214 protein-coding genes, 3 tRNA genes and 2 riboswitches (2 of these 219 cut by a window edge) are annotated in these 224966 nt (G+C 62.4%); of the genes, 112 read left to right on the top strand and 105 right to left on the bottom strand.

The genetic code is table 11. The features are described 5' to 3' along the window. The 5 genes from ASE26_RS14070 to ASE26_RS31545 form a co-directional block, all read right to left on the bottom strand. Nucleotides 1-211: the 5' portion of a restriction endonuclease subunit S gene (locus ASE26_RS14070; protein ID WP_057246430.1), read on the bottom strand. Its footprint begins 1019 nt before the window's first position; 211 of the gene's 1230 nt are visible here — the first part of the coding sequence; it begins with the start codon at nt 209-211; its stop codon lies beyond the left edge, outside the window. Continuing rightward, nucleotides 211-1749 carry a class I SAM-dependent DNA methyltransferase gene (locus ASE26_RS14065; RefSeq protein ID WP_057246429.1) on the bottom strand — a complete coding sequence of 513 codons (1539 nt, stop codon included), beginning with the start codon at nt 1747-1749 and terminating at the stop codon, nt 211-213. The genes ASE26_RS14070 and ASE26_RS14065 overlap by 1 nt, the downstream gene beginning before the upstream one ends. A 92-nt stretch (nt 1750-1841) precedes the next feature. Further along, complete coding sequence (locus ASE26_RS14060; RefSeq protein WP_200960814.1) at nt 1842-2600, bottom strand: hypothetical protein; 759 nt, start codon at nt 2598-2600, stop codon at nt 1842-1844. Between the two features lie 98 nt (nt 2601-2698). Beyond that, the gene (locus ASE26_RS30625; RefSeq protein ID WP_156409937.1) at nt 2699-3112 is read right to left on the bottom strand and encodes a hypothetical protein; all 414 of its coding nucleotides are present in this window, start codon (nt 3110-3112) and stop codon (nt 2699-2701) included. Between the two features lie 11 nt (nt 3113-3123). Next, a complete protein-coding gene (locus ASE26_RS31545; RefSeq protein WP_162259173.1) occupies nt 3124-6894 on the bottom strand; it encodes an ATP-dependent RecD-like DNA helicase in 3771 nt (1256 codons plus the stop codon). A 485-nt stretch (nt 6895-7379) separates the two neighbouring features. On the opposite strand from ASE26_RS31545, the gene ASE26_RS14050 reads away from it, so the two are divergent. The 5 genes from ASE26_RS14050 (at nt 7380) to ASE26_RS14030 (ending at nt 12570) form a co-directional block, all read left to right on the top strand. After that, nucleotides 7380-9215 carry a P-loop NTPase fold protein gene (locus tag ASE26_RS14050; RefSeq protein WP_057246426.1) on the top strand — a complete coding sequence of 612 codons (1836 nt, stop codon included), beginning with the start codon at nt 7380-7382 and terminating at the stop codon, nt 9213-9215. After that, a complete protein-coding gene (qatB, locus tag ASE26_RS14045; RefSeq protein ID WP_057246425.1) occupies nt 9215-10099 on the top strand; it encodes a Qat anti-phage system associated protein QatB in 885 nt (294 codons plus the stop codon). The genes ASE26_RS14050 and qatB overlap by 1 nt, the downstream gene beginning before the upstream one ends. Beyond that, nucleotides 10096-11355, top strand: a complete 1260-nt coding sequence (gene qatC / locus ASE26_RS14040) for a Qat anti-phage system QueC-like protein QatC (protein WP_057246424.1) — start codon at nt 10096-10098, stop codon at nt 11353-11355. Before qatB ends, qatC begins: the two co-directional genes overlap by 4 nt. Then, entirely contained in the window at nt 11352-12107 is a 756-nt protein-coding gene (qatD, locus tag ASE26_RS14035) for a Qat anti-phage system TatD family nuclease QatD (RefSeq protein WP_057246423.1), read from the top strand. The genes qatC and qatD overlap by 4 nt, the downstream gene beginning before the upstream one ends. Before the next feature lie 169 nt (nt 12108-12276). Further along, nucleotides 12277-12570, top strand: coding sequence for a helix-turn-helix domain-containing protein (locus ASE26_RS14030; protein ID WP_057246422.1), 294 nt, complete (start codon nt 12277-12279; stop codon nt 12568-12570). A gap of 1061 nt (nt 12571-13631) precedes the next feature. Here the strand turns inward: ASE26_RS14030 and ASE26_RS32050 are convergent. Both ASE26_RS32050 and ASE26_RS14025 read right to left on the bottom strand, forming a co-directional pair. Continuing rightward, nucleotides 13632-13775 carry an MbcA/ParS/Xre antitoxin family protein gene (locus ASE26_RS32050; RefSeq protein WP_373922110.1) on the bottom strand — a complete coding sequence of 48 codons (144 nt, stop codon included), beginning with the start codon at nt 13773-13775 and terminating at the stop codon, nt 13632-13634. Nucleotides 13776-13913: 138 nt separating this feature from the next. Beyond that, complete coding sequence (locus tag ASE26_RS14025) at nt 13914-14579, bottom strand: O-methyltransferase (RefSeq protein ID WP_055939418.1); 666 nt, start codon at nt 14577-14579, stop codon at nt 13914-13916. A 36-nt stretch (nt 14580-14615) separates the two neighbouring features. Here ASE26_RS14025 and ASE26_RS14020 point away from each other — a divergent pair, with 36 nt between their 5' ends. Further along, nucleotides 14616-15338, top strand: coding sequence for a TetR family transcriptional regulator (locus tag ASE26_RS14020; protein ID WP_307145654.1), 723 nt, complete (start codon nt 14616-14618; stop codon nt 15336-15338). Here the strand turns inward: ASE26_RS14020 and ASE26_RS14015 are convergent. From ASE26_RS14015 to ASE26_RS13940, 16 genes are all read right to left on the bottom strand, one after another. Continuing rightward, the gene (locus ASE26_RS14015; protein WP_156409936.1) at nt 15287-17332 is read right to left on the bottom strand and encodes a TonB-dependent receptor; all 2046 of its coding nucleotides are present in this window, start codon (nt 17330-17332) and stop codon (nt 15287-15289) included. The two genes, ASE26_RS14020 and ASE26_RS14015, sit on opposite strands and share 52 nt — an antisense overlap. 73 nt (nt 17333-17405) lie before the next feature. Further along, a riboswitch (cobalamin riboswitch) is annotated at nt 17406-17633 on the bottom strand. A gap of 1 nt (nt 17634) precedes the next feature. After that, nucleotides 17635-18288, bottom strand: a complete 654-nt coding sequence (gene bluB, locus ASE26_RS14010; RefSeq protein ID WP_057246420.1) for a 5,6-dimethylbenzimidazole synthase — start codon at nt 18286-18288, stop codon at nt 17635-17637. Nucleotides 18289-18296: 8 nt separating this feature from the next. After that, nucleotides 18297-18629 (bottom strand): ferredoxin, encoded by a 333-nt coding sequence (locus tag ASE26_RS14005; protein ID WP_055939406.1) that lies wholly within the window; start codon nt 18627-18629, stop codon nt 18297-18299. Further along, nucleotides 18626-19627 (bottom strand): precorrin-3B C(17)-methyltransferase, encoded by a 1002-nt coding sequence (gene cobJ / locus ASE26_RS14000; RefSeq protein ID WP_082507638.1) that lies wholly within the window; start codon nt 19625-19627, stop codon nt 18626-18628. The genes ASE26_RS14005 and cobJ overlap by 4 nt, the downstream gene beginning before the upstream one ends. Beyond that, entirely contained in the window at nt 19624-20022 is a 399-nt protein-coding gene (locus tag ASE26_RS13995; RefSeq protein WP_055939403.1) for a cobalamin biosynthesis protein, read from the bottom strand. Before ASE26_RS13995 ends, cobJ begins: the two co-directional genes overlap by 4 nt. A gap of 2 nt (nt 20023-20024) precedes the next feature. Then, nucleotides 20025-20789, bottom strand: coding sequence for a cobalamin biosynthesis central domain-containing protein (locus tag ASE26_RS13990; protein ID WP_200953877.1), 765 nt, complete (start codon nt 20787-20789; stop codon nt 20025-20027). Continuing rightward, on the bottom strand, nt 20786-21577 hold the full coding sequence (gene cobI, locus ASE26_RS13985) for a precorrin-2 C(20)-methyltransferase (RefSeq protein ID WP_055939400.1): 792 nt from the start codon (nt 21575-21577) through the stop codon (nt 20786-20788). The genes ASE26_RS13990 and cobI overlap by 4 nt, the downstream gene beginning before the upstream one ends. Beyond that, nucleotides 21574-22890, bottom strand: a complete 1317-nt coding sequence (locus tag ASE26_RS13980) for a bifunctional cobalt-precorrin-7 (C(5))-methyltransferase/cobalt-precorrin-6B (C(15))-methyltransferase (RefSeq protein WP_055939397.1) — start codon at nt 22888-22890, stop codon at nt 21574-21576. Before ASE26_RS13980 ends, cobI begins: the two co-directional genes overlap by 4 nt. Before the next feature lie 4 nt (nt 22891-22894). Beyond that, nucleotides 22895-24106 carry a cobalt-precorrin-5B (C(1))-methyltransferase gene (locus ASE26_RS13975; protein WP_055939394.1) on the bottom strand — a complete coding sequence of 404 codons (1212 nt, stop codon included), beginning with the start codon at nt 24104-24106 and terminating at the stop codon, nt 22895-22897. Next, nucleotides 24103-24783, bottom strand: a complete 681-nt coding sequence (locus ASE26_RS13970) for a precorrin-8X methylmutase (protein WP_055939391.1) — start codon at nt 24781-24783, stop codon at nt 24103-24105. Before ASE26_RS13970 ends, ASE26_RS13975 begins: the two co-directional genes overlap by 4 nt. Further along, entirely contained in the window at nt 24780-25682 is a 903-nt protein-coding gene (locus tag ASE26_RS13965; protein ID WP_229207327.1) for a sirohydrochlorin chelatase, read from the bottom strand. The genes ASE26_RS13970 and ASE26_RS13965 overlap by 4 nt, the downstream gene beginning before the upstream one ends. Continuing rightward, nucleotides 25679-26470, bottom strand: a complete 792-nt coding sequence (gene cobM / locus ASE26_RS13960; protein WP_057246419.1) for a precorrin-4 C(11)-methyltransferase — start codon at nt 26468-26470, stop codon at nt 25679-25681. The genes ASE26_RS13965 and cobM overlap by 4 nt, the downstream gene beginning before the upstream one ends. Next, nucleotides 26467-27330, bottom strand: coding sequence for an energy-coupling factor ABC transporter ATP-binding protein (locus ASE26_RS13955; protein ID WP_055939386.1), 864 nt, complete (start codon nt 27328-27330; stop codon nt 26467-26469). The genes cobM and ASE26_RS13955 overlap by 4 nt, the downstream gene beginning before the upstream one ends. Then, nucleotides 27327-28061, bottom strand: coding sequence for a cobalt ECF transporter T component CbiQ (gene cbiQ, locus ASE26_RS13950; protein ID WP_055939382.1), 735 nt, complete (start codon nt 28059-28061; stop codon nt 27327-27329). Before cbiQ ends, ASE26_RS13955 begins: the two co-directional genes overlap by 4 nt. Continuing rightward, nucleotides 28051-28404 carry an energy-coupling factor ABC transporter substrate-binding protein gene (locus ASE26_RS13945; protein WP_055939380.1) on the bottom strand — a complete coding sequence of 118 codons (354 nt, stop codon included), beginning with the start codon at nt 28402-28404 and terminating at the stop codon, nt 28051-28053. The genes cbiQ and ASE26_RS13945 overlap by 11 nt, the downstream gene beginning before the upstream one ends. Further along, a complete protein-coding gene (locus ASE26_RS13940; RefSeq protein WP_055939377.1) occupies nt 28401-29081 on the bottom strand; it encodes an energy-coupling factor ABC transporter permease in 681 nt (226 codons plus the stop codon). The genes ASE26_RS13945 and ASE26_RS13940 overlap by 4 nt, the downstream gene beginning before the upstream one ends. Nucleotides 29082-29205: 124 nt before the next feature. Continuing rightward, nucleotides 29206-29413: riboswitch (cobalamin riboswitch) on the bottom strand. Between the two features lie 170 nt (nt 29414-29583). Between ASE26_RS13940 and ASE26_RS13935 the strand changes: the two genes are divergently transcribed. From ASE26_RS13935 to ASE26_RS13925, 3 genes are all read left to right on the top strand, one after another. Beyond that, entirely contained in the window at nt 29584-31236 is a 1653-nt protein-coding gene (locus tag ASE26_RS13935; RefSeq protein WP_082507637.1) for a DUF1800 family protein, read from the top strand. A gap of 10 nt (nt 31237-31246) precedes the next feature. Continuing rightward, nucleotides 31247-32629, top strand: a complete 1383-nt coding sequence (locus tag ASE26_RS13930; RefSeq protein WP_055939374.1) for a DUF1501 domain-containing protein — start codon at nt 31247-31249, stop codon at nt 32627-32629. A gap of 68 nt (nt 32630-32697) precedes the next feature. Next, nucleotides 32698-33156, top strand: a complete 459-nt coding sequence (locus ASE26_RS13925; RefSeq protein ID WP_055939371.1) for a MarR family winged helix-turn-helix transcriptional regulator — start codon at nt 32698-32700, stop codon at nt 33154-33156. A 6-nt stretch (nt 33157-33162) separates the two neighbouring features. Here the strand turns inward: ASE26_RS13925 and ASE26_RS13920 are convergent, their stop codons facing one another. Continuing rightward, nucleotides 33163-33528, bottom strand: coding sequence for an agmatine deiminase family protein (locus ASE26_RS13920; protein ID WP_055939368.1), 366 nt, complete (start codon nt 33526-33528; stop codon nt 33163-33165). A gap of 128 nt (nt 33529-33656) precedes the next feature. Here ASE26_RS13920 and ASE26_RS13915 point away from each other — a divergent pair, with 128 nt between their 5' ends. Further along, entirely contained in the window at nt 33657-34112 is a 456-nt protein-coding gene (locus ASE26_RS13915; protein WP_055939364.1) for an Ohr family peroxiredoxin, read from the top strand. 82 nt (nt 34113-34194) lie between these two features. Further along, nucleotides 34195-35892, top strand: a complete 1698-nt coding sequence (locus tag ASE26_RS13910; RefSeq protein ID WP_082507647.1) for a von Willebrand factor type A domain-containing protein — start codon at nt 34195-34197, stop codon at nt 35890-35892. Between the two features lie 6 nt (nt 35893-35898). On the opposite strand, the gene ASE26_RS13905 is transcribed toward ASE26_RS13910, so the two are convergent. The 9 genes from ASE26_RS13905 to ASE26_RS13865 all read right to left on the bottom strand — a co-directional run bounded on the left by ASE26_RS13905 (nt 35899) and on the right by ASE26_RS13865 (nt 46057). After that, on the bottom strand, nt 35899-37308 hold the full coding sequence (locus ASE26_RS13905; protein WP_057246418.1) for a glycoside hydrolase family 19 protein: 1410 nt from the start codon (nt 37306-37308) through the stop codon (nt 35899-35901). 15 nt (nt 37309-37323) lie between these two features. Next, complete coding sequence (locus ASE26_RS13900; RefSeq protein ID WP_082591362.1) at nt 37324-39867, bottom strand: chitinase C-terminal domain-containing protein; 2544 nt, start codon at nt 39865-39867, stop codon at nt 37324-37326. A 14-nt stretch (nt 39868-39881) separates the two neighbouring features. Beyond that, complete coding sequence (locus ASE26_RS13895; protein WP_055939356.1) at nt 39882-40898, bottom strand: cupin-like domain-containing protein; 1017 nt, start codon at nt 40896-40898, stop codon at nt 39882-39884. Nucleotides 40899-40959: 61 nt separating this feature from the next. Next, nucleotides 40960-42828, bottom strand: coding sequence for a glycosyl hydrolase family 18 protein (locus tag ASE26_RS13890; protein ID WP_082507634.1), 1869 nt, complete (start codon nt 42826-42828; stop codon nt 40960-40962). Nucleotides 42829-43056: 228 nt separating this feature from the next. Next, nucleotides 43057-43764, bottom strand: a complete 708-nt coding sequence (locus ASE26_RS13885; RefSeq protein ID WP_055939350.1) for an ABC transporter substrate-binding protein — start codon at nt 43762-43764, stop codon at nt 43057-43059. Nucleotides 43765-43804: 40 nt separating this feature from the next. Next, a complete protein-coding gene (locus ASE26_RS13880; RefSeq protein ID WP_055939347.1) occupies nt 43805-44158 on the bottom strand; it encodes a carboxymuconolactone decarboxylase family protein in 354 nt (117 codons plus the stop codon). Nucleotides 44159-44240: 82 nt separating this feature from the next. Further along, complete coding sequence (locus ASE26_RS13875; protein ID WP_156398223.1) at nt 44241-44819, bottom strand: hypothetical protein; 579 nt, start codon at nt 44817-44819, stop codon at nt 44241-44243. Between the two features lie 18 nt (nt 44820-44837). After that, nucleotides 44838-45443: a hypothetical protein gene (locus ASE26_RS13870; RefSeq protein WP_055939341.1), complete on the bottom strand. Its 606-nt coding sequence runs from the start codon at nt 45441-45443 to the stop codon at nt 44838-44840. Nucleotides 45444-45523: 80 nt separating this feature from the next. Further along, entirely contained in the window at nt 45524-46057 is a 534-nt protein-coding gene (locus ASE26_RS13865) for a PadR family transcriptional regulator (protein ID WP_055939337.1), read from the bottom strand. Between the two features lie 138 nt (nt 46058-46195). On the opposite strand from ASE26_RS13865, the gene ASE26_RS13860 reads away from it, so the two are divergent. Next, nucleotides 46196-48217, top strand: coding sequence for an NADPH-dependent 2,4-dienoyl-CoA reductase (locus tag ASE26_RS13860; protein WP_055939333.1), 2022 nt, complete (start codon nt 46196-46198; stop codon nt 48215-48217). Between the two features lie 11 nt (nt 48218-48228). Next, complete coding sequence (locus ASE26_RS13855) at nt 48229-48654, top strand: nuclear transport factor 2 family protein (protein WP_055939330.1); 426 nt, start codon at nt 48229-48231, stop codon at nt 48652-48654. Here ASE26_RS13855 and ASE26_RS13850 read toward each other — a convergent pair. Next, a complete protein-coding gene (locus ASE26_RS13850) occupies nt 48638-49093 on the bottom strand; it encodes a MarR family winged helix-turn-helix transcriptional regulator (protein ID WP_082507646.1) in 456 nt (151 codons plus the stop codon). The two genes, ASE26_RS13855 and ASE26_RS13850, sit on opposite strands and share 17 nt — an antisense overlap. A 147-nt stretch (nt 49094-49240) precedes the next feature. Here ASE26_RS13850 and ASE26_RS13845 point away from each other — a divergent pair, with 147 nt between their 5' ends. Together ASE26_RS13845 and ASE26_RS13840 are read left to right on the top strand one after the other, a co-directional pair. After that, complete coding sequence (locus ASE26_RS13845; protein ID WP_055939324.1) at nt 49241-50104, top strand: EamA family transporter; 864 nt, start codon at nt 49241-49243, stop codon at nt 50102-50104. Beyond that, the gene (locus ASE26_RS13840) at nt 50104-50721 is read left to right on the top strand and encodes a nitroreductase family protein (RefSeq protein ID WP_055939321.1); all 618 of its coding nucleotides are present in this window, start codon (nt 50104-50106) and stop codon (nt 50719-50721) included. The genes ASE26_RS13845 and ASE26_RS13840 overlap by 1 nt, the downstream gene beginning before the upstream one ends. Here ASE26_RS13840 and ASE26_RS13835 read toward each other — a convergent pair whose 3' ends face one another. Further along, nucleotides 50722-51594 (bottom strand): DMT family transporter, encoded by an 873-nt coding sequence (locus tag ASE26_RS13835; protein ID WP_055939317.1) that lies wholly within the window; start codon nt 51592-51594, stop codon nt 50722-50724. Between the two features lie 79 nt (nt 51595-51673). Here ASE26_RS13835 and ASE26_RS13830 point away from each other — a divergent pair, with 79 nt between their 5' ends. Further along, nucleotides 51674-52552: a LysR family transcriptional regulator gene (locus ASE26_RS13830; RefSeq protein WP_055939314.1), complete on the top strand. Its 879-nt coding sequence runs from the start codon at nt 51674-51676 to the stop codon at nt 52550-52552. After that, on the top strand, nt 52549-53154 hold the full coding sequence (locus tag ASE26_RS13825) for a YdeI family protein (RefSeq protein WP_057246417.1): 606 nt from the start codon (nt 52549-52551) through the stop codon (nt 53152-53154). Before ASE26_RS13830 ends, ASE26_RS13825 begins: the two co-directional genes overlap by 4 nt. On the opposite strand, the gene ASE26_RS13820 is transcribed toward ASE26_RS13825, so the two are convergent. Both ASE26_RS13820 and ASE26_RS13815 read right to left on the bottom strand, forming a co-directional pair. Beyond that, nucleotides 53121-53591: a DUF2269 domain-containing protein gene (locus tag ASE26_RS13820; protein WP_057246416.1), complete on the bottom strand. Its 471-nt coding sequence runs from the start codon at nt 53589-53591 to the stop codon at nt 53121-53123. The two genes, ASE26_RS13825 and ASE26_RS13820, sit on opposite strands and share 34 nt — an antisense overlap. Next, nucleotides 53579-54898, bottom strand: coding sequence for an SDR family oxidoreductase (locus tag ASE26_RS13815; protein WP_057246415.1), 1320 nt, complete (start codon nt 54896-54898; stop codon nt 53579-53581). Before ASE26_RS13815 ends, ASE26_RS13820 begins: the two co-directional genes overlap by 13 nt. A gap of 48 nt (nt 54899-54946) precedes the next feature. Here ASE26_RS13815 and ASE26_RS13810 point away from each other — a divergent pair, with 48 nt between their 5' ends. Beyond that, complete coding sequence (locus ASE26_RS13810) at nt 54947-55417, top strand: hypothetical protein (RefSeq protein WP_057246414.1); 471 nt, start codon at nt 54947-54949, stop codon at nt 55415-55417. Here the strand turns inward: ASE26_RS13810 and ASE26_RS13805 are convergent. Next, a complete protein-coding gene (locus ASE26_RS13805) occupies nt 55414-58530 on the bottom strand; it encodes a response regulator (RefSeq protein ID WP_057246413.1) in 3117 nt (1038 codons plus the stop codon). The genes ASE26_RS13810 and ASE26_RS13805 overlap by 4 nt on opposite strands. 125 nt (nt 58531-58655) lie before the next feature. Between ASE26_RS13805 and ASE26_RS13800 the strand changes: the two genes are divergently transcribed. After that, complete coding sequence (locus ASE26_RS13800) at nt 58656-58865, top strand: DUF2892 domain-containing protein (RefSeq protein WP_055939297.1); 210 nt, start codon at nt 58656-58658, stop codon at nt 58863-58865. Continuing rightward, the gene (locus ASE26_RS13795) at nt 58866-59384 is read left to right on the top strand and encodes an RNA polymerase sigma factor (protein WP_055939293.1); all 519 of its coding nucleotides are present in this window, start codon (nt 58866-58868) and stop codon (nt 59382-59384) included. Here ASE26_RS13795 and ASE26_RS13790 read toward each other — a convergent pair. From ASE26_RS13790 to ASE26_RS13730, 13 genes are all read right to left on the bottom strand, one after another. Beyond that, complete coding sequence (locus ASE26_RS13790; RefSeq protein WP_055939290.1) at nt 59381-59908, bottom strand: FixH family protein; 528 nt, start codon at nt 59906-59908, stop codon at nt 59381-59383. The genes ASE26_RS13795 and ASE26_RS13790 overlap by 4 nt on opposite strands. A gap of 10 nt (nt 59909-59918) precedes the next feature. Then, complete coding sequence (ccoG, locus tag ASE26_RS13785; RefSeq protein WP_055939287.1) at nt 59919-61286, bottom strand: cytochrome c oxidase accessory protein CcoG; 1368 nt, start codon at nt 61284-61286, stop codon at nt 59919-59921. A gap of 7 nt (nt 61287-61293) precedes the next feature. Then, complete coding sequence (ccoP, locus tag ASE26_RS13780) at nt 61294-62226, bottom strand: cytochrome-c oxidase, cbb3-type subunit III (RefSeq protein WP_057246412.1); 933 nt, start codon at nt 62224-62226, stop codon at nt 61294-61296. Then, nucleotides 62219-62365: a cytochrome C oxidase Cbb3 gene (locus tag ASE26_RS13775; RefSeq protein WP_055939281.1), complete on the bottom strand. Its 147-nt coding sequence runs from the start codon at nt 62363-62365 to the stop codon at nt 62219-62221. The genes ccoP and ASE26_RS13775 overlap by 8 nt, the downstream gene beginning before the upstream one ends. Before the next feature lies 1 nt (nt 62366). After that, the gene (ccoO, locus tag ASE26_RS13770; protein ID WP_057246411.1) at nt 62367-62981 is read right to left on the bottom strand and encodes a cytochrome-c oxidase, cbb3-type subunit II; all 615 of its coding nucleotides are present in this window, start codon (nt 62979-62981) and stop codon (nt 62367-62369) included. A 21-nt stretch (nt 62982-63002) separates the two neighbouring features. After that, on the bottom strand, nt 63003-64427 hold the full coding sequence (gene ccoN, locus ASE26_RS13765) for a cytochrome-c oxidase, cbb3-type subunit I (RefSeq protein WP_055939278.1): 1425 nt from the start codon (nt 64425-64427) through the stop codon (nt 63003-63005). 78 nt (nt 64428-64505) lie between these two features. Further along, complete coding sequence (gene ccoS / locus ASE26_RS13760) at nt 64506-64652, bottom strand: cbb3-type cytochrome oxidase assembly protein CcoS (RefSeq protein WP_055939276.1); 147 nt, start codon at nt 64650-64652, stop codon at nt 64506-64508. A gap of 4 nt (nt 64653-64656) precedes the next feature. Beyond that, nucleotides 64657-67104: a heavy metal translocating P-type ATPase gene (locus ASE26_RS13755; RefSeq protein ID WP_055939273.1), complete on the bottom strand. Its 2448-nt coding sequence runs from the start codon at nt 67102-67104 to the stop codon at nt 64657-64659. Then, entirely contained in the window at nt 67101-67886 is a 786-nt protein-coding gene (locus ASE26_RS13750; RefSeq protein WP_055939268.1) for a sulfite exporter TauE/SafE family protein, read from the bottom strand. The genes ASE26_RS13755 and ASE26_RS13750 overlap by 4 nt, the downstream gene beginning before the upstream one ends. Nucleotides 67887-67894: 8 nt before the next feature. Next, nucleotides 67895-69325: an oxygen-independent coproporphyrinogen III oxidase gene (gene hemN, locus ASE26_RS13745; RefSeq protein WP_055939264.1), complete on the bottom strand. Its 1431-nt coding sequence runs from the start codon at nt 69323-69325 to the stop codon at nt 67895-67897. Between the two features lie 17 nt (nt 69326-69342). Further along, the gene (locus ASE26_RS13740; protein WP_055939261.1) at nt 69343-70995 is read right to left on the bottom strand and encodes a PAS domain-containing methyl-accepting chemotaxis protein; all 1653 of its coding nucleotides are present in this window, start codon (nt 70993-70995) and stop codon (nt 69343-69345) included. 110 nt (nt 70996-71105) lie between these two features. Beyond that, nucleotides 71106-71513, bottom strand: coding sequence for an inner membrane protein YiaA (gene yiaA / locus ASE26_RS13735; protein WP_055939258.1), 408 nt, complete (start codon nt 71511-71513; stop codon nt 71106-71108). Nucleotides 71514-71558: 45 nt separating this feature from the next. Beyond that, a complete protein-coding gene (locus ASE26_RS13730) occupies nt 71559-72488 on the bottom strand; it encodes a DUF808 domain-containing protein (RefSeq protein WP_055939255.1) in 930 nt (309 codons plus the stop codon). A 108-nt stretch (nt 72489-72596) separates the two neighbouring features. On the opposite strand from ASE26_RS13730, the gene ASE26_RS13725 reads away from it, so the two are divergent. The 3 genes from ASE26_RS13725 to ASE26_RS13715 all read left to right on the top strand — a co-directional run bounded on the left by ASE26_RS13725 (nt 72597) and on the right by ASE26_RS13715 (nt 75434). Beyond that, on the top strand, nt 72597-73238 hold the full coding sequence (locus tag ASE26_RS13725) for a LysE family transporter (RefSeq protein ID WP_055939251.1): 642 nt from the start codon (nt 72597-72599) through the stop codon (nt 73236-73238). Beyond that, complete coding sequence (locus ASE26_RS13720) at nt 73235-73426, top strand: DUF1653 domain-containing protein (protein ID WP_055939249.1); 192 nt, start codon at nt 73235-73237, stop codon at nt 73424-73426. The genes ASE26_RS13725 and ASE26_RS13720 overlap by 4 nt, the downstream gene beginning before the upstream one ends. 91 nt (nt 73427-73517) lie before the next feature. After that, the gene (locus ASE26_RS13715) at nt 73518-75434 is read left to right on the top strand and encodes a DUF6600 domain-containing protein (RefSeq protein ID WP_057246410.1); all 1917 of its coding nucleotides are present in this window, start codon (nt 73518-73520) and stop codon (nt 75432-75434) included. A gap of 44 nt (nt 75435-75478) precedes the next feature. Here ASE26_RS13715 and ASE26_RS13710 read toward each other — a convergent pair whose 3' ends face one another. Next, nucleotides 75479-75967 carry a phage regulatory CII family protein gene (locus ASE26_RS13710; protein ID WP_055939243.1) on the bottom strand — a complete coding sequence of 163 codons (489 nt, stop codon included), beginning with the start codon at nt 75965-75967 and terminating at the stop codon, nt 75479-75481. A 95-nt stretch (nt 75968-76062) separates the two neighbouring features. Here ASE26_RS13710 and ASE26_RS13705 point away from each other — a divergent pair, with 95 nt between their 5' ends. From ASE26_RS13705 to ASE26_RS13690, 4 genes are all read left to right on the top strand, one after another. Then, nucleotides 76063-76965 (top strand): hypothetical protein, encoded by a 903-nt coding sequence (locus ASE26_RS13705; RefSeq protein WP_055939240.1) that lies wholly within the window; start codon nt 76063-76065, stop codon nt 76963-76965. 3 nt (nt 76966-76968) lie between these two features. Then, nucleotides 76969-77760 (top strand): DUF2491 family protein, encoded by a 792-nt coding sequence (locus ASE26_RS13700; protein ID WP_055939237.1) that lies wholly within the window; start codon nt 76969-76971, stop codon nt 77758-77760. A gap of 46 nt (nt 77761-77806) precedes the next feature. Further along, nucleotides 77807-78580, top strand: coding sequence for a hypothetical protein (locus tag ASE26_RS13695; protein ID WP_055939233.1), 774 nt, complete (start codon nt 77807-77809; stop codon nt 78578-78580). Nucleotides 78581-78698: 118 nt separating this feature from the next. Continuing rightward, nucleotides 78699-78974 (top strand): DUF493 family protein, encoded by a 276-nt coding sequence (locus ASE26_RS13690; RefSeq protein WP_028103457.1) that lies wholly within the window; start codon nt 78699-78701, stop codon nt 78972-78974. On the opposite strand, the gene ASE26_RS13685 is transcribed toward ASE26_RS13690, so the two are convergent. Then, a complete protein-coding gene (locus tag ASE26_RS13685; protein ID WP_055939230.1) occupies nt 78958-79851 on the bottom strand; it encodes a transcriptional regulator GcvA in 894 nt (297 codons plus the stop codon). The genes ASE26_RS13690 and ASE26_RS13685 overlap by 17 nt on opposite strands. A 104-nt stretch (nt 79852-79955) precedes the next feature. Between ASE26_RS13685 and yfcF the strand changes: the two genes are divergently transcribed. The 4 genes from yfcF to ASE26_RS13665 all read left to right on the top strand — a co-directional run bounded on the left by yfcF (nt 79956) and on the right by ASE26_RS13665 (nt 82917). Then, complete coding sequence (gene yfcF / locus ASE26_RS13680; RefSeq protein ID WP_057246409.1) at nt 79956-80585, top strand: glutathione transferase; 630 nt, start codon at nt 79956-79958, stop codon at nt 80583-80585. A gap of 86 nt (nt 80586-80671) precedes the next feature. After that, nucleotides 80672-81340: a lipoyl(octanoyl) transferase LipB gene (gene lipB / locus ASE26_RS13675; protein WP_055939224.1), complete on the top strand. Its 669-nt coding sequence runs from the start codon at nt 80672-80674 to the stop codon at nt 81338-81340. Between the two features lie 10 nt (nt 81341-81350). Beyond that, a complete protein-coding gene (lipA, locus tag ASE26_RS13670) occupies nt 81351-82307 on the top strand; it encodes a lipoyl synthase (protein WP_057246408.1) in 957 nt (318 codons plus the stop codon). A 58-nt stretch (nt 82308-82365) separates the two neighbouring features. Further along, nucleotides 82366-82917: a YdeI family protein gene (locus tag ASE26_RS13665; RefSeq protein WP_055939219.1), complete on the top strand. Its 552-nt coding sequence runs from the start codon at nt 82366-82368 to the stop codon at nt 82915-82917. Here the strand turns inward: ASE26_RS13665 and ASE26_RS13660 are convergent. Next, a complete protein-coding gene (locus tag ASE26_RS13660) occupies nt 82914-83726 on the bottom strand; it encodes a CHAD domain-containing protein (protein ID WP_055939216.1) in 813 nt (270 codons plus the stop codon). The genes ASE26_RS13665 and ASE26_RS13660 overlap by 4 nt on opposite strands. 41 nt (nt 83727-83767) lie before the next feature. Between ASE26_RS13660 and ASE26_RS13655 the strand changes: the two genes are divergently transcribed. Further along, nucleotides 83768-84430, top strand: a complete 663-nt coding sequence (locus tag ASE26_RS13655; RefSeq protein ID WP_055939213.1) for a uracil-DNA glycosylase — start codon at nt 83768-83770, stop codon at nt 84428-84430. On the opposite strand, the gene ASE26_RS29965 is transcribed toward ASE26_RS13655, so the two are convergent. Then, nucleotides 84417-84788 (bottom strand): alpha/beta hydrolase, encoded by a 372-nt coding sequence (locus ASE26_RS29965; protein ID WP_162246610.1) that lies wholly within the window; start codon nt 84786-84788, stop codon nt 84417-84419. The genes ASE26_RS13655 and ASE26_RS29965 overlap by 14 nt on opposite strands. Continuing rightward, on the bottom strand, nt 84785-85042 hold the full coding sequence (locus tag ASE26_RS31035) for a hypothetical protein (protein ID WP_055939209.1): 258 nt from the start codon (nt 85040-85042) through the stop codon (nt 84785-84787). The genes ASE26_RS29965 and ASE26_RS31035 overlap by 4 nt, the downstream gene beginning before the upstream one ends. A 152-nt stretch (nt 85043-85194) precedes the next feature. Between ASE26_RS31035 and ASE26_RS13640 the strand changes: the two genes are divergently transcribed. Both ASE26_RS13640 and ASE26_RS13635 read left to right on the top strand, forming a co-directional pair. After that, nucleotides 85195-85611 carry a PaaI family thioesterase gene (locus ASE26_RS13640; protein ID WP_055939206.1) on the top strand — a complete coding sequence of 139 codons (417 nt, stop codon included), beginning with the start codon at nt 85195-85197 and terminating at the stop codon, nt 85609-85611. Nucleotide 85612: 1 nt separating this feature from the next. Beyond that, nucleotides 85613-86875, top strand: coding sequence for a DUF3034 family protein (locus ASE26_RS13635; protein ID WP_307145625.1), 1263 nt, complete (start codon nt 85613-85615; stop codon nt 86873-86875). Nucleotides 86876-86879: 4 nt separating this feature from the next. Here ASE26_RS13635 and ASE26_RS13630 read toward each other — a convergent pair whose 3' ends face one another. Genes ASE26_RS13630 through ASE26_RS13610 form a run of 5 tightly spaced genes read right to left on the bottom strand, consistent with a single transcriptional unit; the run spans nt 86880 to nt 90234 of the window. Further along, entirely contained in the window at nt 86880-87392 is a 513-nt protein-coding gene (locus tag ASE26_RS13630; protein WP_055939202.1) for a TlpA disulfide reductase family protein, read from the bottom strand. A 2-nt stretch (nt 87393-87394) separates the two neighbouring features. Beyond that, entirely contained in the window at nt 87395-88027 is a 633-nt protein-coding gene (locus tag ASE26_RS13625) for a BON domain-containing protein (protein ID WP_055939199.1), read from the bottom strand. Continuing rightward, on the bottom strand, nt 88020-88616 hold the full coding sequence (locus tag ASE26_RS13620; protein ID WP_055939195.1) for a phosphoheptose isomerase: 597 nt from the start codon (nt 88614-88616) through the stop codon (nt 88020-88022). The genes ASE26_RS13625 and ASE26_RS13620 overlap by 8 nt, the downstream gene beginning before the upstream one ends. 58 nt (nt 88617-88674) lie before the next feature. Continuing rightward, nucleotides 88675-89031: a YraN family protein gene (locus ASE26_RS13615; protein WP_057246407.1), complete on the bottom strand. Its 357-nt coding sequence runs from the start codon at nt 89029-89031 to the stop codon at nt 88675-88677. Between the two features lie 9 nt (nt 89032-89040). Then, nucleotides 89041-90234, bottom strand: a complete 1194-nt coding sequence (locus ASE26_RS13610) for a penicillin-binding protein activator (protein ID WP_229207325.1) — start codon at nt 90232-90234, stop codon at nt 89041-89043. Nucleotides 90235-90358: 124 nt separating this feature from the next. Here ASE26_RS13610 and rsmI point away from each other — a divergent pair, with 124 nt between their 5' ends. Beyond that, nucleotides 90359-91261, top strand: coding sequence for a 16S rRNA (cytidine(1402)-2'-O)-methyltransferase (gene rsmI, locus ASE26_RS13605; protein WP_055939187.1), 903 nt, complete (start codon nt 90359-90361; stop codon nt 91259-91261). Between the two features lie 35 nt (nt 91262-91296). Here rsmI and ASE26_RS13600 read toward each other — a convergent pair whose 3' ends face one another. Beyond that, nucleotides 91297-91794 carry a hypothetical protein gene (locus tag ASE26_RS13600; RefSeq protein ID WP_057246406.1) on the bottom strand — a complete coding sequence of 166 codons (498 nt, stop codon included), beginning with the start codon at nt 91792-91794 and terminating at the stop codon, nt 91297-91299. 130 nt (nt 91795-91924) lie between these two features. On the opposite strand from ASE26_RS13600, the gene ASE26_RS13595 reads away from it, so the two are divergent. Together ASE26_RS13595 and ASE26_RS13590 are read left to right on the top strand one after the other, a co-directional pair. After that, nucleotides 91925-92001, top strand: a tRNA-Pro gene (locus ASE26_RS13595). A gap of 62 nt (nt 92002-92063) precedes the next feature. Next, a complete protein-coding gene (locus ASE26_RS13590) occupies nt 92064-92765 on the top strand; it encodes a CPCC family cysteine-rich protein (RefSeq protein ID WP_055939181.1) in 702 nt (233 codons plus the stop codon). On the opposite strand, the gene ASE26_RS13585 is transcribed toward ASE26_RS13590, so the two are convergent. The 10 genes from ASE26_RS13585 to ASE26_RS13540 are packed head-to-tail and all read right to left on the bottom strand — an operon-like array spanning nt 92766 to nt 103893. Further along, entirely contained in the window at nt 92766-93674 is a 909-nt protein-coding gene (locus ASE26_RS13585) for a hydroxymethylglutaryl-CoA lyase (protein ID WP_057246405.1), read from the bottom strand. Between the two features lies 1 nt (nt 93675). Next, a complete protein-coding gene (locus ASE26_RS13580; protein ID WP_055939176.1) occupies nt 93676-94608 on the bottom strand; it encodes a glyoxylate/hydroxypyruvate reductase A in 933 nt (310 codons plus the stop codon). An 11-nt stretch (nt 94609-94619) separates the two neighbouring features. Further along, the gene (locus ASE26_RS13575) at nt 94620-96662 is read right to left on the bottom strand and encodes an acetyl/propionyl/methylcrotonyl-CoA carboxylase subunit alpha (protein ID WP_055939174.1); all 2043 of its coding nucleotides are present in this window, start codon (nt 96660-96662) and stop codon (nt 94620-94622) included. 31 nt (nt 96663-96693) lie between these two features. Next, nucleotides 96694-97734, bottom strand: coding sequence for a biotin synthase BioB (gene bioB, locus ASE26_RS13570; protein ID WP_055939170.1), 1041 nt, complete (start codon nt 97732-97734; stop codon nt 96694-96696). 12 nt (nt 97735-97746) lie between these two features. Continuing rightward, nucleotides 97747-98514 (bottom strand): dethiobiotin synthase, encoded by a 768-nt coding sequence (gene bioD / locus ASE26_RS13565; protein WP_055939165.1) that lies wholly within the window; start codon nt 98512-98514, stop codon nt 97747-97749. Nucleotide 98515: 1 nt separating this feature from the next. After that, complete coding sequence (bioF, locus tag ASE26_RS13560) at nt 98516-99700, bottom strand: 8-amino-7-oxononanoate synthase (protein ID WP_055939162.1); 1185 nt, start codon at nt 99698-99700, stop codon at nt 98516-98518. Nucleotides 99701-99702: 2 nt separating this feature from the next. Next, a complete protein-coding gene (gene bioA, locus ASE26_RS13555; RefSeq protein ID WP_057246404.1) occupies nt 99703-101031 on the bottom strand; it encodes an adenosylmethionine--8-amino-7-oxononanoate transaminase in 1329 nt (442 codons plus the stop codon). A gap of 12 nt (nt 101032-101043) precedes the next feature. Next, nucleotides 101044-101829, bottom strand: a complete 786-nt coding sequence (locus tag ASE26_RS13550; RefSeq protein WP_057246403.1) for an enoyl-CoA hydratase/isomerase family protein — start codon at nt 101827-101829, stop codon at nt 101044-101046. Nucleotides 101830-101839: 10 nt separating this feature from the next. Then, complete coding sequence (locus ASE26_RS13545; protein ID WP_055939154.1) at nt 101840-103447, bottom strand: carboxyl transferase domain-containing protein; 1608 nt, start codon at nt 103445-103447, stop codon at nt 101840-101842. A gap of 17 nt (nt 103448-103464) precedes the next feature. Continuing rightward, the gene (locus ASE26_RS13540; protein ID WP_055939152.1) at nt 103465-103893 is read right to left on the bottom strand and encodes a YchJ family protein; all 429 of its coding nucleotides are present in this window, start codon (nt 103891-103893) and stop codon (nt 103465-103467) included. A gap of 193 nt (nt 103894-104086) precedes the next feature. Here ASE26_RS13540 and ASE26_RS13535 point away from each other — a divergent pair, with 193 nt between their 5' ends. Continuing rightward, a complete protein-coding gene (locus ASE26_RS13535; RefSeq protein ID WP_055939149.1) occupies nt 104087-104500 on the top strand; it encodes a PEP-CTERM sorting domain-containing protein in 414 nt (137 codons plus the stop codon). A gap of 9 nt (nt 104501-104509) precedes the next feature. Then, the gene (locus tag ASE26_RS13530; RefSeq protein ID WP_055939146.1) at nt 104510-105049 is read left to right on the top strand and encodes an RNA 2'-phosphotransferase; all 540 of its coding nucleotides are present in this window, start codon (nt 104510-104512) and stop codon (nt 105047-105049) included. Here the strand turns inward: ASE26_RS13530 and ASE26_RS13525 are convergent. Both ASE26_RS13525 and ASE26_RS13520 read right to left on the bottom strand, forming a co-directional pair. Further along, nucleotides 105037-106290: a D-amino acid dehydrogenase gene (locus ASE26_RS13525; RefSeq protein ID WP_055939143.1), complete on the bottom strand. Its 1254-nt coding sequence runs from the start codon at nt 106288-106290 to the stop codon at nt 105037-105039. The two genes, ASE26_RS13530 and ASE26_RS13525, sit on opposite strands and share 13 nt — an antisense overlap. A gap of 48 nt (nt 106291-106338) precedes the next feature. Beyond that, nucleotides 106339-107634, bottom strand: coding sequence for a serine hydrolase (locus ASE26_RS13520; RefSeq protein ID WP_057246402.1), 1296 nt, complete (start codon nt 107632-107634; stop codon nt 106339-106341). A gap of 161 nt (nt 107635-107795) precedes the next feature. On the opposite strand from ASE26_RS13520, the gene ASE26_RS13515 reads away from it, so the two are divergent. From ASE26_RS13515 to ASE26_RS13475, 9 genes are all read left to right on the top strand, one after another. Then, the gene (locus ASE26_RS13515; RefSeq protein WP_055939138.1) at nt 107796-108536 is read left to right on the top strand and encodes a GntR family transcriptional regulator; all 741 of its coding nucleotides are present in this window, start codon (nt 107796-107798) and stop codon (nt 108534-108536) included. 81 nt (nt 108537-108617) lie between these two features. Then, nucleotides 108618-109499 (top strand): N-acetylmuramic acid 6-phosphate etherase, encoded by an 882-nt coding sequence (gene murQ / locus ASE26_RS13510; RefSeq protein ID WP_057246401.1) that lies wholly within the window; start codon nt 108618-108620, stop codon nt 109497-109499. Between the two features lie 40 nt (nt 109500-109539). Beyond that, nucleotides 109540-110805, top strand: coding sequence for an MFS transporter (locus tag ASE26_RS13505; protein ID WP_057246400.1), 1266 nt, complete (start codon nt 109540-109542; stop codon nt 110803-110805). Nucleotides 110806-110841: 36 nt separating this feature from the next. Further along, nucleotides 110842-112512 (top strand): glycoside hydrolase family 10 protein, encoded by a 1671-nt coding sequence (locus tag ASE26_RS13500; RefSeq protein ID WP_057246399.1) that lies wholly within the window; start codon nt 110842-110844, stop codon nt 112510-112512. Between the two features lie 70 nt (nt 112513-112582). Further along, complete coding sequence (locus tag ASE26_RS13495) at nt 112583-113500, top strand: N-acetylglucosamine kinase (RefSeq protein WP_055939127.1); 918 nt, start codon at nt 112583-112585, stop codon at nt 113498-113500. Between the two features lie 12 nt (nt 113501-113512). Then, on the top strand, nt 113513-114304 hold the full coding sequence (locus tag ASE26_RS13490; RefSeq protein WP_055939125.1) for an N-acetylmuramoyl-L-alanine amidase: 792 nt from the start codon (nt 113513-113515) through the stop codon (nt 114302-114304). A gap of 87 nt (nt 114305-114391) precedes the next feature. Beyond that, nucleotides 114392-115294, top strand: a complete 903-nt coding sequence (locus ASE26_RS13485) for a LysR family transcriptional regulator (RefSeq protein WP_057246398.1) — start codon at nt 114392-114394, stop codon at nt 115292-115294. Continuing rightward, a complete protein-coding gene (locus ASE26_RS13480; RefSeq protein ID WP_055939120.1) occupies nt 115294-115905 on the top strand; it encodes a M15 family metallopeptidase in 612 nt (203 codons plus the stop codon). Before ASE26_RS13485 ends, ASE26_RS13480 begins: the two co-directional genes overlap by 1 nt. Nucleotides 115906-115918: 13 nt before the next feature. Continuing rightward, a complete protein-coding gene (locus ASE26_RS13475) occupies nt 115919-116386 on the top strand; it encodes a hypothetical protein (RefSeq protein ID WP_055939117.1) in 468 nt (155 codons plus the stop codon). On the opposite strand, the gene ASE26_RS13470 is transcribed toward ASE26_RS13475, so the two are convergent. Genes ASE26_RS13470 through ASE26_RS13455 form a run of 4 tightly spaced genes read right to left on the bottom strand, consistent with a single transcriptional unit; the run spans nt 116381 to nt 119929 of the window. After that, complete coding sequence (locus ASE26_RS13470; protein WP_082591360.1) at nt 116381-116887, bottom strand: DUF2939 domain-containing protein; 507 nt, start codon at nt 116885-116887, stop codon at nt 116381-116383. The genes ASE26_RS13475 and ASE26_RS13470 overlap by 6 nt on opposite strands. Further along, on the bottom strand, nt 116868-117128 hold the full coding sequence (locus ASE26_RS13465) for a hypothetical protein (RefSeq protein ID WP_055939112.1): 261 nt from the start codon (nt 117126-117128) through the stop codon (nt 116868-116870). The genes ASE26_RS13470 and ASE26_RS13465 overlap by 20 nt, the downstream gene beginning before the upstream one ends. Nucleotides 117129-117138: 10 nt before the next feature. Then, complete coding sequence (gene dacB / locus ASE26_RS13460) at nt 117139-118680, bottom strand: D-alanyl-D-alanine carboxypeptidase/D-alanyl-D-alanine-endopeptidase (protein ID WP_057246396.1); 1542 nt, start codon at nt 118678-118680, stop codon at nt 117139-117141. A gap of 10 nt (nt 118681-118690) precedes the next feature. Beyond that, nucleotides 118691-119929: a nucleoside recognition domain-containing protein gene (locus ASE26_RS13455; RefSeq protein ID WP_057246395.1), complete on the bottom strand. Its 1239-nt coding sequence runs from the start codon at nt 119927-119929 to the stop codon at nt 118691-118693. Nucleotides 119930-120062: 133 nt separating this feature from the next. Here ASE26_RS13455 and ASE26_RS13450 point away from each other — a divergent pair, with 133 nt between their 5' ends. The 4 genes from ASE26_RS13450 to ASE26_RS13435 all read left to right on the top strand — a co-directional run bounded on the left by ASE26_RS13450 (nt 120063) and on the right by ASE26_RS13435 (nt 126654). Further along, nucleotides 120063-121739, top strand: coding sequence for an ABC transporter substrate-binding protein (locus ASE26_RS13450; protein ID WP_057246469.1), 1677 nt, complete (start codon nt 120063-120065; stop codon nt 121737-121739). Nucleotides 121740-121823: 84 nt separating this feature from the next. Beyond that, nucleotides 121824-124580 carry a TonB-dependent receptor gene (locus ASE26_RS13445; RefSeq protein WP_057246394.1) on the top strand — a complete coding sequence of 919 codons (2757 nt, stop codon included), beginning with the start codon at nt 121824-121826 and terminating at the stop codon, nt 124578-124580. Between the two features lies 1 nt (nt 124581). Next, nucleotides 124582-125655 carry an LD-carboxypeptidase gene (locus ASE26_RS13440; RefSeq protein WP_055939097.1) on the top strand — a complete coding sequence of 358 codons (1074 nt, stop codon included), beginning with the start codon at nt 124582-124584 and terminating at the stop codon, nt 125653-125655. Nucleotides 125656-125742: 87 nt separating this feature from the next. Continuing rightward, nucleotides 125743-126654, top strand: coding sequence for a YihY/virulence factor BrkB family protein (locus ASE26_RS13435; RefSeq protein WP_057246393.1), 912 nt, complete (start codon nt 125743-125745; stop codon nt 126652-126654). On the opposite strand, the gene ASE26_RS13430 is transcribed toward ASE26_RS13435, so the two are convergent. After that, nucleotides 126651-127955: an ATP-binding protein gene (locus tag ASE26_RS13430; RefSeq protein ID WP_055939090.1), complete on the bottom strand. Its 1305-nt coding sequence runs from the start codon at nt 127953-127955 to the stop codon at nt 126651-126653. The two genes, ASE26_RS13435 and ASE26_RS13430, sit on opposite strands and share 4 nt — an antisense overlap. Nucleotides 127956-128088: 133 nt before the next feature. Between ASE26_RS13430 and ASE26_RS13425 the strand changes: the two genes are divergently transcribed. From ASE26_RS13425 to ASE26_RS13415, 3 genes are all read left to right on the top strand, one after another. Continuing rightward, a complete protein-coding gene (locus ASE26_RS13425; protein WP_055939087.1) occupies nt 128089-128574 on the top strand; it encodes a hypothetical protein in 486 nt (161 codons plus the stop codon). A 68-nt stretch (nt 128575-128642) separates the two neighbouring features. Next, a complete protein-coding gene (locus tag ASE26_RS13420) occupies nt 128643-129518 on the top strand; it encodes a MipA/OmpV family protein (protein ID WP_057246392.1) in 876 nt (291 codons plus the stop codon). Continuing rightward, entirely contained in the window at nt 129518-130213 is a 696-nt protein-coding gene (locus ASE26_RS13415) for a hypothetical protein (protein ID WP_082507629.1), read from the top strand. The genes ASE26_RS13420 and ASE26_RS13415 overlap by 1 nt, the downstream gene beginning before the upstream one ends. 6 nt (nt 130214-130219) lie before the next feature. On the opposite strand, the gene ASE26_RS13410 is transcribed toward ASE26_RS13415, so the two are convergent. The 7 genes from ASE26_RS13410 to ASE26_RS13380 all read right to left on the bottom strand — a co-directional run bounded on the left by ASE26_RS13410 (nt 130220) and on the right by ASE26_RS13380 (nt 137540). Further along, complete coding sequence (locus ASE26_RS13410; RefSeq protein ID WP_055939080.1) at nt 130220-130900, bottom strand: response regulator; 681 nt, start codon at nt 130898-130900, stop codon at nt 130220-130222. A 129-nt stretch (nt 130901-131029) separates the two neighbouring features. Further along, nucleotides 131030-132157 carry an acyl-CoA dehydrogenase family protein gene (locus ASE26_RS13405; protein WP_057246391.1) on the bottom strand — a complete coding sequence of 376 codons (1128 nt, stop codon included), beginning with the start codon at nt 132155-132157 and terminating at the stop codon, nt 131030-131032. A gap of 9 nt (nt 132158-132166) precedes the next feature. Beyond that, nucleotides 132167-132835 (bottom strand): SDR family oxidoreductase, encoded by a 669-nt coding sequence (locus ASE26_RS13400; RefSeq protein ID WP_057246390.1) that lies wholly within the window; start codon nt 132833-132835, stop codon nt 132167-132169. A gap of 5 nt (nt 132836-132840) precedes the next feature. Beyond that, nucleotides 132841-134040 (bottom strand): acetyl-CoA C-acyltransferase, encoded by a 1200-nt coding sequence (locus ASE26_RS13395; RefSeq protein ID WP_055939072.1) that lies wholly within the window; start codon nt 134038-134040, stop codon nt 132841-132843. Continuing rightward, nucleotides 134033-135856, bottom strand: a complete 1824-nt coding sequence (aceK, locus tag ASE26_RS13390; protein ID WP_057246389.1) for a bifunctional isocitrate dehydrogenase kinase/phosphatase — start codon at nt 135854-135856, stop codon at nt 134033-134035. Before aceK ends, ASE26_RS13395 begins: the two co-directional genes overlap by 8 nt. 23 nt (nt 135857-135879) lie before the next feature. Next, a complete protein-coding gene (locus tag ASE26_RS13385) occupies nt 135880-137064 on the bottom strand; it encodes an isovaleryl-CoA dehydrogenase (RefSeq protein ID WP_055939067.1) in 1185 nt (394 codons plus the stop codon). A 71-nt stretch (nt 137065-137135) separates the two neighbouring features. After that, the gene (locus tag ASE26_RS13380) at nt 137136-137540 is read right to left on the bottom strand and encodes a MerR family DNA-binding transcriptional regulator (protein ID WP_055939064.1); all 405 of its coding nucleotides are present in this window, start codon (nt 137538-137540) and stop codon (nt 137136-137138) included. Nucleotides 137541-137588: 48 nt separating this feature from the next. On the opposite strand from ASE26_RS13380, the gene ASE26_RS13375 reads away from it, so the two are divergent. Both ASE26_RS13375 and ASE26_RS13370 read left to right on the top strand, forming a co-directional pair. Next, complete coding sequence (locus ASE26_RS13375) at nt 137589-138653, top strand: MBL fold metallo-hydrolase (protein ID WP_057246388.1); 1065 nt, start codon at nt 137589-137591, stop codon at nt 138651-138653. A 269-nt stretch (nt 138654-138922) separates the two neighbouring features. After that, a complete protein-coding gene (locus ASE26_RS13370) occupies nt 138923-139333 on the top strand; it encodes a hypothetical protein (protein WP_055939058.1) in 411 nt (136 codons plus the stop codon). Between the two features lie 209 nt (nt 139334-139542). Here ASE26_RS13370 and ASE26_RS13365 read toward each other — a convergent pair whose 3' ends face one another. The 3 genes from ASE26_RS13365 to ASE26_RS13355 all read right to left on the bottom strand — a co-directional run bounded on the left by ASE26_RS13365 (nt 139543) and on the right by ASE26_RS13355 (nt 143045). Beyond that, a complete protein-coding gene (locus tag ASE26_RS13365; protein WP_055939055.1) occupies nt 139543-140124 on the bottom strand; it encodes a UbiX family flavin prenyltransferase in 582 nt (193 codons plus the stop codon). Further along, complete coding sequence (gene grxD, locus ASE26_RS13360; RefSeq protein WP_028103513.1) at nt 140117-140434, bottom strand: Grx4 family monothiol glutaredoxin; 318 nt, start codon at nt 140432-140434, stop codon at nt 140117-140119. The genes ASE26_RS13365 and grxD overlap by 8 nt, the downstream gene beginning before the upstream one ends. A 262-nt stretch (nt 140435-140696) precedes the next feature. Then, complete coding sequence (locus ASE26_RS13355) at nt 140697-143045, bottom strand: Tex family protein (RefSeq protein ID WP_055939052.1); 2349 nt, start codon at nt 143043-143045, stop codon at nt 140697-140699. A 206-nt stretch (nt 143046-143251) separates the two neighbouring features. Between ASE26_RS13355 and ASE26_RS13350 the strand changes: the two genes are divergently transcribed. The 7 genes from ASE26_RS13350 to ASE26_RS13320 all read left to right on the top strand — a co-directional run bounded on the left by ASE26_RS13350 (nt 143252) and on the right by ASE26_RS13320 (nt 156929). Beyond that, the gene (locus tag ASE26_RS13350) at nt 143252-146374 is read left to right on the top strand and encodes a DEAD/DEAH box helicase (protein ID WP_055939049.1); all 3123 of its coding nucleotides are present in this window, start codon (nt 143252-143254) and stop codon (nt 146372-146374) included. A gap of 4 nt (nt 146375-146378) precedes the next feature. Then, complete coding sequence (locus ASE26_RS13345) at nt 146379-147410, top strand: PAS domain-containing sensor histidine kinase (protein ID WP_055939046.1); 1032 nt, start codon at nt 146379-146381, stop codon at nt 147408-147410. An 87-nt stretch (nt 147411-147497) separates the two neighbouring features. Continuing rightward, nucleotides 147498-148178, top strand: coding sequence for a response regulator transcription factor (locus tag ASE26_RS13340; protein ID WP_055939590.1), 681 nt, complete (start codon nt 147498-147500; stop codon nt 148176-148178). A 63-nt stretch (nt 148179-148241) separates the two neighbouring features. Further along, nucleotides 148242-148946, top strand: a complete 705-nt coding sequence (locus ASE26_RS13335; RefSeq protein ID WP_055939043.1) for a transposase — start codon at nt 148242-148244, stop codon at nt 148944-148946. 117 nt (nt 148947-149063) lie between these two features. Continuing rightward, entirely contained in the window at nt 149064-153785 is a 4722-nt protein-coding gene (locus ASE26_RS13330; RefSeq protein ID WP_055939040.1) for a glutamate synthase-related protein, read from the top strand. 15 nt (nt 153786-153800) lie between these two features. Then, nucleotides 153801-155264 (top strand): glutamate synthase subunit beta, encoded by a 1464-nt coding sequence (locus tag ASE26_RS13325; protein ID WP_055939037.1) that lies wholly within the window; start codon nt 153801-153803, stop codon nt 155262-155264. 237 nt (nt 155265-155501) lie between these two features. Then, nucleotides 155502-156929 carry a polysaccharide lyase family 1 protein gene (locus ASE26_RS13320; RefSeq protein WP_057246387.1) on the top strand — a complete coding sequence of 476 codons (1428 nt, stop codon included), beginning with the start codon at nt 155502-155504 and terminating at the stop codon, nt 156927-156929. Between the two features lie 53 nt (nt 156930-156982). Here the strand turns inward: ASE26_RS13320 and ASE26_RS13315 are convergent, their stop codons facing one another. Further along, the gene (locus tag ASE26_RS13315; RefSeq protein WP_057246386.1) at nt 156983-157648 is read right to left on the bottom strand and encodes an NUDIX domain-containing protein; all 666 of its coding nucleotides are present in this window, start codon (nt 157646-157648) and stop codon (nt 156983-156985) included. Between the two features lie 112 nt (nt 157649-157760). On the opposite strand from ASE26_RS13315, the gene ASE26_RS31535 reads away from it, so the two are divergent. Both ASE26_RS31535 and ASE26_RS31840 read left to right on the top strand, forming a co-directional pair. Further along, nucleotides 157761-158906, top strand: a complete 1146-nt coding sequence (locus ASE26_RS31535) for a hypothetical protein (RefSeq protein WP_055939028.1) — start codon at nt 157761-157763, stop codon at nt 158904-158906. After that, a complete protein-coding gene (locus ASE26_RS31840) occupies nt 158899-160029 on the top strand; it encodes a DNA methyltransferase (protein WP_055939026.1) in 1131 nt (376 codons plus the stop codon). Before ASE26_RS31535 ends, ASE26_RS31840 begins: the two co-directional genes overlap by 8 nt. A 17-nt stretch (nt 160030-160046) precedes the next feature. On the opposite strand, the gene ASE26_RS13300 is transcribed toward ASE26_RS31840, so the two are convergent. Both ASE26_RS13300 and ASE26_RS13295 read right to left on the bottom strand, forming a co-directional pair. Further along, a complete protein-coding gene (locus ASE26_RS13300; RefSeq protein ID WP_055939023.1) occupies nt 160047-161234 on the bottom strand; it encodes an FAD-dependent monooxygenase in 1188 nt (395 codons plus the stop codon). Nucleotides 161235-161440: 206 nt separating this feature from the next. Next, complete coding sequence (locus ASE26_RS13295) at nt 161441-163756, bottom strand: TonB-dependent receptor (RefSeq protein WP_055939020.1); 2316 nt, start codon at nt 163754-163756, stop codon at nt 161441-161443. Between the two features lie 231 nt (nt 163757-163987). On the opposite strand from ASE26_RS13295, the gene ASE26_RS13290 reads away from it, so the two are divergent. The 24 genes from ASE26_RS13290 to tatC all read left to right on the top strand — a co-directional run bounded on the left by ASE26_RS13290 (nt 163988) and on the right by tatC (nt 180672). Continuing rightward, a complete protein-coding gene (locus ASE26_RS13290) occupies nt 163988-164791 on the top strand; it encodes an ABC transporter ATP-binding protein (RefSeq protein WP_055939017.1) in 804 nt (267 codons plus the stop codon). Then, nucleotides 164788-165570 carry a lipid asymmetry maintenance ABC transporter permease subunit MlaE gene (mlaE, locus tag ASE26_RS13285; protein ID WP_055939015.1) on the top strand — a complete coding sequence of 261 codons (783 nt, stop codon included), beginning with the start codon at nt 164788-164790 and terminating at the stop codon, nt 165568-165570. Before ASE26_RS13290 ends, mlaE begins: the two co-directional genes overlap by 4 nt. Before the next feature lie 42 nt (nt 165571-165612). Beyond that, on the top strand, nt 165613-166083 hold the full coding sequence (mlaD, locus tag ASE26_RS13280; protein WP_055939012.1) for an outer membrane lipid asymmetry maintenance protein MlaD: 471 nt from the start codon (nt 165613-165615) through the stop codon (nt 166081-166083). After that, the gene (locus ASE26_RS13275) at nt 166080-166856 is read left to right on the top strand and encodes a VacJ family lipoprotein (protein ID WP_055939010.1); all 777 of its coding nucleotides are present in this window, start codon (nt 166080-166082) and stop codon (nt 166854-166856) included. Before mlaD ends, ASE26_RS13275 begins: the two co-directional genes overlap by 4 nt. A gap of 32 nt (nt 166857-166888) precedes the next feature. Continuing rightward, a complete protein-coding gene (locus ASE26_RS13270; RefSeq protein ID WP_057246385.1) occupies nt 166889-167533 on the top strand; it encodes a phospholipid-binding protein MlaC in 645 nt (214 codons plus the stop codon). After that, on the top strand, nt 167533-167829 hold the full coding sequence (locus tag ASE26_RS13265; RefSeq protein ID WP_055939004.1) for a lipid asymmetry maintenance protein MlaB: 297 nt from the start codon (nt 167533-167535) through the stop codon (nt 167827-167829). Before ASE26_RS13270 ends, ASE26_RS13265 begins: the two co-directional genes overlap by 1 nt. Before the next feature lie 195 nt (nt 167830-168024). Continuing rightward, entirely contained in the window at nt 168025-168930 is a 906-nt protein-coding gene (locus ASE26_RS13260) for an ABC transporter ATP-binding protein (RefSeq protein WP_055939001.1), read from the top strand. Further along, a complete protein-coding gene (locus ASE26_RS13255; RefSeq protein WP_057246384.1) occupies nt 168927-169688 on the top strand; it encodes an ABC transporter permease in 762 nt (253 codons plus the stop codon). The genes ASE26_RS13260 and ASE26_RS13255 overlap by 4 nt, the downstream gene beginning before the upstream one ends. A gap of 18 nt (nt 169689-169706) precedes the next feature. Then, the gene (locus tag ASE26_RS13250; protein WP_055938984.1) at nt 169707-169943 is read left to right on the top strand and encodes a BolA family protein; all 237 of its coding nucleotides are present in this window, start codon (nt 169707-169709) and stop codon (nt 169941-169943) included. Between the two features lie 7 nt (nt 169944-169950). After that, entirely contained in the window at nt 169951-171201 is a 1251-nt protein-coding gene (gene murA / locus ASE26_RS13245) for a UDP-N-acetylglucosamine 1-carboxyvinyltransferase (RefSeq protein WP_055938979.1), read from the top strand. A 2-nt stretch (nt 171202-171203) separates the two neighbouring features. Beyond that, nucleotides 171204-171851 carry an ATP phosphoribosyltransferase gene (gene hisG, locus ASE26_RS13240; RefSeq protein WP_055938976.1) on the top strand — a complete coding sequence of 216 codons (648 nt, stop codon included), beginning with the start codon at nt 171204-171206 and terminating at the stop codon, nt 171849-171851. Beyond that, nucleotides 171848-173155, top strand: coding sequence for a histidinol dehydrogenase (gene hisD / locus ASE26_RS13235; protein WP_200953875.1), 1308 nt, complete (start codon nt 171848-171850; stop codon nt 173153-173155). The genes hisG and hisD overlap by 4 nt, the downstream gene beginning before the upstream one ends. Beyond that, on the top strand, nt 173152-174024 hold the full coding sequence (locus ASE26_RS13230) for a site-specific DNA-methyltransferase (protein WP_082507627.1): 873 nt from the start codon (nt 173152-173154) through the stop codon (nt 174022-174024). Before hisD ends, ASE26_RS13230 begins: the two co-directional genes overlap by 4 nt. Continuing rightward, on the top strand, nt 174025-175131 hold the full coding sequence (hisC, locus tag ASE26_RS13225; RefSeq protein WP_373922108.1) for a histidinol-phosphate transaminase: 1107 nt from the start codon (nt 174025-174027) through the stop codon (nt 175129-175131). A 21-nt stretch (nt 175132-175152) separates the two neighbouring features. After that, complete coding sequence (gene hisB, locus ASE26_RS13220) at nt 175153-175743, top strand: imidazoleglycerol-phosphate dehydratase HisB (RefSeq protein WP_055938973.1); 591 nt, start codon at nt 175153-175155, stop codon at nt 175741-175743. Nucleotides 175744-175763: 20 nt separating this feature from the next. Further along, nucleotides 175764-176405 carry an imidazole glycerol phosphate synthase subunit HisH gene (gene hisH / locus ASE26_RS13215; RefSeq protein ID WP_082507626.1) on the top strand — a complete coding sequence of 214 codons (642 nt, stop codon included), beginning with the start codon at nt 175764-175766 and terminating at the stop codon, nt 176403-176405. Nucleotides 176406-176421: 16 nt separating this feature from the next. Beyond that, on the top strand, nt 176422-177186 hold the full coding sequence (hisA, locus tag ASE26_RS13210) for a 1-(5-phosphoribosyl)-5-[(5-phosphoribosylamino)methylideneamino]imidazole-4-carboxamide isomerase (protein WP_055938970.1): 765 nt from the start codon (nt 176422-176424) through the stop codon (nt 177184-177186). Nucleotides 177187-177191: 5 nt separating this feature from the next. Continuing rightward, a complete protein-coding gene (gene hisF / locus ASE26_RS13205) occupies nt 177192-177953 on the top strand; it encodes an imidazole glycerol phosphate synthase subunit HisF (protein ID WP_055938967.1) in 762 nt (253 codons plus the stop codon). Nucleotides 177954-177970: 17 nt separating this feature from the next. Then, the gene (gene hisI, locus ASE26_RS13200) at nt 177971-178396 is read left to right on the top strand and encodes a phosphoribosyl-AMP cyclohydrolase (protein ID WP_055938965.1); all 426 of its coding nucleotides are present in this window, start codon (nt 177971-177973) and stop codon (nt 178394-178396) included. Beyond that, nucleotides 178393-178722, top strand: coding sequence for a phosphoribosyl-ATP diphosphatase (locus ASE26_RS13195; protein ID WP_055938961.1), 330 nt, complete (start codon nt 178393-178395; stop codon nt 178720-178722). The genes hisI and ASE26_RS13195 overlap by 4 nt, the downstream gene beginning before the upstream one ends. A 2-nt stretch (nt 178723-178724) precedes the next feature. Next, nucleotides 178725-179099 (top strand): histidine triad nucleotide-binding protein, encoded by a 375-nt coding sequence (locus ASE26_RS13190; protein WP_055938957.1) that lies wholly within the window; start codon nt 178725-178727, stop codon nt 179097-179099. A gap of 73 nt (nt 179100-179172) precedes the next feature. Continuing rightward, on the top strand, nt 179173-179409 hold the full coding sequence (gene tatA, locus ASE26_RS13185) for a Sec-independent protein translocase subunit TatA (RefSeq protein WP_055938955.1): 237 nt from the start codon (nt 179173-179175) through the stop codon (nt 179407-179409). Nucleotides 179410-179415: 6 nt separating this feature from the next. Further along, a complete protein-coding gene (tatB, locus tag ASE26_RS13180; protein ID WP_055938952.1) occupies nt 179416-179913 on the top strand; it encodes a Sec-independent protein translocase protein TatB in 498 nt (165 codons plus the stop codon). Beyond that, a complete protein-coding gene (gene tatC, locus ASE26_RS13175; RefSeq protein ID WP_055938950.1) occupies nt 179914-180672 on the top strand; it encodes a twin-arginine translocase subunit TatC in 759 nt (252 codons plus the stop codon). Here the strand turns inward: tatC and ASE26_RS13170 are convergent. From ASE26_RS13170 to ASE26_RS13145, 6 genes are all read right to left on the bottom strand, one after another. After that, nucleotides 180669-180971, bottom strand: coding sequence for a hypothetical protein (locus ASE26_RS13170; RefSeq protein WP_055938947.1), 303 nt, complete (start codon nt 180969-180971; stop codon nt 180669-180671). The two genes, tatC and ASE26_RS13170, sit on opposite strands and share 4 nt — an antisense overlap. 71 nt (nt 180972-181042) lie before the next feature. Then, entirely contained in the window at nt 181043-182959 is a 1917-nt protein-coding gene (locus ASE26_RS13165) for a DUF885 domain-containing protein (RefSeq protein WP_055938944.1), read from the bottom strand. Nucleotides 182960-182994: 35 nt separating this feature from the next. Then, nucleotides 182995-183420, bottom strand: a complete 426-nt coding sequence (locus ASE26_RS13160; RefSeq protein ID WP_057246382.1) for a hypothetical protein — start codon at nt 183418-183420, stop codon at nt 182995-182997. Next, nucleotides 183417-184331: a DUF2785 domain-containing protein gene (locus ASE26_RS13155; RefSeq protein ID WP_057246381.1), complete on the bottom strand. Its 915-nt coding sequence runs from the start codon at nt 184329-184331 to the stop codon at nt 183417-183419. Before ASE26_RS13155 ends, ASE26_RS13160 begins: the two co-directional genes overlap by 4 nt. 11 nt (nt 184332-184342) lie before the next feature. Further along, nucleotides 184343-188506 (bottom strand): SNF2-related protein, encoded by a 4164-nt coding sequence (locus ASE26_RS13150; protein WP_057246380.1) that lies wholly within the window; start codon nt 188504-188506, stop codon nt 184343-184345. Continuing rightward, nucleotides 188503-190419, bottom strand: coding sequence for a S9 family peptidase (locus tag ASE26_RS13145; protein WP_057246379.1), 1917 nt, complete (start codon nt 190417-190419; stop codon nt 188503-188505). Before ASE26_RS13145 ends, ASE26_RS13150 begins: the two co-directional genes overlap by 4 nt. Nucleotides 190420-190494: 75 nt before the next feature. Here ASE26_RS13145 and hemE point away from each other — a divergent pair, with 75 nt between their 5' ends. Continuing rightward, a complete protein-coding gene (gene hemE / locus ASE26_RS13140; protein WP_057246468.1) occupies nt 190495-191571 on the top strand; it encodes a uroporphyrinogen decarboxylase in 1077 nt (358 codons plus the stop codon). A gap of 725 nt (nt 191572-192296) precedes the next feature. Continuing rightward, nucleotides 192297-194306, top strand: a complete 2010-nt coding sequence (locus ASE26_RS13135; protein WP_057246378.1) for a primosomal protein N' — start codon at nt 192297-192299, stop codon at nt 194304-194306. A gap of 139 nt (nt 194307-194445) precedes the next feature. Here the strand turns inward: ASE26_RS13135 and ASE26_RS13130 are convergent, their stop codons facing one another. Continuing rightward, entirely contained in the window at nt 194446-195342 is an 897-nt protein-coding gene (locus ASE26_RS13130) for an ArgP/LysG family DNA-binding transcriptional regulator (RefSeq protein WP_057246377.1), read from the bottom strand. A 66-nt stretch (nt 195343-195408) separates the two neighbouring features. Between ASE26_RS13130 and ASE26_RS13125 the strand changes: the two genes are divergently transcribed. Next, the gene (locus ASE26_RS13125) at nt 195409-196851 is read left to right on the top strand and encodes a dihydrolipoyl dehydrogenase (protein WP_055938924.1); all 1443 of its coding nucleotides are present in this window, start codon (nt 195409-195411) and stop codon (nt 196849-196851) included. A gap of 1 nt (nt 196852) precedes the next feature. Here the strand turns inward: ASE26_RS13125 and ASE26_RS13120 are convergent, their stop codons facing one another. Beyond that, on the bottom strand, nt 196853-197335 hold the full coding sequence (locus ASE26_RS13120; RefSeq protein ID WP_055938921.1) for an SRPBCC family protein: 483 nt from the start codon (nt 197333-197335) through the stop codon (nt 196853-196855). 70 nt (nt 197336-197405) lie between these two features. On the opposite strand from ASE26_RS13120, the gene ASE26_RS13115 reads away from it, so the two are divergent. The 5 genes from ASE26_RS13115 to ASE26_RS13095 all read left to right on the top strand — a co-directional run bounded on the left by ASE26_RS13115 (nt 197406) and on the right by ASE26_RS13095 (nt 202821). Continuing rightward, nucleotides 197406-199478, top strand: a complete 2073-nt coding sequence (locus ASE26_RS13115) for a UvrD-helicase domain-containing protein (protein ID WP_055938918.1) — start codon at nt 197406-197408, stop codon at nt 199476-199478. Nucleotides 199479-199521: 43 nt separating this feature from the next. Further along, nucleotides 199522-199977 carry a cache domain-containing protein gene (locus ASE26_RS13110; protein WP_055938915.1) on the top strand — a complete coding sequence of 152 codons (456 nt, stop codon included), beginning with the start codon at nt 199522-199524 and terminating at the stop codon, nt 199975-199977. A 32-nt stretch (nt 199978-200009) separates the two neighbouring features. Continuing rightward, nucleotides 200010-200213: a SlyX family protein gene (locus ASE26_RS13105; RefSeq protein ID WP_055938912.1), complete on the top strand. Its 204-nt coding sequence runs from the start codon at nt 200010-200012 to the stop codon at nt 200211-200213. A 94-nt stretch (nt 200214-200307) separates the two neighbouring features. Continuing rightward, nucleotides 200308-202416 carry a M3 family metallopeptidase gene (locus tag ASE26_RS13100; RefSeq protein ID WP_057246376.1) on the top strand — a complete coding sequence of 703 codons (2109 nt, stop codon included), beginning with the start codon at nt 200308-200310 and terminating at the stop codon, nt 202414-202416. Nucleotides 202417-202548: 132 nt separating this feature from the next. Beyond that, complete coding sequence (locus ASE26_RS13095) at nt 202549-202821, top strand: DUF4404 family protein (protein ID WP_055938906.1); 273 nt, start codon at nt 202549-202551, stop codon at nt 202819-202821. Nucleotides 202822-202913: 92 nt separating this feature from the next. Here ASE26_RS13095 and ASE26_RS13090 read toward each other — a convergent pair whose 3' ends face one another. Further along, the gene (locus tag ASE26_RS13090; RefSeq protein ID WP_229207322.1) at nt 202914-203426 is read right to left on the bottom strand and encodes a DUF1269 domain-containing protein; all 513 of its coding nucleotides are present in this window, start codon (nt 203424-203426) and stop codon (nt 202914-202916) included. 243 nt (nt 203427-203669) lie between these two features. Here ASE26_RS13090 and ASE26_RS13085 point away from each other — a divergent pair, with 243 nt between their 5' ends. The 11 genes from ASE26_RS13085 (at nt 203670) to ahpF (ending at nt 218818) form a co-directional block, all read left to right on the top strand. Next, nucleotides 203670-205904 (top strand): YgiQ family radical SAM protein, encoded by a 2235-nt coding sequence (locus tag ASE26_RS13085; protein WP_057246375.1) that lies wholly within the window; start codon nt 203670-203672, stop codon nt 205902-205904. Nucleotides 205905-206037: 133 nt separating this feature from the next. Next, complete coding sequence (locus ASE26_RS13080) at nt 206038-208827, top strand: EAL domain-containing protein (RefSeq protein ID WP_055938897.1); 2790 nt, start codon at nt 206038-206040, stop codon at nt 208825-208827. Nucleotides 208828-208929: 102 nt separating this feature from the next. Further along, entirely contained in the window at nt 208930-210330 is a 1401-nt protein-coding gene (locus ASE26_RS13075; protein WP_055938894.1) for an RtcB family protein, read from the top strand. 86 nt (nt 210331-210416) lie between these two features. Beyond that, nucleotides 210417-211985 (top strand): oleate hydratase, encoded by a 1569-nt coding sequence (locus ASE26_RS13070; RefSeq protein ID WP_055938891.1) that lies wholly within the window; start codon nt 210417-210419, stop codon nt 211983-211985. An 80-nt stretch (nt 211986-212065) separates the two neighbouring features. After that, complete coding sequence (ipdC, locus tag ASE26_RS13065) at nt 212066-213700, top strand: indolepyruvate/phenylpyruvate decarboxylase (protein WP_055938889.1); 1635 nt, start codon at nt 212066-212068, stop codon at nt 213698-213700. Beyond that, nucleotides 213697-214695 (top strand): peptidase U32 family protein, encoded by a 999-nt coding sequence (locus ASE26_RS13060; RefSeq protein WP_055938886.1) that lies wholly within the window; start codon nt 213697-213699, stop codon nt 214693-214695. The genes ipdC and ASE26_RS13060 overlap by 4 nt, the downstream gene beginning before the upstream one ends. A 2-nt stretch (nt 214696-214697) precedes the next feature. After that, nucleotides 214698-215585, top strand: a complete 888-nt coding sequence (locus tag ASE26_RS13055; RefSeq protein WP_082591358.1) for a U32 family peptidase — start codon at nt 214698-214700, stop codon at nt 215583-215585. Between the two features lie 8 nt (nt 215586-215593). Then, nucleotides 215594-216055, top strand: a complete 462-nt coding sequence (locus ASE26_RS13050; RefSeq protein WP_057246373.1) for an SCP2 domain-containing protein — start codon at nt 215594-215596, stop codon at nt 216053-216055. Continuing rightward, nucleotides 216048-216416, top strand: a complete 369-nt coding sequence (locus ASE26_RS13045; RefSeq protein WP_055938882.1) for a putative zinc-binding protein — start codon at nt 216048-216050, stop codon at nt 216414-216416. The genes ASE26_RS13050 and ASE26_RS13045 overlap by 8 nt, the downstream gene beginning before the upstream one ends. Before the next feature lie 156 nt (nt 216417-216572). Then, entirely contained in the window at nt 216573-217136 is a 564-nt protein-coding gene (gene ahpC / locus ASE26_RS13040) for an alkyl hydroperoxide reductase subunit C (protein WP_055938879.1), read from the top strand. 101 nt (nt 217137-217237) lie between these two features. After that, complete coding sequence (gene ahpF / locus ASE26_RS13035; RefSeq protein ID WP_055938876.1) at nt 217238-218818, top strand: alkyl hydroperoxide reductase subunit F; 1581 nt, start codon at nt 217238-217240, stop codon at nt 218816-218818. 146 nt (nt 218819-218964) lie between these two features. On the opposite strand, the gene ASE26_RS13030 is transcribed toward ahpF, so the two are convergent. From ASE26_RS13030 to ASE26_RS13020, 3 genes are all read right to left on the bottom strand, one after another. Beyond that, nucleotides 218965-219041, bottom strand: a tRNA-Asp gene (locus tag ASE26_RS13030). A 17-nt stretch (nt 219042-219058) separates the two neighbouring features. Next, nucleotides 219059-219134: transfer RNA gene (locus tag ASE26_RS13025), tRNA-Val, on the bottom strand. 100 nt (nt 219135-219234) lie between these two features. Further along, nucleotides 219235-221346 carry a S9 family peptidase gene (locus ASE26_RS13020; protein ID WP_055938873.1) on the bottom strand — a complete coding sequence of 704 codons (2112 nt, stop codon included), beginning with the start codon at nt 221344-221346 and terminating at the stop codon, nt 219235-219237. A 66-nt stretch (nt 221347-221412) separates the two neighbouring features. Here ASE26_RS13020 and ASE26_RS31525 point away from each other — a divergent pair, with 66 nt between their 5' ends. Both ASE26_RS31525 and ASE26_RS13010 read left to right on the top strand, forming a co-directional pair. Beyond that, a complete protein-coding gene (locus ASE26_RS31525; protein ID WP_057246372.1) occupies nt 221413-222684 on the top strand; it encodes an MFS transporter in 1272 nt (423 codons plus the stop codon). Beyond that, a complete protein-coding gene (locus ASE26_RS13010) occupies nt 222681-223940 on the top strand; it encodes a glycerate kinase (RefSeq protein ID WP_055938867.1) in 1260 nt (419 codons plus the stop codon). Before ASE26_RS31525 ends, ASE26_RS13010 begins: the two co-directional genes overlap by 4 nt. Here the strand turns inward: ASE26_RS13010 and ASE26_RS13005 are convergent. Next, the gene (locus tag ASE26_RS13005; protein WP_055938864.1) at nt 223933-224562 is read right to left on the bottom strand and encodes a hypothetical protein; all 630 of its coding nucleotides are present in this window, start codon (nt 224560-224562) and stop codon (nt 223933-223935) included. The genes ASE26_RS13010 and ASE26_RS13005 overlap by 8 nt on opposite strands. A gap of 101 nt (nt 224563-224663) precedes the next feature. On the opposite strand from ASE26_RS13005, the gene ASE26_RS13000 reads away from it, so the two are divergent. After that, a protein-coding gene (locus tag ASE26_RS13000; protein WP_055938861.1) for a nuclear transport factor 2 family protein crosses the window boundary here: on the top strand, nt 224664-224966 show its 5' portion. It continues 36 nt past the right edge of the window; only the first 303 of its 339 coding nucleotides appear in the window; it begins with the start codon at nt 224664-224666; the stop codon falls past the right edge of the window.

Below are 224966 nucleotides of genomic sequence, written 5' to 3'. Positions count from 1 at the left end.
TAAGCTTCGAGTAGAGAACCGTTCCAGCTTCAAAGGCATAGGTTGATGGCCCCAATTCGTCTACTGTGGTCATTATTCGTTCCAGAACCCGTCCCGAACCTGATTCAATCTGGTCGAGATTGAGGTTCCACACCTGACTATTCGTAGGTGCTATACGCTTCTGCCGCCCTTCGAGTATGAGGTTGGCAAGAGGGATGCGAGGAATTTCCATTACTTCAACATCCCTTCAAGTTCGCGCATCCCGGCTTGAATCTCTACTTCGAGCACTTTTAGCTTTGCAAGAATCTCCAGCGGAGTTTCGTGCTCGACCGCCTCATGCACTACTTCTTTGTAGCGGTTTATGGACAAGTCATAGCCTTGCGCTGCAATGTCGGCCTTGGGCACGCTGAAGCTTTGAGCGGTGCGCGAACGCTCCCGCTCAGTTGCATCACGGCTCAACCACCGCGCCAGCACGTCGGGCAAATTGTTCTTGTGATGTTCTGAATCCGTCAGCTTGGCCTTGGGGTAGACCCCCAGCTTTTCCTCGGCGAGTAACGGTTGACGCTTATCGTCCAACGACCAGCCGTCAGCCTCCATGTCATAGAACCATACATTGTCGGTGCCGCCAGAATTCGTCTTTGTGAACAGCAGGATGGCAGTCGAAACGCCCGCATAAGGTTTGAAGGCACCAGCGGGCAGAGAGATGACGCCATCCAGCTTCTGGTCTTCGACAAGGGTCCTACGCAGTTCTTTGTGGGCCTTGGACGAGCCAAACAGCACCCCATCTGGCACTATGACCGCAGCACGGCCGCCGGGCTTCAGCAAACGAAGGAAAAGTGCCAAGAACAGCAGTTCGGTCTTCTTGGTCTTTACGATGGACAGCAGGTCTTTGGCCGTGTTCTCGTAATCCAGCGAGCCCGCAAACGGCGGGTTCGCCAGAATCAGCGAATATTTCTCTTCGTCGCCAGCGTGGTCTTGGGCCAGCGAATCCTTATAGCTAATGTCTGGGTTGTCCACGCCATGCAGCGCCATGTTCATAGAACCAATGCGGAGCATAGTGTTATCGAAGTCGTGGCCATGGAACATCCCGTGGTGGAAGTGTTCACGGGCCGCAGCATCATTCAAGAAGTCAGGGTGCTTCTCGCGCAGGTATTCACCAGCCGCCACCAAGAAGCCGCAAGTGCCGCTGGCCGGGTCGCAGATGATGTCCTTAGGCGTCGGCGCCGTAAGGGCCACCATCAACTGAATGATGTGCCGAGGCGTGCGGAACTGGCCGTTCTGACCTGCGCTGGCGATTTTACCCAGCATGTACTCGTACAGGTCGCCCTTTGTGTCCCGGTCTTCCATCGGTACGTGGTCGAGCATATCGACCACTTTTGCCAGCAAGCCAGCCGTAGGAATGGTGAACCGTGCATCCTTCATGTGGTGCGAGTAGGTCGAGCCGTCACCGCCCATGCTGCGCAGGAATGGGAAGACATGCTCCGCCACCACTATGTGCATCTCGGCCGGAGCGAAGTTCTTGAACCGTGACCAGCGAAGGTCATCATATTTGCGGCCCTTTGGGTCTGAACCTTCTGGGAAGATGCGATTCGCCATCGGGCGTTTCAGCATCAACGCTTTGCCTTCTTCGAGGGTATGGGAATCGTCAAGCCTGCGGATGAACAGCAGGTAAGTAATTTGCTCCATCACCTCCAGCGGATTTGAGATGCCGCCCGACCAGAACGAATCCCAGATGGCATTAATTTGGCTGCGAAGTTCGCCTGTAAGCATTACATTTCCTAGAGTTGATGAATTTGGCGCTGCATTTTACCAATTTGAAACGCCTGCAGCCTCATATGGACTGCTCGCACTATCCCTCAACTTCAATTCTCTTCCCACCTGCGACGCAGAGTCTTAATTAGCGCATCACCACGAAGCGCGCGGCCATCAGGGCCGCAAAGCGCAACGGACCCTTCTGGAAGTCCAAACAAGTTTTCTATCGTCTGCCGAATCTTTGCAACGCTTGCATCCGACCGTGCGGCATTCATTCGCGCGCGCCTGCGGTTGCCATTCGACGAGGGCGAATTATCAGCATCTCCGTTAGATTCGCTCTCGCCTAAGGTTGCGAGGAAATCATCAAATAGCGGACCATCAATTTCATCCTCGTCCTTGCCAAAATCGTCATCGACTACCGCGTCGGTCCCGGCGACATCCTTCACTGGCTCCTGGTCAACCGAGAACCAGGTAACTGCGTCTTCGACTTGCCACAAACGCCCATCCTCAACGTGATAAGTCGCCTGTCCCTCGTATGGAGAGATGTAGTCGCTGTATCTGGACTTAACATTAATGAGCTGAGAGAAGGCGGCACCAAGCGCCTTAAGTGCTTTGATATCACCGGCCACAATGAGAAATTCCGACCAACCTTGCTCAAAGAAGTTGACGCTCATGGTTCCGTATGAATACACGGTAGCCACGCACTTGGGATGCGTTTTAGCAAATTCAGCAAGGGACTTTGAAACTACAACGCCAAGATTAATCCCTTGAGCATCAAGGCTCTCCGCCTGAACCTCCAACGTGGGCTTCGCTTCTCGCCCCTTGACGAACTTCAGCTCGATAATTGACTTCTTTTGAATTCCCTGCATGTGCATTCCCTTCTAAAGGTGAGGAAAGACTTCAGTTGGCGGCTTCGAGGGGTTGAATCAACTTGCCTTCCCAACGAATCAAATGGTATTTCACGCCTTCAGTCGCTTCCTTGAACACTGTGTCCGATTCGTCGAACGAAGCCGCCACAATGCTTTTGCACCTCGTACTTCAATTCTTTAGCATCCGAAATTGCTTCCGATTTGATGACGTACGAGTCACTGCTCAGCGCTACGCGCAGCGGCGCATTCTCTACGAAGTCTGATGGTTCAATTTGTTCGGTTCCACAATTCCAAATCAATACTTCAAGTGCGTAGACGCCGCGGTGTGTCCGGCCCTCCTCGTCTACGATTTTCAAAGGAAAGTCATCAGGGAGTTCAGTGACTATTCCCTGCATTGTGATTCGCGAGCGGAGGTTCCTCTTCGGTAAGTCAGGCTTCTTGCCGACGAGTGCGCCGGCCAAACGAAGAAGCCCGCCTACGATGGGGAGTGAATGGCTGATTGGTTCTGACATACTCCGTGCAATCAATCAAAAATTTCCTCGATGAGCTCGTCGATTGCTTTACCGTCGATGCCACCGCGTGCGTCATCCATTGTTACCACCAAGGAGGCTCGTTCACCGCCACCTTCCGAGAGTAACTGGACACCGTTTTGTCGATACCATTCCAACTTCTTTTCCCATCGTTCGGCGTAACCCGCATCGGCAAGCATGCCGCAATGTTCCCATAGAATGGTCCTGCCCAGTGATTGGTCCTCGATTGTAAAGTCCGGTAGGCGGTATCCCTTCCCATCAATTCCATAGAAGCGAACCTCGTAGGCGGCATCAATGTCGTGTGAGGCGAGCGCATCGTCGATGATAACCTCAGACTTTGACCGGAGTAATGTCCCTCGCCTCGACCTATGAATCAACTTCTCATCAAGCCACTTCCCACCCACCTGCACTGGCGCGGGAAGAAGTTCAGGGGCTTCTTTTTCGAACAAGTTCGTGAAGCGAGCCGGAATGACGGCGTTGTCGTCGGTAGCCAATTGCTGTAAGTCAGCCAATTCGCCCTGATGCAGAATGATTACCCGACGCTTCTGACGCGTCAAGGCCGTGTAGAGCATCTCGCGACTAATGAGCCGACTCTTCTTCGGAAGCACAAGAATCGTGGTTTCAAACTCGCTCCCCTGCGCTTTGTGAACAGTGACGGCAAAAGCTAACTCGAGCGACGGACCTTTATCCGTGTCGAAATCGGACTTCCAAAAGTTATAAACGAATCCCTGCTGTGAAGAAAACTCGACCTTGGTCCTCCAGGGTTCGTAAGCAGAACCACTTGCAGCCACCTCACCCTCAACAACGCCAATTTCACCGTTAGCGATATACTGAAGTGCGTCTTCAATGGGATTCACAAATTTGCGCTTGTGGTTTCGAACGTTGATAACCTTATCACCGTAGACTATTTCCTCCCCCCCCCTGGGTGGCGTAGTTCTAGCGCCGCCACGGCGGCCGTTGTTAGCCCAGGAAATCGCATCCTTGCGGAAGGTACGATGCAACAAGCGATTGATGTCCTTGGCCCCAAAGACGTCGTTGCGTAGCGGTGTCAGCACCTGCCAGTCGTCGACTCGTGAGGCAGCACCAAGTTCGAAGCGTACGTAGTCGTTCTTCGCGACACCGCCATAGCTGAGGGCAAACCCTTGCTGGTCGTCGAGCCCCTTCAGGTCCAGTTCCTTGCACAAGCAGTCCAATATCGTTGTGCGCAGTTCTTCAACCGAATCCCAGCGATGAGTCATCAGCCGGCCGGTCGTGTCCCCCGTGCCGCCGAGTATAGACCAAACCTCGTCTTCACCTGGAGCTAATGGACGCCCACTGAACCAGTTTGCCAATTGTAGGTCGAGAGGGAAGCTGTCCGTTTCGCCAGAGGCCTTATGGCGGCGTTGGATGGTCAACTCCGCGTATCCTCTCCCAACTCGTGGGAACTGGCCACCGGTCTTGGGAGTGAGATGGGTCACCGCGTCAACGAATGGCTTGCCGGCGCCAATTGGCGGCAACTGTCTTGGGTCACCCACCAGGATAATTCGTTCAACGGTCCCTTTGATAGCATCGAAAAGTGCCGACAACATGTCCTCAGTGAGCATTGAGGCTTCATCAACGATGACGGTCTTGCAACCATCATAGGGAGAACCTGCGACCCTCTTGTAGATTCCTGTTCTACTATCGAAACGCCCACCGCATGCCAACAGGAATTGAGCGAGGGTCAATGCGTCCTGCCCGGATTTTTGACTTAACTGCACGCGGGCTTTCCCCGTTGGCGCAAGAAGGAGCACCCCTCTTTTGGCGATATCTTCATGCTCACATAGCGCTTTGAGTACCGTGGTCTTTCCGGCACCAGCCGGACCAATCAGAATGGAAAAACGAGATGACGCCAGCTCAGCTAGCGCTGCAGCTTTTTCATCTCGCGCACGTATTTCGTCATTGTCAGCTTCATTGAGTTCCGGCAGAAGCTTATCCAGCCGAAGTCTCCAGTCGTTTTGAATTTCAAAGCGCTTGCCTATCAGCGCCCGATTGTGAATCTCTTTCGAGAGCATCTTCTTAGAGGCGACATAACGCTGAAGCTGTAGCGCTGGCTTCCCGCCCTTGAGCGCAACCCGGAAAACTTCGATTGGAAAGAAAGCAGCGACCGCCTCAATCACGTCCTCCGAAACAGGACAAGGTGGCTCTAGTCTCGCACTTCGGATACCGAGGATTACCATCTCCTCGGGCAGCATTGTATGGCCGCCAGCTTCTGCCGCGTGCTCAAGCTGTCCAATCACTTGTGCTCGGATTCGACGTTTGTCCAACGCACCGGACATGCGCGAGGGTTCTGGCAGTGGATGCTTCAGGGCCACTACTTCTGCAGGATACGCCCCGCGGTCTATGGTCTCGAGAGTCACACGGTCGAGTGTATGCTCATCAGATGCAGGGGAAGAGAATCTGTCACCCTCGTAGATGACGTAAGGGTTTTCGAGCAACTGCTCATCGAGGTAGTCCAGGCCAGATGCACTTCGAACAGCGGAAACGAAAAACCGGTCTGCTTGTTCGTTCGTTAGTGCAAATCTCGCCAATAGCTTGAGAAGCTCCAGCCTCTTTGGCTTCAAGTTTTTCCACACCGCTGTGAGGTCACTTGTCACTATCGCTCGAAGCGTTGCAGGCAGAGACGTCGGATTTCTCATGACCTTGTCCACGAGGGGCCAAGGGTCCTCGTTGTCGCCCAACTGCTCAGCCAGGTGCAGTGCTAGGAAATTTCCGTGCTGAGTACCTAAGGCAGTCAACGCGGCGCCAAGCCCTGGGTAAGCGCCTCGCAAACTCCACAATTCTGATATGCGGGAATCAATCCATCGAAGCGCCTTCAGAATTGCATCGTTATTCACGAGAACCGCCCCCGCTGCTTCAAGAGCATGTTTGCACTCTAGAAGTGCGGAGATAGCACCGTCGTGGCTCACGTGCTCCGCCGCGTATGAAAATTCTGCCGTTAGTCCTTCTGGCGAAAACGCCAGGCACTTATCCCAGTCAACGACAGCACCGAGCTCCTGCGCTGCGACCAGGTCCGCGTACGGCAGCAGGAAACCATCACCGTCACTCGGCCGAATCGAATGTTCAATGGTCACGTCCCAAACATAGGAAGTATCAGCATCAGCATCGCGGTCTTCTCGTTCGTATTGAAGTGGTTTACCTACTCGCTTGACGCGGCCGACACCAACGATGACCCGGCGCGCATCATCCGAAAAAGGCGTTTGTTTGGCGTAAAAGAAACACAACGAGTCCTCAGGTTTGATTGCGGAGAAAAAGCCATCAAGCATCGCGCGTTGATTCCGGCCATTCTGAATCCACCCGCTGTTGACCAACCAATCGGGCTCTTTAGGTTCGCGCGCAGGGTCAAAATCGAGATGCCACGACGCAGAGAACGCATCTGCGTGCTCGCGACGCATCCATTTGAACGGGATACATGTAGCTGAGAACGCAGGCTGTTGTAGAGTCATCGCCTTAAGGTCGCGATGGTCTGGTGTAGCGCTTCTCTTGTAAGGGTGGATGAAATCTCTGCGCAGCGCAAATGGGGCCATGAACGAAACGCGCTCACGCACACATGGCGGCAATTCCGACGCAGCAAGTTCATCGAAGCGACATCCGGCCACACACACTTCGGCGTCGTCCATCTTCTTTGCCGCAATTTCAGGAAGAGCGATGCACGCTGCATTTTCGCGCGGCTTTTTACACACTGTCCCACGCCACTGGTCATCGTGCCATGGAACCCGGATGGATAAATGGTTTATGAAAGCCATGCTTTTCCCTTTTCTAGTTTTTCTCTTACTCATGCCCAAGCATTGCAGTCCCCTCTTGGGCGTCGCTACTGTGCACGACAACGTGCGCTTAAGCAATGCGAATAATAGAAATGCGTTTCGCGTTTCGCTTGTCTCATAGTCGACACGGCCATTTTTGCGATGAGGCTGCGCGCCACGGCTGCCTGGAATTTTTGCTTAAGAGTTTATTGGTCACAGCGACCGACTTGAAACGCAGCTCTTGAGCAAGTCCTCCTGCATCCTACGATGGCTGGTTGGAGGCATCGCGGGACGACAACATTGTGCTGTAAGTTTTCTTCATGGCATCTAATGTTGAAAATTAGGGTAGACTATATACCATGGTTTGCGGCCCGGAAATTGACGTAATTATTGTGCCAAATAGCATTCGTGCTGCGGGTAGGACGCTTTTCCAACGCGGTAGTGCGGCAAATCGCCCAAAGCCTTGGCTTAATGGAGGAAATCACAAAGTGTGGCATGACAACGAAACGAGTGTTGACTACGTAAATTTCCGACTTGTCGCAAAAGCCTGCGCCGAGCTTATCCGCAATTCTGGCGAGGAGCCGGTCTCCATTGGTATTTCCGGTGGATGGGGCGTCGGAAAGTCGTCACTGGTTCGAATGATTGAATCAGAGTTCGAATCTGAACAAGAAAAGTACGTTGTTGTGACTTTCAATCCTTGGCTGTACCAAGGATTCGAGGATGCGAGAACCGCGCTTTTACAAATTGTCGGCGATGCGGTGCTCAAGCAGGCGAAGTCATCGGCGACCCTGCTCGACAAGGCTGAAGGGTTTCTCAAGCGTATAAACCTGCTACGTCTTGCTCAACTCGGCGGCGAGGTTGCCGCGACCTTAGTCACGGGTGTACCAGTTGGGGTGATTGGCAAGTCCCTCTCCGCTGTCGCTGACGCCATCGGTAATGAATCGATTTCTGACGGACTCTCTGCGGCGAAAGAGCTTCCTGCCTCCGCAAAAGGGCTCCTAAACGAGGCCAAGCCTGTATCGCTGCCGCAGGAAATTCAAGCTCTTAGGAAATCGCTTGAGGAACTGCTTAAAGAGTTAGATATAACGCTCATCGTCTTCGTCGATGACTTGGACCGCTGTTTACCCAAGACGACCATCGCAACGTTAGAAGCCATTCGGCTGCTGCTTTTCCTTCGTCGCAGTGCCTTTGTGCTCGCCGCAGATGATACGTTCATTCGCGGGGCAGTACGGGTACATTTCGCCGGCACTGGAATCAGCGACGATATAGCAACCAACTACTTCGACAAGCTCATCCAGATTCCCTTGCGCGTGCCCCGGCTAGGCGCAAATGAAACCAAGGCCTACATTGCTCTATTGTTCTTGGAACGGGCACTCCGGGCCGGGAAGCTTCAGACCGACGCTTTTGGCCTGGCCAAGCAGCGCGTAGAAGAGCGGCTCCGAGAAACGTGGAAAGACAAACATGTTGACTTAGCATTCTTGGAGAGTCTTGCTCCAAACGGCAATGCCGAGCTCGCGGCTATGATGGGGCTGTCCGAGCGACTTGCGCCTTTGCTTTTAAGCTCTAGCGCCGTTCAGTCAAATCCCCGGCTTATCAAACGATTCCTCAACACTATCTTCCTGCGGAAAGCGCTCGCTACACCACAAGGAATTGACATTGATGTTTCCGTGTTAGCCAAGTGGCATCTGCTCGAGAGATGCGAAGAGGACCTGGCAAACGCCATTGGTGAAATGGTCTCTTCGGTGAACGATGGCCGAGTGCAAACGCTCAAACAAGCCGAGGACGCCGCCAAGGAAAAGGGTAGCCGGCTTCCTGAGGCTTTCGGAGAAAAGCCATTTGTACGCGAATGGCTACAACTTGCGCCCCCATTAGGCGACTACGATATGCGCGCATTGCTTCATTTGAGCCGCGATAGCACAGTGCGCGATTACGGTACCGACGACCTCAGTGCAGAGGGCAAACTGCTGCGCGATAGCCTGGTTGCTGCACGCTCGCAAAGCGAGGCCCTTGACGACAAAATCCGTACCGCTGGCGAGCGACAAGCGGCTCTCGCGATGGCGCGGGCATGGGAACAAAAGCGGCCTGCTCGCACATGGCAGAAAGCTGAGGAGTTGTATGTCCTCACCGAAGTATGTCGTATCTTCCCTAGCGCCGGTCCTCGTGCCGCCGCACTTTTAGGTGAGGCGCCGGTTGCACAGTTAGCACCTGGATTAGTGTTTCATCTCAAGTCGTCAGTATGGGCGGCAGAGTCCCTAAGTAAGTGGTTGGCTGACCCTAATACACCCACCCAAATTAAAAAGGTCATCCAGCAGGAGCAGAATTAATGGGTACATCAACCTCTAGCGCCGGCGCCGGCGCGGGAAGTCCTTTCGACCCACCTTGGCTTGATAGTGCTGGGGAATCTATCGATGACAGTCACTCAGATACAGTGCTTCCACCACCAGGCGACGACGATGATGGCGGTGATGGGGACGGCCAATCGACAGATAACGTTGATGGAGACACATCCCAATCAAATGGAGGTGAGGAAGCCAGCGCCAACAACGCGCCCAGCGGGCGCTATAAAGAAGCTAGAACCAGTATGGGTCGCTTTATGCGTACAGGTGACCGTTCCGACGCTGCACGAGCGATGGGAAGCTTTGTACGGAAAGGGCTAGGTGGCGCATCCAAAGCAGCAAGTCGGATGAGAACTAGTTCACAAGCCGCAGCCGCGTTGGGTGGATTCCTGACTCGGGTTCGCGATGCGACAGACCCGTCAATTAATGACTGGGTAACATCTGCCCGTGCCCGCGGACTTTCCGCTCAGGACGCAGCACTCGAGGTTATCAATCAGATTGTTCCCACCGGTGGCAGCGTTGATGAAGAGTCCGCAAAGCACGCGATGAATCAAGCGATTATCCACCTGTACGAAGTCGACCCCAATACTGATATTTTCGCACTGACGAACGAGCAAATCTCGGCCCTGATGGGGTACACGCTCGCTTTTGATGTCTACAATCGTGTCCAGCTGGAGTTAGGCCGGGTCTTTGAAAAGTTGAAGTTCTCAGCACAGGTGGTCCAAGACAGGCTTGGACAAGTTCAAGATTACATTCTGGTCGTTGTGAAGGACGCAATGCAGAAGGTTCGAAATACTGGCCAACCACGCTCCGTTCGCGATATCTCGAACTCCACCCTCCGCAAAGCTCTAGAAATCTTCGGTGCCCAATGAAAGTTCTCTGTTCCGCTCTGACCTCGCTGCCAGCATCAATTCCTGATGATGTAAAGGCTTTTACGTTCTTCGAACGTAGCAGTAATCCTGACGTAGGCGGAATTGGTAACGGTTGGGTCCGACAACTCGAACGTGCCGGCTTCGCCCCTGCAGTGGCGACATGGGACTTCGTGCTGTTTGCGTTTGCCGTTTGCGCTGCCGATTTTGTAATCCTCCGCAAGGACACTGCGGACGCATGGACACGCGAGCTCGAATTAGAGATAACGCTTAATGACCCCACAACTTGGAATCAACATGCAGCCAAACTTGAGCAGATGCTGCGGACTCTGACTGGCGACTTCTGGACACTTAGATTTACTAACGGAGGACCGCCGCCGCCGGCTGGCAATCGGGTGCTGTGCGACCGCGACTGTGTTGCCCTTCTATCCGGCGGATTGGACAGCCTGGTAGGCGGAATCGACGCGGTGGCCCAAGGTAAACGGCCAATCTTCGTATCCCAACTGGCACATGAAGACTCTGAGAGACAAGTGGCATACGCGGAGATGCTGGGCGGCGCAGAATGGCATCAGCAGTGGAGCCATCGCATCGATTTTAAGGGACCTCAAGAACCATCCACACGTGGGCGTTCAATGGGCTTCTACGGTTTGGCAGTACTCTCTGCCTCCTTGCTATCAGTTCCGCAGGTGGAAATCATTGTTCCCGAGAATGGTTTCATCAGTGTGAACCCGCCGCTCCTCCCAGGGCGAATGGCCAGCCTCAGCACGCGGACAACACATCCGTTATTCATGCAGCAGTTGCAAGCCGCGCTCCCGCTGCTTGGGGTTGATGTGCGACTAACAATGCCGTATCAGTTCAAAACAAAAGGTGAAATGCTTGCGGAGTGCGCCGACCAAGATACTTTGGCACAGTACGCATCTCACACCACGAGCTGTGGCCGCTACAGGACTTACAACCGCACTCACTGCGGTCGTTGTGTTCCATGTATGGTACGGAAGGCTGCATTCCTTCGGTGGAGACCGTCGTCCGATAAGACTATATATCGCTTTGGGAACGTCGCAAATGCCGGCAAGACAAGTGCAGATGACCCGATGGCGGTAGCGGTGGCAGTCCTTACTGCCCGCAGTGGTGGTATAGATAAACTGCTTGGTGCGACGCTCTCATTCGCATCGTCAAACGAGCGTGCCAGCTACCGACGTATGCTTGAAGGCGGACTAGGCGAGCTCGCTGCGCTTCTTGAACGGGATGGCCTTCTATGATGGACTTTCATTGCCACCTTGACCTGTACCCCGACGGGCGAGAAGTATACGCTAAGGCTCAGAAAACAATGGACTTTGTCTGGCTAGTGACAACGAGTCCACGCGGGTATGCTGCGACCTCAAAAGTTTTGCGGCAAACCGAATCGATTGTCGTATCGCCAGGGCTACACCCCGAGGTGGCGGCCCAAAAGGCGCCAGAGCTCGAGCTGCTGCTTCATCAGATGGCTGACTCTGTAGCAATTGGCGAAGTTGGCCTCGACGGCTCTGCAAGATACCGACAGAGTTTCGACCTACAAATGCAGATTTTCTCCGCCGTTGTGGAGCGGTCTCAGTCTTTGGGCGGAAGAATTCTTAGCATTCACTCGCGCGCTGCGGCACGAGATGTTTTAGACATCCTTGAACGGTTCCCTGGATTTGGCACTGCTGTGCTGCATTGGTTCACGGATTCTGCCCCGTTGCTGAGTAGGGCCGTTAGCATGGGCTGTTGGTTTAGTGTTGGCCCGGCGATGCTCGCTTCCGCTAATGGAAGAAAGCTTGTCGCCATGATGCCAATGGACAGAGTCGTACCGGAAAGCGATGGTCCCTTCGCGAAAATCTCTGGCAATCCAATAATGCCTTGGGAGGCATCAGGTGTGGCACAGCAGTTATCTTCGGTTTGGTGTTTGCCAGCCGCCACCGTCAGCGCAGAGTTGCTTAGGAATGGACAGGTTCTACGCTCAAATCTCGTAAGCCCGGCGGTTCGAATTCGGTAACGCGAACGGAGGGACTTGAAATACGGCTCGCACAGAAAGATAAATTGAAAGCGGAAAGCACGTCGGTGTAGTAATGTTGCTCACTTGACGAATTTCGGTATGGTGCAATGCGGCTATGAAACGCCACATAAATTGGTCAAAACCGAGCAAATGCGCCAATATATGAGTCATGGCAAAGACCCCACTTGCTACATTCCCTACTGCTCTTAAGCAACTTGCAGGCCTGGGTGAAAGGCTTCGTCTTGCGCGGCGCCGGCGCAAATTTACTGCAATGCTATTCGCGGAAAGAATGGGGATATCCCGTGAAACTTTGCGGCGCCTAGAAAAAGGTGACCCATCCATTGCTATCGGTACATACCTTCGTGCCTTGCGCGTGCTGGGCCTCGATAAGGACATTGATGCTGTCGCGAGCGATGATGAGTTGGGGCGCAAACTGCAGGACATTGAATTGCTTCGTAGCTGAAGCTGCTGCAGCTAGTTCATAGTTAGGACGACGACCGAAAAGGATGTTCCGTCGACTGCGCCGCTCAGCACCCGTCTTCGTTCTAAGCGGCATTATCCAAAAATATCTTCAAAAGGAATAACTATCCAAATTCGGATAACGCGGTATAACGCCAAAAAGAGAATGTGTATTGATGCTATTGCACGTGACGATGTGCTTGGTCGCAAGCTGCACGAACTCCTGTAGGGTAAGAATTCGGCTCAACAAGACAATGGAATAGTTGGATGCTGAGTGATAGCGCTGGACCATAGGGCGCGCCCATTTCTTTGAGAGTGATGTCACCTTCGGCGCAACATAGCACTGGGTGCTCGAGGCCGTACATCGGACTAAAGGTCGTGATGCGGACCCTACCTAGACGTTGAATCACATTTCGGGACCGCTTTTATTTCCCGTCGGCTGTTTTCGTCGTTGGTGGGGGTACTTTGGGATTTTAAAAGCGTTCCCGGATTGACAAATGTCTATAATTTTCAATCGGTTAGACATTCTTGGTCAAAGCAAAGGAACGCTACTATTTACCGCCCGCATTGAAACAATAAAGTCGGTCGGTAAACAATAAAGTTGGTCGGGCGGCTGGCGGTGCCATACCGGCAGTGCGCCTTCCAAAATTATGGGAATTCAGGGTGATCTTTTCATTTGCGCGGCAAGGCGAAAACGGAAATGTGGAGATTCACGCTTTTCCCGCAGAACTGGCCGAACGAGTCAGAAGTTCAGTCTCGACGCTCGCATATGGTCAGATGCACACACCATCGGACACCGTGATTTCAGTTCACTTGGACGGGGAGCTCCTGAGCATCCCTTATCGTGTGTATTACGACAAGGGGCAACTGGCTAATGGCATGAATCGCCCAGGCGAAGCGGCCTTAATTGCGCTTTGTCTGGGGACACGTCACTACGATGGTCATGTGCGCGAGCAATGCGTCCGCCGCCTCTTGGAAGTTGAAGAGCGGTGGGCTGCGCCGTATGTAGTACAGTTGAATCGTCTGCATCGCCTCACGCATAGGCCCTCGACTCGGCCATAGCAATCAGCTCGCCAGGAGTTCTTGGTCAGTCATCGTATCGAGATATGAGCCGGGCCGCACACCGCCGAGTGCCGGCAGCGGACTGTTAAGCCAGGCCTCCAGCCACTTTGTTGAATCGAAGCTTGTCGCTCCGCTCCTTGCGACCATTGCTTCCACCCGGCCAATCAAGGACATTAAGCCGATCACACGCTCACTCGGCGCAGTCCAATGCGTCCTAAGCTTACTTGAAACGCGGTTTCACGTGGACAGTGCCGGCTTAGAACCGCGCGTCTTATAACGTGAGTGTCAGCTGCGCTTCATGCTCAGTTCAACATCGCCCGGCAGCGACAGGGACAGATAGTCGCCCTCCGCGTCGCGCACCTTTGACATATACTCAGGGCAGTAATCGGCGTTGTCGGCGATGATCAGCGCACCGGGACGCAGGCGGTGCTCCACCAGGCGCAGGATGTCGAAGTACAGGCCTTTGGCGCCGTCCAGCAACAGCAGGTCGATTTGCTCCGGCAAGCCATTGCGCAGGGTTTCCAGTGCATCGCCTTCACGGATCTCGACGAGGTCGAGCAAACCGCCGGCCTCCAGGTTTTCGCGGGCCCGCTGTACCTTGGACGGTTCGAATTCCGTGGTGACCAGCAGGCCGCCGCCGTTGTCGCGCAGGGCTGCGGCAAGGTGCAGGGTCGAGATGCCGAACGAAGTTCCGAATTCGACGATCACGTTCGCCTTGGCGTTACGCGCCAACATGTACAGCAGCAGGCCGGTCTCGCGCGAAACCGGGATCGCGGCGTCTTTCAAGTCCGCATAGATGTCGCGATAGCCGGTCTTGCTGCTCATGATGCGCACGCGATCCTCTGCTGGGAGCGCGCCGAAGGCGGCGATGGCGGGCACCCTGGTGTTTTCGGATTCGTCGAACAGGCGGTTCAGCAGGGGCGCGACAGGTGCGGATGTCAGGGTAATCATGGGGCTCTTCCTTTCTTGTGTAAGAGCAGGAATAATATGAATAATCCTTCACGTTTCATATTCGCATTCCCGACTCCCCTCATGACTGATAACAAAAGCTCCCGCGTCTCCTCGAGAAGAAGGCCAAAACAGGCCCGCTCAAATGACCTCGTTGGCGCGATACTGCAGGCAGCTATTCAGGTTTTAGCAAAAGAAGGTGCTCGCCGCTTCACTACGACAAGGGTGGCGGAGCGCGCCGGCGTGAGCGTGGGGTCGATCTACCAGTACTTCCCCAACAAGGCGTCCATCCTGTTCCGCCTTCAGAGCGACGAGTGGCAGCAGACCTCGTCCATGCTGACCGAAATCCTGCAAGATCCAGCGAAACCGCCGCTGGACCGCATGCGCGAACTGGTACATGCCTTTGTACGTTCGGAATGCGAAGAGGCGGCGGTGCGGACTGCCCTTAATGATGCGGCGCCGCTGTACCGCGACGCGCCGGAGGCGATCGAGACCAAAGCTGCCGGCGACCAGATGTTCCGGCTCTTCATCGACGAGGCGCTGCCCAAGGCTACCGACGCGGAGCGCACATTGGCGAGCGACCTGGTGATGGATACGCTCAGCGCCGTCGGGCAGCAGTTTTCACAAGAGCCCCGCAGCGACGAAGAAATTACAGCCTATGCAGGCGCCCTGGCCGATATGCTGTGCGCATACCTGGCCGGGCTGGGCGCTCAGAACACCGCGCGCAAGGTCAAACGCACCGTACGTGGTTCGCCGGGGTGAAAGTGAATGTCGGATACGCCCTCTGCCGGCTCGCCGGCAAGTCGTGAGGGGTAGTAGTAATCGACATCGCTCGCCTCGCGGTCGAACAGGTTGAACACGTCGGCCGTCAATTGCCAACGGCGATCGAAGCGATAGGTAGTGCGCAGGTAGGCAAGCGCCGTGCTGGCTGAGCGAATGCTGTTATCTTCCACCAGCGGACGCGGACCGAAATAGCGCAGCTGGAACGCACCGGACCATGGGCCGATGTCGTTCAGTGTCGCACCAAATGACACCACCTTTTCCACAGCGCCCGGAACACGGTCGCCGGCCGCATCGAACTCCGTGTAGCGGGCGCGCGAATAGGCCAGGTCGAAGTCCAGCAGCAAATGGCTGGTGGCTGCATAGTGGTTGTTCCATTCGATGCCGGAACGTTTACTGGCGCGGCTAGGTGCGGTGTCGCCTGCATCGCCGGAGAACACCAGCTCGGAGCCAGAACGCAGGCGCCACAGCGCCATCGAGCTTTGCAAGCCAGGCACGAACTCGCTGCGTGCGCCGATTTCCGAGCCACGTGTCTTCACCAGCGGTGTGACGGGCTCGACGGGCTCGCGCTCGCGTGGCGACAGGCGGGCCGTGGCGCCGCGCGCGTCGTTGCTATGGAAGCCTTCTCCGTAGTTCACGAAAAACTCCGTCTTGCTCCAGGGCCCCAGGATCAATGAGAGCTTGGGCGATGCAATGTGATCGTTCACCTTCCCGGAGTTTTCCAGGATAGAGCTGGCGACATCAAAGCTGTAGCGGTCATAACGCAGGCCGGTGATGGAGCGCAGCCAAGGCGTCCACTGCACGGTGTTCTGGAACCACACCGCCACGCTGCCTTCTGTCACGCGCGACTCGGCGATCGGGTGCAGCACGCGCTGCTGCGTCGTTGCATACAGGCCGACCGGGGCAATGCGGTCGAAGCGGCCCTGCACGCCGATGCTGTTTTCCATCGAGCGGTCACCAAATTGCCCGAACCAGGTCTGGGTCAGGTCGAAGCCAGTCATCTTGCGGCGTTCGGTTTGCAGGACCTGGTCGCCGTTGACCGGATCATCCAGGAAGTAGGTGACGTCGTTGTACAGCGCCAGGTCATTGCGCACCACGTAGGCGTGGGCTTCCGTCAGCGAATCGCCAACACGCTTGCGCCATTCGCCGGAAAGGCTGTAGCGCGCCGTGCGGCCGCCATCGCTTGGATCGGCCGCGCCAAACTCGTCGAGGCGCCCGTCCTGCACTGCGCGCAACGGAATCTGGCTGGTAGCGTGCCAGCCTGCTTTGTAAGCCATGCCGGTAATGCTGAATCGTTCCGCGCTGGTCCCCGAGCTGTAGCGCAGCACGCCAGTCGACTTGTGGAATCTCTCCGGCATCTGCCATGGGCCGTCGTTGTGGCCCAGATCCAGTGCGTACAACAGGTTGCCGTTGCCAACCTCGGTGGAATTCGCCACGACGCCGCGGCGATAGGCATGCACACCGGCGGTAAGCGATGCGAAGCCTTCGTTCAGCTTATCGGCCAGACCCATGTGCGCAGCACCAGCCGAGGCGAAGTCGCCTTCGTCGGCGTAATAAGGGCCTTTGCGGTAGCGGATCTTGCTTACCAGCTCCGGGATCAGAAAGTTGAGGTCCGTGTAGCCCTGGCCGTGTCCGTGTGTACGCATATTGACCGGCATGCCGTCGACGAAGGTGGCGAAGTCGGTGCCGTGGTCCAGATTGAAGCCGCGCAGGTAGTATTGGTTCGCCTTGCCATCGCCGCTATGCTGGGCGACGATCATGCCCGGAACGAATTCCAGGATTTCGCCGGGCCGCAAAGCGGGCCGGTTGGCAATCAATGCTGCGGTGATGGTTCCTTCGCTGGCTGCGTCGGAAGTGCGGATGCCATTGTCGTAGTGGTGGCCAACAACGTACACCCTTGCTGGTGCTTCCTGCTCTTGTGCGTGCGCGACAGCGCACAACGCCCCCGCGATCATGGGGATCAATGATTTTTTCATTATGGATGCTTGAATCGGCAATCCCGCCCACCTCCCCGTGAGCGCGACCGAACAGCGCACGCATCGTTGCCGACGTGTGCACCACCTGTCTGGCCGGTATCCGGGCTGGCAAGGCGGACCGTCTTGCCTTCCCATGCTTGCGCACAGTGGCTTGAGAGACGACCTGTCGTGAAGAACGACGCTTGCTTACCGTTGCGGGGGCAGCACACCTTGGCTTGCTGGCTGAAGCAGCATGGCCATGTGTTTCCCGTTTAACTGCGCGCTTGAACGCGCGCGAGGCACCAAACGGCGGCGATTATACGCTATGCATTGTTGTTATCCTGCCACCTGTCGGTATAAACCAGGTCGGCAAGTTTGCCGCGCTTTGCCCACCCTTCGAGTTCCAGCATCGGCTTGGGATAGAAGCCGGCAACGTGACCCAGGCAGATGATGGCGACCGGTTTGCCGCCCTCCGGTATGCCCAGCAAAGACGCCAGCCTGGCCGGGTCGAATAGCGACACCCAGCCCATACCCAAGCCTTCAGCGCGGGCGGCCAGCCACATGTTCTGGATGGCGCAGGCGACCGAGGCCAGGTCCATCTCGGGCAAAGTGCGGCGGCCGAAGATGTGCCTTTCGCGCTGGTCCATCAGGGCCGCCACCAGCACTTCGCCGCATTCGCGGATACCTTCGACCTTCAGCCGCATGAATTCCTCGTTGCGCTCGCCCAGGGCTGCGGCGGTAGCCTGGCGTTCTTCATCGACCAGCCGGTACATCTGCTCGCGCAAAGCGGGGTCCTGGATGCGGATGAAGCGCCACGGCTGCATCAGCCCAACGCTGGGCGCCTGGTGGGCTGCGGCCAGCAGGCGCATGAGCAGGTCTTCATCCACTGCACCGGGCACGAAGTGACGCACGTCGCGCCGTTCGGCAATCACACGATAAACGGCATCAATTCCTGCCTGGTCAAAACTACTCTGCACTTCTACTCTCACTGTTGATGGAACACGATTTCCTCGACGGCCTGTCCATTGCACAGGTGTTGGTCGATGATGCGGTCCATGTTCTCGGGAGTGACATTGTAGTACCAGGTGCCATCCGGCTGGACGCAGGCGATCGGGCCGCCCTTGCAGGCGGCGAAGCAGCTTACCCGGCTGCGCTTCACACGCAGCTCGCCTTCGTTCAGGCCCGCGGCCTTGAATTTATCTCCAAGACTATCGAACAAGGCCTGCGCTTGGCCGTCGGCGGTGCAGCGCGGGCCGGTACAGATCAGCAGATGGCGGTGGTAGCTGCTGATTTTTGGTTTGACTGGAGCGTCGCTCATGCCTCGCCCCCGTCCACTTCAGTGACTGTTTCGGCTTGCCACGGCTCGTCCAGCGTGGCCTGGATGTAGTCGGCCGGTAGGCGGTACTGCGCTGCCAGTGTTTCGATGCTGGCGCCGGCTTCGTGTTCGGCGCGCAGCGTATCCAGCCATCCCAGCAAGCCGGTCGACAGCGAGCGGCCTGCGCGTTCACCTTCGCGCGTCGTCCCGCCCTCTTGCATATCGTATTTGTTGGCGTAGCCGCGCGGGGTGACCATCAGGCCATTACGGATGAAGGTATTGCTGTTGCCGATCAGGACGGTGCTAAGCATGCCGATGTCGGCGTCGCCCATGCAGTCCAGGGTGGTGAAGACAATGTTTTCGCGGCGGCGGTAGGCACTCTTGACGATGGCCACGGGGGTGTCGGGGCGGCGGTGGCGCAGGAACAGGCGTTGCGCTTCAACGATCTGGCGCGTGCGGCGGCCGCTTTTCGGGTTGTACAGCGCCACCACAAAGTCCGCCATCGCTACCGCATCCAGGCGGCGTGCGATGGTTGGCCAGGGCGTCAGCAGGTCGGACAGCGAGATCGCGCAGAAGTCGTGCGTCAGCGGTGCGCCGACCAGGGCGGCGCAGCTATTCAGTGCGGATGCGCCGGGGATGATCTCCACCTGCACCGGGTCCTCCGGCGTCCAGCCGGACTGGAACAGCACCTCGTAGGTCGGGCCGGCCATGCCGTAGACGCCGGCGTCGCCGGAAGAGATCAGCGCGACCTTCTTGCCGGCGCGTGCCGCCTCCAGGGCGCTGACTGCGCGGTCCAGTTCCTCCGTCATCGATTTGCGGATGATTTCCTTGCCTTCAATGAGGTCGGCCACCAGCTTGATGTAGGTGACATAGCCGATGACTACGTCGGCTTCGGCGATGGCATCACGGGCGCGCTGCGTCATGTGCTCTACGCTGCCGGGGCCGATCCCCACCAGCATGATCTTGCCCGCGGTAGCGGCTTGTTCGAGTTGTGCGTTCATGGGTTCTTCCTTGCGATGGAGACGGTGACATTGCGGTTGTCCACGCCTCGCAGTTTGAATTTTTCAACGACCAGTGCGGTCATTGGTGTGCCTGGGCCGGCTGCCAGCAGCGCGGCCGCCTCGCTGACCGATGGCGTTCCGGTGTAGCGGCGCACCGTTTCGGATGGATTGGGTACCGGCACCGCGGCCAGTTCTTCCGGGGCGTAGAAATGCAGCGGCCAGCCGGCTTCCTGCGCGAAGGCGAGCAGCGCCTCCTCATCGCGCTTCAGGGTGATGCTCGCGGCGGCGGCCACTTGGCCAGGCTGGGCGCCGGCTGCGCGCAGTGCTGCGTGTACAGCATCACGAACCGTTTGCAGCATGGCGCCACGGTCGCAACCCAGGCCGATAGTAAACATGCTCACGCTGTGCTTTCCTGCGGCGGGCGGTAGACCACCAGGCGCTCGTGCAGCGCATTCCAGCGTTCTTCCGGTACCTCGGCATGGGTTACCCACAGCAGCGCGGTGTAACGTTCCAGCAGCACATCGTCGAAGCGGGTGAAGAAGTGGATGTTTTCCGGCAGCGGCGTTGGGCGGGTCCACCAGTTTGGGCTGCCCGCTTCCTGCACGAAGGCGATCGGTTCGCCGTTCACGACGTGCGCCGAGACGCGCGTGATGTTGATCTTTGGCGCCTCGACGCGCCAGCCAAGGTGGCGCCCGAGGATATCCACAGGGATCGTGCGGCCGACGTCCGATGCGGTGGTCAGCACCGGTGCTGCACCCAGCAGGTCGGCTACGCGCTCGCTCCATTCGTTGGCGCCGCCGACGTGGCCGGACAGCACCGGGATGACGTACTGGCCGGCGTCGTCGACCACGATCACGCCCGGGTCTTCATCCTTGCTGCGCAGGTGCGGCGCGATCAGGCGCACTACGGCGCCCAGCGACACGAAGAATATGACCTGGTCGTAGCCTGCAAACAGTGGGCCGATTTCGTCGCGCAGTGCGCCGTCGTAAGCGCGGACCTTGTTCGGCAAGCCGGTAAACTGCGCCGCGAACTTGGCGGACGTGCAGATATCGGCGCCGGGCAGGTCGCCGGCCAGGCGTGCTGCCTGCGCTGCGCCGTGCTTGGTGATGGCGACCAGGCATAAGCGCGGGGTCGATGTGTCCACAATTGATAAGCTGCTCATGCAGTCTCCAGGGAGGTTGGTTGGGGGCTGGTCTTTTTAAGGCAGCCTTTGATTCGTTCGCCGCGAATGCGATGCGGGTGTTTGAGGATCAGCAGCGAGAGGTAGCTGACTTTGGTGCCGCGCAGTGCAAGGATTTCGTCGGCGCTGAAGCGGCGCTCGTCAGGTGCGCCAACGCGTTCGATGAAGTGCGCTCCGGACAGCAAGTCCTTGTGTTCCAGCCAGTCGATCAGTTCATCGAGCAATGGCTTGACCTTCATCAGCACCAGGGTGTCGAAGTCGGGCAGCAGCCGGTCGACAGCGCTCACGCCGTACGCTGCCGGGACGATAGCTACCGTGTCGTCCTGCTCCGCGAATGGCACAGCCACGTCGGCGCAGGCGGCAGTGAAGGAGTTGACGCCAGCGATGACCTGCACCGGCACCTGCTCGTCCAAAGCGCGCACCGTGCGGGCCAAGTGGCCGAAAGTGGCGTAGGTGCTGGCGTCGCCTTCGACCAGGAACAGTACGTCGCGGCCGGCGCGCAGCCAGGGCAGCACAATTTCGGCCGCCCTCAGCCAGGCGCGCGCGAGCTTCTCGCCGTCATGGGTCATGGGGAAAAGCAGCAGCTGATGCTCGGCCGGCGGCTCCAGTCCGGCGCGCAGCACGATATCCAGCGCATAGCTGGGCGTCTTGCCGCTGCGGGCGGGATAAACCCAGATCGCGTCGCGGCGCTGCAATGCGTCCCAGGCGGCGCGTGTGATCAGGCCCGGATCGCCGGGGCCAAGCGAAATTCCCCATAAGGTGCCGCTCATGCCGGTCCTCCCACGCGGCGCGCGCAGACGATCCACACTGGATTTTCGGCCGCCATGCGGTGCATGTGCAGGATCGGCTTGCTGCGTGCAGCCTGTAGCTGCAGGACGTCCCAGGATACGCCCTCACCCTCGAGCGCCTGCAGCGCGGCGGTGGCGGTGGCCAGGTTCTCCAGCGTGACGAAGTTCATCACCAGCGTGCCGTTCGGCCGCAGGCGGCTCAAGATCCCCGTGATCAGGCCTGCCAGCTCGCCGCCCGAACCGCCGATGAAGACCGCATCCGGATCGGGCCAGGCATCCAGGCCTTCGGGTGCTTTGGCATGGTAAAGGCTGTAGTTGGCAACGCCGAAGGCAGCGTGGTTGCGGCCGGCGATGGCGCAGTCTTCTTCGTTCTTCTCGATGGCGAAAACGTGGCCTTGTGGGCACAGGCGTGCTGCTTCCAGTCCCACCGAGCCGGAACCGGCACCGATATCCCACACCACGCTGTCGGCCCGCAGCTGCAGCCGCGCCAGGCTGACAGCGCGCACCTCCTGTTTGGTGATCAACCCTTTTTCCGGCTGCCGTTGTTCGAACTCGGCATCCGCCAGGCCAAAGCGCACAGGCTGCGGTATCGGTGTCACGCGCCACAGCAATACCACATTCAGGGCCGCGAAGCGCATGCCCGCCGCCTCCTGCGGACTGAGTTCGGCCAGCACGCGCTCTTCCGGCTGCAGCAGGTTTTCCGCTACCGCCATATGGAAGTCGTCGCCCAGGCCTTCAGCCAGAAGCAGGCGGGCGACGCGATCCGGACTGTTGTCCGGGCTGGTCAGTACCAGCAGGCGCGAATGCTGGCGCAGCGCCTGGGCCAGCGCGTACAGGCCATGTCCGGGCGGACTGCCGCGCGACCATTCGCCGGCATCGCGCGCGTGGACCGACACGATGCGCGCATCCTGCCAAGCCAGCCCGACGCGCGCGCAAGCCAGCTGCAGTGTCGAGAGATTGGGCAGGATCTCAAGCGCCTGTACGCACAGGTGCTGCGCCAGGTAAGGCGCTATGCCGTGGCACAGCGGATCGCCGGTTGCCAGCACCACGCAGCACAGGTTGTCGGCGCGTGCGGACCGCACCCAATCGGGTACCTCCCTCAGCCGCGCAGTCAGGTCGCGACTGATGGCGCCTGGCTTGAGTTCATTCTTCAGCAGCGCGAGCGTGCGGGTACCGCCAATTACCACGTCGGCATTGCGCAGCCAGGCCAGCGCTGTCGCATTCAGGCTGCCCGCGCCGTCATCCAGTACGCCGATCACGCGGCAGGGATTGGGATCAGTTAGACAAGTATTCATTGAATCACTCAGGAATTGGTTCGGGGTCGACATCGAGGATGTGGTCGATACCGATTCGCCTTGCATCGGCCGGTTGCCCCTGCGGCTGTGCGGCTGCCGACCAGACATCGGCTACCTGGTTGCCGCTGAAGTCGCACACCAGCACGCGCAGCTGGAATGCGCGGCCATAGCGCTCGGGCGCGGTCAGGGTATCGATAGCGGCTTGGGCCAACGCGTGGTGGAAAGCATCGCCCAGGCCGCGTTCGACCATCAGTTCGGCGCCAAAGCGCGCAGTTTCGGCCGCGGCGATGGCAGCGCAGTCTTCGGGGGCGGCGCCAATGCGGCGCGCGATCTCGGCCACCAGGTCGGTATCGACTTCGCTGCGGTTGGCGTGGGTGATTGTTTCGCCCTGCGCGATCTTGGTCAGCTTGCCGACCATGACCGCCAGTACAACGAGACCGATGCGCTGCGAAGCCGCTTCGTCCAGCGCATAGCGCAGGAAGTCGCCCATTTGCACGAAGCAGGCCGATGGCAGTTCGGGACGTTCGGCGCGCAGGGTAGCGATGGCGAAGGTCTCGGTGCGGCCGCCGGTGGTCAGGGCCACCACTTCGTGGCCGGTGGTCGCCGCCACCTGCACGCCCTGCACCACGCTGGCACGCCAGGCCGCGGTCGAATACGGTTTGACGATACCGGTGGTGCCGAGGATGCTGATGCCGCCCAGGATGCCCAGGCGCGCATTGGTGGTCTTCTTGGCCATCACTTGCCCGTCCGGCACGCTGATGGTGACTTCGATACCGTGCTCCTGGAGCAGGCCGGGTGCGGCTTCGCGCAGGTTGTCGGCGATGTTACGGCGCGGAACCGGATTGATGGCCGGCCCGCCGACTTCCAGCCCGAGTCCGGGCATGGTCACCGTGCCGACGCCGTCGCCGGCCACATACAGTACGTCGCCAGCCCGGCCGGGCAACAGGCGCAAGTCGACCGTCAGGTGGGCGCCGTCGGTGCAATCGGGATCGTCGCCGGCGAACTTGACCACCATGGCGTGCGCTGACTGCGCATCGCAGCCGCCGTCATGCACGGCGAAACGCACCCGGCTGCCATTCGGCAGCAGGCTTTCAATCTCGCCGGGCACCTGGCCCGTTGCCAGGCCAAGCACCGCAGCGCGCGCTGCCGCAGCAGCACAGGCGCCGGTCGTGAAACCGGTGCGTGTGCCGCGTTCGGCCGCTGCCTTTTCTTTCATGCCAGTCCTGCTTTCTGCTTTGCCTCGGCCAGTGCCAGCAGTGCATGCAGGGCCGCGACCACCAGCGTCGAGCCGCCTTTGCGGCCGCGAATGACGATCCACGGCACTTCGGCCACTTCCGCCATCAGGTCTTTTGATTCAGCGGCGGAGACGAATCCTACCGGCATGCCGACCACCAGGGCCGGGCGCAATCCTTCTTCGCGGATAAGTCGTACCAGCTCGATCAGCGCCGTTGGTGCATTGCCGATGCCGACGATGGCCCCCTCAAGCAGGCCAAGCCGGTGCGCCTTGCGCATTGCCTGCACGGCACGGGTGGTGTCTTCCGCCTTGGCTGCCTCAATGACGTCGGTGTCGCTGATGAACTGGTGCGTCTTCATGCCGAAATGCGCCAGGCGCGGTTGCGACAGCCCGGAACAGATCATCTCAACGTCGGCCACGATGGGCGTGCCGCCGGCCAGCATGGCGGCGATGCCGGCGCGCACTGCTGACGGATGGAAATCGGTCAGGCCGTTGAAGTCGAAATCCGCATTTGCATGGATCATGCGCCGCACGATCGGCCACTGCGATTCGGTGTACGTGTGCCCGCCGACTTCAGCGTCGATAATGGCGAAACTGTCATGCTCGATTACCTGGCCGGCGCGCGTCAGCTGCTCGGTAACCGTGTTGATGGTACTCATGCCGGCTGCGCCTCGGTGTGTTCGTGCGTGTGCGCATGGGAGTGACCGTGGCCGTGATCATGCGCAATCTCACGGTAGCTGCAACCGTCGCAAGGCAGGCGGCTATCCGGCACACCTGCTCGCAGGTCTTCCACGCGCTGGTCCATCAGTGCGAAGATCTCGGCTTCGAAGCCGAAATGCTCAGTGCAGGCGAAACGCACTTGCGGATATTGCGCGCGCAGGTGTTCGACCTGGCGATGGATGCGCTGTATCAGCGTGCCGGTGTACAGGTAATACGGCAACACCACAAGCTGGCGCATGCCCAGCGTTACCTGGCGCTGTACTACCTTCTCCAGGCGTGGCCAGGTGATACCGGTGAAGGCCAGGTCCACCAATTCGTGGTCGCCCTCTTCCAGCAGCCAGCGCGCCATCTTGGCCATTTCACCGTTGGCGCCACGGTCGGAAGAGCCCCGTCCCAGTATTACCACTCCGGTGGTGGTCGGATCGGGCATGTCGAGCGATCCCATGGCCTTGCGCAGGCGGCGCTTGAGGATGGCCAGCACCGGATCACAGGCGGTCAAATGGGGCGCCAGCAGGAATTCCGTGTGCGGGCAGGTGATGCGTGCGCCTTCGATGGCTTCCGGGATTTCCATCTTGACGTGGCCGGCGGCATTCAGGATCAGCGGCACCACCAGCACGCGGCGCGAATTGGCAGCCACCGCCTGCAGGCTGGCATTCAGCTCGGGAGGCGCGAACTCGATGAAACATAACTCAATGCGCCAGCCTGGCCGGCGCGCGCGCCACATGTCGACGAAGTCGCGGATTTCCTGGTTGCCGGACTCTTCGCGGGAGCCATGGCCGACGATGAGGATGGTATCGCTCGCTGCTGCAATCGCTGGCATCATGATGGGTTGGTTCATGCGCTGGCCTTTCTGAAACGGTGGGTAAAGGTTGGGTCATACAATTTGGACCGCACCAGGCTCTCCCAGTGCAGTGCGCCCAGCGTCGGGCTGGCAACGATCATGGCCTGGCTGGCGACACCGGCTTCGCGGCAGCGCTGCTTGATGTCGGCCAGGGTGCCGCGCAGGATCTTTTCCTCGCCAGGCCAGCTGGCTTTGTGCACAACCAGCATGGGGGCGTCTTCCGGCCAGCCGGCGGCACGCAGCGCTGCTTCGACCTTGTACATCAGGGTGATCGACAGGAAGATGCACAGCGTGGTGCGGTGCGCCGCCAGGCTGGCCAGGTCCTCACCTTCCGGCATTGGCGTGCGGCCTTCAACGCGGGTGAAGATCACGCTTTGCGTCACCTCGGGCAGGGTCATTGATTCGCCTGCTGCGGCCATCGAGGCCATGGCGGACGAAACGCCCGGCACGACGGCCCATTCAATGCCTTCCGCGCTGAGCGGACGCGCCATTTCGATCAGGGCGCCGTACAGGCCGGGGTCGCCGGTCTGCAGCCGCACTACGGTGGCGTGAGCGCCTGTTTGATCGATGAGCCATGCCGTCATTTCTTCCAGCGTCATGTCCTTCGAATCGCGGATCACGCAGCCGGGTGGCGCGTACAGCGTCGCGGCGCGGTCGACCAGTGAGCCGGCGAATAGAACGGCGCCGGCTTGCGCCAGTAGCTTCTGTCCTTTTACTGTGATCAGTTCGGGATCGCCGGGACCGGCGCCGACAAACCAGACCTTGCCTGTTTGGCCGGATGTCATGTCTGTAGTTCTCCTGTTGGTTCGTGGACTGGCTGCGAGTGCAATGCGGCCAGCACGGCATCAATGCTGCGCGCGGCGGGAGCGGCCGGAAGAAGGCCGCGCTTCGCCAGTTCGGTGTGCAATACCAGCGCCTGTGGCAAGCGCTGGCCGGCCGCGCGCAACGCCTCGCACTGGGAAGCCAGCTCCTGGGCGGGAGTGGACGCAATGCAGCGGCCCGCAGCCATCATGTGGATTTCGTCGGCCCAGCGATAGGCGAAGTCGACGTCGTGGGTGGACAGAATGATCGTGACGCCGCGCGCGGCCAGGCGGTCGAGCAGTGCTTCAAGTTCTGCCTGCATAGGGGTATCCAGGCCTGCCATCGGCTCGTCGAGCAGCAGGACCTCGGGTTCCATGGCCAGCACGCCAGCGATGCAGACACGCTTCTTCTGGCCAAAGCTCAGGTGGTGCACGGGACGGCGGCCAAAGCCGCCCAGCCCTACTGCATCGAGTGCTGCGGAAACGCGGCTGCGCACCGAGGCGTCATCGAGGCCCAGGTTCAGCGGCCCGAACGCCACGTCTTCTTCAACCAGCGCCGAGATGAGCTGGCGCTCCGGGTTCTGGAATACCAGGCCGACGCGGCTTCGCAGCGTGGTCAATCCGGCGCGGCTGTAGTCGTACTCGCTGCCGTGCCAGCGCAAACGGCCGGCGCTTGGGCGCAGCAATCCGTTCAGGTGCAGCAGCAGCGTGGTCTTGCCGGCGCCGTTCGCGCCAAGCAGCGCGTGGCGCCGTCCCTGCGCCAGCGACAGTGTGCAGCCGCGCAGCCCGCAACTTCCATCGGCAAATGCGTGCTCCACCGCTTCCAGTTGGATCAATGTCTTCATAGGCGATCCCGCAAGGAAATCGCCAGTAGCGCTGCGCTGGCCAGAAGCGAGAGTGCAAGCTGGCGCCGTGCTTTGAGGAACGACGCAGGCAGGAAGCGTAAGCTGCCCTGGCAGACGCGCGCATCGGCTGCCATCTGCATTGCCGAAGCGCGTTGCCACACCTGCACCGCCATTTGCCCGGCCAGCAGGCCCATTGAGCGCCATTGCTGGCGCAAACCGCGATGCCCGAGACGCGCGGCTTGCGCAGTACTGGCTTCGTCCCATGCCTGGCGCAGGACGAACAGCATGCGGTAGCACACTGCCATCAGGTCCAGCAGCAGCTCCGGTACGCGCAGGCGGCGCAGCAATGACAGCAGGTGTGGCAGCGGCGTCGTCAACACCAGGCCGAGCACCGCTGCCATCGTGGCGAATGAACGCAGCGCGATGTGCGCGACAGTTGGCAGCAGTTCCGGCGCCCATCGCCAGCCACCGCCGCCGGCCGGCGTGACCAGCATCGTCAGGCAGGACAGCAACACGAATCCGAGCGGCGCTGCCGCTACGGCAAAATAGCTGCGCATTGGTACGCGCGCCCCGGCCAGCGTAGCGAGCATCGACAGCAGCGCGACCACGCCCAGCGTGCCCGGGCTGCGAGCAAGCCACGCGGCTGCGATTCCCGCCAGCGCAAATACGCCCTTGGCAGCCGGGGAAACACCCCGCCAGCGGCAGGCATAGGCAGTGGCGTCAATCCGCATGGGTACCCTGTCCCGGTTCTGGCGCCGGCCGCACGCGCTTTTGCTCCCGCTCGCGTGCCATCGACATCCCGAGCCAGAAGCCGATCACGCCGGCGCCGGCCGCAGCCTGTAGCGCGAAGAGCAGCGACGCGATCTCGCCGCTAGGCGGCTCGAACAGCGGCACGAACCACGGCTTGTAGTTCGGTGCTATGGTGACGATTGCCTGCTGCGCGCGCGCATCAGCGCCACCGAATGCTGCTGGTGGCTCAGTGCCCGGCTCCGCAGGCGGCACGACAGCAAACCACAGCGGCAGAACGGTCAGCAGGACGATGGCGACCCAGGTCAAAGCAGTGCGTGCCTTCATGCAGCTTTCCCTTTCACCAGCGCCATCACCGGCAGCATGCGTAATTCATGCGCATTGAAGCGTGCCATCGCATTCACCACCAGCACGCTCAGCAAGCCCTCGCTGATGGCGATTGGCAGCTGCGTCAGCGCGAAAATACCGGCAAATTTAGCGAAGGATGCGCCAATGCCGCCGATCGGGTCAGGGAAGGCCCAGGCCAATTGCGCAGAGGTGGTCAGATAGGTCGCCAGGTCGCCGATGAAGGCCGCCATGAAAACCGCCACGCTGCGCGACAGGCCCAGTGCTGCCACTAAGCGAAACACGCCATAGGAAACGAAGGGACCGACGATTGCCATGGAAAACACATTGGCGCCAAGCGTGGTCACGCCGCCGTGCGCCAGCAGCAAGGCCTGGAACAGCAGCACGACGAAGCCGACCGGCACCATCGCCGCGGGACCAAACAGCAGCGCGCCCAGCCCGACCCCGGTAGGATGCGAACAGCTTCCGGTCACCGAGGGCAGCTTCAATGCCGACAGCAGGAAGGCAAAGGCCGCCGCAACGCCCAGCAGCATGCGCTGCCCGGGATGCGCATGCAAGCCGCGCGCCATGCTGCGCAGGCCCCAGGCCAGGAAAGGAATGGATACGGCTGCCCAGCCCAGCGCGTGCGCAGGCGGCAGGAAACCTTCCATGATGTGCATTCGAGTCCTCCCGTCGAATGGTCAATGGGAGCACCATCAGGGGAGAGTAAGAGGACGGTCGACAGGGGCCGGGCGGACAAGGCGCAGGAAGCCGGTCGACAGCGGCTTCCCTTCACCCCGGAGAATAGTGCTGGTTGTATCGGGCCGGTATTCTGGCTCGCCTTCATCCTTCCCCGGGCCTTCCCGCGCAATGCGCAGTGGCGTATTTCCGAAGTCGTCAGGCTTACAGCAGCGGGGGCTGCACCGGAATGGCCGCACTTGGCAGCGTCACCGGTTTCCCGTTTAACGCGCAACCCGAGCAGGAAGCGCGCACCCAATTGCCGAATAGTACATTAAAGAACTCAGGCGTGGCAAACGCTGCGGGATCAAACTTTCATTAAAAAAGTCACGCATGACTATCGTGCGCAGGGTTGAATTAAACAGACAATCGCCGCGCACAATAGGTTTAGCCCAGCAATTTCTGGCTATACTGCACCCTCAAGGAAATTTCCGAGGGGCAACAATGGACGACACAATCGAATATAAAGAGGGCTTGCCAAAGCTCCCCGCGACGCTGGCTGCGGCAACCCTGCTGACTGCCTGCGGTGGCGGCGGCAGCGCAAGCGACGGCAGTGGCGGCGGCGGCACCACTTCCCCTGTGCCACCTACCGCAGTCGAATCGATTGGCAATCCCCAGGCTGCACGCTTCCTCGCGCAGGCGTCAATGGGTGCAACCCGTGAACAAATGACGCGGCTGCAGGCCGTCGGCTACAGCAAGTGGCTGGACGAGCAAATGGCGATGCCGGCTTCGCAATCGCGCTGGGACTGGCTGATGGCGAAAGGCTTCAACGCCATCGACAACAAGAACAACCAGGCCGGCATCGATGCCGCGCTCTGGGTCAAGCTGCTCACCTCGCCCGATACCCTGCGCCAGCGCGTCACGCTGGCCCTGTCCGAAATTGTCGTCGCTTCGCTGGACGGCTTTACCGGTTCCTGGCGCGCTTTCACCGGCGCCGCCTACATGGATATCCTGGAAGCCAACGCTTTCGGCAACTACCGCACCCTGCTGCAGCAGGTCACCCTGTCGAGCTCGATGGGCGAGTACCTGACCTATCGCGGCAATGCCAAGGCCAATCCGAAAACCGGCTCCATGCCGGATGAGAATTACGCGCGCGAGATCCTGCAGCTGTTCACCATCGGCCTGCTGAAACTCAACCCGGACGGCACGGCGACCGAGCAGGAAACCTATACCCAAGCCGACATTTCCGGCCTGGCCCGTGTGTTCACCGGATGGGACTTGGACCTGGCCGGCGGCACCAGCGATACGCCGGACTTCCGCAAGCGCCCGATGGTCCAGACCGGAACCAAGTACGAACCCGGCGAGAAGACCTTCCTCGGCACCACGATCGCCAGCGGCGTCGACGCCGCAACGGCCCTGAACAAGGCGCTCGACACGATTTTCGCGCACCCGAACGTGGCGCCCTTCGTCTCGAAGCAACTGATCCAGCGCCTGGTCACCAGCAACCCTGCGCCGGCCTATGTGGCGCGCGTGGCAGCCGTCTTCGAAAACAATGGCGCCGGCATCAAAGGCGACCTGAAAGCGGTGGTCAAGGCGATCCTGCTGGACCAGGAAGCACGCTCCGCATCCAACCTGGGCTCCGCCAGCTTTGGCAAGGTGCGCGAACCTGTGCTGCGCTTCACCGCCTGGGCGCGCGCCTACAACGTCACCTCGCCAAGCGATGCCTGGGCTATCGGCAACACCAGCGAGCCCTCGTCCCGCCTGGGCCAAAGCCCGCTACGCTCGCCGAGCGTGTTCAACTTCTTCCGTCCCGGCTACGTGCCGCCGGCGCTGGGCGTGGTCGCACCGGAATTCCAGATCGTGAACGAAACGAGTGTGGTCGGCTACGCCAACTACATGCAAACCGCCATCAGCAAAGGCATTGGCGACGTCAAGGCCGACTATGCGACCCTGCTGCCGCTGGCCGACAACGTACCGGCCCTGGTCGACGAGATCAACCTGTTGCTGGCCGCCGGCCAGTTGAGTACCGATACCGTCACCCTGATCCGCAACGCTGTCGCCAGCATGGCGACCGGCACCGACGCCGCGCGCGCCAACCGCGTGTACGCGGCGCTCACGCTGGTAATGGCATCCCCTGAATTCATCGTGCAGAAATAAAGGCCACACCATGACTAATCAAGCTTCGCGCCGCGCCTTCCTCAAGCGCGCATCGGCACTCGGCGTGGCAGGCGTGGCGGCGCCTTGGGCAATCAACCTGATGTCGATCGCCGAGGCGGCGGCAGCCACTGCCGGCGACTACAAGGCGCTGGTTTGCGTCTTCCTGTACGGCGGCAATGACTACGCAAATACTGTAGTCCCCTACGACAGCACCAGCTACGCCCTGTACCAGCAACTGCGCCCGACCATCGCCTATGCGCGCGACGCACTGACGGCGACCGCATTGGCGCCATCGGTACCGGTGCTGGATTCGACCGGCGCCGCCCGCGAGTTTGCTCTCGCTCCTGCGCTGGCGCCGCTGGTCCCGATCTTCAACGCGGGCGCCCTGGGCGTCATGCTGAACGTCGGCCCGCTGATCCAGCCGACCACGAAAGCGCAATACCAGGCCAGGTCCGTGCCGCTGCCACCCAAGCTGTTCTCGCACAACGACCAGCAATCGATCTGGCAATCGTCCGCTCCGGAAGGATCGCGTTCGGGTTGGGGCGGTCGCCTGGGCGACCTGTTCGAGGCGGGCAATGGCAATGCCACCTTCACCTGCGTCAACGTGTCCGGCAACGCGGTCTATATGGCGGGCAAGACCGCGGTGCAGTACCAGGTATCGGCCAACGGCTCAATGCAGTTCAACGGCTTGAAGTCGCCGCTGTTCGGCTCCTCTACCGCCACCGAAGCCCTGCGCACCTTGATTACCCAGCCGCGCACCCACGCGCTGGAAAACGAATACAACCGCGTTGCACGCCGTTCGGTGGACGCCAACGCTGCGCTCACTTCGGCGCTGGTGACTGCGCCCGCGCTGCAGACGGTATTCCCGGCATCGAACTCACTGGGCGACCAGTTGAAAATGGTCGCGCGCATGATCTCCGCCAATGGCAGCCTGGGAGCCAAGCGCCAGGTGTTCTTCGTTTCGATGGGCGGTTTCGACACCCACGACAACCTGGCCACCGTCCATCCAGGCCTGATGGCCAAGCTGGGCGACGCCATGGCCGCCTTCTACCAGGCGACTGTGGAGCTGGGCGTAGCAGACAAGGTGACCACCTTCACCGCCTCCGACTTCGGCCGCACCCTGGTGGCCAATAACGACGGTTCCGACCACGGCTGGGGCAGCATGCACTTCATGATGGGCGGCGCGGTCAAGGGCAAGCGCTTCTACGGCACCGCACCGGTGGTCGCCAACAATGGCGCCGACGACGTTGGCCAGGGCCGCCTGCTGCCAGGCACTTCGGTCGACCAGTACGCGGCCACCATGGGCAAATGGCTGGGTGCCAGCGACGGCGACCTGCTGTCGCTGCTGCCGAACCTGTCCAACTACACCACCCGCGATCTCGGCTTCCTGTAATGCCGCTGGTCCGATTTAATCGGATCACATGGTAAAGTAGTGGCGTTGAACCAACGCCACTACCTACCATGAGCAACGCAAAGCCCGCGCCGGACCCGAAAGACCTGAAGCTTGCGGATTTCCTGTGCTTCGCCATCTATTCGGCCAACCTCACCTTCGGCAAGGCCTACAAGCCCATCCTGGATGAGCTGGGCCTGACCTATACCCAGTACATCACCGTCATCGCGCTGTACGAGGAAGGCGGCCAGATGGTGAGCGAACTGGGTGAAAAGCTGTTCCTTGAATCGAACACGCTGACGCCCATCCTGAAAAAACTGGAAGCCATGGGTTACGTCACGCGCCAGCGCAGCGCCGCCGATGAACGCCAGGTACTTGTCAGCCTGACCGATGAGGGGCGCGCACTGCGCGAGCGCGCCTTCGGCGCAAACCTGCGCAATGCTTGCGGTTTGACGGGCAACGAATTCGCTGAAACGCGCGCCGCCGTGCTCAAGCTGCGCAACAACCTGGCCAAGTCCCTGGCCAAATAGCCCGCCTTACAGTCGCGGCATCTGCTTTGTCAGGCAGTGGATGCCGCCGCCCCCGGCTGCGATCGGATCAATATCCAGCTGCACAACGTCGCGCCCCGGATAGAGCTTGGTGAGCAGCTCGCGGCAGTAGCCGTCGGCTTCCGCATCGCCGAATTGCGGTGCGATCACCGCGCCATTAATCGGCAGGTAGTTGATGTAGCCCGCAGCAAAATCCGGATTGCCTTCCGTAAAGCGGTTGCTGCGCGGGTTGGCCGGCGGCGGCAGAACATGGATTTCCAGTTTGCGGCCATCGGCGTCGGTGGCGTTCTTCAGGATGTCCAGGTGCTTGCGTGTGACCGCATAGTCTGTCCCGCCGCCATCGATTCCGCTCAAGTGAAATAAATATCGTGTCCGATGTAATCGAATCCGCTTGACATCGAAATACGTGCAGCTATACTCCTGTTAATCGAATGCGACTGCATCGTATGCGATTTAAAAAACCGACCATTATGGAGCAACACATGAGCAAGATCACCAAAGTCCTCGCCACTGGCAAAACCACCACCACCCCAGTCGATTCCGCAATCTTTTCCGGCAATCCTGAAGGTCTCCTGGATATCCACCTGACTACGCCGGGTAATCCTGCCGGACGCGTGATCGATATTCAGGCGACCCAGCCGCATCCGCTCGCCGAACAGCTGTTTGCCGGCGCATGGTCGGCTTGCTACTCGGGTGCAGTCGGCCTGGCCGCCAAGGAAAAGAAAGTCGTCCTGCCGGCTGATACCCATGTCGAAGTCGAGGTGGACCTTGGCCAGGGTACAGGTGGCTACTACCTGCAGGCGCGCCTGACCGTGTTCGCACCGGGCGCCGACCACGCAGCCGTCACCGAGGTAGCGCATTTCGCCGATGTGATCTGCCCATACTCGAAAGCTGTGCGCGGCAATATCGACGTTGTGATCAATGTGGTCACTGCATAAGGGATACAAGATGTAACCTTCGTTGCAACGGACGTGCCTCTGGATCATCTTAGCAAGACAATAATTCCAGAGGATGTCCGCCATGAAAAAGAACATAGGATTTGCCCCGGTCGCGGCGGTCGGCATACTCACGCTTGCCGCTTGCAGCACCCTCGCGCCTGTCCAGATCCAGAATTCAGAGCCGGTTGCAGCACCGGCCGCCCCGGTCCGCGCGGTCGCACCCGTCGCGCCGGCGCAAGCCGCCGAGCGGCGTGCCACGGTAATGCCAGCCCCGGTGTTGGCTTACTCGGCCGGCAAGCCAGCGCCGATGCCGCACTTCGCGCCCCTGCCTGAATCCGCAGACAAATTCCCCGACAAGGACGGCAACAAGTCCGCCCTGGTGAGCGAGCAGCCTGTTTCAACCTTCAGCGTGGACGTGGACACCGCCTCCTACGCCTTCGTGCGCCGTCTGTTGTCCGATGGCCGCATGCCGCCGCAGCAAGCCGTGCGCGTGGAGGAAATGGTCAACTATTTCCCTTACAACTACGCCACCCCGGCCAACGCCAGCCAGCCCTTCGCCGTGACGACCGAGGTGATGCCGAGCCCTTGGCAGCAAGGCAACCAGCTTGTCCACATCGCGCTCAAAGGCTATGACATCAAGACCGCGGCCCGCCCGCGCGCCAACGTCGTGCTGCTGGTGGACATTTCCGGCTCGATGGGTCCGCGCGACCGCCTGCCGCTGCTGCAACAAGGTTTCCGCCTGTTTGCCGAGCAGTTGCGCGATGATGATATGGTCTCCATCGTCACCTACGCCAACGGCACCGCCGTCGCACTCGAGCCTACCAGCGGCAAGGACAAGCAGAAGATCATCGACGTGATCAACAACCTGCACGCTGCGGGCGGCACCGCCGGTGGCGACGGCTTGCAGCGCGCCTATGCCCAGGCCGAGCGCAACTTCGACCCGAAAGCGGCGAACCGCGTGATCCTGGCTACCGACGGCGACTTCAATATCGGAATCACCGATCCCAAGCAGCTCGAGAACTTCATCGTCGACAAACGCAAGTCCGGCGTCTACCTGTCGGTATTTGGTGTCGGCATGGGCAACCTGAACGATGCCCTGATCCAGCGCCTGACCCAGTCCGGCAACGGCAACGCCGCCTACATCGACACCCTGCTGGAAGCCCGCAAGGCGCTGTCGCAGGAATTGGGTTCGACCATGTTCCCGATTGCGAACGACGTGAAGGTGCAGGTTGAATTCAACCCGGCGCAGGTCGCCGCCTACCGCCTGGTCGGCTACGAAACCCGGATGCTGAACCGCCAGGATTTCAAGGACGACAAAGTCGACGCGGGCGATATGGGGGCAGGCCACACTGTGACCGCCATCTACGAAATCACGCCGGCCGCCAACGCGGGCAAGCTGGTCGACCCGCTGCGTTATGAGCAGCCGGGCAAAAAGAAAGCCGACGCACCGGGCAAAAGCGATGAGTTGTGCTATGTGAAAGTACGCTACAAGCTGCCAGGCCAGTCGGCCAGCAAACAGGTCGATCACGCCGTGCGTGCCGACAGCGTTCGCCGCTCGCTCGACGCAGCGCCGGACGACCAGCGCTTTGCCGTTGCGGTTGCAGCTTTCGGGCAGCGCCTGCGCGGTGAGCAGCAGGTGGCAGACTTCAGCTATGGCGATATTGCCAAGCTGGCGGAAGGCGCACGCGGCGCCGATCGTGACGGTTATCGCGCTGAATTCGTGAAAATGGTACGAATGGCGGAGTCCCTTGGCACGGTCGGCGCAACTGCGCAGCGATGATGCAGCTTACTTGAGCGTGACGTTCCAGTTGCGCTCAACGCACTTCACGTAATTGCCGGCGATGAGCGCGTTGTACGGCGTCTGGTAGTTCACAAGCTGGCACTGGTAATCGCCGCCGCTGTTCCAGTTCTTCTCCCAATAGATGTTGTAGGCAGCAGAACTGGAAGGGCCGAAGCGCTGCATCGTGGCGCACGACAACTGTTCGCCCGTCACATTCCAGCCCAGATCCGCCGCGAACTGCTTGTAATAATCGATGCGGTTCTGCGCCGCCGGCTTTTCGCTGCCGGTGCCGCATTCAGCATTGATGATCATGATCGTAGTGGCGAAGTTGTTCCCCGCCCCAGCGGCAGTGTCGCTGGCGTTGGGAACCCAGCTGCCGTCGATCACATGCAGCATCGATGGCTTGGGCGGTTGCGGGTAGACGAAGAAGAACGTCGCCGATGCCAGATTCAGCCAGGTCGATGCCACCTGGTCCGGATTCTTCAGCAGCACCGACTGGTCGCCGTTGAACATCACCTGCGAGAATGGCCCGTAGTTGTAGTTATACGAGAGCTGCTTGGCGCCGCGCCCGAAGTACTTCTTGTAGCTGCCGTCGGCGTTTTTGCCGCAAGTCCAGACCGTGTTGAATACCGGGTCTGCACATTCGGTGTTATAGCCGCAGCCCGGTCCGTCTTCGTTGCAACCCAACTCGCGCAAGTACTTCAAGCCCTGCCGCCATTGCGGCAACGGCAGGCTCGCGTTGTGTTCGCCGGTTTCCTGCGCAAAGTGGGCGAACATGGTGGCCAGCGAGTGGCGGCAGATGTTGTCCGCATTGCGGCCGTCGGTGTAGTCGCCGCAGACGGCAGGGAATTTCGCTACCGCCTGCAGGAAGCGCCGATACTCATAGCTCGCCTCGCGCAGGGAGAAGTAGTAATCCCATTTCGCTGACGACAGCAGGCGTTCGACCCGCTTCACGTTGGCCGGGTTGCTTGCCGCGCCGGGCGCCACGGCTTCCACCGCCGCGTTGTCGAGGGTCCTTATCGACGCCTTGATGCTGCGGAAGAAGTCATTGCTGGTCAGCGCCTGTTCGCGCGCTTCGGCCTGCGCCTTGGTTGGGACTCCGCCGGGTTGCGTCGGCGGATCGCCCGGGTCGGTGGGCGGATCGGCCGCATCACCGATGTACTTCCACGGTCCCCAGGTATCGGCTTGGCTTGGCGCATTTCCCTGCGTCCACCATTTCGCCTCGTATTGCTTGCTTTGGTAGATGGCGCACATGCCGGCGGTGTACACCTGGCTCGCGCTCCACGCCGGGCACGATGCCGTGGCGCCGGCCACGACGCCCTGCGCCAGCGTGCGCGGAGGCGCTGTGCTTTCCGTGCCGCCGCCACCGCAGGCGGACAGCAGCAGTGCAAGTAAGGCATAAGTGAGGGTTTTCATGTCAGTTCTCCTCGCTTATTGGAGCGCCACCGGCAGGTCCGGATACTCTTCGCTCAGCGCATAGCGCACGCCGTTCACCGTGATCGTATAGGCGGAAGGCCCGCTGATCGGCAAGGTGTAGTTCAGCGTCAGCGAAACCGAGGCACCCGGCGCCAGCGACTGCCATGCCGGGATCGTAAATTTGGCGCGGTTGAAGTTGGCCTTGAAGCCGCCGATATTATTCGGCCCGGTGTAGCCGGCCTTGATGACGGTCAGGCCGTAACCCGACTGGTCGCTCATATTGGCCGGCGCCGATACCGGATAGTCGAACTCCACCGCCGAGCCGCCCGGAATCGTGGTGGCGGTATTGTTCGTCACCGTCATCACAGGGTTGATCGGGTAGTTGCTGTCGCCGAGCTTCCAGCCGCCGAGGGAGATACTGACCTTGGCGCTGCTGCCTGGCATGGCTGTTTCGGCGCGTGTTGCGCCATATGGTGCGGCGCTGCGGAAGGCTGCGGCAATGTTATTGGTCAGCGTGTAGCCCATGAAGTACTCGCCTGCCCCGCCGTTACGCGCTGCATTCCATGCGTAGTCGCCGGCCAGCTCCCAGATCATGATGCCGCCAATGCCGTTGTTCACGACGTAGCTGGTCTTGGCTGCGATGGACTGCGCCGTTTCTGTCGAGATGAAGACCTGGCGCGTTGCGTTCCACAGCCACGGCGCCGCCAGCGTTGCGCTGTACTGCGGGCTGTAGGTGCCGGTGATGGTCTTCTCGGTGACGCCGTAAGCATCGAGGTAGGACGGCACGATGGCGTTTTGCAGGTTGAGCGCGTGCCACAGCGGGTTGCCGCCGCCCGGCACCGGTTTGCCGTTGGTATCCAGGTCATACCAGACGTTGTCGATGCCGGTGGCGCCTTTGCCGCAGCTCTTCACACCGGCACAGGCGACAGGGTCGTTGACCACCGGGCTGGTGCCCCACAGTCCATTGTTGCCGCCGCTGACTTCCTTCCAGCCGCGCGTGTAGTACGGCACGCCGATGTTGATGCGGCCTGCCTGCAGCGCGCCGCGGTAGTAGCGGTAGGCCCAGTCGACGTTCAGGTAGCCGATGCCGCCGTACTGGTAGGCGTTGCCGGCCCTGAGTTCTCCGTCGTTGCCGTCGTCGAACAGGGGCGCGTTGGGGCCGACATACTGGTTCCATCCGCCGTGCAGGTCGTAGCTCATCAAGCTGGCGTAATCGAGGTACTTCAGGCCAGAGAGATTCTCTTCGCCGCGTAGCACCCAGCCGGATGCGGAGCCGGCAATTGTCAGCATGTAGTACTTCTTGTCTGCCGCGGCAGCCGCGTCGAGTTTTTCGCGCACGGTTTTCAGCAGCACGTTGTAGCTCTTCATCAGGCCCGCCAGGCGGGGTTTTGAGAGCGGGAAGTCGAGCGGGTTGCCTGCTTCGTTATTGGTGGTTGGATGTTCGTAGTCGATGTCCATTCCGTCGAAGAATGTGTACTGGCGCAGGAAGGTGACCATCGAGTCGGCCAGGGTGTTGATGCCTGCCGTGTTGATGCTGCCGTCCGCGTTGGTCGTGGCGGTATAGAAGCCGCCGCTGCCTGCCCAGCCTCCGACCGACAGCATGATCTTCACGCCGGGGTATTTCTTCTTGTATTGCGCCAGCAGGTTGAAGTGGCCTTTGTAAGGCAGGGATGGATCCATCGCTGCGGCCGGGATGCCTGGCCAGGTGATGCCGGTTTCGGGACTGTTGGCGACTGTGCCGATCAGCACCTTGTTGTCAGTGCCGACGCTGGCGAAGGCGTAGTTGATGTGGGTGACGTTCTGCCATGGGATGTCGTTGACCAGGTAGGACGGTTGGCCGTTGGCTCCTGTGCGCCAGCTGGTGAAGTAGCCGACGATGCGGCGGTTCAGGCCATTTGCCAGCTTTTCGCGGCCGTTGGCGTCGTACACGCCACAATACGGAACATTTGGCACCGGCGAAGCCAGGCCGTCAGGACGGCAGGCCACTGGAGTCGGCGTTGGCGTAGGTGTCGGGGTAGGTGTTGGAGTTGGAGTTGGAGTCGGAGTCGGAGTCGGAGTTGGCGTTGGCGTTGGCGTTGGCGTCGGCGTCGGCGTAGAAGTCTGCAGCTCCCACGGGCCGTTCACTTCAGTGCCTGGTACATTGTTCTGCGTCCACCACTTTGCCTTGTACACGGAACCGTTATACGTAACGCACATGCCGCCGGTATAGACCGCGCTGGCGCTCCATGCCGGACAATCCGGTGTTGGCGTCGGGGTAGGTGTTGGCGTCGGAGTTGGCGTCGGCGTGGTCGCTTGTGCTTCCCATGGCCCATACTGTTCGGCGCCGGGGACGTTATTCTGCGTCCACCACTTGGCCTTGTACACCGTGCCGTTATAGGTCACGCACATGCCTGCGGTGTAAGTCGCGCTGGCGCTCCATGCCGGGCAGGATTCAGAAGCCGCCGCAGTCGCGAGTGTGCGCGTGGCCTGCGGCGCCTGGCCGCTGTCGGTGCCGCCACTGCAACCTGCGATGGCGCTGCCGACCAGCGCCAGCATCAGGTAATTCGGTCGAAAATTCATTGCTGTCTCCGTTATTAGAAATCGTGGTTATTCGGATAACTGCTGAAGAAATCGTTATCCCAGCGGAAGTGCGTCGCCGAGATGGTGAGTGAGATGTCGAGCCCTTGGACGAAATGCCACCAGCCCACCGGCAGGAACAGGATCTCGCCAGGCGCCAGTTCAACGTCCAGCACCGGCACTCCGGCCATTGAAGGGAAGCGCTGCAAGTCGATGTCGCGCCCGTCGACGGGAGTGAAGCAATGGCGCTGGTTTTGCAGCCGAGGCGTTTCGCACGGTGCGATCAGCCGCACGCGTTTGCGCCCCATCACCTGGATCATGAAGTTGTTGGTGAGGTCGTGGTGGAAGGGCGTGATGGTGCCCGCCGGTCCAAGCCAGAAGAAGCCTTTGCGTTCGCCATCCAGGTATTCCGGCAGCAGCGGCATGTCCTGCCACAGCTCGTCCAGTGCCTGCCGGTTGCGGCCGTCGTTATTGGCCGTCATGTAGAAATCGTTGGTGCTGGCGCTGCTGCGCACCCGCTCCACATACTCGCCGAACGGCATATGGCGCTTGTGCGCGATGCTGTTCATCTCGTAATCGGCGTCGGCATTGCGTCCGAACTGAACTTCCACTTCGCGTTCGCCGAATTTCGCGGCGAGCCAGTCCAGTGTCCATTTACCGCGCGCTGGCCAGTCGTCCAGCATGCCGGTGATGATCACCGGGCGGTTGCACAGGTAATGCTCGTGCAGAAAGGCCTCCGTCGACAAACGTTCGCGGCGCAGTACTTCTGGTGGCGCCATGCGGTTCAGGCGCGCCTGGATGCCAAGCAGCCAGTCGCGCTTGGCCAGCCGGTTATGCAGGCGTTGTACACCGTGCAGGTATGGGCTGTTCATCGCAGCCGTGATTTCGGCTTGCGCAAGTTGGGGAGGGATGCCGGACTGGCCGAGGATGCCGGCCAGGGTGGCAGGCGAATGGCCCAGCATGAGGTTTTCGGCAATCCAGCGCCGCCATTCGTCGCTGATGCCAATGGAATGCACCGTCGCACGACGTTTCATATTCGTCTCCAAATGGGAAAAGCCGGCGGCGTGGGGAACGCCGCCGGCAGGGACTGGACGATTAACGCCCTTTCCAGACTTCGCTGGTCAGTGCACCGCTTGCATCGCCGTCCAGTTCCCACGAGAAGGCGCCGCGCAGGCCCTGGTCGCGGACGTACTGCATCTTGGTGCCGATCACGGTCGGATCGTCATAGCTCCACCACTCGCCGGTGCTGGTGTACAGGTACAGCTGCTTGGTCACCGGGTGGTACCAGCGCTGGCCGGTCTTGTTGCGCAGGACCTTGTAATCGTCGATCCCGCCTTCGTAGGTACCGCCGGCGCCGCCGGTGGCAGCCTGGTACAAGCCGTTGCCATTCGGACCGGCCGTAACTCCCTTCCAACCGCGCCCATAGAACGGAATCCCGAGCAGGATCTTGTTCTTCGGCATACCGGCCGCCGTCAGCGCAGCGATCGCGTCGTTGGCGTTGTACTTGACCAGATTGCCAGTCGCAGGATCGGCCGGGTCGCGGTACAGCGGCGAGTGGAAGTTGGTGCTCGATTCCCACGCGCCGTGGAAATCGTAGGTCATCACGTTCACCCAATCCATGTACTGCCCGTACAGGTTCGGCTCCGTGTTGGCGATCTTGTCGACGCCGGCGCCGATTGCTGCAGTCAATGCATAGCGCTTGCCGTCGGCGGCGCCTTGCGCGTCAAGCTGGGCCCGGAACTCCGCCATCAACAGCGTGAAGTTATGCTTGTCGTTGACCGCGTCGTAGGTGTTGTATGGCTGGCCGCCGCCGCCCGGGTATTCCCAGTCGATGTCGATACCGTCGAACACACCCTTGCCGGCACCCGGTCCGCCGCGCCCATCCTGGATTGGCAGGTCGCCGGCGATGAACATCTTCACGCAGGATTTGGCGAGCTGCTTGCGCAATGCGTCGGTCTTGGATGCGGCCGAGAAGAATTTCGACCACGACCAGCCGCCCAGCGAGATGAACACCTTCAGGTTCGGGTGCTGCTGCTTGAGCAGTTTCAGTTGCAGGAAGTTGCCGGACAGCGGAGCGTCCCACGGCACGGACTGGCCGTTGACGGTGCGGCGCGGCTGGCGCTGGTAGTCGGCATAAGAGTCGCCACCGGTGCCGGCATCTGGCGACGTCGGATTGTCGTTGCCGACTTCGGCCTTCGTCACCATGTCGCACTCGTAGCCGCCGTTCTTCTGGTACACGTTGCCGAAGGCGTAGTTGATGAAGGTGAGCTGGTCGGCGACGCTGGTCTGCACGCCATTCACTGGCGTTTTCGTGGTGTGGATATCCGCCACTTCGTAATCGCGGCCGTACACGCCCCACTGCGCGAAGTAGGATCCGATCTCGCGGCCATTTGGAGTCGGCGTCGGTGTCGGTGTCGGCGTTGGAGTAGGCGTCGGTGTAGGAGTTGGTGTGGGGGTCGGTGTAGGTGTTGGTGTGGGAGTCGGGGTTGGCGTGGGTGTCGGCGTAGTCGACTGTAGCTCCCACGGCCCGTTCGCTTCCGTGCCAGGGACATTGTTCTGCGTCCACCACTTCGCCTTGTACACGGAACCGTTATAGGTCACGCACATGCCGCCGGTGTAGACCGCACCGGCGCTCCATGCCGGACAATCAGGCGTTGGAGTTGGCGTTGGAGTCGGAGTCGGCGTAGTCGCCTGCGCCTCCCAAGGCCCATATTGCTCGGTGCCCGGCACATTGTTCTGCGTCCACCATTTGGCCTTATACACCGTGCCGTTATAAGTGACGCACATGCCCGCGGTGTAAACCGCGCTGCTGTTCCAGGCCGGACAAGACTCAGACACTGCAGATGTCGCCAATGTGCGCGGCTGTTGTGTGGGCTGGCCAGTGTCGCTGCTGCCACCGCAAGCAGCCAGCAGGCTGCTGGTCAAACCGGCGACCAGAAAACTTCTCGATACCCTGTGTTCCATGCTCCCCCTCCTTCGGTTGTGGTTGTCGGGCTAGGATGGGATTGGGACAATTGGTAGTCAAGTGGTTTTAATTAGTGTCACCAATATAAGACCAGTTGCAAAAATGCACGCGCGAAAAACGTGCGTCGAAATTGAAGGAACACGAATGGGAAAGGCGCTGTCTCAAATGAGACATTCTGTTAAACAGTAGATACCGGCAAAATGCAAGTTACTCACTGGTATTGCTGCTCAATTGCCGGGCAGGGACTTCTGGAAGCGTTCGATGGTGCGCTCGGCCTGCATTTGTTTCAGCACGCGGGTCAGTTCCGGCACCAGCGCCTCATGCTTCTTGTTCAGGTAGTGATAGACCGGGAAGGAGGACAGCGGCGGCTCCAGCACGGTAACGCCGTCCAGCTTCTGGCTGCGTACCACCGCCATGCCGGAGGCGCGATGTCCCAGCACCAGGTCGGTGCGCCCCATCATCAGTTTTTCAAAAGCCCGGTGCATGGTCGGCACCTGTTCAACCTTCATGCCCTTGGTGTTCTCCTGCGCGATCTTGTTCCCTCGCACAAAGCCCATGGTATAAGGACGCAGGCTTTCCCAGCCGTTGACGATGAAAGAAGTGCCGCGCGAGAAAATCACCAGTTCAAAGGTGAGCAAGGGGACGGGAACAATGACGAGGTTGGGATAATCGCGGTCCAGGCCAAGCTTGCGATACAGCTCGCCATCCATCTTGCCGTCGTTGGCGTACATCAGCGAGCGCTCGCCGGGCAGCTGGTGCACGACCAATGTGCGGCCGATGCGCCGGTAAGCTTCGCGCAGCACCAGTTCCGAAATGGTGGCGGCGGGATCGTCGCCCACCAGGGTGGAGACATTCATCACCGGCGAAGCCTGCGCAGCGACCCAGGCTGGCAGCAGGCCAGTCAGCGCGAACCCCAAAACGGCGCGACGACGCATTTCATCTCCCGGCAATTCCTTACCTGGAGCATAACACTGCCTACACTTTTTGTAGTTCCGAAAACTCCTGGTAAGCCGCGACGGCATTCGCGGCATACATGGCGACGGGTCCGCCGCCCATGTAAATCGCCACGCCCAGGGCATCGTGCACTTCCTGTACGGTGGCGCCGAGCCGGGCCAGCGCCTTGGTGTGGAAGCCGATGCAGCCGTCGCAGCGCGCGGCAACGCCCACCGCCAGCGCAATCAGTTCTTTGGTCTTGGGATCCAGCGCGCCACCCGCCATGGCGGCCTTGCCCATGTCGCTAAAGCCTTTCATCACGTCCGGCTGGGTCTTGCGCAGCTGCGCCAGGTTGGCGGAGATATCCTGGGTCAGGTCGTGGTATTGGGTATCCATGACCGGATGGTAGACCGCCCACCACCTCGGGGAAATGATCCAGGTCAGCTTTCCATTGCCTGGTCATCCCCCTTGGGAAGCCCTATTTCGCCAGCGCTTGACGGAAATCGGGATCGTCGAACAGCGTACCAACCAGCTTCTTGTAGAGGAAAGCGTAGTTTTGTGCTGCAGTTGGGATAGCAATCAGACCCACAAATGAGGATTCCCATTCCAGCTTCGTGCTCAACCGGCGGTCGTAAGCAACGCTGTCAGCCTTCTTGACCACAAATCGCGCGGTCAGGTGGCCGGTGCCTGTTCCAATCGCGGCGTCGACGTCGGAATCGACCAGGAAGCCGCTGATCTGGGTAGCGGAGTTTGCGTCCAGCAGGTTCGCTGCTTGCAACTCCTTGCGCAGCGTTTCCTCAAGATACTTCGAGAGCGAATCGCCCACCGGAGATACCAGGGCGTTGCCGCGCATGCTGACGGATTTGTCCTTTGCCGCAGGCGTGCCTTGTGCCAGCGCGAATTCGCCGATCGCGGCCGGCGCCAGCGCAGCGTTGCGCAATTTGACCGTGTTCTCGATCGACGAAGAAGGTGCTGCCATCGGTGTGGAACAAGCCACAAGCTGGGTCGCAGCAGCGAGTACAGTGGTAATCGAGAGTAAGCGCAGGAATCGTTTCATATGTGCCATTCCCTGCGATCAGTTAAAGCCAGGCGCGTTGGACAGGTCGCGCAGTGCAGTGCTGACCACTTCGCGGGCCATCTTGCGTACGGCGGATTCCATATCCGGCGACTTCTCGGCATTTGGCGGTGCGGAGCCCGCGCCAAGCCCGGTGTGGATCGCATGGCGTGCGCTGGCAGTGACAGCGGTGTTCGAACCAGCCGGCAGGTAGTTGATATTGCAAACATAGCCGTCGGTCACGGTGCTGCCCGCCAGGCCGAACGTCAGGCCGGTGACGAAGCCGGACATGGCCGGGTTCTGGCCGTCGACTGCCACATTGTTCAGGGTAACGTTGAGCAGGTCGGCGTTGGCGTCGACAGTCGCCTCAATGAACAGGCCGCTGCTCAGCAACTGTTCATTGACCTGTTTCTTCAGGAAGTCGGTAGCGCGGCTGTTCGGCACGCCCTTGGTCTGGAATTCGAAATTCACCTTAACAATTTTAGGCTGGTCCGGCTTTTTGAAGTCGGCAACCGGCACTTCGCGGGTGGCGGTGTCGACATAGGCGGTTGCGCAACCGGTGAGCAGGGTGGCGCCGGCCAGCATGGCGACGCAGGAGAGGCGTTGGAACAGGGAAGAAGAGCGCATTTGCTTTCACTTCAAAAGTTGGAAAGCAGCGATTCTAGTCATCAATTAGTGTTAAACATTCACCAATTGTCACGTATGGCTTATTTACAACTATTCAGGATTTCGATCGCTTCGCTTGCCATCTTGATCGCCAGTTCTTCCTGCGCAATACCGCCCTTCAGCAGCACATATTGCAGCTTGCGTTCGCGCGAGTCGGAATCGCTGGCGAAGTCGCGCTGTTCGAAACTCTTGTAGAGCGCCAGTTTCGCTTCATGCAAAGCCAGGTGGCGGCGCATTTCGTCCGCCAGCCCCGCCGGGCCGATCGCCGCCTCCGCGCGGATGCGCACCATCAGCGCATCGCGCTGGGGACGGGGATCTTCGCCCTCGGCGACCCAGCGCCGCAACTCTGCGGTACCGGCCGGCAGCACCCGGTAGGCGCGTTTGCGGCCGCGGCCCGTCTCGGCGGGCAAGGATTCGATCCAGCCGGCTTGCTCCAGGCGCGCCAGTTCACGGTAAATCTGCTGGTGGGTGGCGGCCCAGAAGAATCCGATCGATTTATCGAAGCGCCGGGCCAGCTCCGAGCCGGAACCGGCTCGCTCGGACAGTGACGTCAACAGCGCGTGGGGCAAAGACATGGCAGGAAACAATGAAAAAGATGCCACCATCTTGCCTGAGCAGCGCGAGGCGGACAAGCCACACCGTCTCTGCAACTAGTTGCAGAGACGAGCCAACCGGGCTATATTTGTGCAACTAGTTGCATAATGAGGACGCCAATGAACCGCTACCCACACCTGCTCGCCCCGCTCGACCTGGGCTTCACCACCCTGAAAAACCGCGTGATCATGGGTTCCATGCACGTCGGCCTGGAAGAAGAAGTCGACGGCTTTGAACGCATGGCCGCCTTCTACGCCGAGCGTGCGCGCGGCGAAGTGGGCCTGATCGTCACCGGCGGCATCGCCCCGAACGAGGCGGGTCGTCCCTGGAAGGCCGGCGCCAAGCTGACCACCACCGAAGAAGTGGCGCAGCACCGCAAGGTGACTGCCGCCGTGCATGCGGAAGGCGGCAAGATCGCCATGCAGATCCTGCACTTTGGCCGCTACGCCTATCACCCGAAACTGGTGGGCCCGAGCGCGATCAAGGCGCCGATCAACCAGTTCACCCCGCACGAGTTGAGCACCGAAGAGGTGGCGGCCACCATCGAGGACTACGCCCAGTGCGCCGTGCTGGCGCGCGAAGCGGGCTACGACGGCGTGGAAATCATGGGCTCCGAGGGTTACCTGATCAACGAATTCATCGCCGCCCGCACCAACCAGCGTAGCGACGAATGGGGCGGCAGCTACGAGAACCGCATGCGCTTCCCGGTCGAAATCGTACGCCGCGTGCGCGAGCGCGTAGGCAATGACTTCATCATCATCTACCGTCTGTCCATGCTGGACCTGGTGGAAGGCGGCTCCTCGCTGGAGGAAGTGGTGCAACTGGCACAGGCCGTCGAACAGGCTGGCGCCACCATCCTCAACACCGGCATCGGCTGGCACGAGGCGCGCATCCCGACCATCGCCACCAAGGTGCCGCGTGCCGGTTTCGCCTGGGTTACCAGGAATCTGATGGGCAAGGTCGGCATCCCGCTGGTGGCGACCAACCGTATCAATACGCCTGAAGTGGCCGAGGGCATCCTGGCCGATGGCGCGGCGAATATGGTCTCTATGGCGCGCCCCTTCCTGGCCGACGCCTTCTTCATGCAAAAAGCGCGCGAAGACCGCGGCGACGAAATCAATACCTGCATCGGCTGCAACCAGGCCTGCCTGGACCACACCTTCTCGGGCAAGATTACTTCCTGCCTGGTGAACCCGCGCGCCTGCCATGAGACCGAACTGGTGATCGCCCCTGCGCAGCAAACCAGGCGCATCGCCGTAGTCGGCGCCGGTCCAGCGGGCCTGAGCTTCGCCACCACCGCAGCCTCGCGCGGCCATGAGGTGACCCTGTTCGACGCCGGCAGCGAAATCGGCGGCCAGTTCAATGTGGCGAAAAAGGTGCCGGGTAAGGAAGAATTCAACGAAACCCTGCGCTACTTCGGCCGCCAGATTGAGCTGACCGGCGTCAAGCTGCACCTGAATACCCGCGTCGACGCGGCCGGCCTGGCTGCAGGCGGCTTCGACGACGTGGTGCTGGCCACCGGCGTCATTCCGCGCACCCCGGCCATTGACGGCATCGACCATCCGAAAGCCCTGGGCTACCTGCAGGTGCTGCGCGACGGCGCCCCTGTCGGCAAAAACGTGGCCGTGATCGGCGCCGGCGGCATCGGCTTCGACGTCTCCGAATACCTGACCCACGAAGGCAAGAGCGCCAGCCTGGTGCCGGAAAAGTTCTACGCCGAATGGGGCATCGACAACGGCTACAAGGACCGCGGCGGCTTGCGCGCACCCGAAGTGGAAGCATCGCCGCGCCAGGTCCACCTGCTGCAGCGTAAGACCAGCAAGGTTGGCGATGGCCTGGGCAAGACCACCGGCTGGATCCACCGCACCGGCCTGAAAGCCAAGCGCGTGAACATGCAGTCGGGCGTCAGCTACGACCGCATCGACGACGCCGGCCTGCATGTGACCGTGGAAGGCCAGCAGCACGTGCTGCCGGTGGATAATGTGATTGTTTGCGCCGGCCAGGAGCCGCTGCGCGAACTGCAGCAAGGCCTGCTCGACGCTGGCTGCAAAGTACACCTGATCGGCGGCGCCGACGTGGCTGCCGAACTGGATGCGAAACGCGCTATCAACCAAGGCACCCGACTGGCTGCCGCCATTTAAGGAGTAAGCCCATGCAGCTGCAACCGGCCGTTGCGGAATCGCTCGAACGCTGGCACGACATGATCGCCGGCGGTAATTTGTCGACCCTGCCCTCCATCGTCGATGCGGATGCGGTGTTCCGCTCGCCGATTGCGAACAAGCCTTACGCCAGCCGGCAGGCGGTGGTGCTGGTACTGAACACCGCTTACCAGGTGTTCGAGAACTTCGCCTATCACCGCCAGTTGGCGGCCGACGATGGCCTGAGCGTGGTGCTGGAATTCAGCGCCAATGTGGGCGACAAGCAGCTCAAGGGCATCGACTTCATCCGCTTCAATGAGGCGGGCAAGATCGTCGACTTTGAAGTGATGGTGCGCCCGCTGAGCGGCCTGCAGGCGCTGGGCGAGGCCATGGGCGCGCGCATCGGCGCCCAGGTAGGCGCCTTCAAGGTTCCTGCCTAGCCTCCAGCATCGCCAGCAGCTTGCGCAGCTGGGCATCCAGTTCGGCTGCGCCTTCCGCCCCTAGCGGGGCGATGATGTTCTTTTCATTTTCCACGTGCGCCACCACGGCGCGTTCGATCAGCGCCAGCCCAGCGGGGCTGAGCTGGACCAGCATGCTGCGCGCATCGGCCGGATTCGGGGCGCGCGTCACCCAGCCCTGGGCCTCCAGCCTTTGCAGGCGGTGGGTCATCGTCCCGGAAGTCACCATCAGCTGGGAAAACAGGGTAGTCGGCGCCAGCTGGTGAGGGGTGCCCGCGCGGCGCAGGGTCGCCAGCACATCGAATTCCCAGTTACTGAGTCCAAATTGCTCGAAAGTCGCGTCGAGCCGGCGCCGCATCAGTGCCGCGCAGCGGTTCAGGCGGCCGATCACGCCCATCGGTCCTACGTCCAGGGCGGGCATCTCGCGTGCCCATTGCTCCAGGATTAAGTCCACTTTATCCACAGCCGTCTCCAGGTTAGCTATCGGGACGATTATAACAATTTATCTCGATATCAAGATAATTTGCTATACTTCGATTTATCTCGACTTCAAGATAATTTTACCGCCATGAAAAAATTCCCCCTGGCCGATACCGCGATCACCGCGCTGGCCCCCGTCATCTGGGGATCGACCTATATCGTCGCCACTGAAATCCTGCCCGCCGGGCGCCCCTTCACCGCCGCTGCCGTGCGCGCCCTGCCGGCCGGCCTGCTCCTGGTGCTGTTCGCCGGCCGCATGCTGGCTCGCCATCTCTGGTGGCGTGTCGCGGTGTTGGCCGCGCTGAATATTGGCGCGTTCCAGGCCCTGCTGTTTGTCGCCGCTTACCGCCTGCCGGGCGGCCTGGCAGCCGTGCTGGGCGCCATCCAGCCGATCGTGATCATGGGCCTGGCCTGGGGCTGGGAAGGACGTCGTCCGCAATGGGCGGCACTCGGCGCTGCGGCGGTCGGCGTGGCCGGCATGGCCGCGCTGCTGCTGTCACCCACGGCCCGCTGGGATGCGCTGGGCGTCGGGGCAGCCCTGGCCGGTGCCTTGAGCATGGCCGTCGGCACCTGGCTGGCGCGCCGCTGGAAAACCGGCCTGCCGGTGGTCGAACTGGCCGGCTGGCAATTGCTGCTCGGTGGCCTGATGTTGGCGCCGCTGGCGCTGCTGGCCGACCCGCCGCTGCCTGCCTCGCTGGCCACCAGTGAAATCCTTGGCTACACCTACCTGACTTTCGTGGGTGCCCTGGTGGCCTACCTGCTGTGGTTCCGCGGCCTGAGCCGCCTGTCGCCGGTCGCCGTGTCCTCGCTCGGCTTGCTGAGCCCCGCCACCGCCGTGATCCTGGGCTGGGCCCTGCTTGGCCAAAAGCTGGGCGGCACCGCAATGCTTGGTCTGGCCGTGGTGCTGGGCAGCGTACTGGCACTTCAACTCAAACTGCAGGAGGCAAAATAATGAACAAGGCAATCAAGGACCTGATCGAATCCCGCGTTTCGGCCAACTATTTCGACCCGTCGCAGCCGGTCGGCGATGAACAGGTAGCGGAACTGGCGCGCTTGGCAACGCTGGCGCCTTCCGCCTACAACGTCCAGAACTGGCAGTTCGTCGCAGTGCGCTCGCAAGAGGCGCGTGAGAAATTGCGCGACTTGTCCTTCGGCCAGCAGAAAGTTGTGGATGCGCCGGTGACCTTCATTATCAGCGGCACCCTGAAAGCGCACGACCAGGTAGCTGCGGCGCTGAAACCTGCTGTGGATAAGGGCATACTTATCCAGCCCGTCGTGGATAGCTGGACCCGCATGGCGCAGGGTTCGATGAATGGCGACGAGCGCGCCCAGCGCGACGAAGCCTTGCGCTCCGCTTCCCTGGCCGGGATGACCATGATCCTGGCTGCCGAGGGCATGGGCCTTGCAAGCTGCGCCATGACCGGCTTCGATGCGCAAGCCGTGCATGCCGCCTTCGGGTTGGGCGCGGACGAAGTACCGGTAATGCTGGTCGCAGTCGGCCACGCCGCCCAGGGCAACTGGCCGCAAAAGCCACGCCGTCCGCTGGACGACGTGCTGCGCTACGCCTGATTACCGGTTCGTGATCGTCACGCCGGTGGCCACCAGCAGGCCGCCGGCGATCATCGAAGCCATCACCTGCTCGCCCAGCATCAGTGCGGCGAGCGACACGCCGAATACCGGCACCAGGTTGTTGAACACCGCCGTGCGTGCCGGGCCAAGCGCTTTCACGCCCTCATACCACCACACGAAGGCCACCACGGTGCCGAAGGCGCCCAGGTAGGTAACGGATACCCATACTTGCCAGCCCAGCGAAGCCCAGGCCACGTCCGGCAGTTCGCGCGAGGCGGTGATCAGCAGGAAGCCCAGGCCCCACAGCGAGGCGTAAGTGGTGGCGGCAATCGGCGACAGGCCTTTCAGTGCGGCGCGGCCGACCAGGGTGTAGGCGGCCCAGCACGAGGCGGCGCCCAGCATCATCAATTCACCGGCGCCGATCGACTGGCTGATGTCATGCAGGGCGGCCATTGGCTCGCCGCGGGTAATCAGCACGGTGACGCCGACGAAGGCAATCCCGATCCCCGCCCATTTTTGCCAGTTCAGGCGTTCGCGCAGCACAGCAGCCGCGGCCAGCGCCGTCACGATCGGGTTCATCGCGATGAACAGTGCCGAGCGGCTGGCTTCCATCTTGCCCAGCGCGGAAAAGAAGAAGAAGTTGTACAGGAAAATGCCGGTCAAACCCAGCGCCGCCGTGGCGCCCAATTGTTGCAGCGACAGTTTCGGCAGGCCGCCTTCGCGCTTCCAGGCCAGCACCAGCAGCAGCGCCGCCGCAATCGAGAAACGGATGGAGGCTGCCACCAGTGGCGGCAGTGCATTCGAGACAATATGGCCGGCGATGAAGGTGCCGCCCCAGATCAGGGTGCAGGCGATCAGTTTCAGGTAGATCATGGCAGTGGGCCTTGCGTGTCAGTGAAGGAGGTTATACATTAATGCTAATCCTTGCTCATAGAAAAATGAGGAAAAGCTCATGACGTTCACACAGTTGGAGATCTTTGCCCTGGTGGCTGAATTGCGCGGCTTTACCGCCGCAGCCATGCGCCTGGGGGTAAGCCAGTCCGCCGTTTCACATGCCATCAAGTCGCTGGAGCAGGAGTTGGGCGTGCAATTGATCGAGCGCCAGGGCGCCACGGCCGACGTGACGGAGCTGGGCAAGCGCCTGCTGGTGCGCGCCCGCGAAATCCTCGGACTGGCGGAATCGATGCGGCAGGAAGTGGCGGCGGCCAGCGGCTTGAACAAGGGCTTGCTGCGCATCGGCTCCTTCGGCCCCACCTCCTCGCTCAAGCTGATCCCCGCCATCCTCGACGTTTTCCAGAAGCGCTACCCGGGCATCGAGGTGCGCATCGACGAGGGCACCGACGACGACACCCTGCAATGGATCCTCGACCGCCGCGTCGATATCGGCTTTATCCAGCAGCCCGACGACCGCTTCGACACGGTGGACCTGGTGGAAGACCAGATGGTGGCGTTGCTGCCGGCCGGCCATCAACTGGCCGCCAAGAAGTCCGTCAGTGCGCACGACCTGGCGCACGAGCCCTTTATCATGCCCGATGCGGGCTGCTCGACCTTGATCGAGCCGCTGTTTGCCGCGCAGGGCCTGTGCCCGCAGGTGCGCTACCGCATGTCGCAGGTGCTGACCGTGCTGGGCATGGTGGGGCGCGGCGATGGCGTCTCCGGCATGGCGGAGCTGGCGCTGCCGGTCAATCTCGCCTCCAGCCACCCGAATATCGCAGTCCGGCCGTTTTCACCGCCAGTGCGGCGCCGTGTCGGGCTGGCCTTGCGTAACCTGGCGCAGGCGTCGCCAGCCGCCAAGGCATTTGTCGAAGTCGCACGAAAGGTCAAGCTATGAGCGTCAAACCGGAACTGGAACAGCGCTTGTTCGCCACCGGCAAGGCATGGTGGACCTGGCTGCAGAAGCAGCATGCCGCCTCGCCCGGGGTGTGGATGAAGATTGCCAAGAAGGGCGCGCCGGAGTCCTCGGTGCAGTATCCGGAGGCGCTGGATGCGGCGCTGTGTTTCGGCTGGATCGATGGGCAGAAGAAGAGCATCGACGAGCATTACTGGCTGCAAAAGTTCACGCCGCGCGCCAAGCGCAGCATCTGGTCCAAGATCAACCGGGACAAAGTGTCCGCGCTGGCCGGGAAGGGACTGATGCAGCCTGCCGGGCTGGCGGAGGTTGAACGCGCGAAGCAGGATGGCCGCTGGGAGGCCGCATACGACTCGTGGAGCGCGGCCCAGGTGCCGGCCGACTTGCAGGCAGCGCTGGATGCCAGCGCCAAGGCCGCTGCGAAATTCGCCGCCCTCAGTTCGCAAAACCGCTACGCGATCCTGTTTCGCACGCACCAGGCCAAGCGGGCGGAGACGCGCGCGAAGCGGATCGGCGAATTCGTCGCCATGCTGGAACGTGGTGAGGTGATTCATCCCCAGGCCGGTTTTACCACCATCAAATAGAACACTGCGATGAAGGCGAAGAAAGCCGGAATCCCGAGCGCGATCCAGGCGCGGAAGTAGCTCCAGAACCGGACTGGCAGCGCCGACGCCTGCCGCATCGCCTCAGCGGCAACGTCGCGCATCTTCATCTGCAGCCAGACTACGGGCAGCCAGCAAAGCAAGGCAATCACAAACAGCACGATGGACCATTTGATCCAAGGCGTCTGCATGGGAAAGCCAGCGAGGTGGATCAGGTAGAAGCCGGTCGCAGGCTGGGCGATCATTGTGACGCCGGTGAACAGCCAGTCGGCAATGACGAGGATGCGCGTGACGACTGCGATTGCCTGCACGTTCCCGCTGATGACCGCGAACAGCAGGTACCACGCGGAGCCGATGCCGGTGCCGAACAGCAGTGTCGAGGAGAGGATGTGCAGCCATTTTACGATCAGGTATTCCATGAGGGTTTCTCCAGTTCGTAGAGCATCCACAGCGCGGCCAGCATGGGGAGGTTCTTGCTGATTGGACCGTAGGGGTGGAGCAGGAATTCGGGCAGGCGCCAGGCGATGACGATGCTGTAGAAGGCGATCAGGGCGATTTGCGCCAGCCACAACCAGCGACGGTTGCGGCGTGGCCATGCCAGCGTTGCTGCGCCGAAGGCCAGGTCGAGTGCAGATGCGCCGTATAGCATCAGCGGCGCAAGCATGGGTGGCACGCCGGTGCGGATCAATAGCGTGTGGCTGTCGGCGACGGGGTACAGGCCCGCAGATACGATGGCGGTCCAGATCCATACTGCGGCGATACTCAGGCGCAGCAAAGGCAGAAGCCAGTCGAGTTGCGCCTGGTGGCGCGTCGCCTCGGGCTGCACGATAAAGTCGCGCACCGCACGCGGTTGGCGGCCAAGCAGAGCGGCCAGCGGTGCGGCGTCTGCGGTGTTGCCGCGTGCCAGCATATCCAGCGCATCGCGGTCCAGCGGACTCCCCGGCAGCACTTCGCCCACCTGCGCCAACCCGCGCGCCAGCCAGTCCGGCAGCCGCAGCACCGGTAGCCGCCACGCTCCCAGTCCCATCGCTATCCGCAGCGCGCGCAGATAGGCTACAAACGGCATCGCGTCCGGTCCCACCAATGCAAGCCGCCGCACTTCATTACCCATGCCGCCGCGCGCGCCACGGTGGGCCATCGCGCCCTGCTCGACGAGTGTGACAATTGCTGCCGTGACGTCATCGATGTGCACCGGCTGCACCATTTGCTGTGCGCTGCCTAACTGCACCCCGACAGGCATAGCCGCCAGCATGCGAAACATGCGCGCACTGGCGCCGTTCGCCCCATAGACCAGCGACGGCTGGACAATGCAACCCGCGAGCGGCGAGGCCGCCAATGCATCATCCGCCGCCTTCTTGCTCGCATGAAAAGCGGTTCGCGCGCCGGCATCGGCACCCAGCGCCGACACCTGCACCACATAATGCACGCCCGCGCCTGCGCAAGCGGCAAACAAGGCACGCGGCGCCGCATCATGCACAGCCGCAAACGACGTATCGCCATGAGAGCGAAATATCCCCGCGGCATTCACTACAATATCCACGCCCTTGAGGCGCGCCACCCAGGCAGCTTTTTCAGTATCGTGGGCAAAGTCGGCAGGAACAAAGCCCATGCGAGGATCGCGGCTGGGATGCCGCCCGGCAGCAATAACCTCATGACCGCGCGCCAGCAACGCCGCCGCAACATGCGACCCGATAAACCCTGTAGCGCCGGTCAGCAGCACCCGCATCGGCCCCTCCTCCCGTCTCCGGACATTACACGAAAAGGGAGAATCGCCATGGACACTTGGAGCAGAGCGCTCAAACAAAGCGTATTGCCCGGCGCGCTAGCCAGCCTCACCTCGACGCTGGTGCTGGCCGCTTGCGGCAAGCGCGAAACGGGCAGCATGTTTGCGGGCGTGAATGCAGTCAGCCACTGGCTCTGGGGCGACAAGGCCACACGTGCTGACCATCCTTCACTGAAGCACACGCTGGTCGGCTACCTGATCCACCATGGCGCATCGATGTTCTGGGCTGCGTTGTTCGAAAAGTCCTGCCGCAAGACGCTCGACAAGAAGGAAGCTGCGACCACGGCCACAGTGGCGGCGGCCGCCACCGCCGTCGCCTGCTTTACGGATTACCAGCTTACGCCGCACCGCTTTCGCCCCGGTTTTGAGGAACGATTGTCCAGGCCTTCGCTATTGATGGTGTATGCAGCTTTCGGGGTGGGCCTGGCCGCCGGCGCCTACCTGAACCGGCAGGAATGCTAGCGGTCTTCCTGCTCCAGCCAGCGGCGCCCGTGCGCCAGTACTTGCTCCAGTTCGTAGCGCACGGCAGCCAGCATGCCGGGCAAGTTGTCGGGATTGCCGACCCTGATCGCCGACTCCGCATCCAGCGTTGCCTTCACCAGCCGCTTTGCCCCCAGTACGCCGACCGCGCCACGCAAGCCATGCAGGATGCGCGCTGCTTCGCCCGGCCGCCCGTCGCGCACGGCGGCATCGGCGTCGTCCATCGGCTGCAGGCCGCCTTCCAGCGCGCCCCGCACCATCCTGAACATGACAGCGCGGCCCTTCTGGTCCTTGCCCATCACGCGCATCAGGCTGTCCATGCTGAACACCTGTTCTGACGAACCCTGCCCGACCTCCGCCGTGGAAGCATCGTTTGCGGCCTGGACCCGCGTTGACGAGCGGCGCAGGTTGCGCTCGATCACCGCCATCATCTCTTCGATCACCACCGGCTTGGCGATAAAGTCGGTGATGCCCGCTTCGGTGCAGCGATGGCGCTCGGATGCCAGCACGCCTGCGGTCATCGCGATCACGGGCATGTCCAGCTTCAATTCATCGCGGATCATGCGCGTGGCGCTGAATCCATCCAGCACCGGCATCTGCATATCCATCAGCACGATGTCGTAGCGGCTGGCGCTGGTCCGCAGGATATCCACAGCCTGCTGGCCGTCGCCCACCACGTCGAGCGTGGCCCCGGCCAGTTCCAGGATGCCGCGCGCCACCGCCTGGTTCAGCAGGTTGTCCTCCACCAGCAGGAAATGCACGCCGCGCAAGCGGTTGCCCAGCGCGCAAGCGGATGCCGAAGCATCTTCGCCGCCGCTGGTGGCCGCCAGCGCCTGGTGCATGGCATCGAACAGGCTGGATGCGGTGATTGGCTTGACCAGCACCACGTCCGCTTCCGGCGTGCCGGCGATGTCGTCGATCTGGGCGCGTGCGAAGGCATTGATGGTGACCACGATGGGCTGGCGACGGCCTTCCGCAGCGCGCCGGATTTCACGCGCCGAGGCATAGCCGTCCGAGCCCGGCATATGCCAGTCGGTCAGCACCACGTCGTAGGGGTGCGGCCCGTCGAGCTGTTCGCCGAAGCACTGCAGCGCCGCTTCGCCCGAATCCACTTCATCGGCGTCCCAGCCCCAGGCGCGCAGCAGTTGGGCGATCATGCTGCGGCTGGTGCTGTTGTCGTCCGCCACCAGTACGTTCAGCGGGCCGATGGAAGGCAGGCGCCGTGCCTCGGTGCGTTCCGGCAGTACGCCGAACCACAGCTCGAAAGAGAAGGTGCTGCCATCGCCCGGAACGGTCTGCAGCTGCATCTGCCCGCCCATCAGTTCCACCAGTTTGCGCGTAATGGCGAGGCCCAGGCCGGTGCCGCCAAAGCGGCGCGTGATGCTTTCGTCGCCCTGCGAGAAGGCATTGAACAATTGCGTGGTCTGCTGCTCCGTCATGCCGATGCCGGTATCGCGCACTTCAAACCACAGCAGCACGCGGTCGGCCACCCGCACCGCAGCCTTCACCGAGACCACCACTTCGCCCTGCTCCGTGAATTTGATCGCATTGCTGGCCAGGTTGGTCAGGATCTGCTGCAGCCGCAGCGCATCGCCATGCAGCAGGGTTGGCACGTCGGGCGCCACCACGATCGCCAGTTCCAGCTCCTTGTCGCCGGCATTCATGGTCATGGTGGTGGCCAGGGTGGCCATCGCCTCGTCCAGGTCGAAGTCGATCGGCGCCAGCTCCATGCGGCGCGCTTCGATCTTGGAAAAGTCCAGCACGTCGTTCAGGATACCCAGCAGGGACTGGCCGGAGGTGCGGATCATGGTCAGGTACTTGCGCTGCTGCGCACTGAGCGAGGTATTGCCCAGCAAATACACCATGCCCAGCACCGCATTCATCGGCGTACGGATCTCATGGCTCATATTGGCCACAAAGTCGCTCTTGGCGCGGTTGGCCGCTTCGGCGCGGTCGCGCTCCTGCTCCAGTTCCGCCGCGCGCAGGGCGGCCTCCGCCATCAGGGTTTGCGAATGGGTTTCGGCCGCCTGGCGTTCCTGCATCAGGCTATTGAAGGCGTCCGTCAGCTCCCCGATTTCATCCTTGCGGGTGACCGGGATTGGCCTGAAATCGCCGGGCGCCGCGCGCAAATCCTGGATCGCATTCCGCAGCCTGGCCACGGGCGCCAGCAGGTAGAGCGTAATCCAGCCGATCAGCAGGGCGGAAATCACCGACGCCGCCAGGCCCCAGGCCAGCAGGTGAAGCTGCACGCCTTCGAAAGGCTCGAACGCTTCATGCACCGGCAAGATGGAGGCCAGCAGCCAATCGGCGGACTTCAACCGCCGGTAGCTGCTCACGCCCGGCACGCCGGCGGCGCTGGTACTGAGGACCGTGCCTTCGACGCCCTCCCTCATGGCGCGCGTGGTCGCAGGATTGGAATTCGCGGCGCGCGGCTGCAGGATGCGTTTGGCGTCGGGATGCACCACATAGATCGACGGCTCGCCCAGCGTCACCGCGAAGTAGTAGCCGGTCTTGCCCACTTTGGCGGTGCGCAGGTGGCCCAGCATATTGTCCTTATACAGCCGCAGCACGCCGGCCAGCACGCCGACCACCTTGCCGCGGTCGTCCAGGATGGGCGCCAGCATCTGCACAATGGGCTGGCCGCTGACGCGGCTCTTGACCGGGTCCGCAATCAGCGGCTTGCGGGTCTCGAGCACTTTTTTGAAGTACTCGCGATCGGCTACGGAAATCTTTTCCCGGCCCGTGATGTGCGGCACGTCGGCCACCACATTACCTGCGCCATCGATCACGATGATGTCGTCGAACATCGACAGCATGGCGCGCTCCTCGTACCAGCTGCGCAAGGCGGCGGGGTCGTTCATCAGGCTGCGCGGCTGCTTGCGTGCCGACTGGGCGATCACGTCCAGCAGGGTGGTCAGCTTGTCGTCCAGGTCCTCGGCCGTGCGGGTGATCAGGGCGTCCTGCTGCGCAAACAGCACCTTTGTGAAGTCCTCGCGCAGGCGTTGCGCCTGCAAGACGGTCACCACGGCGATCATCACGATGGACGTGATGCTGGTGGCAAGAGCGACCTTCACATTGATCCCGAGAGGCTTCATTGACGTCCTTTGTCGAGGGGGCTGCTGGCTAGTGTAATTTATTTTTGTAACCGCGAATCCAAATCCCGGATCGGCTCCTCTTGGCAGGTGAGGAATTTCCCTCCAATGGCGAAAAGGAGTGCAAAATGTTCTATGTTAAAAATGTACCAACTTGGGAACGCGCTTTGCGTGTGATTGCCGGACTGGCGGTGGTGGCGTGGAGCGTGCCGGCCCTGGGCGGCTTGTGGGGCACGGCAGTGGCGCTGTCGGCGGCGGGCATCGTGCTGTCAGGGCTCTTTGGCTTCTGCCCGGCCTGCGCCATGGTGGGCCGCAAACTGGATAAGGCGAAGCGGTAAATGGCACTTCTTGAACAGCACCAGCCGGTGCTGCTGGCCGCCCATGGCGGCGATCCACAGGCGCTGGCCAAACTGCTGGCGGTCTGCCAGCCGGATATCCGCCGCTATGCCAGGCGCAATTGCCTGGTCAGCGATGTGGATGATGCAGTGCAGGAAGCGCTGCTGGTGATGTCGCGCCGGCTGTCGTCGTTGAAAGTACTGGCGGCATTTTCCGGCTGGCTGTTCAAGGTGGTGCAGCGCGAGTGCCGCCGGCTGGGCCGGCGCGCCTTCAATTACGATCCCTATGACGAGGAGCGCGCGGAACAGTGGCTGGCATCGCGGGATGATGCGGGCCTGCGCATGGAATTGGTGCAGGCGCTGGAATCGCTGCCGCGCGACTACCTGCAGATTGTGCTGTTGCGCGACTTCGAGGAGTTGAGCATTGCGGAAATTGCACAGGAATTGGGCTTGACGACGGCGGCCACCAAGAGCCGCCTGCATCGGGCGCGCACGCTGGCACGCGAGTACCTGGTCGGTTAGCGCGCCGTGCCGGCGTCCGCGCGGATCGCTATTTCGCGTTCGTTCGGCCATTGCCATGCACCTTCCAGGCGCCAGTCGCGCTGCTTGCCTTCAACCAGCACCTGCCAGCGCGAGCGTTCCAGCATTGGCAGGGCGACGCTGAAGTTGCCTTCGGCGTCGGGCCGCGCCATCAGCACCATATCGCGGTTCGGCTGGGTGGCGTGCTGCAGGCGCACGGACAGCGTCTCGTCCGCAAGGGGGCCGGCGCTGCCGACGTGGCCGTGCAGCAGGCCTTCGGCGACGTCGTAGCGCAGCGCGATCGACAGGCCGAGGGCTGCGGCCGCGCGGTCGCGGCGCAAGTCCTGGTTGATCGCCTTGCCTTGCTTGTAGTAATCGCCCACCACCAGCGCATCCTGGCTGGTGAAAGCGACGTAGCTGGTGGCGATGCCCGCCACTGCCACGACAGCGGGGCCGAGCATCAACAGCCACGGCCAGCGATGGGTGTACCAAGGGGCGGCGTCGGGGTGGGCGACGGTAGCATTCAATTCAATCTCCTTAGCGCGGCACGATGAATACCGCTTTTTCCTTGACCGCCAGCGATGGATCGTCCAGCGCCGTCAGTTCAATCGCAATCTTGTTGGAACCGGTCTCGCCCTTGCCGTGATCGGCGCGCAGGCGGATCGGTACAGCGCGTGTTTCGGTCGGACCCACCTCGACGGTGTCCGGCACGGCAACCTGCAGCGTATCGATGCCGCTGGCGCGGATGCGGTAGGTATGGCCTTGCTCGGTGGTGTTCATGATCTGCAGGCGGTACACGTTCTCGATCATGCCGTTCTCCACTTCGCGGCCCATCGAGCCGCGGTCGCGGATCACATCCATCTTCAGCGGCGTGCGCAGGGCCAGCGTGGTGAACACGGCGACGATGAACAGCAGCAGGCCGCCGGTATACAGCAGCACGCGCGGGCGCGTCACGCGCTTGCGGATTTCTTTCGCGCTCAGGCCTTGCGCCATCGCGCGGTCGGTGCTGTAGCGGATCAGGCCGCGCGGCTGCTCGATCTTGTCCATCACGATGTCGCAGGCGTCGATGCAGGCGGCGCAGCCTATGCATTCGTACTGCAGGCCTTTGCGGATGTCGATGCCGGTCGGGCAAACCTGCACGCACAGCGAGCAGTCGATGCAGGAGCCGTCCGATTTGGGGCCGCGTGGTTCGCCGCGCTTTTCATCGTAGGTGATGATCAGGGTATCGCGGTCGAACATCGCGCTCTGGAAACGAGCGTAGGGGCACATGTACTTGCACACCTGCTCGCGCAGCCAGCCGGCATTGCCGTAAGTGGCAAGGCTGTAGAAGCCGACCCAGAACCATTCCCACGGACCGAAGTTGAACGTCAGCGCCTCGAACGCCAGGGTGCCGATCGGCGAGAAGTAGCCGACGAAGGTGAAGCCGGTCCACAGGGCCAGCAGCGCCCACGCGATATGCTTGCCGCCCTTGCGCCAGGCCTTGTTGAACGACATCGGCTCTTTTGCCAGGCGCATCTGCGCGCTGCGCGCACCTTCGAATTTGCGCTCGATCCACAGGAACATCTCCGTGTAGACCGTTTGCGGGCAAGAGAAGCCGCACCACACGCGGCCAGCGACCGCCGTCACCAGGAACAGCCCCCAGGCACAGGCGATCAGCATGGCCGCCAGGTAGATGAAGTCCTGCGGCCACAGGACCAGGCCGAAGATGTAAAACTTGCGCGTCATCAGGTCGAACAGGATGGCCTGGCGGCCATTCCACTGCAGCCAGGGCGCTCCGTAGAAGACCAGCTGCGTCAGGATCAGGCAGATCCAGCGCAGGTTCGTGTAACGGCCTTTCACCTCGCGCGGGAAAATATCCTCGCGCTTGGCGTACATCTTGATGACTTGTGGTGCGGGGGCGTTCATGATGCGTCTACTTCATGGCTTGGACAGGTGGGTTGGACAGGCCCCATACGTAGGCGGCCAGCACGTGCACTTTGCTTTCGCCGAGGAAGTCCTCGAAAGCAGGCATGGTGTTGTTGCGGCCCTTGCGGATGGTTTCCATGATGGTTTCGGCGCTGCCGCCGTACAGCCAGGTCTTGTCGCTCAGGTTAGGCGCGCCCAGCATCGGGTTGCCTTTGCCGCCGGCGCCGTGACAGGCCATGCAGGCGCTGAACTTCGACTTGCCCATGACCGATTTGATCGGGTCGCTGGTGCTGTCCGACAGGTTCAGGACGTACTGCGCAACGTTCTCGATATCCTTTTCCGAGCCCACAGCGGCGCCCATCGGCGGCATCACGCCGTGGCGGCCCTTCATGATGGTCAGCTTGATGGTGTCGGGATCGCCGCCATGCAGCCAGTCCTTGTCGGCCAGGTTCGGGAAGCCTTTGTTGCCGCGTGCATCGGAACCATGGCACTGGGCGCAGTAGGTCAGGAACAGGCGTTCGCCGATGGCGTGCGCCTGCGGGTCTGCCGCAACGGCTTTCAGGTCCTGGCCCTTGTATTTGTCGAACAGCGGACCGTAGTCCTTCTCGGCCTTGGCCAGTTCTTCCTTGTGCTCTTTGGCGGAAGTCCAGCCCAGCGAGCCTTTATAGTTGCCCAGGCCTGGATACAGCCACAGGTAGCCGATAGCGAAGGCGATGGTCAGGTAGAACAGCCACATCCACCAGCGCGGCATCGGGGTATTGAGTTCGGTCAGGTCTTCGTCCCAGATATGGCCGGTGGTGCCGACTTTGCCGTCCACCGACTTCAGGGCCGAACCTTTGACGGATGACTGGGACCACAGCAGCACGCCGCAGCCGACGATGCCGATGACGGTCAGGACGACGACGTACAGGTTCCAGAATTCGCTGGTGAAATCAGCCATGATCCTTCTCCTCGTCTGCGAAAGGCAGTTGGGCTGCTTCTTCCCAGTTGCCGCGCTGGGCCCACCACACGATGCCGAGGAAGGTGAGGAACGATATCACCGTCATCACATTGCTCGCATTGCCAAAAAAGTTTTCCATTTCAGTTCCTCGTCTTGATCAGGGTGCCCAGGCCTTGCAGGTAGGCCACCAGTGCATCCTGTTCCGTCTTGTTGGCCAGTTCGGCCGGTGCGGCGGCGATTTCTTCTTCCGTGTACGGGTCGCCCATGCGCTTCAGCGCGCGCATCTTCGGCACCACGTCTTCCGGCTTCAGCTTGTTCTGGGCCAGCCACGGATAGTTGGGCATATTCGATTCCGGCACCACGTCGCGCGGGTTGTTCAGGTGGGTGCGGTGCCATTCGTCGCTGTAGCGGCCGCCAACGCGCGCCAGGTCGGGACCGGTGCGCTTGGAACCCCACTGGAACGGGCGGTCATACACAAACTCGCCCGCCACCGAGTAGTGGCCGTAACGCTCGGTCTCGGCGCGGAACGGCCGGATCATCTGCGAGTGGCAGGTATAGCAGCCTTCACGCACATAAATATCGCGACCCGTCAGGCGCAATGCGGAGTAAGGCTTCAGTCCCGCGACCGGCTCCGTGGTCGACTTCTGGAAGAACAACGGAATGATCTCCACCGCGCCGCCTACCGACACCACCAAAGTGACCAGCGCGATCAGCAGCCAGGGGTTCTTCTCAATCCATTCATGGGAAAATTTCATCATTTGCTCCGATATGCTCCGTTACGCCGCGAGGCCCAGTTCAGGGATGCGTGCACGGGTGGTTTCGCGGCCCTTCAGGGTCATCCAGGTGTTGTAGGCCATGACGCACATGCCGGTTAGGTACAGCAGGCCGCCGAGGAAGCGCACCACGTAATACGGGTAGCTCGCTTTCACGCTTTCCACGAAGGTGTAGGTCAGGGTGCCGTCGGCATTCACTGCGCGCCACATCAGGCCTTGCATCACACCGGCGATCCACATCGCGGCGATATACAGGACGATGCCGATGGTCGCGACCCAGAAGTGCAGGTCGATCAGCTTGGTGCTGTACATCTTCGTCTGGCCGGCCATGCGCGGAATCAGGTAGTAGATCGAACCCATGGTGATGAAGCCCACCCAGCCCAGCGCGCCGCCGTGTACGTGGGCGATGCCCCAGTCGGTGTAGTGCGACAGCGCGTTGACGGTCTTGATCGACATCATCGGGCCTTCGAAGGTGGCCATGCCGTAGAAGGACAGGGACACGATCATCAGCTTCAGGATCGGGTCGGTGCGCAGCTTGTGCCATGCACCCGAGAGGGTCATCATGCCGTTGATCATGCCGCCCCAGCTTGGCGCCAGCAGGATCAGGGAGAACACCATGCCCAGCGATTGCGCCCAGTCAGGCAGCGCGGTGTAGTGCAGGTGGTGCGGACCGGCCCACATATAGGTGAAGATCAGCGCCCAGAAGTGCACGATCGACAGCTTGTAGGAGTACACAGGACGCTCGGCCTGTTTCGGGATGAAGTAATAGACCATGCCCAGGTAGCCGGCGGTCAGGATGAAGCCCACCGCATTGTGGCCGTACCACCACTGGATCATCGCGTCCTGTACCCCGGTGTACATGGAGTAGGACTTGAACAGGGAAGCCGGCATGCTCATGCCGTTCACAACGTGCAGGATGGTCACCGCCAGGATGTAGCCGCCGAAGAACCAGTTGGCGACGTAGATGTGCTTGACCTTGCGCTTGATGAGGGTGCCGAAGAACACGGTGGCGTAGGCGATCCACACCAGGGCGATCAGGATCGAGATCGGCCATTCCAGTTCCGCGTATTCCTTGCCGCGGGTGTAGCCCATTGGCAGGGTGACCACGGCGGCCAGGATCACGGCTTGCCAGCCCCAGAAGGTGAAGGCAGCCAGCTTGTCGGAGAACAGGCGCACCTGGCAGGTGCGCTGGACCACGTAATACGAAGTGGCGAACAGGCCGCTGATGCCGAAGGCGAAAATCACTGCGTTGGTGTGCAGGGGACGCAGGCGGCCGTAGGTCAGCCAGGGAATGTCCAGGTTGAGGGCGGGCCAGGCAAGTTGGGCGGCGATGATGACGCCGACCAGCATGCCCACAACGCCCCACAGTATGGTGGCGATCGCGAATTGCTTCACGACCTTGTAGTTGTAGTCCAGTGATTGATCCACTTTGAATTCTCCAGGCAGACACTTTGATGAGATATGTCAAAGGTTACCGAGGAGCACTTCAAAAAAACATGACGTGGATCAAATCCGGTCGTTGTCCTGCAAAACTCGGATTGCCGGACCTACAAGATCGTCGAATTGGCCGTCGTCCGAGGCCTTGAAAAACAGCCACAGCGCGCCGAAAACCAGGCCGACGCTGAGGGGGATAAGAAGGTATAGCGATTCCATTTTATTAACTCCTGCGCAGCCGAAGCGCATTCAGGACGACGATGGCGGAACTGGCCGCCATGCCAACGCCGGACAGCCACGGGTTCAATACGCCGAAGGCTGCTGCCGGAATGGCAACAATGTTGTACAGCGTGGCCCAGGCCAGGTTCTGGCGGATCACGCGCATGGTTTTGCCTGCGCTGCGGGCGGTATCGGCCAGCAGCGGCAGGCGGGCGTCGAGCAGCACGCAGTCGGCGTGCACTTGCGCCAGGATTGCACCGCTGCCCATAGCAAAGGAAACATCGGCGGCGCTCAACACCGCGGCGTCGTTGATGCCGTCGCCGACCATCGCCACTACGCCGCCGTGCGCTTGCAGCGCCTGCACATAGGCCAGTTTTTCGTCGGGCAGGCAGTCGCCGATTGCTTCCCGGATGCCGAGCTGTCCTGCCACGCTGTCAGCCAGCGCCTGCTGGTCGCCGCTCAGCAGCACCACTTCCTTGCCGAGGCGCTGGAAGAATTCCACCGTGCGCAGCGCATCGGGCCGCAGCGCATCCGAGATCAGGAAGCGCCCAAGCCAGCGGCCGTGCATGCCCAGCCAGACCGTCGTCATCGGTGCGGCGCCGGCCGCAGCCTGGACCGATGGCGCTAGCGGGCTGCCAGCGATACCGGCGACATAAGCCGCGGTGCCGAGGCGGTAGCGGACGCCGTTCACCATGCCTTCCATGCCCTGCCCGGCCAGTTCCTGCAAGCCGGTGGCGCCTGCCGCTCCGGCGCCATGGGCGTCGGCGGCGGCGGCGATGGCCCGCGCAATCGGGTGCGCGCTGCCGGCTTCAAGTCCTGCCGCCACGCGCAGGATGCCGATGATCCGCGCGCCGTCGATCGCATCGACGCTTTGCACGGCCGGCCGGCCTTCAGTCAGGGTGCCGGTCTTGTCGAATACGATATGGGTGGCGCGATGCAGGGTCTCAAGCACATGCGGCTGCACGACCAGCGCGCCTTTGCCAAGCAGGCGGTCGGTCGCCGCCGCCAGCGCCGACGGAGTTGCCAGCGACAAGGCGCAAGGGCAGGACACCACCAGCACCGCAATCGCCACCGGCCACGCGCGCGCGGCGTCATGCCAGGTCCAGAACCCAAAGCTGGCCGCCGCAAACAGCAGCAGCGCAGCGACGAACCAGGATCCAGTCCGGTCCGCCCACTGTGCGATCTGCGGTTTGGCGCTGCCGGCGCGTTCGATCAGCTTGAGCAAACCGGCCAGCGTGCTTTCGCGGGCCGGCTTCTCGACGCGCAGCACGACCGGGCTGCCTGCATTGACAGCGCCGCCGGGAATGGCATCGCCGACAACCTTGCGCTGCGGGGCGCTCTCGCCGGTCAGCAGCGACAGGTCCACGGCCGTGCTGCCTTCCACCACGACGCAATCGGCCGCCACCGCCTCGCCGCCTTTGACGACGATATGGTCGCCGGCGGCCAGTGTGCTGGCGGGCACGGTGGCGGCATCGCGCAGGTCGGGCCACGCGGCCAGGCGCTGCGCCATCTCGGGCACGCCATGGCGCAGGCGCGACAGGGCGCTGGCTGCCTTGCGGCGCGCCGCCATTTCCAGGTAGCGGCTGGCCAGCAGCAGGAAAATGAACATGGTGAGCGAGTCGTAATACACCTCGCCGTAACCGCGGAAAGTCGACACGGCGCTGCCGATGAAGGCCGCCATGATGCCCAGCGCAACCGGCACGTCCATGCCCGGCACGCGGGCTTTCAGGCTGGACCAGGCGCCCTTCAGGAACGGCTGGGCGGAGTAGGCGATGGCAGGCAGCGTCAGGAGCAGGCTGGCCCAGCGCATCAGGCTTGCCATGCCGGGGTCCAGGGTGCCGTCGTCGCCGGCCATGTATTCGGGCGCCACATACATCATCACCTGCATCATCGACAGGCCGGCCACGAAAAGCTGGCGGCCCAGCGTACGGCTGGCTTTCTGCAGCTGCGCGTCGTGGCGCGTGGTGTCGTAGGGCCAGGCGTTGTAGCCGATGCTGCGCACCGCTTCCAGCACTGCGGCGGCGGTGGTTTTGTCCTTGTGCCAGCGGATGAACAGTTTTTCGGTGGCGACGTTCAGGTTGGCCTGCTGCACGCCGTCGACCTGGTGCAGGCGGTGCTCGATCAGCCACACGCAGGCGGCACAGCGAATACCTTCCACCAGCAGGGTGGTTTCGCGGGCGTCGCCATCGCTGATGATGTTCGGGTCGTCCTCCGGCAGTGCGAGCGCGGCCGGCACCAGCGCGGCGACGGCGCCTGCGTCGCCCGGCGCGGCGAAGCCGTTGCGCTCGCGGTAATAGCTGGCCTGGCCAATATCGACAATGGTTTGCGCGACAGCCGCGCAGCCGGGGCAGCACATGGCGCGCTCGACGCCTTCGATGTTCACGGACCAGCCGGCGCTTGCCGCCACCGGTTGGCCGCAATGGAAGCAGGCTGCGATCTCCGTCATCATCATGGCTGCACCGTCAGGCAAAGTACGTCGAACCACGCATGCTGGCCGCCGCTCGCCGCGCGGGCCAGCCCCAGCACGCCAAAGCCCAGCACCAGCAGGCCGCAGGCCGCTCGCACGCCGCGCTGCTGCAGGTACTGGCGCAGCTTGGCGCCTGCCATGCCCATGGCCAGCAGCATCGGCAGCGTGCCCAGGCCGAAGGCGCCCATCACCAGCGCGCCATCAAGCGCGGAGCCGGAGAGCATGGCAGTCAGCAGCATGCTGTACACCATGCCGCAAGGCACCCAGCCCCATACGCCGCCGAGGGCCAGCGCCTTCAAAGGCGTGTCCATCGGCACCAGCGGTTTGATCAGCGGCTGCACCCGGCGCCACAGGATGCCGCCGGCGGCTTCCACGCGGGCCAGGCCGCGCCAGGCATCCATCAGGTACAGGCCCATTGCAACCAGCATCAGGTTGGCGACCCAGTAAGCGGCCAACTGCACCGATGCCATTTGCAGCAGCCTGGCAACGCTGCCGGCGATGCCACCGGCAATCGCCCCGGCCAGCATATAGCTGCCGATGCGGCCGGTGTTATAGGCCAGCACGTGAACGATCTCGCCGGCGTTGGCGCCGGCCCATGTCATGGCGGCGGCCCCGCCCGTATCCACCTGCGCGATCGTAATCACGCGGGCCCGCACCGGCGTGGCGGACGGCCCGCCGGCGCTGAAGGCGCCGACGATGCCGCCGCACATGCCGGCGCAATGCACACTGCCGGCCAGGCCGGCAATCAGGATGGGCAGCAGGTTCATCGCCTCCCTCAGATGGTGCGCGAGAAGCGCAGCGTATGCACTTGTCCCGGCGCCGTACCCGCAGCGCGGTCGGCAGCCAGGTGGCGGTCGAACACCATGCAGATATTGCGGATCAGCAGGCGGCCCTTCGGCGTGACGGAAATCCAGTCATCCTCGATCGCCAGCAAGCCGTCGCGCTCGAACTCGCGCATTTTTTCCATTTCCCTGGCAAAGTATTGCTTGAAGCGGATCGGGTAGCCCAGTTCCAGCGCCGAAATCGACAGCTCGAAATTGCACATCAGGTTCTGGATCACCATGCGGCGCATCAGGTCGTCGTTATCCATCGCGTAGCCGCGCGCGATCGGCAGGCGGCCTTCGTCCAGGCGCGCATAGTATTCGTCCAGCGTTTTCTCGTTCTGGCTGTAGGTGCCGTTCACCGAGCTGATGGCCGACACGCCGAGCGCCACCAGGTCGGTCTCGGCATGGGTCGAGTAGCCCTGGAAGTTGCGGTGCAGGCGGCCCTGGCGCTGTGCCACGGCCAGGTCGTCGTCCGGTTTGGCGAAGTGGTCCATGCCGATGTAGACATAGCCGGCTTGCGTCAGGCGTTCGATGCACAGGGCCAGCATGTCCAGCTTCACGGCCGGCGTCGGCAGCTCGTCCTCCGCGATGCGGCGCTGCGGCTTGAACAGGTGCGGCATATGCGCATAGTTGTACAGCGCGATGCGGTCGGGATTGGCCTCGATCACCTTGTCCATCGTCGCCTGCATGGTGGTCATGCTCTGCTTCGGCAGGCCGTAGATCAGGTCGACGCTGATGGAGCGGAAGCCGGCGTCGCGTGCAGCCTGGATCACAGCCAGGGTTTCCGCGGCGGGCTGGATGCGGTTGACGGCCTTCTGCACGTCGGGATCGAAGTCCTGCACGCCCATGCTGACGCGGTTGAAGCCCTGCTTGCGCAGCGTGTGGATGCGCGCCGCATCGACGGTGCGTGGATCGATCTCGATCGAGTACTCGCCCTCTTCATCCGGCGCGAATTCGAAATGCTTGCGCATATGCGCAAGCAGCTCGCCCATCTGGTCGTCGTCAAGGTAGGTCGGGGTGCCGCCGCCGAAGTGCAATTGCTCGACGCGGTTCATGCCGGCAAACAGCTTGCCCTGCATATCGATTTCCTGCTTCAGGTAGCCGAGGTAGGTTACCGCCTTGCTGCGGTCCTTGGTCACCACCTTGTTGCAGGCGCAGTAGTAGCAGACCACGTTGCAGAACGGGATATGCACATACAGCGACAGCGGGGCCCGGGCCCCGCGCATGCGCAAGTTGGCTTGCGCTTCGAGGAAGCTGGAGTAGCTGAAGTCAGGCTTGAAGCGGTCGGCCGTGGGATACGAGGTGTAGCGCGGACCGGAAGTGCTCATGCGGCTGATCAGCTCTGCGTCAAACTGTACGGTTGGTTCTGCGATATTGTTCATGATTTTCTCGTTCGGGATTAGGCGGCCAGGCGTTTCGGGGACGGGCGGGTTTGCTGCGCGCCACGTGCCGAATTGACAGCCGCCAGGCGCGCGTAGCGGGTGCGTTCAAACTTGAACAGGCTGAAGGCATCGCGCAGGTGGCCGGCTTCGTCGGCCAGGCTGATTGCGGCAGCGGCAGCTTCTTCCACCAGGCCGGCGTTCTGCTGCGTCACCTGGTCCATGTGGTTGACGGCCTGGTTGACCTGGTCCACGCCGATGCTCTGTTCGCGCGATGCAGTGGAAATTTCGTGCATGATGGTGGTGACCTGTTTCACCGAGTTCACCACCTGGCCCATGGTGGCGCCGGCGCGCTGTGCACGTTCCATGCCGGTGCTGACTTTTTCCACCGAGATTTCGATCAGCTGCTTGATGTCCTTGGCCGCCGCGGAAGAACGCTGCGCCAGGCTGCGCACTTCGCTCGCCACAACGGCGAAGCCGCGGCCCTGCTCGCCGGCACGCGCCGCTTCGACTGCGGCATTCAGCGCCAGGATATTGGTCTGGAAGGCTATACCCTCGATCAGGCCGATGATGTCGACCACGCGGCGGGACGAGGAGTTGATCTCGTCCATCGTTGCAATCACTTCGGACACGATCTTGCCGCCCTGCACCGCCACATCGGAAGCGCTGACCGCCAGTGCGTTCGCTTCCATTGAATTTTCGGCATTGGCCTTCACGGTGGAAGAGAATTCTTCAATGCTCGATGCGGTTTTTTCCAGGCTGGCGGCCTGCGATTCGGTACGGCCGGCCAGGTCGGCATTGCCGGCGGCGATCTGCTTGGTCGCCACGGCCATCGCATCGATATTGAAGCGCACGTCGCGGATGGTGGCGATCAGGTTGTTATTCATCTGCTGCAGGGCGCGCAGCAGCTGGCCCATTTCGTCGGTGCTGTCGGTATCGAAGGAGCCGGTCAGGTCGCCGGCTGCGATCAGGCGCGCACCGTCCAGGGCGCGGTCCAGCGGCTGCAGCATGCTGGTGCGCAGCGTGTACCACAGGAAGACGTTGATCAGGAAGCCGAAAGCGGTGGCGCCAAAGATGCCCCAGCGCGTCAGTTCACTGGTGCCGTCGGCAAACAGCGCGGCGACGCAGACTGCGATCTGCAGCACGTTGACCACGCTGGTGGCCAGCCAGATGCGCATGGCAAGCGACACATGGCTCAGGCGCGCTGCCACGTTCGACAGGCCGAGGCGCACGATCTGGCCATTCTTGATGCGGATATTGCGGGCACCGGCAATGATCTTTCGGTAAGCCTCGGCGGCGGCAGCCACCTGGGCGCGCTCGGCCTTGGTGCGCACCGACATATAGCCTGTGGTGCGGCCGTTTTCCTTGATCGGGGTGATGTTGGCTTTGACCCAGTAGAAATCGCCGTTCTTGCAGCGGTTTTTCACCAGGCCGGTCCATGGGATGCCGGCGCGGATGGTTTGCCACAGGTCGGCAAACGCTTCCGGCGGCATGTCAGGATGGCGGATGATGTTTTGCGGCTGGCCAACCAGCTCAGCAGCGCAGAAGCCGCTGATGTGCTCGAAGTAGGGATTGACGTAGACGATATTGCCTTCCAGGTCAGTCTTGGAGACGATCGCCTGGTCTTCGTCCAGCTCTACTTCCTGATTGCTTACCGGTAAATTCTTACGCATTGCGCGCCCCCTGTTGACGTTCTTGCCATAACGCAAGATCACAGGGATAAGTCTAGGGACTTAGGCGCGCTTTTTTAATGATGTAGATCAAATCTGGCAGGGTTGGCCTGTCAGGCCACTTCCGCCGGCCTTGCCGAACTGTCGCGAACATTCTTCTGTACCGCTACGGCGCCGAACAGGCTCAGGGCGAAAGCCATGCCATAAAAGCCCTTTTCGCTGAGTACCAGGGTGGCGTTCCACATGCCGATCCCCAGCAGCAGGATGGCTGCCGCGGTCGAAATCCAGCACAGGCCGAAGTACATATTCGACACGTGGATGCCTTCCACCTTGTCACGCACCGATTTTTGCAGCGATACGGCCGAGAACAGGCCGTAGAGCAGCAAGGTCAGGTAATAGCCTTTTTCGTTCAGCGGCATCTGGGCATTCCACAACCCGGCGAGGAAGGCGCCGGCGCCCAGCAGCAGGGCGCCCCACGAAGCGCCGACGAAGGCGCCGGAAGGTCGATGATGGGTCGACATAAGTTCTCCTTGTTAAAAAAGACATTATGCCAGCCGGCCCGCTACTTAACGTTTGAGCGCACTCAACAGTTTGCTGCCGATGGTGACGACCGCCAGCACCATGGCACCGGCGATCACGCCGCCAATGGTATCGAGCGCGGACGGGGTCACGGCAGCCAGCAGGGGGCCAACGCCGCCCACCGAACCGGCAGCTTCGGCCGCGTGGTGGATCACGTCATGCGCGCCCGGGATGCCGTGGGTCAGGATGCCGCCACCGACCATGAACATCGCTACGGTACCGGCCACCGACAGGAACTTCATCAGTTTAGGCGCTGCACTCAGCAGGAAACGGCCCAGGGCCTGCACACCGGCACCGGCGCGCTTGGTCAGGTAAAGGCCGGCGTCGTCCATCTTCACAATGGCGCCCACCAGGCCGTACACGCCGATGGTCATCACGACGGCGATACCGACCAGCACAGTCACCTGCTGCAGGAAAGTGGCGGTTGCCACGGTACCCAGGGCGATCACGATAATCTCGGCCGACAGGATGAAGTCGGTGCGCACCGCGCCCTTGACCTTCTCCTTTTCCATTGCGACCAAGTCAACACTCTGGTTCGCGTCGACCAGTTCCTTGTGGTGCTGGTCGTCTTCCGCCTGCGAATGCAGGAATTTGTGGGCAATCTTTTCGAAACCTTCAAAGCACAGGTAGGCACCGCCCAGCATCAGCAGCGGGGTAATCGCCCACGGTGCGAAATAGCTGATTGCCAGCGCAGCAGGCACCAGGATCGCCTTGTTGATCATCGAACCCTTCGCTACTGCCCAGACAACAGGCAGTTCACGGTCGGCTTGCACGCCTGCGACCTGCTGCGCATTCAGCGCCAGGTCGTCGCCCAGCACACCCGCGGTCTTTTTAGCTGCCACCTTGCTCATGGCAGCCACATCGTCCAGGATGGTGGCAATATCGTCGATCAGTGCAAGCAGGCTGGAACCGGCCATTTCGTATAACTCCACAGAAAAATTACAGGATCGACAATCTAACACGCCACTGCAGCAAGCGGGCGGCTTGAACGCTACAATGAACTCTTTATTCGTCGGTAATCGGTCATGGCTTTCACCACCTGGATCACCTTTGTCATCGCTGCCTGCATCATTGCCGTGTCGCCTGGTTCGGGCGCCGTGTTGTCGATGTCGCATGGTTTGTCGTATGGCGTGAAGCGTACTTCCGCCACCATCCTCGGCCTCCAACTTGGCTTGCTGCTGGTGCTGGCGATTGCCGGTGCGGGCGTCGGCTCCCTGCTGCTTGCCTCTGAAGTCGCCTTCAGCGTCGTGAAGACCATCGGCGCCCTGTACCTGATCTGGCTCGGGATCAGCCAATGGCGCGCCAAGGTTGCCGCCGGCCAGGGGATCCAGGCCGCGCAAGCAGCGCTGCCGTCGTTCCGCAAGCGCTTCATGACTGGCTTCCTGACCAATGCTACCAATCCGAAGGGCATCATCTTCATGGTCGCCGTGCTGCCGCAGTTCATCAACCAGCATGCGCCGGTGCTGCCGCAGCTGGCCATCCTGGCAGCGACGATGTTCGTGATCGACCTGGTGGTGATGCATGGCTATGCCTTCCTGGCATCGTCGATGCAGCGCTTCTTCCGCGAATCCTCTGCCATCAAGGCGCAAAATCGCGTATTCGGAGGTCTTCTGATGTTTATCGGCGGGGCGCTGTTCTTCGTCAAGCGCGGAGCGGCCGAGGCATGACGACCCGGTTCCGGCATTACAAAGGCGGGTTCTACGAGCTGGTGTGCGAGGCCACGCTGGAATCCGACCACAGCACGATGATCGTGTACAAGGCCGCCAACGGCTCCATCTGGTGCCGCCCGCGCGAAGTTTTCTTCGAGATCATCGAGGTCGATGGCAAGAAGGTGCAGCGCTTCACCCCCATTTGAAATTATTTGTAACTTGCGTCCTCGCCAAGGGGGTTCAGGCGTTATATAAAAAACGAAAACGCCTTAGAACGTTCCCTTGGAGAGATAGAAAATGAGCCGCAAGATTGCGCAATTCCTGATGCTGGCAGCTTTGGTCGCAGTGACCTCGGTCGCCATGGCCGATCCGCCCGCCCGGGTGGGGCGGGTAACCGTCACCGAAGGCAGGGTGACCATGCTGGTCAACGGCGAAGAAGAAGCCGGCAACTTGATGAACTGGCCGGTCACCAGCGAAAACCACCTGACGACCGCCAGTGGTGCTCGCGCGGAGTTCCGCGTCGGCTCCGCTGCCATTCGCCTGGACGGTGACAGCGACCTCGAGGTACAGGAGCTGGATGACGAGCGCCTGGTGCTGCGCCTGAATTACGGCACCGCTGCCGTGCGCTTGCGCGATCCGGCCATGCTCAATGAATTTGAATTCCTGACGCCGCAAGCGCGCGTCACGCTGGCCGAACCCGGCTCTTTCCGCGTTGATGCCGAACGCGCTCCCGACACCACCGTGATCAATGTCTTCGCCGGCAACGCCCGTGTCGAAGGTGCCGGCACCATGCTGACCGCCCGTACCGGCAAGCGCGTGGAAGTGCGCGGCGACGATATCTTTACCGCGCTGGCAAGGCGTGATGATTTCCACAACTGGGTCGCTGGCCGCGACCGCCGCGACGAGGGCATGGTCGCTTCGCGCTATGTGCCGGCCGACATGACCGGTTACGAGGACCTGGACAATTACGGCAACTGGATCGAGGACCGCGAATATGGCACCGTCTGGTTCCCGCGCGCTGTCTCGGCCGGCTGGGCGCCTTACCGCGACGGCCGTTGGGTCTGGATTTCGCCTTGGGGCTGGACCTGGGTCGACAACTCGCCTTGGGGTTATGCACCGTTCCACTATGGCCGCTGGGTCGTCGTGGGCGGCCGCTGGTGCTGGACGCCGGGCCGCGTGGTTGGCCGCTCGGTGTGGTCGCCGGCGCTGGTGGGCTGGGTCGGCGGCAATAACTGGAGCGTAAGCTTCGGCTCCGGCCGCTCGGGACCGGCAGTCGGCTGGTATCCGCTGAGCCCGCGCGACCGCTATGTGCCGGCCTACCGCATGTCGTCGGACTTCGAGCGCCGCCTGGTATGGAACCACCGCACCAATGAGCGCTGGCATGAGCGCTACCAGGACCGCGACCATGACGGCCGCCGCGATGGCGTGACCGCCCTGCCGAGCGACCAATGGGGCCGCGGCCGCCATATTCCAGTGAACAACGGCGCCCGCGTTCCGCCGCAGGATGTACGCAATGTGCCGCTCATGACCGCGCCGCCAGTGCTGTCCTCCAGCCTGCAACGCCAGACTCAGGCCCAACCCCCGCGGCAGGACTGGCAGCATACCCGTGAGGACCGCTTCAACCGGGATCGCGACGAGCGCTTCAACCGCGACCGCGGCCAGGACCGCCACGCCGAGCGTGAGCGCGGACCCGACCTGCGCGTCCCCGATCGCCAGGATCAGCAACGCCAGCCAGTACTGCAGACACAGCCGCAGCCACAACAGCCACAGCAGCCGCGTCAAAACTGGACCCGTACCGACAATGACGAACGCGATGGCTGGCGCAACCGCATAATGCGAACCCAGCAACAGCAACAGCAACAGCAACAGCAACAGCAACAGCCGCAGTTGCAGGCCGCGCCGCCCCAGGCGCAGCCACAACCGCAACCGCAGCGCATGGAGCAGCCGCGCCACGAGCCACGCTTCGGCGGAGGCGAGCGCGAAGAGCGCGGTCGCCGCGACGCCCCTCAAGTGCAGATGGCCCCGGCCCGTCCGGCGCAAATGTCGCCACCGCCGCAACCGGCCGCACCGCAACCGGCCGCACCGCAGCCGCAGCCGCAGCCGCAAATGCAGCCCCAGCAGTCCCAACCACAGCAGCAGCACCAGCAGCAACAGCGCCGTGAAGCGCGCGAGCGCCGCGAGGAACGTATGGAAAACGGCGAAAATCGCCGCTAAGCTGCTGCGCTACCTAAGCCAGCCACCCCAAGTGGCTGGCTTTCTTATTTGCTGATCTTGGCGCGCTGGCGAATCCGCTCACGCCACTCGCCCAGCGCCGACAGCGCGCCGTGGAATTCACGTTCGATCAGGTCCGCCTCCGCCTCCGTCACCTTGCCGTCGAGCAGGGCTTCCGACACTGCTTCCGCCACAGCGCCTACTTGGGCCATCACCTTGCACACCGTCTGCGACAAGTCATCGTTGCTCACGTCATTCGGGATCGGCACGATGAAGGCCGCCATGCCATGCCGTGTCAGCAGGGCATGCAGCGGCAGCATGGCTTCATTCACCCCCGCCTTATGGCACAGGTCGACGATGGTGGAAACCTCCTCGAACGAGGGGTAATGCGAGGCGATGGTCGGCGCCAGCTTGTTGCGCAGCACGTTGGACGAGATGCCCATTTGCTGGGCAAGTGCCTCGATACCGCCGGGGAAAGTGCGCGCTACCTTATAGAGCGCGTCGTGCTGGTTCATGTCCAGGTATTTCTTAGTCATGGTGAAGCGGGCCTTTTTTTACCGATGCAGTCGGATTGTTTGAAAGATATGCTGATTTTCATCGAAAGTTTAACTACCTGACAACGGTGAAATTCATGTTCAAGCGCACTCGCTTCGCGGCCATCATGGCAATCGTGGTGGCCATTGTAGCCGCCAACACGGCCGATGCCCGTCCTGGCGGCTCATACCGCAGCGGCTTTTCCTCGGGCCGGAGCACGGCGTCGCGCAGTGTCAGCACCCCGAAACAGCCAAGTTTCGGCACCTTCGGCCAGCGCCAGTCGCAGCCGCCGGCTGCAGCGCGCACGCCACAACGCGACTCGGCGATGTCGCGCGACCTCGACCGCCGTGCGGCACAGGACCAGGCCATGCGCACTTATGACACGCGCCGTGCCGGCACTGCCGGCCAGGCTGCTCCCGGCAGCTTTGGCAGCTCCACGGCCACGCGGACCGGCACCACGCCGCCACTGCCACCGCTCGATCCGGTAGTCCCCGGCGGCCGAGGCAGCGGTAGCGGCGGCTACAACAACGGTGCCTACGCCCAGCACGGCGCACCTGGCAACACCAGTGCACCTGCCCCGGTAATCGTCCGTGACAGCAGCAACGGCTGGCTGTGGGGTATTGGCGGCTTCATGCTGGGCCGCGCCGCCAGCGGCCACGCCGCTCCAGCCCCGGCCCCGGCCCCGGCCGTCCAGCCGGCACCGTCCACGCAGCAGCCAGTCGATGTCAGCGGCAACACCGGCGCCATGGCAGACGCAGCCGGCGCAAGCGATATCGCGACCTCGGGTGCCGCGGCAGGCGCCGTTGTCGAGCCCGTCCGCCAGCCGCCAGTGCAAGCGCCGGCAGCCAAGCCAGCCGCTCAAGAATCGAGCACCCTGGCCAAGCTGGCGGTAGCCCTGCTGGCCGGCTGCCTGGTGTGGCTGGCCTGGAAAGCCTTCCGCCTGATGGCTGGGGCACAGGAAGTGAAAAAGAACGCCAACTACTCGTTTGAAAGGAACTAAGGAATGGGCTGGAAAGACGCCATCGATTACCTGCGCAGCGGCGCCAAGCGCCGCGGTGTCGAAAGCGACGCGCCGCAGCCGGAAGACCGCAGCCTGCCGCTGGCAGCCAGGATTGGCAGCGTAGTGGACCTGCAAGCCTCGCCCCTGCTGCGCGCCAACGCCAACGGCTCCCTGGTCGCGCTGCCGGAAGCGGAAGACAGCCGGATCCTCGCCATTTCCCAGTTCAAGCTGACGATGGCCGGGCGCCTCTACCGCTACTACCTGGCCAAGGGCGACGAGGACGAGCGCGAAAAGTTCCTCCAGCTGTACGTGGATGAACACGGCGAGGTGAAGGAAGTCCTGTACTGCACGCAGCTGGTGCGCTTCATCCCCACCACTGCGGAAGACCAGGACGCCTTCACCGGCGCCGATGGCTGCGGCCTGGGCGAACTGCAATTCAGCCTGTGGCGCAGCCAGCTCGAGGAAAGCGGCGCCGACAGCACAGTGCTGGCCAGCGCCTTCGGCGAGCAGGAAGCGCTGGACTTCGAACGCGATGTTGGCGACCCGAATGCCGGTTTCATCCCGCCCTTCACGGGCACCGAAACCCGCATTGACGAGGCCAGCGGCATGCAGGGCCTGAAGCAAGAGCTGTACTTCATGCCCTACGCCCGGCAACTGGGCGACGGCAGCAAGGAATACCTGCTGGTCACGACGGAGATCCTCCAAAGCGTGAACGGCGATGCAGGGAAACGCGGGATTCACGTCGATTTCGTAGTGGGAATCCCGGTGGAGCAGGAACGGCTGGTCATCCAATAACGACCGCCGCATTGGTGAATTGAACTTAACTGAAAGGATGCAAAAAATGAGCAACTCGAATGGCTGGGCCCTGACTGCACGACTGATTTCCAAGCACTTTGGCGCCTTGGGCGACCGGGTCTCGGAAGCCATCGCCAGTTTTGACCCGGAAACGGCGACTGAGGCCGACCGCGACCGCCTGGCCGACACCCTGCGCAGCGCCGCCCAAAAGCTGGCCCAGGCCCGCGCCGCCTTCAACAAGGAACGGGACGACGTGGTCCGCCTGCGCAAACTGATCGAAACCGACGAGAAAGCCACCGGCACCCTGGCCGAACGCCTGGCCGCCGGCCAGATCTCGGAAGCAACGATCAACCTGTTCTGCGACGAGCTGGAAGCCAACAAAGGCCGCCTGCCGCAGGAAATCCAGGAAGAAGCCGATGCCCAGGCTTACATGGAAGAGCTGCAAAAGATCGTTGACGCCCTGTCGCAGCAACTGGCCGACTTCGACGCCGCCGCCAAGAAAGCGATGCAAGCCCTGTCCCAGGCCAAGGCCCAGCGCGAACTGCAGGAAGTGCGCGCCGATCGCCAGAGCCAGCTCGCCAGCCTGTCAGGCATGCGCGGCAACACCAGCGCCCTGAACGCGCTGACCAAGCGTGCCCAGCAGATCAGCAACGAAGCCGAAGGCATGAAGATCGTCTCTGACATCGGCCAGCGCCCGTACGACCAGGCCGCTGAAATCGATGCAATCCGCAAATCGGTCACCAACCCGGTGAACGGCAGCGAATCGGCCCTGGAACGCCTGCAGCGCCTGTCGAACAAGGTGCCAGCCGCTGCGGCATAAGCCCCTCGCTTGAAAAATGGCCCTCCGGGCCCATATGGGTAACGATGTAAAATGGAACCCGGCGCACTCGCACCGCGCCGGGTCTTTTTTTTGTTGCTACAAGATTGGAAAAATCATGATGAATCCCATCCCGCCTGAAGAGTCCCTCATCGAGTATCCGAGCGACTTCCCGATCAAGGTGATGGGCGCTACCCACGACGCCTTCGCCCCCACGATCATTGAAGTGGTGGTCGCGCACGACCCGACGTTCCATGAAGGCAAAATGGAATCGCGTCCTTCGGCCAAGGGTAACTACACCAGCCTGACCTGCACCGTGCGCGCTACCAGCCGTGAGCAGCTGGATAACATCTACCGCGCGCTGTCCGGCCACCCGATGGTCAAGATGGTGCTCTAAGAAGCTGGCTGCGGGCGATCTCCGCCTTCAGCCACTCACGGAACGCCCGCACCTGCGGTTTCTGCAGCGCGCCGGGCGGACTGACCAGGTAGTAGTCATCCGGGCAAGGCGAAGCAATATCGAATAGCCGCACCAGCTGGCCCGAAGCAATTTCCTGCATCGCCACCACATGGCGCACCAGCGCCACGCCGTCGCCATCGACGGCGGAACGAATCAGCATCGATAAATCCTCGAACATCACGCCGCCGGAAGGCTCGGGCAAGTCCAGCCCGGCCGCCCGGAACCACGGCGCCCATGGTTCATTCGAGCGCAGCAAGGTAGCCTTTGCCAGGTCCTGTGGATAAGCAGGCAGTTGCCCACCGCGATAGTGAGGGCTCGCTACCGGATAGTAAATCTCGCCGATCAGGCGCTCCACATCCAGCCCCGGATATTTGCCGCGCCCGAAGCGGATACCGACATCGATCCCCTCCCGCAGCAAGTCCTGCAAAGCCCCGCTGGCCTGCAGGATCACCTCGATGGTCGGATGCTGTTCGATGAATTGCCCCAGCCGGGGCGCCAGCCAGCGCGCCGCAAACGAAGGAATCGCAGTCACGCTCAGGCGCTGCACACCGTCCGGCGGCCGCAGCTCGGCCGCGCCGTCCGCCAGCTCCGCCAGGCAGCGCGCCACGGTGGCCGCGTAGCGCCGCGCTTCCGGCGTCGCCGTCACTTGCTTGCCGTTGCGGACGAACAGCTGCACGCCCAATTCCTCCTCCAGCCCGCGCACCTGGTGGCTGATGGCGCCATGCGTCAGGTACAGCTCCGCCGCCGCCCGCGAGAAATTCTCGTGACGGACCGCCGCCTCGAAGGCGCGCAGGGCAGATAAATTCGGCAATCGCATATCGTTGTGAAGAAAACTAACTAGGCAATAGAAAATATATCGTTTTGGCAAGCGTGAAGCAAGGCATACCATGTGAATAAACCTAACCAAGCCGGAGCCCCGCCATGAGCCTCAAACTGTATGTGGACAGCCAGTTCACCAGCCCCTACGCCATTTCCGCCTTCGTCGCCCTGCGCGAAAAAGGCCTCGATTTCGAACTCGAGACCGTGGACCTGGAGGCCGGCAAGAACAAGGAACTGTCCTATACCGGCAAGGCCCTGACTGGCCGCGTACCCTGCCTGGTGCACAACGACTTCATGCTGACCGAGTCCAGCGCCATCACCGAATACCTGGACGAGATGTTCCCAGCCCCCCAGCACCGTGCCCTGTACCCGGTGCTGCCCCAAAAACGCGCCGTCGCCCGCCAGATCCAGGCCTGGGTGCGTAGCGACCTGGGCGCGCTGAGGGAAGAGCGCAGCACCTACACGGTGTTCTACCGCCGCGCCGAACAGCCGCTGTCCCCCGCCGCCCAGGCGGCGGCGGATAAGCTGGTACACCTGGCCGAACATGTGATCGACGGCCCCTACCTGTTCGGCCGCTGGTGCATCGCCGATACCGACCTGGCCATCATGCTGAGCCGCCTGGTGATGAACGGTGACCCGGTGCCGCAAAAGCTCAAGGATTACGTTGCGCACCAATGGCAGCGGGAGTCTTTGCAAGATTGGCTAAAGAACATCAACCTGATGCCAGCTTAAGGAAATCGGCATAAAACTGCTTAGTCATTAAGCAGTGAAAGGGCGAGGCCGGTATAATGGCGGGGCTTTTCCCGACCTGTAGCCCTATGCCTATCCAGCCGGCGGTGATCCGCCATCTCGGCCAAGCCGAATACGAGCCAACTTTCGCAGCGATGCGCGCCTTCACCGACGCGCGCCAGGAAGATACGCCCGACGAACTGTGGATCGTCGAGCATCCGCCCGTCTATACGCTGGGCCTGGGCGCCGACCGCGGCCACCTGCTGGCCGGCGCCACCGCCATCCCGACCGTGCAAACGGATCGCGGCGGCGAAGTGACTTTCCATGGTCCCGGCCAGGTCGTGATCTACCTGATGATGGACCTGCGTCGCAACAAGAAAGGCGGCAAGCTGTACGCCCGCCAGTTCGTCAACAAGATCGAAGAAGCGATCATCCATGTGCTGGCCGCGTATAATCTCGCCGGTGAGCGCATCGAAGGTGCGCCCGGCATCTACATCGCCAACGGCCCGAAAAAAGGCGCCAAGATCGCCGCCCTCGGCTTGAAGGTGCGCGGCAATGGCTGCACCTACCACGGCGTATCGCTGAACGTGGGCATGGACCTGGCCCCCTTCACCTGGATCAATCCCTGCGGTTACGCAGGCCTGGAAACCATCGACATGCGCTCGATGGGCGTGGATGTCCCGCTGGCCGATGTCCAGCAGGCCCTGGCCAACGAGCTGGTCAACCAGCTGCAGGTGGCCGAACCTGAATTAACTTGAAAGCAAGCAGATGACTTACAACCCAAGCGACAAGCAAAAAGGCGCCGACAAGACCTCCCGCATCCCGATCAAGATCATCCCGATCGAACAGGCCGAACGCCTGAAGAAGCCGGACTGGATCCGCGTCAAAGCCGCATCGGCATCGACCCGCTTCTACGAGATCAAGGACATCCTGCGCGAGAACAAGCTGGTGACCGTCTGCGAAGAAGCGAGCTGCCCGAATATCGGTGAATGCTTCGGCAAGGGTACTGCTACCTTCATGATCATGGGCGACAAGTGCACGCGCCGCTGCCCGTTCTGCGACGTGGGCCACGGCCGCCCGGACCCGCTGGACACCCAGGAACCGATCAACCTGGCCAACACCATCGCCAAGCTGCGCCTGTCCTACGTGGTAATCACCTCGGTGGACCGCGACGACCTGCGCGACGGCGGCGCCGGCCACTTCGTCGAGTGCATCACCAAGACCAAGGAACTGTCGCCAAAGACCCAGGTTGAAGTGCTGGTGCCCGACTTCCGCGGCCGCCTGGAAAAGGCGCTGGACATCTTCGCCGGCGGCCTGCCGGACGTGATGAACCACAACCTGGAAACCGTGCCGCGCCTGTACAAGGAAGCCCGCCCAGGCGCCGACTACCAGCACTCGCTGACCCTGCTGAAAGACTTCAAGGCACGCTACCCGCACGTCAAGACCAAGTCCGGCCTGATGGTCGGCCTGGGCGAGACCGACGAAGAGATCCTGGAAGTGATGCGCGACATGCGTGCGCATGACATCGACATGCTGACCATCGGCCAGTACCTGGCGCCGTCCAACAGCCACCTGCCGGTGCGCCGTTACGTGCACCCGGACGTGTTCAAGATGTTCGAAGAAGAGGCATACAAAATGGGCTTCGCCCACGCCGCAGTTGGCGCCATGGTGCGTTCCTCGTACCACGCCGACGTGCAGGCGCATAACGTACTGGAACAGGCCTGAGCTGATTCAGCCATTCTGAAGTAGTATATTGCCGACCTGATAATAATAGGAGGCAGGAATGGCTGAGCATAAATGGCATGAGGAATTCGAAGCACTGCGCAAGATCGTTCTTTCCACGCATCTGAACGAGGAGACCAAATGGGGTTGCGCATGCTTTACCTACAATGACCAGAACGTGGTCCTGATCCATGGCTTCAAGGAATACTGCGCGCTCCTGTTCTTCAAGGGCTCGCTGATGCAGGACCCGGAAAACATCCTGGTGCAGCAGACCGCGAACGTGCAGGCCGGGCGCCAACTGCGCTTCACCGGACTCGCCGAAATCAAGAAGCAGGCGAAGATCATCAAAGCCTATGTCGAAGAGGCGATCCGCGTCGAAAAATCCGGCGCCAAGGTTGAATTCAAAGACACCAGTGATTTCCCAATGGCCGACGAATTCCTGCAAAAGCTTGATGATCATCCGGCTTTGGCGGAAGCCTTTTACGCGTTGACCCCGGGCCGCCAGCGCGGCTACCTGCTGCACTTCTCCTCCGCCAAACAGGCCAAGACACGCGAATCGCGCGTCGAGAAATGCGTGCCGCAGATCCTGGCCGGCAAGGGCCTCGACGACTAAAGCCTGCGGCGGGCGAAGCGGATCGCCTCCGGCAGGGCATGCTCCTGCCGCCCAGCAAGCAAGCCTTTCATAAACGATAGTTCCGCCGCATTGGCGGGCAGTTGGTCCTGCAAGGATTGCAGCAGGTCGCGCGCGATGCGGCCGTCATTCAGCTTGCCCAGTAAATCCTGCGCACGGGACAGCACTTCCGAACGTGCCGCCACGCCGAAGAATTCACGCATATAGCGCTCCTTCTTCACCGCGATCCGCAGCCGGTGCAGGCTCGCGGGGCGTCGCACGTCCAGTTGGCGAACACGCTTCGCAACCGCGACGCGCGCCCGCCGCACCAGCGCCCGCGCCACTTTGCGCGCATCCTTGTCCCATGGTTGGATGCGTGCCGGGTCACGCCACAGGCGATCGCCGCGCCACAAGGCCAGTTCGTCCATCAACGAGCGATAGCGTGGCCCTTCGAGGAGTTGGCGTACGTGTTTATGCTGCTGCGCCGCCTGTTCGCGCGCGACCGACAGCACTGGTTGCGACGCGCCGCCCAAAGCGGGCAAGGTCGACGCCACGAATACATCCCAGTTGCGCGCTCGGCCAAACTCCTGCCCGAGCCAGCGCAGTTTGCCCGCAGTCCCGTCAGGCATGGCGTCCCAGGATTGGACGCCCGATAACAGTGCGCGCAAGCGCCGCACCCCGACGCGCATCTGGTGCAGGCTCTCGACGTCGCTTGCCAGGACGCCGGCAACGTTATCGCGCACCTGCGTCAGGCAATCGAATACGATCGCCTCGAATGCCTCGCCAAACCTGGCTTTGCGACGGATGTTCATTGGCCCAGTATAGGCCTGCGGTGGAATGATAAGATTTCGATATGACAGTTCGCATCGAACCAAGCTGGAAAACCCAACTGGAAGACGAGTTCACGCAGCCGTACTGGCAAGCGCTGACTGGCTTCGTGCGCGCGGAATACGCCGAACGCCAATGCTTCCCAGCCGGGCGCAACATCTTCCGCGCCTTCGACCTGACGCCGTTCGATGACGTGAAAGTCGTGATCCTCGGACAGGACCCTTACCACACCCCGGGTGCTGCGATGGGCTTCTGCTTCTCGGTCCCCGACGGCAACCGTCCGCAACCGAGCCTGCAGAACATCTTCCAGGAACTGCAATCCGACCTTGGCGTAGCGCGCCAGCGCACCGACCTGTCCGACTGGGCCGGGCAAGGCGTATTCCTGTTGAACAGCGTGCTGACGGTGCGCGCCCGCGAAGCCGGCTCGCATGCAGGCAAGGGCTGGGAGAACTTTACCGACAGCGCCATCAAGCGCCTGTCCGCCGGGCGCGAAGGCCTGGTATTCATCCTGTGGGGCAGCTACGCCATCGCCAAGCGCGCCCTGATCGATGCGCGCAAGCACATGGTCATCACCTCGCCCCACCCGTCTCCGTTCTCGGCGCACAAAGGCTTCTTCGGCAGCCGCCCCTTTTCGCGCGCCAACACCTATCTGGCGCAGCAGGGCAAAACGACGATCAACTGGGCTTGAGTGCCGCGAGCAAGGCTTGCGTGACGACAGCCTGCTGCGCTTCACGGCTGACAGCCGGATTGCCATCCAACGGCTGGTGCCCGTAGTGGCCGAACTGCGAATGGTTACCGCCCTTGATTTCCATCCAGCGTGTGTGCGGCGGCGGCAAAGCCGTGTTGCGCCTCACATCGGCGATGCGTGCCACGCCATCGTTATTTGCGAACACCTTGGTCACGGGGATGCGCAGGCCGGAAAGATCCTGCTGCTTGCGATGGGTAGTGCCAGCCAATACCAGCGCCGCCGGCAAAGCCGGCGCGTCATGGGCCAGCCGCGCCGCCAAGCGAATGGCCGGCGACCACCCAGCGCTGCAGGGCTTCAATGCGTAGTGCGCTTGCCGTAGCAGAGGGTGTAGAGCTGGGTGCGCAGGGCGCTGAATTCTTCGTCGAGCTGAAGATCGCTGATGGAGCCGGCGCCGCCGAAATAGTGCAGGATCTCGCCCTTGGCAGCCGAGCAATCGAAGGCGCTCAGCGTGCGTGCGCGGTGCAGCAGGCGGGCCCAGTCATCCTGGTGGCCCTGCGCCAGCTTCACTTCCATGCGCTGCACGATGGCAGACAGTTGCTCTCGTTCGTTCATAGGAAATTCTCCGTAAGTTAATCGGTTGAATCCACCTTGTGAGCTTCTGGTCTTGCCTGCAGACCGGGCCCTTGTGGGGCGGGTCGCGCATGCGTAAGCATACCCTGTTTCGCGCTGTTATGATTCTTCATCTGTAAACGGAGACTAGCCCGATGAAATTCGACCTCGAAAAACTCAACCAGCTCACTCACAACAACCTGACCGGCCACCTTGGCGTACGCGTTACCGGCGCCGCCGAAGGCGAATTGCAGGCCGAAATCGACATCGTCCAGCACCACCTGGCGCCCAACGGCTACCTGCACGCCGGTACGGTCGTTACCCTGGCCGACACGGCCTGCGGTTTCGGTTGTATTGCCAACCTGCCGGAAGGGGCCCAGAATTTCACCACGATCGAGTTGAAGTCGAACCACCTTGGGACCGCCCGCGAAGGTACGATCGCCGTTGCTGCCCGCATGGTGCATGGCGGCCGCACCACCCAGGTGTGGGACGCGACAGTCACTAACAAGGCGACCGGCAAAGCCATTGCCCTGTTTCGCTGCACACAGATGATCCTTTACCCCAAAGGCTAATATGCGAAAACTCCTTGGTGCAGGTTTGCTGGTGGCCGCTTCGGCTGCGCAGGCGCAGGATGGCAGCCTCTATCGCGGGCTTGGCGGCGATGCGGGGATCAAACGCATCGTCGACACAATGTTCGACATTGTGCTGGCCGATGAACGCATCAAGGAAACCTTCGAAGGCTTCGATATCCCGCAAACCAAGGCGCGGCTGGCCGACCAGGTCTGCGAGTTGTCCGGCGGTCCATGCAAGTTCACGGGGCATGGCAAGAACCGCGACATGAAGGCGGCGCACGAAGATTTGAAGCTCAACGACAAGCATTTCAACGCGCTGACGGAAGACCTGCAAATTGCCATGGAACGCAACAATGTCCCGGCCAGCGTGTCGAACCGGCTGGTCGCAAAGCTGGCGCCCATGCACCGCGATATCGTGACTGCCGGCGGCGGCGCGCCGCAAGCAAAGCCGGATCAGGGCAAATTCATCGCCACCGGCGGCGCCAGTATGGTGGAAGGCAGCGCCGGTGGCGGCGTCGTACCGTGGGCGATGATTACCGGCTACGGCACGCGTGATAGCTGGGGCGCCAGCGCTTTCGCCACGCACCTTTCCACACAAGACTACAAGCTGCTCAGCTATGGCTTGGCCGCCGGCATTGGCGACCGTGTCGAAATCTCGCTCGCCCGCCAGGATTTCGAAGGCGACCTTGCGCCGCTCGACCAGCTGCGCATCAAGCAGGACATCGTCGGGGTCAAGCTGCGCGTGGCAGGCGACGCTGTCTATGAGCAGGATAGCTGGCTGCCGCAAATCGCCATCGGGCTGCAATACAAGAAAAACAAGGGTGTTGCCGGCCTCGCTGCACTCGGTGTCAGCAGCGTCAAGCAGCTCGGCGCCAGGTCCGAACGCGGCACGGACTTCTACGTCACCGCCACGAAGATCATGTTTGAACAGAGCCTGCTGGTGAACGCCACCCTGCGCAGCACGCGCGCCAACCAGATGGGGCTATTGGGATTTGGCGGCGACAAGGAAAGCAGCCGCAAGCTCATGCCCGAGCTGTCTATCGGCTACCTGCTGACGCGCAAGCTGGTGCTTGGCGCGGAGTACCGCCGCAAACCGCACAATCTCAGCGTAGATAACGAGAAAGCCTACAAGGATATTTTCCTGGCATGGCTGCCGAGCCGCCAGTTCTCGCTGACGGCGGCGTATGCGGACCTGGGAACGATTACGGTCTTCAACCCGAAAACCCAGCGCGGCGCTTACCTGTCCGCGCAAGTCGCTTTTTAGGCGATCAGCCCTTCAGGGCTTTTTCGAGCAGCGCGTGGAGGGCCGGGAATTCCGGCTTGCCCACGTAGCGCTTGATGATGTTGCCGTCCTTGTCGATGACGAAGGTAGTCGGCGTCATTGAAACGTCGCCATAGGCTTTGGCGGCATCGCCGGTCACGTCCAGCGCCACTTTGAAAGGCAGTTGGCGGGTTTCGGTGAAATTGACTACGTAATTGGGCGCGTCGTACTTCATCGCCACGGCGACGAATTCCAGGCCCTGGCCCTTGTACTTGTTGTACGTTTCGACCATTTCCGGCATCTCGGCCACGCAGGTGGTGCACGAGGTGGCCCAGAAATTGACCATCACGACTTTGCCCTTCAGGCTCTCAGGTGTGATCTTTTCCCCTTTGATGCCGAGGAAGGTGACGGCAGGCGCGGATTGGTGCCTGTTCAGCGACTGGTAAGCCGTGAAGCCGATACCGGCGATAACGGCAAGCGCAATCGCCGGTTTGAGCCACACCTTGGAGCCGGACGACATGATCAGCCCTGCGAAGCTTGCTGGGATGGCTGGTATTGCTTCACGTCGTCCTCGGAGATGTACTCGAACACCTTGACGACCTTGGTCACGCCGGCAACGCCGCGCGCGATATCGGCCGCCTGAGCGCCTTCACGCTGGGTGACGCGGCCCATCAGGAACACGGCGCCTTTTTCGGTGATTACCTTGAAGGAGTTGGCCGAGATATCCTTGGCGTCCGCCAGGCTCAGTTTGACCTTGGAGGTGATCAGCGCGTCGCTGGAACGGGAGGTGTAGCTGGACGAGAAGCCAACTTCCAGTTCATTGGTGATGTTCATGACGCCTTCGATAGCGCGCACTTCGCGCTCCACCTTGGCCTTGGTTTCATCGTCCGGCACTTCGCCGGTCAGCAGCACGCGGCGGTTGAAGCTGTTCACGTTGACGTGGGAGCTCTTGCCGGCGATGTTAGGCATCTTCACTTCGGCCTTTACAACGATCGACTTGTCTTCCGTCTGGGCGCCAAGCGTGCGGCGGTCGGATGCCGCCAGGGTACCTGCAACTGCGCCGCCGGCAACAACGACCGGAACGCAAGCGGACAGGGTGGTGCTCGCCAGGACCGCGGCCACGATGGCCAGCGAAAGTGGACGGGCTTTATTCATTTACATCTCCTCCGAACAGGGCGACGTCGATGCCGTCGCAAATGCAATGGATGGTTACCAGGTGGACTTCCTGGATACGGGCGGTACGGTCTGCCGGCACGCAGATATGCACGTCGGCGTCGGTCAGCATCTTGCCGATTGCGCCGCCGCCTTTGCCGGTCAGTGCCACTACGCGCATCTCGCGTTCCAGCGCCGCTTCGATCGCCGCCATCACGTTGGCCGAATTGCCCGAAGTGGAAATCGCCAGCAGGATGTCGCCAGCCTGGCCGAACGCCTGCACCTGCTTGGAGAAGATCTCGCGGTAGCTGTAGTCGTTGGCCACAGCGGTCAGGATGGAAGTGTCGGTTGCCAGCGAAATGGCCGGCAGCGGGAAGCGCTCACGCTCGAAACGGCCGACCAGCTCCGCGGCGAAGTGCTGGGCGTCAGCCGCCGAGCCACCATTACCGCAAGCCAGGATCTTGTTGCCGTTCGAGAGGGCGGAGAACATCAGGTCCACAGCTTGCGCGATAGGCTGCGCCAGGACGGTTGCGGACTGGATCTTGATTTCGGCACTTTCGTGGAAGTGCGAGAGGATGCGTTGATTGGTCATAGTGTGCGTAATTATAGTGCAGTGGCTTGGCCGGCCTCACAAGCGCTGTTAAAAATGCTTACATTTGATCAATGATAGCGTTGCGCAGCCAACTTATGTGCTCGCCGTCGATGGCCACCACGTCGATCCGGCATGGTGGCATTTTGACAAAACGCAGCAGGTAAAACTTCGCGGCCCGCAGGACGCGGCGCTGCTTGGCGGGGGAAATGCTGGCGGCAGCACCGCCGAAATGGGGATTGTTGCGCTCCCGGACCTCAATGAACACCAGGTGCTCGCCATCGCGCATGACCAGGTCCAGCTCCCCGGTCTTGCAGAGGAAATTGCGCTCGACCAGCTTGAGCCCCTGCTGCTGGAGGTAAGCCATGGCCCGGTCTTCGCCGCCCCGGCCGATCTCCTGGAGTTCGGTGCGGGGCATGGTTTCTCCCTATTGGCCGACCGGGACCGGCACGCCGTTGTGATACTCGGCCGGCACTTCGGCCCGCTCGAACCACGACGGCCCGGTGCCGAAGTCGATGGTCAACTGGCCGGTCACGCCATCGAGCTGGAAGCGGCGCTGCGGCTGGATGGCGATTTCACGGGCGATGCGGAAGGCGTCGATGCCCAGCGCATAGACGCGCTCCATGTCGGCGCTGATGCGCGCTTCATCGCGCGGAATCGGCTGCGGATAGGTCATCACTGCCGGATGGTCGCGCTGCACCAGCCATGGCAGGTCGAGCAGGCGCACGCCGTCCAGCTCGGGCCCGGCGCGGTACATGCTGCGGCCAGGATTCAGGGACGATGTGCCGTATACCGGGATATCGCCCAGCGGCGGCGCCGACAGCGCGATCTTGAGCTGGCGCACCTGGTCCGGGTCCAGCGCGGCGAACAGCACGCCGGCCGGCTCGCTTTGCAGGCGGCCGCGCAGGGCCACCAGTTCGGAATCCTGCAGGTAGCCGTTGAGCGGCGTCAGGTCTACGTTGCGCGGACGCAGGCCGAGGCGCTGCAATTGCGCCGACATGGCGCCGGCGATGCGCTTCTGCCAGGACGAATTACCCGAAATAACCAGCGCCCTGGCCGAAGGATTTTCGCGGGCGCCCCACTCGGCCACCTGGCGTGCCTCATCTTCGATCGACAGTCCGACCACCAGCATCTGGGGTGGGATCTGCGGATCGCCGCGCAGTTCCGGGTGGTTCAGCGCGATGGTCGGCTTCTCCACCAGCGGGCTGGAGGCAATTGCCGTAACAGCGGAGCGGGCCAGGGGACCGACCACCATATCGTTCTTTTCCTGGGCCGTTACGTAGGCGGACAGCACGTCTTGCGGCGAGTCGCCGGTTTCCACCACATTGATCTCAAAGCCATGGCTGTCGCGCTCCAGCGCCGCCATGAAGCCGGCGCGCAAGGCATCGGCGGCACGGCCCAGCGCCTCCGAACGCAGCGGCAGCAGCAGCGCAATGCGGTAAGCCCGCTGGCCGTCAGCCTTTTCCGCAGGCTGCGGGACGACCTGCATGATGCTTGGCGGGCGCGCCACCTCGTCCGGCGAAGGCACGGAGAAGGTCTCGACCACCGCCTCCGGCTCAGGCGGCGGCGCCGGCGGTTTCGGCCGCGGCGCCTTGGCAACGGCAGGCGGTGCACTTGTCACCGAAGTGATTGGCGCGCACAATCCCCCGGGCGCGTCGCACGGAGTGCTACAAGCGCTGGCCAGCATGGCCGTGGCAACGCCAAGTATCAGATTTTTGATATTTTTAAACAGCATCCTTCCCCCAATGACAGCACAAGATTCCACTCCTCTCGCCAGTTTAGCAATCCTCGGCGAGACCGCCCACCAAAATTATCCCACGGCAACTCTATACGTGGTGGCCACGCCAATCGGCAATGTGACTGACATTAGCCTGCGCGCCTTGCATGTGTTGTCGCTGGTTGACGCGGTCGCCTGCGAAGATACGCGCAACACCGCGCAACTGATGAACCGCTTCGGCCTGCACAAGCCCCTGATCGCCGCCCATATGCACAATGAACGCGAAGCGGCCGCAGGCCTGATCGTGCGCCTGCAGGCCGGCGAGCGTATTGCCCTGGTGTCGGATGCCGGCACCCCGGCAGTCTCCGACCCTGGCGCCCGCATTGTGGACGCGGTGCGCACCGCCGGCTTGCGGGTGATTCCCCTGCCTGGCGCCTCGGCAGCCGTGGCAGCGCTGTCGGCCAGCGGCCTGGTAAATGACCAGTTCCACTTTGTGGGTTTTTTGCCATCGAAGTCCAAGCAGCGCGAAGGCGTGTTGCAGGGATTGGCCGCCGCGCCGGCCACGCTGGTGTTCTACGAAGCCCCGCACCGTATTGTCGAGTGCGCCCAAGCCTTGGCCGACGCCTTCGGCGCCCAGCGCCAGGTGGTATTCGCCCGCGAGGTGACCAAGTTGTTCGAGCAAATCCACCGCTGCCCGCTGGGCGAAGCCGTCGCGTGGCTGAAATCCGACACCAACCATGAAAAAGGCGAGTTCGTGGTACTGGTCGAAGGCGCCCCGCCAGCCGAAGCAGGCCACGACGGCGAAACCGACCGCATCCTGCAAATCCTGCTCGCCGAGTTGCCCGTAAAACAAGCCGCCGCCCTCGCCGCCCAGATCACCGGCAAGAAAAAGAACGCCCTCTACGACCGCGCCCTCGAGCTCAAGCAGTAAATGTCCACCTCGGGGTCAGGAACGAAAGTGGACATTTACCATTTGCAGCCGCTGTCTTTCTTGTCCATCATCAGGTAGAGCGGGGCCAGCAGGCCGCCGGGGATGCCGTCCTTGCAGTTGGGGCGGGCGGCGTCCTGGATTCGGCGGGCCAGCTTTTCGTCTCGCGTTTCACGCATTTTGAGTGGGGCCGATTCCAGCTCGCCTGCAATGTCGCGGGCGGCGGCCTTGGCGGCTTCGCGGTCGAAATGCGTCGTTGCCCCCGGTTCGGCGGGACGCAAAACCAGCGTGGATTCGCGGGCCGGCTCGACAGCCATCGTTGCCTCCTCTTTCGATGCATTCTTGTGCGGCTCGGCCCGACGCGGCTGGCGGCGCGGTTCGGCGAGCGCAATGCGCTCTGGCTTGCGCTCGATCTCCGGTGCGGGCTCAGGCGGCGGCGTTGGCGCCACGATCCTCACTTCTACCTTCGTCAGCCAGGAACGCGAATCGTCCACATTGCGCGGTTCGGGCGGCCGCACGAAAACCACTACTGCCAAGTGCAGTAACAAAGAAATAACGATACCGGCTGCAATCCGCCACCTCGGCGTTCGGTAAGGCATCAAAATTCTCCAACTTTTAAATTGGGGGTTGACGACCCCCCGCCCAGCTTGTATTATCTTGCTTCTTCGGAGTGTAGCGCAGCCCGGTAGCGCATCTGCTTTGGGAGCAGAGGGTCCAAGGTTCGAATCCTTGTACTCCGACCAAGTTTCAGAAAAAAGACCTGCATTCGTGCAGGTCTTTTTTTTTCTGCATTAGGATCAGCGCCATGTACACCTGCCCTTGCTGCGGATATGCCGCCTTCGCCGGCGCCCCCGGCTCACTTGCAGCGTGCCCTGTCTGCGACTGGCACGACGACCTGCCGCAACTCTACTCCCCCTTCCTCGCCAGTGGCGCCAACGTACACAGCCTGGCGGAAGCCCAAGTGCGATACGTACAGTTCGGCCATTCGGCGACCGGCGCCGAACACGTGCGCGACCCGCACTGGTTCCCGCTCTGGCAGCAAAAAGCTGATATCCCGGACGGTCCCCCGCTCGAAAGCGCCACCACCTACGATCTGTATTACTGGCTGCGCACCCCGCGTACATCCGTGCCCGAGCAACCGGTCGGCCTGCGCCGCGTGCGCAACCGCATCATGGAATACCTGGAGCTGGCCAGTTCCTTCGACGCACAGCGGCAATTGCAAGCCGCCGCGCCAGCCATGTCAGCTGCGGATGAAGTCTTGAATCAATGGGAAGACTGGGTAACGCCAGACTGGAAACAGCATTTCACTGAACCAGTTTTCTCGGCGGAAGAACGCAACGGGATCGCGCAGTTTGCGCGCGTGTGGAGCGAGATCGCGGAAGGTGCGCCGCATCCCCTGCCGCGCCTTGAAGCGCTGTTCGCAACGCCCAACTGGCAATCGTTGCAGCGCGCAGCGGCCAGGCTGCTGGCAATATTCCTGCAGCGCGGCCGCTCGGACGAAAGCTAATCAGCCGGCGCGTTTGGCGGCAATCGCATTGCCGGCGCGGCTGGCGCCTTTGCGACCCAGGAAGCTGGAGATGAACTGGCCCGCGTCGACCACCTTGTCCAGGTCCACACCGGTCTCGATGCCGAGGCCATTCATCATGTAAATCACGTCTTCGGTCGCGACGTTGCCGGTAGCGCCCTTGGCATAAGGGCAGCCGCCCAGGCCCGATACCGAGGAGTGGAAAATCTCAATACCCGCTTCCATCGAGGCGTAGATATTCGCCAGCGCCTGGCCGTAAGTGTCGTGGAAGTGGCCCGCCAGCCCGTTGGCGCGGAACTCCTTGATCGCGCGTTCCATTACCGCCCTGGTCTTGAGCGGGGTCGATACGCCGATGGTGTCGGCAATATCGATCTCGTCGCAACCCAGGTCGCGCATGCGGCCCACCACATAGGCCACCGAATCCAGCGGCACGTCGCCCTGGTAAGGACAGCCGAACGCCGTGCTGACCGAAGCGCGCAGGCGCAGGCCCGCATCCTTGGCCGCTTTCGCAACCGGCACGAAGCGCTCGATCGATTCCGCGATCGAGCAGTTGATGTTCTTTTGCGAGAACGCCTCCGACGCTGCGCCAAAGATCACCACTTCATTGGCACCCGCCGCCAGCGCGGCTTCGAAGCCCTGCATATTCGGCGTCAGGGCGGAATAGATCACCCCCGGCTTGCGGGTAATGCCGGCCATGACTTCCTTTGAAGTCGCCATTTGCGGCACCCACTTCGGCGACACGAACGACGCCGCTTCGATGTTCGGGAAGCCCGCTTCCGTCAGGCGGTTCACCAGCTCGATCTTCACGTCGGCAGGAACGTCGCCCTTTTCATTCTGCAGGCCGTCGCGCGGGCCCACTTCAACAATCTTGACCTTCTTTGGCAAACTCATTTCAGTACCCTTTTGTGCGATTGATTACATCGGCGACTTCTTCGCCGCGTGCATGCTGGCGCATCTTGGCGGCCATTTGTTCCACGCTTTCACGGCGCAGCGTCAACGCTGAAATGTGCGGCGTGATCGTGATGCGCGGCTCCATCCAGAATGGATGCTGCGCCGGCAGCGGTTCGTTGCGGAACACGTCGAGCGTGGCGCCTGCAATGTGGCCGGACTTGATCAGCGGCAGCAGGTCCGGTTCGGAAATGTGCGCACCGCGTCCCACGTTGATGATGTAAGAGCCTTGCGGCATCTTCATCATGTTGGGGCGGTTGAGGATGTGGGTGGTTTCTTCTGTCAACGGCAGCATGCACACGACAACGCGCGAAGAACCGAGGAAACCATCCAGCCCCGCCTCGCCATGGAAGGAATCAACGCCGTCCAGTGACTTCGGCGAACGGCTCCAGGCGCGCAGGGGGAAGCCGAAGGGCCTGAGCGCTTCGATTACGTGCGAGCCAAGTGCGCCCACGCCCATCACGCCCACGGAGAAGTCGGCCTTTTCGCGCGCTTCCAGTTGCAGCCAGGCGCCCGAGCGAGCCTGCGTCTCGTACTCGTCGAGGCGGCGGAAATAACGCAGCACGGCATGCGTGACGTATTCCGCCATCTGGATGCCCATGCCGGCGTCATTCAGGCGCACGATGGGAATATGCGGCGGAATCGCGTGCGAATATTTCATGATCGCATCGGCGCCGGCACCGGTCAGGAAGATCGCCTTCACGCGTGCCAGCTCGGCCAGCATGGCTTGCGGCGGCGTCCACAGCACGGCGTAATCACAAGTCGGCAAGTGGGCGCCTTCGCGCCAAACCACCACTTCCGCCTCCGGCATCAAGTCGGCGAAATCCTTGACCCACGGCGCGGTGTTGCCATCCGCGCGATACAGCAGGATGCGCATTGCGCCTCTCCTTAAGCGGCAGTTTTGAAGGCCAGCAGCGGCGCGCCATCCGCCACCTGGTCGCCCACCGCGTACAGGATCTCCTCGACCACGCCGTCATGCGGGGCGGAGATGGTGTGCTCCATCTTCATCGCTTCCATGATCACCAGCGCGTCGCCTTTCTTCACTTCCTTGCCCTTTTCGGCCAGGACTGCGACTACCTTGCCCGGCATCGGCGCGGTCAGGCGGCCGCCTTCCGCTTCGGATTCGCCGGCATGCGCCATGGGGTCGTTATAGTCCAGCACATAGTGGCCGCCGCCGGTGAAGACGTGGAAGGCCACCCCGTCACGGGTCGTCTCGCGGCGCACCGTTCCATGCACCGAGGTCTCGCCCAGCTTGATGCTCAGGTCCGAGCCGTCCTGCTTGAACAGCGACAGCTCGACTTCCAGGCCCTTGATCTCGAACTGCCAGCCGTGCGGCAGGTAGGTCAGCATCGGCGCGTACTGCTTGCCGTGCTCGTCGCTGAAGGACAGCTTGCGCGCATAGTTGAAGTTCATGCGCCAGCCCAGCGCCTGGCCCCACGGATCACCTTTGTTGGCGCCGGATTGGGCGGCCGACTTGTCCTTCTCTTCCTCGATCAGCGACACCGCGGCCAGCGCTACTGCAGCCACCGGGATCGAGCGCGCAGGCGGGAACAGCGCGTCGTGATTCCGTTCAATCAGGCCGGTATCCAGGTCGGCATTGGCGAAGGCATCGCCTTCCACCAGGCGCTTCAGGAAGGCGATATTGGTCGCCAGGCCGACGATCTGGTATTGCGACAGCGCCTGCGCCATGCGGGCCAGGGCCTGCTTGCGGTCGGCGCCCCACACGATCAGCTTGGCGATCATCGGGTCGTAGAACGGCGAAATCGCATCGTTCTCGCGCACGCCGGAATCGATACGCACGGCAGCCGGATGGCCAGGCACGCCGCCCAATTCGAAGTTGGCGGCGCCAGGCGTTTCCAGGTGGCGCAGCGTGCCGATCGACGGCAGGAAGCCCTTCTCCGGATTCTCGGCATAGATACGCGCCTCGATCGAGTGGCCGTTGATGGTCAGTTCTTCCTGCTTTTTCGGCAGGGTTTCGCCGGCGGCGACACGGATCTGCCATTCCACCAGGTCGGTGCCGGTGATCATTTCGGTCACCGGGTGTTCAACCTGCAGGCGGGTATTCATTTCCATGAAGTAGAAGCTGCCGTCCTGGTTGGCGATGAATTCCACCGTACCGGCGCCGACATAGCCCACGGCGCGCGCCGCAGCGACGGCGGCTTCGCCCATCGCGGCGCGGCGTTCGGCGTTCATGCCCGGCGCCGGCGCTTCCTCCAGTACTTTCTGGTGGCGGCGCTGCACGGAGCAGTCACGCTCGAACAGGTAGATGCAATTGCCGTGCGTATCGGCGAACACCTGGATCTCGATATGGCGCGGGCGCTGCAGGTATTTCTCGGCCAGCACCTTGTCGTCGCCGAATGAGCTGGTGGCTTCGCGTTTGCAGGACGCCAGCGCATCCTTGAATGCTTCCGACGACTCGACCACGCGCATGCCCTTGCCGCCGCCGCCGGCCGAAGCCTTCAGCAGCACCGGGTAGCCGATGCGGTCTGCCTGTTCCTGCAGGAAGCCTGCATCCTGGTTGTCGCCGTGGTAGCCCGGCACCAGCGGCACATTGGCCTTCTCCATCAGCTGTTTGGCAGCCGACTTCGAGCCCATGGCGCGCATGGCGGACGCCGGCGGGCCGATGAAGGCCAGGCCCACTTCGGCGCAGGCATCCGCAAACTCGGCGTTCTCGGACAGGAAACCATAGCCCGGGTGGATCGCTTCCGCACCGGTGGCCAGCGCCACGGCGATCAGCTTGTCGCCGCACAGGTAGGATTCCTTGGCGGCGGCCGGGCCGATGTTCACCGCTTCGTCGCACACGGCAACGTGCTTGGCATTCGCGTCCGCATCCGAATATACGGCCACGGTCTTGATGCCCAGGCGCCGCGCGGTTGCAGCGACGCGGCAAGCGATCTCGCCACGGTTGGCAATCAGGATTTTTTTGAACATGTCTCTCTCTACTCTTTTTTTGGATTTTTTCTTAGCAGCCGCAGGCTTCTTTTTGTACCGAGTCCAGCACGGCGCCGCGGGTCGGCAGGCCCAGTTTGGCCAGCAGGGCGCGGTCGTCGTTGGCTTCCGGGTTGTCGGTGGTCAGTAGCTTGTCGCCGTAGAAGATCGAGTTGGCGCCGGCCATGAAGCACATCGCCTGCACGGCTTCGCCCAGTTCGCGGCGGCCAGCGGACAGGCGCACGCGCGCCTTCGGCATGGTGATGCGGGCGATGGCGATGGTGCGCACGAACTCCAGCGGGTCCAGCTTGTCCAGGCCGTGCAGCGGGGTACCTTCCACTTGCACCAGGTGGTTGACCGGTACCGACTCAGGGTACGGATTCAGGTTGGCCAGCTGGGCGATCAGGCCGGCGCGCTGTTCGCGCGTCTCGCCCATGCCCACGATGCCGCCGCAGCAGACCTTCAGGCCGGCGCTGCGCACGTGGCCCAGGGTGTCCAGGCGGTCCTGGTACTGGCGGGTGGAGATCACGTTGTCGTAGAAGTCCGGCGAGGTGTCCAGGTTGTGGTTGTAGTAGTCCAGGCCCGCGTCCTTCAGGCGCTGTGCCTGGTCGGCTTCCAGCATGCCCAGGGTGGCGCAGGTCTCCAGGCCCATGGCCTTCACTTCACGCACCATGGTTTCGACTTTCTCCATGTCGCGCTCTTTCGGGCTGCGCCAGGCAGCGCCCATGCAGAAACGGGTGGCGCCGTTGTCTTTCGCCTGCCTGGCGGCGTCCAGCACGGTGTCCAGGTCCAGGATCTTCTTGGCTTCCACGCCGGTGTCGTAGCGCGCGGCTTGCGGGCAGTAGCCGCAATCCTCTTCGCAGCCGCCGGTCTTGATCGAGAGCAGGGTCGCCAGTTCGACGTCGCCGTCCGGCCAGTTGGCGCGATGGGCTTCCTGTGCGCGGAACATCAAATCGTTGAATGGCAGCTCGTACAGCGCCATGACGTCTTCCAGGGGCCAGGTAGCGGCCTCCGGCAACTTGATGGCGGCGGTTGGACGGTGCAGTTGGACGGCTTTAGGTTCTTGCAGGGACATCTTCTTCCTCTCTTACGTGGTGCGGCGGCCCGGCCAGTTCGGCAGGGACGTGAAGTTCAGGTATTCGGCAGCGGCGGCGGCAGTCGGTTTTGCCAGTCGCGGGATGCGGCCGAGCAGCGGCGCGGGAATGCGCGCTGACAGTGCGGCGATATTTTCGTCCGCGAAGTTCATTTCAAATTCCAGGGTGTTGGCGACCCAGCCCACGAGCTTCAGGCCGCGCGACTCGATCGCTTCCACGGTCAGCAGCGCATGGTTGATGCAGCCCAGGCGCAGGCCCACCACCAGCACCACCGGCAGCGCAAGCTGCTCGGCCAGGTCGGCGGTGTCGAGATCGTCGGTCAGCGGAACGCAGAAACCGCCTACGCCTTCCACCACGATGGCGTCGGTAGCGGCGGCGATTTCAACGTAGGCGGCCAGGATCGGCACCGGGTCGATCTCAATGCCTTCCAGCGCGGCGGCGATATGCGGTGCAGCCGGCTCTTTCAGCATGAATGGGGTGGTCAGCGACTGCGGCAAGTGTACGTTGCTTGCTTCGATCAGCTGGTCGGCGTCGTCGTTGTGCAACTGGCCGTTCCTCATCACCGCGCCGGCGGCGACGGGTTTCATGCCGCAGGCGCGGGCGCCATTTTTCACCAGCGAGTACAGCATCGCGGACGACGTGAGCGTCTTGCCGATTTCGGTGTCGGTGCCCGCCACAAAGCAGGCGAAGCGCGGCGGCAGGCCATCGACGGCCACTGCGGCTTGTGGCTCAGGAGCGATGACAGGGTCTTCAAGCGCCATATCAGGTCCTTTCAAGTTTGTTGATAGCGTCTGCCAGGCGGCGCACGTCGTCGGCCGAGTGGCCGGCGGACAAGGTGATGCGCAGGCGCGCGGTTCCGGCCGGCACGGTCGGCGGCCGGATGCCGCCTACCCAGATGCCCTGCTCGTACAGCGCGGCGGACAGCCGCATGGTTTCATCGTTCTCGCCAATGATGATTGGCTGGATCGCCGTCCTTGACGGCAGCAGCTGCCAGCGCTTCAGGCGCAGGCTGTCCTGCAATTGTGCCACCAGAGACTGCAGGTGGGCGCGGCGCTCGCGGCCTTCTTCGCCGCAGATGATATCCAGGCTCGCTTGCAGTGCGTGCGCCAGCGCCGGCGGAGCGGCGGTGGTGAAGATGTAGGGGCGGGCGCGCTGGATCAGGGTTTCCACCACGGTGCGGTGCGCCGCGACGAAGGCGCCGCCGACACCGGCCGCCTTGCCCAGCGTGCCGACATAGACCAGGTAGGGCGAGCGCATGGCGAAGTGCTCCAATGCGCCGCGGCCGTTCTCGCCCAGCGTGCCGAAGCCGTGGGCGTCGTCCACCACCAGCCAGGCATTGTGCTGCTCGCACAGGGCCAGCAGCGCAGGCAGCTCGGCCAGGTCGCCATCCATGCTGAACACGGAATCGGTGACCACGATCTTGTTGCTGGCGGTGCTGGTGGCCAGCAGTTCACCCAGCGCCGCTACGTCGGCGTGCGGGTAGACGGACAGCCTGGTGCGCGCCAGGCGGGCACCGTCGATCAGCGAGGCGTGGTTCAGTGCTTCGCTGAAGATTTCAGTGTCCTTTTCGCCCACCGAGAGTCCGGTCAGCACGGCAAGGTTGGCCATATAGCCGGTGCAGAAATACAGCGCCTGCGCGTGCACCAGGTGCGGCGACAGGAATTCTGCCAGGCGCTGCTCCAGCAGCGTGTGCGCGCGGCTATGGCCGCTGATCAGGTGGGAGGCGCCGCTGCCGGTGCCGTACAGCTCAACGCCCTGCTGCATCGCTTCAGCCAGGCGCGGATGCGCGGCCAGGCCAAGGTAATCATTGCTGCAGAAGGCCAGAAGTTCGCGGCCATCCACCATCACGCGCGGGCCGCAGGCGGTTTCCACCGAACGCCGTTTGCGGATCAGGTTTTTGTCATCCAGCGCCTGCAACTGCTGGTCGAGTTTTGCGAGAAGTTCCATGATCAGCCCACCCGCGTTTTCTCGAACACCGACAGCGTACGCGCGGCCAGGCCGTCGATTTCCTCGTCGCTGAGGATGTACGGCGGCATCAGGTACACGGTATTGCCGATCGGGCGCAGCAAAAGTTCCTGCCTGGTACCCTCGGTGAAGAAGCGGCGCGAGAAGCCCGGCGTGGCGCCGACTGCATCGAAGGCCCAGATCATGCCCCGGTTGCGGAAGTTCCCGGTGTGCTCGTGCTTGGCCAGCGGCGCCAGGGCCTCGGTCAGTTTGCGCGAGCGCGCCTTGTTCGCTTCCAGCACGTGGTCTTCGGCGAAAATGTCCAGCGTAGCAAGCGCGGCGCGGCAGGCCAGCGGATTGCCGGTGTACGAGTGCGAGTGCAGGAAGCCGCGCGTGACGTCGGCATCATAGAAGGCCTGGTAGATTTCGTCGCGCGACAGCACGATGGACAACGGCAGGTAGCCGCCGCTGATGCCCTTCGACAGGCAAAGGAAGTCCGGCCAGATGCCGGCCTGCTCGCAGGCGAAGAAGGTGCCGGTGCGGCCGCAGCCGACCGCGATTTCGTCCAGGATCAGGTGCACGCCGTGCCGGTCGCACAGCTCGCGCACCAGTTTCAGGTAGAGCGGATCGTGCATCGCCATGCCGGTCGCGCATTGCACCAGCGGCTCGATGATGATGGCCGCGATCTTGCCGGCGCGTTCGGTGAACATGCGCTCGACGTCGGCGGCGGCGCGGCGCGCCACATCGGCCGCCGTTTCCCCTTCGGCAGCCTGGCGCGCATCCGGCGACATCACGGTCTGCGTGGCGCGCAGCAGCGGACCGTAGGCGTCCTTGAACAGCGCCACGTCGGTTACCGCCAGCGCGCCGATGGTCTCGCCGTGGTAGCTGCCTTTCAGGCAAACGAATTCCTGTTTGCCGCCCTGGACCATATTGCGCCAGGAATGGAAGCTCATTTTCAGGGCGATTTCGACCGCCGAGGCGCCATCCGAGGCATAGAAGGCGTGGCCCAGATTGTGCTGGGTCAGCGTCGCCAGGCGTTCGCTGAGCTGGATCACCGGCTCGTGGGTGAAGCCGGCCAGCATCGCATGCTCCAGCATGTCGAGCTGCTCGCGCAATGCCGCGTTGATGCGCGGGTTGGCGTGGCCGAACAGGTTCACCCACCAGGAACTGATCGCATCCAGGTAGCGGTTGCCTTGGTGGTCGTACAGCCACACGCCGCGGCCATGGCTGACGGGAATCAGCGGCACGCTTTCATGGTGCTGCATCTGGGTGCACGGGTGCCAGACAGACTTCAGGCTACGTGCTACCCAATCGCTTTGTTGGTTTGCTTCCAAAAACTGCTCCGTTCAATTCAGCCAGCCCGGCTTGCGCTTCTCCAGGAAGGAAGTCACGCCTTCGCGGCCCTGCTCGGAAGCGCGGATGTGGGCGATGCGTTCGGCCGTATCGGCCAGCAGCGCATCGTTCACCGGCTTGCCGACGATGTCGCGCACCAGCACTTTGGCTTCCTTCACTGCGTTCGGGCTGTTGGTCACCAGCGCCTTCAGCACTTCCGCCATCTTGGCGTCCAGCGCGTCGGCGGCGACCAGTTCGTGCACCATGCCGATGCGGTGTGCTTCGGCGGCGCTGAAACGTTCGGCGGTGAGGAAATAGCGGCGCGAAGCCTGCTCACCCATCGCCTTGATCACATACGGCGAAATGGTCGCGGGGATCAGGCCCAGTTTCACTTCGCTCAGGCAGAAATTCGCGTCCGGCACCGCGACGATGATGTCGCAGGCGGAAACGAGACCCATGCCGCCCGCATAGCAATCGCCATGCACGCGCGCCACGGTCGGTTTCGGGCACAGGTAGATCGTGCGCAGCATTTGCGCCAGCTGCATGGCGTCGGCCTCATTCTCCTCGTGGGTGTAATGGGCCATCTTTTTCATCCAGTTCAGGTCACCGCCGGCGCAGAAGGCCGGACCGTTCCCGGCCAGCACGATGGCGCGCACGTTTTCGTTGCGGCCCAGTTCCGAGAAGGCGCGCGCCAGCTCGTTGATCGAATGCTCGTTGAAGGCATTGCGTACGTCCGGGCGATTCAGGGTGACGGTGGCGATCCTGTCGCTGATGCCGATGGTCAGGGTTACATAGGTCATCGTCATCTCCTTACATGCGGAACACGCCGAACCTGGTGTCCGGGATTGGCGCGTTGAGCGCGGCGGACAGGCCCAGGCCCAGCACCATGCGCGTGTCGGCCGGATCGATCACGCCGTCGTCCCACAGGCGCGCGGAGGCGTAATAAGGGTGGCCCTGCACTTCGTACTGTTCCTTGATCGGCTGCTTGAAGGCCGCTTCCTCCTCGGCGCTCCAGGTGCCGCCCTTGGCTTCGATGCCGTCGCGCTTCACGGTGGCCAGCACGCCTGCCGCCTGCTCGCCGCCCATCACGGAAATGCGCGCATTCGGCCACATCCACAACATGCGCGGCGAGTAGGCGCGGCCGCACATGCCGTAGTTGCCGGCGCCGAAAGAGCCGCCGATGATCACGGTGAACTTGGGCACGGATGCGGTAGCGACCGCAGTCACCATCTTGGCGCCGTTACGGGCGATGCCCTCGTTTTCGTACTTGCGGCCGACCATGAAGCCGGTGATGTTCTGCAGGAAGACCAGCGGGATCTTGCGCTGGCAGCACAGTTCGATGAAGTGGGTGCCTTTCAGCGCCGACTCGGAGAACAGGATGCCGTTGTTGGCGATGATGCCGACTTTCATGCCGTAGATGTGGGCGAAACCGCACACCAGGGTGGCGCCGTAGCGTGCCTTGAATTCATCGAATTCGGAACCGTCGACGATGCGCGCGATCACTTCGCGGATATCGAATGGCTTGCGGGTGTCGACCGGGATCACGCCGTACAGTTCTTCCGGCGCGTACTTCGGCTCCACCGCTTCGCGCAGCACGCCCTGTTGCGGCTTCTGGCGGTTCAGGTTGGAGACGATGCTGCGGGCCATCGACAGCGCGTGCATATCGTCCTGCGCCAGGTGGTCGGCCACGCCCGACAGGCGGGTGTGGACGTCGCCGCCGCCCAGGTCTTCGGCGGAAACCACTTCGCCGGTCGCCGCCTTCACCAGCGGAGGACCGCCGAGGAAGATGGTGCCCTGTTCTTTCACGATGATCGATTCGTCCGACATGGCAGGCACGTAAGCGCCGCCGGCCGTGCAGGAACCCATCACCACCGCGATCTGCGGGATGCCCTTGGACGACATATTGGCCTGGTTGAAGAAGATGCGGCCGAAATGGTCGCGGTCGGGGAATACGTCGTCTTGGTTCGGCAGGTTGGCGCCGCCCGAGTCGACCAGGTAGATGCAGGGCAGGTTGTTCTGCTCGGCGATTTCCTGCGCGCGCAGGTGCTTCTTCACCGTCATCGGGTAATAGGTGCCGCCCTTGACGGTGGCGTCGTTACAGACGATCACGCATTCCTGGCCATTGACGCGGCCGATGCCGGTGATCACGCCCGCAGCAGGCGCGGCGTTGTCGTACATGTCGAAAGCCGCCAGTTGCGAGAACTCGAGGAAGGGCGTGCCGGGGTCGAGCAGCATCTGTACGCGGTCGCGTGGCAGCAGCTTGCCGCGCGCCACGTGCTTGGCGCTGGCCGCCTCGCCGCCGCCTTGCGCCGCCTTCGCGACCTTGGCGCGCAGGTCGTCGACCAGGGCTTGCATGGCGTCGGCGTTGGCTTTGAAGTCCTCGCTGCGCGGATTAAGTTTGCTCTCGATATGCGGCATTGTCTCGTCCTCTTCTTTTATTCTGGAAATTCGCCGTCGACGTAAAACCAGCGCAGGCCACCTTCACCCGGTTCGCGCAGGAAGCGGCTCAGCTCATGCAGGCGCTGGCCGCGGCCATTCACCCGCAGGCGGGCGACGAACTCGACAAAATCCTCGTTCGGCTGGGCTTCTGCTTTACGTTGACGTAAACGTAAAGCAGATTTTACCTCAAGTCCCAACCACTGGAGCTTTTCGTCCTGCTTAATAATTGGCTCGGCGGGACGGGTGCTTTGGTGCCAAGTCGACAACAAATACGACTCGTTCTGGAGTGTATAGGCGGAATAGCGGGAGCGCATCAGCTGCTCAGCCGTTTCCGGCAGGGCTTTCCCTTCAATAAAGGGGCCGCAGCAAGCCTCAAAAGAAGGACCGCCGCATGGGCAGCCGACAGGGGTCTTGGATTTGGACATCCCGCCATTATCCGCCATATCGCACGCTGGCGTGACTTCCCAAGGCCAAGCGGCGACTCCAAGCGCGTCGCAGATCTTTACGCCAGGCGCGGTTGAAACAGGAGGCGACTGGATAATCAGGCACTTAGGGGCAGGTACAGTTGATGCATCTGCAAGCTTGAAGTTTTCGCCAACCCGACCCGGAGCGCAAAAAATGAAAGCTGATGCCTTGCTCAAAACTTGTCTGCTGGCCTGCTTTGTCCTGGCCCGGGATCAAGCACTTGCGGATCCAATCGTATCGACACAGTCGCCCTATACCGTCAACAGTATCCAGTTCAGCTATATGAACTACAGCCAGCCGCCGGCATCGTATTTCAATCGCAGGCCTCCGCCTTTCAGGGGGCTGCCGCCGCCCCTGCCTGTGCCGGATCCGCCTGCCAGCGTGCCTGGCCCGGCATTGCCTTCGACTTACCCGGGGCAAACCGGCACGCCGCCGCTCTTCGAGACGCCGATCCAGTCGCCCGTGCTGGTGGCAGTGCCCGAACCGGGGACTTTCGCATTGCTAAGCCTGGGCCTTGCCCTGCTCATCGGCTGTACGGTAAAGAAAGCCGACAGTGCCAGGTGCTAACATATCGAGATGAACGAAGTCAGTAAAAGCAAGTTCCTGAGCCTGGTCTTGCGTCACAAACCGGAAGAAATCGGGCTCGTACTGGACCAGAATGGGTGGGCGTCGATCGACGAATTGATTGCCCGTGCGAACCTGCGGGGGACCGATTTGAGCCGGTCCCAGATCCAATCCATCGTCAAGAACAGCGACAAGAAGCGTTTTGCGATCAGCGAGGACGGGACGAAGATCCGGGCCAACCAGGGCCATTCCGTCGACATCGCACTGGGATTGGCGCCGCAGGCGCCGCCGGAGCAGTTGTACCACGGCACCGCAACGCGTTTTCTCGACTCGATCCGCGAAAGCGGCCTGCATCCTGCCGCGCGCCAGCACGTCCACTTGTCGACCGACCTGGCAACTGCGGAAAAAGTCGGCAGCCGGCACGGCAAGCCAGTGATACTGAGCGTGGAATCCGGCCAGATGGCCCGCGACGGCCACCTCTTCTACATTTCAGAAAACGGGGTTTGGCTGACCGCAGCCGTTCCTGCGAAATACCTGAATCAGACCTTGTAAGCCAGGCAGTCGAGTTCGAACGGCGGCTCTTTGCCGCGCATCAGGGTGGCCAGCAGGTTGGCGCTGCCGCAGGCAAAGGTGAAGCCCAGCGGGCCGTGGCCGACGTTGAGCCACAGGTTGGGATAAGGCGTGGCGCCGATGATCGGAGCGCTGTTGGGCGTCGCCGGGCGCAGGCCGGCCCAGGCTTCCGCCTTGTCGTAGTCGGCGGCATTCGGCATCGATGCGCGGGCCAGTCGCGACAGGCTGGCAATGCGCCGCCGGTCAATGCGGGTACTTTCGCCCACCATATCGACCATGGCGGCGATGCGCAATTGCTTGCCGATGCGGGCGTACAGCGTCTTGCGCTCAAAGTCGGTCACGCTGATATTGGGCGCCACATGCTCGCTGCGGATCGGCGCCGTCAGGCTGTAGCCCTTCAACGGATACATCGGCAAGTCGAGGTTGGCGGTAGCAGCCAGGTCGCGGCTCTGGATGCCCGCCGCCAGTACGTAATGATCGGCTGAAAGCCAGCCCGCGTCGGTCTCGATCGCAGTCACCTTTCCGTTTTCGACGAAGATGGTGCGTGCCGCCGTGTGCATGCAGCGCTCGAAACGCGGGTGGGCGTAGATGCGCTTTTCCAGCGCCAGGCAGAAGGCATAGCAATCCGCCACCGCTTCGCCGGGATTGAAGATGCCGCCCGCCAGGTTTGGCGCCATCTGCGCCAGGGCCGGCTCGATGCGGGCGGTATCCCGGCCCCACAACACGGCGCGGTTCTCGTCGTTATCCGGCTTGTCCAGCGCCGCCTTGAAGGCTTCTTCGCTACGATAGACCACCAGCTTGCCGGCATTGCGCCAGTTGAATTCCGACAGCGGCAGTTTCAGTTCGAGTATGGACAGTGAGAGGCGGCTCAACTCGCCGAGCTGGAGCAGCTTGGCGGTGGTACGGGCATTGGCCTCGGCATTGCAGTTGGCGACGAATTGCGCCATCCAGCGCCACTGGCGGTAATCGGCTTCGGGACGGAAGCGGAATGGGCCGTCGCGCTCGAACAGCCATTGCATGGCCTTTTTCGGCACTCCCTCATCTGCCAGCGGGGAGACGTAGCGATAGCTTAGCTGGCCGCCATTGCGATAGCTGGCGGCGCTGGCGACCGTCGGAAAGCGTTCGAGCAGGGTCACGCGGAAACCTGCTTCCAGCAGCCACCACGCTGACGCCAGGCCGACCACGCCTCCGCCAATCACCACCACTTGCCTTCCTCCCGCCATCCCGTCTCCGAATCCTGTTGCCCTGTGGAAAATCAAAGCTATTGTAGTTCAGTCCCCGCGACCGAGGATGGCGCGTTGGTAAATAGCCTCAAGGATCCTCTCTTCCGCCCGCGTGTGCGCCGAATGCAGGCCCGGATCGGTATCCGGATCGCTGCCAAAGCCCCCGATCAGGGATACGATGCCTTGTTTCTTCTTTAAGTCTACGGCGAAGGTGGCGACTAAGCCATAAGCTTCGCCCAGGTGGCCGATGGCAGTGAAGCGGCCATCCTGCGGCATGCCGCCCATATTGCCCCGCACGTCGGCGAAGCGCTGGATGCCCAGGCCCCAGCTATGGTAGAGCCCTTTCAGCGTGTTGCCATTGTTGCCGTTGAAGCGCCATTGTTCGCCGAACATCAGGGCCAGCGATGCCGGTTTGAGAATCTGCCTGCCCGCATGGCGGCCATTGTTGATCAGCATGAGCATGATCCTGCCCATATCGCTGGCTGACATGCGCATGCCGCCGGTCGGGCTGAAGGGCGTGGCATTGGTGCCGATGACATATTTATCGAGGCCAGCCGGCTCCTGCGGCGCGGCGACGCCAAAGTCATCCACCTGCGCAATCCACGCGCCCTTGCTGTCCCATATTTCGGTCTCGCGCGTGCGGCGGCGGTACAGCGTCGCGGTATCCGCCACCTCCTGCTGGCTGAATGCGGCAGGGTTATAGCCGCCACGCAGTCCCATCGGTGCCAGCAGCAAACGCTGCATCAGGCGGTCGAAGCGTTCGCCCGTCACGTGCTCCATGGCGGTGCCGATCACAGCCCAGTTCAGGTTGGAGTAGGTGAAGTATTGGCCGGGCTCGCCATCGCGCGCCCACATCCTGCCGTCCGGGACCAGTACCTCGCGCAAAGCCGTGCCGGCACGCCAGAAGTAGCCGGCGTCGTCACGCAGCGTGGAAGTGTGGCTCAGCAAATGCCGCAGCGTGATCGCTTGAGCAGGGTAATTCGGATTGCGCAGCGCAAAGCCAAGGTATTCGCCGACGTCGGTATCGAGCTTGAGCCGGCCTTCTTCGACCAGCTTCATCACGCCGAAGCTGGTCATCATTTTAGAAATGGAAGCAATGCGGAACATGGTCTGCGGCGTCACTGGCGCGGCGGCGGCGCTGCCTGTCGTATCAAGCCGGCGCAGGCCGAACTGTTGTTGATAAGCCACCTTGCCATCGCGCACCGCCAGCACGGACAAGCTCGACAGCGGCCGCTGCGCATCGTTGACGATAGCCGCCAGTGCCCGATCCAGTGCGCCGGCCGAAGCAGGGCCGAGACTGCCCAACAGTACGGCGCCGAACCAGGCGCGCATCGCCTTTCGCATGCATTCTCCTTTTGCGCACAGCATACGGCGCGGCCCTTTCGGCCAGCTAATGAAAACTGATTATCTGCCTATAACCCCGGTGTATCGTGCGTTAAAGCTAAATGAAAAGAGCAGCGTGATTTCTCTTTCGCTATTACACTAGCAGCTATAGGAGAAATGTAATGAGCCTCACCAGCGTTGAATTCAAACCAGATCAACAAGACAATTCGCCGCTGTACATGCAGATTGCCCGCAAGTTGAGCGACGATGTTCGAAACGGACGTTACCAGGTCGACCAGGCGCTTCCTTCCGAACGAACCCTCTCTGAATTGCTGAACGTTTCGCGCGTAACCGCCCGCAAAGCCATCGACCAATTGGTGGACCAGGGCCTGGTGGTGCGCCGCCGCGGCTCGGGCAATTACATCGCGCCGCGCATTGAACAACCGCTGTCGAACCTGACCAGCTTTTCGGAACAGCTCTCGCAGCGCGGCTATAAACCGGGCTCGCGCTGGCTCAAGCGCGCGCTGGTCGCCGCCAGTGCCGACGAACAGTTGAGCCTTGGCCTGTCGCCCAACACGCGCGTGGCGCGCCTTGAACGCTTGCGCCTGGCCGATGATGTGGTGATGGCGTATGAAGTTTCGGTGCTGCCGCAAACCATCGTCCCCAACCCCGAGCTGATCGGCGATTCGCTTTACCAATACCTGGATTCGGTCGGCAAGGGACCGGCGCGCGCGCTGCAGCACATCCGCGCCATGAATGCTTCGGCCGAGTTGGCGCGCCAGCTGGAAGTACCGGAAGGCCAGGCTGTATTGTTCATTACCCGTATCGCCTATCTTGAGTCGGGCCAGGCGATCGAGCTCACGCATTCCTACTGCCGCAGCGATCATTACGACTTCGTGGCGGAAATGCGCCGGGCCGCGTAGGCAGGGCGGCATAACCTGCGGACATGAGCTCCGCAAGTCCTGTCATGGGCGGTCCCGGCAATTTGGCATTACACTCGTTTTATGCTGAAGACCGAAACGCCCAGCTCCCAACATCGCGAGCTGGACCAATATTCCACAGAGAAGCTGGTCGCCGCCTTTGCCGATGACCAGCTGAGTGCGCTGCAAGCCGTGTGCGCCGCTGTCCCCGCTATTGCCCAGGCTGTTGAAGCAGCCGTGCCCCGCGTCGATGCGGGCGGGCGCTTGCTCTACGTCGGCGCCGGGACTTCCGGCCGGCTTGGCGTGCTTGACAGCGTTGAGCTGTACCCTACCTTCTCCTGGCCGCATGACCGCGCGGTCGCCATCCTTGCTGGCGGCATGGACGCCATGTTCAAGGCGGTGGAAGGGGCGGAGGACGACCGTGGGCAGGGCGCGCGCGACCTGCTGGCGCTGAACCCCGGCCCGGACGACGTGGTGCTGGCGCTGGCGGCATCCGGCACCACGCCCTATGTTCTGGGTGCGGTGCAAGCTGCGCGCAGCGCCGGCGCGCTGACCGTCGGCATCGCCAACAACCCCGGTTCGCCGCTGACGCAGGAGGCCGAAATCGGCATCACCCTCGACACCGGCCACGAGATCATTTCCGGCAGCACGCGCCTGAAAGCCGGCACCTCGCAGAAGATCGTGCTGAACACGATTTCCAGCGCGATCATGGTGCGCTTGAACAAGGTTTATGGAAACTTGATGGTAGACTTGAAGCCGACCAATGCGAAGCTGTTTGCACGCACGGTGCGGCTTACCATGCACGCCACCGGTGCCGACGAAGCGACAGCCCGCACAGCGCTGGAACAGTGCGGCTTCCACGTCAAAGTGGCGGTGGTCGCCCTGTTAAAGAAAACCACGGTGCAGCAGGCGGGAGACTTGCTGGACCAGGCCAGGGGCAGCGTGCGCGGCGCACTCACCATTTGATTCGCCCCTGCGCTCGTCCCGGCCGATTAGAAAGGACGTAATGGATCGAGCGCAGCAACGCAGCCCATGGGGCTGGGTCCCGACACTGTATTTCAACCAGGGCATCCCCTACTTTGCGGTCATGGCGCTGACCACCGCAATGTATAAAGACCTTGGCATCTCCAACGCCGACATGGCGTATTACACGGCCTGGCTATACCTGCCATGGGTAATCAAGCCGCTCTGGTCGCCCTTGATCGAGATGTTCGGCACCAAGCGCGCCTGGACCACGATCCTGCAGATGGTGCTGGGCGTATCGCTGGCGTCGGTCGCCTTCACGCTACCGCTATCGAACTTCTTCCAGCTCAGCCTCGGCGTCATGTGGCTGATGGCGTTCAGCTCCGCCACGCACGACATTGCCGCGGACGGCTACTACATGCTCGCCCTGCGGCAAAAACAGCAGGCGGAATTCGTCGGCGTGCGCAGTACCTTCTATCGCGCCGCGACCGTGGCCTGCCAGGGCGGCGTGCTGTTCCTCGCCGGGAACGTCATCAAGCACACCGGTAATCCGCAAATGGCGTGGTCGGTCGCCTTCGCTGTCCTGGGCGCTGTATTTCTGGCGTTGGCGCTCTACCATCTCTTCGCGCTGCCGAAACCTGCCGAAGATGCGCGTGCTGTGCGTTCGTCGGCGCCGATGAAGGAGTTCTTTGCCACCTTCGCAGCCTTCTTCCGCAAGGACGGCATCATTGTCATCCTGCTGTTCCTGCTGCTGTTCCGTCTTGGCGAGTCGCAGCTGCTGAAAATGGTGGTGCCGTTCCTGAAAGACCCGCTGGCGAATGGCGGACTCGGCCTGAGCACCGAAGCGGTGGGCATCGCCTACGGCACCGTGGGTATCATCGGCTTGATTCTTGGCGGCCTGGCGGGCGGTTGGCTGATCGCGCGCTTCGGCCTCAAGCGCTGCTTGTGGCCGTTCGCGATTGCGATCCATATCCCGGACCTGATTTTTGTCTACCTGTCGCAGGCACAGCCGCAAAACTTTGCCTGGATCTCGGCCTGCCTGGCGGTGGAGCAGTTTGGCTACGGCCTGGGATTTACCTCCTTCATGATGTACATGATCATGGTCAGCCAGGGGGAGCACAAGACGGCGCACTATTCGATCTGCACCGGGTTCATGGCGCTTGGGATGATGATTCCGCAGATGGCCAGCGGCAAGCTCCAGGAGCTTCTCGGCTACCAGCATTTCTTCATTTTCGCCTGCACGGCGACTATTCCGGCCTTCATCATGACGGCGCTGATCAAGATAGACCCGGACTTTGGCCGGGAATAGGTAGAATACGGCTCCTGCTGATGTGAGGATTAGGTTTTGGCTTTTAATGCGAAAAGGCGGCTGACCATAGCCGCCGCCGCGGCCGGCGTGGCCGCATTAATGGGGGCGTGTTCGTCGACGCCGACCGTGCCAGCCCCCGGCGAAGCCGCGGCGCCACCCACCGGTGGCGGAAGCGGCAATGTGCCGGCTCCGGTCTCGAGCGCGGCCCCGGCCCCGGCACCGGTGCCGCAACGCATCACCGGCGAGCAGCCGCCTGCCGCGCCGCGTGAATTCCGTGCCGCCTGGGTGTCGACCGTCGCCAATATCGACTGGCCAAGCCGCGGCAGCCTGCCGCCGGCACGCCAGCAAGCCGAAGCCCTGGCCATCCTCGACCGCGCCAAGTCGCTGCACCTGAACGCCATCGTGCTGCAGGTGCGCCCCAGTGCCGACGCCATCTACCCGTCCAAGCTCGAACCCTGGTCCGAATTCCTGACCGGCCAGCAGGGCAAAGCCCCCGAGCCGGCCTGGGACCCGCTGGCGTTCTGGATCACCCACGCCCATGCCCGCGGGCTGGAACTGCATGCATGGTTCAACCCTTACCGCGCCCGCCATTCCGCCGCCCGCACGCCGAATGCGCGTGAGCATGTCGCCAATACCAAGCCGCAAGTGGTGCGCCAGTACGGCAAGTTCCTGTGGATGGATCCTGGTGAGGAGAGCGCCGCCCAGCAAACGCTGGACGTGATCCTGGACGTTGTGCGCCGCTACGACATCGACGGCGTCCACATCGACGACTATTTCTACCCTTATCCGATCGAAGCTCCCGGCGCCAACGGCGGCGAGGCGGCGCTGGATGCACCATCCAACGGCAGCAAGGCCGAACTGGACTTCCCCGACAACGCGCCCTACCAGCGCTACCTGCAAGGCGGCGGCACCCTGGAGCGCGCGAACTGGCGCCGGCAGAACGTCAACCAGCTGATCGAATCGATCTACACCGGCATCCACAAGGAAAAATCGTGGGTGCGCTTCGGCATCAGCCCCTTCGGCATTGGCCGCCCCGACCGCCGCCCGCCCGGCATCCAGGGCTTCAGCCAGTACGACAAGCTGTATGCCGATGCCGAATTGTGGCTGCAGAATGGCTGGCTCGATTACCTGGCGCCGCAGCTTTACTGGCCGATCGCCCAGCAGCCGCAAGCCTTCCCTGTGCTGCTCGATTATTGGCTGGGGCAGAACAAGCGTGGCCGCCATATCTGGCCAGGCCTGTACACCAGCCGCATCGACGACAGCAGCAAGTCTTTCACGGCGGACGAAATCGTGCAGCAGGTCGGGATCATGCGCAGCCGCGGCAATGCGAATGGCCACATCCATTTCAGCATCGCCGCCCTGATGCAAAACCGCAAAGGCGTGAGCGACCAGCTGAAAGCTGCCAGCTACCAGGGACCGGCGCTGGTGCCGCCATCCCCCTGGCTGGGCAGCGAAGCGCCGCCGGCGCCGACGGTGGCAGTCAAGCGCCATGCCAGCGGGCTGTCGGTTACCCTTGGCAACGCCGCGCGCGCCAGCCATCTGGCGATCTGGGCGCGCTATGGCGAGGAGTGGCGCTTCAATGTGGTGCCGGCTGGCCGCAGCGAGGTGGTACTGACCGACGACAACGGCGTGCCCGCCCGCAGCGTGGTGGTGTCGGCCGTGGACCGCTTAGGCAACGAAAGCCCCCGGGTTTCCGCTGCCTTATAACTTTTTGGAATGAGTGCGGAACACGCTTTCATGTCAAGATGACAGCGTTTCAACGTACACTCGACAGATCATGGGCAAACCTGACACCGATCGTACCTTAGGGCTGGGAATCGATGCCGGCGGCACCGAAACACGCTGGGCGTTGTCCGACCCGGCAGGCGAGATCGTGGCCGAAGGCACAGTGGCCGGACTGTCTGCCCTGATGATGGCCAGGCCGGCCGGCCGCGCGCTGGTCCACACTACCTTCAGCCAGCTGGCGAAAGAAGTGCTGGAAGCCGGCGAGCCGCTGCGCATTTGCGCCGGTCTGACCGGTTTCGGCGGCGATGGCAACGTGCTGCTGGACTGGCTCTCGACCCTGTTCGGCATACGCCTGGACGCCATCACCCTGTGCAACGATATCGAAGTCGCCTATCTCGACGCTTTCGAGCCCGGCCAGGGATACCTGGTCTATGCCGGCACCGGCTCGATTGCCGCCTTCATCGATGAACAGGGCGAATTCCACCGCGCCGGCGGCCGCGGCGTCACGCTGGACGATGCCGGCGGCGGATTCTGGATCGCGCGCGAAGCGATGCGCCGCATCTGGCGCGGCGAGGACGAGCAGCCCGGCATCTGGGAGGATTCACCGATGGCACATGCGGTGTTCGACCATGTTGGCGGCAGCGACTGGAGCTTCTCGCGCAACTTCATGTACTCCCGGGAGCGCGGCGAGATTGGCAAGCTGGCGCTGGCCGTCGCCATGAGTGCCGGCGCCGATCCTGCCGCCCGCCATATCCTGCTGCAAGCCGGACGTGAACTGGCGCGCCTGGCGCTGGCGCTGGTGACGCGCTTCGGCGAGCGGCCGATTGTCTTGTCCGGCCGCGCCGCCGAACTGCATCCCCTGATTTTCGAAGCCATGCGCGCCGACCTGCCGCCCCAGTTCAATTTGCAAAAACGCAGCGCCAGGCCGCATCATGCGGCCGCCAGGATGGCCGCCCGGCCCCGCAACTAAAAGACGAGATCGATGAAAAAACTGCTGCTTGCTTCCCTGATCGCCCTGCTGACCGGCTGCGCCACGCAACTGCCGAATATCGACCATTCGCTGACGTCCAAAGGGCAGAGCAGCCGCGTGCGTTTCGTGGTGCTGCACTACACCGTATCGGACCTGCCGCTGTCGATCAAGCTGCTGACCGAGAAAGAGGTAAGCGCCCACTATCTTGTAACCGACGAGAATGAGCCGCGCGTCTACGCCCTGGTCGACGAAAACCGCGCCGCATGGCACGCTGGCCTGAGCAGCTGGAAGACCTATACTGCGCTGAACTACAACTCGATCGGCATCGAAATCGTCAATCCCGGCTTCAAGGACATGCCCGATGGCCGCCACTGGTACGCCTTCAGCGACCGCCAGATCGACCAGCTGGTCGCCCTGCTCAAGCAGATCAAGGAGCGCCACCAGGTCGCGCCGGAGAACTTCCTCGGCCACGCCGACGTCGCACCGCAGCGCAAGCAGGACCCGGGCCCGATGTTCCCCTGGAAGCGCCTGGCCGACGAAGGCCTGATCGCCTGGCCGGATGCCAATGCGGTCGCCGCAGCACGCCCGCAATACGAAGCCCAACTGCCGGATATCGCCTGGTTCCAGCAAAAATTGGCGCAGCACGGCTACGCCACCCCGCAAACCGGGGTGCTGGACCCGGAAACCCACAACGTGCTGGTGACCTTCCAGGCCAAGTACCGCAACAGCAAATGGGACGGCGTGCCCGACGCCGAATCCGCCGCCATCCTCGACGTGCTGACCGCGCCCAAGCCAAAACCGTAAGGCGGTTTGCACGAGCGCCGGCTTTCCCCTATCCTGCCAAAATGCCGCGGGGAGGACTTGCGGCGCTGAGGAAGAGGAACCAGGACCATGCGGCTGCGCCACATCGAAGTTTTCCACGCCATCATGCAGGTCGGCACCATCAGTGGCGCCGCCCAGGTGCTGCATATTTCGCAGCCGGCCGTGACCAAGGTCCTGCAGCACGCCGAACTGCAACTGGGCATGCCGCTGTTCGAACGCGTGCGCGGCAAGCTGTATCCGAAGCCGGAAGCGCACCGCCTGTTCGCCGAAACCGAAAAGCTGCACCGCGACCTGCAAGGCATCCGGCGCCTGGCCGCCAGCCTGAAAGGGCGCGCCGTTGAAACCGTGCGGCTGGTCTCGACCCCGACCATCGCCATCAGCGTGCTGCCGCAAGCGATGAGCGAATGGCGCAAGGAATTCCCGGATACGCGATGCGAACTGGCTACCCACCACACGTCCGAGATCGTCAACACCTTGCGCCTGGGCGAAGCCGACATGGCGCTGTCGCTGCAGGACCCGCGCCACCCCGGCATCATCGCCGAGCCGATTGCGCAGGGGGCGATGACGGTGATCGCACCGGCCGGCACCTGGCGCAGCGACGAAGCGGGCCTGCCGCTGACGGCGCAAGGCCTGACCGGTGAACTGATCGGCCACGCCGACAACGATCCGCTGGGCGAAATGATTGTTGCTTCCTGCGAAGCGCAGGGCATCCATCCCAACTTCCGCACCACGGTGCAGACTTACCAGATTGCCCGTTCGCTGGTGGAAGCCGGCGCCGGGCTGGCTGTGGTCGATCCGTTCACGGCGGCATCGGCCGACCCGGCCAGGGTACAGAAGCGCCAGTGGGCGCCGGCCATTCCGATCCAGCTCTTCCTGCTGACGAACAGCCACGCTCCCCTGTCGCACGGCGCGCGCCAACTGGCCGATTCCATCGCCAGCATGGCGCGCGCCTGTCTCGAACAAGGACAGTAATGGGCAACACCATGCGCAGCGAAGACGTTGCCGGCAGCCCCGACTTCCGCCACCTGGCCACCATCGGCGGAATCGCGGTGGACCTGCGTTATGCCGGGGCGGATAATTTTGTCGGTCGCGACCTGTATTCGCCGCTGGATTGCGCCTGGCTGCACCGCGATGCAGCCGCGGCCATCGAGAGCGCGGTGGGCTACCTGGCACAGCGCGCGCCCGGCTTCAAAGTGCTGCTGCTGGACGCCCTGCGCCCGCACCGCGTGCAGGAACAGTTGTGGGATGCGCTGGCCGGCACCAGCCTGCAGATGTACCTTGCGCCGCCGGAGCGCGGTTCCATTCACTCGTTTGGGATGGCGGTCGACGTCACCATCCTCGATCCCAGCGGGCAGGAGCTCGACATGGGTACGGGCTTCGACGACATGACAGAATTGTCCCACCCTGCACTCGAGGCGCGGCACCTCGCCAGCGGCGAGTTGACTGCCGCGCAAATCGCCAACCGCCAGCTGCTGCGCGACGCCATGTTCCAGGCAGGCTTTGCGGGAATCAACAGCGAATGGTGGCATTTCGACTGCGGCGACCGCGTACTGGTGCGCCGCGATTACACGAAAGTCCTTTAAGGAGACGGCAGCCATGCATCAGCCCTGGTCTACCCCACGAGCAATCCTGACCGGCGGCGCGCTGGGCGGTTTGCTGGACATCCTGTTCGCCATCAGCTTCGCCGGCTATAACGGCCTGCCGCCGGAGCGCCTGTTGCAAGTTGTCGCCAGCGGCGCGCTGGGTAAAGCGGCCTTCAGCGGTGGTGCGGCTGCCGCGGTGTTCGGCCTGGCCTGCCATTTCGCCCTGAGTTTCGTGTGGATGGCGCTCTTCTTCTTCGCCGCGCGCCGCATTCCCGCGCTGGCACGCAAGCCGCTGCTGGCAGCAGTCGGCTACGGTTTGCTGGTGTTCTTCACCATGCGGCTGGTGGTGCTGCCCTTGTCGGCGTTCCCGCGCCCGGTGACGTTTAACGCCTTCTCATGGGGCATGGACATCCTGTCGCATATTTTCCTGTTCAGCCTTCCGATCGTGTGGGCGACGCGCAAGGTGCTGCGCGCTTCATAGAAGGAACCCGGACAGCTTCCAGTCCGCAAAGCCATGGCGGACGAAGACCAGCGCGATCCTGTCATTGCGGACGATGTAGCGATTGACGCCATCGCGCTCGGTCACCCATTTCGGCCTGTCTTCGCCGGAGGGCGGCGCCTCGTCGTGTTCGCGTTCGCCACGGTCCTCATGCCGGCCACCACGCTTCTTCGCAAAGTCGCCGTGCTCCAGCACGAACATCACCGCCTCCGGCCGCACCAGCGCATCCACTACGACGCCGCCCAGCAGGCGCCCGAAGCCGGTAAGGGCGTCGCCGCCCGGCTTGCCGGCCATGTCGTCCTTCAAGTTCTCCCGCAGCGCCGGAAAATCGACGTGGCTGTTGAACGCCTCCACGTCATGAACCCGCACCGCTTCCTTCATCTGGTGCACAACGAGCAGCGGCGACCAATACCAATAAGCGGCTACCGCGACAACGACCGCCAATGCCGCTGTCGATATGCTTTTACTTTGCCTTGCCATCATCCCCCCAGCGCCAGCGCGGCGGCTCACCCGTGAGGTAGCAAACCAGGATGAAGATCGAGGTGGCCACGGTGGTCAGCGCCAGGAAGCCCAAAGGCGAGTGCGCAGGATTCAACAACAGGGCGCCGCCCACCATCGCCAGCAGGTAGGCAACCAGTACCAGCCAACCTTGCCAGGTGACAGGCACACCCCATCCCCAGCCATAGCGTTTGGCGGGGAACCAATACTGTTTTACTTCACCCATCTTCAACTCCTCAATGTGTGCTTGGCATTGCAGGTACCGCTTCCGGAGCGGAATTGCGCGAAACCCAATCGATCATGCCGTCCGCCAGTGCGCGGCCGTTGCCGTTGCCGGCGCGCTCGTGGTTGACCATAACGACCACGACGCATTGCTGGCCGTTGGCGTCGGGGACGTAGCCCGCGACAGCCACCACGTTCTTGATCGAACCCGTTTTGACGCGTGCGTGCATAGCAGCCGGGCTTTCCTTCAGGCGGCGCCTCATGGTGCCGTCGATTGCCGCAATCGGAAGGCTGGTGAGGAACTCCGGCGCCCACAGCGATTTCTGCGCCGCCTTCAGCAAGCCGGCCATCTGTTCCGGGCTGACGCGCTCGATGCGCGACAGCCCGGAACCGTTTTCGAACACCATGCCGGCATCGTCGACGCCGTGGGCGCGCAGCCAGTTGCGAATCACCATTTCCGAGCGGGCATTGGTGCTCATTGATGCTGGCGCTGCTTCCGCGCCGCCCGGGATTTCCATCGGCGCCGTATCAGGCAGGGGACGGCTGCCCAGCACCGGGTCGGCCTGCAGGCTGCCCAGGCTCAGGAAGATGGTGCGGGCCAGGCCGTTGTCGGAGAGCTTGTTGGTATCGCGCACCATCTCGGGCAGGGAGCGGCTCACATGCTCGGCCAGCAGCGTCGAGGCAGCGCTATTGAGGGCGCGCGCCTGCTCGGCGGAGGCTTCGAACGCCTGGCCGCTGAATTGGCCGCCCAGGCGCTCCCAGATCGCACGGAACAGGCGCTCTGCGTAATCGGTGCGGTCCATCACGTTGATCACGTTGGCCTTGCTGCAGTTGCGCGGGAACGTCCCTTTCAGCACCATGCTCAGCTGCGAGCCATTGCGCACATACTCGGGAATCTTCCAGCCGTCTTCCCATTTTGCGCAGTCGCGGTCGACCAGCATCAGCTCCGAACGCACGCGCACATTGTCCAGTTCCGGCAGCACGCTCACCTTGATCGATTTCGCATCAGAGGTGATGTCAAGCGTCTGCAGGTTCATGTTCAGCAGCAGCGCATCGGGAATCAGGTTGTAGTAAGCCTCGGGCGATTCGTCGAACGGCGGCGCGCCGGCGTCGGCACGCGCGGGCTGCCACAGCTGGCGGTCCAGTACCAGGTTGCCCTCGATCCTGCGGATGCCCCTGGTGCGCAATTTTTCCAGCATGTGCGTGAAAGCGTCGGCAGTGAAATCGCCATCGGCGCCGCCGCGCAGCACCAGGTCGCCGTGCAGCACGCCGCCTGCCACTTCGCCGGTGGTGCGCAATTCGGTGCGGCCGCGGAATTGCGGGCCCAGCACGTCCAGTCCCACCATGGTGGTGAACAGCTTCATGGTCGAAGCGGGATTGAAGGTGCGCGTTGCTTCATTCGAGACCAGCACCTGGTCGCCGCGCAGCACCACCGCCCCGATCGCGCTTTCCGGGATGCCCTTCTCTGCCGCCAGGCGAGCGATCGGCTCCGGCAGGGCCGCATGGGCGGCAGTGCCGATGGCTGCAAACAGTGAGGCGAGAAGCAGGCGGCGCATCGTTGGATCCTTAACCGAAAAACACGTAGGCTACAGCAATCGCGGTCAATACCCCCGCGAGATCCGCGATCAGGCCGGCGGAAATCGCATAGCGCGTCTTGCGGATGCCGACCGAGCCGAAATACAGCGCCACGATATAGAAGGTAGTATCCGCTGAACCCTGGAAGATGCAAGCCAGGCGGCCGACGAAGGAATCCGGGCCGTAAGTTTTCATCGCGTCGATCATCATGGCGCGTGAGCCGGAACCGCTGAAAGGCTTCATCAGTGCCGTCGGCAGCGAAGGCACGAAATCCGTACGCAGGCCCAGCGCACTGAAGACCCAGTTGAAGCCATCCATTACCAGCCCGAACACACCGGCATTGCGCAGCACGCTGATCGCCACCAGCATGCCGACCAGGTAAGGAATCACCGTCAGCGACGTCTGGATGCCGCCTTTTGCGCCCTCGATAAAGGCCTCATACACATTCACCTTCTTGAGCAGGGCGCCGATGATGAAGGCGGCAATAATCGACATCAGGATCAGGTTGGACGCCACTTTCGACACCACCTCGATCTGGTCGCGCGTCAGGAAGGCGGTGAAATACCAGATCAGGCCCGCAATGGCCGCGGTCATGCCGCCGATCCAGGCCAGCAGCACCGGGTCGAACAGGTTCAGCCGCTGGCGGATGCCGACGGCAATAATGCCGGTGATGGTTGCCGCATACGTCGCGATCATGCAGGGAATGAAGATGTCCGAGGGATCGGCCGCGCCGAGGATGGCGCGCTGCGCCATGATCGCCAGCGGGATCAGGGTCAGGCCCGAGGTGTGCAGCACCAGGAACATGATCTGGGCGTTGCTGGCGGTGTCCTTGTTCGGGTTCAGCGTCTGCAGGCTTTCCATCGCCTTCAGGCCGAACGGAGTCGCTGCATTGTCGAGGCCCAGCAGGTTGGCCGAGAAATTCATCACCATGTGGCCGGTAGCCGGATGGTCCTTCGGCACTTCCGGAAAAATGCGCGAGAAAAAAGGCGAGATGATCTTTGCCAGCCAGCCGATGGCGCCGGCCTTTTCACCAATGTTCATGATCCCCAGCCACAGCGTCATCACGCCGGCCAGCGGCAGGGCGATGTCCATCACACCCAGTTTGGCGGACTCGAACGTGCCGTCGATGATCTTCTTGAAGATCTCCGTATCGCCCATGAACAGCCATTGGATGATGGCGGCGGCGAAGCCGACGAGGAAAAACCCGGACCAGATGTAATTAAGGGACATGGATGTACTTCTTGTAGTGGAATGACCGATTTTGCAGCGAAAGTATAGGGCCAGCAGATGAAAGTATGCGCTGCGCTCATGTAAAAAAGTTATAAGCTGGCGTATCGCCACGCACTGGCTTATGCTCCGCCGCATGATAAAACTTCGCGTTCTCGCCGCAGCTCTCGTCCTTGCCACCGCCGCTCCGGCGGCGCTGGCCGCCGACAAAGTCCTGCACGCCTTCCTGTCGACGGGGGAAACCGGCCTCGATCCCGCTGTTGCCTCCGACCTCGCCAGTTTGAGCCTGCTGGAAAACCTGTTCGAGCCGATGCTGCGCTACGACTACGAGGCGCGGCCGGTGAAGCTGGCGCCAAGCAGCCTGCGTGAAATGCCCAGCAGCGATGCCAGCGGCAACGTCTGGACCTTCCACCTGAAGCCCGGCATGTTCTTCAGCGACGATCCAGCATTTAACGGGAAAAAGCGCGAAGTTACGGCGACGGATTACAAATTTGCCATTGAGCGACTGCTCGATCCCGCGCTGAAATCGCCCTGGTCTTTCATGTTCGAGGGCAAACTGGCCGAGCTGCGCGCGCTCGATAAATACACCCTGCGCCTGACGCTGAAGGAACCGGATCCGAGCCTGCTGTTCTACCTCGCCCTGCCTGCCACCGGCGCGGTGGCGAAAGAAGTGACCGATGCCTACGGCAGCCAGGTCGGCAACCACCCGGTCGGCAGCGGCCCCTTCGTCATCGAGGAATGGAAGCGCAGCGACAAAATCACGCTGGCCGCCAACAAGGGCTACCACCAGGTCTGGCAAGGCAGGCACCTGCCCATCGTCGACAAGGTCGAAGTCAAGATCATGGAGGAGTACCAGTCGCGCGTGCTGGGCTTCCTGAATGGCGAATTCGATTACATCGAACAGGTGCCGGAGTCGATGCGCGATATGGTGCTGGACCCATCCGCGCCGAAACCGGTGCTGAAAAACGACCTGGCCAAGCGCGGCATGGTGCTGTCCCCATTCCCCGTGCTGCAGACCTATTACATGTGGATGAACATGGACGACCCGGTGATCGGCGGCTACAGCAAGGAGAAGGTCGCCCTGCGCCGCGCCATAGCGCTGGGTTATAACAGCCCCGAAGACATCGCCCTGCTGAAGAAGGGCTTGGCCATCCCGGCACAAAGCCCGCTGCCGCCCAATGTGCTGGGCTACGACCCGGCCTACCGCAGCCCGGTCAGCTACAATCCGAAACTGGCCAGGGCCCTGCTGGACCGCTTCGGCTACAAGGTCGGCAAGGACGGTTTCCGCAACCTGCCCGATGGCCGGCCGCTGGCGCTGGTGATGCACAGCGAACCGACCATGGTGGGCCGCCTGCGCGACGAACTATGGCGCAAGAACCTGAATGCCCTCGGCATCCGGGTCAGCTTCAAGACCGACAAGAAGACCGAGATCATCAAGGCCAGCCGCCTGGGCAAGGTGCAGATGTTTGAAACCAACTGGGTGGCCGATTTCCCGGATGGCGACAACTTCTTCCAGCTGCTGTGGGGACCGAACAGCGGCCGAGCCAACTACGCCCGCTTCAACCTGCCGGATTACAACAGCCGCTATGAGAAAGCCCGCAAGCTCAGCGATGGCCCGGAGCGCAACGCCCTGTATCGCGAGCTGAACCAGCTGATCCACGCGTATAACCCTTGGGTGCTGTTGATCCACCCGATTTCGGCCGATATCCAGCAACCGTGGCTTAAAAACTACAACCGGCATCCGGTCGAACTGACCAATTGGCGCTACCTGGACATTGAAGCAAAAAGCAATGTGACCATGGCATTACATTAAGTTATGGACGCAATAGTAATTTTCATTGGATGACAAGATTTCCATAGCGCTACTCTGCAAAAAACACCTGTTCGGGAGAGGCTAGTGAAGATTAAGAAGCTGGCGCAACTCGTTGCGCTGATCGGGGTAGTCAGTCCAGCAATGGCACAGGAAGCCACGCAGCCAATGCAGCGTGTCGAGATTACGGGTTCCAGCATCAAACGCGTTGCGGCGGAAGGCGCCCTGCCGGTCCAGGTCATCACCTTCGACGCCATCCAGAAAGCCGGCATCACCGGCACCGAAGACCTGCTGCGCAGCATTTCCGCCAACGGCACCGGCGCTGACAACATGACGTCGGGTAACAACGTATTCGGCGCCGATGCCGACCGCGTATCCGGCGGCGCTTCTTTCGCCTCCCTGCGGGGCCTGGGCCCGAACGCCACGCTGGTGCTGCTGAACGGCCGCCGCGTGGGCAACCACGGCGCCTCCGGCAAAGCCGTCGACCTGAACTCGATCCCACTGGGCGCCATCCAGCGCGTGGAAATCCTGAAGGACGGCGCTTCCGCGATCTATGGTACCGATGCGATTGGCGGCGTGGTCAACTTCATCCTGCGGACCGATTACACCGGCGTCGAAGCGAGCGTGAGCTATAACGCCACCGAAGCCGGCGGCGGCATGCAGCGCCGCTACTCCCTGCTGGGCGGCATCGGCAACCTGCGCGAACAGGGCTGGAATGTGATGGCCAGCGTCACGCACGATGTCGACGACAAGCTGTCGTCCAGGCAGCGCGATTTCGCCAACGGCTTCCAGCCGGAGCGCGGCTTGTCGCCGGACACCACCGGCACGCCGTATGCCAATGTACTGACCGGCGCCGGTACGGCGTTGGGTACCGGCTTCAAGGTCGCGGGCGACAATACCACCTACCTGCAAGCCAGCCCGTTGAGCTTCCAGGGCAAATGCGACAGCATTCCCGGCATGTCGCAGTACCAGACCGGCCTGTGGAAAGACGTTACGGCACCGACCCGCACCAGGTATTCCTGCGCCTACGACTATGGTGCGGACTATGTGATCAGCTTCCCGGTCGAACGTACCAACGCCGTGTCGCGCGCGACTTTCCAGTTGAGTCCCGATCACAAGCTGTTCGCGGAACTGCTGGGTTCACGCACCAAAGCCACGGCCGAACTGACGCCGGTGCAGATTTCAACGCGGCTGGACAATGGTTCTGCCTATCCGGTCAATGGTCCGTACTACCTGGACATGAGCCAGTTCATCCCGGCCTACGACACGACCAAGCCGATCATCTACAAATGGCGCTCGACTCCATGGGGCAAGCGCACCCAGCAGAATGTCACCGAAAACCTGCGCGGCCTGGTCGGTCTGGAAGGCCTTCTGGCCGGAAAATACGACTACAAAGTCGGCCTGTCGCGCGCCCAGAGCAGCACCAGGACCGACCTGATCGACGGCTACGGCTGGACCAGCCAGATCTACTCGGCCCTCGGCAGCGGCAAGATCAACCCCTGGCTGCTGCCTGGACAGAGCCAGACTGACGAAGCCATGAGCCTGATCGAATCGACCAAGTTCCGTGGCCGCCTGCAGCATGGCAAGACCACCATGACCCAGCTCGACGGCTCGATCTCGGGCGAGGTGTTCCAGCTTCCGGCGGGCGCCGTGATGATGGCGGCCGGCTTCGACCTGCGCAAGGAGAGTTATGAGTTTGCGCAGGATGTGGATGCAGGCAAGCTGCTGCTCGCGCCAGGCAACGCCAACCAGGACAGGGTCAGCCGCAATGTAAAGGCCGTGTACGCGGAAATGATTATCCCGGTCGTCAAAGACCTGGAAGTGCAGCTGGCCGTGCGGCGCGACCATTACTCGGTGTTCGGTTCCACCACCAATCCGAAGATATCGTTCCGTTGGCAGCCCTCGCAGAACCTGATGTTCCGCGGCTCCGCCTCGGAAGGCTTCCTGGCGCCGAGCTTTACCCAGCTCTACTCCGGCCGCCTGCTGGGCGAGTTGCCCAATGGCGTGATCGACCAGGAAGGCTGCGCCCAGCATCCAGGCGATCCGGCCTTCTGCGCGATTCCACGGCTGAACTATTTCTCCGGCGGAAATCCGCGCCTGAAGCCGGAAACCTCCAAGCAAGGCACGCTTGGCATGGTGGTGGCACCGTTCACCGGCTTCACCGCCTCGCTCGACTACTGGGCGATCAATGTCACGGACCGCATCCTGAACCGCACGCCGCAAGTCGTGCTGAAAAACTGGCAATACCTGAACGACTACATCATCCGCAACCCGCAGACCGGCGCGATCGATCACGTGGAAGCGGGCTGGATCAATGCCGCCGGCCTGAAAACACGCGGCCTCGACCTGGGCTTACGCTACGACGCCAAGTTCGGCGGCTACAAGACCAGCGCCACCCTCGACGGCACCTGGATGCAGTCGTTCAAGTTCGCCGAATTCGAAGGCCAGCCCTTCGTCGAGCAAGTGGGCCAGTTCGCTACCCGCGACGTCTACCTGCGCTGGAAGCACAACGCCGGCCTGACGGTTTCGCGCGGCGACTGGAGCGTCCTGTTCAACAACAAGTTCGGATCGCACTACGCCGACCAGCTGCCGAACGGCGGCAAAGGCACGCCGCCGGCCGGCTTCGACCCGCAGGTCAGGCACTACAGCATCTTCGGTATTTCCGGCACGTACACCGGCTTCAAGAACACCACGATCACAGCCGGCATCCAGAACCTGTTCGACACCGACCCGCCCTTCACCGCCCACAATGTGGACGAAGTGGTGGGTGCCGGCTGGGACCCGCGCGTGGCGGACGGCCGTGGCCGCTCCTTCGCACTCAACGCGAAATACAAGTTCTACTGATGTGATTACCCGGCGCAGTTTTGGCCGCATCGTGGCGGCCGCCCTGGCCGCTGCCGCACTCCCCGCAGTGTCGGCAGCGGCCGGCAGCCATCCTGTTTCCCGAAAGCAAACCATGAAGAAAGCGGCACTGGTCAAGCCACCGCGTCTGACCGCCGGCGATACCGTAGGCCTGGTCGCCCCCGGCGGCCATACCGACGCCCCGGCGATCGCCAGGGCCATCAAGAATATCCAATCGCTGGGTTTCCACGTCAAGCTGGGCCGCAATCTCGAGGCTGTGTACGGCAACTATGGCGGCCTCCCCCAGCAGCGGCTGGACGACCTGCATGCCATGTTTGCCGATCCGGACGTGAACGCCATCTGGGCGATTCGCGGCGGTTCCGGCTGCCTCCAGTTACTCGAGCACCTCGACTACGAGCTGATTCGCCGCAATCCCAAGGTCCTGATCGGCTATTCCGACATCACGGCGCTGCACCTGGCAATCCAGAAGAAAGTCGGGCTGGTGACTTTCCACGGTCCGGTAGCCTCTTCCACCTTCTCAGACTATACGACGACCCAATTGTTGAATGTGCTGATGCACCCGGAAGACGAATACACCATCCCGATGGCGCTGGAAAACAGCCGCAAGGCAGAGGAAGAACCGCACTACGCGCTGCGCACCGTGGTGCCCGGCGTATGCGAAGGCCCGCTAACTGGCGGCAACCTGTGCCTGGTCAGTGCCCTGGTCGGCACCGAATACGCCAGCAATTACCAAGGCGGCATCCTGTTCCTGGAAGAAGTGAACGAAGCCCCGTACCGGATCGACCGCATGCTGATGCAGCTCCAGCTCAGCCAGAAGTTCGACAAGGCCGCCGGCGTCATGCTCGGCATTTGTGAAAACTGCGGCCCGCAGGACAGCGATATATCCCTGACGCTGGATGAGACCACCGACCAGCACCTCAAGCCACTAAAAGTGCCAGCGGTCACCGGCTACAGCTTCGGCCATATCCGCAACCAGTTCACACTCCCAATGGGCATCCGCGCCCGGCTCGACACCGACCGCCAAACCCTCACCCTGCTCGAACCCGCTGTCTCCTAGCCCCACAGCAGAGCCCGTGTCACACCTTGGGGTCACACCCCAAGTGTGACACAGGCTCGTCCACAGACTTCGGCGTAGAATGGGGCGATGCGCATACTCAAGCACAGGGCGGTGGCTTTTGTGCTGGCGCATCCCCTGGACTTCGCCCTCCAGTGCCTGAAGGGTTTCCGGGCCAACCAGGGGTTGCTGCTGGCCGGCGCCGTGGCCTACTACTCGCTGCTGTCCATCGTCCCGCTGCTGATGCTGGTGGTGGTGGCGCTTTCCCACATCATTCCGCAGCAGGAACTGCTGCAAATCATCGGCCGCTACCTTGAATGGCTGATTCCCGGCCAGTCGCAGGCCGTGGTGGCTGAGGTCGGCCATTTCCTCGACCATCGGGAACTGGTGGGCTGGGCGCTGGTGCTGGTGATGCTGTTCTTTAGCTCCCTGGCTTTTTCGGTGCTGGAAAATGCCATGTGCTTCATCTTCCTGCACCGCGCCAAGGTGCGCCGCCGCCACTACCTGGTATCGGCCGTCCTGCCTTACTGCTATATCCTGTTCCTCGGCATCGGTGCGCTGGTGATGACCCTCGTCGCAGGCAGCCTGCAAGTCATCGGCGAGGAAACTGTGCACCTGTTCGGCTACGAATGGTCGCTGCATGGCTTGTCCGGCGTGCTGCTTTACCTGCTGGGCCTGGCCGGCGAGGTGCTTATGCTGAGCTCCATCTACCTGGTGATGCCGGTGGGCCGCCTGTCGCTCTCGCATGCGCTGATTGGCGGCGCGACCGCCACCGCATTGTGGGAAATTGCGCGCCATGTGCTGGTCTGGTACTTCACCACCCTGTCGCAGGTGAACCTGGTGTATGGCTCGATGACCACCGCGATCGTCGTCATGTTCAGCCTGGAGATTGGCGCCACCCTGCTGCTGTTCGGCGCCCAGGTCATTTCAGAGTTCGAACGGGTCGGGCGCGGGGAGCAGACCAAGGCCCCGCACCGCCTGCAAACCAAGACTGCCTGCTAGGCCGGCAAGGTAATCGTGAAGCGCGCCCCGCCCAGTGCTGAGCTGCCAACTACCAGGGTGCCGCCGTGCAGCTGTACCGCCTTGCGCGCGATGGATAACCCTAAACCAAAGCCGCCCGTATTGCGGTCGCGGCTGCGGTCGAGGCGGTAGAAGGGCTCGAAAATGCGTTCGCGCTCGGCGTGCGGGATGCCGGGCCCGTCGTCCTCGACCACCACCTGCACCACGCTGCCCATCCTGGCCGCCCCCAGGCGCACCGAGCGCGTGCCGTACTTGAGCGCATTGCGCAGCAGGTTGCCGACCGCGCGTTCCAGCAGGCGCTGGTCGCCGCTGAACTGTCCCAGCGACGTACCCAGCGCCATTTCCAGCGCCATGCCCTCGGATGGCGGCAGGGTTTCGCTGCAGTGGGCCAGCGCCGAGCCGAGGTCGAACGCGCGGCGCTGCAGGTGCGGTTCAGCATCCAGGCGGGTCATGCCAAGCAGTTCGTTGACCAGCTCTTTCAGTTCGCGCAAGTCGCCTTCCATGGCGTTGATGCGCTTGTCCAGGGCCGGGTTCTCCGCCGCATCGCGCAGCAGTTCCAGTGCGAATTCCAGGCGCGCGATCGGAGTGCGGATCTCGTGCCCCACCGAATGCAGCAGGTTGCGCTGCGAATCGAGCAGCCGTTCGATGCGGTCGGCCATGTGGTTGATACGCTCGGCCAGCGGGTAGATGCTGTCCTTGGGCTCCATATGCGCGCGCGCCCCCAGTTCGCCGCCGCCGAAACGGTCGGCCACGTCGGACAGCTGCTGCAGCCCCTGCCAGTGCGCGCGCGACCATGCCGCGATCGGGATCAGCAGCACCAGGGCCACGATCAGGTAGCGTACCGCCTCCATCGACAGCGCAAAGCCGATATCGATCGGCAGGTCCTGCGCCACCAGCGCTTCCTCGTTACTGCCGATATAGCGCTCGCCCACCAGGTCGACACGCCGGTAGAAGGCCTTGCGGCTGATATCCAGCACCACGTCGCCGCGCTCGAAGCCGGCCGCGTCGATGCCGGTGAGCTGCCGCCGCACGTCGCCCAGCGGCACCAGTTCGAAACGTACGCCGGAAACTTCGCGCACCTTGTTCAGGCGGTCCAGCCACTGGTCGGCCGGCGCCTGGTCGATGTACTGCTCGAGGAGGAAGATCTGGGCCGCGGCCTGGCGCCGCGCAATCGAGTCCAGCGGGTCGCCGAACAGGCGATTGATCGCGAAATAGACGATGAATGCCGCCGCACTGATGGACAGCATCACCAGTATGAAAAAACGGAAGAACAGGCGATTCATCAAGGCGCATTGTATAAGAAACAAGGGCCTGCAGCGAATTGGCGTACAAATTTCCGACAAAAAGCGTACAGCTCAGGGCGGATTTCCAGCGCCGACTTATCTAAGATCACACCATCGCCAGGAGAATCCCGCCATGAACCTGATCATTCGCTGCCTGCCCTTATTGGGCGCCCTGTGCCTCGCCGCCTGCGGTGGTGGTGGTGGTCCGTCCTCGCGAACCCTGGCTGCTGCACCGGTCGTCGCCGATGGTCCCATGGCGTTTGAACAGTTGGCAAACCTTGGGCATTCCGCCCTGCAGAATCCGGAGACTTTCGTGGTGCGCGACAACGACAGCCTGGAAAAGCTGTGGAGCCGCGCTTACCAGAACACGACTACAGCGCCCGCAGTGCCCACGGTCGACTTCAGCCGCAAGATGGTGCTGGCCGTGACCCCGGGCTATGTCGCCGCCTGCACCAGTTTTGCAATCGAGAAGGTGACAATGAGCGGCGGCGTGATGCTGGTCAATTACAAGACTACTCCGCCGCTTCCGACAATGATGTGCATCGCCGCCGTTTTCTCGCCTGTCTCGATCATTGTTGTAGATCGCCTCGATACAACAGTGAAATTCATCGGGAGCTGAGCGTTTTAGCGGCTTGGGCCAGTATTGCATTTAAAATGTGCGGCTATCCCAACCGTAGGTAGCCTTATATGCGACAGTACCTGTTCCTCGCCATTGCCAGCGCCTGCAGCACCGTAGCTGCACAGACGCCGGCCACCAACCCGATGCCGGACGGCAGCCGGGATATGTTTATTGGTATTGGCGCCCAGTCAGTCCCCCGCTACGACGGTTCGAGCGATAACCGCACCCTGGCCATGCCGGTGCTGCAGGTCCAGTGGAGCAACGGCATTTTCGTCTCTGGCACCGCCCTGGGCTGGCACCTGTCGCAGTCGCCTTCGATGGAATTCGGCCCGATGCTGGCGCTGTCGCCGCGCCGCGACCAAGGTGGCGTCTCCTTCAGTTTCAGCGGCGTCAGCGAAGGCTCCAGCACACGCATGGCCTATACCAGCCTGCGCCCCGGCGAATTCAGTGAGCGTGAGGAGCTCGACCCTAACCGGCTGCGCAATATGGACGTGGTCAAGCGCCGCATCCTGGCCGGCGGCTTCTTCAACTATTACCTGTCGCCCAAGCTGCGCCTGACCAATACCCTGACTTATGGCAGCGGCAAGGAGCGTAATGGCGCGCGCCTGCACACCTCCTTGCAGTACATGATGGTCGATGTGGCGCCCCACCATACCGTCGTGCTGTCGGCCGGCGTTTCCGTGGCCAACCGTGCCTACAGCGAAACCTGGTTCGGCGTGACCGAGGAAGAAGCCGAGCGCGCCGGCACGCGTGGCTATTACCGTCCTGGCGCCGGTGTGCAGGACGTGCGCGCCGGCGTGCGCTGGAATTGGGCGCTGAGCCCAAGCTGGATGCTGACCTCCGGCGCTACGGTCAACCGCCTGGCCGGTGATGCAAAAGACAGCCCGCTGGTCGAGCGGGCCACTAATTATTCCGTTTCAACTGCCCTGGCTTACCGATTCTGATGAAAACCCTGACCTTGCTCCGCACCACGCTGCCGGCTGTATGCCTGGCGGTGGTGTCCTGCGCCGCCCAGGCGCAGGAGGAGTGGGTCAGCTATCGCGACGCCTATAAGCAGATGGTGGTGTTCGCCAAATACGGCAAGCCGAAGAACTTCCTGCAGATCCATTACGAAGTCAGGCCGCGCGATCCTTCGTCGTCGCTGGAAGGCTTGCACCTGACGCTGACCGGCAAGAATACCCAGCTTAACCTGCCGCTCGACGCCACGGGGCGCGCCGTGTTCCCGCTGCTGAAGGCTGCTTATGACGATAACGCCGTGCTGGCGCTGAACCGCCGTATGGCCGGCTACCGCTTTGCCCCGCGCGTCACGATCATTGCGCGCAACGATGGCATTTACGAATCGGCCGACCTGCAGGCGGCGTGCGAGCAGGCGCTGGCTTACCAGCGCTACATCGATGCCTCATATGGTTCGAAGAAGTGCGGCGGCGTGCGGTTTGTGTTCGGCAATCGCGCGGATGCGCTGGTGCAGGCGAAGTATGGACCGCGGGAAGCGCCGCTGCCCGTGGTGGACGGGCCGGCCTTTGACGGCGAAACGCTCGGTACTTACCGCACCGCGACTTACCGCTTCGCCGACTGGTCGGCGCAGGGCCAGGTCGTCAGCCAGAATACGCCGCTGGCGATTGCCCCGCTGTTTGAATAGGCTGCTTTAATTCCAGGCGGACGGCGAGAACAGGTACCCTTCGCCCCAGACGGTCTTGATTTTCTCGCCATCCGTATCGTCGAACTTGCGGCGCAATTTCGAAATCGAGTTATCGATCGAGCGGTCCAGACCATCGAATTCAATGCCGCGCATGGTCTTCAGCAGCGCATCGCGCGACAGCACCGTGCCGGCCGATTCCGCCAGCACCAGCAGCAGCTTGTACTCGGTGTTCGAAAGCGGGCAAGGCTGGCCGCGCCAGGTGACCGAGCGGTCGCTGGTGGCAATGCTTAATTGGCCGAAGGCCAGTTGGTCCACTTCCGACTTGCCCTGGCGGCGGCGCAGCAACGCGCGCAGGCGCGCCAGCAGCACGCGCGGCTGTACCGGCTTGTTGATGAAATCATCGGCGCCCTGTTCCAGCAGCGACACCTCGTCGTAGGAGTCCTCGCGCGCGGTCATGATCAGGATCGGCACGTCGCTGATGTCGCGGATCTGCTGGCTGACCTTCATGCCGTCCATGCCGGGCAACATCAGGTCCAGCACCACGACGTCGGGATTGGCTGCCTTGAAGCGCGGCAGGGCCTCATCACCGCGCGGCACCACGTCGACCTTGAACTCGTAGCCCGCCAGGTACTCGGTGACCAGCTCGGCCAGGCGCTCATCGTCTTCCACCAACATCACTTGAACCATGTCTTTCTCCTTATGGCGGACATTTTATAAGAGCTACAAGCACATGGCATATATGCACTTGAAATCCGACAAAGCGATACATTTTGTGAAGCGGCTCCTGGCTGAGCTCCTGGCCGGGGGCCCGCTGCCTTACAGCGCGCGGGCGATCAGCAGTTTCTGGATGTCGCTGGTACCTTCGTAGATCTGGCACACGCGCACGTCGCGGTAGATGCGTTCCACCGGGAAGTCCGCGGTATAGCCGTAGCCACCGTGGATCTGGATCGCGTCGGAGCAGACGCGTTCTGCCATCTCGGAGGCAAACAGCTTGGCCATCGCCGCCTCTTTCAGGCAGTGCTGGCCTGCGTCTTTCAGCGAGGCTGCGTGCCAAATCAACTGGCGCGCCGCTTCCAGCTGCATCGCCATTTCCGACAGCTTGAACTGCACCGACTGGTGCTCGAAGATCGGCTTGCCGAAGGATTCGCGGTCGCGCGCGTACTTCAGGGCCGCTTCAAACGCGGAACGCGCCATGCCGACCGATTGCGAGGCGATGCCGATACGGCCGCCTTCCAGGCCCGACAGGGCGATCTTGTAGCCCTGGCCCGCTTCGCCGATCATGTTCGCTGCCGGTACGCGGCAGTTTTCGAACAGGATCTGGGCGGTGTCTGACGAGTGCTGGCCCATCTTGTGTTCGATGCCGGCCACGATATAGCCCGCGGTGTTGGTCGGCACCCAGAAGGCGCTGATGCCCTTCTTGCCGGCTGCCTTGTCGGTCACGGCAAACACGATCGCCACGTCGGCATGCTTGCCGGAAGTGATGAACTGCTTGGTGCCGTTGATGATGTAGTCGTCGCCATCGCGGGTTGCGGTGGTGCGCAGGGCGGCGGCATCGCTGCCGGTGTGCGGCTCGGTCAGGGCGAAGGCGCCCAGCATTTCACCTTGCGCCAATGGACGCAGCCACTGCTGCTTCTGCTGCTCGTTGGCGTACATCATGCCGATGCTGCACACCGGGCAGTTGTTCACGGAGATCACAGTCGATGTGCCGCCATCGCCGGCCGCGATTTCTTCCAGTACCAGGGCCAGCGACACGTAATCGAGGCCCGCACCGCCCAGTTCTTCCGGCACGGCGACGCCGAAGGCGCCCAGTGCTGCCAGCTCTTTCAGCTCTTCCTTCGGGAAGTGGTGCTCCTTGTCCCAGCGTGCTGCGTTGGGCGCCAGGCGTTCCTGAGAAAACGCGCGCAGCGCGTCGCGGATCATTTCGTGTTGTTCGTTGAGGATCATGTTCTAGTTTTACCAGCCAATAGGTGAACCGTCATAGTCTCGGTAGACGGCTTGTTCGGACGCTGGCAGTTCGGCCAGCACCTTGCGCAGTCCGCGCACGCTTTCTTCAACCGCCAGCGCGGCGCCGGCGCCGCCCATATCGGTGCGCACCCAGCCCGGGTGCAAGGCCACGCAAGTGGCGCCCTGCGGGCCGAACTGGTGTGCGGTGTCGACCAGCACGGAGTTCAGCGCGGCCTTGCTGGCGCGGTATAGCGAGCCGGTGGAACCCTGGCGCTCGCTGAGGGAGCCCATGCGCGACGACATCACCGCCAGCTTGCCGCGTCCCGCGCACACCAGCGGCGCGATGATCGGCAGCAGCCGCATTGCCGACAGCACGTTGATGTGCATGACGGCGTCGAAATCCGCCTGCATCGGAAAGCCGTCGCTGCGCGGGCCATACACGCCGGCGTTCAGGATGGCGACGTCCAGCTCTTCGCCATCCAGTTTCCAGCCCAGGCCTGCCACGGCTTCCAGGTTTGTTACATCCAGCTTATGGGCTTCGGCACCCATTTCGGCCAGCATGGCGACATCTTCCTTGCTGCGGGCCGTGGCGATCACGCGCCAGCCGTCGGCCAGGTACTGGCGAACCAGTTCCAGGCCGATGCCGCGCGAGGCGCCGATAACGAGTGCCAGCGCCATCCTGCTTACACCAGCTCGATGCCCATGGCGGTGGCCTCGCCGCCGCCGATGCACAGCGCTGCCACGCCCTTCTTGCCGCCCTTGGCTTTCAGTGCGCCGATCAGGGTGGTGATGATGCGCGCGCCGGTGGCGCCGATCGGGTGGCCCAGGGCGCAGGCGCCGCCGTGCACGTTGACCTTGCTGTGCGGGATGTCCAGGTCGTGCATCGCTGCCATTGGCACGGCGGCGAAGGCTTCATTGATCTCGAACAGGTCAACGTCGCTGACTTTCCAGCCGGTCTTGGCCAGCAGCTTCTGGATCGCGCCCACTGGAGCGGTGGTGAACTGTTCCGGCACAAGGGAGTTGGTGGCGTGGCCGGTGACCTTGGCGATCACGTTGGCGCCCAGCTTCTTGGCGGTGGATTCGCGCATCATGACCAGTGCGGCAGCGCCGTCGTTGATCGAGGAAGACGATGCGGCGGTGATGGTGCCGTCTTTGGCAAAGGCCGGCTTCAGCGCCGGGATCTTTTCGATCCTGGCTTTCAGCGGGCCTTCATCCTTGTCGATCACCACGTCGCCGGCGCGGCCGGATACGGTCACCGGCGTGATTTCCCAGTTGAAGGCGCCGGATGCCTGCGCAGCCTGCGCGCGCTTGACGGATTCGATGGCGAAGTTGTCCTGCGCTTCGCGGGTGAACTTGTAGGCAGCGGAGCACTGTTCGGCGAAGGTGCCCATGGAACGGCCGGCGCCGGTCTTGGCGTCGCGCGTGTAGGCGTCTTCCAGGCCGTCGTACATCATGTGGTCGAACATCATGCCGTGGCCGATGCGGTAGCCGCCGCGTGCCTTGGGAACCAGGTAAGGGGCGTTGGTCATGGATTCCATGCCGCCGGCCACGATCACTTCCGCGCTGCCGGCCGCCAGTGCGTCGTAGGCGAAGATCGCCGCCTGCATGGCGGAGCCGCACATCTTGGACAGGGTCACGGCGCCGGCGGATACCGGCAGGCCGGCCTTGATCGAAGCCTGGCGTGCAGGAGCCTGGCCCTGGCCCGCCATCAGGCAGTTGCCGAAGTAGACGTGTTCGACAGCTTCCGGCTTGATGCCTGCGCGTTCGACGGCGGCCTTGATGGCTACCGCGCCCAGGTCATTGGCGCTCAGGCTGGCGAAGTCGCTCTGGAAGGCACCCATTGGGGTACGGGCTGCGCCGACGATTACGATTGGGTCATTCATTTTCAAAGGTCTCCAAAAGGGAAGGTGTTGCTTGCTTCGCCGCCTCGGGCAGCGAATCTCGGTTGCGGAAACGGACGTGCTGGGGATACGGGAACACGTCCTCAATGACGCCACTGGCGATCAGCTCTTTTTTCCTGGCCCACCAGTGGGGCGAGAGCAGTTCGGCGTGGTGCTTCATAAAGTATTTTCGGATGTTCGCGTTCCCCAGCAAGAATTTGTCGAACTGCTCGGGGAACACGTCGTGCTTTCCGATGGGGTACCACGGCTCGGCGGACATTTCATCCTCCTCGTTGCGCGGCGCCGGAATCACACGGAAGTTGCAGTCCGTGAGGTATTCAATTTCATCGTAGTCGTAGAAAACGACACGCTTATGACGGGTGACGCCGAAATTCTTGTACAGCATGTCGCCCGGGAAGATATTGGCGGCCACCAGGTCCTTGATGGCGTTGCCGTATTCGACGATGCCGTGCTCCAGCGCCGCTTCGTCGCCCACCTCATCGGCGTGCGACAGGAACATGTTCAGCGGCACCATGCGGCGTTCGATGTACAGGTGCTTGATCACCAGCTGGTCGCCTTCTTCCTCGATCAGCGAAGGGGCGAAGTGTTTCAGCTCCATCACCAGCTCTTCGCTGAAGCGGTTGCGCGGGAAGGCGACGTTGGAGTATTCCAGCGTGTCTGCCATGCGGCCCACCCGGTCGTGGTGTTTCACCAGCAGGTATTTGCCTTTGATCTGCTCGCGCGTGGTTTCCTTCGGCGCCGGGTAGAAATCCTTGATCACCTTGAATACGTAGGGGAAGGACGGCAGCGCGAACACCAGCATCACCAGGCCGCGGATGCCGGGCGCAATCGCGAACAGGTCGGACGAGTGCTTCAGGTGCTGCAGGTAGTCGCGGTAGAAGGCATTCTTGCCTTGCTTCTGCAGGCCAAGGATGGTGTAGATCTCGCTGCGCGGCTTCAGCGGCAGCAGGTTGCGCAGGAACTGCACGTAGGCCGAGGGCACTTCCATATCGACCAGGAAGTAGGCGCGCGTGAAGGAGAACAGCAGCACGATGTCCTGCTGCTCCGTCAGCACCGCGTCCAGCACCAGTTGCCTGTTCTTGTTGTGCAGGATCGGCACCACGAAAGGCAACTCGCGGCTGCCGTTGATGGCGCGCCCCACGATGTAGGCGCCCTTGTTGCGGAAGAACAGGCTGGAAAGGACCTGGATCTGCGCATTCGGCTCCAGTTCGCCGAACAGGTCGGACAGCCGTTCTTCCACCAGCGCCACGTCGCGCGACAGGTTGGCGAACGGTGTGTTGAGCTGGAAGTTGGTGACGATGCGCTTGAGCGTGAAGGTCAGGCCATCCTGGCCCGGGTAATACACGCGGTAGGTGGGCGCAACTTCTTCGGTATCGATGTACTCGGTCGACACCACCGGGCGCACGAAAATGAACTCGTTGTGGAAGTAGGAGCGGTGCAGGATATTGCAGCACACGGAATTGAAAAAGGTCTCCGCCAACTCCGGCTGCTTGTGGCCGGACAGCATGCCGATGTAGTGCAGCTTGAGTTCGCGCCACACTTCATCGGTCAGCTCGGACGGATCGTACTCGTCCTCCAGCATCTGCACGCATTCCTGCACGCGCTTGTCGTAAAAGTCGATCCGTTCGCGCGCCGCGACCTGGGCCACCGCCCAGTCGCCCTGCTCGAAATGCCGCTTGGCCGCCTGCGCCGCCTGGCGGAACAGGCGGTAGTGCTTGTCGAACCCCTCGCGGATGGTGCGCGCGATGTCGAACGCGATCTGCGACGACAGCAGCTTGGGGAAGGCGGCGTGGATCATGGCGGCCTTGCGGCGATGTTCGCTTACTTGGTTTCGGCGAACAGTTCGCGGCCGATCAGCATGCGGCGGATCTCGCTGGTGCCGGCGCCGATTTCGTACAGCTTGGCGTCGCGCCACAGGCGGCCAACGCTGTACTCGTTGATGTAGCCGTTGCCGCCCAGGGTCTGGATTGCTTCGCCAGCCATCCAGGTTGCCTTCTCGGCCGAGTACAGGATGGCGCCGGCGGCGTCCTTGCGCAGTGCACGCACTTGCTCCGGCGAAGTGGCGCGGTCGCAGGCCTGGCCGACGGCGTAGACGTAAGCGCGGCAAGCCATCATGGTGGAGTACATATCCGCCAGCTTGCCCTGCATCAGCTGGAATTCGCCGATCGGCTGGCCGAACTGCTTGCGGTCGTGGATGTAAGGGACCACGGCGTCCATGCAGGCCGACATGATGCCCAGCGGGCCGCCGGAGAGCACGGTGCGCTCGAAGTCCAGGCCGGACATCAGCACGTTGACGCCCTTGCCCAGGCCGCCCAGCACGTTCTCGGCCGGCACTTCGCAGTCTTCAAACACCAGCTCGCCGGTGTGGGAGCCGCGCATGCCCAGCTTGTCCAGCTTCTGGGCGATGGAGAAGCCCTTGAAGCCCTTCTCGATCAGGAAGGCGGTCATGCCGCGCGGGCCGGCTTCGATGTCATTCTTGGCGTATACCACCAGGGTGTCGGCGTCCGGGCCGTTGGTGATCCACATCTTGGTGCCGTTCAGGACCCAGCGGTCGCCCTTGAAGTCGGCGCGCAGCTTCATCGACACCACGTCGGAACCGGCGTTCGGCTCGGACATGGCCAGCGCACCCACGTGCTCGCCGGAGATCAGCTTCGGCAGGTATTTCTTCTTCTGTTCTTCGGTGCCGTTACGCTTGATCTGGTTGACGCACAGGTTGGAGTGCGCACCGTACGACAGGCCGACCGAGGCGGAAGCGCGGGAAATCTCTTCCATCGCGATGATGTGGGCCAGGTAGCCCATATTGGCGCCGCCGTATTCTTCGGAGACGGTAATGCCCAGCAGGCCCAGCTCACCCATCTTGCGCCACAGGTCCATCGGGAACTGGTCGGTGCGGTCGATTTCAGCGGCGCGCGGGGCGATCTCGGCGGCGGCGAACTGCTGTACCGCTTCGCGCAGGGCGGCGATGTCTTCGCCGTGGTCAAAGGTCAGGCCTGGCAGATGGAGCATGTCTTCCTCTATTGGTGTTGGGTATTGAAGCGCAAATGATACGCCTGACTTACGTTAACGTAAACGTCAACTCAGCCGGCCGTAGTTTGCTTTTCGGCAAGTGCAGCCAGCAGGCGCCTGCACTCTTCCTCGTGGGTGGCGATCTCCTGCAGCGACATATCGATGTCTTCGCGCTGTTGTTCCAGCGTCTCACGGTGCTGCGACAGCACGCCCAGGAAGCGGTTCATCTGGGCTTCAGTATCTTTTGGCGACTCATACATGTCGACCAGGCTCTTGATTTCGCTCAGCGACAGGCCGATGCGCTTGCCGCGCAGGGTCAGCTTGAGGCGGGTGCGGTCGCGCGGCGTATACACGCGGTTGCGGCCGCCGGCGCCTTCGCGCGACGGCGCCAGGAGGCCCTGGTCTTCATAGAAACGGATGGCGCGCGGGGTGATGTCGAACTCGCGGGCCAGTTCGGTGATGGTGTAGGTCGGCATGGCTTACAATGGATCTTCCGTTTACGTAACGTCAATCTATTGTACGCCATGAACCCGCTCGAATCCCAGCTTGACTACCCATTTGGCGACACCCTGCCGGACAGTGGCACGGTGCTCGAAGTCGCGCCTGGCGTGGCGTGGATGCGGCTGCCTTTGCCGTTCGCCCTCGACCATATCAACCTGTGGCTGCTGCGCGAAGAAGGCGGCTGGAGCGCGGTTGATTGCGGCGTGGCGCTCGATGCCAGCAAGCAGGCCTGGAATGCCGTGCTGGCCGGGCCGCTGGCGGGCCAGTCCTTGCAGCGTGTAGTGGCCACTCACTGTCATCCTGACCATGTCGGGCTGGCGGACTGGCTGTGCCAGCGCTTCGGCGTCTCGCTCTGGATGACGACCGGCGAATATGCCTTCGCGCGCATGATGTCGGCGGCCCTGCCGGGTGTGGACGGCCCTTCTGCCGTGCCGCACTTCGAGCGCCACGGGCTGGCCGACCCCGACATGCTGGAAAAGATGCGTTCGCGGAGGAGCTATTACCCATCGCTCGTGCCCTCGGTACCGGCTTCCTATGTCCGGCTGCTGGACGGCCAGTCGATCTTGGCCGGTGGCTGCAGCTGGCGCGTGATCACGGGTTCTGGCCACTCGCCGGAGCACGCGGCGCTGTATTGCGAACAGCTCAATGTGCTGATTTCCGGCGACATGGTCCTGCCGCGCATCTCCACCAACGTTTCGGTATTTGCCGTCGAGCCGGAAGGCAACCCGTTGCAGCAATACCTCGACTCGCTCGAGCGATTTGCCAGCCTGCCGGACGATGTGCTGGTCCTGCCATCGCACGGCCGCCCGTTCCGTGGCCTGCACAACCGCATCAAGCAGTTGCGCGATCACCATGAAGCCCGCCTGGCCGAGGTGCTCGCCGCCTGCAGCGGCCAGCCGTGTTCTGCCGCTGAGATAGTACCAATCATGTTCCGTCGACCACTCGATGCCCACCAGCTCAGCTTCGCATTGGGCGAGGCGCTGGCCCATCTTCACAAGCTGTGGCGTGATGGTATCGTGCGCCGGGATACCGGGAATGACGGCATCATCAAATTCATCAAGGCGCATAAAGTTACCGGCGGTCTTTAATACCAGCCGACCGGTCGGCAACCAAGACAGCCTCTAGGTTTGTGGTCGAAAATCAACTTTATTTCTAAAGTTGTAACCGATTGCTTGTCGTCCTGACAAGTAGATTCTGCTGTTTTTTGCCATTTCTGCCAAAAGAAATTTGGGCTAGCAGAGCGGGAAATCGGACAGTCTGTAGCGTCAATTGTTAATTGTTGTTATCTACAATTGTCACAATTGGTCTGATAATTCTAGAGACTGACATTCATGTTGTGACATGAAATAGTGCAACTATGAATTCTTCAAACGAACGTGAAAGCTTTAGCCAGCGTCTCCAGCAGGCTTTGAAAAATGCCCACTACTCCCCGGACAGCCCAACTCGTCTGGCAAGAGAGTTCAACATCAGGTTTGAGGGCAGGCCGATTACGGTCCACGCGGCCCGAAAATGGCTGGTTGGCGAGGCAATTCCGACCCAGGAAAAGCTGCGCATGATTGCGCAGTGGCTCGGCGTTCCTGCTGAATGGCTGCGCTTTGGCGGTGCCGAAATCGAGCACCATAATGGCGACACGAACGGTAGCAGCCTGGCGCGTTTCGAGTCGGCTGACGTCAAATTGATCGCCGATTTGCAACGGCTGGACGACCACCACAAGCAAATTGCGCGCGAATTTATTCGCATGCTGGTAAGGGTCAACTACCAAAAGTAACAGAACGACACTATTTGTCCTGCGCAAAACAGCCCAAATAGCTTTCAAAAGTAGGTCCGAGTTTCACTTAGCGCGCCGGCTCCCGGCGCGCCTCCCCGAAGTGCCAGGATGATGTTTTCGGCACTGCCGGCATGGCGTCCTGCCATGTCACAAACGACCATACCAGTTTGTAACGAGCTTGATACATCAGCTCGCAAAGGCGCATGTTTTCAGGGATTCATGCCATTCCAGCGAGGGGCCAGATTGTGACATAGGCCGAATAAGTCGATGACGCGCGCCACGGTGTGGTCCACCATATCATCGATGCTTTGCGGCTGGTGGTAAAAACTTGGCAATGGCGGAAAGATAATGCCGCCCATTTCCGTCACGGCGGTCATATTGCGCAAATGCGCGAGGTTGAAGGGCGTCTCGCGCACCATCAGTATCAGGCGGCGGCGTTCCTTCAGCATCACATCGGCGGCGCGGGCAATCAAGTTGTCCGACAGGCCATGCGCGACGGAGGCCAGGGTTTTCATTGAGCAGGGGGCAATCACCATGCCGTCGGCCTGGAACGAGCCGCTGGCGATGGAGGCGCCGATATTGTTCTGCTTGTGGACGACATGGGCCAGCGCTTCGACTTCCTTGCGCTGCAAGCCAGTTTCCTGGTGGAGGGTGAGGACCGCGGCGTCGGAGATGACCAAATGCGTCTCGACGCCTTCAATATTGCGCAGGTGCTGCAGCAGCCTCACGCCGTACACGGCGCCGGTAGCGCCGGTGATGGCAATGACCAGCCGCTGCGGGCGATCAGCCATTGTTGTCCAGCAGGGCCTTCAGTTCGCCGGATTCATACATCTCGGACATGATGTCGGAGCCACCGATGAATTCGCCGCGCACATACAGTTGCGGGATGGTTGGCCAGTTCGAGTATTCCTTGATGCCCTGGCGCACTTCCGGATCGTCCAGCACGTTGACGGTGGCGATGTTCTCAACGCCGCAAGCTTTCAGGATCTGGATGGCACGGCCGGAGAAGCCGCACTGTGGGAACTGGGCGGTGCCCTTCATGAACAGCACGACAGGGGTGTTGCTCACGGTTTCTTTGATCCAGGTTTGTACGTCGCTCATTGCATTCTCACTGCTAAGGATTGGAATCCCGTCATTTTACCGCGAAACCGCGCTTGGCCTGTTGACGCAGGTCATGTCTCAATTCGGTGCCAAATTCAGTGCCAGGTCTGTCATTTGGACAGATACCGCTACCCATTGATCCATCTCAATACGTAAAAAGGGGCTAAATCGCGTATTGAGAAAGATCAAATGATGGCGCTAGCTGTCCGATTGACAGACCTGGCACCGACTTCTTGGCACCGACTTCTTAGCGGCGAAATTCTTAGCTGCGCAGCTTGGCGAAGGCGGCGGCCATCGAGCCTTGCTGGACCGGCTCGCGCGATTGCTGCTTCTGCTGCTGGCCCATGGCGCGGCGGTCGTTGCGGTCGCCGCGCTGTTCCGGGCGCGAGCCGGCAGCCGGGGCGCTGTCCGACAGGCGCATGGTGAGGGCGATACGCTTGCGCTTGGCGTCCACTTCCAGCACTTTGACCTTCACCACCTGGCCGGCTTTCACCACCGTGTGCGGGTCTTTGACGAAGGTGTTCGACAGGGCCGAGATGTGAACCAGGCCGTCCTGGTGCACGCCGATGTCGACGAAGGCGCCGAAGGCGGCGACGTTGGTCACCACGCCTTCCAGGATCATGTCCACGCGCAGGTCGCTGATCTCTTCCACGCCTTCCTTGAAGGTGGCGGTGGTGAATTCAGGGCGCGGGTCGCGGCCCGGCTTTTCCAGTTCCCTGATGATGTCGGTCACGGTCGGCACGCCGAACTTGTCGTCGGCGTACTTGGCGGGCGACAGGGCTTTCAGCAGCTTGCTTTCGCCGATCACGCCGCGTACGTCTTTCTGGATGTCGGCCAGGATCTTCTCGACCACCGGGTAGGACTCGGGGTGCACCGCCGATGCGTCCAGCGGGTTCTCGCCGCCCATCACGCGCAGGAAGCCTGCTGCCTGTTCGAAGGTCTTGTCGCCCAGGCGCGGCACGTTCTTCAGCGCGGTACGGGAGGCGAAGGCGCCTTTCATGTCGCGGTAGCTGACGATGCTCTGCGCTACGCTGGTCGACAGCCCGGAGACGCGCGCCAGCAGCGGTGCGGAGGCGGTATTGACATCGACGCCGACGGCGTTCACGCAGTCTTCCACCACCGCGTCCAGCGAGCGCGCCAGCTGGGTCTGCGATACGTCGTGCTGGTATTGGCCGACGCCGATCGATTTCGGGTCGATCTTCACCAGCTCGGCCAGCGGGTCTTGCAGGCGACGTGCGATCGATACCGCGCCGCGCAGCGATACGTCCAGCTCCGGCAGTTCGCGCGAGGCGTACTCGGAGGCAGAGTACACCGATGCGCCGGCTTCCGACACCACGATCTTGGTCAGCTTCAGCTCCGGGCATTGCTTGATCAGGTCCTGCGCCAGCTTGTCGGTTTCGCGCGAGGCGGTGCCGTTGCCGATCGAGACCAGCGACACATTGTGCTTGGCGGCCAGCTGCGACAGGGTGTGCAGCGCGCCGTGCCAGTCGTTGCGCGGCTGGTGTGGATAAATGGTGGCGGTATCCACCACCTTGCCGGTGGCGTCGACCACGGCAACTTTCACGCCGGTGCGCAGGCCAGGGTCCAGGCCCATGGTGGCGCGCGGGCCGGCCGGCGCTGCCAGCAGCAGGGCTTTCAAATTGGTCGCGAAGACGTTGATCGCGTCCAGCTCGGCTTTTTCACGCAGTGCGCCCATCAGTTCGGTTTCCAGGTGCATGAAGGATTTCACGCGCCAGGTCCAGCGCACGGTGTCGGCCAGCCATTTGTCGGCCGGGCGGCCGGCTTGTTTGATGCCGAAACGGGCCGAAATGCGGCTTTCGCAAGGGTTATGCGGCGCGTCCCACTTCGGTTTTTCCTCTTCCGTGTCGAGGCGCAGCGTGACGTCCAGCATGCCTTCCCGGCGTCCGCGCAACAGTGCCAGGGCGCGGTGCGACGGCACGGCGGCCAGCGGTTCGGAATAATCGAAGTAATCGGCGAACTTTTCGCCTTCCTCTTGCTTTCCGTCAACAACTTTGGATTCAACTACGCCATGATCTTGCACATATTCGCGCAGCGATTGCAGCAGGGTGGCGTCTTCCGCGAAGCGCTCCATCAGGATCTGGCGGGCGCCGTCCAGGGCGGCTTTGGCGTCGGCCACGCCAGGATTCTTGCCGTCGGCGGATTCGAAGGCTTCGCGCAGGTAGCCGCCAGCCAGCTCGTCAGGGTTCAGGCTCGGGTCGGCCAGCAGGGTGTCGGCCAGCGGGGCCAGGCCGGCTTCGATGGCGATCTGGGCCTTGGTGCGGCGTTTTTGCTTGTATGGCAGGTAAAGGTCCTCGAGACGGGTCTTGTCCTCTGCGTGCATGACCGCATCTAGCAGCTCCGGCGTCATCTTGCCTTGTTCGGTAATCGAATTGACGATCGCTTCGCGGCGGTCTTCCAGCTCGCGCAGGTAGCGCAGGCGCTCTTCCAGCAAACGCAGCTGGATGTCGTCCAGGCCACCGGTCGCTTCCTTACGGTAGCGGGCGATAAACGGGACGGTGGCGCCTTCGTCCAGCAGGGCGATGGCGGCGGCGACCTGGGCCGGCTTGGCGGCCAGTTCGAGGGCGAGGCGTTGTTCGATAGAAGGCAGCATGACGGTGTTTCCAAACGGTGAAGGCCGAAATCATACAACGCCCGCATGGCCAACGGGCGCCGGAATAGATTATTATTAATTAGTTAATGTTGTCCGTCTAACTTGTAGTTGCACTAAGTTAGGATTTTCACAAACACGAAACTGTGGAAGGCGGATAATATTGCATGTTGCTGTTTTTGAACCGCTGATTTAAAAGAATGCGCCCAATGGATATTACCCGCGACGAAGCCCGCGAAACTCCAGTCGCACCGGCCCCTGCATCTGCTCCGGTACCAGCCGCTCCGCCCAACCAGCTTCCCTATGCTGTGGCGACGTGGTTGCAGAGGGTGGATGCAGCCGCGCATCCCAAGCCCAAACTGGCCCCGGTCGACATCGACCCGAAACAGACCAACTACAAACTGATTTACGTGCTGGCGCCGACCAGCGGCGGGCGCCATGTTGCGCTCTGCCTGTACAAGGCGCGCCTGAAGCCGAACGGCGACGTGGCTGCGGCCACTCCGGTCAGCGAAGTGTTCTCCCTGCTCTCCGCCCCGCCGGCCTTCCTGGCGCCGGGCGATGAAGACCTGGTGCGCTTCTTTGTGGCGATGCGCAGCGGCCCCAATTCCCAGACTGGCAGCGCGACTGAGCCGCGCGGCAAGATCGGCGCGGCCCTGCTGCAGATGCTGTCCGAGCATGACAAGTTGCTGTGGGCGAATTCCTGGTCCGACGTCGGCAATGGCCTGGTCTATCCAATGAAGGCGGGCGACATGCGCAATGCCAGCCTGGCCTGGCGCGAAGAAGGCAAGGGTTTGCGCCTGGGCTGGCAAGTCGATGTGCAGGAAGGCACGAAACACCATGGCGCCGACCAGATCGACTACATGCTGCCGACCGAACCGCCGTGGTATATCGACAACCTCTCGACCGGCGTGCTGCAGCTGAACCAGGGCGGCACCACGATTCCGCTGGCTGAGCTGCAAGCCCTGGTGGCGCAGGCGCCGCTGCTGATGCCGAACGATAAGATGCGTGTGTCGCAACTGCTGCTGGCGCATGGCCTGCAGCAGCTGATGCCGCTGCCGCAGCCTTTGCCGCAGCGCGTGCGCACCGACGTCAAGCCGCGTCCGATCCTGGTGCTCGATTCGGCGCAACTGGCCGATGGCACCCTGCAGCGCTGGAACGACTATGCCGTGCTGTCGTATGACTATGATGGCGAACGCGTCTCCTTCGACCCTTCGCAGCGGGTGGTGCGCCAGCGCGGTGAAGTCACCGAGATCATCCAGCGTAACGAAGCTGCCGAAGCGGCTGCGCTGGACACCCTGACCCAGCTTGGTTTCAAGAAACCTACCGCTTTGCCGCTGTCGAGCGTGCGTGGCGGCCTGCTGCTGGCCAACCAGGCGGACTGGATCCGCTTCGCCGAGTTCGGTATCGATGAGTTGCTGGCTGCCGGCTGGCGCGTCGAGAAGTCGCCCAAGTATCGCTACGATATGGTGACGGTCGACGACTGGTATGCCGAGGTCGAGGAAGAAGCGTCTGACAATGGCAACGCCTGGTTCGACCTGGAGCTGGGCATCACCGTCAATGGCGAGCGCGTGCCGCTGTTGCCGGTGCTGGTGCAGATGATCCGCAACTTCCCGAACGACTTCGGCCCGAAGGCGCTGGCCGTGCACGGCGAATCGGACCAGATGCTGGCCGCGCTGCCGGACGGCACCCGCGTGGCCCTGCCCTGGAACCGCCTGCGCCCTATCCTGGCGACGATCGGCGAACTGTACTTCAGCGAAAAGATTCGCCACTCGGTGCGCATGTCCTCGCTGGACGCGGCGCGCCTCGACGAACTGGCGCGCAATGTCGACTTCCAGTGGACCGGCGGCGAAGCGCTGCGCGAAATGGGCCGCAAGCTCAACCAGTTCTCCTCGGTGCAGCGCGTGCCGACCCCGGCCAGCCTGCGAGCCACGCTGCGCGACTACCAGACCGACGGCTTGAGCTGGATGCAATTCCTGCGCGAGTACAACTTCGGCGGCATCCTGGCTGACGATATGGGCCTCGGCAAGACCGTGCAAACCATCGCCCACATCCTGGTGGAGAAGGAAGCCGGCCGCCTCGACCATCCAGCCCTGGTGATTGCGCCTACCAGCCTGATGAACAACTGGCAGGATGAAGCGGCCCGCTTCGCGCCAAGCCTGAAAGTGCTGCTGTTGCAGGGCAAGGATCGCGCCGAACTGTTCGACGAGATCCCGAAAGCCGACCTGGTGCTGACCACCTACGCCCTGCTGCCGCGCGATGAAGAAAAGCTGCGCGAGCACGATTTCCACCTGGTGATCCTGGACGAGTCGCACTACATCAAGAACACCCGCTCCAAGGCGGCGCAGAGCGCCGGCCTGCTGCGTGCACGCCACCGCCTGTGCCTGTCCGGCACGCCGCTGGAAAACCACCTGGGCGAGCTGTGGTCGCAATTCCACTTCCTGCTGCCTGGCCTGCTGGGCGACGAGAAGACCTTCAACAGCAATTTCCGCCACCCGATCGAGCGCCAGGACGACCCGCAGCGCCGCATGCTGCTGAATCGCCGCATCAAGCCGTTCCTGGTGCGCCGTACCAAGGACGGCGTGGCGAAAGAACTGCCGCCGAAGACCGAGATGGTGCGCAAGGTGGAGCTGTCGGGCGCCCAGCGCGACCTGTACGAAACCGTGCGTCTTGCGATGGACCAGAAAGTGCGCGAGGAAATCGACCGCAAGGGCGTAGCGCGCTCGCAGATCGTGATCCTGGAAGCGCTGCTCAAACTGCGCCAGGTCTGCTGCGACCCGCGCCTGGTGAAGAGCACCAAGAAGGCCGCGACTACCGGCTCGGCCAAGCTGGTCGACCTGATGCAGATGGTGGAAGACCTGCTGGAAGAGAAGCGCAAGATCCTGGTGTTCTCGCAATTCACTTCGATGCTGGAGCTGATCGAGGAAGAGCTGGAAGCGCGCGATATTCCGTACGCGATCCTGACCGGCGAAACCCGCGATCGCGGCGCCCAGGTAGCGGCCTTCCAGCAAGGCGCGGTGCCGATCTTCCTGATCTCGCTGAAGGCCGGCGGCGTGGGCCTGAACCTGACTGCGGCCGACACCGTGATCCATTACGATCCATGGTGGAATCCTGCTGCCGAAAACCAGGCCACCGACCGCGCCTGGCGGATCGGCCAGGACAAGCCGGTGTTTGTCTACAAGCTGATCGCCAAAGGTACGCTGGAAGAGAAGATCCAGCTGCTGCAACAGAAGAAATCGGACCTGGCGCAATCCGTGCTGGCCGAAGGCGAATCGCAGAAGATGGCCTTGACCCAGGAAGATTTGCAACAGATCTTCGCACCGTTACAGGATTGATCCCATGCTGAGTGCTGAACACTATCGCCAGATTCTCGACCACAGCAGCGACGTACACTGGATGCTGGACTGCGATAGTGGCCAGCTGCTGTACGTCAGCCCTGCCGCGGAAAAGCTGTTCGGCTACATGCCGGAACGGGCGCAGCAGGTGGCTGCCGACTTGATGGGCGAGTTGCCGCAGCGGCTCGAAGCCTATTCTTCCGGCGACACCACGCGCCGCCACACCGTGCGCGATGCTGAAATGGCCGGCCGTGATGGCGTGATGATCCCGGTGGAAATCGAATCGACCCTGGTGCCCGATGTCGACAGCGGCGTGCTGCGCCTGGTCGGTACCGTGCGCGATATCCGCGACCGCGTCGAGCGCGAAAAGCAGCAGAAGAAATTCGCGTCGATGGTGTCGCACGAATTCCGCACGCCATTGTCGACCATCGACGGCGCCATCCAGCGCCTGGAAATGACCTCGGCCAATGCCGATGAAAACACCAAGAAGCGCTATCGCAAGATTCAAACCTCGGTCGACCGCTTGCTTGAATTGATCAACGAGTACCTGAGCCCGGAGCGTATGGCCAGCATCGGCCGCAAGCGCCAGGCCGACGAAGTGTCGCCGGAAGCCTTGCTGGAAACCGCCGCCGAAGCCGCGCGCCAGCGCCGCAGCGAGATCACCGTGCGCGCGGAAGGCTTGCCGCAATGGATGCGTTGCGACCCGCAAGGCATGCGTTTGTGTCTCGATATACTTTTAGATAACGCCCTCAAGTACACAAATGACAACGTTGCGATAGAATTGCAGGGTAGGAAAGCCAGCGAAGGCGGGGTTGAACTCCTCGTCATCGATCGCGGCGCGCACGTTCCGGATGATGAGCTAGGCAAACTCTTCGACAAGGGTTACCGAGGCAAGGCCGCCGCAGGGCATGCCGGTTCCGGCCTCGGCCTGTATATGGCCAGGAATGTTATAGAGGTCCACGGCGGCACACTGTCTGTGGAAAATTTGCCTGAAAGCGGCAAGAAATTTCGGATTTGGCTCCCTATTGCTGCTTAAGCCTTGCGCAGCCCGGGACCAACCGTGATAATTCTTCGACGCAAGCCCTAAACCCCGGCTTGCGACTGAATGGAAAATGGCGCATCAATGACGCAAATACTGATTGTGGAAGACAACCTGGAATACGCCGAGGAGATGGCGGATTTCCTGGCTGAGCTTGGCCATGTAGTTCACACCACCAATAATGCCCAGGAAATGTGGTCCGCCCTCAGCCAGGGCACCGTGGGCGTTGTCGTGCTCGACCTGGGCTTGCCGGACGAGGATGGTTTCAACGTCATCCCGCGCATGCGCCAGCTCTACCCGCAAATCGGCCTGCTGGTGCTGACCGGCCGTGTGGCATTCGATTCCCGCATCATGGGCCTGCGCCTGGGCGCCGACCATTATCTGACCAAGCCGATCAAATTCCCGGAACTGGCGGCCCATATCGAGGCGCTCGATCGCCGTGTCGGCCCGCAGGAAGCCATCCCGGTTCCCAGCAAGTGGACCCTGAAAGTGTCGGCGCGCCAGCTGGAACTGCAGGGCCAGGCCATCACCCTGACCGAGAAAGAGTGCAATTTCCTGCACCTGCTGACCATTAACACCCGTCCAGTGCCGCGCCAGGTGATCGTGGCCGGCATCGGCGGCGATGATCCGGATGCCGGGCGCCGCGTCGACATGCTGGTGTATCGTTTACGCAAAAAAGCGCGTAGCGGCCTGGGCCAGGATTTACCCCTGCGTTCGGCCTATGGCGAGGGTTATAGCCTGTCCGCCAGCTTCAATCTCTCCTAATAGGGACAGAGTCACGCGAACTGGGTAGAATCGGGGTTTCCCGATCCTGCCCTTTTTGCTTTTATGGCCCGCCTGCCTCGCCTCGTCGTTCCCAACCAGCCTCATTACATCATCCAGCGTGGCCTGAACGGCCAGGAAGTGTTCCTCGATGATGAAGATTTCAGCAGTTTTATCGCCTGGATGCGCGCTGCCGCCCGCCAATACAAGGTGGCGGTACACGCTTACACCCTTTTGCCAGGTGAACTGCACCTGTTAGCCTCGCCCAGCGATGAAGATGGCCTGGGCGGCATGATGCAGTGGATCGGGCGCCACTATGTCCCTTATTTCAACCAAAAGTACTCCCGTGCCGGCACATTATGGCAGGGGCGCTATAAAACCTCGGTGCTCGAAGCCGAGCGCTACTTCGTTTCCTGCTCTAAATACATTGAATTCGCCGCGGTGCGGGCGCGTCTGGCCGAGGGGCCGGAACATTACCAGTGGTCGAGCTATCCGCACCATGCCGGCATTCGCCAGGACGGGGCGGTCAACGACCATCCGCTCTACTGGGCACTGGGCAACACGCCATTCCAGCGCGAGGCGGCCTATATAGAACTGGCGGCGCAGGGGCTGGCGGGCGCGGAAACGCGGGCGATCGAGAGCGCAGCGCTGAAAGGCTGGCCATTGGGCAGCGACAAATGGAAGGCAGAGCTGGAGCGGCGCATGAAACGGCAGGTATTGCCGGCAAAACGCGGACGCCCGCAGAAAAGCGCGGACTCTGTCCCTGATTAAAATTCCCAGAGACTGATGCTGAATTAATCTGACTCCGACCCTAATTGTTTTTGTTGCGCGATTTTGTGCATTGCACTACTCTGGATTTTCGTGAGTAAAAATTCAGCGGAGAAATGCATGGAAGCGCAAGGTTTGTACAACCCAGCCAACGAACATGACGCCTGTGGCGTCGGTTTCGTCGCCCACATCAAAGGCAACAAGAGCCACTCGATCGTCGAACAGGGTCTGCTGATCCTGAAGAACCTGGACCACAGGGGCGCGGTCGGCGCGGACAAACTGATGGGCGACGGCGCCGGCATCCTGATCCAGATTCCCGACCAGTTCTACCGCGATGAAATGGCCAAGCAAGGCGTGGAACTGCCGCCGCCTGGCGAATACGGCGTCGGCATGGTGTTCCTGCCGAAGGAAAATGCCTCCCGCATCGCCTGCGAACAGGAAATCGAACGCGCCGTGCGCATCGAAGGCCAGGTTGTGCTGGGCTGGCGCAATGTGCCGATCGACTCGGAAATGCCGATGTCGCCGCGCGTGCGCGAAAAAGAGCCGGTCATCCGCCAGATCTTCATCGGCCGCGGCCAGGACGTGATGGTGACCGATGCGCTGGAACGCAAGCTGTACGTGATCCGCAAATCGTCCGGCCACGCGATCCAGGCGCTGAAGCTGATCCACGGCAAGGAATTCTTCGTGCCGTCGTTGTCGGCCCGTACCGTCGTGTACAAAGGCCTGCTGCTGGCTGACCAGGTCGGCGTGTACTACAAGGACCTGCAGGATCCGCGCTGCATCTCGGCGCTGGCGCTGGTGCACCAGCGCTTCTCGACCAACACCTTCCCTGAGTGGCCGCTGGCCCACCCATACCGCCTGATCGCGCACAACGGCGAGATCAACACCGTCAAGGGCAACTTCAACTGGATGCGCGCTCGCGAAGGCGTGATGAAATCGGCGGTGCTGGGTGAAGACCTGCAGAAGCTGTTCCCGCTGATTTACGAAGGCCAGTCCGACACCGCCTGCTTCGACAACGCGCTGGAATTGCTGCTGATGGCGGGCTACCCGCTGGCACAAGCAATGATGATGATGATTCCGGAAGCGTGGGAAAACCACACGCTGATGGACGACAACCGCAAGGCCTTCTACGAATACTACGCGTCGATGATGGAACCATGGGACGGCCCTGCCGCCATGGCCTTCACCGACGGCCGCTATATCGGCGGCACCCTGGACAGGAACGGATTGCGGCCTGCGCGTTATATCGTGACCGACGACGACCTGGTGGTGATGGCGTCCGAATCGGGCGTGCTGCCGATTCCTGAGTCGAAGATCATCCAGAAATGGCGCCTGCAACCAGGCAAGATGTTCCTGATCGACCTGGAAGCCGGCCGCATCATCGACGACAAGGAGCTGAAAGACACCTACGCCAACGCCAAGCCATACAAGGCATGGATCAACGCGGTGCGCATCAAGCTGGGCGAGCTGAAAATGAGCGAAAGCCAGACCGCAGCCAACGTGGCCAAGTACGGCCCGGCCGCCGGCGAGAAGCCATCGGCATCGCTGCTGGACCGCCAGCAGGTGTTCGGCTATACCCAGGAAGACATGCGCTTCATCCTGGCGCCAATGGCGATCAATGGCGAAGAAGCTGTCGGCTCGATGGGCAACGATTCGCCGCTGGCCGTCACTTCCAACAAACTGAAGCCGTTGTACAACTACTTCAAGCAGCTGTTCGCCCAGGTGACCAACCCGCCGATCGACCCGATCCGCGAAGCGATGGTGATGTCGCTGGTGTCCTTCATCGGCCCGAAACCGAACCTGCTCGATACCAACAACGTCAATCCGCCGATGCGCCTGGAAGTGGCGCAGCCGGTGCTGGGCTTCGACGACATCGCGCGCCTGCGCACCATCAGCCAGCACACCGGCGGCAAGTTCAAGTCCTATGAGCTGAGCATCTGCTACCCGCTGGCCTGGGGCAAGGAAGGCGTGGAAGCGTCGCTGGCATCGCTGTGCGCGGAAGCAGTCGACGCGGTGAAATCCGGCCACAACATCCTGATCATCTCCGACCGCACCGTCGGCCCGGACCGCGTGGCGATCCCGGCCCTGCTGGCAACGTCCACCATCCACCTGCACCTGGTGAGCAAAGGCCTGCGCGCCTCCACCGGCCTGGTGGTGGAAACCGGCTCCGCCCGCGAAACCCACCATTTCGCCCTGCTGGCGGGCTACGGCGCCGAAGCCGTCCACCCTTACCTGGCGATGGAGTCGCTGGCCGAACTGGCGCACTCTCTGCCAGGCGACCTGACTCCGGAAAACGCCATCTACAACTACACCAAGGCCGTTGGCAAAGGCTTGATGAAGGTGATGTCGAAGATGGGCATCTCCACCTACATGTCCTACTGCGGAGCGCAGATCTTCGAAGCCGTTGGCCTGAACCGCCAGCTGGTCGACAAATACTTCCGCGGCACCCAGTCGAACGTGGAAGGCATCGGCCTGTTCGAGGTGGCCGAAGAAGGCTTGCGCCTGCACAAGCTGGCCTTCGGCAACGACCCGGTGCTGGCCGACGCGCTGGACGCGGGCGGCGAATACGCCTACCGCGTGCGCGGCGAAGACCACCTGTGGACGCCGGATGCTATCGCCAAGCTGCAGCACTCGACCCGTTCCAACAATTACTCGACCTATAAAGAGTACGCCCAGCTGATCAACGACCAGACCAGGCGCCACCTGACGCTGCGCGGCCTGTTCGAGTTCAAGATCGACCCGGCCAAGGCGATCCCGCTGGACGAAGTGGAACCGGCCAAGGAAATCGTCAAGCGCTTCGCTACCGGCGCCATGTCGCTGGGTTCGATCTCGACCGAGGCGCACGCCACCCTGGCCATCGCCATGAACCGCATCGGCGGCAAGTCCAACACCGGTGAAGGCGGCGAAGACCCGCGCCGTTACAGCAACGAGCTGAAAGGCATCCCGATCAAGGTCGGCGCGACCCTGGCTTCCGAACTGGGCAAGGAGCAGGTGGAAGCGGATATCCCGCTGCAGGAAGGCGACTCGCTGCGTTCGCGCATCAAGCAGGTGGCATCCGGCCGCTTCGGTGTGACCGCGGAGTACCTGAATTCCGCCGACCAGATCCAGATCAAGATGGCGCAGGGCGCCAAGCCGGGCGAAGGCGGCCAACTGCCGGGCCACAAGGTGTCCGAATACATCGCGCAGCTGCGCTTCTCGGTACCGGGCGTGGGCCTGATCTCGCCGCCGCCGCACCACGACATTTATTCGATTGAAGACCTGGCGCAGCTGATCCACGATTTGAAGAACGCCAATCCGCGCGCTTCGATCTCGGTCAAGCTGGTGTCGGAAGTCGGTATCGGTACCGTCGCTGCCGGCGTGTCGAAAGCCAAGGCCGACCACATCGTGGTGGCCGGCCATGACGGCGGCACCGGCGCCTCGCCGCTGTCCTCCGTCAAGCATGCGGGTACGCCTTGGGAACTGGGCCTGTCCGAAACCCAGCAAACCCTGGTGCTGAACGGCCTGCGCAGCCGTGTGCGAGTGCAGGCCGACGGCCAGATGCGTACCGGCCGCGACGTGGTGATCGCCGCCCTGCTGGGCGCCGACGAGGTAGGCTTCGCTACCGCACCGCTGGTGGTGGAAGGCTGCATCATGATGCGCAAGTGCCACCTGAATACCTGCCCTGTCGGCGTTGCGACGCAGGATCCGGAATTGCGCAAGAAGTTCCAGGGTAAGCCGGAACACGTGGTGAACTACTTCTTCTTCGTCGCTGAAGAAGCGCGCCAGCTGATGGCGCAACTGGGCATCCGCACCTTCCAGGAACTGATCGGCCGGGCCGACCTGCTGGACAAGTCGAAAGCCATCACCCACTGGAAAGCACAGGGCCTGGACTTCAGCAATGTGTTCTTCCAGCCGAAAGTGGACGACGGCATGACCATCTTCCACAGCGAACAGCAGGACCATGGCCTGGACAAGGCGCTGGACCTGAAACTGATCGCGCAAGCCCGGCCGGCGCTGGAGAAAGGCGAGCGCGTCTCCTTCATCTCGCCGGTGAAGAACGTCAACCGCACTGTCGGCACCATGCTGTCGGGCGAAGTGGCCCTGAAGTACGGCCATGCCGGCCTGCCGGACGACACCATCCACATCCAGCTGCAAGGCACCGCGGGCCAGTCGGCTGCGGCCTTCCTGGCAGCCGGCATCACCATCGACCTGGTGGGCGAAGGCAACGACTACGTCGGCAAAGGCCTGTCGGGCGGCCGCATCATCGTGCGCCCGAACACCGAGTTCCGCGGCTGGGCTGTGAATAACATCATTGTCGGCAACACCGTCATGTACGGCGCCGTTGCCGGCGAAGCCTTCTTCAACGGCGTGGCCGGCGAGCGCTTCGCCGTGCGTAACTCCGGCGCCACCGCGATCGTGGAAGGCCTGGGCGACCACGGTTGCGAATACATGACCGGCGGTACCGTGGTGGTGTTGGGCGCCACCGGCCGCAACTTCGCGGCGGGCATGTCGGGCGGTATTGCCTATGTGTACGACCCGGACGGCGAATTCCACAGCAAGTGCAATATGTCCATGGTGAGCCTGGAAGAAGTGAAGGCGGCCGCCGACCAGCAGGTCGACAAGGCCACCTGGCACAGCCAGCATCGCAATGGCGAACCGGAGGCCGATGAAACCATCCTCAAACGCTTGATTGAGCGCCACTTCAAACACACCGGCAGCACGCGCGCGCGCCTGTTGCTCGACAACTGGAACGAGAGCCGTGCCAAGTTCGTCAAAGTGTTCCCGAGCGAGTACAAACGCGCCCTGGTGGAAATGGCAGACAACGCCGCGATCGAAGCGGAAACTCAAGCAATCGCTGCGTAAGAGAGGATCAGAAAAATGGGTAAGATCACCGGTTTCATGGAATTCCAGCGCCAGGAAGAAAGCTACCTGGCACCCGAGGCTCGCCTCAAGAACTACAAGGAGTTCGTCATCCACCTGAGCCACGACCAGGCCAAGGTGCAGGGCGCACGCTGCATGGACTGCGGCATCCCCTTCTGTAATTCGGGCTGCCCGGTCAACAACATCATCCCGGACTGGAATGACCTGGTTTATCGCGGCCACTACCGTGAAGCGCTGAATACGCTGCATTCGACCAACAACTTCCCCGAGTTCACGGGCCGCATCTGCCCCGCGCCTTGCGAAAGCGCCTGTACCCTGGGCATCCACGAGCTGCCGGTCGGGATCAAGTCGATCGAACACAAGATCATCGACGAAGGCTGGGAGCACGGCTGGGTCGTGCCGCAGCCGGCCGAAGTCAAAACCGGCAAGAAAGTTGCCGTAGTCGGCTCCGGTCCTGCAGGCTTGGCCGCCGCGCAGCAGTTGGCGCGCGTCGGCCACGACGTCACCGTGTTCGAGAAGGCCGACCGCATCGGCGGCCTGCTGCGCTACGGCATTCCTGACTTCAAGATGGAGAAGGTCCACATCGACCGCCGCGTCGAGCAGATGGAAGCGGAAGGCGTGAAGTTCCGCACCTCGGTCCTGATCGGCAAGGATTTCCCGGCGAGTGTCGCCAACGGCTCCAAGGAAACCATCTTCCCTGAAGACCTGGAAAAAGACTTTGATGCAGTGGTGATGGCCGGCGGCGCTGAAGCACCGCGCGACCTGCCGGTGCCGGGCCGCGAGCTGAAAGGCGTGCATTTCGCGATGGACTTCCTGCCGCAGCAGAACAAGGTCAATGCCGGCGACAAGGTCAAGGACCAGATCAAGGCCACCGGCAAGCACGTGGTCGTGATCGGCGGCGGCGATACCGGTTCCGACTGCGTCGGCACCTCGAACCGCCATGGTGCCGCCAGCGTCACCCAGTTCGAACTGATGCCAATGCCGCCGGAGCAGGAAAACAAGCCGATGGTATGGCCTTACTGGCCGACCAAGCTGCGCACCTCTTCCTCGCATGAAGAGGGCTGCGAGCGTGACTGGGCTGTCGCCACCAAGCGCCTGGAAGGCAAGAACGGCAAGGTCGAAAAGCTGGTCGCCTGCCGCGTCGAATGGAAAGACGGCAAGATGACCGAAGTGCCGAACTCGGAATTCGAAATGAAGGCCGACCTGGTGCTGCTGGCCATGGGCTTCGTTTCGCCGGTGGCCCAGGTGCTGGATGCCTTCGGCATCGACAAGGATGCACGCGGCAATGCGCGCGCCCAGACCGAAGGCGACAACAGCTACAAGACCAGCAAGCCAGGCGTATTCGCAGCAGGCGACATGCGCCGCGGCCAGTCGCTGGTGGTGTGGGCGATCCGTGAAGGCCGCCAGTGCGCCCGCGCTGTCGACGAGTACCTGATGGGCAGTTCGGTCCTGCCGCGTTAATCCCTTCCCAAAAGTCAAGCGTGCCTGCGCGCACGCTTGACCTTTCTTAAGCAGTTGTCATACAACTACGGCCCCGTTCCACCCGATACTGCGGCGTTTCCGCCGCACGAATTACTTTTTGGAAATCTTTTTGCGCAATTTCAGGTATTGTTATAGGATGTCTGACGACATGGGTTGTTTGAACTAAGTTTCTGACATGTCACTTCCTCTTTAACAATTTCTGGAGATATCTAGGCTATGAAGAAAAGCTTCATTTGCGGCGCCCTGATGTTGATCTATTCCGCCAGCTCACTTGCGGCCGATTGGCCAAGTGGCTATTCCAAGTGCTCCGACCAGGGCGGCACCTGTAGAGTTGGCAGCAGCCGCCGCTCGGTTTCTTACGGCATCAAAGACAAGTGGGTCATCAAGACCCTCGTGGGCGACATCAAGTGCGACACCGGCACGTTTGGCAGCGATCCTTACCCCGGCGTGACCAAGAAGTGCGCCATCGGAGCGCTGGCCGGCACTGACCCGACGCCGACGCCAACGCCGACCCCAACTCCAACCCCAACCCCGGCGCCATCCGCCAACGCCACCAAGGAGGCCGCGCCTTCCACCGGCTGGGCAGGACAAGGCAGCGGCACGACGGGCGGCGCCGCAGCGCCTTCCTCGGCTATCTACCTGGTCAACACCGGTTCGCAACTGGTCGCCGCGCTCAAGGCGCAAGGCGATAATCCGAAGATCATCAAGCTGCAGGGCACCATCAATATGGCTGCCGCGGACAACGGCGGCCCGTTCAAGAGCGCTACCGATGAAGGCTTGCGCCTGCAAATCAAACCTGGCAGCAACACCACCCTGATCGGCGTAGGCAGCGATGCACGCCTGGTCAATGGCAACATCGTGCTGAGTGGCGTGCAGAACGTCATCATCCGCAACCTGACGATCCAGAATCCATGCTCGCTCTACCCTGTCTGGGATCCGAACGATGGCAGCAGCGGCAACTGGAATTCGGAGTATGACGGCATCACCGTCTCCGGCTCCCGCAACGTCTGGGTCGACCACAACGTCTTTACCGACGGCTCGATAACGGACGACAAGCTGCCGGTCGAAAACGGCAAGGTCAAGCAGTGCCACGACGGTGCGCTGGATGTGAAGAATGGCTCGGACTACGTGACCGTATCGAACAACCGCTTCGAACTGCACCAGAAGAACAACCTGATTGGCTCTTCCGACAGCCGCACTACGGACGATGGCCACCTGACTGTCACCTTCCACAACAACCACTTCCTGAACGTGGCGGAACGAGGTCCTCGCGTACGGTTCGGCAAGGTGCACTTGTATAACAACTACTTCGAAGGCTCGCGTTCGCACGCCGTCTACCCGAACCACTACAGCATTGGCGTCGCCTACAAGGCCAAGATCATCTCGCAGCACAACGCCTTCGATATCGCTGGCGCTTCGAGCTGCCCGAATGTCGTGACCAACCCAGGTTCGTCCAGCAAGACCGGCGCGATTACCGATGCGGGCTCGCTGCTGAATGGCGCCGCGCTCGACGTAGCCGGCAAATGCAGCTTCAGCAACCAGGTCGGCTGGAGCGTGCCGTACTCGGTGACGCCGATGAATGCATCGGCCGTGAAGGCATCAGTATTGGGTAATGCAGGGACCGGCAAGATCACGGTGAACTGATTCCCGCCCTGGTCAAGCGCACAGTCCTGTGCGCTTGACCGGATTGGCCGCATTCACATCCCTCTTTCCAGCAGGGCAAGCTGCTCGTACCGGCCAGGCTTCAGGCGATAGAGCTGGGCCGGCCGGTGCGCGGCGCCGCTCGAGTAAGCACCTTCGACCGGTTCCAGCATGTCCATTTCGCCGATCTTGCGCCGGAAGCTGACCTTGTTGATCGATTCGCCCATCAGCGATTCATACACGCGCTGCAGCTGCGGCAGCGTGAATGTGTCGCCTGCCAGGTAGCAGGGCAGGGACGAATACTGGCTCTTGCTGCGCAAACGGGCGACTGCCGCACGGATAATTTCCAGGTGATCGAACGGCAGCTTCAAGGGCTTGTCGACACTGGCGAGCCGGATGTCCGGATGCGCGCCATCGCCAATGAGCCCGGGCGGAACCAATGCATAATAAACAATCGATACCGACCAGCCGCGCGGGTCGCGCGCTGGGCCTGAAAAGGTGGCCAGCTGCTCCAGGTAGGGCGGCGTTATTCCTGTTTTCTCTCTCAGGACCCGCAAAGCGGCATCCTGCGCATCGCCATCTTCGCGGGGATGGATGTAGCCTCCCGGCAGCGCGGCTACGCCCTGGAAAGGTTCGTGGCTGCGGTTAAGCAGCGCCACTTTCAGCACATCGTCCTGCAGGGCCAGCAGGACAACGTCGACGGTGCAGATCACTTGTTGCATTGCCGGTATCTTGGGAGGTCTTAGTATGAAGATTATACTAAGCAGACACTTAGTTGCAAAACTATCCTAAGTGACTTAGACTGTCTTCATAGGCTTTGCAAAGGCAATTCGTATGAATGAATACAGCATCATCCCCATCCGGCCCCTCACTGGCGACATTTCGGCAAAGCTGTTTGCGGCACCCGTACTTTCGGCATTGCCAAAGTCTGTTCCAACCGTCGCGTTCCGCGCCCCCGATCCTGCCGACGAAGAGCGCTGGCGCTGGCACAGGATCGGCGGCCAGGCTTACCGCATCGCCCAGCCGGTCACTTTTACGCCTTACGCTTCGGCGCAGCCATGTTCCGCACGTTGCCGCTTCTGTTCGGAGACCCTGGTCGAAACAGGCGCCGCGCGTCCATCCAGCGGATTGCGGCCTGGCCCGGACTACTTCGCCGGCCTGGAAAGCGCGCTCCATGAACTGCGAGGTTTGCCTCTTTCATATTCATTGTCCGGGCTGGAAACCACCGACGATGCAGGCTGGATGGGTGCGATGCTCGACGTTCTTGCGCGGCATGCGGCCGTTTCTCCAGTGCTGAACCGCGTGCTGTACTCGAACGGCGCGGGCTTGGCCGTACCCTCGCAAGGCGAAGCACTGCTGCAACGGCTGGCAGGCTTCGGCCTGGATTGGGTGGAGCTGTCACGGCACCACTTTGATGAAGCGGCCAACCAGTCGATCATGCGCTTCAGGCATGGCATCGAAGTCCAGTACCAGCAGCCTTTTGAAGCGATGGTGCGCAGCCTGGCGGACAGCGTGAATGTGAAGCTGGTTTGCATCGTGCAGCAGGGCGGGGTGTCGCGGGTGGACGACATCATGCGCTATCTGGCGTGGGCCCATGGATTGGGTATCCGCTCTGTCATCTTCCGCGAATTCTCGAAACTGGACGACGGCTACAGGGCCAATGTCACGGCGCGCTACATCGGTGCGGCGCGCGTGTCGATGAATGCCCTGCTGGCGCAATGCCTTGCCGCGCCGGTATTCGCCGGCGATTTCGCCTTCGAACAGGTTACCGAAGGCTATTACTTCTGGAACCTGCGCGGCAGGTTCAGGGATATGCAGGTTACGTTCGAGGCGTCCGACTATTCGCAGATGCACCGGCAGCACGATTCCGGGAACGTCTACAAGCTGGTATTCCATGCCAACGGCAATTTGTGCGGCGACTGGAATCCGGAGCGTCATGTGCTGTTTGCAGCAAGCCGGCAGGAGCAGGCCAATGGATGACAACAGCTGGCTCCTGCTGCGCGAGCGTGACCAGGCATTCGACCTGCCGCCCGACTTGGCGGCGCGCGATGCCTTCGGCGCGCGCGATTGCGGCTGGGTCGAACAGATGCGGCCCTTTATCCGGCACTTTTCACCTGCGGCCGGGCTGGTGGTCGATCCGTTCAACGGCTTTGGCACAACCCTGGTCGCCGCTTCGCTCGAGGGACGGCGCGGCATCGGTATCGAGCTGGAGCAAGCGCGCGCTGCTATCGCGACGGAGCGCTTGCAGCGGCTCGGTGCGCGCAACCAGCTTGTACTATCCGGCGACCTGGTCGAATTGGCCGCATCCCTGCCCCAGGCTGACCTCATATTGACGAATGTCCCCTATTTCGGCTGCCGCTGGCAATGCAGCGATGACGCGGCGGCGCAGTTGTATAGCGCGCGCAGCTATGCGGATTTCCTCGGCATGTTCTATCGCGTGCTGAAGGCGCTGAAGCCGGCGTTGCGCGATGGCGGGCACCTGGTCGTGATGGCGGAAAATTTGCGTATCGGCGCCCATTTCGTGCCGATGGCATGGGATATTGGACGCATGCTGGCGGAGCATTTCACTCTCGTTGACGAGCGCATCCTGCTCTACCCACGTCCAGCGCAAGCACTGCCGCCAATGGCGGTGCAGAGCAACCGCTCCCACGAGTACGCGCTGATTGCCCGTAAGGAGCCCAGGCCGATCGATCTGCAAGACAGCCTGCGCTGCCTGCACGAATTGGCGGCGGACTTTCCCGAGGCGATAGTCTATGGCGGCTTTGCGCGCTGGCTGGCGCTGGAAGAGGAGGCTGGCTTGCCGTCCGATGTCGACCTGCTGGTGCCGGATAACCCCGAGCGGCTGGCTGGTATGGCGCGCTGGTTTGAGGCGCACGGTTTCCAGGTCACGCGCTGGGGCCAACCCATGGGTTGGGAGGCAGCGCCGGCGGCGCTGAACGGCGCTCACTATTTCCGTGCCCAACGGCTTCGGGCCAATGGCGGCTTATGCGTGTTCGATGTCTGCTTTGAAGACGCCATTATTGCATTTGACGTTGCCGCCGGCCAGGCGAGACGGATCGACGGACTCTCGGTCCTGCCCACGGCCAGGCCGCAGTCCACATAGGAATGGCGTAGAAGCAGCTATAGTTCGCGAGCCTGGCGGGGCATGAGTGGTAAGTGATGACTCCAACCCGTGGCCATGGCTTCGGCCAGTGCCTGGAAGTCCGTGTTCTTGCTGATGTCGTTCCGGACCCTGCAGAATTCCTGGTCCCGATTGAATAGCGATGCGGCGAGCCGGCGGCCTGCGACCGTAATGCCGGTGGTTTTGTCCAAACGGATTTCGGTAAACTTTGCAAATGCCTGCGGCAGGTCCTGGCTGGACTCTTTCAGGCATGCCGCAAGATGCCATGCGTCTTCCAGCGCCTGGCATGCGCCTTGGCCAGATGTTGGAAGAGAAGCATGTGCCGCATCGCCTATCGCTATAACGTTGTCCCTATGCCAGGTCCCGATGGGGTCGTGGTCGTGGACGTAAATCTTGTTCATCCGCTCAAGCGGGGTGTGTTCAATCATTGCCTGGATCGGGGCAGGCCAGCCAGCGAAGGCGGAGGCCAGTTCATCCTTGTAATGGGCCGGCACCTTTGGCGAGATCTCGGTGCAAGCGACACCGCCAGCCCAGTACGCCTTATTTCCTGCGACAGCAACTATGCCGAAGCGCTCTCCCACGCCCCAGTAATCCGAGACTTCAATCCTGTCGAAGTAATCTCCTTCAAGCTCGCAAACCCCAACCCAATTGATAAATCCCTGGTAGACGGGGGTGTTATTACCATGCACGTAGCGCCTTGCAGGGGAAGCCATACGACCATCGGCGCCAATAATGACGTCGGCCGTTATCGCCTGGCCATTCTGGAACTGGACTTCCGCTTGCCCTGCGCTTCGCGGCCTGATGCTTATGACCGTTTTCCCGAATTCCACGAAGCCGCCCAAGGATGCCAGCTTCGATTCGAGGATGCCCTGGAAGTCGCTCCGCAGTATTGAAAGGCTGGGATAGCCCATCTGCTTGTTGATCAGTTCGATATCTATCGAACCCAGGAATTCGCCGCTACGGGAAAGCCGCCGCATGCTTGCCGGGGAGCCCGCGACCGACTTGACGGCGTCCAGCACGCCGAGCTGCTCGAGAACGAAGCACGCGTTGGGCCAGGCGACTATGCCGGCGCCTATGTTCGATGAGGCAGCATGCCGCTCATAGATGGAAACGTCAAAGCCCATCTGCTTAAGAAGAATGGCGGAGCTGACGCCCGCAACGCCACCACCCAGGATCGCTATTTTCAACGGATTGATCTCACTGTGACTGGCGCTTGGCGCTGGGAACCCACCGCAACTGGGCGATGGTTTGCCTGCGCAGCAAGCAGTTGCGCGTACAGGTTTTTCTGGTAGCTTTTCGAATCTTCTGCCGTGCGGTCGAAATTAACGCGACGACCCTGGTAAGGCAGGCCGTCCACCAAAAGTCGTGCGCCACCATGCGATTTCGCCATACTTCAGAACTTCGCTGCGATGCTCATGCCGATACTGCGCGGCGCCAAACGGTAGCCCTGCACGATCGAGGCGACCTGCGGGTGCTGGATGACCTTGTCTTCGTCGAAGGCATTCTTGATGAAGGCAGTCAGCTGGTAGCGGTCAATCGAGATGCCCGTGCTGAAGTTGGCGGTGTGGTACCCAGGGCGCTCGTAATCGGTCTGCTCGGGATTGAGCGAGCCTTTACTTGGGCCGACCCACTGCACGCCGCCCATCACGAACGCACTGCGGCCGCCGGCGGTCGAAAAATTGTATTGCGCGGTGACGGTGCCATTGTACTTCGGCACGCCCTGCACTTGCGCGCCTTTGACTGCGCCGACGACGCCATTGGCGATGCCGTCGTCGTTCGACAGTTCGGCTTTCACATAGCCGCCGGCCGCACCCAGGGTCAGGCCGGCCATCGGTTTGGCCTTGACGTCGAACTCGAAACCTTTGCTGGTGGCGTTGCCGGCGTTGGCGTTGTATGAGTAGGCGCAGGTCGGCAGGTAGACGCCTTGCTGGATGTTCTTCCACTTCACGTAGAACACGTCGGCATTGACGGCAACGCGGCCCTGCATGAAGCGCGACTTGCTGCCGACCTCATAGCTCCACAGGCTGTCGGAGGCGTAGGTCGGCGGGCCGGCGGTCAGGCCGTTCTCCTCCAGGTCCGGGCCGCACGTGGTGGGCGGCACGAATACATTGGAGCCGCCCAGGCGGAAGCCTTTGGCAACGGAGCCGTAGATGGTGTGGTCAGGCGTGGCTTCCCAGGTCACCGCGTATTTCGGCGTGAAGGCGTGCGACGACAGCTTGGTGGTGCTGTTGTTGCCGGCGCCGGCCAGGTACAGGCTGTTGCGCTGTGCCAGCGCAGACTCGCCCTTCAGGTAGCGCGCGCCGATGGTGGCGTGCAGCGTGGGCGAGAAATAGTAATTCGCTTCGCCGAAGATCGAATTCTGCTTTTCGCGGTAGTGGAATTCGCCGGCGAATGAATTGTCGTTCGGGAAAGCGCCGGGATAGGCGCCCGGCAGCAGGTCCGGATCTGCGCTGGAGAAGCCGAACTGGGTGAAGGTGTCGTTGATGCCGAAGATCGGGTCATTCTCATTCAGGTTGGTGTGCTGGTTCGAGAAGTAGTAGCCCACCAGCCAGGTCACAGGCGAACCGCCGGCTGCAAAAGGCTTGGAGGCCAGGCGGAATTCCTGCGAGATCTGACGCACCGCATTATTCAGGTAGACCGCCGACGGCAGGCCGGCAATCGCTTCGATCAGCTGCGGCGGAGCATTGCCGCCATCGGCGGTCGAGGTCAGGAAGGTCGACAGCGAATAGCTGTTGTAGGCCGAGCCGTTCTGCGTGCGGTCGAACTTGCGCAGGAAATAGCTGGTGCTGGAAGTCAGGTCGGCCGCGCCCAGGTCCCAGTTGACCGCCAGGTTCGGCGTCAGCAATTTGTCGATGGAAGGCTCGCGCACCTGCTTCTGCGCCTGGTATGGCGGACGGTCCAGGTTGAAGGCGGCGATATCCTTGGCGTCCACGCGCTGGTAATAGATCGATGGCGTAATGCTCAGGTCGCGCGTCGGCGCCCATTTCAGGGCTACGCGCAGTTCCTGGTCCTTGATCTTGTTGATGTCGCTGGCCAGCACCTTGCCGTCGCCGTCCACCTGGTCGATGAAGCCGCCCGAGCGCTGGGCTTGGGCGCCGATGCGCAGCGCCAGTTCATTGTCGACCAGCGGGAAGTTGCCGACCACGCTGCTGGAATAGCTTGGGCTGCCGCCTTTGGTGGAGGAGGCTTCGGCATAGGCCGTGGCTTCGCGCTCTTTCAGGTCCGGCTCGTTCGGCACGAACTTGATGGTGCCGCCCATGGAGCTGGCGCCGTACAGCGTGGCTTGCGGGCCGCGCAGCACTTCGACCCGGTCGATGTCGAAGAACTTCGGTTCCACCGTGCCCATGGTATACAGGTTACCCACCGTCAGCGACACGTCGCCAAGGTAGATGCCGACGGTGGCCTGGCCGGCCGCCGAGCTGATGCCGCGGATTTCGATATTGGAAGTGCCGGGCCCGGCACCGCCGTTGCCGGTGGCGGCCGTGAAGGAAATATTCGGCACGGCCCGTGTCAGGTCGGTGAAATCGTCGACCTGCTGCGACAGCAGCGAGGCGCCGCTGATGGCGGAAATACTCATCGCCACCTTGTTCGGATCTTCCTTGCGCTTTTGCGCAGTGACAGTGACAACTTCGATCTTGTCGCTTTCCGCCAAGGCTTGGACCGAAATAGCTGCCAGGGAGCAAGCGAGGACCGTCCGACGAATTTTCATGCCTTTTTTCCTATGAATGAGCCAAAGTTATTAAAATAGCAGGAATTTGCTGCCTTGCAGCACTGAACTCCATTCAACAAGCGTTTCAATTTGTAAATTGCTGACTTTGCGGTTATTAGTGTTGTAAAATTTACCTCTTTAGCTGTACCACCCAGGCCGCTACGGGGCTCCAAGCAGAGAGAACCGTTTCTGAATTACAATGTGGCCTCAAGAACAAAGAGCGACATATCAGTGTCAAATTTAGTCGAAATCCGTGACTTACACTTCAGCTATGGGAAGCGGGCGATCCTGTCCGGTCTCCATATGGACTTCCCGCGCGGGAAAGTGGTGGCTGTCATGGGTGGTTCCGGCAGCGGTAAAACCACCGTCCTGCGCCTGGTAGGCGGCCAGATCCGCCCGCAAAAAGGTGCCGTCAGCGTGGAAGGCCAGGTCGTTCACAAGTTGAAGACCAGGGACTTGTATGTGCTGCGGCGCAAAATGGGCATGCTGTTCCAGCATGGCGCGCTGTTCACCGACCTGAGCGTGTATGAAAACGTGGCCTTCCCGCTGCGCGAACATACCGACCTGCCGGAAGAACTGATCCGCGACCTGGTGCTGATGAAACTGCACTCGGTGGGCCTGCGCAATGCAGCCAAGCTGAAGCCGGGCGAAATTTCCGGCGGCATGGCGCGCCGGGTAGCGTTGGCGCGCTCGATCGCGCTGGATCCGCAACTGATCATGTATGACGAGCCGTTCGCCGGCCTCGACCCGATCTCGATGGGTGTGACCGCCAACCTGATCCGCAACCTGAACGATGCGCTCGGCTCGACCACGATCCTGGTTTCGCACGACGTGAAAGAGTCGTTCATGATCGCCGACTATGTCTATTTCCTGTCGCAGGGCAAGATCGTTGCCCACGGCACCCCGGCAGATATGATGGTTTCGACTGACCCTTACGTGAAGCAATTCGTGCACGCGGAAGCGGATGGCCCAGTGCCGTTCCACTATCCGGGCAAATCGCTGGCCGAAGACCTCGGCCTGGGAGCACGCAAATGATGCGCCGTTTCCTGCTCAGCGTAGGTGGCGGCGCACGCGATTACGTGGAAAGCATCGGCCTTTCCTTCCGTACCCTGTTCGTCATGCTGGGGCTGTCGCCCGGCCTGCTGCGCCGTCCGCGCCTGCTGGTCGAACAGCTGCATGTGATCGGTAACTACTCCCTGCTGATCATTATCCTGTCCGGCCTGTTTGTTGGCATGGTGCTGGGCCTGCAGGGTTACTACACTCTCAACAAGTACGGCGCCTCCGAATCGCTGGGCCTGCTGGTGGCGTTGGGCCTGACCCGCGAACTGGGCCCGGTCATCACGGCCCTGCTGTTCGCCGGCCGCGCCGGTACTTCGCTGACCGCGGAGATCGGCCTGATGAAAGCGGGCGAACAGCTGTCCGCCATGGAAATGATGGCCGTGAACCCGATCCAGCGCGTGCTGGCGCCGCGTTTCTGGGCGGGCGTCATTTCGGTGCCGCTGCTGACCGGCATGTTCAGTGCGGTCGGTATCCTCGGCGGCTACCTGATCGGCGTTGGGCTGATCGGTGTCGACGAAGGCGCGTTCTGGTCGCAGATGCAGGGCGGCGTCGACGTGTGGAAAGATGTATTCAATGGATTCGTGAAAAGTGTGGTGTTCGGCGTAGCCATCACTTATATCGCGCTGTACCAAGGCTATGAAGCCCAGCCTACCCCGGAAGACGTATCCGGCGCGACAACGCGCACTGTGGTCATCTCTTCCCTGATGATCTGGTGGCTCGACTTCATGCTGACGGCGCTGATGTTCAGTAAGTAAAAACCGGTGTCAGGACTTGACACCGCTGACTAAGGATTTGATATGCAACGTAAATCTCTCGACGTTTGGGTTGGCCTGTTCATCGTGATGGGCGCTGCTGCGCTGATGTTCCTGGCGCTGAAAGCCGGTAACCTTGGCTCCATGACCATGGGCAAGACCTACCAGGTGACCGCCCGCTTCGACAATATCGGTTCGCTGCGCCCGCAGGCTGCGGTAAAGGCATCCGGTGTGGTGGTGGGCCGTGTGGCCTCGGTTGGCTTTGACGACAAGGTGTACAAGGCAGTCGTTACCCTGGATATGGAAGAAGGCTTCAAGTTCCCTAAAGACAGCTCGGCCAAGATCCTGACTGCCGGCCTGCTGGGCGAGCAGTACATCGGTATCGAAGCCGGTGGCGACGACAAGAACCTGGCTGCGGGCGACCGCATTGCCCGCACCCAGTCGGCCACCGTGCTGGAAGACTTGATCAACCAGTTCATCTATAGCAAGGCAGCTGAAGGAAAGGACTCCCAATGAGCAAATTCCGTACACTTGCCCTGAGCCTGGCGGTGGCAGGCGCGCTGAGCGGCTGCGCTGGCACCAATCCACGCGACCCGTATGAAGGCTTCAACCGCGCCGTCTTCAACTTCAACGACAAGGTTGATGAATATGCGCTGAAGCCGACCGCCACCGTCTACAAGAACGTGACCCCGGGCTTCTTCCAGACCGGCGTGAGCAACTTCTTCGGTAACCTGGGCGACGTCTGGACTGCCGCCAACAACTTGCTGCAAGGCAAGGTCGGCGATGGCATGTCGGACTTGATGCGCGTGGCGATGAACTCGACCTTCGGCCTGCTGGGCGTGCTCGATATTGCGTCCGAAGCAGGTTTGCAAAAACATAAAGAAGATTTTGGCCAGACCCTGGGTTCCTGGGGCGTGCCGTCCGGCCCTTACCTGATGCTGCCGCTGCTGGGTCCGTCGACCGTGCGCGACACTGCCGCCCTGCCGGCGGATATCACTGCCGACCCATGGCAATACAAAGATCCTGTCAACGTGCGCAACGTCGGCACCGTTCTTCGCGTTGTGGACCAGCGTGCAGCCCTGCTGGACGCTTCCACGCTGCTTGAAGATGCCGCCCTCGACCGCTACGAGTTCATCCGTGACGGTTGGATGCAGCGCCGTAACAGCCAGGTTTACGATGGGGAAGACGGTCCAAAGGACAAGCAGAAGCAGCCTGAAGTGGAGGACGAGGCCCCAAAGCAGCCTCAGGCTATAATGCCGGAACCGGCTGAAAGCAAACCCAGCCTGTGATCCGGAACACAACCCTACATAGGTAAAGAACAATGAATCTGATCAAACAACTGATCGCGGTCGCAACGGTAGCGTTCGCCACCAGCGCATTTGCCGCTACTGCTCCAGCCAACGAAGCGCCGGACGTACTGGTCAAGCGCATCAGCTCCGAAGTGCTGGAAACTGCCAAGTCCGACAAGGACATCCAGGCTGGCAACCAGAAGAAAGTCATGGACCTGGTGGAAACCAAGATCCTGCCTTACGTCGACTTCCAGCGCATGACTTCGCTGGCAGCCGGCCGCTACTGGCGCGAAGCGACCCCGGAACAGCAAAAGCAGCTGGCCGCTGAATTCCGCACCCTGCTGATCTTCACTTACTCGGGCGCGCTGTCCCAGGTGAAAGACCAGACCGTCGACTTCAAGCCTATGCGTTCGTCCCCAGGCGACACCGAAGTGGAAGTGCGCTCCCAGGTGAACCAGGCACGCGGCGAGCCGATCCAGCTGAACTACCGCGTCGCCAAAACCGATGCCGGCTGGAAGATCTATGACATCAACGTGCTGGGCGCGTGGCTGGTAGAAGCCTACAAAGGCACTTTCTCTTCGGAAATCTCGAAAGGCGGCATCGACGGCCTGATCAAGACCCTGTCCGAAAAGAACAAGAAGCTCGCTTCCAAGCCGCTGAAGACTGCAGGTAAATAATGCCTGATACCACTGTTTCCAACCAGCTTGCGCTGAAGTCGCTGACCGTGGCCAACGCCACGGAAGCGCTGGCGCAGGGCCTGGCTGCGCTGCGCGCCGGCCAGACCGTGTTCGACCTGAGCCAGGTGGAAGCCGTGGATTCCGCTGCCGTGTCAGTCATGCTGGCATGGCAGCGCGCTGCCGCTCAGAACGGCATCAAGCTGGAACTGCGCAACCTGCCAGGACAGCTCCAGAGCTTGACCAAGCTCTACGGCGTGTGCACGCTCGTGTCGCCCGCCGACCTGCATCATCATTGACCCCCGCCCCACTCCCGCCCGCATGACCTAGAGGTATCAGGGGCCAACAGGCTGCGCCTGTCGGCACCCGGCACCTGAAATTGTTGACTCGGCGAGCCCGAGCCAAATTTCCCCTATAATTGACCGTCTACCGCGCCTGTTGCGCGCGCGCCTTCGCAACGGTCATCGTTGTCCCAGTTATCTATACAAGTAAGCATGACAGCAATCGAAATCAGCAACGTCCAGAAGCGCTACAAGGCGCTGCAGGCGCTTGGCGGCGTGTCCCTGAAAATCGAAGAAGGCGAGTTCTTTGGCTTGCTCGGTCCGAACGGCGCGGGCAAGACCACTTTGATCTCCATCATTGCCGGCCTGATCCGCGCCGACGCCGGCGGAGTGAGGATTCACGGCCATGACGTGGTGTCGGATTTCCGCGCCGCGCGCAAGAAGCTGGGCGTGGTGCCGCAGGAGCTGGTGTTCGATCCCTTCTTTACCGTGCGTGAAACGCTGCGCCTGCAGTCCGGCTACTTCGGCCTCGGCAACAACGACAAGTGGATCGACGAGGTGATGGAAGAGCTGGGCCTGGCCAACAAGGCCGACACCAATATGCGCGCCCTGTCCGGCGGCATGAAACGCCGCGTGCTGGTGGCGCAGGCGCTGGTGCACAAGCCGCCGGTCATCGTGCTGGACGAGCCGACCGCCGGCGTCGACGTCGAGTTGCGCCAGACGCTGTGGAAGTTCATCTCGCGCCTGAATCGCGAAGGCCACACCATCGTGCTGACCACGCACTACCTGGAAGAAGCGCAAGCCATGTGCAAGCGCGTCGCCATGCTCAAGCTGGGCAAGGTGGTGGCGCTGGACACCATGTCGCAGCTGATCCGCCGCATCTCCGGCTCGCAGCTGGTGCTGCACCTGCCGCACAACAGCTTGCCGGAAGAGCTGCAGCCGCTGCTGAACCATCCGCCGGAAGACAACAAGTACAGCCTGCGCATCAACGATTACGCGGAAGTGGAAGGCATCCTCGCGCGCCTGCGCCAGGGCGGCATCAGCATCGACGAGATGCAGCTGCAGCAGGCCGACCTTGAAGACATCTTCCTGCAAATCATGGACGAGAACATCGTATGATCACCACCGGCTTCCGCACCCTGGTCTACAAAGAGACGCTGCGCTTCTACAAGGTCGCGACGCAGACGATTGCCGCGCCGATCCTGACCGCCATGCTGTACCTGCTGATCTTCGGCCATGTGCTGTCGGGCCGCATCGAGGTCTATCCGGGCGTGACCTACACCGCCTTCCTGATCCCGGGCCTGGTGATGATGAGCGTGCTGCAGAATTCCTTCGCCAACTCGTCGTCGTCGCTGATCCAGTCCAAGATTACCGGCAACCTGGTGTTCGTGCTGCTCACGCCCCTGTCGCACTGGGAGATCTTCTCCGCCTATGTGCTGGCCTCGATGGTGCGCGGCATCACCGTCGGTTTCGGCGTGTTCGCGATTACCGCCTGGTTCGCGCACCTGAGCTTCACGGCGCCGCTGTGGATCCTGGTGTTCGCCCTGCTCGGCGCGGCCATCCTCGGCACCATGGGCCTGATCGCCGGCATCTGGGCCGAGAAGTTCGACCAGCTGGCCGCCTTCCAGAATTTCCTGATCGTGCCGCTGACCTTCCTGGCCGGCGTGTTCTATTCGATCCATTCGCTGCCGCCGTTCTGGCTGGCCATATCGCATGCGAACCCGTTCTTCTACATGATCGACGGCTTCCGCTATGGCTTCTTCGGGCAGTCCGACGTGAACCCCTGGATCAGCGTCGCCATCGTCTCCGCCTTCCTGGTGGTGCTGGCGCTGCTCGCCATCAAACTTCTGCGCAGCGGCTATCGCCTGCGCCACTGATTTATTGAGGAATTCAAAGTGACCACAACTCCAGAAGCAATCCACAGCTATATCGCTGCCGGCCTTGAATGCACCCACCTGCAGGTGGAAGGCGACGGCCAGCACTTCCAGGCCGTGATCGTGTCGCCTGCCTTCGCCGGCAAGCGCCTGATCCAGCGCCACCAGCTGGTGTATGCCGCGCTGGGCGACCGCATGCGCGAAGAGATCCATGCACTGTCGATGAAAACCCTGACCCCTGAAGAATTCCAAGGATAAGAAGAATATGGACAAACTGCTCATCACCGGCGGCAAGCGCCTGGTCGGCGACATCAAGATCTCCGGCGCCAAGAACGCTGCCCTGCCCATCCTGTGCGCTGGCCTGCTGACCGCAGGCGACCTGGAACTGACCAATGTGCCGCTGCTGCACGACGTGGCGACCATGCTCAAGCTGCTGCGCCAGACCGGCCTGTCGGTCCAGCAGGATGGCGAGAAGGTCACGCTGAACGGCTCGAAGATCGACAAGTGCGAAGCGCCGTATGAGCTGGTGAAGACCATGCGCGCATCGATCCTGGTACTGGGTCCGCTGCTGGCGCGCTTCGGCGAAGCCAAGGTGTCGCTGCCGGGCGGCTGCGCCATCGGTTCGCGTCCGGTCGACCAGCACATCAAGGGCCTGCGCGCCATGGGTGCGGAGATCACCATTGACGGCGGCTATATCTACGCCAAGTGCAAGAAGCTGAAGGGCACCCGCATCGTCACCGACATGATCACCGTGACCGGCACCGAAAACCTGCTGATGGCTGCCACCCTGGCCGAAGGCGAGACGGTCCTGGAAAATGCCGCGCGCGAGCCGGAAGTGACCGACCTGGCGAACCTGCTGGTGGCGATGGGCGCCAGGATCGAAGGCATCGGCACCGACCGCCTGGTGATCCAGGGCGTGCCCTCCCTGCACGGCGCCAAACACGATGTCATCTCCGACCGGATCGAAGCGGCGACCTTCCTGTGCGCAGTCGCAGCAGCCGGCGGCGACATCACCATCCGCAATACCCGCACCGACATCTTCGACGTGGCGCTGGACAAGCTGCGCGAGATGGGCGTGGAGCTGACCGTGGGCGACACCTGGATCCGTGCCAGGATGGACCAGCGCCCGAAACCGGTGTCCTTCCGCACCACCGAATACCCGGGCTTCCCGACCGATATGCAGGCGCAGTTCATGGCGGTAAACCTGATTGCCGGCGGCAGCAGCAAGGTGACCGAAACCATTTTCGAGAACCGCTTCATGCACGTGCAGGAAATGAACCGCCTGGGCTCGAAGATCTCCATCGACGGCAATACCGCCTACATCGACGGCGTCGGGCAGCTGATCGGCGCGCCGGTGATGGCGACCGACTTGCGCGCATCGGCTTCGCTGGTGATCGCCGGCCTGGCCGCCAAAGGCGAGACCCTGGTGGACCGCATTTACCACCTGGACCGCGGCTACGACCGCATGGAAGACAAGCTGTCCGCCGTTGGCGCCAATATCACCCGACTCAAGTAACCATGGAACTTATCCTCGCCCTGTCGAAAGGCCGGATCTTCGAAGACACGCTGCCGCTGCTGGAAGCGGCCGGCATCAAAGTCCTCGAAAACCCGGAAACCTCCCGCAAGCTGATCCTGCCTACTTCGGACCCCGGCATTCGCGTACTGATCGTACGCGCATCGGACGTGCCGACCTACGTGCAGTATGGCGCCGCGGACTTCGGCGTGGCGGGCAAGGATGTCTTGCTGGAACACGGCGGCGAAGGCCTGTACCAGCCGGTCGACCTGCATATCGCCAAATGCCGCATGTCGGTGGCGACGCGTGCCGGCTTCGATTACGAGACCGCAGTGCGCCAGGGCGCGCGCCTGCGCGTGGCGACCAAGTTCACCACGATAGCGCGCGAGCACTTCGGCAAGAAAGGCGTGCACGTCGACCTGATCAAGCTGTATGGCTCGATGGAGCTGGCGCCCCTGGTTGGCCTGTCCGACGCCATCGTCGACGTGGTTTCCACCGGCAGCACGCTGCGCGCCAACAACCTGGTGGAAGTGGAAGAGATCATGGACATCTCTTCGCGCCTGGTCGTGAACCAGGCTGCGATGAAGCTCAAGCGCGCCCGCCTGCAACCGATTATCGAAGCTTTTGAACGCGCCAGCGCCGCTGCCAAATGATGCCCATGATCCGAAAACTCGACTCCACCCAGGACGATTTCCAGGAAACGCTGGACGCGCTGCTGGCCTTTGAAGCGGAAACCGACGACGCGATCGAAAGCGCCGTCGCAAAAATTATCGCCGACGTGCGCGCGCGCGGCGACGAAGCCGTTCTGGAATACACCAACCGCTTCGACCGCATGAGCGCCGCCGGCATGGCCGATTTCGACATCGGCCAGGCGGAGCTGGACGCGGCACTGGCCGCGCTGCCGGGCGCGCAGCGCAGCGCGCTGCAAACCGCGGCCGACCGCATCCGCGCCTTCCACGAGCGCCAGAAGCAGGAACTGCAAGGCTTCACCTACACCGAAGCCGACGGCACCATCCTCGGGCAGCGCATTACGCCGCTGGACCGCGTCGGCATCTACGTCCCCGGCGGCAAGGCTGCCTACCCTTCGTCGGTGCTGATGAACGCCGTGCCGGCCAAAGTGGCCGGCGTCGAAGAAATCATCATGGTCGTGCCGACGCCGGACGGCGTGAAGAACCAGATGGTGCTGGCCGCGGCCGCCATTGCCGGCGTGACCCGCGTGATCGGCATCGGCGGTGCGCAAGCCGTGGCCGCACTGGCGCACGGCACCGAAACCATCCGTCCCGTCGACAAGATCGTCGGCCCGGGCAATGCCTATGTGGCGGCAGCCAAGCGCCGCGTGTTCGGCACCGTCGGTATCGACATGATCGCCGGCCCGTCCGAGATCCTGGTGATCTGCGACGGCACCACCGACCCCGACTGGGTGGCAATGGACCTGTTCTCGCAGGCCGAGCACGACGAACTGGCGCAAGCCATCCTGCTGTGCCCTGACGCAGGGTACATCGCGCAAGTGGAAGCCAGCATCGCCAAACTGCTGCCGGCCATGCCGCGCAAGGCTGTCATCGAAACCTCGCTGCGCGACCGCGGCGCGCTGGTGAAAGTGCGCGACATGGCGGAAGCCTGCGCCATCGCCAACAGCATCGCCGCCGAACACCTGGAGATTTCGGCCGAGAACCCGCAGCAGTGGGCCGAGCAGATCCGCCACGCCGGCGCCATGTTCCTCGGCCGCTTCTCGTCCGAATCGCTGGGCGACTATTGCTGCGGCCCGAACCACGTGCTGCCGACCTCGCGCACCGCACGCTTCTCGTCGCCGCTGGGCGTATACGACTTTCAGAAGCGCTCCTCGGTGATTCACGTCAGCGAAGCCGGCGCCCAGACGCTGGGCAAGGTGGCGGCCGAACTGGCCTACGGCGAAGGCTTGCAAGCCCACGCCCGCAGCGCGGAGCTGCGCCTGAAATGACGCATTCATCCCATCCTTGGAAAAACCAGGTCTTCCAAGAGGACGCGATGGCCGGACTGGCCCGCGTGCCGGATGGTTCCGTCGACCTGATCCTGACCGATCCGCCCTACAACCTGGGCAAGGATTACGGCAACGCGTCCGACCAGCAGACGATGGAAGACTACCTGGCGTGGACGGAGGCATGGATCGATGCAGCCCTGCCGAAGCTGAAGCCGAACGGCAGCCTGTACATCTTCCTGACCTGGCGCTACTCGCCGGAAATTTTCGTCATGCTGAAAAAGCGCATGACGATGATGAACGAAATTATCTGGGACCGCCGCGTGCCTTCCATGGGCGGCAGTACCCGCAGTTTCTCGTCGGTGCACGACACGATTGGATTCTTCGTGCGCCGCAAGGATTACTACTTCGACCTCGACGCCGTGCGTATCGCGTACGATGCCGAAACCAAGAAGGCCCGTTCGCGCTCGATTTTCGTCGGCGCAAAATGGCTGGAAGTGGGCTACAACCCCAAGGACCTGTGGAGCGTATCGCGCTTGCACCGGGAACATGCGGAACGGGTCGACCACCCGACGCAAAAGCCGCTGGAAATTATCGAACGCATGGTCAAGGCCAGCTGCCCGCCGGATGGCGTGGTGATGGACCTGTTCATGGGCAGCGGGACTACCGCTGTCGCCGCGCGTCGCTGCGGGCGTGATTTTGTCGGCTTTGAATTGAATCCCGAGTATTGCGACATAGCCCGGAGGCGCCTGGAGGCGCTTGCCGAAACCGGTAAACCGCTGTCTGACCCGCAGGGTCAGACACCTCCGCCACGCAGGGGACGCAGGCCGAAAACGGTGCCTGCCCCGAACGAGGCTTTAGAACAGGAGTAAATGCAGATGTCCCTCGACAGCCTTATCGCCAATACGATCCGCCAGGATGTGCGTTCCGACCACATCTACCATGTGCCGGATGCCAGCGGATTTATCAAGCTGGATGCGATGGAGAATCCATATGTGCTGCCGAGCGACCTGCATCATGAGCTGGCGAACCGCATCGCCGGCGTCGCGCTGAACCGCTATCCGGTCGCCAGCTACGAAACCATCAAGCAGCGCATCCGCGCCAGACTCGGCGTGCCGCAAGGCTACGACGTCATGCTGGGCAACGGCTCGGACGAGCTGATTGCCATCATGGCGCAAGCCTGCGCGCTGCAGCCGGCGGAAGGCCGGCGCGCCGTGATGATGGCGCCGGCGCCGTCCTTCGTCATGTTCCAGCGCTCGGCCATGGTGGCCGGCATGGACTTCACCGGCGTGCCGCTGAAAGCCGACCTGACGCTCGACCTGCCGGCCATGCTGGCGGCAATCGCGCAGCATAAGCCGGCGCTGGTCTTCCTGGCCTACCCGAACAACCCGACCGGCAACCTGTTCGACGCCGGCGATATCGAGCAGGTGATCAAGGCGCTGGGCGACAAGGGCCTGTGCGTGGTCGATGAAGCGTATGAGCCGTTTGCACAACAAAGCTTCATGGGCCGCCTGCCGGAATTCCCCAACCTGATCGTCATGCGCACACTGTCGAAACTTGGCCTGGCGGGCATCCGCCTTGGCTACATGTCGTGCGCGCCAGCCCTGCTGGAGCAATTCGACAAGATCCGCCCACCCTACAACGTCAATGTCCTGACCCAGGCCGCCGCCGAATTCTGCCTCGACCACCTCGATGTGCTGAATGAACAGGCTGCCCTGCTGCGCCAACAGCGCGGTGAGTTGTCGAATGCACTGGCGAACTTGCCGGGTGTCAACGTTTTCCCCTCGGCGGCAAACTTTATCCTCATTCGCGTACCGAACTCCGAGCAGGTTCATGCCAAACTGTTGGAGCGCAAGGTTTTGATCAAAAATGTGGGTAGAATGCACAATGTACTGGCCAACTGCCTGCGCATCACGGTCAGCACGCCCGAGGAAAACGCAATCATGCTGGACGGCTTGAAAGCCGCCCTGGCGTCCTGAAGCGAAAACCAAGAGCTTTTCATGAACCGCACCGCAGAAATCACTCGCAACACCAGCGAGACCCAGGTCCGCGTCGCCATCAACCTCGATGGCACCGGCGCCCAGAAGCTGAACACGGGCGTGCCTTTCCTCGACCATATGCTGGACCAGATCGCCCGCCACGGGCTGATCGACCTCGATATTGAAGCCACCGGCGACACCCATATTGATAACCACCACACGGTGGAAGACGTGGGCATTACGCTCGGCATGGCGGTCGCCAAGGCGATTGGCGACAAGAAGGGCATCCGCCGCTACGGCCACGCCTATGTGCCGCTGGATGAAGCGCTGTCGCGCGTCGTCATCGACTTTTCCGGCCGCCCGGGCATCGAATACCACATCCCGTTCACCCGCGCGATGATCGGCGCGTTCGACGTCGACCTGACGCTGGAATTCTTCCGCGGCTTCGTCAACCATGCTGGCGTCACGCTGCACATCGACAACCTGCGCGGCACCAATGCACACCACCAGTGCGAAACCGTGTTCAAGGCTTTCGGCCGCGCCCTGCGCATGGCCAGCGAGCTTGACCCGCGTGCTGCTGGCGCCATCCCGTCCACCAAAGGAAGCCTGTAACGACACACCGGCTGACTGACATGAAAAAAATCGTAGTAGTCGATTACGGCATGGGCAACCTGCGCTCCGTCGCGCAGGCATTGCGCGCGGTCGCGCCCGAGGCCGAAGTAATGATTTCCGGCGATCCCGCCGCCATCGATGCCGCTGACCGCATCGTGCTGCCCGGCCAGGGCGCCATGCGCGACTGCATGGGCAGCCTGCGTGAGTCGGGCGTGCAGGAAGCGTTGATGCGCGCTGCCGCCTCCAAGCCCATGATGGGCGTGTGCGTAGGCGAGCAGATGCTGTTTGACGCCAGCGAAGAAAACGGCAGCACGCCGGGCCTGGGCCTGTTGCCCGGCAAGGTGGTGCGCTTCCAGCTCGAGGGCCAGCTGCAGGAAGACGGTTCGCGCTTCAAAGTGCCGCAAATGGGCTGGAACCAGGTACGCCAGCGCATGCCGCACGCGATGTGGGACGGCATTCCGGACCATGCCTGGTTCTACTTCGTGCACAGCTACTTCGCGCAGCCGGAGATCGATGCGCAGAACGTCGGCGAGACCGTATACGGGCAGCCGTTCTGCTGCGCGGTAGCCCGCGACAATATTTTTGCCACACAGTTCCACCCTGAAAAGAGTGCCGCCACCGGCCTGCAACTGTACAAAAATTTCATCCACTGGAATCCCTAACCTCAAGAACAACATCATGCTGCTCATTCCTGCTATCGACCTCAAGGATGGTCACTGCGTTCGCCTGAAACAGGGCGATATGGAACTTGCAACCGTCTTTTCCGACGACCCGGGCAAGATGGCGCGCCACTGGCTGGAACAGGGCGCGCGCCGCCTGCACCTGGTGGACCTGAACGGCGCCTTCGCCGGCAAGCCGAAGAACGAAGGTGCGGTGAAATCCATCCTCAAAGCTGTGCAAGACTATGCCGAGGAATTCGACCTGCCTGAAATCCCGGTGCAACTGGGCGGCGGCGTGCGCGACCTCGATACCATCGAGCGCTACCTCGACGACGGCATCAGCTACATCATCATCGGCACCGCCGCCGTGAAGAGTCCCGGCTTCCTGCAGGATGCGTGCGGCGCCTTCCCCGGCCACATCATCGTCGGCCTGGATGCCAAGGACGGCAAGGTCGCCACCGACGGCTGGAGCAAGCTGTCCGGCCACGAAGTGATCGACCTGGCGCAGAAGTTTGAAGGCTACGGCGTTGAATCGATCGTGTACACCGACATCGGCCGCGACGGCATGATGGGCGGCGTAAATATCGAGGCCACGGTGCGCCTGGCGCAGGCGGTGCGCATCCCCATCATCGCTTCCGGCGGCCTGCACAACCTGGGCGATGTGGAAGCCCTGTGCGCGGTGCAGGACGAAGGCATCGAAGGCGTGATCTGCGGCCGTTCGATTTATGAAGGCACGCTGGACCTGGCTTCGGCGCAGGATCGTGCCGACGAACTTTCAGAGTAAAAAATATGCTGGCTAAACGCATCATCCCCTGCCTCGACGTGACCGATGGCCGCGTCGTGAAAGGGGTCAACTTCACCGAGCTGCGCGACGCGGGCGACCCGGTGGAAATCGCACGCCGCTACGACGATCAGGGGGCCGACGAACTTACCTTCCTCGACATCACCGCGTCGAGCGACAACCGCGACCTGATCCTGCACATCATTGAAGCCGTGGCATCGCAAGTGTTCATCCCGCTGACCGTCGGCGGCGGCGTGCGCAAAGTGGAAGACGTGCGCCGCCTGCTCAACGCAGGCGCCGACAAGGTCAGCGTGAACACCTCCGCCGTGACCAATCCGCAGCTGGTGTACGAAGCTTCGCAAAAGCACGGCAGCCAGTGCATCGTGGTGGCGATCGACGCCAAGAACGTCGCCCCCGGCAAGTGGGAAGTCTTCACCCACGGCGGCCGCAACGCCACCGGCCTGGATGCCGTGGAGTGGGCGCGCAAGATGGCCGGGCTGGGCGCCGGCGAACTGCTGCTGACCAGCATGGACCGCGACGGCACCAAGTCCGGCTTCGACCTGGGCCTGACCCGCGCCGTGAGCGATGCGGTCAACATCCCGGTGATCGCTTCCGGCGGCGTGGGCGGCCTGCAAGACCTGGCCGACGGCGTCAAGCTGGGCCATGCCGATGCGGTGCTGGCAGCCAGCATCTTCCACTACGGCCAGCACACCGTACAGGAAGCCAAGCAATTCATGGCGGCGCAGGGTATTCCCATGCGTCTTTCTTAAACTTCGGGGAACACACAATGGCTACCGCAATTGCAGCGAATGTCGCCAAAGCCAAATGGCTGAACAAGGTGAAGTGGGACGAGCATGGCCTGGTGCCTGTCATCGCACAGGAAGCCGGCAGCAACGATGTGCTGATGTTCGCCTGGATGAACCGCGATGCGCTCTACAAGACCGTGGAGCTGGGCGAAGCGGTCTACTGGAGCCGCTCGCGCAAGAAGCTGTGGCACAAGGGCGAAGAATCCGGCCACGTGCAGAAAGTGCTGGAAATCCGCCTCGATTGCGACGAAGACGTGGTGCTGCTAAAGATCGAGCAGGAAGGATCGATCGCCTGCCATACCGGGCGCCACTCCTGCTTCTTCAACAAGTTCGAGAATGGCGACTGGCAGAATACGGAACCGGTGCTGAAAGACCCCGAAGAGATCTACGCGGAAGTGAAAAAATGAGCAATGTACTGGACCGTGTTGCGGCCACCATCGAAGCGCGCAAGGGCGGCGACCCGTCCTCCTCCTATGTCGCCAAGCTGTTCTCCAAGGGCGACGACGCGATCCTGAAAAAGATCGGCGAGGAAGCCACCGAAACCGTGATGGCGGCGAAGGATGCCCGCGCCAGCGGCGACGCATCGAAAGTGCTGTACGAATGCGCCGACCTGTGGTTCCATTCGCTGGTGCTGCTGGCGCAATTCGATTTGTCGCCGCAGCAGGTACTCGATGAGCTGGCGCGCCGTGAAGGCTTGTCCGGCCTGGAAGAAAAAGCATCCCGTAAGGAATAAACGTGGAAAATTGCCTGTTCTGCAAGATTGCAGCAAAACAGATTCCGTCGTCCGTGGTGCACGAAGACGATGACTTGATGGTGTTTAAGGACATCCACCCGGCCGCGCCGGTACACTTGCTGATCATCCCGAAACTGCACCTGTCGACCTTGTCTGACTGCAAGCCGGAGCACACGGCCCTGCTGGGCAAGATGCTGGCGCTGGTGCCGCAACTGGCTGAGCAGCATGATATTGCCGTGGCCTACGAGGCGGATGGCACGCCGGTGCGCGGCTACAAGACCCTGATCAACAGCGGTCCGGATGGCGGCCAGGAGGTGTACCACCTGCATATGCACCTGTACGGCGGGCCGCGTCCATGGCGCGGCATGCGGACTTGAAATTGTGACAAGCACATGACAGCTGCGCTTCGCGTATACTGTCCAAACGAATGATTTTTTTAGGGGTTTTGTAATGGGTTCAATGAGCATTTGGCACTGGCTGATCGTCCTGGTCGTCGTCATGCTGGTATTCGGCACCAAGAAACTGGGCAATATCGGCTCGGACCTGGGCAAGGCTGTCAAGGGCTTCAAGGATGGCGTCAAGGGTTCGGACGAGGAAGAGAAGCCGGCACAGCCAGCTCCTCCGCCAGCCCAGGTGACCGACAAGGGCACCATCGAAGTCGAAGCCAAGGAAAAGACCAAGCAGTAACCAGCGATGATTGACCTCGGTCTTACCAAAATCGCCGTCATCGGGGTAGTGGCCCTGGTCGTCATCGGTCCTGAGAAGCTGCCCAAGGTGGCGCGCATGGCCGGGACGCTGTACGGCCGTGCCCAGCGCTACCTGAACGACGTCAAATCCGAAGTCTCCCGCGAAATGGAGCTGGACGAGCTGAAGAACCTGCGCAAGCAGGCTGAAGAAGCTGCCAGCACTTTCAAGGACGAGATGGAAAACTCCATCGGCAAGGATATGGCGGAAGTGGAAGCGGCGCTGCGCGACCAGCCCACGTCCTCCCCGGCGCTGGACCTGTACACCCCGACCAGCGCAGACATGGCCCGCAAGGCCAAGGATTTCCGCCGCAAGCGCGTAGTGCGCAGTTCGGCCGTGCCGCTGTGGTACAAGCAGCAGGCCGGCGTCCGCACCCACGTCATCTCCGGTGCGGCGCGCATGAAGCGCCACCGCCCCGGCAGCCGCAAGAACGCATCGTTTTTCTAAATGAGTCAACAAGAACCCGCCGAAGAAACCTTCATCAGCCACCTGGTTGAGCTGCGCGACCGCCTGGTCAAGGCCAGCATCGGTATCGCAGTGATGACGGCGCTGATCGGCTTCGGCATCGGCCCGGCCAAGATCTATGACCTGATCGCGGCGCCGATGATTGCCGCCATGCCGGCCGGCTCGAAGATGATCGCCACCAGCGTGATCTCGCCTTTCCTGGTACCGATGAAGGTGACGCTGCTGTTCGGCTTCATCCTGTCGCTGCCGTGGGTGCTGTACCAGATGTGGGCCTTTGTCGCGCCTGGCCTGTACCAGCATGAAAAGCGCCTGGTGGCGCCGCTGGTGATTGCCTCGTCCTCGCTGTTCATGGCGGGCGTGGCGTTCTGCTACTTCCTGGTGTTCGGCAAGGTGTTCGCCTTCATCAACCAGGTGTCGCCGACTTCGATTGCGGTGATGCCGGATATCGAGAATTACCTCGACTTCGTGATGTCGATGTGCCTGGCCTTCGGCTGCGCCTTTGAAGTGCCGGTGGTGGTGGTGGTGCTGGTGCGCATGGGGCTGGTGTCGGTCGCCAAGCTGCGCGAGTGGCGCGGCTATGTGATCGTGGCTGCCTTCGTGATCGCTGCCATTGTGACCCCGCCTGATATCGTCAGCCAGTTCTCGCTGGCTATCCCGATGTGGCTGCTGTTTGAGATCGGCGTGATCCTGTCGCCGATGTTCGTCAAGGCCACCACGGCGCCGGAAGAAAAAGCCGACTAAAAGAACAACTTGGTCATGGTGATGACTTGCATCACCGTGAGCGTGCCGAGCCAGAAATAAATTGGCCGTAATCTTGCATCAAGCTCGGTCCGCATCTTTGCTTCAAGCCTCAACTCCATTGCTTCCAGCCAGGCGCGCATTTCTGCGCGTTGAATTGCCAGGTCAGAATCGGCAGCAACAGGCTGGCTCAGCGCAAGCCTGAGTCCGTCTGCATGCGCCTCAGCCTGCTCGCGCGGAATACCGGCATCGGTTAGCGTCCTGATGTATTGAGCTGTATCAAACTGGATCGGCATGGTCATGGCCACTCCCTTCTTCATGGTAGCAGAATCGCCCCGCGGCGCGCGCGGGGCATGGGAGCAGCCTAAACCGGTTACTGCATTAGCTCTTTGATCACGCGCACAGGTGCGCTGCCGTAGCCCAGAAAGTCTTCGTGGAATTCCTTCAGCGAGAACTTGCTGCCCAGGGCGGCGCGGCGCTGTTCGCGCAGTTCCATGATTTCCGAGTAGCCGGAGAAGTAGCTGGTGAGCTGCACCGAGGTGAGCTGCGCGCGGCGCCATTTCTCTTTCGCTTCGGCGGCGGTCTGGAAGGCCTGGCGCGTCAGCAGGTCGATTGCTTCCTGCTCCGCCATGCCTTTCACGTGCACGCTGTAGTCGAGGATGGTGTTGGTCACGCTGCGCAGGTTCCACTTCGAGTACATCAGCCACATTTCAGGATCGTTGTTGCCATAGCCTGATTCGAGCATCATGCGTTCGCTGTAGACAGCCCAGCCTTCCACCATCGCGCCGTTGCCGAAGATCGACTTTACGATCGACGGCGATTTGTTGGCGTACACCAGCTGCGCATAGTGGCCCGGGATCGCTTCGTGCATGTTCAGGATCTGCAGGATCCAGTGGTTGTATTCGCGCAGCGTGGATTCGGCCGCCTCCGGCGAGGCGTCGTCCAGCGGCGTGACGTTGTAGTAGGTACGGTCCTGCGGGCGGTACGGGCCAGGAGCTTCGATGCTGGCCCCGGCCACGCCGCGCTGGTAGGCAGGCGTCTCGCGCACCACCAGCGGCTTGTTCGAGTCCAGCGTCAGCAGGTCGTTCTTCACCACCCAGTCCTGCAGCACAGGGATCTGGCGCCGGATCTCGGCGAAGAACTCCTCGCGCGGCACATGGTTCGACGACAGCTTCTCGATCATCATGCCGATCTTGGCGAAGCGGTCGGAAGGCTTGGCTTTGTCGGCCAGGTATTTCGGCCACAGGTCGTCCGAGATGCGGTCCATGTTCGACAGCAGCTGCTCGCGGGTCGCCAGCGCTTTCTGGTAAGTCTGTTCGGCATTGCTGCCGGACTGGATGTCGTAGCCGAACTTCGCTTCGTACAGTTCTTTGCCGATGCGGAAGGAGCGCGCGCCACTGACGGCCAGCGACTTGTCCTGCTCACCGAGCCAGGCGGCATAAGCCTCCACGGCTACCTTGGCAGCCGCAATGCGCTGCGAGTACAGGTTCTTTTCATTGGCGTTCAGGATCGAATCCTGCACCTGCTTGTCGAGGTCGGACAGCACCGCCAGTACGCCGGGCGCCTGGTCGATGGCCAGCTTCACGTGTTCGCGCGTCGGGTTCTTGATGTTGTTGCGCGCAGCCTCGTAATACGCCGGCACGCTGCCGATACGGCGCAGCAGGGTGCGCAGTCGCTGCGGCCTTGCCGCGTACTCGGTGTTCAGCACGAAGTCGATCGGGCCGGCGATGTTGTAGACCGCCGGGTTCCATTCCCATTCGCGGAAGGTGGTCAGGTACCAGCGGTCCGAGTTCAGCTTGTTCTGCAGCAGGCCAAGGTCGCTGCGCTGTTTCGGCGACAGCTGCCGGGCGTCGATCTTGCCGAATTTGTCCAGCCATTCGTCGATGAAGGCGAGCTGCTGGTCGCGGTAGGCCTGGTCCGGAACGGTCAGTTGGGCCGCGGTGTCGTACTTGCCGACCGAGATGGCGGTCTCCGGATCGATGCGCCACAGCGCGCCCAGGAACTGGCTGGCCTGGCTGTCGAACGCCTTGTCCTGGCGGCGCTCTGCCGGCAGCGGTTTGCCGGCAAGCGCCGGTTTTGCCTTATCCGCTTTGGTTTTTCCGGCCTTGGCACCGGATTTGCCGCCCTTGGCGGACTTCGGCGATTTGCCGGTTTTGCCTTTGCTGCTGGACTTCTTGCTGACGGCAGTCTTGGCCGGCGCGTTGGATTTTTTGCTCTTCGTCGCGGCCTCGACTGGCGACAGGGCCAGGCTCAGCATCATCGCGGCGAGGGCGATTCTGGTCTTCATCATATTTCAACCTCTTGCTAGTGCAGCGTGGGAGATTATCACAAGCCGAGTGCCGCCCGCGCCCGGACGGGGTCGAAGGCCTCGGCTTCCAGCGCCGCATCGGGCGGCAGCCATTGTGGAAAAGGGGTCTCATCGTTGACGTGCTTGCCGCCGGCGGTGTGCAGCTGGCGCACCCGCGCCACTGCCGCCGCCGGCAATTCGCCGGCCAATGCAGCCACGGCGGGCCACAGGCGCCGGTGTACCAGGGTCAATTTGCCTGCCAACAGGCGGCAGGCCAGGATATCGCCGTGCCCTTGCACTTCGCTGAGCACGGCGAAAATACGCTTGCCTTCCGGGTGTCCCCACCAGCTGCCTTTGATCGGGGCGCCGGCGATGGCTTCTGTCAGCGTCGGCACTTTGCCATGTGCCGACGCCAGCACGACTCCGTGCTGTTCGACGAAGGCCAAGGCTTGCTGCGCGTTCATTCTGCGGCCTGCTTCAAGGCGCGCAGCAGCAGCGGCTTGAGGCAGTTGCGCTGCGCCTCGTCCTTGCTTTCGCTGATGTTGACGTATAGCGGCTGCAGGAAGCCGTTCAGGTTGTGCTTGCGGGCCAGGGCCGCTTGCTGCGTGCCGGCGGACGTTGGCCGCGCTGCCAGGCCGGCAAACCAGGCGTCCCAATCGGCGCATTCAAGCGTCCTGGCGCGCGACAGGTAGAAGATGGGGGCCATCAGGCGCTCGCCTTCACCGTAGCGGTAAAAATGCTCGCCTGGCGGCGCGACCTGGCCGGCGATCGCCGCCAGCATGGGTTCATGCTCGGCGCGCCCCAGTGCCGGGTTGAGCGCAAGCTGCAGCATGATGTCGGCGGCGTGGGCGACGCCGTGGCGCCAGCCCTGCTTTTCATCGAAGCCGCGGTAGTCGGCCACGCCGCGCAGGTAGCCTGTCGCGGCGCCGACAAGCTGCGCGCGCTGCTCCGCCGACAGATAGGGCTTGATGCGGTCCACGCGCGCCACGTCGGCCAGTACCAGTGCGGCGAAGGGCCGCGCGAAGCCTTGCGGGTCGGGCGCCTGCAGCTGTGCGCTCAGGCGCGTGCGCAGTTCCTGCAGTGCGGCGGTATCCAGCTTGTCGGTGCGCATCCAGGTTTGCAGGCCCTCGAAGGCCAGTTCGTCGCGCTCGACGGGGTCAGGCGACGCCAGGCAGGACACCGCCTGCAGTGCCAGTGCCTGGCGCCTGGCGCTGTCGTCGACCTGCCATTTGGCGGCTTTGGCAGCGCGCAGCGCGGCCGTCGGGCAGGCCGAGGCGGCGGAAGGCGGGGCTGCGTGGCACGCCGTGCCGGCCAGCCAGGATGCCGCCAGCGCGGCGGCCGCAGCGGTGCGAAGTGCAAGTGATGTCAATTGCATGGCGTCTCCAGTCAGAAGCGGCGCAAACCCTCGTTCAGCATCGCCAGCATGTCGTCCGCCGTCATGCGCGCGGCGGTGTCGCTGCCATCGAGCAGGCTGTCGGCCAGCTCGCGTTTATGGCCATGCAGCTCGACGATGCCTTCCTCAATTGTATTGCGCGCCACCAGGCGGTAGATGGTGACCGGCCGCAGCTGCCCCATGCGGTGCGCGCGGTCGGAGGCCTGGTCTTCCACGGCGGGATTCCACCACGGGTCCATGTGGATCACATAGTCGGCCGCGGTCAGGTTGATGCCGACGCCGCCGGCCTTCAGGCTGATCAGGAATACATCGCCCTCGCCGGCCTGGAAAGCATCCACCGACTGCTTGCGCGCCGCCATTGACGTGCTGCCATCGAGGTACTGGTAGCGGATGCCGTTGCGGTCCAGGTGGGCGCGGATCAGCGACAGGTGATCGACGAACTGGCTGAACACCAGGACCTTGTGGCGGTTCTCCAGCAGGCCTTCCAGCAAGCCGGCGAAGGCCGCCAGCTTGCTCGAGTCCAACCGCAGCGAAGGCGCCACCAGGTTCGGATTGCAGCAGGCGCGGCGCAGCTTCATGATCTCCGCCAGGATCTGCATCGACTTCCGGTCCGCCGGACCTTCGATGGATGCCAGGTTTTCCAGCGCCTCGCGGCGCAGCGATTCGTACAGCGCGGTTTCTTCCGGCGACAGGTCGACTTCCAGCACGATCTCGGTGCGGGCCGGCAGCTCGGTCAGCACCTGCGCCTTGGTCCGGCGCAGCACGAAAGGCCCGATCAGGCGGCGCAGGCGATTGCGCGCACCGACTTCGGCGCGGTGATCCTGCTGGCGCTCGATCGGGCCGGCAAAGCGCAGGTTGAACTGCTCATGGCTGCCCAGCAGGCCGGGATTGATAAAGCGGAACAGGTTCCACAGCTCGCCGAGGTGGTTCTCCAGCGGCGTACCGGTGGCCACCATCCTGAAGTCGCCCTTCAGCGCCATGACGGCCTGCGAGCGCTTGGTAGCGGCGTTCTTGATGTTCTGCGCTTCGTCCAGCACGATGGTGTGCCACTTCGGCCTGGTGAAGCGCTCGGATTCCAGTTGCAGCAGGCCGTAGCTGGTGATCACCAGGTCGAACGGGCCGGCATTGCTGACGATGTCGTCGCGGTCGCCGGTGGCATACATTTTCACGTTCAGCGTCGGCGCAAAGCGCGCGGCTTCGCTGGCCCAGTTCAGGCAAACCGAGGTCGGTGCCACTACCAGTGCCGGGCCTTGCGGTGCGCGCAGCAGGAGCAGGGCCAAGGCCTGCAAGGTCTTGCCCAGGCCCATGTCGTCGGCCAGGCAGGCGCCGACGCCCCATTGCGCCAGGCGGGCCAGCCATTCAAAACCGGCCAGCTGGTAGTCGCGCAATTCCGCCTGCAGGGTGCTGGGCAGTTGCGGCGTGTAGCCGGCGCTGGCCTCGATGCGCTGCAAATGCTCGCGCCACATGGCGTCCGCTTCCACCATGCCCACGTCGTTGGCCAGCTCCTCCAGCACGAAGGCGGCCAGGCGATGCACCTTCATGCCCGCATCATCATCTTCGCCATAGGCGGCCAATTCGGACAGGCGGCGGTGCAGCTCTTCCGACAGGGCGAGGAATTCCTTGTCGCCCAGGGCGATGAAGCGGCTCTTGCCGGCCCGGATCATGTCCAGCAGCGAACGCAGGTCCAGTACGCGGTCTTCATCGACCACCAGCTGGCCGCTGGCGGCAAACCAGTCCTTCCTGCTCTTGATGTTCAGGCGCAGCTGCTTGCTGTACACCGGCTTGGTGAGGCGGAAGGCTTCACCCTCCGGCCAGGCCAGCACCACCTTGTCGGCGCCCTGCTCCTGCAGCTCGGCCAGCAACTGCAGGCACAAGGCAGGTTCGCCCAGCAGCCATTCGCCATGCTCTTCGGTGGCCTGTTCCAGCACCTCGCATTTGAGCACCAGCTGGCGCTGGGCATCGCGCTCGCCCGCCAGGCTGCGGCGCGCCTGTACCGAGCGGCCGTTGACGTCAGCAATCACGTTCTCGGCGCCGGCGCCCGGGGCGTAGTAAGGCCCGGCATCGCGCAGCGGACGCACCTGGACCTGCATCTTCAAGCCTTGCTGGTACGGCAGCAGGTGGATGTGCAGGCGCGGGTCGGCATCGCACTGCTCGGTGTTGGCCGCGCCGCCGCCGATATCGGATTGCACCGTCACCATCGACGACACGGCGCCGATCGCTTTCAATACCTGCTCCTTGGCGTGCTCCGGCACCGTCAGGCCATCGCCGACGATGGCTGCGATGCGGCGATGCTCGTCCTGCACGCTGACCACGCGCAGGCGGTTCGGCGCTTCGCGCACCACGATCACGCTGGCGCTCAGGTTCTCGATGGCGGGGTGCAGCGCGAGATGCAACTGGCCCTGGTGGGTGCGGATCAGCAGCTCCGGCGCACCGGCCAGCAGTTCAACGCGGGTATCCGGCGCGTCCATCCAGAACACCAGCGGATGGCCGACCAGGGCAAGCACCGCCTGTTCCGTATCGATGTCGTAACGCAGGCCGGAAGCATAGGCCTGGCGCGATGGCATGATGGCGCCGCTGACGCGTATGTCCTGCGGCGTCAGGAATTCCATCTGCGCCGCGTCATCGCGCAAGCGTTTGAGCGCCACCGGGCGCGCCTTGCCCCAGGCACCGCGCGCATCGCGCTTCTGCTCGCGCGGTTCGATTTCAGCGATGCCCTGCCGTTCGCCATAGCTGATCGCCCAGGCCAGGCGCATTTCGCCGCCGCTTTCCGGGCCGCCTTGCTGCAGGTTGATCAGGGCCGCCAACTGGCGCTGCCAGGCTTCCTGGCGCTCGAACCAGGTGGCCATGTCGCCAAAGCCCAGCTGTTCTCGCAAGGCTGCTGCGCGTCCTGCCGCCACCTCGTCGCCAAGATGGCCCAGCAGGCTTTCCGCACCGGCGGAAAGCAGCGTGAAACCGGCCGCGTCGGCAGCCTGCGACAAGTCCTGCAATTCCGCCCGGCGCTGCTTCAATTGCGGCAGCGCCAGCCAGTAGTAGAGCATGCACTGGAACAATTGCGCCTGCAGCGGCGCCTCCCAGGCGCGCTGGGCCACCAGGTCGGCCTGCATGGTGCCGGCGCGGATCTGGCGCAGCATGCTCAGTTGCTGGTAGACCGCGCTGTCGGCGTTGTGCTGGGCGTGCACTGCCACGTCGAGGTAGCTCTCCGCCGATTTCAGGTGTTTGGCGTCGCCGCTGCGCAGCAGGGCCAGCACGTACAGGTGGCCGGCAATGCCCTGGAACAGGTGCTTGCGCTTGCCGGATTCGCGGCGGATCGATTTCAGCGCGGCTTCATAGCCAGTGATGGCAGCGGTGACGTCGCCGCGCAGCAGCAGCACGGCGCTGGAGAAGCATTGCACCAGGGCGCCGTCCATCCCTTCCAGGTAGCGCAGGGCGTCGGCCAGTTTGCCGCACAGGATGGCGTGTTCCGCCATTGCCAGCCGCAAGGCAGGGCTGGCCTGCTGTTCGGCGCTTTGGCGGCGCTGCAGGTGGCGCTCGGCGTAGCCGCGCACCAGCGGCGCCAGGCCGGGCTCGCGCTGGGAGTGCTGGACCAGCAGCATCAGCACGTCGTCCTGCAGGGCCGGATGCACCAGCAGCAGCATGCCTGCTTCGAAAGGGCGCGAAAAAATGTCGACGATCGGGTGCAGCTGCGCTGCTTCGTAGCACACCATGCAGGCAGCCAGCAGCGGCATCACATCCTGCGGCGGCCGGCCGCGCAGCATGGCCATGCGCAGGCGCGCCACGCCATGGCGGTAGCTGCGCGGCTCGTAAGCGCCGTTCCAGTTCTGGCGCATCGGGTTGAGCGTCTCGTAGGCCTTGCAGAGATCGTCGAGCAGGTGGGCGCCGATGGCAGCGCGGATGGCGGGCCAGCGCAGGCGCGCATTGCAAACGAAGCCGCGACCCATGACGGCAGTGGTATAAGCCAGGCGTTCCAGCTTGAGCAGCGGGTCGTCCAGCGTCAGGGTGGTGAAGGGCTGGCCGTTCGCATCGCGGATGCCGGCAGCGACCATATGGTCGAGGATGGCGGTGCGGCCGACCGGGTCGCTCACCAGTGCCAGCAGGGCGAGGACAGCTTTTTCAGGCTGTTCGAGGGCTTCGAATTCCGCCAGCAGGGTGTCGCTCATTCGCGCAGGCCAAACATGCGTTGGTAGAAGTCCAGCTCCGCCTGCAGCGTGCGTACGATGGTGTCGGCCTTGCGGAAGCCATGGCCTTCGCCTTCCAGTTCAACATACGTCACGGGGATGCCGCGAGTGCGCAGCGCGTTCACCATGGCCTCCGATTGCTGCGGCGGCACCACCTTGTCGTCCAGGCCCTGGAAAAAGATCATCGGGCGCGACAGGCGGTCAGTGTGGTTGATCGGGGAACGTTCGGCGTACACTGCCTCGGCTTGCGCCTTGGACGCGATCAGGTACTCGTTGTAATGCGATTCGAACTTGTGCGAGTCGTCGTCCAGGCCTTTCAGGTCGGATACGCCGTAGTAGCTGGCGCCCAGCTTGAAGACATCATGGAAGGTCAACGCGCACAGCGTCGTCAGGCCGCCGGCGCTGCTGCCGCGGATGATCAGGCGCTCACCGTCTGCCAGGCCTTGCGCGACCAGGTGGCGTGCGCCGGCGATGCAGTCTTCCACGTCGACGATGCCCCACTGGCCTTTCAGCGCGTCGCGGAAGTCGCGGCCAAAGCCGGTGCTGCCGCCGTAGTTCACGTCCAGCACGCCGAAACCGCGGCTGGTCCAGAATTGCGTCTTCAGGTTCAGGGTGCTGGCAGCCATGCCGGTCGGGCCGCCATGGCTGATAACGATGACGGGCGGTTTCCCGCCTGGCGGCGCGCTCACATCCTGGTTGGCCGGCGGGTAGAAGAAGGCATGGGCCGTGCGGCCGTTGGCGCTCGGGTAGCTGATGCTTGCCGGGACCGACAGGTAGCCCGGCGCCGGCAAGGCCGCGATCGAGCGCTCAAGTACTTCGCGCTCGCCAGTGGCCAGGTCGATGCGGGCGATCTCCGACGCGATGATGGGGCTGCCCGCCAGCACGACCACGCAGCCTTCGCCCACGCGCAGTTCGCGGATCTCCTGGTATGGCGTGGCGATCGGTTCCAGCAGGGTGCTGCCGGCGCGCAGGCGCGCCAGCTTGCTGACGCCCTGTTCGATATAGCTGCACACAATTTCGCCGCCCGCGCCGAAGCCGTACAGCGAATTGCCGAAGGTCCAGTGCGGGGTCGCAAACTCGGCCGCCATCGGGCACAGCGCCTCGACAGCGCCGCTTATGCCTCCCGCGCCTTCGCGCAGGCAGTACAGGTTCCACCAGCCGCTGCGGTCCGAGACGAAGTGCAGCACGCCTTGAGGCGACCATTCCGGCTGGCAGATGGACTCCTGCGGACCGCCGGCGACGCGCCAAGGTGTGCCAAGCGTTCCGTCGGCCTCCACATCGGCGACCCACAGTTCGGTGCCCTGCCAGGGCATGCGCGGATGGTCCCACGACAGCCAGGCCAGGCGGCGGCCGTCCGGTGACAGCCGTGGCGACGAATAGAAGTCGTTCCCCATAACCAGCACGCGCTCGCCGCCATCGAAGCGCACCGCGCAAATGGTATTTGCCGGCTGGGCATGCGAGCCGTCGTCCTCCGGATGCTGTTCCCGCACGGCGATCAGGCGCGCATGCGTGTGGTCAAAGACGAAATCCGCGAAGCGCTGGCGGCCGGGGGCGGTCAACGCTTCGGCCGCACCGTCCGGGACAATGCGATACAGCCGGTTGTCGGCATGGTGCGAAAACACCACGACACCGTCGGCGACGGCATAAGCCCCGCCGCCATACTCGTGGACGCGGTTGCGGACATTGAAGGGCTGCGGCGTGACTTCGGCGGCAGCCGCAGGGCCGGGCCGGCGCATCAGGGTGGTCCGCCCCGCCTCGGCTGCGCGCCCGGCCAGCCAGTAGATATCCGTCCCGTCCAGGACAAGCGAAGACAGCGGGGTAGCGCCCGCAGCAACGATCTCGGCGCTGATCGGTGATGGCCAGGCGCCAAACGGCGCGGTGGAGGTGGGTGTCATGGGCGCTCCAAAACGCGTAAAAACAGGGCAGGGATGCGATAATACCCCCTTTCTATCTGCTTTAGATTGTCTTTCATGCCACAATTTGCCCCGCTGAAGAACGACACCTTCCTGCGTGCGCTGCTGCGCCAGCCGACCGAATACACCCCGGTGTGGCTGATGCGCCAGGCAGGACGCTACCTGCCTGAATACCGCGCTACGCGCCAGAAGGCGGGCTCCTTCATGGGCCTGGCGACCAATCCGGACCTGGCGACCGAAGTCACCCTGCAGCCGATCGACCGCTATCCGCTGGACGCGGCAATCCTGTTCTCCGACATCCTGACGGTGCCGGATGCAATGGGCCTGGGCCTGTACTTCGTGGAAGGCGAGGGCCCGAAATTCGAGCGCCCGTTGAAGACCGAGGAAGACGTCAAGGCGCTGCAGCTGCCGCCGGCCGGCTCGCTGGACTATGTATTCAAGGCCGTGACCCAGATCCGCACCGAACTGAATGGCCGCGTGCCGCTGATCGGCTTCTCCGGCAGCCCATGGACGCTGGCCTGTTATATGGTTGAAGGCCAGGGCTCGCGCGAATTCCACACCATCAAGAAGATGATGTACGCGCGGCCGGACCTGATGCACCATATCCTGGACATGAATGCCCGCGCTGTCGCTGAATACCTCAACGCGCAGATCGACGCCGGTGCGCAAGCCGTGATGATCTTCGATTCCTGGGGCGGTGCCCTGGCCGATGGCGCCTACCAGCAGTTCTCCCTGAAATACATGCAGCAGGTGGTGGGCATGCTGAAGCGCGAAAAAGACGGCGTGAAGATTCCTGCCATCGTGTTCACCAAGGGCGGCGGTCACTGGGCCGAGGAAATTGCCGCGATCGGCGCCGATGCCATGGGCCTCGACTGGACCGCCAACATCGGCAAGATCCGCCAGCTGGTGGGACACAAGATGGCCCTGCAGGGCAATATCGATCCGGCCATCCTGTTTGCCAACCCGGAGCAGATTGCCGCCGAAGCGCGCCGCGTGCTCGATTCCTATGGCCCGCACAATACCGGCCACGTCTTCAACCTGGGCCACGGGATTTCCCAGTTCACCCCGCCGGAGTCGGTGACGGTGCTGGTGGAGACCGTTCACAGCCACAGCCGCAAGCTGCGCGGCGGCTGAACACTGTAGTCCCGGTTCAAAGGGCGCTGCGGCGCCCTTTTTTATTTCGTGCAGAAGCGACTTATGCACAAAAATTTTTACTGCGGAAATAAGAGGCAGCGGCAAATGCCCTCCTCTCAGCGTATTTGCAAGTGCTTGATTTTTAAAGATTTATTTTTTACCTGTTTTGCCAATGTTTTGGGTTTTATAAACCTTATCCCAAGGTGCAAGCGAGCTTGTGGGGCCATTCTCCACAAAGTTATCCACAAAAACTGTGGAAAAAAGTCAAAAGTACTTTGTAAACCGGGACTTAGTAGGAATTTGTAGGAATTATCTTAGCGTCATGTTGCATTGCATGATATTTCACTAAGACTTTCACTGGTGAAAACGCTTGCGGAAACACAAACCTTGTCGCGCCTGTCTGTGTACAATGTTTGGCTTGATGTTGTGGCGCACCAGGCACGTTTTGCCCTGAAAAGCCTGTAAAAAATGCTTGATTTCGGTGAAAAACTGCTCCTTAAATGGTGCACTTATTCACAGAGCGCGGAAAAATATGCGCTTTCTGAGCCTCCTAGGGCGGCTCTTGTAAGTTATTGAATTGAAAGGGGAAAAACCGGCGCATTTGGCCGGCCTGCCCCAGATTGCAAGCTGGAGGTTAGTGCTTGCTCAGGATTCCAGCCCCTTTGTTCACAAAGTTATCCCCAGATTCTGTGGATAGTTGAAAAACCCTCGATTGATAGCCCTGGATGGCGCACTGCATTCTCCGAATTGCCTTGGACACGCCGCTGAACGCGGTTTTTGATTACCGCTGGGATTGCGAAGAATCAAACCGTCCGCGTGTAGGACAATTGGCAATGGTGCCCTTTGGCCCGCGCGAAGTAGTCGGGCTCATCGTGGGTATCTTTGAGGAAACGGAAGTCCCCGAGGAAAAGTTGAAGGCAGCGCTGGCCGTGCGCAGCCAGCTGGCGCCGCTGTCAGCGCAATGGCTGGCGCTGGCCGGCTTTGCCGCCGAGTACTACCAGCGCCCGCTGGGTGAAGTAGCCTTGCCCGGGCTGCCCAAGAACCTGCGCGTGACCACCACCGTAGCGCTGGACCGCGCCATCAAGAAGCTGGCCAAGCTGGAAGAACCGCACGATCCGGCGCCGGCCAATGTGCCGGCGCTGAATGCCAGCCAGCAGGCGGCGGCCGATGCCATCGCCGGCGCGCAGGGTTTTGCGCCCTTCCTGCTGTATGGCGTGACGGGTAGCGGCAAGACCGAGGTCTACCTGCACGCCTGCGCGCAGGTGCTGGCGCGCGAGCCGCAGGGCCAGGTGCTGGTGCTGGTCCCCGAGATCAACCTGACGCCGCAACTGGAAACCAATATCCGCAACCGCTTCCCCGGCGTGATGCTGTCCACCCTGCACAGCCGCCTGTCGGAGGGCGAGCGCATGCTGCACTGGCTGGCGGCGCACGAAGGCAAGGCGCGCATCGTGCTGGGCACGCGACTGTCTATCCTGGCTTCGATGCCGCACCTGAAGATGATCGTGATCGACGAAGAGCACGATCCTTCGTACAAGCAGCAGGAAGGCCTGCGCTATTCCGCGCGCGACCTCGCCGTGTGGCGCGCCCACCAGCTCCAGATCCCGGTGGTGCTGGGGTCCGCCACCCCGTCGCTGGAAAGCTGGCATCACGCGCTGAAAGGCCGCTACCGCAAACTGGAGCTGCGCGAACGCGCGGTGCAGCAGGCAGTGCTGCCTGACGTGAAGCTGATCGACACTTCGCGCCGGCGCGGACAGGAGGGCTTGAGCGAACAGCTGGTGGAGGCGATCAGGCTGCGCATGGAGCGCGGCGAGCAATCCTTGCTGTTCCTGAACCGGCGCGGCTATTCGCCGGTGATCACCTGCGAATCATGCGGCTGGGTCAGCGAGTGCAAGCGCTGCACCGCCCTGATGGTGCTGCACAAAACGGATTACCGCCTGCGCTGCCACCACTGCAGCCTGGAGATGCGCATCCCGCGCCATTGCCCGACCTGCGGCAATATCGATTTGCAGCCGCTGGGACGCGGCACGCAGCGTATCGAGGAAAGCTTGCAGGAGCTGTTCCCGCAGGCGCGGGTGCTGCGCATCGACGCCGACAGCACGCGCCGCAAGGGCAGTGCGCAGGAGGCTTTCGACAGCGTGCACCGGCAGGAGGTGGATATCCTGGTCGGCACGCAGATGGTGGCCAAGGGGCATGACTTCAAGAACCTGACGCTGGTGGGCATCATGAATCCGGACAGCTCGCTGTTCTCGCAGGATTACCGCGCCAGCGAGCGGCTGTTCGCGCAATTGATGCAGGTGGCGGGACGCGCCGGGCGCCAGGGCGGCAGCGAGAGCGAGGTGCTGGTGCAGACCAGCTATCCGGAACACCCGCTGTTCTCGGCGCTGGTGGCGCATGATTACGACTACTTCGCCAACTCCTTGCTCGGCGAGCGCGAAGTGGCGGGCCTGCCGCCCTACCTGTACCAGGCCATCTTGCGGGCCGAGGCGCGCGAGCTGGAGCTGGCGCTGGAATTCCTGCGCGGCGCGCGCGAGCTGGTGCAGCATGGCGGCATCACGATCAATGATCCAATCCCGATGAGCATGGCGCGCGTGCACAATATGGAGCGCGCGCAGCTGCTGGTGGAGTCGCCGTCGCGCCCGGCGCTGCAGGCGTTCCTGAAGGAGTGGATGCAGGCGCTGCGCGAGCAGAAGACGCGGATCAAGTGGTCGCTGGAGGTCGACCCGTTTGATATTTAAAACCGGTAAACCAGCGCTACGGCCGGGGGACGGGTTTGAGGTTTTTGACTTTTTGAGAAGATCAAGGGCGCACAACCGAACCCGCGGCAGTTGATCAGGCAGTGTCCGATCCTTGGGTCTGACACTGGTTTACCGGTTTTCAGGGCTGCACAAGATAGCGCCGCGCAGTACTGACAATCTGCTCATTGAGGGCATGCGTGAACGGCGTATCCAGTTCCCAGGCATGCCAGTCCAGCTCCACATCGATATAGCGCCCCGGCAGCAGGTCAACCAGCGCGCCTTGCGCCAACGCCTGCGCCGCCTGCAGGTAAGGCAGCAGGCCATAAGCCATCCCGCCGAATACGGTATCGTTAAAGGCCGTCGACAGCGGCAAGGTGTGATGCGGGAACGGCCGCACATACCCTGCCTCGCGCGCCAGGAAGCGTGCCATCAGGTCGCGATCTTGCACCACCGCAGGCGCCAGCGCCAAAGCCTCTACGCTGAACCCATCGCCGAACCAGTGCCCCGCGAAGGCTGGCGCAGCCACGCACACATACCGGATGGCGCCAAGCGGGGTGGCGGAAGAACCGGCAGCGGCAGGGGCAGGCACCTCGGCGCGCGCGGCGACGCAGCCAAACACGGCTCCTTCGCGCATCAGGTGCAGCGCCACCTCGCGCTCCGCGCATTCCACGTCGAGCTGGCAGCGCGGCGGCGACAGCAAGGGACGCAGGGCCAGGGGCAGCCAGGTCGCCAGGCTGGCCGCATCGACGGCCATCGCGATTTCAGGCATGCTGGTCTCGTGGCCAAGGTCGATGTCGAGTGCTGCCTCCATCAATTTGACGTTACGGTAATGCGAGACGAGGCGCTGGCCCAGGCCGGTAGCTTCGGCGGGCGAACCGCGCACGATCAGCAGCCTGCCGACCGCGTCCTCGAGCGCCTTGATACGCTGGGATACGGCCGACTGGCTGATGCCGAGCGCATTGGCCGCTTTTTCGAAACTGCCATGGCTGGCAACGGCATCCAGCACCGCCAGCGCGCGGTAGTCCAGATTTTCCATAAGGTATGCTTAATAAAAGCGCGAAAAGATAAGTCATACTAATGCAATACCAATGCTGGAGGCAAGATGGAAACTATCGAGTGCGATGTGGCAGTGATCGGTGCCGGTACGGCCGGGCTCAGCGCTTACCGCGCGGCGCGCAACGCGGGCAAGCATGCGCTATTGATTGAAGACGGACCGCACGGCACCACCTGCGCCCGCGTCGGCTGCATGCCGAGCAAGCTGCTGATCGCCGCTGCCGAGGCGGCGCACGCGGTACGCGAGGCGCCCGGCTTCGGCATCGAGGCCGGCGGCTTGAAGGTCGATGGCAGGGCTGTCATGGCGCGCGTGCGCAGTGAGCGCGACCGCTTTGTCGGCTTCGTACTGGAGAACGTGGCCGCCATGCCGGCCGAGGACAAGCTGCATGGACGTGCGCGTTTCACCGCGCCCAACCGCCTGCAGATCGGCGCCAACCTGGAGGTGGCGGCGAAGGCGGTGGTGATCGCCACCGGTTCCCGCCCGGATATCCCTTCGGAATGGGCGGCAGCCGGCCCGCGCGTGATCAACAGCGATGCAGTGTTCGAATGGACCGACTTGCCGCGCTCCGTGGCCGTCATCGGCGCCGGCGTGATCGGCCTCGAACTGGGCCAGGCGCTGCATCGCCTCGGCGTACGCGTGGCGATCATCGCGCGCAGCAATAGCGTGGCGCAACTGAAGGACCCGCATGTGCTGGCAGCTGCCTCGCAAGCGCTGGGCGAAGAACTGGACCTCCGTTTCCGCACTGAGGTGGCAGGCATCGCGCGCAGCGGCGACGGGCTCGAACTGCGTACGCGCAGTGCCGAAGGTGAAGAGCGCATCGAGCACTTCGATTACGTGCTGGTCACCACCGGGCGCACGCCGAACGTTTCCGGCCTGGGCCTCGATCACACCGGACTGGCATTGGACAAGCACGGCGTGCCGAAATTCGACCGCTACACCATGCAATGCGGCGATAGCTGCATCTTCATCGGCGGCGACGCCAGCGCCGAAATCCCCGTATTGCCGGAAGCTGCCGACCAGGGCAAGATCGCCGGCGCCAATGCCGCCAGCTACCCCGCAGTGAGGCCCGGCCTGCGCCGCACGCCGCTTGCCATCACCTTCAGCGAGCCGCAGATTGCCACGCTGGGCAAAGGCTACAAGGAGCTATCGAACGGCCGCGAACACTTCGCGATCGGCGAGGTCAGTTTTGAAGACCAGGGACGCAGCCGCGTCATGCGCCAGAACAAAGGCATGCTGCGGGTCTATGCGGAGTATGGCAGCGGGCGCTTCCTCGGCGCCGAGATGGCGGGGCCGCGTGCGGAGCACATCGGCCACCTGCTGGCCTGGGCGCACCAGGCAAAGCTGACGGTATCGCAGATGCTGGACATGCCCTTCTACCACCCGGTAGTGGAAGAAGGCTTGCGCACCGCCTTGCGCGGCCTGGCGCTGGAGCTGCAAAAACCGCCGCCTCCGCCCAAGCCGGTGCCGAACGATTGCACGCCCGGCTGCTAGATCAGTTCAGGCTCGCATTCAGGCGGCCCTGGCTGGCCAGTTCGCGCAGCACGCGGATGGTGTCCAGGTCCGACTCCTGGTACGCGGAGCGGCGGAAATCGTCGTACATCGCGTTGGCGGCATCGGTTGCCGCGTCATGGCCGTCGTCGTACTGGAAACGCACGTACAGGCGTTCCGGCTGCGGCATCTCGATCGTCATCGTCAGGCTCGAGGCGCTGATGTCTTTTTGCGCCGGCACCTCATAGCGCACCACGTACGGCTCGTGCAGCACCACATTGTCTTCGATGACAATATCGCCATAGCGCAGGCGGCGGCTGAAACCGGCCCCGGTGCGGGCCGAGATTTCCGCCTCGTCCAGGTGCGGCACGAACAGCTTGGGCGACTCCGCGCGCAGCACCAGGCCGCGCCATAACTGCTGGTGGGTGATGGTGTCCATCAGCGGGTTGAGGAGGTCGTTCACTTCTATCAAATGTTCAAATTTCATAACACGTCTGCCTACGTTTTTTCGGGCTCTTTCCGGGGATTGATACCACTATATTCTGTACAATGCCGGGATGTCCAATGCACCCCAGTTCGGCCTTAACGGGCCCCAGAGCGAAGCCGTGCTCTATCTCGACGGCCCTGCCCTAGTACTGGCGGGGGCCGGCTCGGGCAAGACGCGCGTGATTACGCAAAAAATCACCCATATGATCGAGGATCGCGGCTATGACCCGCGCACGATCGCCGCGCTCACCTTTACCAACAAGGCAGCGCTGGAAATGCAGGAACGCGTTGGCAAAATGCTCAAGCAGCCGCGCCAGGCCAAGCTGCTGACCGTCTGCACCTTCCACTCCCTCGGCGTGCGCATCCTGCGCCAGGAATGCAACCATCTGGGGCTGAAAGACCGTTTTTCAATCATGGACAGCGACGATTGCTATTCGCTGGTCCAGGACCTGGCCATCACCACCGACAAGCACCTGATCCGCCGCATCCAGAACGATATCTCGCTGTGGAAGAACGGCCTGGTGACGCCCGAGGAAGCGCTGAAACTGGCGCAGACCGAGGATGAGGCGCAATCGGCGCGCATCTACGGCAGCTATATCGCCACCCTGGCCGCGTACCAGGCGGTGGACTTTGACGACCTGATCCGCCTGCCGGTGGAATTGTTCCGCAACCACGACACGGTGCGCGATAAATGGCAGCGCCGCCTGCGCTACCTGATGATCGACGAATACCAGGACACCAATACCTGCCAGTACGAATTGGTGAAACTGATGGTTACGGGCCTGGGCAAGAAGCCGATGTTCACCGCGGTGGGCGACGACGACCAGGCGATTTACGGCTGGCGCGGCGCGACCATGGAAAACCTGGCGCTGCTGCAGGTCGACTTCCCCGACCTGCGCCTGATCAAGCTGGAACAGAACTACCGCTCCACCACGCGCATCCTGCAGGCGGCCAATGCGGTGATCCAGAACAATCCCAAGCTGTTCGAGAAGTCGCTGTGGTCCGAACTGGGTATCGGTGAGCCGATCAAGGTGCATTCGATGCCGAACGAGGAGCAGGAAGCGGAGCAGGTCGCGATCATGATTTCGGCCGACCACTTCGAGCGCAAGAACAAGTGGGCCGATTACGCGATCCTGTACCGCGGCAACCACCAGGCGCGCGTGATCGAACAGGCATTGCGCACGCAGCGCATTCCCTACACGATTTCCGGCGGCCAGAGTTTCTTCGACAAGGCGGAAATCAAGGACATCATGGCCTACCTGCGCCTGATGGCCAATCCGGACGACGATCCTGCCTTCATCCGCGCAGCAACCACGCCGCGCCGCGGCATCGGCCAGTCCACGCTGGAAGCGCTGGGCTCCTTCTCGGGCAAGTGGCAATGCTCGCTGTTCGAAGCCGTCTTCAAGGGCGGCATCGAGGCGGTGCTCAACGACCGCCAGCTGAAGCCGCTGCAGGACTTCTGCAACTTCATCCTGGAACTGGAATCGCGCGCCACGCGCCCCGGACCATCGGGCAGCGGCGACAATGCGGCGCAGGTGCTGGACGACCTGATGGAAGGCATGCACTACGAGCATTACCTGTACGACGCCTTCGAGGAACGTGCGGCGCAAGGCAAATGGGACAACGTGACCGACTTCGTCAACTGGCTGAAGGATCGCGGCCGCGGCGGCAAGGACCGCGACGGCGAAGAAAAGAACGTGCTGGAGCTGACCCAGATGGTGGCACTGATGTCCATGCTGGACGGCAAGGACGAAGAGCCGGACGCGATCCGCATGTCGACGCTGCATGCGTCGAAGGGCCTGGAGTACCCGCATGTATTCCTGGTCGGGGTGGAAGAGGGCATCCTGCCGCACAAGGGCGATCCGGATGCGCCGGTGGAATTGCTGGCCCAGCGCATCGAGGAAGAGCGGCGCCTGATGTACGTGGGGATCACGCGCGCGCAGCGCACCTTGCAGCTCACCTGGTGCAAGAAGCGCAAGCGCGGCGGCGAACATATGCAATGCGACATATCGCGCTTCATCGCCGAGATGGCGCTCGATGTCGGCACTGCCCCGCCGACGGAATCGGAAATCCTGTCGCCGCGCGAACGCCTGGCGCGCATGAAGGAATTGTTGTCGGCTCCACGCGACATTAATCCGGCTTGATTAGTGCTAGCATGGGTGCTCTTCCTTATGACAGGAGGTTCCCATGTTATTTCGCATTTGCCTGCTCGCCGCCATGGCGGGCGCAGCGTCCCTGGTCAGCGCTGCGGATATGGTGACCAAGCCTGAAGCCGAGGCGATGGTAAAAAAAGCCCTGACTTACCTGAAAGCCAACGGCCGCGAAAAGACTTTTGCGGAAATCGGAAAAAAGGACGGCCAGTTCGTCGACCGCGACCTGTACCTCACTGTGTATGGCACCGACGGCGTGGTGCGTGCGCACGGCGCCAACGCCAAGATGGTCGGCAAGAACCTGATGGAACTGAAAGACGTCGACGGCAAGGCTTTCGTGAAAGAGCGCGTCGAAATGGCCAGGAAAAAAGTCCCGTTCTGGCAGGACTACAAATTCAACAATCCCGTCACCGGCAAGATCGAGCCGAAAACCATGTACTGCGTGCCGGAGGAGGACATGATTCTCTGCGGCGGCGTCTACCTGAAAGAGTAAAATGCCTGCTTTTCCATTGGCGGGAGCAGGCCGTGAGCAGCGAAGATCGTTTTGTCAATATTGAACTTAAACTGGTGCACCAGGAAGACCTGGTGGAATCGCTGAACCAGCGCGTCTACGAGCAGCAAAAGCAGATCGATATGCTGGAAGACCTGGTGCGCGCGCTGGCCGAGCGCGTGCGCACCTCCGCACTGGCCAGCCAGGCCCCGCTCAACGAGCGTCCGCCGCACTACTGATTCCTGACACTTTACGATACGCAGTGCAGCATGACTTTGCACTGCGGGGTTGCTATTATCGTGCGCCTCGAAACATTACAAAACAGGAGAGAGAATGTTCCGTCCGAAATTGCTGGTGCTCGCTGCCGGCCTGGCTGTCGCGGGTATCGCCAATGCCGCCCTGCCGGCGTCCAATCCCTTCGCAGCCGAATCCAGGCTGCCGCTGAACTACCCTGCCTTCGACAAGATCAAGAACGAAGACTACGGTCCTGCCTATGAAGAAGGCATGAAGCAGCAGGCGGCGGAAATCGCCAAGATCGCCAACAACAAGGCCGCGCCGACTTTCGACAACACCATCGTGGCGATGGAGCGTTCGGGCCGCCTGCTCGATCGCGTGAGCTCCGTGTTCGGCAACCTGTCCGGTGCCAACACCAACGACGCCTTCGAAGCGCTGAACCGCGAACTGGCGCCGAAGCTGTCCGCCCACAGCGACGCGATCCGCCTGAACGAAAAACTGTACGCCCGCATCAAGGCCCTGTACGACAAGCGCGACAAGCTGAAGCTCGATGCTGAATCCGCGCGCCTGCTGGAACGCTACCACACCGACTTCGTGCGCGCCGGCGCCAAGCTGTCGGCCGCCGACAAGGAAAAACTGAAGGCCTACAATTCGCAGCTGGCCGCCCTGTCCACCACCTTCAGCCAGAACGTGCTGAAGGAAGCCAATGCTTCGGCGCTGGTGGTCGATACCCGCGAAGAACTGGCCGGCATGTCCGACAAGGCCATCGACGCCGCCGCTGCAGCCGCCAAGGCCAAAGGCATGGACGGCAAATTCCTGATCGCCATCGCCAACACCACCGGCCAGGCGCCGCTGGAAGTGCTGACCAATCGCACCACGCGCGAACGCCTGCTGGCTACTTCGCTGGCGCGCGGCAGCCGCGGCGGCGATTTCGACAACCGCGACGTCGTGCTGAAGATCGCCAAGCTGCGCGCCGATCGCGCTGCGCTGCTGGGCTATGCCTCGCACGCGGCCTACCAGCTGGAAGACCAGACCGCACACGACACCGACGCCGTCAACAAGCTGCTGGGCGAACTGTCCAAGCCTGCCGTGAACAACGCGCGCAAGGAATCGGCCGATATCCAGGCCGTGATCGATGCGGAAAAGGGCGGCTTCGCCAACGCGGCGCAGGACTGGGCCTTCTACACCGACAAGGTGCGCCAGGCCCGCTACGCTTTCGACCAGAACCAGCTCAAGCCATACTTCGAACTCGATAACGTGCTGAAAAACGGGGTGTTCTACGCTGCGACCAGGGTGTACGGCATCACCTTCAAGGAGCGCAAGGACCTGCCGGTGTACCAGCAGGACGTACGCGTGTTCGATGTGTTCGATGCCGACGGCAAGCAGCTGGCGATCTTCCTGGGCGACTTCTACGCGCGCAGCAACAAGCGTGGCGGCGCCTGGATGAATGCCTACGTGTCGCAGTCCAAGCTGATGGGCACCAAGCCGGTGGTGGCCAACCACCTGAACATTCCCAAGCCGGCAGCCGGCGAGCCGACCTTGCTGACCTACGACGAGGCGCGCACCCTGTTCCATGAATTCGGCCATGCGCTGCACGGCATGTTCTCCGATGTGAAGTACCCGCGCTTCGCCGGTACCCGCGTGCCGCGCGACTTCGTGGAATTCCCGTCGCAGGTCAACGAAATGTGGATGGCCTGGCCGGAAATCCTGAACAACTACGCCAGGCACTACCAGACCGGTGCGCCAATGCCGAAGGAACTGCTGGACAAGGTACAGGCTTCCGCCAAGTTCAACGAAGGCTTCCGCACCACTGAATACCTGGCTGCCTCGATCCTGGACCAACGCTGGCACCAACTGCCAGCCGACAAGATCCCGACCGACGTGCTGGGCTTCGAGTCGTCGGTGCTGAAGGACGCCGGCGTTGATTTCTCGCCGGTGCCGCCGCGCTACCGCACCACCTACTTCTCGCACGTGTTCGCGGGTGGTTACTCGGCGGGCTACTACGGCTACCTGTGGTCGGAGAAGCTGGATGCCGATACCGTTGAATGGTTCACCGAGAACGGCGGCCTGCAGCGCAGCAACGGCGACCATTTCCGCAAAGCCCTGCTGTCCAAAGGCGGCACAATGGATGCGATGCAGATGTACCGCGAATTCCGCGGCCGCGATGCCAGGATCGATCCGTTGCTGGAGCGCCGCGGTCTTAAGTAAGCTGTGTCCGCGAGCGCATGAAACCTTCCTGCGCTCGCTCGGGCCGGAGGCCGCCGGATTGAGCACATCCGTAGCTGCTCACGGCGGATGGGTGTATAAAGAGGGATCGCCACTTCACCGGGGAAAGGGATCATGGACACCAAGCTGAAGGAGACCCTGCGCCACTTGCACGCCACGCTGGCCCACCACGGTCCGGTCGATGAGGAATTGCAAAGCCTGTTGCGCCAGCTCGATGGCGACATCAAGCTGATCCTCGACCAGCCGCCGCAGCCCGAAGGCGGCACCTCCACCTACGGCCTGGCCGAACGCACTCAGGAAATCACTGCCAAGTTTGCTGCCAAACACCCGGCATTGGAGCCTACTTTGCGCGAACTTACGCGCATCCTGGGGAATATGGGAATCTAACAACAGATCAAAAGAAAGGCGGGCCGCAGCCCGCCTTCAGTATAGAACCCGGGGTTGTACCGGCTGTCCGGCCGGTCCCCGGGAGGCTGGCCTTATGGGAAGGCCAGCATGGGCGGTTCTTCACCGCCAAAGTTGAAGTCAGGATGACGTTTGGCGATCATTTCCTCGATCTCCTTCATGCGCCGCACCGGCACGTCGACCATCATCAAAACCTGACCTTGTTCAATACGCTCTGAGTACTGTTCCAGCTTCTTGTTGGGGACGGCCGCCGCATTCATGCCGCTGGCCCAGCCGCCGAACAGTGCACCGCCCAGCGTGACCAGCAAGATGGTCATGGTGCGCAGGGTCAGCCCTTCGGGTGGGAAAACGACCAGGAAGATGCCGGCACACAGCCCCACAATCGCGCCAATGGCGATCCCCAGCTTGGCGCCGTGGATCAGGTCCGTTCGCAGCAGGAAATTGCAATCTGGCATGTCGTCGGGCAGGGTGCCCTCTTTTGCCATGAAGTGGATATGCCGTTCTTCGATGCGTGCCAGCAGCAGTTCGTCCAGTTCTGCGCGGGCGGCTTTTACATTGGGAAGCATGTAGTACAGTCTGCGTCGCATGATTACGCTCCATGGAAGACGTTGTATACCCGTTATAGCAAAAATGTCACGATGTGCAATGTGTATTTACCGGAAACGCCTTGCCGGAACGTCACAAGTTACTGAAATTTAAAGGTTTTTTGTGCGCGGCGGTGGGCGGAAGCCAGTGATTTCCGGTACAATGCCGGGATGAATTCCCCAGCCAATCTTTTCGCGACCGTCGCCAAGCGGTCTGCGCGTGCTTCTGCTGCGCCTTTCCTTCCCATGTCCCGCGCCGAAATGGACGCCCTGGGCTGGGACCAGTGCGACGTCATCCTGGTGACCGGCGACGCCTATATCGACCATCCAAGCTTTGGCATGGCCCTGGTCGGCCGCCTGCTGGAAGCGCAAGGCTACCGCGTCGGCATCATCGCCCAGCCTGACTGGCACAACGTGGAATCGTTCCGCGCACTGGGCAAGCCGCGCCTGTACTACGGCATCACCGCCGGCAATATGGACTCGATGGTCAACCGCTACACGGCCGACCGCAAGATCCGCTCCGACGATGCCTACACCCCGAACGCCGAGCCGAACAAGCGCCCCGACCGCGCCGTCACCGTGTACGCCCAGAAGGCGCGCGAAGCCTTTCCCGGCACGCCGGTCATCATCGGCTCCATCGAAGCCTCGCTGCGCCGCATCGCCCACTACGACTACTGGTCGGACAAGGTGCGCAAGTCGGTGCTGACCGAGTCCAAGGCCGACCTGCTGATCTTCGGCAACGCCGAACGCGCCCTGGTCGACCTGACCCGCCGCCTGGAAATGGGCGAAAAGATCAAGGAAATCAAAGACCTGCGCGGTACCGCCTTCCTGGTGCCGCACGGCTGGCTGCCGTCCGGCGAATGGGCGGTGCACAATTCGAACCGCGTCGACGTGCCGGGCCGCGTCGACCCGCATCCCGATCCTTACGCCATGGCGAAGGAAGACAAGAAGGAATGCGCCACCGAGAACGCCGCGCCGGAACCGGTGGTCAAGCCGGTCATCATCATGAGCCGCGAAGAGCGCCTGGCCGCCGCCAAGGAAAAGCACAACAAGACCGTGGTGCGCCTGCCGTCGTACGAGGTGGTGAAGGAAGACCCGGTGATGTACGCCCACGCTTCGCGCGTGTTCCACCTCGAATCGAATCCTGGCAATGCGCGCGCGCTGGTGCAGCAGCACGGCGACCGCGACGTGTGGATGAACCCTCCGCCGCTGCCGCTGGCCATGGACGAAATGGACGGCGTGTACGATATGGAGTACTCGCGCGCCCCGCACCCAAGCTATGGCAACGCCAATATCCCGGCCTGGGAAATGATCCGCTTTTCGGTCAACATCATGCGCGGCTGCTTCGGCGGCTGCACCTTCTGCTCGATCACCGAGCACGAAGGCCGCATCATCCAGAGCCGTTCGGAGCCGTCGATCCTGCGCGAGATCGAACATATCCGCGACAAGACCAAGGGCTTTACCGGCATCATTTCCGACCTGGGCGGCCCGACCGCGAACATGTATCGCCTGTCCTGCAAGGAAAAGGAGATCGAGGAAACCTGCCGCCGCCTGTCCTGCGTCTACCCCTCGATCTGCGTCAACCTGGGCACCGACCACAGCAAGCTGATCCAGCTGTACCGCAAGGCGCGCGAGATCAAGGGCGTGAAGAAGATCCTGATCCAGTCCGGCCTGCGCTACGACCTGGCCGTGCGTTCGCCTGAATACGTGAAAGAACTGGTGACCCACCACGTGGGCGGCCTGCTGAAGATCGCGCCGGAGCACACCGAAAGCAATGTGCTGAGCAAGATGATGAAGCCGGGCATCGGCGCCTACGACGAATTCAAGGCGATGTTCGAGAAGTTCTCGCTGGAAGCGGGCAAGAAGCAGTACCTGATTCCCTACTTCATCGCCGCCCACCCGGGCACCAGCGACGAGGACATGCTGAACCTGGCCCTGTGGCTGAAGAAAAACAACTTCCGCCTGGACCAGGTGCAGACCTTCATGCCGACCCCGATGGCCATGGCCAGCGCCATGTACCACTCGCGCAAGAACCCGCTGCACAAAGTCACCGACACGTCGGAAACCGTGGAAACCCCGCGCACGCTGAAGCAGCGCCAGGCGCACAAGGCCTTCCTGCGTTACTACGATCCGAAGAACTGGCCGATCCTGCGCGAGACCCTGCGCCGCATGGGCCGCGGCGATTTGATCGGCGATGGCGAACGCCACCTGATCCCGCCATACCGCGTCGGCGAAGAGCACTTCAAGCCATCGCAAGGCAAGCGCGCCATGCCGACCCTGGCCCCGGGCCAGCAGAAGCGCGGCGCCGGCCTGCCTCCGCCGGCCCATATTGCGCGCGGCGGCAAGCCGAATGCCCTGACCGGTTCGATGACGGCGCGCGCCACGGTGGAAACCAAGGTCCGTCCATCCATCCTCGACACTATCAAAGTCAAAGCCAAGGCCGCCCCGGCCAAGACTGGCGGCCGCCCCGGCCGTAAGTAAGACGCTACGTGCTATCACCTGCTGCAATTCCATAGGATTTTGCAGCAGGAATGCCACACTTCGGCGCGCTGCGTGCAGCGAAGCGGATACAATCGGCTTGTAGACTCTGCCAACTTCGTATCCGGAAGAAAACGTGCCCCAATTCCTGGCTGGCCTGTTCATATTTCTGCTGCTGTCGACACCTGCACCCTGGGCGCAGGCGCAGGAACGCGTCACGCTGCAGTTGAAGCACAGCCACCAGTTCCAGTTCGCCGGCTATTACGCCGCGCTGGAAAAAGGCTATTACCGCGATGCCGGCCTCGATGTGCAAATGCTGGAAGGCAGCGACGGCAACGAACCGGAACGCGCCGTGCTCGATGGCCGCGCCCAATACGGCGTTGCCAGCAGCAGCCTGCTGCTGGCGCGCTTGTCGGGCAAGCCGCTGGTGGTGCTGGCGGTAGTGTTCCAGCATTCCCCCTATGCGCTGGCGATGCGCCAGACCGGCCCGGCGCCGGATATCCGCAGCATCGCCGGCAAACGCGTGATGATCGGCTCCCTGACCGATGAACTGACGCAGGCGGACGAAGTCATGGCCTACCTGCGCAAGGAAGGCATTGCCAACAACCAGCTGGTGCGCGTGGAGCACAGCTTCAATCCGGACGACCTGGTGAAGGGCAAGGTCGACGCCATGTCGATCTACGTGACCAATGAGCCGGACTACCTGGACCGCCTCGGTTTCCCGTACGATATCTACAGCCCGCGCGCAGCCGGCATTGATTTTTACGGCGACAACCTGTTCACCAGCGAAGCGGAAATCAAGGATCACCCGGACCGCGTGCGCGCCTTCCGCGCCGCCAGCATGCGCGGCTGGCAGTACGCCATGAGCCACCAGGAAGAAATCGTCGACCTGATCCTCAACAAGTACTCGCGCCAGCACGACCGCATGCACCTGCTGTACGAAGCGCGCCAGATGGTGCCGCTGGTGCAGCCGGTGCTGGTGGAAATCGGCTACATGAACCCGGACCGCTGGCAGCACATCGCCGATGTTTACACGGAACTGGGCATGCTGCCGAAAGGTGCGACCTGGGCCGGCTTCCTGTACAACGCCGATCCCGGCTCCGACCTGACCTGGCTGTACCGCGTGCTGGGCGTGGCGGCGGGCCTGCTGGTGCTGGGCGCCATGATCCACTTCTCCCTGCTCACGCGCGAACGCACGCGCGCCGAGGAAACCATCCGCAAGGGCGAGCAGCGCTTCCGCACCATGTTCGAAGCGGCGCCGATGGGCATTGCCCTGATCGATTCAGGCGACGGCCAGTTCCGCGATGTGAACCCGCGCTTTGCGGAAATTGCGGGGCGCTCGGCGCAAGAGATGCGCCACAGCCGCTGGCTGGAAATCTGCCATCCGGACGACGTCGCGCCGGAACAGGAAAAGATGGCGCAGTTGACGGCGCAGCAGATTGCCGGCTTCAAGATCGAGACGCGCCTGGTGCGCCCCGACGGGCGTATCGTCTGGGTGGAAGCTTCGATGAACGCGGTCGGCACGGAAAGCCAGCCGCACCACCTGTGCATGATCGAAGACATCACCGACAAGAAGGAAACCGAAGCCCTGATCTGGCAGCAAGCCAACTTCGACACGCTGACGCAGTTGCCGAACCGGCGCATGTTCCTCGATCGCCTGCAGCACGATATCCTGAAGTCGCGCCGCGACGGCACCCGCATCGCCATCCTGTTCATCGACCTTGACCACTTCAAGGAAGTCAACGACACCCTGGGCCACCACCAGGGCGACGTGCTGCTGGTGGAAGCGGCGCGCCGCATCGGCGCCTGCGTGCGCCAGTCGGACACCGTTTCGCGCCTGGGCGGCGATGAATTCACCGTGATCCTGCCGGAGCTGTCGGAAGTGGACCGGGTAGAGGACATCGCCCAGCACATCATCGACAGCCTGCGCATGCCGTTCCAGCTCGGGCAGGAGCAGGCGTTCGTCTCAGCCTCGATCGGCATCACCATCTACCCGGACGATGCCGGCAATATGGAAGACTTGCTGAAGCACGCCGACCAGGCCATGTACGCCGCCAAAGGCGCCGGGCGTAACCGCTTCAGCTACTTCACGCCGGCCTTGCAGGTCGCAGCGCTGAACCGCATGCGCCTGACCAACGACTTGCGCGGCGCTTTGAAAGGCAACCAGCTCAAGCTGTACTTCCAGCCTATCGTGCATCTCCAGACCGGCAAGATCCACAAGGCCGAAGCGCTGATCCGCTGGGAACACCCGCAGCGCGGCATGGTCAGCCCGCTGGAGTTCATCCCGCTGGCCGAATCGAGCGGCCTGATTGTCGATATCGGCGAATGGGTGTTCCGCGAATCCGCGCAGTGGGTCAAGCGCTGGCGCGAGGAGGTGCATCCTGGCTTCCAGGTCAGCCTGAACCAGTCGCCGCTGGAATTCCAGCGCGAGCGCGGCAGCTATGCCGACTGGCTGGCCCACCTGCAGCAGCTCGGTGTTCCCGGCGAAAGCATCGTGGTGGAAATCACGGAAGGCTTGCTGCTCGATGCGAACACCAGCGTCACCGACAAGCTTCTGCAACTGCGCGATGCCGGCATCCAGGTCGCGCTGGACGACTTCGGCACCGGCTATTCCTCGCTGTCCTACCTGAAGAAATTCGACATCGACTACCTGAAGATCGACCGCAGCTTCACCCGCAACCTTGCGCCCGATTCGAGCGATATGGCCTTGTCCGACGCGATCATCGTGATGGCCCACAAACTGGGCCTGAGCGTGATCGCCGAAGGCGTGGAAACCACCGAACAGCGCGACCTGCTGGCCGGCGCCGGCTGCGACTACGGCCAGGGCTACCTGTTCGCCCGCCCTTTGCCGGCCGCCGACTTCGATGCGCTGCTGCACCAGCAATCGATCCCCACCGCAGCTACCCCGCACGCCACCGCCGCATAAAACCGTGCTAGACTAGCGCCGCTTTTCCTTCCTTGAATGCGCTGCTGCAAGCGAGGACGTCTACCGCGAACGTCGCGGGTTCTCACTACGTCCCTGGCAGCCATGAACAATTACACTCGACTTCAACGGGCCTTTGCCCGTTCCGGCATCATCGTCAACTACCGCGATGGTGTCTACCAGATCCATAACGAAAAGGCGCAGGCACAGGTCCTTTTGCCGGCCAGCCTTCCCCTGGAAGAAAAGGCCGTGCGCCAGCTGCTTGAATTCGCCTCCGTGCGCAGTCATGACGATGCGCGCGGCGTGTGCAAGGCGTGCGCCACGCCCGACTTCCATCCCGGTTCGATCGCACCGGTGGGGAGCATCGTTGCGACCGACGGCGATTTCGTCATTCCCGCCGCAATCGGTACCGACATCAACTGCGGCATGCGCTTGCTGACCACCGGGCACACGCTGCAGCAGCTCGAACCGCACAAGGAGCGCCTGCTGCAGCGCCTGACGCGCAGCCTGCTCGATAACGGCCGCGACGTGCCTGCGACCACGGCAGCTTTCCGCGCCCTGTTCGACCTTGGCCCGGAGGCCTTCCTGCACCAGATACCGCGCCAGGGATTGTGGGGCGAAATGGATCACGCCCGGCTGCAGGAGGAGCTGGCGCGCTGCATTGGACTGCAAAGCTTTGCCGGCTGTGCAAGGCATGCGCCGGAAGCGTTCACCGGCCGCCGCCACGCGGTATTCCGCGACCCCAACCTCGGCACGCCCGGCGGGGGCAATCACTTTGTCGAATTGCAGGTGGTCGAAGAGGTGCTGGATCGCCATGCCGCCTATCGCGCGGGCCTGAAAGCCGGCGATGTGGTCGTCATGATCCACAGCGGCTCGCGTGATCTTGGATTCTTCGTCGGCCAGGCCTGGATGGACCGGGCCCGCGCTGAATGGCCGGCCGGCGTGCGCCATCCGGAGAGCGGCCTGTATGGACTGTCCGGGCCGCTGGCACTGGAATACCTGGAAGCGATGGGCGTGGCGGCACGCTATGCCTGGGCCAATCGCCTGGTGCTGGCGGAGCTGGTGCGGAAGGACCTGGAAGCAACCGTCGGCGCCTCCGCATCGCGGCTGGTTGTCGACGTGCCGCATAACGTTGTCCTGGCCGAGCAGGGCATGAACATCCACCGCAAGGGCGCAACGCCGGCGCACGATGGCCAGTTCGCCCTGATTCCAGGCTCCATGGGCGACAGCTCCTTCCTCGCCACAGGCTTGGGCCGTGCCGACTGGCTATGGTCGTGCAGCCACGGTGCCGGGCGGCGCCTGCGCCGGCAGGAAACGCGGGCCCAGCGCCCTGGCGGGGCAACAGGTGAGCAAGCCTGGCAATGCGTCACCTTGCGTGAAGAAAGGCGTATTGAAGAAGCACCGGATGCCTACAAGCCAATCGGTCCGGTGATCGCGGCGCAGGAGGAGGCAGGCCTGATCCAGGCGGTTGCCCGATTCCGGCCCTGGGTCACATTCAAAGCATGACGATTGGGGCATTCTTGACCCAGGTCAAAGTCAAGCACCCCTGCGAAAACCTATAGTTACTCCCGAACCAACCAAGGAGTAAGTCAATGGGAAAAGAAAAACAGGTGTATATGGCCGGTGCCGGCATTGGCAACCTGGCGGCGGCGGCCTTCATGATCCGCGATGGGAAAATGCGCGGTGAGCAGATTCATATTTACGAATCGCTGGGCGTGGCGGGCGGCAGCCTCGATGGCGCGGGCACCGCGCAAGACGGCTACCGCCTGCGCGGCGGCCGCATGCTGACGACCGATAATTACGAATGCACGTGGGATTTGTTTGCGTCGATTCCATCGCTGGTTCATCCTGGCCAGACGGTGCTGGACGAAACGCTGGCATTCAACGAACTGCATAAATCGCACTCGCAGGCCCGCCTGGTCGACCGCAATCGCCATAAGGTGGACGTGACGTCGATGGGTTTCAGCCTGCGCGACCGGATGGAGCTGCTCAAGCTGCACGAGGCCGATGAGGCTGTGCTGGGCAACAGCCCGATTACCGACCACCTCTCGCCCGAATTCTTCGAAACGCCGTTCTGGTACATGTGGGCCACAACCTTCGCCTTCCAGCCATGGCATAGCGCGGTCGAATTCAAGCGCTACCTGCACCGCTTCATGAAGGAGTTCTCTCGCATCGAAACGCTGGCCGGCGTCAAGCGCACCGTGTACAACCAGTACGATTCGTTCGTCCGTCCGCTGCAGGCATGGCTGGTGCAGCATGGCGTGCGCATCGAGACCGGCTGTACCGTGACCGACATCAAGCTGGCCGACGCCAGGGACGAGCTGCTGGTGCACGCCATCGAGCTTGAGCGCGATGGCCGGCGCGAACTGCTGCCGATCACGCCGGACGACCTGGTGTTCTTCCAGAACGGTTCCATGACCGATGCGTCCAGCTTCGGCAGCATGAAGTCGGCGCCGCCGCAGCTTGACCGCCGCCAGAGCGGTGGCTGGAAGTTGTGGGAGCGCCTGGCGGAAGGCCGTCCCGAACTTGGCAAGCCTGCTGCCTTCAACCGCAATATCCAGCAATCATGGTGGGAATCGTTCACGGTGACGCTGCGCGACACGGCTTTCTTCGACCAGATGGAGGCATTCAGCGGCAATGTTGCCGGCACCGGCGGCCTGGTAACCTTCAAGGATTCCAACTGGCTGATGTCAGTCGTGCTGGCGCACCAGCCCCACTTTGCCGGCCAGCCCGCCGACGTCAAGGTATTCTGGGGCTATGCCCTGCATCCGGACCGTGTCGGCAATTTCGTCGCCAAACCAATGGCCGATTGCAGCGGCGAGGAAATCCTGCGCGAACTGGCCGGGCACCTGAACTTCGAACCTGAGGTATTCGCACAGGCAAACTGCATCCCTTGCCGCATGCCCTACATCACCAGCATGTTCATGCCGCGTCACTACAGCGACCGTCCGCTGCCGGTGCCGTTCGGCTCGCGCAACCTCGCCCTGGTGAGCCAGTTCGTCGAAGTGCCGGACGACGTGGTATTCACGGTCGAATACTCCGTGCGCGCGGCGCAGATGGCGGTCTACCAGCTGCTGGGGATCGAACGCGAAATCCCGCCGATCAAGCGCCACGACAAGACGCTGGAAGTGATGCTCGCCGCCCTGGTCAAGGCGGCCTGACAAAGGAAGCGCGCGGCCGATCGGGGAATCCTTGACCTGGCTCAAGGATTTTTAGTTCGCGCCCGCGCATGATGCCGGCTATGAATCTCGCAAACTCACTCCTGCACGCGCTGGCTGATCACGGCGCGCGCGAAGTCTTTGGTATCCCCGGAGACTTCGTCCTTGCCTTTTTCGAACAAATTGAGAAATCTGGCGTCCTGCCCCTCTACACCCTGAGCCACGAGCCGGGTGTAGGCTTTGCAGCCGATGGGGCGGCACGCTATCACGGGCGCATAAGCGTGGCGGCGGTGACCTATGGTGCGGGGGCCCTCAATATGGTCAACGCCGTCGCGGGCGCTTATGCTGAAAAAGTACCGATGGTGGTGATCTCCGGCGCGCCGGGCACCAATGAACGCCGCAACGGCTTCCTGCTGCACCACCAGGTCAAGCACCTGGATTCGCAGATGGCGATCTTCCGCGAGATCACCTGCGACCAGTGCGTGCTGGACGATCCGCAGCGCGCCCCGGAAGACATTGCGCGCGTGCTGCGCAGTGCGATCACGCACTCGCGCCCAGTCTATATCGAGCTGCCGCGCGACATGGTGCATGCGCCGTGTGCACGGGTGCACGCCTTGCCGGCGCCGGTCCATGATGCGGATGCCCTGGCGGCCTGCGTGGAAGAAGTGCTGGCCCGCCTCGAACGCGCCGCACGCCCGGTGCTGATGGTCGATATCGAAATCCGCCGCTTTGGCCTGGAGAGCAAGGTGGCGCAGCTGGCCACCAGGCTGCAGGTACCGGTGGTGACCTGCTTCATGGGCCGCGGCCTGCTGGCCAGCGAGCCGGAAGCGCCGCTGCTGGGCACCTACCTCGGCGTCGCCGGCGCCCCGGAAGTGACCGAAGCCGTGGAAGGTTCGGACGCCCTGCTGATGCTGGGCGTAATCCTGTCCGACACGAATTTCGGCGTGCAGCGCGAACGCATCGACCTGCGCAAATGCATGCTGGCGCTGGACGGCGACGTCACGCTCGGCTACCACACCTACCACGACATCCCGCTGGAGGCGCTGGTGGACGGCCTGCTGGCCCGCGCCAAGCCGCTGCGCGCCGACGCCGCCCTGCGCGGCGAACGCACCGCCTATCCATGCGACCTGCCTGCCGACGACAGCCCGCTGGTACCGCGCGACGTGGCCAGCGCCATCAACGACATGATGCGCAAGCACGGCCGCATGACCATCGCTTCCGACATCGGCGACTGCCTGTTCACCGCGCTCGATATCGAGAACACCGACCTGCTGGCGCCCGGCTACTACGCCACCATGGGTTACGGCGTGCCTGCTGCCTTCGGCCTGCAAGCCGCCGGCGGCGAACGACCGCTGGTGCTGGTAGGCGACGGCGCCTTCCAGATGACGGGCTGGGAGTTGGGCAACTGCCAGCGCTACGGCCTGGACCCGATCGTGGTCATCTTCAACAACTGCAGCTGGGAGATGCTGCGCGCCTTCCAGCCGCAATCCGGCTTCTGCGACTTGAGCGACTGGCGCTTTGCCGACATGGCGCCGGCACTGGGCGGCGACGGCTACCGCGTCGCCACGCGCGCCGAACTGGTGGCGGCACTGGAGGGCGCCGTGCAGCGGCGCGGCCGCTTCCAGCTGGTGGAGGTCATGCTGCCGCGCGGCGGCCAGTCCGACACCCTGGCGCGCTTCGTCAACGGCGTACGCCGCTTGCAGGGAACCAAAGCATGATCGAACTCGTTTGTCCCGCCGGCAGCCTGCCGGCATTGAAAGCAGCTGTCGACAATGGCGCAGATACCGTTTACCTCGGCTTCCGCGACGCTACCAATGCACGCAACTTCGCCGGCCTGAATTTCGATGAAGCCGCGATTGCGGAAGGCATCCGCTATGCCCACCAGCGCGGCCGCCAGGTCCTGCTGGCGCTGAACACCTATCCGCAGGCGGGCAACTGGCAGCTCTGGCGCGAAGCAGTCGACCGCGCGGTCGGCGCCGGTATCGACGCCATCATCCTGGCCGATCCCGGCCTGATGGAATACGCCCGCAGCAAGCATCCCGGCTTGCGCCTGCACCTGTCGGTGCAAGGCTCCGCCACCAATTACGAGGCGATCAACTTCTACCACGAACAGTTCGGCATTTCGCGCGCCGTGCTGCCGCGCGTGCTGTCGATGCAGCAGGTTGAGCACCTGATCCGCCATGTGAAGACCGAAATCGAAGTATTCGGCTTCGGCAGCCTGTGCGTGATGGTGGAGGGCCGCTGCGCGCTGTCGTCCTACGCCACCGGCGAATCGCCCAACACCGCTGGCGTATGCTCGCCCGCCAAGGCGGTGCGCTGGCAGCAGACGCCGAAAGGCCTGGAGTCGCGCCTGAACGGCGTGCTGATCGACCGCTACCAGCCGGATGAAAACGCCAGCTATCCGACGCTGTGCAAGGGCCGTTTCGAGGTGGAGGGTGAGACTTACTACGCCATCGAAGAACCGGCCAGCCTGAACACCATGGAACTGCTGCCGCAACTGGTGCAGATGGGCGTCAAGGCGATCAAGATCGAAGGCCGCCAGCGCAGTCCCGCCTACGTGGCGCAAGTGACGCAGGCGTGGCGCTCGGCCATCGATGCCTGTGGCGACGGCAAGCGCCGCTTCGCCATCCACCCAAGCTGGAGCGCCGCGCTGGACCGCGTGGCGGAAGGCCAGCAGCACACCTTGGGCGCCTATCACCGCAAATGGAAATGAGTATGTTGAAACTAGCCCTCGGCCCGGTGCTGTATTACTGGCCGCGCCTGACCATGTTCGAGTTCTACCAGCAGGTAGCCGAAAGTCCGGTCGATATCGTCTATCTCGGCGAAGTCGTATGCTCGCGCCGCCATGAACTGCGCCTGCCCGACTGGCTCGATATCGCCGCCCTGCTGCGCGATGCCGGCAAGGAAGTGGTGCTGTCCACGCAAGCCCTGATCGAATCGGGCGCCGAGCTGACCACCATGCGCAAGCTATGCGAACACCGCGACTTCCTGGTGGAGGCCAATGACTTCGGCGCCGTGCGCAACCTGGAAGGCGCCGGTTTCATCGCCGGCCCGCACCTGAACATCTACAGCGAGCCGACGCTTGCCGTACTGGCGCGCCAGGGGGCACGCCGCTGGGTAGCGCCGCTGGAAATGGACCGCGCTGCCATCGGCACCCTGCTCAAGACGCAGCCCGCCGGCATGGAAAGCGAAGTGTTTGCCTGGGGCCGCATGCCGCTGGCCTTTTCCGCTCGCTGCATGACAGCGCGCAACCGCAACTTGCCGAAGGACGACTGCCAGTTCAGCTGCATCGATTATCCCGATGGCCTGATCATGGACACCCGCGAACAGAAGGCCTTCCTGGTCCTGAACGGGATCCAGACCCAGTCGGCGCTGTGCTGCAACCTGGTACGCGCGGTGCCGGAGATGGCAGACATGGGCATCAATGTGCTGCGTATTTCGCCGCAGTCGCGCGATACGCTGGAAGTAGTGGCGGCGTTCGACAAGGTGCGCCGCGGCGAATGGCAGGCGCAGCATGCCGCCGTGGTGTTGGAGCCGCTGGCTCCCGGCGGAAGCTGCGACGGTTTCTGGTACGGCCAGCCCGGTATGGAGCGTGTAGCGTGAATAATGCAATGACCGCCCCATTCCGCATACCGCCCGCCATCGGCCGCCTGCTGGGCCGCCTGCCGCCGCAGCCGCCCGCCTGGCTGTTCGTGCAGGGACTGAACCGAATCCTGGCGCCGCAATTGCCTGAAGACGTGCGCCAGGCCCTGTTTGCCCGCCGCCTGCGCCTGCGGGTGGAAGATGCCGGGCTGGCGATTGATTTCGGCTGGCAGGGCAAGGGCTTTGAAATGGCCCGCCACGGCGACCAGCCCGACCTGACCATCGGCGCCAGTGCGCATGACCTGGTACTGATGGCGCGCCGGCAGGAAGACCCGGACACCCTGTTCTTCTGCCGCCGCCTGATCCTGGAAGGCGACACGGAACTGGGCCTGCTGTTCAAGAACACGCTGGACGGCCTGGATGCCAGCGCCTTCGATTGGCGCAAGCTGCTGCCGAAATTCCCGACCCCGCCCGGCGCCCGCCATGGCTGAAAAGACGCTGCCGCTGGTGTACTCGTGCTCCGGCTGCAGCAGCGCCGCGCAACTGGCCAACGCCATTGCGCTCAGGCTTGACCGGGAAGGCGCCGCAGAAATGTCCTGCATCGCCGGCGTGGGCGGCGGCGTCGCCCCGCTGGTCAGGCTGGCCCAATCCGGCCGCACCATCATCGCCATCGACGGCTGCCCGCTGGCCTGCGCCCGCGAATGCCTGGCCAAACAAGGCGTCGCTCCGCGCCACCACCTCCTCCTCAACGAACTTGGCGTACGCAAGAAGATGCACGCCGACTTCGATCCCGCCGATGTCGACCGCTTGGCCTGCCAAGCCGCCAGCCTGCTCGAAATCCTGACGGACTGACAACCTGATTGCCCACAAAAGGCGATAATAACGATCGCGTTTCGCGGTTCCAATAGGCAAAGACTATCGAGTCTATTTGAACAATCAAATTTTCAAATCTACGAGAAGGCCTTAAACTGGCGTCTCATTGATTCACAAACCCACGAGGAAACCACAATGTCCCTGATTAACACCCAAGTAAAACCATTCAAGGCCACCGCATACCACAACGGCAAATTCGTTGACCTGAGCGAAGAATCCCTGAAAGGCAAGTGGTCCGTATTCGTGTTCTACCCAGCCGACTTCACCTTCGTGTGCCCAACCGAGCTGGAAGACCTGGCAGACCACCACGCAGAATTCGCCAAGCTGGGCGTGGACGTGTACGGCATCTCGACCGACACCCACTTCGCCCACAAGGCATGGCACGACACCTCCGACGCGATCAAGAAAGTGCAGTACGCCCTGATCGGCGACCCAACCGGCACCCTGTCGCGCAATTTCGAAGTGATGATCGAAGAAGAAGGCTTGGCGCTGCGCGGCACCTTCGTGATCAATCCGGAAGGCTTCATCAAAGTGCTGGAAGTGCACGACAACGGCATCGGCCGCGACGCAGCTGAACTGCTGCGCAAAGTGAAGGCAGCCCAGTATGTGGCTTCCCACCCAGGCGAAGTGTGCCCAGCCAAGTGGACCGAAGGCGCGGCAACCCTGAAGCCATCGCTGGACCTGGTCGGCAAGATCTAAGCATCTCGTCTGCTAATGGCTTGAACAGGCGACCCCACGGGGTCGCCTTGGGGCGTTGAAGCGGTACCTACCGCAAGCGACTAATCAAGAAAGGAATAGCCATGCTGGACGCAGACCTGAAAGCCCAACTCTCCTCCTACCTGGAGCGCGTTGTCCACCCGATCGAGATCGTGGCGAACACCGACGCCTCCGCCAAATCGCAGGAAATGTCGGCCCTGCTGCAGGACATCGTATCCGCAGGCCACGGCAAGATTACCATCGTTGCAGGCGCTGACGACAAGGCCCGCAAGCCTTCCTTCGACATCACCCGCAAAGGCAGCGATATCGGCGTGAGCTTCGCCGGCATCCCGATGGGCCACGAATTCACCTCCCTGGTGCTGGCACTGCTGCAAGTCGGCGGCCACCCGATCAAGCTGGATGAAAAAGTCATCGAGCAAATCCGCAACCTGGACGGCGATTTCGTCTTCGAAACCTTCATCTCACTGAGCTGCCACAACTGCCCTGAAGTGGTGCAGGCACTGAACGCCATGTCCGTGATCAACCCGCGCATCAAGGTGGTGGCAGTGGATGGCGGCGTGTTCCCGAAAGAAGTCGAGGAACGCCAGGTGATGGCTGTGCCGATGATGTACCTGAACGGCCAGCACTTCGGCCAGGGCCGCACCAACGTCGAGGAAATCCTCGCCAAGCTGGATACCGGCGCCTCGGCCCGCGCTGCGGCTGAATTGAGCAAGAAAGACGTGTTCGACGTGCTGATCGTCGGCGGCGGCCCTGCAGGCGCTGCTGCGGCCATCTACACGGCGCGCAAAGGCATCCGCACCGGCGTGATTGCCGACCGCTTCGGCGGCCAGGTGCTGGATACGCTGTCGATCGAGAACTTCGTCTCGGTCAAGGAAACCGACGGCCAGAAATTCGCGGTCGCACTGGAGCAGCACGTCAAGGAATACGACGTGGACATCATGAACACCCAACGCGCTTCGAAGATCGTGCCGGGCAAGATCAAGGAAGTCCACACCGAAAGCGGCGCCGTGCTGAAAGCCAGGTCCGTGATCATTTCGACCGGCGCCCGCTGGCGCGAAATCAATGTGCCGGGCGAGAAGGAATACCGCAACCACGGCGTTGCCTACTGCCCGCACTGCGATGGCCCGCTGTTCAAGGGCAAGCGCGTAGCGGTGATCGGCGGCGGCAACTCTGGCGTGGAAGCGGCGATCGACCTGGCCGGCATCGTGGAGCATGTGACCCTGATCGAATTCGGCGCGGAACTGCGCGCGGATGCGGTGTTGCAGCGCAAGCTGGCCACCCTGCGCAATGTGAAGGTGATCAAATCGGCGCAGACCAGCGAGGTTCACGGCGACGGCAAGAAGGTCAATGGCTTGAGCTATACCGACCGTGAGAGCGGCCAGTCGCATCGCATAGAGCTGGAAGGCGTGTTCGTGCAGATTGGCCTGGTGCCGAATACCGAATGGCTGAAGGGCACCATCGACCTGTCCAAGCATGGCGAGATCGAGGTGGATGCCAAGGGGCAGACTTCGGAGACCGGCGTGTTTGCCGCAGGCGACGTGACCACGGTGCCGTACAAGCAGATCGTGATCGCGGTCGGTGAAGGCGCGAAGGCGGCACTGGGCTCGTTCGATTACCTGATCCGCTCTTCGGCGGATGATGAGCCGGCGGCGATTGCTGCTTAAACCGGTAAGGCGGGGGGCAGACCCAAGGGTCTGACCCCTGGTGTGCGAGATGAGCAGACAGTGTCAGGCACTTGTGCCTGACACAGGTTTACCGGTTCTGGAAATGAAAAAAGCCCCGAATTTCTTCGGGGCTTTTCTCTGAATATTGGCGGAGCGGACGGGGCTCGAACCCGCGACCCCCGGCGTGACAGGCCGGTATTCTAACCAACTGAACTACCGCTCCAATTCTTCCGCAGTGACTGGTGGGCGCTGAGAGGCTCGAACTCCCGACCTAATCCTTGTAAGGGATCCGCTCTACCAACTGAGCTAAGCGCCCCTGCCTTCACTGTTGAACGTTTGTCACAACGTTCAGAAGAGGCCGCATTATAGGATGGATTTTCGAACCTGCGCAAGCGTTTTTCCAAAAAACCTCAAAATTATCTGGCAACCCCGATTTGCGACAGCAGCCAGGCCATTTCGAAGGCTTTCTCGCCCAGCGCGTTATAGCGGCCGGACGAGCCGCCGTGGCCCGCTCCCATGTTCACCTTCAGCAGCAGCGGATTGCTGTCGGTCTTATTGCGGCGCAGTTTGGCCACGTACTTGGCCGGCTCCCAGTACATCACCTGGCTGTCATTCAGGCCGGTGGTGACCAGCATGGCTGGATAATCTTTCAATAAGATGTTGTCATACGGGGAATAGCTGCGCATGTAGTCGTACGCCGGTTTTTCGTTCGGATTGCCCCACTCCAGGTATTCGCCGGTAGTCAGCGGCAGGCTGGCATCCATCATGGTGTTCATCACGTCGACGAACGGCACAGCCGCGTGCACCGCCTTGAACAGGTCGGGACGCATGTTCACCACGGCACCCATCAGCAGGCCGCCGGCGCTGCCGCCCTGGATCGCCAGGCGCTCGCGCGAAGTCCATTTTTCCTTGACCAGGTATTCGGCGCTGTCGATGAAGTCGTTGAAGGTGTTCTTCTTGTGCATCAGCATGCCGTCGTCATGCCATTGCTCGCCCATGTCGTTGCCGCCGCGGATATGCGCCGCCGCGTAGATCACGCCGCGTTCCAGCATGCTCAGTCGGGTCAGCGAGAAGTTCGCTTCCTGCGCAATGCCGTAAGAGCCGTAGGAGTACAGCACCATCGGCGCCGAGCCATCCAGCTTCACGCCTTTCTTGTAGGCGACCCAGATCGGCACTTTCACGCCGTCGCGCGCGGTTGCCCACAGGCGTCTGGTCTCGTATTGGCTGAAGTCGAAGCCGCCCGCCACCTCCTGCTTTTTCAGCACGGTGCGTTCGCCGGTCTTCATGTCCACGTCGATGGTGGCGGGCGGGGCCAGCGGCGACTGGTAGCTGATGCGGTATTTGGCCAGGCCGTAATCGAGGTTGGTGGAAGGCGTGGACACATACACCTCGTCGTCGAACTTCACGGTCAGCCACTTCTTGCTGCCGAAGTCGTAAATGCGGGTACGGCCCAGGGCGCGCGATTTCTCGTTCACCGCCAGGAAGCCTTTGAACAAGCTCACGCCTTGCAGCAGGGTGTCCTTGTCATGCGGGATGACCTCGGTCCACTTTTTCGGGTTGGCGACCGGTGCGCTGACCAGGCGGAAGTTCTTGGCGTCCTTGTTGGTGCGGATGTAGAGCTGGCCGTCGCGGTGGCTGACGAAGTAGCGGTGGCCCTTGCTGCGGCCCAGCACGGACTTGAAGCTGCCCTTCGGCCGGTCTGCCGGCAGCATGAACACTTCGGTGGTATCGGTCGCGCCGGACAGCAGGTAGATATGCTTGCGATCCAGGCTGCCCATCACGTCCAGCGAGAACTGCTCCACAGCCTCGTGGTAGACCTGCTCAGGCTGGCCGTCGAGCGTAACGCGGAACAGGCGGTCGGCGCGCTTGGTGGTGGCATCTTCCTGTACGACGAACAGGGTCTTGTTGTCGGCAGCCCAGGCTACGCTGGTCACGCGCGGCATGCTGGTCGACAGCACTTTGCCGCTGGCCAGGTCCTTCACGTGCAGCTCATATTGGCGGAAGCCGTTGTTATCGGTGGTATAGGCCAGCAGCCTGGCGTCCGGGCTGGCGACCATCATCCCCACGTGGAAGAACTTGAGGCCTTCAGCCATCGCGTTCTGGTCCAGCATGATTTCTTCCGCAGCGGAGGCGTCGTAGCTGCCGTCCTTGGCTGCCAGGCGGCGGCAGTTGAGCTGGTACTGCTTGCCCGCCTCAATCCGGGTGTAATAGTAGTAATCGCCGCGGCGCGCAGGCACCGACAGGTCGGCCGGCATCGTGCGATCCTTGAACTCCTTGTACAAGGCATCGGCGAAGGGCTTGATGCCTTCGGTCATGGCGGCGGTATAGCTATTTTCCGCATTCAGGTATTCAATGACGGCAGGATTGGTCTTTTCCTGCAGCCAGCGGTAATCGTCGCTCACCTGCTCGCCGTGGCGGGTCTCCATCCATTGCGTTTTTTCGGCGATCGGCGGCTGCGGCAGGTCCGCGGCGAAGGCTGGTGCGGCCAGCAGGGGTAACAGCAGGCCGGTGATAAGGTGTTTGCTCACTTCTTCAGCTCCAAGGGGGAAAATGTGCAATGATTCTAGGGTGCCATAGTTAGAAATACAACAAGAATGATCACTACCGAAAAGCTGTATGCGCGCGTCGGCAAGCGCCTGCTGCCCTTCCTGTTCCTATGCTACGTGGTGGCATACCTGGACCGGGTGAACGTCGGCTTTGCCAAGTTGCAGATGCAGGCCGACTTGCAGTTCTCCGATACCGTGTACGGACTGGGCGCCGGTATCTTCTTCGTCGGCTACTTCCTGTGCGAGGTGCCATCCAACCTGCTGATGCTGCGCGTTGGTGCGCGGCGCTGGATCGCGCGCATCATGGCCAGCTGGGGCCTGCTGTCGGCGGCCATGCTGTTCACCACCAGCTCGACCAGTTTCTACGCGATGCGCTTCCTGCTCGGCGTGGCGGAGGCAGGCTTCTTCCCCGGCGTGATCATGTACCTGACCTACTGGTATCCCGCGCAGCGGCGCGCCCGCATCGTCGCCATCTTCATGAGCGGCGTCGCCGTGGCGGGCGTGGTGGGCGGACCGCTATCGGGCTGGATCATGTCGCATTTCGCCGGACATGGCGGCCTGGCCGGATGGCAGTGGCTATTCCTGCTGGAGGGCCTGCCGGCAGTGGTGCTGGGCGTGCTGACGCTGGCGCTGCTGGACGATGGCATCGATGATGCGGGCTGGCTGAGCGATGAGGAAAAGGCGCTGCTGAAACGCGAGCTGGCAAGCGACGGCGCGCCGCGCGCGCAATGGGGCCTGCGCCATGTGTTCGGCAGCAGCCGGGTGTGGATCCTCGCCCTGGTGTACTTCCTGCTCGTGATGGGACTGTACGGCGTGGGCTTCTGGCTGCCGCAGCTGATACGCAACAGCGGCGTGCAGGACGTGCTGGATATCGGCCTGCTGACGGCCATCCCGTACGGTATCGCCGCGGTGGCGATGATCCTGGTCGCGCGCCATTCGGACCACACGGGCGAGCGCCGCTGGCACGTTGCGCTGGCGGCCTTCATCGGCGCAGCGGCGCTGCTGGCGTCGACGCACTATGCCAACAACCCGGTGCTGGCGCTGGCCGCGCTGAGCGTGGCGACGGCGGGCATCCTCAGCACCTTCCCGGTGTTCTGGAGCATCCCGACAGCCATGCTGGGCGGCTCGGCGGCGGCGGCAGGCATCGCCATGATCAATTCGCTGGGCAACCTGGCCGGCTTCGCCAGCCCTTACCTGGTGGGCGCGATCAAGGATGCAACGCACAGCACGGCCAACGGCATGCTGCTGGTGGCAGCCAGCCTGGCCGCCGGCGGCGCACTGGTGCTGCTGTGCGTCGGCAGCAAAGGAGAAATGCTGTGAAGACTGGCCGCGAGCTGCTGTCCGAACTGTTCAACGCCGCGCTGCGCGCCGCCGACCCGCTGGAAACCATCGCGGCCCACCTGCCGCCGCCGCCCAAAGGCCGCACCGTCATCATCGGCGCCGGCAAGGCTTCTGCGCGCATGGCGCAGGGCGTGGAGCGGCGCTGGCATGGTCCCCTCAGCGGCGTGGTCGTGACGCGCTACGGCCACGGGGCGCCAACCAGGCAGGTGGAGGTGATCGAGGCCGGCCACCCGGTGCCGGACGACGCCAGCCAGGCCGCCGCGCGCCGCATGCTGGCCGCCGTGCGCGGGCTGGGACCGGACGATATGGTGCTGTGCCTGATGTCCGGCGGCGGTTCGGCGCTGATGTCGCTGCCGGCCCCCGGCATGACGCTGGAACAGAAGCGTGACATCAACAAGGCCCTGCTGCGCAGCGGAGCGCCGATCGGCGACATCAATATCGTGCGCAAGCACCTGTCGGCCGTCAAGGGCGGCAGGCTGGCGCTGGCTTGCGGCGAGGCGCGCGTGGTGACCTTGGTGCTGTCGGACGTGCCGGGCGACGATCCGGCGGTAGTGGCCAGTGGCCCTACCTTGGCCGATGCATCGACCGCGCAGGACGCGCTGCGCATACTGCAGCAATACGGCATCGAGATCGCACCGGCCGTGCGCGCCGTGCTGGAAGACCCGGCGCAGGAAACCCCCAAGCCCGGCGACCCGCGCCTGGCGCGCAATAGCGTGGCCGTGATTGCATCCGCCAGGCATGCCCTGCAGGCGGCGGCCGACGTCGCCCGCGCCGAGGGCCTGCGCCCGCTCATATTGAGCGACCGGCTGGAGGGCGAATCGCGGACCGTGGCGGTATCGCATGCGGCGCTGGCGCAGGGCGTGATCCATCATGGCAGCCCGCTGCGGGCGCCGTGCGTCATCCTGTCCGGTGGAGAAACCAGCGTCACCGTGCGCGGCTCGGGCCGCGGCGGACGCAATGCGGAATACCTGCTGGCGCTGGCCGTTGCATTGCAAGGCACGCCGGGCGTCCACGCCATTGCCTGCGATACCGACGGCATTGACGGCACCGAAGACAATGCCGGCGCCGTGCTGGGGCCGGAGACGCTGCAGCGCGCCGCCGCGCTGGGACTCGACGCGCAAGCCCTGCTCGACAACAACGACGGTTACAGCTTCTTCTCCGCACTGGGCGACCTGGTGGTCACCGGGCCCACGCGCACCAATGTGAACGACTTCCGGGCGATCCTGGTTATTTGATGGCGGCGGCCATTTTGGCCCACACCGCATCGCCAATGTCCTTGCGGCCATCCGGTGCACGGTAGGACAGGAAGAAGGTCTCCTTCTTCTTGCCGGTCGCCATGTACATGAAGTAGGCCGGCTGACCCGTGGTGCCGCTGATCATGGAAATCATCACGGCCGGGTTCTTCGCCTCCTTGAACTCCTGAACCTGGATATTGGTCGCTGCGCCGCGCAGTTTGTTCAGCGAGCCCGGATCGTTGATGCCGTAGAACACATGGTGGGCCGGGTCGTACGTGACGTTGGTGGCGGTCGAGCCGTACATGTAGCCATTGCGGGTCGGCAGGTTGGCGGCCGTGGCTGTCGCCGCATCCTCAGGGCGCATCCAGTATGAATAGCCGATTTTCTTGACCTTGGACTGCTGGAACTCCGCCGGTACAGGCACGTTCAGGGCAATCTGGAACGGCAGGCGGCCCTGCATGAAGTCATTGACCGGCACCTCGCGCGTCTGCACCTGCACGGCGGCTGGGGCCGGAGCGGCGGCAGGCTTGGCCGCCTTCGCTGATGCCGATGGCGCTGCGGCCGCTGCCGCAGCGGTGGCGCTGGTGATGGCCAGGCTGGCCGCAAACAAAATCGATTTCACGTAATGCTCCTGTTCTTCATTTTCTATTACCTGGGAGGTAATCGTCGCACGGCGCAGATTTGTTGACAATGGCCTCACCAACCAACGATAGGAGAAACACCATGCAAATCGTCGAAAAATACCTGGCCGCCTGGAATGAACGCGACACCGGCGCCCGCCGCGCAGCAGTGGAGGCAGCCTTTGATCCGGCTGCAGCCTACAAGGACCCGCTGATGCAAGGCGCCGGCCACGAAGGCCTGGAGGCGATGATCGGCGCTGCGCAGGGCCTCTTTCCCGGCCACCGCTTCGAGCTGTCCGGTGCCCCGGCCAGCCACAACGACATGCTACGCTTCTCATGGACGCTGGGCGCGCCGGGAGCAGATCCGGTGGCGCGCGGCACCGACATCGCGGTGCTTGCGGCCGAT

Source organism: Duganella sp. Root198D2, assembly GCF_001428585.1.
GTDB lineage: Bacteria > Pseudomonadota > Gammaproteobacteria > Burkholderiales > Burkholderiaceae_D > Rugamonas.
The sequence above is the reverse complement of the archived record's forward strand: the minus strand, read 5'-3'. Positions and strand labels throughout refer to the sequence as shown.

What these genes read in the sequence shown, in the direction of transcription:
- ASE26_RS13860 (WP_055939333.1), top strand. Translation starts at nt 46,196, where the DNA reads ATGAACCGCTACCCACACCTGCTCGCCCCGCTCGACCTGGGCTTCACC.
- ASE26_RS13395 (WP_055939072.1), bottom strand. Translation starts at nt 134,040, where the DNA reads ATGAATGACCCAATCGTAATCGTCGGCGCAGCCCGTACCCCAATGGGT.
- ASE26_RS13365 (WP_055939055.1), bottom strand. Translation starts at nt 140,124, where the DNA reads ATGGCTGATCGCCCGCAGCGGCTGGTCATTGCCATCACCGGCGCTACC.
- ASE26_RS13900 (WP_082591362.1), bottom strand. Translation starts at nt 39,867, where the DNA reads ATGAATTTTCGACCGAATTACCTGATGCTGGCGCTGGTCGGCAGCGCC.
- dacB (WP_057246396.1), bottom strand. Translation starts at nt 118,680, where the DNA reads ATGCGCCGCCTGCTTCTCGCCTCACTGTTTGCAGCCATCGGCACTGCC.
- ASE26_RS13685 (WP_055939230.1), bottom strand. Translation starts at nt 79,851, where the DNA reads ATGCGATTGCCGAATTTATCTGCCCTGCGCGCCTTCGAGGCGGCGGTC.
- ASE26_RS13490 (WP_055939125.1), top strand. Translation starts at nt 113,513, where the DNA reads ATGAAAAAACTGCTGCTTGCTTCCCTGATCGCCCTGCTGACCGGCTGC.
- hisB (WP_055938973.1), top strand. Translation starts at nt 175,153, where the DNA reads ATGAACCGCACCGCAGAAATCACTCGCAACACCAGCGAGACCCAGGTC.
- ASE26_RS14030 (WP_057246422.1), top strand. Translation starts at nt 12,277, where the DNA reads ATGGCAAAGACCCCACTTGCTACATTCCCTACTGCTCTTAAGCAACTT.
- ASE26_RS13295 (WP_055939020.1), bottom strand. Translation starts at nt 163,756, where the DNA reads ATGAAAATTCGTCGGACGGTCCTCGCTTGCTCCCTGGCAGCTATTTCG.
- ASE26_RS13930 (WP_055939374.1), top strand. Translation starts at nt 31,247, where the DNA reads ATGACTAATCAAGCTTCGCGCCGCGCCTTCCTCAAGCGCGCATCGGCA.
- ASE26_RS13630 (WP_055939202.1), bottom strand. Translation starts at nt 87,392, where the DNA reads ATGTCGTCCGGCTCCAAGGTGTGGCTCAAACCGGCGATTGCGCTTGCC.
- ASE26_RS31840 (WP_055939026.1), top strand. Translation starts at nt 158,899, where the DNA reads ATGGATGACAACAGCTGGCTCCTGCTGCGCGAGCGTGACCAGGCATTC.
- grxD (WP_028103513.1), bottom strand. Translation starts at nt 140,434, where the DNA reads ATGAGCGACGTACAAACCTGGATCAAAGAAACCGTGAGCAACACCCCT.
- cbiQ (WP_055939382.1), bottom strand. Translation starts at nt 28,061, where the DNA reads ATGCGGATTGACGCCACTGCCTATGCCTGCCGCTGGCGGGGTGTTTCC.
- lipA (WP_057246408.1), top strand. Translation starts at nt 81,351, where the DNA reads ATGACTTACAACCCAAGCGACAAGCAAAAAGGCGCCGACAAGACCTCC.
- ASE26_RS13135 (WP_057246378.1), top strand. Translation starts at nt 192,297, where the DNA reads ATGGCGCACTGCATTCTCCGAATTGCCTTGGACACGCCGCTGAACGCG.
- ASE26_RS13865 (WP_055939337.1), bottom strand. Translation starts at nt 46,057, where the DNA reads ATGTCTTTGCCCCACGCGCTGTTGACGTCACTGTCCGAGCGAGCCGGT.
- lipB (WP_055939224.1), top strand. Translation starts at nt 80,672, where the DNA reads ATGCCTATCCAGCCGGCGGTGATCCGCCATCTCGGCCAAGCCGAATAC.
- ASE26_RS13845 (WP_055939324.1), top strand. Translation starts at nt 49,241, where the DNA reads ATGAAAAAATTCCCCCTGGCCGATACCGCGATCACCGCGCTGGCCCCC.
- ASE26_RS13115 (WP_055938918.1), top strand. Translation starts at nt 197,406, where the DNA reads ATGTCCAATGCACCCCAGTTCGGCCTTAACGGGCCCCAGAGCGAAGCC.
- ASE26_RS13165 (WP_055938944.1), bottom strand. Translation starts at nt 182,959, where the DNA reads ATGATGAAGACCAGAATCGCCCTCGCCGCGATGATGCTGAGCCTGGCC.
- ASE26_RS13435 (WP_057246393.1), top strand. Translation starts at nt 125,743, where the DNA reads ATGCGCATACTCAAGCACAGGGCGGTGGCTTTTGTGCTGGCGCATCCC.
- ASE26_RS13340 (WP_055939590.1), top strand. Translation starts at nt 147,498, where the DNA reads ATGACGCAAATACTGATTGTGGAAGACAACCTGGAATACGCCGAGGAG.
- ASE26_RS13330 (WP_055939040.1), top strand. Translation starts at nt 149,064, where the DNA reads ATGGAAGCGCAAGGTTTGTACAACCCAGCCAACGAACATGACGCCTGT.
- ASE26_RS13315 (WP_057246386.1), bottom strand. Translation starts at nt 157,648, where the DNA reads ATGCAACAAGTGATCTGCACCGTCGACGTTGTCCTGCTGGCCCTGCAG.
- ASE26_RS13885 (WP_055939350.1), bottom strand. Translation starts at nt 43,764, where the DNA reads ATGCGTCGTCGCGCCGTTTTGGGGTTCGCGCTGACTGGCCTGCTGCCA.
- ASE26_RS13475 (WP_055939117.1), top strand. Translation starts at nt 115,919, where the DNA reads ATGCATCAGCCCTGGTCTACCCCACGAGCAATCCTGACCGGCGGCGCG.
- ASE26_RS13455 (WP_057246395.1), bottom strand. Translation starts at nt 119,929, where the DNA reads ATGTCCCTTAATTACATCTGGTCCGGGTTTTTCCTCGTCGGCTTCGCC.
- ASE26_RS13515 (WP_055939138.1), top strand. Translation starts at nt 107,796, where the DNA reads ATGAGCCTCACCAGCGTTGAATTCAAACCAGATCAACAAGACAATTCG.
- ASE26_RS13730 (WP_055939255.1), bottom strand. Translation starts at nt 72,488, where the DNA reads ATGGCCGGTTCCAGCCTGCTTGCACTGATCGACGATATTGCCACCATC.
- ASE26_RS13265 (WP_055939004.1), top strand. Translation starts at nt 167,533, where the DNA reads ATGCCTGATACCACTGTTTCCAACCAGCTTGCGCTGAAGTCGCTGACC.
- ASE26_RS13640 (WP_055939206.1), top strand. Translation starts at nt 85,195, where the DNA reads ATGAAATTCGACCTCGAAAAACTCAACCAGCTCACTCACAACAACCTG.
- ASE26_RS13075 (WP_055938894.1), top strand. Translation starts at nt 208,930, where the DNA reads ATGAACAATTACACTCGACTTCAACGGGCCTTTGCCCGTTCCGGCATC.
- ASE26_RS13755 (WP_055939273.1), bottom strand. Translation starts at nt 67,104, where the DNA reads ATGATGATGACGGAGATCGCAGCCTGCTTCCATTGCGGCCAACCGGTG.
- ASE26_RS13710 (WP_055939243.1), bottom strand. Translation starts at nt 75,967, where the DNA reads ATGACTAAGAAATACCTGGACATGAACCAGCACGACGCGCTCTATAAG.
- ccoS (WP_055939276.1), bottom strand. Translation starts at nt 64,652, where the DNA reads ATGGAATCGCTATACCTTCTTATCCCCCTCAGCGTCGGCCTGGTTTTC.
- tatC (WP_055938950.1), top strand. Translation starts at nt 179,914, where the DNA reads ATGAGTCAACAAGAACCCGCCGAAGAAACCTTCATCAGCCACCTGGTT.
- ASE26_RS13320 (WP_057246387.1), top strand. Translation starts at nt 155,502, where the DNA reads ATGAAGAAAAGCTTCATTTGCGGCGCCCTGATGTTGATCTATTCCGCC.
- ASE26_RS13480 (WP_055939120.1), top strand. Translation starts at nt 115,294, where the DNA reads ATGGGCAACACCATGCGCAGCGAAGACGTTGCCGGCAGCCCCGACTTC.
- ASE26_RS13915 (WP_055939364.1), top strand. Translation starts at nt 33,657, where the DNA reads ATGAGCAAGATCACCAAAGTCCTCGCCACTGGCAAAACCACCACCACC.
- ASE26_RS13160 (WP_057246382.1), bottom strand. Translation starts at nt 183,420, where the DNA reads ATGAACGCGCAGCAAGCCTTGGCCTTCGTCGAACAGCACGGAGTCGTG.
- mlaE (WP_055939015.1), top strand. Translation starts at nt 164,788, where the DNA reads ATGATGCGCCGTTTCCTGCTCAGCGTAGGTGGCGGCGCACGCGATTAC.
- ASE26_RS13665 (WP_055939219.1), top strand. Translation starts at nt 82,366, where the DNA reads ATGGCTGAGCATAAATGGCATGAGGAATTCGAAGCACTGCGCAAGATC.
- ASE26_RS13425 (WP_055939087.1), top strand. Translation starts at nt 128,089, where the DNA reads ATGAACCTGATCATTCGCTGCCTGCCCTTATTGGGCGCCCTGTGCCTC.
- ASE26_RS13495 (WP_055939127.1), top strand. Translation starts at nt 112,583, where the DNA reads ATGGGCAAACCTGACACCGATCGTACCTTAGGGCTGGGAATCGATGCC.
- ASE26_RS14015 (WP_156409936.1), bottom strand. Translation starts at nt 17,332, where the DNA reads ATGAAAAAATCATTGATCCCCATGATCGCGGGGGCGTTGTGCGCTGTC.
- ASE26_RS13875 (WP_156398223.1), bottom strand. Translation starts at nt 44,819, where the DNA reads ATGAAACGATTCCTGCGCTTACTCTCGATTACCACTGTACTCGCTGCT.
- ASE26_RS13505 (WP_057246400.1), top strand. Translation starts at nt 109,540, where the DNA reads ATGGATCGAGCGCAGCAACGCAGCCCATGGGGCTGGGTCCCGACACTG.
- ASE26_RS13720 (WP_055939249.1), top strand. Translation starts at nt 73,235, where the DNA reads ATGACGACCCGGTTCCGGCATTACAAAGGCGGGTTCTACGAGCTGGTG.
- ASE26_RS13430 (WP_055939090.1), bottom strand. Translation starts at nt 127,955, where the DNA reads ATGAATCGCCTGTTCTTCCGTTTTTTCATACTGGTGATGCTGTCCATC.
- hisI (WP_055938965.1), top strand. Translation starts at nt 177,971, where the DNA reads ATGGCTACCGCAATTGCAGCGAATGTCGCCAAAGCCAAATGGCTGAAC.
- ASE26_RS13750 (WP_055939268.1), bottom strand. Translation starts at nt 67,886, where the DNA reads ATGAACCTGCTGCCCATCCTGATTGCCGGCCTGGCCGGCAGTGTGCAT.
- ASE26_RS30625 (WP_156409937.1), bottom strand. Translation starts at nt 3,112, where the DNA reads ATGTCAGAACCAATCAGCCATTCACTCCCCATCGTAGGCGGGCTTCTT.
- ASE26_RS13590 (WP_055939181.1), top strand. Translation starts at nt 92,064, where the DNA reads ATGTACACCTGCCCTTGCTGCGGATATGCCGCCTTCGCCGGCGCCCCC.
- ASE26_RS13195 (WP_055938961.1), top strand. Translation starts at nt 178,393, where the DNA reads ATGAGCAATGTACTGGACCGTGTTGCGGCCACCATCGAAGCGCGCAAG.
- ASE26_RS31545 (WP_162259173.1), bottom strand. Translation starts at nt 6,894, where the DNA reads ATGGCTTTCATAAACCATTTATCCATCCGGGTTCCATGGCACGATGAC.
- ASE26_RS13800 (WP_055939297.1), top strand. Translation starts at nt 58,656, where the DNA reads ATGTTCTATGTTAAAAATGTACCAACTTGGGAACGCGCTTTGCGTGTG.
- ASE26_RS13405 (WP_057246391.1), bottom strand. Translation starts at nt 132,157, where the DNA reads ATGATCCTCAACGAACAACACGAAATGATCCGCGACGCGCTGCGCGCG.
- bioB (WP_055939170.1), bottom strand. Translation starts at nt 97,734, where the DNA reads ATGTCCCTGCAAGAACCTAAAGCCGTCCAACTGCACCGTCCAACCGCC.
- ASE26_RS13535 (WP_055939149.1), top strand. Translation starts at nt 104,087, where the DNA reads ATGAAAGCTGATGCCTTGCTCAAAACTTGTCTGCTGGCCTGCTTTGTC.
- ASE26_RS13580 (WP_055939176.1), bottom strand. Translation starts at nt 94,608, where the DNA reads ATGCGCATCCTGCTGTATCGCGCGGATGGCAACACCGCGCCGTGGGTC.
- ASE26_RS13550 (WP_057246403.1), bottom strand. Translation starts at nt 101,829, where the DNA reads ATGACCTATGTAACCCTGACCATCGGCATCAGCGACAGGATCGCCACC.
- ASE26_RS13325 (WP_055939037.1), top strand. Translation starts at nt 153,801, where the DNA reads ATGGGTAAGATCACCGGTTTCATGGAATTCCAGCGCCAGGAAGAAAGC.
- cobM (WP_057246419.1), bottom strand. Translation starts at nt 26,470, where the DNA reads ATGACATCCGGCCAAACAGGCAAGGTCTGGTTTGTCGGCGCCGGTCCC.
- ASE26_RS13995 (WP_055939403.1), bottom strand. Translation starts at nt 20,022, where the DNA reads ATGTTTACTATCGGCCTGGGTTGCGACCGTGGCGCCATGCTGCAAACG.
- hisG (WP_055938976.1), top strand. Translation starts at nt 171,204, where the DNA reads ATGGAACTTATCCTCGCCCTGTCGAAAGGCCGGATCTTCGAAGACACG.
- ASE26_RS13725 (WP_055939251.1), top strand. Translation starts at nt 72,597, where the DNA reads ATGGCTTTCACCACCTGGATCACCTTTGTCATCGCTGCCTGCATCATT.
- ASE26_RS14060 (WP_200960814.1), bottom strand. Translation starts at nt 2,600, where the DNA reads ATGCAGGGAATTCAAAAGAAGTCAATTATCGAGCTGAAGTTCGTCAAG.
- ccoO (WP_057246411.1), bottom strand. Translation starts at nt 62,981, where the DNA reads ATGAAATTTTCCCATGAATGGATTGAGAAGAACCCCTGGCTGCTGATC.
- ASE26_RS13530 (WP_055939146.1), top strand. Translation starts at nt 104,510, where the DNA reads ATGAACGAAGTCAGTAAAAGCAAGTTCCTGAGCCTGGTCTTGCGTCAC.
- ASE26_RS13575 (WP_055939174.1), bottom strand. Translation starts at nt 96,662, where the DNA reads ATGTTCAAAAAAATCCTGATTGCCAACCGTGGCGAGATCGCTTGCCGC.
- ASE26_RS13700 (WP_055939237.1), top strand. Translation starts at nt 76,969, where the DNA reads ATGGGCTGGAAAGACGCCATCGATTACCTGCGCAGCGGCGCCAAGCGC.
- ASE26_RS13335 (WP_055939043.1), top strand. Translation starts at nt 148,242, where the DNA reads ATGGCCCGCCTGCCTCGCCTCGTCGTTCCCAACCAGCCTCATTACATC.
- ASE26_RS13060 (WP_055938886.1), top strand. Translation starts at nt 213,697, where the DNA reads ATGATCGAACTCGTTTGTCCCGCCGGCAGCCTGCCGGCATTGAAAGCA.
- ASE26_RS13855 (WP_055939330.1), top strand. Translation starts at nt 48,229, where the DNA reads ATGCAGCTGCAACCGGCCGTTGCGGAATCGCTCGAACGCTGGCACGAC.
- ASE26_RS13820 (WP_057246416.1), bottom strand. Translation starts at nt 53,591, where the DNA reads ATGGAATACCTGATCGTAAAATGGCTGCACATCCTCTCCTCGACACTG.
- ASE26_RS13815 (WP_057246415.1), bottom strand. Translation starts at nt 54,898, where the DNA reads ATGCGGGTGCTGCTGACCGGCGCTACAGGGTTTATCGGGTCGCATGTT.
- ASE26_RS13485 (WP_057246398.1), top strand. Translation starts at nt 114,392, where the DNA reads ATGCGGCTGCGCCACATCGAAGTTTTCCACGCCATCATGCAGGTCGGC.
- ASE26_RS13450 (WP_057246469.1), top strand. Translation starts at nt 120,063, where the DNA reads ATGATAAAACTTCGCGTTCTCGCCGCAGCTCTCGTCCTTGCCACCGCC.
- ASE26_RS13355 (WP_055939052.1), bottom strand. Translation starts at nt 143,045, where the DNA reads ATGCTGCCTTCTATCGAACAACGCCTCGCCCTCGAACTGGCCGCCAAG.
- ASE26_RS13410 (WP_055939080.1), bottom strand. Translation starts at nt 130,900, where the DNA reads ATGGTTCAAGTGATGTTGGTGGAAGACGATGAGCGCCTGGCCGAGCTG.
- murQ (WP_057246401.1), top strand. Translation starts at nt 108,618, where the DNA reads ATGCTGAAGACCGAAACGCCCAGCTCCCAACATCGCGAGCTGGACCAA.
- ASE26_RS13155 (WP_057246381.1), bottom strand. Translation starts at nt 184,331, where the DNA reads ATGCAATTGACATCACTTGCACTTCGCACCGCTGCGGCCGCCGCGCTG.
- ASE26_RS13255 (WP_057246384.1), top strand. Translation starts at nt 168,927, where the DNA reads ATGATCACCACCGGCTTCCGCACCCTGGTCTACAAAGAGACGCTGCGC.
- ASE26_RS13130 (WP_057246377.1), bottom strand. Translation starts at nt 195,342, where the DNA reads ATGGAAAATCTGGACTACCGCGCGCTGGCGGTGCTGGATGCCGTTGCC.
- ASE26_RS13170 (WP_055938947.1), bottom strand. Translation starts at nt 180,971, where the DNA reads ATGACCATGCCGATCCAGTTTGATACAGCTCAATACATCAGGACGCTA.
- ASE26_RS31525 (WP_057246372.1), top strand. Translation starts at nt 221,413, where the DNA reads ATGATCACTACCGAAAAGCTGTATGCGCGCGTCGGCAAGCGCCTGCTG.
- ASE26_RS13835 (WP_055939317.1), bottom strand. Translation starts at nt 51,594, where the DNA reads ATGATCTACCTGAAACTGATCGCCTGCACCCTGATCTGGGGCGGCACC.
- ASE26_RS13415 (WP_082507629.1), top strand. Translation starts at nt 129,518, where the DNA reads ATGAAAACCCTGACCTTGCTCCGCACCACGCTGCCGGCTGTATGCCTG.
- ASE26_RS13230 (WP_082507627.1), top strand. Translation starts at nt 173,152, where the DNA reads ATGACGCATTCATCCCATCCTTGGAAAAACCAGGTCTTCCAAGAGGAC.
- ASE26_RS13980 (WP_055939397.1), bottom strand. Translation starts at nt 22,890, where the DNA reads ATGAATACTTGTCTAACTGATCCCAATCCCTGCCGCGTGATCGGCGTA.
- cobI (WP_055939400.1), bottom strand. Translation starts at nt 21,577, where the DNA reads ATGAGCGGCACCTTATGGGGAATTTCGCTTGGCCCCGGCGATCCGGGC.
- ASE26_RS13370 (WP_055939058.1), top strand. Translation starts at nt 138,923, where the DNA reads ATGAATTCTTCAAACGAACGTGAAAGCTTTAGCCAGCGTCTCCAGCAG.
- ASE26_RS13655 (WP_055939213.1), top strand. Translation starts at nt 83,768, where the DNA reads ATGACAGTTCGCATCGAACCAAGCTGGAAAACCCAACTGGAAGACGAG.
- ASE26_RS13525 (WP_055939143.1), bottom strand. Translation starts at nt 106,290, where the DNA reads ATGGCGGGAGGAAGGCAAGTGGTGGTGATTGGCGGAGGCGTGGTCGGC.
- ASE26_RS14005 (WP_055939406.1), bottom strand. Translation starts at nt 18,629, where the DNA reads ATGAGCGACGCTCCAGTCAAACCAAAAATCAGCAGCTACCACCGCCAT.
- ASE26_RS13830 (WP_055939314.1), top strand. Translation starts at nt 51,674, where the DNA reads ATGACGTTCACACAGTTGGAGATCTTTGCCCTGGTGGCTGAATTGCGC.
- ASE26_RS13070 (WP_055938891.1), top strand. Translation starts at nt 210,417, where the DNA reads ATGGGAAAAGAAAAACAGGTGTATATGGCCGGTGCCGGCATTGGCAAC.
- ASE26_RS13585 (WP_057246405.1), bottom strand. Translation starts at nt 93,674, where the DNA reads ATGAGTTTGCCAAAGAAGGTCAAGATTGTTGAAGTGGGCCCGCGCGAC.
- ASE26_RS13775 (WP_055939281.1), bottom strand. Translation starts at nt 62,365, where the DNA reads ATGGAAAACTTTTTTGGCAATGCGAGCAATGTGATGACGGTGATATCG.
- ccoP (WP_057246412.1), bottom strand. Translation starts at nt 62,226, where the DNA reads ATGGCTGATTTCACCAGCGAATTCTGGAACCTGTACGTCGTCGTCCTG.
- ASE26_RS13125 (WP_055938924.1), top strand. Translation starts at nt 195,409, where the DNA reads ATGGAAACTATCGAGTGCGATGTGGCAGTGATCGGTGCCGGTACGGCC.
- ASE26_RS13955 (WP_055939386.1), bottom strand. Translation starts at nt 27,330, where the DNA reads ATGAAGACATTGATCCAACTGGAAGCGGTGGAGCACGCATTTGCCGAT.
- ASE26_RS13880 (WP_055939347.1), bottom strand. Translation starts at nt 44,158, where the DNA reads ATGGATACCCAATACCACGACCTGACCCAGGATATCTCCGCCAACCTG.
- ASE26_RS13990 (WP_200953877.1), bottom strand. Translation starts at nt 20,789, where the DNA reads ATGAGCAGCTTATCAATTGTGGACACATCGACCCCGCGCTTATGCCTG.
- ASE26_RS13805 (WP_057246413.1), bottom strand. Translation starts at nt 58,530, where the DNA reads ATGAAGCCTCTCGGGATCAATGTGAAGGTCGCTCTTGCCACCAGCATC.
- ASE26_RS13050 (WP_057246373.1), top strand. Translation starts at nt 215,594, where the DNA reads ATGACCGCCCCATTCCGCATACCGCCCGCCATCGGCCGCCTGCTGGGC.
- qatB (WP_057246425.1), top strand. Translation starts at nt 9,215, where the DNA reads ATGGGTACATCAACCTCTAGCGCCGGCGCCGGCGCGGGAAGTCCTTTC.
- ASE26_RS13055 (WP_082591358.1), top strand. Translation starts at nt 214,698, where the DNA reads ATGTTGAAACTAGCCCTCGGCCCGGTGCTGTATTACTGGCCGCGCCTG.
- murA (WP_055938979.1), top strand. Translation starts at nt 169,951, where the DNA reads ATGGACAAACTGCTCATCACCGGCGGCAAGCGCCTGGTCGGCGACATC.
- ASE26_RS13825 (WP_057246417.1), top strand. Translation starts at nt 52,549, where the DNA reads ATGAGCGTCAAACCGGAACTGGAACAGCGCTTGTTCGCCACCGGCAAG.
- qatC (WP_057246424.1), top strand. Translation starts at nt 10,096, where the DNA reads ATGAAAGTTCTCTGTTCCGCTCTGACCTCGCTGCCAGCATCAATTCCT.
- ccoG (WP_055939287.1), bottom strand. Translation starts at nt 61,286, where the DNA reads ATGAACGCCCCCGCACCACAAGTCATCAAGATGTACGCCAAGCGCGAG.
- hisH (WP_082507626.1), top strand. Translation starts at nt 175,764, where the DNA reads ATGAAAAAAATCGTAGTAGTCGATTACGGCATGGGCAACCTGCGCTCC.
- ASE26_RS14065 (WP_057246429.1), bottom strand. Translation starts at nt 1,749, where the DNA reads ATGCTTACAGGCGAACTTCGCAGCCAAATTAATGCCATCTGGGATTCG.
- ASE26_RS13045 (WP_055938882.1), top strand. Translation starts at nt 216,048, where the DNA reads ATGGCTGAAAAGACGCTGCCGCTGGTGTACTCGTGCTCCGGCTGCAGC.
- ASE26_RS13935 (WP_082507637.1), top strand. Translation starts at nt 29,584, where the DNA reads ATGGACGACACAATCGAATATAAAGAGGGCTTGCCAAAGCTCCCCGCG.
- ASE26_RS13695 (WP_055939233.1), top strand. Translation starts at nt 77,807, where the DNA reads ATGAGCAACTCGAATGGCTGGGCCCTGACTGCACGACTGATTTCCAAG.
- ahpC (WP_055938879.1), top strand. Translation starts at nt 216,573, where the DNA reads ATGTCCCTGATTAACACCCAAGTAAAACCATTCAAGGCCACCGCATAC.
- ASE26_RS13615 (WP_057246407.1), bottom strand. Translation starts at nt 89,031, where the DNA reads ATGCCCCGCACCGAACTCCAGGAGATCGGCCGGGGCGGCGAAGACCGG.
- ASE26_RS13940 (WP_055939377.1), bottom strand. Translation starts at nt 29,081, where the DNA reads ATGCACATCATGGAAGGTTTCCTGCCGCCTGCGCACGCGCTGGGCTGG.
- ASE26_RS13715 (WP_057246410.1), top strand. Translation starts at nt 73,518, where the DNA reads ATGAGCCGCAAGATTGCGCAATTCCTGATGCTGGCAGCTTTGGTCGCA.
- ahpF (WP_055938876.1), top strand. Translation starts at nt 217,238, where the DNA reads ATGCTGGACGCAGACCTGAAAGCCCAACTCTCCTCCTACCTGGAGCGC.
- ASE26_RS13890 (WP_082507634.1), bottom strand. Translation starts at nt 42,828, where the DNA reads ATGGAACACAGGGTATCGAGAAGTTTTCTGGTCGCCGGTTTGACCAGC.
- yiaA (WP_055939258.1), bottom strand. Translation starts at nt 71,513, where the DNA reads ATGTCGACCCATCATCGACCTTCCGGCGCCTTCGTCGGCGCTTCGTGG.
- ASE26_RS13090 (WP_229207322.1), bottom strand. Translation starts at nt 203,426, where the DNA reads ATGCGACGCAGACTGTACTACATGCTTCCCAATGTAAAAGCCGCCCGC.
- ASE26_RS13905 (WP_057246418.1), bottom strand. Translation starts at nt 37,308, where the DNA reads ATGAAAACCCTCACTTATGCCTTACTTGCACTGCTGCTGTCCGCCTGC.
- ASE26_RS13150 (WP_057246380.1), bottom strand. Translation starts at nt 188,506, where the DNA reads ATGAGCGACACCCTGCTGGCGGAATTCGAAGCCCTCGAACAGCCTGAA.
- ASE26_RS13260 (WP_055939001.1), top strand. Translation starts at nt 168,025, where the DNA reads ATGACAGCAATCGAAATCAGCAACGTCCAGAAGCGCTACAAGGCGCTG.
- tatB (WP_055938952.1), top strand. Translation starts at nt 179,416, where the DNA reads ATGATTGACCTCGGTCTTACCAAAATCGCCGTCATCGGGGTAGTGGCC.
- ASE26_RS13970 (WP_055939391.1), bottom strand. Translation starts at nt 24,783, where the DNA reads ATGAGTACCATCAACACGGTTACCGAGCAGCTGACGCGCGCCGGCCAG.
- ASE26_RS13275 (WP_055939010.1), top strand. Translation starts at nt 166,080, where the DNA reads ATGAGCAAATTCCGTACACTTGCCCTGAGCCTGGCGGTGGCAGGCGCG.
- ASE26_RS13345 (WP_055939046.1), top strand. Translation starts at nt 146,379, where the DNA reads ATGCTGAGTGCTGAACACTATCGCCAGATTCTCGACCACAGCAGCGAC.
- ASE26_RS31535 (WP_055939028.1), top strand. Translation starts at nt 157,761, where the DNA reads ATGAATGAATACAGCATCATCCCCATCCGGCCCCTCACTGGCGACATT.
- ASE26_RS31035 (WP_055939209.1), bottom strand. Translation starts at nt 85,042, where the DNA reads ATGAACGAACGAGAGCAACTGTCTGCCATCGTGCAGCGCATGGAAGTG.
- ASE26_RS13545 (WP_055939154.1), bottom strand. Translation starts at nt 103,447, where the DNA reads ATGCCGCATATCGAGAGCAAACTTAATCCGCGCAGCGAGGACTTCAAA.
- ASE26_RS13705 (WP_055939240.1), top strand. Translation starts at nt 76,063, where the DNA reads ATGTTCAAGCGCACTCGCTTCGCGGCCATCATGGCAATCGTGGTGGCC.
- ASE26_RS13120 (WP_055938921.1), bottom strand. Translation starts at nt 197,335, where the DNA reads ATGAAATTTGAACATTTGATAGAAGTGAACGACCTCCTCAACCCGCTG.
- ASE26_RS13975 (WP_055939394.1), bottom strand. Translation starts at nt 24,106, where the DNA reads ATGAAAGAAAAGGCAGCGGCCGAACGCGGCACACGCACCGGTTTCACG.
- ASE26_RS13740 (WP_055939261.1), bottom strand. Translation starts at nt 70,995, where the DNA reads ATGCGTAAGAATTTACCGGTAAGCAATCAGGAAGTAGAGCTGGACGAA.
- ASE26_RS13465 (WP_055939112.1), bottom strand. Translation starts at nt 117,128, where the DNA reads ATGGGTGAAGTAAAACAGTATTGGTTCCCCGCCAAACGCTATGGCTGG.
- ASE26_RS13870 (WP_055939341.1), bottom strand. Translation starts at nt 45,443, where the DNA reads ATGCGCTCTTCTTCCCTGTTCCAACGCCTCTCCTGCGTCGCCATGCTG.
- ASE26_RS13270 (WP_057246385.1), top strand. Translation starts at nt 166,889, where the DNA reads ATGAATCTGATCAAACAACTGATCGCGGTCGCAACGGTAGCGTTCGCC.
- ASE26_RS13925 (WP_055939371.1), top strand. Translation starts at nt 32,698, where the DNA reads ATGAGCAACGCAAAGCCCGCGCCGGACCCGAAAGACCTGAAGCTTGCG.
- ASE26_RS32050 (WP_373922110.1), bottom strand. Translation starts at nt 13,775, where the DNA reads ATGGTCGCAAGGAGCGGAGCGACAAGCTTCGATTCAACAAAGTGGCTG.
- ASE26_RS13095 (WP_055938906.1), top strand. Translation starts at nt 202,549, where the DNA reads ATGGACACCAAGCTGAAGGAGACCCTGCGCCACTTGCACGCCACGCTG.
- bioF (WP_055939162.1), bottom strand. Translation starts at nt 99,700, where the DNA reads ATGGAACTTCTCGCAAAACTCGACCAGCAGTTGCAGGCGCTGGATGAC.
- ASE26_RS13470 (WP_082591360.1), bottom strand. Translation starts at nt 116,887, where the DNA reads ATGATGGCAAGGCAAAGTAAAAGCATATCGACAGCGGCATTGGCGGTC.
- bioD (WP_055939165.1), bottom strand. Translation starts at nt 98,514, where the DNA reads ATGGCGCTTGAAGACCCTGTCATCGCTCCTGAGCCACAAGCCGCAGTG.
- ASE26_RS13540 (WP_055939152.1), bottom strand. Translation starts at nt 103,893, where the DNA reads ATGTCCAAATCCAAGACCCCTGTCGGCTGCCCATGCGGCGGTCCTTCT.
- rsmI (WP_055939187.1), top strand. Translation starts at nt 90,359, where the DNA reads ATGACAGCACAAGATTCCACTCCTCTCGCCAGTTTAGCAATCCTCGGC.
- ASE26_RS13850 (WP_082507646.1), bottom strand. Translation starts at nt 49,093, where the DNA reads ATGCCCGCCCTGGACGTAGGACCGATGGGCGTGATCGGCCGCCTGAAC.
- ASE26_RS13625 (WP_055939199.1), bottom strand. Translation starts at nt 88,027, where the DNA reads ATGAATAAAGCCCGTCCACTTTCGCTGGCCATCGTGGCCGCGGTCCTG.
- hemN (WP_055939264.1), bottom strand. Translation starts at nt 69,325, where the DNA reads ATGAACAATATCGCAGAACCAACCGTACAGTTTGACGCAGAGCTGATC.
- ASE26_RS13420 (WP_057246392.1), top strand. Translation starts at nt 128,643, where the DNA reads ATGCGACAGTACCTGTTCCTCGCCATTGCCAGCGCCTGCAGCACCGTA.
- ASE26_RS13400 (WP_057246390.1), bottom strand. Translation starts at nt 132,835, where the DNA reads ATGGCGCTGGCACTCGTTATCGGCGCCTCGCGCGGCATCGGCCTGGAA.
- ASE26_RS14020 (WP_307145654.1), top strand. Translation starts at nt 14,616, where the DNA reads ATGAATAATCCTTCACGTTTCATATTCGCATTCCCGACTCCCCTCATG.
- ASE26_RS13910 (WP_082507647.1), top strand. Translation starts at nt 34,195, where the DNA reads ATGAAAAAGAACATAGGATTTGCCCCGGTCGCGGCGGTCGGCATACTC.
- ASE26_RS13085 (WP_057246375.1), top strand. Translation starts at nt 203,670, where the DNA reads ATGTCCCGCGCCGAAATGGACGCCCTGGGCTGGGACCAGTGCGACGTC.
- ASE26_RS13795 (WP_055939293.1), top strand. Translation starts at nt 58,866, where the DNA reads ATGGCACTTCTTGAACAGCACCAGCCGGTGCTGCTGGCCGCCCATGGC.
- ASE26_RS13520 (WP_057246402.1), bottom strand. Translation starts at nt 107,634, where the DNA reads ATGCGAAAGGCGATGCGCGCCTGGTTCGGCGCCGTACTGTTGGGCAGT.
- ASE26_RS13945 (WP_055939380.1), bottom strand. Translation starts at nt 28,404, where the DNA reads ATGAAGGCACGCACTGCTTTGACCTGGGTCGCCATCGTCCTGCTGACC.
- hisD (WP_200953875.1), top strand. Translation starts at nt 171,848, where the DNA reads ATGATGCCCATGATCCGAAAACTCGACTCCACCCAGGACGATTTCCAG.
- ASE26_RS13895 (WP_055939356.1), bottom strand. Translation starts at nt 40,898, where the DNA reads ATGAAACGTCGTGCGACGGTGCATTCCATTGGCATCAGCGACGAATGG.
- hisA (WP_055938970.1), top strand. Translation starts at nt 176,422, where the DNA reads ATGCTGCTCATTCCTGCTATCGACCTCAAGGATGGTCACTGCGTTCGC.
- mlaD (WP_055939012.1), top strand. Translation starts at nt 165,613, where the DNA reads ATGCAACGTAAATCTCTCGACGTTTGGGTTGGCCTGTTCATCGTGATG.
- ASE26_RS13350 (WP_055939049.1), top strand. Translation starts at nt 143,252, where the DNA reads ATGGATATTACCCGCGACGAAGCCCGCGAAACTCCAGTCGCACCGGCC.
- ASE26_RS13660 (WP_055939216.1), bottom strand. Translation starts at nt 83,726, where the DNA reads ATGAACATCCGTCGCAAAGCCAGGTTTGGCGAGGCATTCGAGGCGATC.
- tatA (WP_055938955.1), top strand. Translation starts at nt 179,173, where the DNA reads ATGGGTTCAATGAGCATTTGGCACTGGCTGATCGTCCTGGTCGTCGTC.
- ASE26_RS13380 (WP_055939064.1), bottom strand. Translation starts at nt 137,540, where the DNA reads ATGCCGACCTACACCATCACCGAACTGGCCCGCGAGTTCGACATCACC.
- ASE26_RS13840 (WP_055939321.1), top strand. Translation starts at nt 50,104, where the DNA reads ATGAACAAGGCAATCAAGGACCTGATCGAATCCCGCGTTTCGGCCAAC.
- hisC (WP_373922108.1), top strand. Translation starts at nt 174,025, where the DNA reads ATGCAGATGTCCCTCGACAGCCTTATCGCCAATACGATCCGCCAGGAT.
- ASE26_RS13100 (WP_057246376.1), top strand. Translation starts at nt 200,308, where the DNA reads ATGTTCCGTCCGAAATTGCTGGTGCTCGCTGCCGGCCTGGCTGTCGCG.
- yfcF (WP_057246409.1), top strand. Translation starts at nt 79,956, where the DNA reads ATGAGCCTCAAACTGTATGTGGACAGCCAGTTCACCAGCCCCTACGCC.
- ipdC (WP_055938889.1), top strand. Translation starts at nt 212,066, where the DNA reads ATGAATCTCGCAAACTCACTCCTGCACGCGCTGGCTGATCACGGCGCG.
- ASE26_RS13375 (WP_057246388.1), top strand. Translation starts at nt 137,589, where the DNA reads ATGAACCCGCTCGAATCCCAGCTTGACTACCCATTTGGCGACACCCTG.
- ASE26_RS13145 (WP_057246379.1), bottom strand. Translation starts at nt 190,419, where the DNA reads ATGACACCCACCTCCACCGCGCCGTTTGGCGCCTGGCCATCACCGATC.
- ASE26_RS13110 (WP_055938915.1), top strand. Translation starts at nt 199,522, where the DNA reads ATGTTATTTCGCATTTGCCTGCTCGCCGCCATGGCGGGCGCAGCGTCC.
- ASE26_RS13620 (WP_055939195.1), bottom strand. Translation starts at nt 88,616, where the DNA reads ATGACCAATCAACGCATCCTCTCGCACTTCCACGAAAGTGCCGAAATC.
- ASE26_RS13810 (WP_057246414.1), top strand. Translation starts at nt 54,947, where the DNA reads ATGGACACTTGGAGCAGAGCGCTCAAACAAAGCGTATTGCCCGGCGCG.
- cobJ (WP_082507638.1), bottom strand. Translation starts at nt 19,627, where the DNA reads ATGAACGCACAACTCGAACAAGCCGCTACCGCGGGCAAGATCATGCTG.
- aceK (WP_057246389.1), bottom strand. Translation starts at nt 135,856, where the DNA reads ATGATCCACGCCGCCTTCCCCAAGCTGCTGTCGTCGCAGATCGCGTTC.
- ASE26_RS13965 (WP_229207327.1), bottom strand. Translation starts at nt 25,682, where the DNA reads ATGAACCAACCCATCATGATGCCAGCGATTGCAGCAGCGAGCGATACC.
- ASE26_RS13690 (WP_028103457.1), top strand. Translation starts at nt 78,699, where the DNA reads ATGAATCCCATCCCGCCTGAAGAGTCCCTCATCGAGTATCCGAGCGAC.
- ASE26_RS13635 (WP_307145625.1), top strand. Translation starts at nt 85,613, where the DNA reads ATGCGAAAACTCCTTGGTGCAGGTTTGCTGGTGGCCGCTTCGGCTGCG.
- hisF (WP_055938967.1), top strand. Translation starts at nt 177,192, where the DNA reads ATGCTGGCTAAACGCATCATCCCCTGCCTCGACGTGACCGATGGCCGC.
- ASE26_RS13385 (WP_055939067.1), bottom strand. Translation starts at nt 137,064, where the DNA reads ATGCTCCATCTGCCAGGCCTGACCTTTGACCACGGCGAAGACATCGCC.
- qatD (WP_057246423.1), top strand. Translation starts at nt 11,352, where the DNA reads ATGATGGACTTTCATTGCCACCTTGACCTGTACCCCGACGGGCGAGAA.
- hemE (WP_057246468.1), top strand. Translation starts at nt 190,495, where the DNA reads ATGCCACAATTTGCCCCGCTGAAGAACGACACCTTCCTGCGTGCGCTG.
- ASE26_RS14025 (WP_055939418.1), bottom strand. Translation starts at nt 14,579, where the DNA reads ATGATTACCCTGACATCCGCACCTGTCGCGCCCCTGCTGAACCGCCTG.